Origin of the sequence: Streptomyces sp. NRRL B-3229 (genome assembly GCF_000719505.1) — a bacterium.
GTDB lineage: Bacteria > Actinomycetota > Actinomycetes > Streptomycetales > Streptomycetaceae > Streptomyces > Streptomyces griseorubiginosus.
The window spans coordinates 515987-693311 of the sequence record NZ_JOGP01000001.1 but is presented as its reverse complement, the minus strand read 5'-3'; the positions used below and the strand labels follow the sequence as shown (position 1 = coordinate 693311).

Below are 177325 nucleotides of genomic sequence, written 5' to 3'. Positions count from 1 at the left end.
CTCCCACCCCCCATCTCCGTCAGGTCCGCCCCCAGCCCCCTTCGCCCTCTTCGCTACGAACTCCGGCGCGCGACGGGGATCGGGACCGGTTTCCTCACCGCCGCGGCCGTACTCGTGACGTCCGCCCTCACCGCCGTACTCCTGGCACGGGTCGGTCACACCCCGCAGGCCCGCCTGCTGGCCGCATGGCCCAGGCAACTGCCGCTGCCCCCTGCGGCTCTCGGAGCGGGACTGCTCGGCGCGCTCGCCTTCGGCGACGAGTTCCGCCACCCCGCCCTGGCCGCGGACCGCGGCACCGTACCCCGTCGGCTGGGGCTGCTCGCCGCGAAACTCGTCGTCGCCGCGGTCACCGCGCTGTTGCTGGCTCTTCTCGCGGTGGGCTGCGACGCCGAAGTGCTGTACCTCGTCTACGGACGGGAGCTCACGGAAGTTCCCGGCGACTGGGTGGTGTTGAGCGCGAGTTGGATCGGACTCGTGATCGGGTGCGCCTGGGCAGGCGTCCTGGCCGCCGGCATCTTCCGGTCGACCACGGCCGGGCTCGCAGCGGTGGTCTCGGTGCCCGTCCTCGGCGTACCCCTCGTACAGAGGGCCCTGGAGGGGGCGTCCGTGCGGACCGCGGCAGGACTGGCCGCGCGGTTGCGTGAGGTCTTCCTGATCCAGTGGCCCTTTGGTGGAGGGCGCTATCTGGCCGGAGCGGTGCGAGTGATCGTTCAACCTGTGGGTGGCGCAATGACGTTGTCGCTGACCGCGCTGCTGTGTGCATATCTGCTCACGAGCCTGCGCGGCAGGGTCCGATGACGACCGTCCGTGCCGTTCCGGTCCCGACGTGCGCACAACTCCCCGGTGAAAGCGCATTTCTTTCCGATAAGGCGTCAATTGCGACGGGGTGAGCGATCACCCTTTCGTGTGCTTTTCACCAAAGACCTCAAGGGAGTTGGAGGCGACGCCGACAAAGGATCCGTGAGTACCCTTGCGCACACCATGATGACCGCCGCCCGCTCCGCCGACTCCGGTCTGGCCGGCCCGGGCGAACTCGACCGCTACCCCTACGCCGAGGCCCCGGCCGTCGGCCGCGTCGGAGCCCCCATGTGGGACGGCTCGGACCCGGAGCTGGGCCGCGTGGGCCGACGAGCTGCCGGCAGCCGTGGGCGCGGACTGCACGGCCAACTCGTCCAGCAGCTCGGACAGATGATCGTCTCCGGTGATCTGGGCGCCGACCGTCCGCTCGTCCCCGAGGAGATCGGACAGCGCTTCGAGGTCTCCCGCACTGTCGTCCGTGAGTCGCTCCGCGTCCTTGAGGCCAAGGGCCTGGTCAGTGCCCGCCCGAACGTCGGCACGCGCGTGCGTCCCGTCAGTGACTGGAACCTCCTGGACCCGGACATCATCGAGTGGCGGGCCTTCGGACCGCAGCGCGACGATCAGCGCCGCGAGCTGAGTGAGCTGCGCTGGACGATCGAGCCGCTCGCCGCGCGCCTGGCCGCCGGACACGGCCGTGACGACATCCAGCAGCGCCTCGGCGACATGGTCGAGATCATGGGGCACGCCATGAACCAGGGCGACGCGATCACCTTCTCCCGCGCCGACGCCGAGTTCCACTCCTTGCTCATCCAGGTTGCGGGCAACCGCATGCTGGAGCACCTCTCCGGGATCGTCTCGGCCGCCCTCCAGGTCTCCGGCGGCCCGGTCACCGGATGTGACCGGCCGAACGAGTCGTCGTTGGCGCACCACGGCCGGATCGTCGACGCACTCGCCACCGGCGACGGCATGGCGGCCGAGGCGGCCATGCGGCAACTTCTGATCGTCCACCCCGAGGTGGAGCGCGTGGTGCCCGCCCCGCGCGAGCACTGACCGCGCGCAGCGGGCGGCGCGGCCGGGGATGCCTTCCCCTTTCCGCAGCATCGTTCGGCCGTCGAACCGCCGCCGTCGGACCCCGCAGGGTCTACAGGGACCCTGCGGGGTCCGACGGCGCGCAGGGGTGAGAGCATTTCCTGGCATCGCCGACCGGAGCAACCGGCTGACCATGTCTGCCCACGTCTGACCGTTTTTGGTTACTTACGGGGTGTGACTCGGGCCACGCGGATTGGGCGTAACGCTCGTGGAAACAGCGCGATGACCTAAGAGGTGACAGCCGCGGAGGGAATACGGACGCCGTTCAAGGCGCTGTGCATCTTCCCCGGCCCCCGCCCGCGCCGTCGGCCCTTCCCAGGTCGGTGGTCGGCTCCTGTCCGCCATGGACGGGGCCGGAAGCCGTTTTCCAACGTTCCGAGAGGTTGTTCGTGTCGGCCAGCACATCCCGTACGCTCCCGCCGGAGATCGCCGAGTCCGTCTCTGTCATGGCTCTCATTGAGCGGGGAAAGGCTGAGGGGCAGATCGCCGGCGACGACGTGCGTCGGGCCTTCGAAGCTGACCAGATTCCGGCCACTCAGTGGAAGAACGTACTGCGCAGCCTCAACCAGATCCTCGAGGAAGAGGGTGTGACGCTGATGGTCAGTGCCGCGGAGCCCAAGCGCACCCGAAAGAGCGTCGCAGCGAAGAGTCCGGCCAAGCGCACCGCCACCAAGACGGTCGCGGCGAAGACGGTGACCACGAAGAAGGCCACCGCCACCGCCACCCCTGCGGCTCCCGCCGCCGAGCCCGCTGTCGAGGGCGAGGAGCCCACGAAGCCCGCCGTGAAGAAGGCGGTCGCCACCAAGAAGGCGGCCGTGAAGAAGACGGTCGCCACCAAGAAGACCGCGGCGGCCAAGAAGACGACCGCCAAGAAGGACGACGCCGAGGTCATCGAGGAAGAGGTCCTCGAGGAGATCAAGCCCGGCGAAGAGGAAGAGGAGGGGGCCGAGAACAAGGGCTTCGTCCTCTCCGACGACGACGAGGACGACGCTCCGGCCCAGCAGGTCGCCGTCGCCGGCGCCACCGCCGACCCCGTCAAGGACTACCTCAAGCAGATCGGCAAGGTCCCCCTGCTCAACGCCGAGCAGGAGGTCGAACTCGCCAAGCGCATCGAGGCCGGTCTGTTCGCCGAGGACAAGCTGGCCAACGCCGACAAGCTGGCTCCGAAGCTCAAGCGCGAGCTGGAGATCATCGCCGAGGACGGGCGCCGCGCCAAGAACCACCTCCTGGAGGCCAACCTCCGCCTGGTGGTCTCCCTGGCCAAGCGGTACACCGGCCGCGGCATGCTCTTCCTGGACCTCATCCAGGAGGGCAACCTCGGTCTGATCCGCGCGGTCGAGAAGTTCGACTACACCAAGGGCTACAAGTTCTCCACGTACGCCACCTGGTGGATCCGTCAGGCGATCACCCGCGCGATGGCCGACCAGGCCCGCACCATCCGTATCCCGGTGCACATGGTCGAGGTCATCAACAAGCTCGCACGCGTGCAGCGCCAGATGCTCCAGGACCTGGGCCGCGAGCCCACCCCGGAGGAGCTGGCCAAGGAACTCGACATGACCCCGGAGAAGGTCATCGAGGTCCAGAAGTACGGCCGCGAGCCCATCTCCCTGCACACCCCGCTGGGCGAGGACGGCGACAGCGAGTTCGGTGACCTCATCGAGGACTCCGAGGCCGTCGTCCCGGCCGACGCGGTCAGCTTCACGCTCCTTCAGGAGCAGCTGCACTCCGTGCTCGACACCCTGTCCGAGCGCGAGGCGGGCGTCGTCTCGATGCGCTTCGGTCTCACCGACGGTCAGCCGAAGACCCTCGACGAGATCGGCAAGGTGTACGGCGTCACGCGCGAGCGCATCCGCCAGATCGAGTCGAAGACCATGTCGAAGCTGCGCCACCCGTCGCGTTCGCAGGTGCTGCGCGACTACCTCGACTAGGTCCTGGTCGTACGACACCGAAGGCCCGGTCCCTGCCCAGGGGCCGGGCCTTCGTGCTGCGCGCACAGGCGCCCTGCATGACTCTGGGTTTCCGATCACCACACGGAGTGAGGAGCATGCATGCGTTGTTCCATTGCCCGGACGCTGACCCGGCCGCTGACCCGGCCGCTGGTTCTGGCGGCCTTTGCCGCGGCCATACCGCTGGTGTCGGCCGCCCCTGTGGCGGCCGACAGCATTGTCGTCGGGGGATTCCCGGTCGATGTGTCAACGGCACCCTGGACCGTGGCTCTGTCCAGCCGTGACCGGTTCGGGGGTACGCGTGCCGGGCAGTTCTGCGGCGGTGTCGCTGTCGACCCGACCACGGTGCTCACCGCGGCCCACTGCATGGGCGAGAACGTGCTGGGAGCGCCACCGGAGCGGGTGCGCGACCTCCGGGTCATCGCGGGCCGTACGGACCTGCTCTCGGACCAGGGAGCGGAGATCGCCGTACGCGAGGTCTGGGTGAATCCCGGATATGACCCGCAGACCAACGCGGGGGACTTCGCGGTCATCACTCTCGCACAGCCCGTGCCGCAGAACGCCGTGATCGGCATGGCGGCCACCGGTGATCCCGCATACGCGGCGGGGACGCCCGCCACGGTGTACGGCTGGGGCGACATCACGGGCGGGGGTGACTACGCCCGAAGCCTGCGGGCCGCGCAGGTGCATGTGATGTCGGACACGCGTTGCCGTGAGGCCTATCCGGGTACGGCCGAGGGCACCTACCTCGCCGACAGCATGCTGTGCGCCGGGGAGGAGCGTGGCGGCCGCGACTCCTGCCAAGGGGACAGCGGGGGTCCGCTGGTCGCGCAGGGCAAGCTGGTCGGACTCGTGTCCTGGGGGAACGGCTGCGGGCGTGCGGGCTGGCCCGGCGTCTACACGCGTGTGTCCGACATCATGCGGACTCTGGACCAGCAGGGGCCCGGAGGGTCCGCCTCGGCAGCGCGGAACGGTGGAGGAGCGCCTCAGGGGCGCTGAGCGGTCTCGTACGAGCCATGAGCAAGGGCGGCTGCCCCTGGGAGCAGGGGCAGCCGCCCTTATGCCGACCTGTGTCGGCGCCGGCTCGTCGTGGACGCGAGTGTCAGCGCTCTTCTTCGGAGGCGTTAGCGGGAACGGCCGTGAGCCGCTCCGTCTCGTCCTGTATCTCAGCGGCGATCTTCTTGAGTTCCGGCTCGAACTTGCGACCGTGGTGGGCGCAGAAGAGCAGTTCTCCGCCGCTGATCAGGACGACGCGTACGTACGCCTGGGCGCCGCAGCGGTCGCAGCGGTCTGCGGCCGTCAACGGGCTCGCGGGGGTCAGAACAGTAGTCACGTCGCCTCTTCTCTAGCTCGACGAGCTGTCGTACCAGGGTCAACATCCAACCAGCCCCAAAACGTTCCCGCTCGGGGCTTCTCCCAGAGAGAAATTTTCCGGACGGCTGGCTGCTGCCGGTTTGGCGGCGAATGTGCCGTATTGCGTGTCTGTGTGTCTTACGGTTTCGCGCTGGTCGGTCAAGGTCGGTCCCGCCGGCTGGGTTGCCGGTTGTTCATGAGGACGTGCCCGGAGCCTAAATGGTTCATGCCCCTGAGGGAACGTGATATGTACTTCACCCCTTCGAGGGATCGAACAGGTATGCGACTCTGGATTAGTCTGTCTTCCGCACGAGGGTGGCGTTACAACGGCTCTACCAGGCCTCGGTACCCTCATGGCGGCTACCGAAGCCGCGCCCTTACCCAGAAGGGCCCCATCTGAAATTCAGCGAGGAGCGAACCGCGTGACCGCCGAGACGTCCGTGCCGTCCACAGCTCTGCTGGCAGGAGCAGACCGGGACGGTTCCAACTACACCGCGCGGCACCTGCTCGTCCTCGAGGGGCTCGAGGCCGTACGCAAGCGCCCGGGTATGTACATCGGCTCGACCGACAGCCGTGGCCTCATGCACTGCCTGTGGGAGATCATCGACAACTCCGTCGATGAGGCCCTGGGCGGGTACTGCGACCACATCGAGGTGATCCTCCACGACGACGCCTCCGTGGAGGTCCGGGACAACGGCCGGGGCATCCCCGTCGACGTCGAGCCCAAGACCGGCCTGTCCGGTGTCGAGGTCGTCATGACCAAGCTGCACGCCGGCGGCAAGTTTGGAGGCGGCTCGTACGCGGCCTCCGGCGGTCTGCACGGTGTGGGCGCGTCCGTGGTCAACGCCCTGTCCGCGCGACTGGACGTCGAGGTCGACCGCAGCGGCCACACGCACGCGATCAGCTTCCGACGCGGCGTGCCGGGTGCCTTCGCGGCGACCGGGCCCGACGCAAAGTTCGACGCCACGAGCGGCCTGCGCAAGACCAAGAAGATCCCCAAGACCCGGACCGGCACGCGTGTGCGGTACTGGGCCGACCGTCAGATCTTCCTCAAGGACGCCAAGCTTTCCCTGGAGAACCTCCACCAGCGCGCCCGCCAGACGGCGTTCCTGGTGCCCGGCCTGACCATCGTCGTCCGTGACGAGTTCGGTCTCGGCGAGGGCGGCAGCAAGGGCGAGGAGTCCTTCCGCTTCGACGGCGGCATCAGCGAGTTCTGCGAGTACCTGGCCGCCGACAAGCCGGTCAACGACGTCCTCCGCTTCTCCGGCCAGGGCACCTTCAGGGAGACTGTCCCGGTCCTGGACGAACACGGCCAGATGACCCCGACCCAGGTCACCCGTGAGCTCGACGTCGATGTCGCGATGCGCTGGGGCACGGGATACGACACGACCCTGAAGTCGTTCGTGAACATCATCGCCACCCCCAAGGGCGGCACCCACGTGGCCGGCTTCGAGACGGCCGTCACCGGCACGATGAACGAAGTGCTGCGTGCCAAGAAGCTGCTGCGCGTGGCCGAGGACGACATCGTCAAGGACGACGCTCTCGAAGGCCTCACCGCGGTCGTCACCGTCCGCCTGGCCGAGCCCCAGTTCGAGGGCCAGACCAAGGAGGTCCTCGGCACCTCGGCGGCCCGCCGCATCGTGAACACCGTCATCTCCAGGGAGCTCAAGGCCTTCCTGACGTCCACGAAGCGGGACGCCGCGGCCCAGGCCCGAGTCGTCATGGAGAAGGCAGTCGCCGCCGCGCGCACGCGCATCGCGGCCCGCCAGCACAAGGACGCCCAGCGCCGGAAGACGGCCCTGGAGTCCTCCACGCTGCCGGCCAAGCTCGCCGACTGCCGCAGCGACGACGTCGACCGCAGCGAGCTGTTCATCGTCGAGGGGGACTCCGCGCTCGGTACCGCGAAGCTCGCCCGGAACTCCGAGTTCCAGGCGCTGCTGCCGATCCGCGGCAAGATCCTCAACGTTCAGAAGTCGTCCGTCACCGACATGCTCAAGAACGTCGAGTGCGGCGCGATCATCCAGGTCATAGGGGCGGGGTCGGGCCGGACGTTCGACATCGACGCCGCCCGCTACGGCAAGATCATCATGATGACCGACGCCGACGTCGACGGTTCGCACATCCGCTGCCTGCTGCTCACGCTGTTCCAGCGCTACATGCGGCCCATGGTCGAGGCGGGCCGGGTGTTCGCGGCGGTGCCGCCGCTGCACCGGATCGAGCTGGTCCAGCCGAAGAAGGGGCAGGACAAGTACGTCTACACGTACTCGGACCGCGAGCTGCGCGAGAAGCTGCTGGAGTTCCAGAGCAAGGGGGTTCGGTACAAGGACTCCATCCAGCGGTACAAGGGCCTCGGCGAGATGGACGCAGACCAGCTGGCCGAGACGACGATGGACCCCCGGCACAGGACCCTGCGCCGGATCAACCTCGCCGATCTCGAGGCCGCCGAGCAGGTCTTCGATCTGCTGATGGGCAATGACGTGGCGCCCCGGAAGGAGTTCATCTCCGGGTCGGCCGCCACACTCGACCGGTCGCGCATCGACGCGTAGTCGCTGGGCTCGGGCGGGGCTGCGACTGGCCTCGCCCGGGGTTCGGGCGGGTTTGGCGGTTGCGCGTATCGAGCCTCCGGGATTTGTGGCCGGGGCGGGCGGCTTACGTGGGTGTGGTCGGGGTGGGTGATCGGCGCGGCCTTTTCGCCCTTGGGGACGGGTGATGGCCGCGGGTGCAATGCGAGCCGGGCCCGGCGGCCGAAGCTGCCGGTGCCGGCCGGCGGTCGATGCCTGCCGGACGGGCGTCGGCGACGGTTGATGCAGGTTCGTTGATTGCGTTGCCTGGCAGGCCCGCGGGGCGGGTGCTCACTCGACGGTTTCGACGGCTGGCGGATCAGCGTCCGACTCGGCGGTCACTTCTCACGTTGTGCGCAGGTCCAGCCGCCATCGGCCGGGGCGTCTCCACCCGAGGGTGGAGGGCGCACCCGCTGCGGAATCCACCCGTGATCCACCCCGGCTCCGATCTCCCGACCTGCGGATTTCCGTAGCTTCGAAGGTGTCGGCGGCATCCGCAGCCGGCAGTCCCTTCCTCGCTCACGGAGGCTGTGATGTCCGGGCTCGTCGACGCGTTGCTGATCGTGGTCGCAGTGATCGTGGTGATCACCCGGCAGTTCCGCGCAAACCGGATCGACACCGGGCGGCGCTGGTGGCTGCTCCCCGTGATCCTGGCCGTTGTGGCGCTCCGGGAGGCGGGACTGGTGGACCACCGGCACCACACAGCATCGCTCACTCTGCTCGTCGCCGAGCTGCTCACAGGTCTCGCCATCGGAGCCGGCTGGGCCTGGACCAGCCGCATATGGACCGAGCCGAACGGGACGGTGTGGAGCAGGAGCACCAAAGCGAGCGGAGCCGTCTGGTGCGTCGGCATCGGACTGCGAGTCGGCCTCTTCGCGCTCGGTGCGGCGATAGGTGTCCACCAGGACTCCTCCGCGCTGCTGCTCGCTCTGGCCGCCACCCTCCTGGTGCGCTCCGCGATCCTGGTCCGGCGTGCGCAGTCCCTGCGCCCGACCGTTGTCCCCGCACCGTCGTACGGTGAGCCCATGTTCGAGTCCACGGGGAAGGTACGCGGGTGACGGAGAACAGCTGGACCCGCTGGCCCTCCCGGGAGGCGCTCACCCGTGAGGCGGCCACGCGCCCCCGGCGGGTGCTCGGCTGGGTCACACGGTCGCTGGTGCTCGCCATGCTGCTGTGGGGGGCCTTCAACGGCACCCATGTCCGTGGCTGGGGCGTGCTCGTGGCGGTGGCTGCGATCCTTTCGGCCACGGTCGTGGGTTGGGCACTCTTCCGCACCACCCTGGCGCACCGGCTCTGGCCCTCCCTGGCGCTCTACGGCGTCCTTCTGGCGATCGGGGTCGTCGCCCAGGCCTCCGACTTCGGAGTGATCGCCCTGGTCCTGTGGTGCGGTTGCGCCATCACCGCGCTGGAGCGGCTGCCCATCGCCGCCGCCCTGCCGGTGGCCGTGGTCGCCCTCGCCCTGTACGCCGCGGTCAACGACGACGCATGGCTGACCACCCTGGCCACCACCACGGGACTCGCCCTGGCCGGCTACGTCCTGCGGCTGGACGCCGAGGCACGCGGCAGTGCCCAGCGGCTGCTCACCCAGGAGAGGGCGGCCCGAGCGGCCGAGGCGGAGTCCGCGGCACTCGGGGAGCGGGCCCGTATCGCCCGGGAGATCCACGACGTGCTGGCACACAGCCTCTCGGCCCAGCTGGTGCATCTGGAGGCGGCCCGGCTGCTGATAGAGGGCGGAGCCGACCGGGACCAGATCCTCGAAAGGGTGGTCGCGGCCCGGGGCATGGCTCGCGACGGTCTCGCCGAGACCCGGCAGGCATTGTCGGCCCTGCGCGGGGACATGACGCCGCTGGAGGACTTCCTGAGTCAGCTCGTGGGCACGGACGACAGAGCCGAAGCCACCATTTCGGGTGAGCGCAGGCCCCTGCCGGCCGAGGCATCGCAAGCGGTGCGCAGGGTCGCCCAGGAGGCCCTGACCAACGTCCGCAAGCACGCGCCGGGGGCCAAGGTCCGGATGCGGCTCGAGTACGGCGAGGACCAGGTGACGCTCGTGGTCCGGGACTCGGGTGGTTCGCCGGGTGAACTCACCACCGCCGGGGGCGGGTACGGTCTGCTGGGGATGCGGGAGCGCGCCGAACTGCTGGGCGGTTCGCTGGACGCGGGGCCGGACGACGAGGGGTTCATGGTGACGTTGAAGGTGCCGGTATGACGGAGGGGGCGCAGACGAAGCCTGCGCGGGTGGTCGTCGCGGACGACCAGACCGTGGTCCGCGAAGGCATCGTGATGTTGCTCGGCCTGCTGCCCGGGATCGAGGTCGTGGGCGCCGCGGGGGACGGCGAGCAGGCGGTGCAGCTGGTCGCGGAACTCGCCCCGGACGTGGTGCTGATGGACCTGCGCATGCCCCGCTGCGACGGGGTGGAGGCGACCCGGCGGATCCTGGCCGAGCACCCCGGCACGCAGGTCGTGGTGCTGACGACGTACGCGGACGACGACTCGCTGTTCCCCGCGCTCAAGGCGGGAGCGCGGGGCTATCTCACCAAGGACGCGGGAGGCGACGAGATCGTACGGGCCGTGCACAGCGTGCTCTCCGGGGACGCCGGGCTCTCGCCGAGCATCCAGCGACGGCTTTTGGAGCGGCTGTCGCAACCCGAGCCGCCTCAGCCGACGGTCACCTCCGTGGAACCGCCCGACGGGCTCACCGCCCGGGAGGTCGAGGTGCTGGCGTTGATCGCCGAAGGGCTCACCAACCAGGAGATCGCCCGCGCACTGCACGTCTCCACCGCCACCGTGAAGACGCACATCAACAACCTGTTCGCCAAGACGGGACTCAAGGACCGTGCACAGGCGGTGCGTTACGCCTACGCGAAGGGACTTGTGCGGCCACCGACGGGAGGAGTCACCTGATGGGGTGAAGTGCGCGGGGAAGGAGAGTCGGGGGTCTTCCTGTTCTGTCCATCCTTGAGCATGCAGTCAAGCAACGCTCGTCCCCGCGGAAGCGGGGGTGACGCCGAGAGTTCGGCCGAGACCCACGACGGGCACGATCAGGCTCGCGTCGAGGCGTCCGGGGTGCGGTACGACGATCCCTGGTACGACGCGCTCGCCTCCGGCTGGGGCGAGACGAGCGGTGACGGCACTCCCGTGGCCCCGGTTGACGCGGCACGCGCGGAGCGCGCGGACAGGGCGGCGGCCGCGGCCGATGTCTACCTCGAAGTGCAGCGCAGTGCGGCCTTCCAGGAGGTGCGCAGCCGGTACCGGCGATTCGTGGTCCCGGCGGGGATCGGGTTCTTCGTCTGGTACGTGGCCTACGTCGTGACGGCGACGAGCGCGCCGGGGCTGATGGCTCGACCCGTGGCGGGCGCGGTGAACGTGGCGATGCTCGCAGGACTCGGACAGTTCCTGACCACGTTCCTGCTGACCTGGGCCTACGCCCGGCATGCGCGGCTGCGCCGGGACCGTGCCGCGCTCGAACTGCGCTGGGACACCCAGGAACTGACGCGTACGGCTCGGGGCGGTGCTGCATCGTGACGGGGAACTACCAGACTCTGGCCCTGCTCCTGTTCAGCGCGTTCGTCGCGGTCACACTGGGGATCACGACGTGGGTGAGCCGTCACCGGCACGGCTCGGCGGAGGAGTTCTACGCGGGGGGCCGGCTGTTCTCGCCGATGGAGAATGGTTTTGCCATCGCGGGCGACTACATGTCGGCGGCGTCCTTCCTCGGGATCTCCGGGCTCATCGCGCTGTTCGGGTACGACGGGATGCTCTACTCGGTCGGCTTCCTCGTGGCTTGGCTGGTGGTGCTCTTCCTGGTCGCCGAACTGGTGCGCAACTGCGGGCGGTTCACCCTCGCCGACGTGGTCGCCGCGCGGATGAACGAGCGGCCGGTGCGGATCGCGGCGGGAACCTCTTCGGTCACTGTGTCCGTGCTGTACCTGGTCGCGCAGATGGTCGGCGCGGGCAGTCTCGTCGCGCTGCTGCTCGGCGGCACCGGTGAGGCGGCACAGTCCTGGACCGTCATCGGGGTCGGCGCACTCATGGTGATCTACGTGTCCCTGGGAGGGATGCGAGCCACCACCTGGATCCAGATCGTCAAGGCGGTGCTGCTGCTCGGCGGGACCGTGGCGCTGACCGTGCTGGTGCTGGTGCGGTTCCACGGCGATTTCGATCAGTTGCTGCTCACGGCGGCCGAACGCAGTGGCCATGGCCGGTCGTTCCTCGCGCCGGGCCTGAAGTACGGCGGGGACTGGACCGCGCGCTTCGACTTCATCAGCCTGGGACTCGCGCTTGTGCTCGGCACAGCGGGGCTGCCGCACATCCTGTCCCGCTTCTACACCGTGCCCACCGCACGCGCGGCACGGCGTTCGGTGGTCTGGTCGATCGGGCTCATCGGGGGTTTCTACCTGATGACGATCGTCCTCGGCTTCGGTGCCGCGGCGATCGTCGGGCCCGCAGCAGTGAGGGGATCGAACGCTGCTGGGAACACCGCCGTCCCATTGCTGGCCCTCGACCTGGGCGGTGGTGCCGACTCCACGGGCGGAACGGTTCTGTTCGCGATCGTCGCCGCCGTCGCCTTCGCCACGATCCTTGCCGTGGTCGCCGGCATCACGCTCGCCTCCTCGGCCTCCGTCGCCCATGACCTGTACGCCTCGCTACGGCGTGGACGCGGGAAGCCGCGCAGCGAGGTGGCCGTGGCCAGGACCGCCGCCGTGGGGATCGGGGTGGTCGCGATCGCCCTCGGCCTGCTCGCGAGGGACCTCAACGTGGCTTTCCTGGTCGGCCTCGCCTTTGCCGTCGCCGCGTCCGCAAACCTGCCGGTCCTGTTGTATTCGCTGTTCTGGCGGGGGTTCACCACCCGGGGTGCCGTCTGGTCCGTCTACGGCGGGCTGGTCCCGGCCCTGGCCCTGGTGCTGCTGTCGCCCGTGGTGTCCGGGAGCCCCGAATCGCTGTTCCCTGGTCTCGACTTCCAGTACTTCCCGCTCCAGAACCCCGGCCTGGTCTCCATCCCACTGGGCTTCGTCGCGGGCTGGCTCGGCACGATCACCTCGGCGGAGGTCGCTGACGAGGCCAAACACGCGGAGACCGAGGTGCGGTCACTGACGGGGGCGGGGGCCGTGTAGCGACGGCGACGTCGAGCGGGCGGCGCCCTGCGTCGTCGCACGGCGCGCGTCTCCGCCGTACGACATCCGACGCTGGGTCCTCCAGGCGTACGGCATCAGGTGCTCGGGCACTCTCACCGCTCGTCCGCAGCGGCCAGGAGGGCCAGGGCGGGGCTAGGGTGCCACCCACGCGTACCGGTGCTCCGGGCGTCCTGTGTCGCCGTATCTGAGCGACAGCCGAAGGCGGCCGGCCTGTTCGAGGTGGCGGAGGTAGCGCTGGGCGGTGGAGCGGCTCAGGCCGGTCTCGGCGGCGACCTCGTGGGCGGACAGGGGATGGTCGGCGTGGTGGAGGACGCGGCAGATGAGGTCCGTCGTGGGTTCCGAGTGGCCGCTGGGCAGACCGGGGGAGGCCGGTGCTGATGTCATGCGCAGGGCGCTGAAGATCCGGTCCACCTGTTCCTGGCCGGCGATGCCGCGGCCCCCGACGCGGTCGACGGTGCGGCGCAGGGCGGCGTAGGAGTCCAGACGGGTGCGCAGGGCCGCGAAGGTGAACGGTTTGACCAGGTAGTGGAGGGCGCCCAGGCGCATCGCCGCCTGGATGGTCGTCACGTCACCGGCCGCGGTGATCATGATGACGTCGGTGCCGTGGCCCTGTTCCCGCATGCGGTGGACGAGTTCGAGGCCGGTCTGGTCGGGCAGGTAGTGGTCGAGCAGGACCAGGTCGATGGTCCCGCGCTGCACGTTGGACAGCGCCTGGGCGGCGCTGTGCGCGCGGGCGGCCACCCGGAAGCCGGGAACCTTCCCCACGTACTTGGCGTTGATCTCGGCGACACGGAAGTCGTCGTCCACGACCAGGACGTCAATCATCGGGCCTCTCTCCCTCAAGGCCTGGCGGGCGTAACGCCCGTGTTTCGGCTCCGCTGTTGTAGCGCGCGCAAAATGAGCACAACAGGCTGTTGCAAGCAAAAGAACGGCATGCGCCCAGAAGACTGATGCCGTGGTGTGGGCCACATCTACCGTCCACGGCCATGAGCGCAGACATCAGCCCCGCCATTGAGCTGCGGGGCGCGAGCAAGACATTCCGGACCCCGTCGGGGGGTCTGCACACGGCGGTCAGGGGACTCGATCTCACGGTGGGGCGTGGGGAGTTCGTGGCGGTCGTCGGCCCCACGGGCTGCGGCAAATCAACCACGTTGACGCTGGTCAGCGGGTTGGAGGAGCCCTCGGAGGGCGAGGTCCTGGTGGTCGGGGAGCCGGTCCGCGGAGTCGGGGACAAGGTCGGTTTCGTCTTCCAGCAGGACGCCACCTTCCCCTGGCGCACGGTGCTCTCGAACGTGATGGCGGGTCCGCGTTTCCGTGGTGTGCCCAAGGCCGAGGCGAAGCAGAAGGCGCGGGAGTGGCTGGCCCGGGTCGGGCTCGCGGCCTTCGAGGACCGCTACCCACACCAGCTCTCCGGTGGCCAGCGCAAGCGCGTCGCGCTCGCCGCCACCTTCGTCAACGACCCCGAGATCCTCCTCATGGACGAGCCGTTCTCGGCGCTCGACGTGCAGACCCGGGCCCTGATGTCCGACGAACTGCTCGAACTGTGGGAGGGCACTGGCGCCTCCGTCGTCTTCGTCACCCACGATCTGGAGGAGTCCATCGCGCTGGCCGACAAGGTCGTCGTGATGACGGCCGGCCCTGCCACCGTCAAGCAGGTGTTCGACATCGACCTGCCGCGGCCGCGCAAGGTCGAGTCGGTGCGTCTGGAGCCGCGGTTCATCGAGATCTACCGCGAGATCTGGGAGTCCCTCGGCGAAGAGGTCCGCATCACCCGGGAGAGGGGTGCCGCTCATGTCGCCTGAGGTCCTCAGCACACCGGTCGTGGACACGGCCAAGACCCCGCCGGACCGCGCGCACTCACGCGCGCGTGCCGCCCGCAAGCGCCGGATCGTCGTCACCGTGTCCCGGGTGCTGCTCCTGGTGGCCGTCCTCGGTCTGTGGGAGCTGCTTGCCCGGGCCGAGGTCATCGATCCCTTCAACTTCTCCATGCCCTCGAAGATCTGGGACCAGATCTGGACCTGGATCACACACGGGACCGCGCTCGGGTCACTGGGCGAACAGATCTGGTACACGCTGCACGAGGCGCTGCTGGGCTGGGTCTTCGGTGTGGTGGCCGGTGTGGTCTTCGGTATCGCGCTGGGGCGGATCACCTTGCTCGCCGACGTACTTGGTCCCTACATCAAGGTGCTCAACTCGATACCCAGGATTGTCCTTGCCCCCATCTTTGTGATCTGGTTCGGTCTCGGACCGGCCTCCAAGGTGGCCTCAGCCGTCGTCCTGGTCTTCTTCCCGGTCTTCTTCAACGCCTTCCAGGGCGCTCGCGAGGTCGACCGCAACCTGGTCGCCAACGCCCGAATCCTCGGCGCGAGCGACCGCAGGGTGACGCTTCAGGTCGTCATCCCGTCCGCCACCTCGTGGATCTTCACCAGCCTGCACGTCAGCTTCGGCTTCGCCCTCATCGGCGCCATCGTCGGCGAGTACATCGGCGCGACCAAGGGCATCGGCCTGCTCGTCGCACAGTCACAGGGCACCTTCAACGCGGCCGGTGTGTACGCCGCGATGGTCATCCTCGCCGTGGTCGCACTCCTCGCCGAAGGGCTGCTCACCTTCGCCGAGCGCCGCATCTTCCGCTGGAAGCCCTCAGGGTCCGACAGCTGACGACCGCTTCGACGCGCCCCCCTTCCGTGCCGACGGCCCCTCCTGCCCCCTGCCCCCTGCTCGCCTCTCGGCGACCGCTCCCGCACCTTCTCGCCCGTGAGCATCCGACGCGGCGCCCCTTCCTCTCACAAGGACGTGAACCCCATGCGCAAGTCCGCCCGATACGCCTCCCTGGCCGGAGCCGGCCTGCTCGCCCTCTCCTCCCTCACCGCCTGCGCCAACGACGCCTCGAGCACCGCCTCGACCGGCTCCGGCGGCAAGGGCGACGGCAAGGGAACCAAGGTCAAGATCATGGTCGGCGGGCTCGACAAGGTCATCTACCTGCCCGCGATGCTCACCCAGCGGCTCGGCTACTTCGACTCCGAGGGCCTCGACGTGGAGCTGCTGAGCGAGCCCGCCGGAGTCCAGGCCGAGACCGCGCTCGTCTCCGGCCAGGTCCAGGGTGCCGTCGGCTTCTACGACCACACGCTGGACCTTCAGGTGAAGGGCAAGGACGTGGAGTCGGTCGTACAGTTCTCGCACGCGCCCGGCGAGGTGGAGATCGTCTCCAACAAGGCGGCCGGTGACATCACCTCGCCCAAGGACTTCAAGGGCAAGAAGCTCGGCGTCACGGGCCTCGGCTCCTCGACCGACTTCCTCACCAAGTACCTCGCGGTCAAGAACGGCGTGAAGGTCAGCGACTTCACACCAGTGGCCGTCGGAGCGGGGCCGACCTTCATCTCGGCCCTGCAACAGGGCTCGATCGACGGCGGTATGACGACCGACCCGACCGTCGCGACGATTCTGGACAAGAAGGCCGGCAAGGTCCTTCTGGACATGCGCACGCCCCAGGGTTCCGACGAGGCGTTCGGCGGACCGTATCCCTCGTCAAGCCTGTACATGCAGACTGAATGGGTCAACGGTCACAAGGACACCGTGCAGAAGTTGGCCAATGCATTCGTCAAGACGCTCAAGTGGATGTCCACCCACAGCGCGACCCAGATCGCCGACAAGATGCCCGCCGACTACTCGCAGGGCAACAAGCTGCTCTACGCGGTGGCCATCAAGAACACGCTGCCCATGTTCACCAAGGACGGCGTGATGCCCAAGAACGGTCCCGAGACCGTCGAGAAGGTTCTCAAGGCGTTCAACCCGGCCATCCAGAAGGCCGACGTCGACCTCGACAGGACGTACACGACGGAGTTCGTCGGGAAGGCCGCGCAGAACGCCGGCTGAACGCGGCGCTGTGCACGAGATACCTGCTCACGCGCGGGTCGCCCACACGTAACGGTGTTCCGGGCGGCCCGCGTCGCCGTACTTGAGGGTCAGTCTGGCCCGTCCCGTGCGCTCCAGGAGCTTCAGATAACGCTGGGCGGTCTGACGGCTCACCCCGGTCCGCTCGGCGATCTCCTGAGCCGACAGGGGCCCTTCGGCGTTCATCAGGGACCTTCGGACGAGTTCCGCCGTGGTGGGGGAGTGTCCCTTGGGCAGGTCGGGCTCCGCCGACGAGGACAGGGCGCCGAAGATGCGGTCCACCTCGGCCTGTTCCGCCTCGCCGCCTCCGTCCAGGGTGCGGCGCAGCTCGGCGTACGCCTCCAGCCTGGCTCTGAGGCCGGCGAAGGCGAAGGGCTTGACCAGGTACTGGAGCGCGCCGTGCCGCATCGCCGCCTGCACGGTCGTCACGTCCCGCGCCGCCGTCACCATGATCACGTCGGTCTGGTGGCCGCGCCGCCGCATCTCCTGGACCACCGCCAGGCCCGTCTCGTCGGGCAGGTAGTGGTCCATGAGGACCAGGTCGACGTGCGGCAGCGCCTCCAGCTGCCGTAGCGCCTCCGCCGCGTTGTGCGCCTCACCGGCCACCCGGAAGCCGGGCACCTTCTCGACGTACGCGGCGTTGACGCGCGCCACGCGGGTGTCGTCGTCCACGACCAGGACCTCGATCATCACGACTCCTCCTCGGCGGCCCGCTGGGCGGCCGGTGCGGTGAGAGCGGGTTGCGGCTCGGCCAGTGCGTCGGGCAGGACGACGGTGAACTCGGCGCCCCCGCCGCCGGCGTCCCCGACGGTCGCGCTGCCGCCCTGGCGCTCGGCGAGCTTGCGCACCAGGGAGAGTCCGAGGCCACGCCCCCTGTGGGCCGGGGGTTCCTTGGTCGACCAGCCCTCGGTGAAGACCAACTCCCGCTGCTCCACCGGGATCCCGGGCCCGGTGTCCCGCACCCTGAGGACAGCCGTACGGCCCTCCGTGCGCAGTTCGACCTCCACGCGTGCGTGCGGTGCTCCGGCTGCGGCGTCCAGGGCGTTGTCCACCAGGTTGCCGACGATGGTGACCAACCCGCTCGGGTCGACCAGCCTCGCCGGCAGCCGGGTCCGGTCGGAGACCCAGAGGGCGACTCCGCGTTCGGCCGCGACGGTGGCCTTGCCCACCAGCAGGGCGGCGAGCAGCGGATCCTCGATCTTCTCGGTGACCTGTTCCGCGGTGGCCCGGTGGTCGCCGACGACCTCTCCGACGAACTCCACGGCGTCCTCGTACATCTCCAGCTCGAGCAGCCCCAGGAGTGTGTGCATCCGGTTCGCGTGCTCGTGGTCCTGCGCCCGCAGCGCGTCGATCAGGCCGTGGGTCGAGTCGAGTTCCCGGCCCAGCTGCTCCAGTTCGGTGCGATCGCGCAGAGTGGCGACCGCGCCGCCGTCGTCTGTGGGCATGCGGTTGGCGACCAGCACCCGCTGGCCCCGGACGGTGACCAGATCGGTGCCGGTGACGCGTCCGGCCAGGACGTCGGCCGTACGGCCGTCCCCGAGCGCCTCGTCGGGGGAGCGGCCGACGGCCTCGTCGCCGATGCCCAGCAGCCGCCGTGCCTCGTCGTTGAGCAGGCGGATGCGCCCGGCGCGGTCGAGGGCGACGACACCCTCCCTGATGCCGTGCAGCATGGCCTCGCGCTCGGCGAGGAGACCGGAGATGTCGGAGAAGGCCAGATCGCGGGTCTGGCGCTGGACGCGGCGCGAGATGAGCCAGGCCGCGAGCGCACCGACGGCGAGGGCCCCGCCGGCGTAGGCGAACAGCCCGGGGATCGCGTGGATCAGCCGGGCGCGCACGCTGTCGTAGGCGATGCCGACGGAGACCGCCCCGACGATCTTGCCCTGGCTGTCGTACAGCGGGACCTTGCCGCGGGCGGTGCGGCCCAGGGTGCCGCTGTCGATCTGCATGATCTCCTTGCCCGCCAGAGCCTGGCCGGGGTCGGTGGAGACGATCCTGCCGACCTCACCGCGGGTCGGATGCGACCAGCGCACGCCCCGCCAGTCCATCACGACGACGTACTCGGCCCCGGTCGCCCGGCGGATCCGCTCCGCCTCCTTCTGGACGGGGCCACTGGGGAGCGGGGGCGTGTCCTTGACCTGCTCGGCGATCTGCGCCTCGGCGGCGGTGGTCTGGGCGATGGCGAGCGCCCGGCGCATCGCCTGGTCGTCCAGCTGGTTGCTCAGCGGGGCCAGGAAGAGCCCGGTCGCGAGCACCGCGACTCCCGCGGCGATCGCCAGCTGCATCAGGAGCACCTGAGAGAACACGCGGCGGGGCAGGCCCAGGCGCAGGCGTCGGGCGGGGGGAGTGCGGCTCATACCCATGAAGGTACGTGGGGGCGCCGGATCCATCGCCGGAGGTGTGGCATGGATCTCTTGATCAATGTGTGGACGGGGTTCTTGGGCGGTCAGCTCGCCAGGACCGTCGAGGTGGTCAACTCCCGCACCGTCACCACGTCCATCCGCGCGGGCGAGCCGAGCACGGACGCTCCGCAGCTCTCCGGGCGAGGCGGCAGCGAGGCCGTCTGTGCCACGAGGACGCGCCAATGGCGGCCGTCGACGTGCGCGATGGTCACCTCCCAGTGCGGAGCCGTGCCGTCGGTCCGTACGACCGTCAGCGCCTCCGCCGTGTACTCGCCCACGGCCCTGCGCACGGCCAGCTCGGCCGCCTGGCCGGGCCGCTCCCAGGCGGAGCTCCCGCGGCACCCCTCGACCACGATCCGGCCCTCCTGGACGCTGTGGAGGACCTGCTTGACGGTGTGGGCCTCGGCACGGCCGTAGGCGTAGCCGTACGGCAGGACGAGCACCGTCGGCGAGAAACGGTGACCACCCAGATGGGTGACCTCCCAGACGCCCTCCACTCCCGAGGCAGCCAGTTCCGCGGCGAGCGGACGGCCGAGGAGGGCGCAGCAGCGGTCCCGCTTGCCGTTGGTGCAGACGAGTGCGAGCGGATCGCCGGTGTGGGCGCGCCCTTGGAGGGCGGCGTCGAAGGAGGTGTGGTCACCCCTGCCGAGCGCGGCGAGATCCAGGTCGAGCAGGTCCCGCGGGTCACGGGTCGTCGCGCTGCGGAGCCACACGTTGCCGGGCACGGTGTGGGCCGCGTACACCTGCCGGACCGTGGGGGCGCCACTGTCGGCGTGCCGCCCTGGGCGGCGGATCAGGGCGATGCGTACGCCCGTGTCCTTCGCCGCAGCTTCCAAAGCGCGGCCGAGCGCGGGGTCCAGGTGGCTCGAGGTGAGAGCCTTGGCGCCCCAGGGGCCGGGCTGCTCCAGGAGCAGCCAGGTCCGCGCGGTGGCCGCGGTTCCGGAAACGGGCTCGTCGAGGTCGTGCGAGACCGTTGTGCAGGTACTCACAGAGGTGAGCCTAACCTGACTTGGCGCGCGGCGACTTTCGATCCGGTCGGAGCCGGGGAGCGGACGGGTGCGGCCGTGCCTCCTGCGGAGTCACTGCTCGGGCAGCGGCTGCGGTGGCTTCGGGCCCACATAGATGCCGCTCGGGCGCATGCGCAGCGGGCGCTCGCCGTACTCCTCCAGGGCGTGGGCGATCCAGCCCGCCGTCCGGGCGACGGCGAAGACCGTCTCGCCCGCCGTGGAGGGCATGCCGGAGGAGGCGGTCAGCACGGCGAGGGCGAGGTCCACGTTGGCGTGCAGGGGGGCGTGCCGGGCCGTGGTGGCCACGATGTCGCGGGCAGCAAGGAGGGCGGGCTCCGCGCGCGGGATCTCCTCCAGAAGCGCGAACAGGGCACGCGCGCGTGGGTCCTCGCCGGGGTAGAGCCGGTGGCCGAGGCCGGGGATGCGCCGGCCGGCCCGCAGCTCCTCGGCGATCACGGGGGCCGCGTCGCCCTGGTCGAGCACGTCGAGCAGCAGTTTGTGGGCCAGCCCGCTGGCCGCGCCGTGCAGGGGGCCCTCCAGGACGCCGAGCCCGGCGGAAACGGCCGCGTACGCGTGCGCGCGGGCCGACGCGGCGACCCGTACCGCGAGGGTCGAGGCGGCGAGGTCGTGGTCGACGAGCAGGCCGAGCGCGGTGTCCAGAGCGCGAAGGGACGCCTCGTCGGGCTTGCGGCCGCTCAGGCGGGTCCAGAGCCGGTGGGCCAGGGGGCCGTCGTCGCGGCGCCGGTCGCGTGTGACGGGTGGCAGGGCGGCGACGAGCGTGGGGATGAGGGTGCGGGCGGTGCCGAGCACGGCCTCCTCGGACAGGTCGAAACGCAACGGGTCGGCGGCGGCCGCGGCGATCGCCGCGACGCGCAACCGGTCGGTGGGGCTGGTGTGCTCGGGCAGCGCGTCCACGGCACGGCGCGCCGCCTGCACGGAGGAGTCGGGTGCCGTGAAGGTGACGCCCGGGCGCAGCTGTCCTGTCCAGAGCCACTCCGTGATCTCTTCGTAGGAGTGGCGTGCCGCCAGTTCCGTCGCGTCGACGCCGCGGAAGTAGTAGCGGTCCCGGTCGATGAACGTGATGCGGGTCCGTACCGACAGTTCGCCGCCGCTGCCCGGATTCCCGCCGCTCTCCCGGCGGTTGCGTCGCGCGAGGGTCTCCACCTCCTTTGTGTCGAAGGTGCTGCCCCGGCCGCCGGGGACGCGTCGGCTGCTGAGCTGGCCGCGGCTGACGTAGGCGTACACGGTCTCGGGCTTCACGCCGAGCAGTTCGGCGGCTTCCTTGGTGCTGAGCCGGTGTTCGGCGGAGCCGGGGTGGGCGTCTTGATCGCGCATAAGAGGTCACCGTATCCGCAGCCGAGATGGTTGATGGCGTGTGTTGATCTCATATTGATTGAGTCAATATTGACAGCGCATGAGTCAACCATGGAGAGTCGAATCAAGTCCAGGGAGGAATCATGTCGGTCAACAGGTCTGAAACCACTCGCATCGATGTGCCGCGAGGGCTCGCCGGAGTCGTCGTCACAGACACCGAGGTCGGGGATGTGCGAGGGCGTGAGGGGTTCTATCACTACCGCCAGTACTCGGCCGTCGAGCTTGCGCAGACCCGCAGCTTCGAGGACGTGTGGCATCTCCTGGTCCGCGGTGAGCTGCCGGACGCGGCACAGGGTTCGGCCTTCCGTGCCGAGACGGCGGCGTTGCGGCGGTTGCCGGACGAGGTGCGGGCGGCGCTGCCCGCGATCGCGGCGGCGAGCGGGGCATCGGGGCCGCTCGCGGGGATGCGGAGCGCGCTGTCGCTGCTCGGGGCGGCGAAGGGGTTCCGTCCCGTCTACGACATCGACCCCGAGGGGCGGCGACGGGACACGGTCGTGGCGGCCGCGGCCGTACCCACGCTGCTCACGGCGCTGTACCGGCTGGGTGCGGGGCTGGAGCCCGTGGAGCCGCGTGAGGACCTCTCGTACGCCGGGAACTACCTCTACATGTTGACGGGTTCGGAGCCGGAGCAGGCGCGGGCCCGGGCAATCGAGCAGTACTTGATCTCAACTATTGATCACGGATTCAATGCATCAACCTTCACGGCTCGGGTGGTGGCATCGACGGGGGCGGATGTGGCGGCATGCCTCGTCGGGGCGGTGGGGGCGCTGTCCGGACCGCTGCACGGGGGTGCGCCGAGCAGGGCGCTGGACACGCTGGACGCGATCGGCACGCCGGACCGGATCGACCCATGGATCCGGGAACGTGTACTGGCCGGCGACCGGATCATGGGTTTCGGCCACGCGATCTACCGGACGGAGGACCCCCGGTCCCGGATGCTCCGGGAGGTCGCGCAGCGGTTCGGTGGCTCGCGCGTGGACTTCGCCGTCGAGGTGGAACGTCAGGTGGAGGCGATCCTGGCCGAGTTGAAGCCGGGGCGGGAGCTGCACACCAACGTCGAGTTCTACGCGGGCGTGGTCATGGAGCTGTGCGGGCTGCCGCGCGAGATGTTCACGCCCACCTTTGCCGCGGGGCGGGTGGTGGGGTGGAGCGCGAACATCCTGGAACAGGCGGCGGACTCGAAGATCATTCGGCCGGTGGCGCGGTATGTGGGGGTGGAGGCGCCGGTGGCGGTGCCAGCCGCGTGAGTCGCGAGCCAAGTCACGAAGAGGCCCGGCATCGGGTCGATGCCGGGTTCTCGGCTCTGGGTCACTGCCTGTGGAAGGCCGTCGGCGGATGGCTTTACGTCGTCCGCCGTAGGGCCAGTGCTATGCATCTGGAATGTCGCTCTTCGCCCTCAGCAAGGTCTCTCGGGTGATGACCACGATTCGTTCGTAGTCTGCTCGTGCGGCGTCGGGCGGGAGCTCCGGATCGAGTTCCTCGGTGGCCTCTCGCCCAATCACGGCGAAGTTGCCGTCACTGAGCTCGAAGATGTCGGGGCAGGTCTGGCCAGAAGCGCTGCCGCGCTCCCGCGGAGAAGCCCCCACACGTCGCACGATTTTCACGGAGAGATACCAACCTAACTCGGAGTCACGGAAGGGGCTCCGAGTGGTCTCCTCGGAGGCGGGTGCCTCCGAGGCGGGGTGATTCAGCGGAGGCGGGCAGATCCGAGCCATGGGTGCGCGCTTGGATACCCGTAGGACAGGCAGTCAAAACATAGCGGCTTGGGATGCCGTTGATGCTCACGGGCCTGTGTCAGTCGAGTGAATTGCCCTCCTGCGTCTGGTATCTGAGGGCGAATGCGGTCGCATTGGTGTCACCGCGCGAACGGTTGCGTAGGGAATTCGTGGGGCGCACGGCCGGCTCCCGTGATCTGTCGAAACGGGGGCCGTCGACTCCACGCCTCGCGCGGTGGAGTCGACGGCGACCGGGTGCCGGCAGTGATGTTCACGCGCCGTCCCGACTCCCATGGGCTGCCACGGAGCGCGAGGCGAGCGCTCATCCTCAGGAAGGTTCGTCGGGCGGTTCGCCCACCACCCACCACTCGTCACTGTCGGCGTCGGCCTGCTCGCGGATCAAGTCGTCCATCATGCGACCCAGTTCGGCCTCCTCCGACGTGTCGGGAAGGCTCTTGCGGTGATGCTGGGTCGCCGCCCAGTACTCCTGGAAGATCTCGTTCTGGCAGATGACGCGGAGATGCCCGAACAGCTCCGCGCGTGTCAGGGCTCCGATGCGATGGAAATACAGCGCGTTGGTGTACAGGGCGTTCGCGAAGAGGAACTGCCGCTGCTTCTCCAAGGGGATTTCGGCCTCGTAGGTGTCGAGGACTGCTGCCAGTGCTGGATCACTCATGGCCTTGCAGAGCAGATCGAAGTGGAGTCGGTGTTGTTCGGTGAGCATTGCTCTCCTGTGATGGCGCGTGCCTGGCGCTGTGACGGCACGAGTTATGGCTGCAAACCCTGATACCGCAGCCGAAACGATCCTCCGTGCGCCTGCACTCTGTGTGGCCATGTCAACCCCCGGATCAGGCGGCCGTCCGCCGGTCGTCGGGGTGCGGGTCGACTGATGGGGACCGGCGAGCGGTGGGCGGCGCTTGCCGTCTCCCAGGGTGCCGAGCGGCTCTGATCGGCGGGGGAGGCGGAGAGGAGGCGCACGGAGGGAAGCGAGGGTCGCACGAACCGGCGCCTTCCCCAACGTCTGCCCCGCAAGTGCTGCTAACAATCGTTCACTTCGGCGGGTTTGTTCCGGCTCGTATCCTGGTCCGGCATTCAGAGCTCGTCAGTGCGCCGGGACCGCGATCCGGTGCACGCAGCAGCGCGAAAGAGGTCGTACGTTGAGTCAGCCGAGCGGGAGCCCCCGGCAGATCCCGGTCGTCGTCCTCGCCGGATTCCTTGGTTCCGGCAAGACCACCCTCCTCAATCATCTCCTCCACCGCAGCGGCGGCAGCCGAATCGGCGCCGTCGTCAACGACTTCGGCGCCATCGAGATCGACGCCATGGCCGTCGCCGGTGCGCTCGGCGACTCCACCGTCTCTCTCGGGAACGGCTGCCTGTGCTGCGCCGTCGACGTCAGTGAGCTCGACGGCTACCTCGCCAAGCTCGCCCACCCCGACGCCGGCATCGACGTCATCGTCATCGAGGCCAGCGGGCTCGCCGAGCCGCAGGAACTCGTCCGCATGGTCCTCGCCAGCGAGGAGCCCGGCATCGTCTACGGCGGTCTCGTCGAGGTCGTCGACGCCGCCGAGTTTCAGGACACCCGCGCCAAGCACCCCGAGCTCGACCGTCACCTCGCCCTCGCCGACCTGGTGGTCGTCAACAAGCTGGACCGGGCGGACCGCCGGGACGCCGAGCGTGTCCTCGCCACTGTGCACACCCTTGTCGAGCACGCCGCCGTCGTCCCCGCCATGTACGGCCGTATCGACCCCGAGTTCCTGTTCGACTGCCGCCCCAGCGAGGAGCGCATCGGACAGCTCTCCTTCGACGACCTCGACGACCTCGACGACCTCGACGACCACGGGGACCAGGGCGACCACAGTCACGACAACCACCTGCACTCCGGCTACGACAGCCTGTCGTTCCGTTCCGACGTCCCCATGGACCCCCGTCGGCTCATGGCCTTCCTCGACAGCAGGCCGGACGGGCTGTACCGGATCAAGGGGTACGTCGACTTCGGGCCCTACGACACCCGCAACCGGTACGCCGTGCACGCCGTCGGCAGCTTTCTCCGGTTCTATCCCGAGCCCTGGGGAGCCGGGGACGAACGCCTCACGCAGCTCGTCCTCATCGGCTCGGGTATCGACACCCAGTCCCTCGGCAAGGAACTGGAAGCGTGCCGGGCGGACATGACAGACGCCCCGCACGCCGCCGACGAAGCCGGCATGTGGGGCGTCCTGCGCTTTGTCCAGGGGACGGAAGAGGATCCCGAGGAACCTGCCTAGACCGGTCGGACCAGCTCCAGCAGTCTGGACCGGCCCGATCGGCTCTGCCGGCGGCCCAGATCGGCCCGACCGACCTGGAGCAGACCGGCCGACCTGGACCCCCCCGCAGACCTACACCGGCCCCGCCACCACCGACACCGTCTTCGGCAGCGACACACCCGATCCGTCCCGGCGCGGGTCGATCTCCGGCAGGTCCGCCGGCGTGCCGTTCTTCTGCGCGGCGCGGGCCGGGACGGGGCCCGCCCAGGCCAGGGACAGGCAGTCCTCGCCCTTCAGGAACCGCTGGCAGCGCACACCGCCCGTGGCGCGGCCCTTGCGCGGGTACTGGTCGAAGGGGGTCACCTTGGCCGTCGTCTGGACCGAGTCGTCGAGCGTGCCGCGTGAGCCCGCCACCGTGAACACGACCGCGTCGGCGGCCGGGTCCACCGCGGTGAAGGAGATGACCTTCGCGCCCTCGGTGAGCTTGATGCCCGCCATACCGCCCGCCGGACGGCCCTGCGGGCGCACCTGCGAGGCCTGGTAGCGCAGGAGTTGCGCGTCGTCGGTGATGAAGACCAGGTCCTCCTCGCCCGTGCGCAGTTCGACCGCGCCGACGATCCGGTCGCCCTCCTTGAGCGTGATGACCTCCAACTCGCCCTTGTTGGACGGATAGTCGGGGACCACGCGTTTGACGACACCCTGTTCGGTGCCGAGCGCCAGACCGGGTGAGGACTCGTCCAGCGTGGTGAGGCAGATCAGCGTCTCGCCGTCCTCCAAGGAGAGGAACTCCGCGAGCGGGGCCCCGCCCGAGAGGTTCGACGCCGCCTCCGGCAGCTGCGGCAGGTCGATCACGTTCAGGCGGAGCAGACGGCCGGACGACGTCACCGCGCCGATCTCGCCCCGCGCGGTGGCCGGCACCGCCGAGACGATCACGTCGTGCTTGGCGCGCTTTCCGCCGGCTTCCGCCGGGAACGGCTCACCGTTCGCCGTACGGGCCAGCAGCCCCGTCGAGGACAGCAGCACCCGGCACGGGTCGTCCGCCACCTGGAGCGGTACGGCCGCCACCGGCGCCGTGGCCCCGGCCTCCAGCAGGACCGTGCGCCGTTCGGTGCCGTACTTCTTGGCGACCGCGGCCAGCTCGGCGGAGACCAGCTTGCGCAGCTCGGAGTCCGACTCCAGGATCCGGGTGAGTTCCGCGATCTCCGCGTTGAGCCTGTCCTTCTCGGACTCCAGCTCGATGCGGTCGAACCGGGTCAGCCGCCGCAGGGGCGTGTCCAGGATGTACTGCGTCTGGATGTCGCTCAGCGAGAAGCGCTCCATCAGGCGCTCCTTCGCCTGCGCGGAGTTGTCGCTGGAGCGGATGATCCGGATGACCTCGTCGATGTCGACCAGGGCGGTGAGCAGACCCTCGACCAGGTGCAGCCGGTCGCGGCGCTTGGTGCGCCGGAACTCGCTGCGGCGGCGCACCACTTCGAAGCGGTGGTCGAGGTAGACCTCCAGGAGCTCCTTGAGGCCGAGCGTGAGGGGCTGCCCGTCCACCAGCGCCACGTTGTTGACGCCGAAGGACTCCTCCATCGGCGTCAGCTTGTAGAGCTGTTCCAGGACCGCCTCCGGCACGAAGCCGTTCTTGATCTCGATGACCAGGCGCAGGCCGTGGGCGCGGTCGGTGAGGTCCTTGACGTCGGCGATGCCCTGGAGCTTCTTCGCGCCGACCAGGTCCTTGATCTTGGCGATCACCTTCTCCGGGCCGACCGAGAAGGGCAGCTCGGTGACGACGAGGCCCTTGCGGCGGGCCGTGACCGTCTCGACGGCGACCGTGGCGCGGATCTTGAAGGTGCCGCGGCCCGTCTCGTACGCGTCCCGGATGCCCGACAGGCCGACGATCCGGCCGCCGGTGGGCAGGTCGGGACCCGGGATGTGCTTCATCAGGGCGTCCAGATCCGCGTTGGGGTAGCGGATCAGGTGACGGGCGGCCGCGATGACCTCGGTGAGGTTGTGCGGCGCCATGTTGGTGGCCATGCCGACCGCGATGCCGGAGGCGCCGTTCACCAGCAGGTTCGGGAAGGCGGCGGGCAGCGCGCCCGGCTCCTGCTCCTGGCCGTCGTAGTTGGGCGCGAAGTCGACGGTGTCCTCGTCGATGGACTCCGTCATCAGGCTCGCGGCCTCGGCGGCGCGGCACTCGGTGTACCGCATGGCGGCCGGCGGGTCGTCGTTGCCCAGCGAGCCGAAGTTCCCGTGGCCGTCGACCAGCGGGACGCTCATCGAGAAGGGCTGCGCCATGCGCACGAGGGCGTCGTAGATCGACGTGTCTCCGTGCGGGTGCAGCTTGCCCATGACCTCGCCGACCACGCGCGCGCACTTCACATAGCCGCGGTCGGGGCGCAGGCCCATCTCGTTCATCTGGTAGACGATGCGCCGGTGCACCGGCTTGAGGCCGTCGCGGGCGTCGGGGAGCGCGCGGGAGTAGATGACCGAGTACGCGTACTCGAGGTACGAGCCCTTCATCTCGTCCACGACGTCGATGTCGAGGATCCGCTCCTCGTACGAGTCGTCGGGCGGCGGGGTCTTCGTGCTGCGGCGGGCCATCGCTGCCGGCTCCTCTTTTCTGGTCGCTCGCCTACGGGTCGCTCACATCGGCCCTTTGGCTCACTCTTGCTGAAGCGTGAACAGGATCTGACGCGGACCATTGTGGACCGCGGCACTGACAGTCCGGGCCAGGACCCGGCTGAGCCACCTGGCAGGCGACCACCGGGCCACCTGGCAGGCGACCACCGGGCCACCTCGCAGGCGACCACAACGTCGCCCGACCGGCGACCACCGGTCACCCGGCTCGGCGCTCGCGCAGTGCCCCGCTCACGGTTGCCCGCAGGCTACGCGATCCGCTGTGGGCGTACGCGCCCCGGGAACTTCACCCAGGGTCCGCACGCTTGCATACAGTGGCAGGACCGGCAGGAAAACAGCTCCACAAACCGCGGTTTTCAACGACCGCGACCGCGATCGAAGGGACGTACATGCCCATGGGTCACACGGCCACAGACCAGGCAGGCACCGGGGGCCTGACAGCGACCGAGCACCGCCTGGCCAACGGCCTTCGCGTGGTGCTCTCCGAGGACCACCTGACCCCGGTCGCGGCGGTGTGCCTCTGGTACGACGTCGGTTCGCGCCACGAGGTCAAGGGCCGTACCGGCCTGGCTCACCTCTTCGAGCACCTGATGTTCCAGGGGTCGAAGCAGGTGCACGGCAACGGGCACTTCGAGCTCGTCCAGGGCGCGGGCGGCTCGCTCAACGGCACCACCAGCTTCGAGCGCACCAACTACTTCGAGACCATGCCGACCCACCAGCTGGAGCTCGCCCTCTGGCTGGAGGCCGACCGCATGGGCTCCCTGCTGGCCGCCCTCGACGACGAGTCGATGGAGAACCAGCGCGACGTCGTCAAGAACGAGCGCAGGCAGCGCTACGACAACGTCCCCTACGGCACCGCGTTCGAGAAGCTCACCGCGCTCGCCTACCCCGAGGGCCACCCCTACCACCACACCCCGATCGGTTCGATGGCCGACCTGGACGCGGCCACCCTGGAGGACGCGCGCGCGTTCTTCCGTACGTACTACGCGCCCAACAACGCCGTCCTGTCGGTCGTCGGCGACATCGACCCGGAGCAGACGCTCGCCTGGATCGAGAAGTACTTCGGCTCCATCCCCTCGCACGACGGCAAGCCCGCGCCCCGCGACGGCTCGCTTCCCGAGATCATCGGCGAGCAGCTGCGCGAGGTCGTCGAGGAAGAGGTCCCCGCGCGCGCGTTGATGGCCGCCTACCGGCTGCCCCACGACGGCACCCGCGAGGCGGACGCGGCCGATCTCGCCCTGACCGTCCTCGGCGGCGGCGAGTCGTCCCGCCTCTACAACCGGCTCGTACGGCGCGACCGTACGGCCGTCGCGGCCGGCTTCGGCCTGCTGCGCCTCGCCGGAGCGCCCTCTTTGGGCTGGCTGGACGTGAAGACCTCCGGGGACGTCGAGGTGCCGGTCATCGAGGCCGCCATCGACGAGGAGCTCGCGCGGTTCGCCGCGGAGGGGCCCACCGCCGAGGAGATGGAGCGCGCCCAGGCCCAGTTGGAGCGCGAGTGGCTGGACCGGCTCGGCACCGTCGCGGGCCGCGCCGACGAACTGTGCCGCTACGCCGTCCTGTTCGGCGACCCGCAGCTCGCCCTGACGGCCGTGCAGCGCGTCCTGGACGTGAGCGCCGAGGAGGTCCAGGCCGTCGCCAAGGCCAAGCTGCGTCCCGACAACCGGGCGGTGCTGGTCTACGAGCCCACCGCCCCCGCCGAGATCGCCGAAAGTGCCGAGGACGCCTCCGAGGACCCGCAGGCCGCGGCGACCGTAGAAGCCACCGACGAGAACGAGGAGGCGGCCAAGTGACCGAGCTCGCCGCGATGGAATTCCACCCGCAGCCGCAGGCGGGCGAGCCCAAGGTCTGGGCCTTCCCCGCCCCCGAGCGCGGAACGCTGGACAACGGCCTCACGCTGCTGCGCTGCCACCGCCCCGGCCAGCAGGTCGTCGCCGTCGAGGTGCTCCTGGACGCGCCCCTGGACGCCGAGCCGGCCGGCCTGGACGGCGTCGCCACGATCATGGCGCGCGCCTTCTCCGAGGGCACCGACAAGCACTCCGCCGAGGACTTCGCCGCCGAGCTGGAACGCTGCGGCGCCACCCTCGACGCGCACGCCGACCACCCCGGCGTCCGTCTCAGCCTCGAGGTGCCCGCCTCACGCCTCGCCAAGGCGCTCGGTCTGCTGGCCGACGCCCTCAGGGCGCCCGCGTTCGCGGACAGCGAGGTCGAGCGGCTCGTCACCAACCGCCTGGACGAGATCCCGCACGAGCTGGCCAACCCGTCCCGCCGCGCCGCCAAGGAGCTCTCCCGGGAGCTGTTCCCGGCGGACTCGCGCATGTCCCGTCCGCGCCAGGGCACCGCGGAGACCGTCGAGAACATCGACTCCGCCGCCGTACGCGCCTTCTACGAGAAGCACGTACGCCCCGCCACCGCGACCGCCGTGGTCGTCGGCGACCTCACCGGCATCGACCTGGACGCGCTGCTCGCCGACACCCTCGGCTCCTGGACCGGCTCCGCGGCCCAGCCGCGCCCCGTGCCGCCGGTGACCGCCGACGACACCGGCCGGGTCGTCATCGTGGACCGCCCCGGAGCCGTCCAGACGCAGCTCCTGATCGGCCGAACCGGCTCCGACCGGCACGCACGCGTGTGGCCCGCGCAGGTGCTCGGCACGTACTGCCTCGGCGGCACCCTCACCTCCCGACTGGACCGGGTCCTGCGCGAGGAGAAGGGCTACACCTACGGCGTGCGCGCGTTCGGGCAGGTCCTCAGGTCCGCTCCGGACGGCTCGGGGGCCGCGATGCTCGCCATCAGCGGCTCCGTGGACACCCCGAACACCGGTCCCGCCCTGGACGACCTGTGGAAGGTGCTGCGCACGCTCGCCGAGGGCGGTCTCACCGACGCCGAGCGCGACGTCGCCGTGCAGAACCTCGTGGGGGTGGCGCCGCTCAAGTACGAGACGGCGGCGGCCGTCGCGAGCACGCTGGCCGACCAGGTCGAGCAGCACCTGCCGGACGACTACCAGGCGACGCTGTACCAGCAGCTCGCCGCGACCGGCACCGTGGAGGCCACCGCGGCCGTCGTGAACGCCTTCCCGGTGGACCGCCTGGTGACGGTCCTGGTCGGCGACGCGGCCGCCATCAAGGAGCCCGTGGAGGCCCTCGGCATCGGCGAGGTCAAGGTCGTGACGGCCGAGTAGCGGACGGCACGCACGTCGTGGCAGCCGAGCAGAGGTCGGCACGCACGTCGCGACAGCGGAGTGGCGGACGGCATGACAGGGGCCCTGGTGACGGAAGCGTCACCAGGGCCCCTTCGACACCGAGGTCGCTCGGACACCCAACTCACTTAGATGTCCGAATTGGGGGGGAGGTTGCCTGTCTGCCCTGTGGGATGCGCTACAAACACCGTGATCCGTTTGGGCCTTGAAAGCCGTCCCGCTTAGCGTCATCCGGGCTGTTCGTCAGGCACTGCGCCGCGCCCGCGGCACCGGACAGCCATCGCCGAGTCCCCGTACGGCGCGAGCCAGGGGAGCCGGGGACCCACACCAAGTCCCTGGGGTGAATCGGGCGTCCGTGGCATCGCGCGGGGCTCGTAGGAGACCTTCCTGCTCCGAACCCGTCAGCTAACCCGGTAGGCGAGAAGGAAGGAAAGGATCAGCCACCACATGGCGTTCACCTGCGCCACCGGGAAGCACCGTCGTCCCAGCCGCATGAAGCGCACCACCGCCCGCGCCGCGGGCGTCGCCGCCCTCGCCACCACCGGCGTCATCGGCGCCGTCGCCGCCCCGGCGCTCGCCGCCGACAACTCCGTCACCGCCGTGGAGCAGAGCGGTCTCATGCCCGTCGTCAGCACCGGCCAGTCGCTCGCCGCGCAGATCGACGCGCAGGCCGTGGCCCAGGAGCAGGCCGCCGCGCAGAAGAAGGCGGCGGCCGAGGCCAAGCGCAAGGCCGAGGCCAGGGCCAAGGAGATACGCGAGGCCAAGGAGCGCGCCGCCCGCGAGGCCGAGCGCAAGCGCCTCAACGCCTTCGTCGCCCCGATCTCCGGCTCCTACATCTCCACCGGCTACAAGAGCGGTGGCTCCCTCTGGTCGTCCGGCAGCCACACCGGTGTCGACTTCCACGCCGCCAGCGGCACCTCCGTGCACGCGGTCGGCCGCGGCACCGTCGTGGAGGCCGGCTGGGGCGGGTCGTACGGCAACAACATCGTGATCAGGATGGCCGACGGCACGTACACCCAGTACGGCCATCTGTCGTCCATCGGCGTCTCGGTCGGCCAGTCGGTCACCCCGGGGCAGCAGATCGGCCTGTCCGGCGCGACCGGCAACGTCACCGGACCGCACCTGCACTTCGAGGCGCGCACCACCCCCGACTACGGCTCGGACATCGACCCCGTCGCCTACCTGCGTTCGCACGGCGTCAACGTCTGACACCGCTTCCGCGCGAGACCTCCGCGCGATCTCCGCGAAACCCCGGCTCCCCGAGCCGGGGTTTCGTCGTTTCCGGAGCCCCCTTGTCCAAAAAATATCCCCGGATTCCGGTCCGCCGTCGGAAATTCCCGCTGATTGCAATAGAGTCACTGAACACACGTCAATCGGCGACGTTTCGCGGGGATTAAGACGGAGGTCGGACATGCGTATTCCGGCGCACTCGGTATGCACGGCGATCCGGGACGACATCGTCGCCGGTGTCCACGAGCGCGGCAGCCGGCTCACCGAGGAACTGCTCGCCCGCCGCTACGGCGTCTCCCGTGTCCCGGTCCGGGAGGCACTGCGCACCCTGGAGGCCGAGGGCTTCGTGGTGACGCGGCGGCACGCGGGCGCGTGCGTTGCCGAACCGACCGAGCAGGAGGGTGCGGATCTCCTGGAGATGCGCCTGCTCCTCGAACCGCTCGGCGCCGCCCGGGCCGCCCAGCGGCGCACCGAGGCCCACCTCAAGGTGCTGCGCGGCCTGGTCCGACTGGGTCAGGAGCGTGCCAGGCGGGGCAACAGCGAGGATCTGCGCTCCCTGGGGGGCTGGTTCCACGAGACGCTCGCCCAGGCCGCCGGCAGCCCGGCGATGACCTCGGTGCTGACCCAGCTGCGGCACAAGATCGCGTGGATGTACGTCGTGGACGCGCCGGCCGACCCGGTGGAGTCGTGGGCGGAGCACGGCGCGATCGTGGACGCGGTGGCGCGCGGGGACGGCGAACGCGCGCGGGCGATCACGGCGCTGCACACCGAGCGCTCGGGCGGCGCGCACCGGTTGCGGCTCACCTCGGGGGCGGATCGCCCGGACCGTGTGAGGACCTCGCAACATCCTGTAAACGTGACAGGCCTGCGGCATTAACACGGGCGCCGTATACAAAGAGGAGGGAATTCGTGGGGCGGCATTTCTGCTGCCCGTAAAAGGGAAATGCGAAGGGCCCGCCCGATAATCCGGACGAGCCCTTCGACTTGTTTTACCGCGCTGCGCCCCGGAGAACTCAGACGGTCTCGGGAAGCTCCTCGAGTCCCTCGGCGACCAGCTTCGCGAGCCGGTCGAGGGCCGCGTCCGCGCCCTCGGCGTCGGAGGCGAGGACGACCTCCTCGCCGCCCTGGGCGCCGAGGCCGAGGACGGCCAGCATGGAGGCCGCGTTGACGGGGTTGCCGTCGGCCTTGGCGATCGTCACCGGGATACCTGCGGCCGTGGCGGCCCGGACGAAGATGGAAGCGGGTCGGGCGTGGAGGCCCTCGGCCCAGCCGACGTTGACGCGGCGCTCAGCCATGTGATGCTGCCCTTCGGTGTTCAGGGTTGTCTAGACCAGTTTCCCACACGTGAAGCGTCTCCGGAGGGGACCCGATGTCCCTCCCGGGGTGAGCGGTCGGACCGCGGCCTCGGTCCGACGTCCGTCCCGGCGAGTCCTCGTGCGCTCGCTCGTTCTCCACAGACTGCCTCGCGCCGTTGTCGTACGCGAGCCGTACTCTGGGGCCCATGCAGAGCGCGTCGGACCGGCACGAGTACCCCGCCCACTGGGAGGCCGACGTAGTGCTGCGCGACGGCGGCACCGCGCGCATCAGGCCCATCACCGTCGACGACGCCGATCGCCTGGTCAGCTTCTACGAGCAGGTCTCGGACGAGTCGAAGTACTACCGCTTCTTCGCGCCCTACCCACGCCTGTCCGCCAAGGACGTCCACCGCTTCACGCACCACGACTTCGTGGACCGGGTGGGACTCGCCGTCACCATCGGCGGCGAGTTCATCGCCACCGTACGCTACGACCGCATCGGCGAGGACGGCATGCCCGCCTCCGCCCCCGCCGACGAGGCCGAGGTCGCCTTCCTCGTCCAGGACGCCCACCAGGGGCGCGGTGTCGCCTCCGCCCTCCTGGAACACATCGGGGCCGTCGCGCGCGAGCGCGGCATCCGGCGCTTCGCCGCCGAGGTGCTGCCCGCCAACGTCAAGATGATCAAGGTGTTCACCGACGCCGGGTACACCCAGAAGCGCAGCTTCGAGGACGGCGTCGTACGCCTGGAGTTCGACCTGGAGCCCACCGACCGGTCCCTCGCCGTGCAGTACGCGCGCGAGCAGCGCGCCGAGGCGCGGTCCGTGCAGCGGCTGCTCGCCCCCGGCTCCGTCGCCGTCATCGGCGTCGGCCGCGCCCCCGGCGGCGTGGGCCGCAGCGTCCTCGCCAACATCCGGGACTACGGCTTCGCGGGCCGCCTGTACGCCGTGAACAAGGCGTTCCCCGAGGAGCAGAAGGACCTCGACGGGATCCCCGCGCACCGCTCGGTGAGCGACATCGACGGCCCCGTCGACCTCGCGGTCGTCGCCGTACCGGCCGACCACGTCCCCGAGGTGGTCGCCGAGTGCGGGGCGCACGGCGTGCAGGGACTCGTCGTGCTGTCCGCCGGGTACGCCGAGAGCGGCCCCGAAGGACGCGAGCGCCAGCGCGAACTGGTCCGGCACGCACGCGCGTACGGCATGCGGATCATCGGCCCGAACGCCTTCGGCATCATCAACACCCACCCGGACGTCCGGCTCAACGCGTCCCTGGCCCCCGAGACCCCCCGCCCCGGCCGTATCGGCCTGTTCGCCCAGTCGGGCGCCATCGGCATCGCCCTGCTCTCCCGGCTGCACCGCCGCGGCGGCGGGGTCACCGGCGTCACCGGCGTCTCCACCTTCGTCTCCTCCGGCAACCGCGCGGACGTGTCCGGCAACGACGTCCTCCAGTACTGGTACGACGACCCGGACACCGACGTAGTCCTCATGTACCTGGAGTCCATCGGCAACCCCCGCAAGTTCACCCGCCTCGCCCGGCGTACGGCGGCGGCGAAGCCCCTGGTCGTCGTGCAGGGGGCCGGATCCGCCCCGCAGGGCCATGCCGTGCGCGCCACCCGCCTGCCGCACACCACGGTGTCCGCGCTGCTGCGGCAGGCCGGAGTGATCCGCGTGGACACCATCACCGAACTCGTCGACACCGGCCTGCTGCTGGCCCGCCAGCCGCTGCCCACCGGGCCCAAGGTGGCGATCCTCGGCAACTCCGAATCGCTCGGCCTGCTCACCTACGACGCGTGCGTGGCCGAGGGCCTCAAGCCGGCGACCCCGCTGGACCTGACCACCGCGGCCACTCCGGAGGACTTCCATGTCGCCCTCGCGCGCGCGTTGGCCGACGACTCCAGTGACGCGGTGATCGTGACGGCCATCCCGGCGGTCGGCGGGGGATCGGCGGGCGACGCCGCGCTCGCCGAGGCCCTCAGGTCCGCGGCGGAGCAGGTCCCCGGCAAGCCGGTCCTCGTGGTCCATGTCGAGCTCGGCGGCCTCGCGGAGGCCCTGTCCGCGGCGACCAGTACCGCACCCCAGGCCGCCGCGGTCCCGCCGGTGATCCGCGCCGACCACCCCTTCCGCGCCCTGGACCGGCTGCGCGCCACCCCGGCCCCCGCCGAGCCGCCCGTCCCCGAGACCGCCGAGCGCCTCATCCCCGCCTACCCGGCGGCCGAGCGCGCGGTGCGGGCCCTGTCCGACGTGGTGGAGTACGCCCAGTGGCGCCGGGACGCCGCCGAACCCGGCAAGGTGCCCGAGTACGACAACGTCGACGAGAAGGGCGCCGCCGCCCTCATCGACGGCCTGCTCACACGCGGGCAGGGCCTCAGCCTCGGCGGCGACGAGACCTGCGAGCTGCTCGCCGCATACGGCATAGAGGTCCACCGCGCGCTGCCCGCTCCCACCCCCGACGCCGCCGCGGAAGCCGCCCGCACCCTCGGCTACCCGGTCGCCCTCAAGGCCACCGCCCCGCACCTGCGCCACCGCGCCGACCTCGGCGGCGTACGCCTCGACCTCGCGGACGAGGAGCAGCTGCGACGGGCGTACACCGAGCTGACCGAGCTGTTCGGGACGCCCGACGAACTGCGGCCCGTGGTGCAGGGGATGGCCCCGCGCGGGGTGGACACCGTCATCCGGGCCGTCATCGACCCCGCCGCCGGTGCCGTGCTGTCCTTCGGGCTCGCCGGGGCCGCCTCGCAGCTGCTCGGCGACACCGCGCACCGGCTGATTCCGGTCACCGACCGGGAGGCGGCGAGCCTCGTCCGATCGATCCGGACGGCCCCGCTCCTCTTCGGCTGGCGGGGCTCCACGCCCGTCGACACACCCGCCCTGGAGGAACTGCTGCTGCGGGTGTCCCGGCTGGTCGACGACCATCCCGAGGTCGTGGCGGTCACCCTGGAGCCGGTCGTCGTCGCCCCGCGCGGCCTGAGCGTCCTCGGCGCCTCCGTACGGCTCGCGCCGCCGCCCGCGCGCGACGACCTCGGTCCCCGGACACTCCCCACGTACTGAGCTGCGGCGAGCGGTGCCTCGCAGTCAGTGCGCCCCCGTAGGATGGACGTCATGGCCAAGACCAGTACGACGACCCAGGGGCTGCGAGCGGCGATCGAACGCAGCGGCTACTACCCGGCCCTCGTGGCCGAGGCGGTGGAGGCCGCCGTCGGCGGCGAGCCGATCCGGTCGTACCTGGTCCACCAGGAGACGACGTTCGACCAGAACGAGGTGCGGCGGCACGTGACCGTGCTCGTCCTCACCGACAACCGCTTCATCGTCAGCCACACCGACGAGCAGGCCGCGGACAGCACCTCCCCGACGCCGTACGCCACCACCTCCACGGAGTCCGTGAAGGTCGGACGGATCTCGTCGGTCGTGGTCAGCCGGGTCGTCGCCAACCCCGAGCAGTACCAGCCGGGCACCCTGCCCCGCGAGGTCGTGCTGACCATCGGCTGGGGCGCCGTCTCCCGCATCGACCTGGAGCCCGCCGCCTGCGGCGACCCCAACTGCGAGGCGGACCACGGCTACACCGGCAGCTCCACGGCTGACGACCTCAGCCTGCGCGTCAGCGAGGCGGGGGACGGCCCGGACACCGTGCGCCAGGCGCTCGCCTTCGCGCAGGCCATCTCCGAGGCGACCGCGGACGTCACCCGCTGATGGCACAGCAGGCCGCCTGGGACCACCCCGAGCCCCTCGCCCTCGACACCGCGCCCGTCCCCGAGTACGGCACCGGCTCCCTCGCCGACCTGCTGCCCACCCTCGCCGCCGGCATGGCAGTGCCGGACATGACCGCCGCGATCACCGAGCTCACCCCCGCCGACCGGAACTGCGTGTTCCTGATCGACGGCCTGGGCTGGGAGCAGCTGAAGGCACACCCGGACGAGGCGCCCTTCATGACCTCGCTGCTGGGGAGCTCACGCGGCGGCACCGGCCGCCCCCTGACCACCGGTTACCCGGCGACCACCGCGACCTCCCTCGCCTCCGTGGGCACCGGAAAGCCGCCGGGCGCCCACGGCCTGCCCGGCTACACCGTGCGCAACCCGGCCACCGGCGAGCTGATGAACCAGCTGCGCTGGCAGCCGTGGACCAAGCCGGACGCCTGGCAGCCGTACCCCACCGTCTTCCAACTCGCCCACCAGGCGGGGGTGCACGCGGCCCAGGTCACCTCGCCCACCTTCCAGAACACCCCGCTCACCAAGGTCGCGCTCAGCGGCGGGACCTTCCACGGGCGCCTGTCCGGCGAGGACCGGGTGGACCTCGCGGCCGAGCAACTGGCCGCCGGCGACCGTTCCCTGGTGTACACGTACTACGCCGAGGTGGACGGCGCGGGCCACCGTTTCGGAGTCGACTCCGACACCTGGCGCGGTCAGTTGATGTACGTCGACCGCCTGGTCCAGCGGCTCGCCGAGCAACTGCCCGCGAACAGCGCGCTGTACGTCACCGCCGACCACGGCATGCTCGACATCCCCTTCGACGAGCAGCACCGCATCGACTTCGACGAGGACTGGGAACTGCGGGCCGGGGTCGCCCTGCTGGGCGGCGAGGGCCGGGCCCGCCATGTGTACGCGGTACCGGGCGCCGCCGGCGACGTGCTGACCTGCTGGCGCGAGGTCCTCGGCGAGCAGTTCTGGGTCGCCTCGCGGGACGAGGCCGTCGCGGCGGGCTGGTTCGGGCCGCCGGAGCGTTTCGACGAGCGGGTGTACGACCGGATCGGTGACGTGGTCGCCGCCGCCCGCGACGACGTCCTGCTCATCGCTTCCGAGCGGGAGCCGAAGGAGTCGGCGATGGTCGGCAACCACGGTTCCATGACCCCCGCCGAGCAACTGGTCCCCTTGCTCGAAGTACGCTCCTGAAGCCCATCCGGCCCTGTCCGCCGCAGAAACCGAAAGGTGCTCGACTCGCCATGCCCGAGCTGGTGTTCTTCTCCGGAACGATGGACTGCGGGAAGTCCACGCTGGCTCTCCAGATCGAGCACAACCGGTCGGCGCGCGGCCTGACGGGCATGATCTTCACCCGGGACGACCGGGCCGGCGAGGGCAAGCTCTCCTCACGGCTCGGCCTGGTCACCGACGCGGTGGAGGTCGAGGACGGCCAGGACCTGTACGCCTACCTCGTCGACCACCTCTCGCGCGGCGGCCGCGCGGACTACGTGATCGCGGACGAGGCGCAGTTCCTCGCGCCGGAGCAGATCGACCAACTCGCCCGCGTGGTCGACGACCTGGCCCTCGACGTGTACGCCTTCGGCATCACCACCGACTTCCGCTCCAAGCTGTTCCCCGGCTCCCAGCGCCTGGTCGAACTGGCCGACCGGGTCGAGGTCCTCCAGGTCGAGGCCCTGTGCTGGTGCGGCGCCCGGGCCACGCACAACGCCCGTACGGTGGGCGGGGAGATGGTCGTCGAGGGTGCCCAGGTGGTCGTCGGTGACGTCAACCAGTCCGACGACATCGGCTACGAGGTCCTGTGCCGCCGCCACCACCGCCGCCGCATGACCTCGGGTACGGCCCGGGCGGCCGCCCTGTCCCCGGACGTGCTGCCGGTCGAGCAGCCCGGGGCGCACGTCTGACCGAGGGCATCGACGCGGGGCGTGCCGTTGACCGAGGGCCCGCGCGGGTTCTCGTTTCTCTCGGCGCCGGTTCTCGCTGAGCCCTCAGCGAGGGTTCTCGATCAGCGAGAACCGCGCCCCCTCCGGATCCGCCACCGTGGCCACGCGCCCGTGCGGGCTGTCGTGGGGCGGGCGCAGCACATGACCGCCGAGGTCCACCAGGAGCCGGGTCGCCGCGTCGGCGTCGGCCACCTCGAAGTACGTCATCCAGTGCGGGCCCCGGTCGCGGGGGAGCTCGTGGCCGACACCATGGAGGCCGGCGACCGGGCGGCCGCCGGCGTGCAGGGTGACGTAGTCGAGCTCGGCGGAGACCACCGGCTCCTCCTCGAAGCCGAACACCGTCTCGTAGAACTTGGCGACGCCCTCCGTCTCCACGGTCAGCAGCTCGTGCCAGGCCGGAGTGCCCGGGACCCCCGCGACGGACGTGCCGAGGAGCGCGGCCGCCTGCCACACGCCGAAGACGGCACCGGAGGGGTCCGAGCCGATCACCAGCCGCCCCGCGTCCCCGGCGTCCAGCGGCCCCACCCCGACCGTGCCGCCGCACAGCCGTACCGTCTCGGCCGTCAGGTCGACGTCCTCCGAGGCGAGATACGGCGTCCAGGCGACCGGAAGGTGCCGGTCGGGCGGCAGCTGGCCGATCCCGGCGACCTCCTGGCCGCCGAGCTGGGCCCGGACATAGGGCCCGAGCTGCTGCGGCCCGGGCACGAACTCCCAGCCGAACAGGGAGCCGTAGAACTCCTGGGTGGCGGCCATCCCGTGCACCATCAGACTCACCCAGCAGGGGGTACCGGGCGTGTACCGAGCGGGCCTGGCGGCCGGCTCCCGTGCCTCGGTCATCGTCACTCTCTCCTCGGCCCCTCGCGGTGGCCGTGTCGTGTCCGCGGTCCGGACCTCCGTGCCGATGCTCGCACCACCCGCGGTGCCGCGCGCTCCGGGCGCGCCGCCGCACGGCACTCCGTGCCCGGGCGTGCCCGGCGTGCGGCACTCCCGTGCCCGGCGTGTCAGGCGGGCGGCCGCCCGTCCCATGGCGCGCGATGGCCGACGGATGGCGATCGGCTGTACAGCATGTGCCCGTTCCCGTACGCCTGGTGATCGGGCCTGCTCGGCGGAGCAGAGTAGCCGGACATGGACGACACGGCCACCCCGTGCGCGAGGATGGTGGCCATGAACGCCATCATCTCCGCATCCGAACTCGCGAGCGATCTGGCGGGCCCGAAGCCGCCCGTTGTGCTCGATGTCCGCTGGCAGTTGAGCGTGGCCAAGGCGGCCGGAGAGCCGCCGTTCGACGGCCGTGCCGCGTACGCGGCCGGCCACATCCCGGGCGCCGTCTACGTCGACCTGGACCGGGAGTTGGCAGGACCGGCCGGCGGCGGTGGGCGGCACCCGCTGCCCGACCTCGCCGTGTTCGGGGCCGCGATGCGCCGCGCGGGTGTCTCCGCGGACCGGCCGGTGGTCGTGTACGACGGCGGACAGGGCTGGGCGGCCGCCCGCGCGTGGTGGCTGCTGCGGTGGACGGGTCACCCGGACGTGCGAGTGCTCGACGGCGGGTTGACGTCCTGGGAGGGCCCGCTCCAGTCCTCCGTGCCGGGCCCCGCGCTCGCAGAGGGCGACTTCGAGCCGGTGCCGGCCGCGACGGGGCTCCTGGACGCCGACGAGGCCGCGGCGCTCGCCCGCGCGGGAGTGCTGCTGGACGCGCGCGCGGGGGAGCGGTACCGCGGGGACGTGGAGCCGATCGACCGGGTGGGCGGCCACATCCCGGGCGCCCGCTCGGCGCCCACCACGGACAACGTCGGCCCCGACGGCCGCTTCCTGCCCGCTGAGGAGCTGCACGCCCGCTTCAAGTCCCTCGGCGCCGGCGACGACACCGAGGTCGGCGTCTACTGCGGCTCCGGCGTCTCCGGCGCCCACGAGGTGCTGGCCCTGGCGGTCGCCGGTATCCCGGCCGCCCTGTACGTCGGTTCGTGGTCGGAGTGGTCCTCGGACCCGGAGCGCCCGGTCGCGGTGGGCCCGGACCCCCAGTAGCCCACGGGACGTCCCGAGCACGCGGGCAGCGAAAGGGCCCGCCTCTTCCCGAGGCGGGCCCTGACGGCCGTAGAACTGGCTGCCCTCAGCCATAGAACTGGCTGCTCCAGCCGTGGTACCGGCTACTCCTGCTTCTTGCGTCGGGTGCCGAACACGATCTCGTCCCAGCTCGGGACCGCCGCTCTGCGACCCGGGCGGACGCCGTCGGCCTCGGCCTGGCGGTCGGTCGCGCCGATGAGGCGGTCACGGTGGCTGGCCACCGAACGCGGCATGAGGACGTCCGCGTAGGCGGAGCCGGCCGAGGCCGCGGGAGCCGGGGGCTCCTCCGCCTCGGGCTCCGGGTCGGGCTCGTCGACGGTCGCCGTCTCGGACGGCCGCTCCGGGACGACCATGTCGCCCCGGAAGCTCGGCACCGCCTCCAACAGGCTGGTCAGCGAGTCCCGTTCGGCGACCGTCTCCTCGACGGGCTCGGCCGGGGGCAGGCTCGGCCGGTCGAGGGCGCGGTCCAGCGGACGGTCGCGCGGCAGCCGGGCGATCCGCGGCACGAACGGGAAGCTGGGCTCCGGCGCGCCGAGGTCCTCGGACTCACCGATCAGCGAGCGGGCCTCGTCGTCGACGGCCTGGACGAGCCGCCGGGGCGGGTCGTAGGTCCAGCTCGCCGAGTGCGGCTCACCCGCGACGCAGTAGACCAGCAGGACTTCCCAGGTGCCGTCGTCGCGGCGCCAGGAGTCCCACTGGACGGTGTCCTTCTCGGCGCCGCGCAGCAACAGCCGCTCCTGCACGGCCTCGCCGAGCTGCGGTCCGGCGTTCTCGCCGGGCCGGCGGACCGGGGTCTTGCGGGCCCGTTCGGCCATGAAGGCGCGCTCGGCGAGCACGGGGCCCTCGAAGCGCCGCACACGGTCTACGGGGATGCCTGCGAGCTGGGCTACCTCTTCCGCGGTGGCTCCGGCACGTATACGCGCCTGGATGTCGCGGGGACGGAGATGGCTTTCGACCTCGATCTCGATCTGACCGAGGCGTGGACGGTCGCCGCGCACCGCTGCGCGCAGCCGCTCGTCGATCGGAAGCGTGTACTCCGTTGAGTCGGCAGCCTTCAGCACCAGCCGTGTGCCGTCATTGGAGACGGCCACGACACGCAGTTCGGGCATGGGGACCTCCCGGGTGGTGCCTGCCGACGTCACGTGCGTCGCTGCTTCCGCTAGTCGAGTGTGGCCTGCCCGGGTGCAGCCTGCCACAACCTTGCCGAGTTGCCCGGCGTGTCGGGCACGGGCCCTGGATCGCCGTTATGGCACGGTTACCTATTCGCAACGCTAAGTGACCAACTCCGTCACCCTGTGCAACTAGCCCCCTCCCGGCCGCCCTTGAAGGCCACGGACGCCCTGGCGGGAGATCGAACCCAGGGCTCGCAACAGTACTCCATTTGGGCCACGTGCGTGGATTGGCACGCCACTCAACTTCGTTCAAGACGTGATGTCCGGCCCGCCGTTGAGCGGATCGGCGATCTTGAACGTGGCGCACTTCACGCGCTATGTGTTGCCCTTCACGCAATGTCCAGAAACGGAACGGCCGGTGCGGCCCCGGCGCCCGGCTATGTCCCCAACACCCGACGCAAGTAGTCGTTCTGGAAGCGGCGGTCCGGGTCGAGGCGGTCCCGGAGGGCGGTGAACTCGCCGAAGCGCGGATATACGCCCTCGAAGTACTCGGCGTCGCGCGTGTGCACCTTGCCCCAGTGCGGGCGCCCCTCGTGCGCCGTGAAGATCCGCTCCGCGGCCGTGAAGTACGCCTGGTACGGCGTGCCCTTGACCATGTGGACGGCGATGTACGCGCTGTCCCGTCCGGACGCGGTGGACAGCGTGATGTCGTCGGCCGGCGCGGTGCGCACCTCCACGGGGAAGCTGACCCGGAGCGCCGAGCGCTCGACCATCGCCTTCAGTTCCCGCAGCGTCTCGATCACGGCCTCGCGCGGGACGGCGTACTCCATCTCCACGAACCGCACCCGGCGCGGCGAGGTGAAGACCTTGTACGGGATGTCGGTGTAGGTCCGCGCGGACAGCGCCTTGCTGGAGATCCGGGCGATCGAGGGGATGGTGCCCGGCGCCGCGCGCCCCACCCACTGCGCCACCTGGAAGACCCCGTTGGAGAGGAACTCGTCCTCGATCCAGCCCTTCAGCTGCGGCACCGGCTGCTCGGGGCCCGCGCTGCGGTTGTTGCGCTTGGTGGTGGTCGACCCGGTGTGCGGGAACCAGTAGAACTCGAAGTGCTCGTTCTCGGCCCAGAGTTCGTCGAAGGCACTGGTGACCGCGTCGAAGCTCATCGGCTCCTCGCGGGCGGTGAGCAGGAAGATCGGCTCGACGGCGAAGGTGATCGCGGTGACGATGCCGAGGGCGCCCAGGCCGATCCTCGCGGCCGCGAAGACCTCGGGGTTCTCCTTCTCCGAACAGCTGAGCACCGACCCGTCGGCCGTGACCAGCTCAAGTCCCTTGATCTGGGCGGCTATCGAGCCCGAATCGCGGCCCGTACCGTGGGTCCCGGTGCTGGTGGCCCCGGAGACCGTCTGCTCCATGATGTCGCCCATGTTGGTGAGCGACAGCCCCTCGCGCGCGAGAGCCAGGTTGAGTCTCTTGAGGGGAGTGCCCGCCTCCACCGTGACGGTCATGGCGTCCCGGTCGATGGTGCGGATGCCGGTCAACAGCTGAGGGCGGATCAACACACCGTCGGTCGCCGCGATCGACGTGAAGGAGTGCCCGGTGCCGACCGCCTTCACCTTCAGACCGTCCTCCGCGGCCTTCCGCACGGCAGCCGCCAGCTCGTCGACCGAGGCGGGTGTGACCTCCCGCGCGGGACGCGCGACGACATTGCCGCCCCAGTTACGCCACGTGCCGTTCTTCGCGCTCGCTGCCGTGCTCAACGGTGCCTCCCCGACGTGGAGCCGGCCTGCTGAGCCGGCGGTACCCCAGGAAACCGACCGCGACCGCGACGGCCCCGGCGACCGCCGGAACCCCGTACCCGCTCCGCGCACCGGCCGCGTCGATCACCCAGCCGGCCGCCGAGGAGCCGAGCGCGACCCCCACCGCGAGCCCGGTGCTGATCCAGGTCATTCCCTCGGTCAGTTGCGCGCGTGGTACGTGCTGCTCGATCAGGGACATCGTCGTGATCATCGTGGGAGCGATGGACAGGCCCGCTACGAACAGCGCCACGGCCAGAAACGGCAAGTTTCCGACCAGTAGGAGGGGGATCATACTCACGGCCATGGCGCATATGCCCAGCAGCCAGCGACGTTCCGGCGCTCCCGGCAGGTGCAGCAGCCCGAAGACGAGCCCCGCGACGCACGAACCCGCCGCGTAGAGGGCCAGCACCACGCTCGCGGCGGCCTTGTGGCCCTGCTCGTCGGCGAAGGCCACGGTGACCACGTCCACCGCCCCGAAGATCGTGCCGGTCGCCACGAAGGTGGCCACCAGGACCTGGAGGCCGGGGGAGCGCAGCGCCGAACCGCCCCCCTGCCCCGTGCGCGGATGCGGCGCCGGCTCGGTGGCCCGCTGCGCGGTCAGCCAGAAGACGCCGATCGCCAGGAAGCAGGCCGCGAGCAGCGGCCCGGCCTCGGGGAACCAGGCCGTCGACAGACCGATGGAGATGATCGGCCCGAAGATGAAGCACACCTCGTCGACCACCGACTCGAAGGAGTACGCGGTGTGCAGCTGCGGGGTGTCGCGGTACAGGGCCGCCCAGCGCGCGCGGATCATCGCGCCGAGACTCGGCACCGCCCCGATGCCGACGGCGCAGACGAACAGCGTCCAGTCGGGCCAGCCGAAGTGGGCGGCGAGCAGCAGCCCGGCGGCCGCCGTGAGCGCCACGAGCGTCGCGGGACGCAGCACCCGCCGCTGCCCGTGCTGGTCCACCAGACGCGAGATCTGCGGTCCGAGCACCGCGGCGGCCAGCGCGATGGTGGCCGACAGGCTGCCCGCCAGGCCGTACCGGCCGGTGAGCTGGGAGACCATCGTGACCACGCCGATGCCCATCATCGACAGCGGCATCCGGCCGACGAGACCCGCGGCGGAGAAACCCTTGGAGCCGGGGGCGGCGAACAGAGCGCGGTAGGGGCTGGGCACGGCGGTCTCCGGTCGGAGAAGGGACAGCTGGAGGGCGGTCACGAAGTAAGGCGTCAACGCGGCTCATACAGCTTACGAGTGAGGTGACCCTAACGCACCCGTTAACGCACCCGTTCGAACGGCCCGGGAACCCGGCCGGTCACCCCGCCGTTTCCCGGCTGTCAGTACCGGATGACAGGATCGACCCATGCGAGACGCGCTCGACGCCACCCCCTACGACGCCCTGCTCCTGCTCTCGTTCGGAGGCCCCGAGGGCCCGGACGACGTGGTCCCGTTCCTCGAGAACGTGACGCGCGGGCGCGGCATCCCCAAGGAACGCCTGAAGGAAGTCGGACAGCACTACTTCCTGTTCGGCGGGGTCAGCCCCATCAACGACCAGAACCGCGCCCTGCTGGACGCCCTCCGCAAGGACTTCGCCGATCACGGGCTGGGCCTGCCGATCTACTGGGGCAACCGCAACTGGGCCCCCTACCTCACCGACACCCTGCGCGAGATGGCCGCCGACGGCCATCGCCGCATCCTGGTCCTCGCCACCAGCGCGTACGCCTCCTACTCGGGCTGCCGCCAGTACCGCGAGAACCTCGCCGACGCGCTGGCCGCCCTGGAGGCCGAGGGCCTGGAGCTGCCGAGGATCGACAAGCTCCGGCACTACTTCAACCACCCCGGCTTCGTGGAGCCCATGGTCGACGGGGTGATCCAGTCCCTCGCCGAGCTCCCCGAGGAGGTCCGCGACGGCGCGCACCTCGCCTTCTCGACCCACTCGATCCCGACCGCGTCCGCGGACACCTCGGGTCCGGCCGAGGGCCACGGCGAGGGCGGCGCCTACGTCACGCAGCACCTGGAGGTCGCCCGGCTGATCGCCGACGCCGTCCGCGAGCGCACCGGCGTCGACCACCCCTGGCAGCTCGTCTACCAGTCGCGCTCCGGCGCCCCGCACATCCCGTGGCTGGAGCCCGACATCTGCGACCACCTGGAGGAGCGCCACGACTCCGGCGCCCCGGCCGTGGTGATCGCGCCCATCGGCTTCGTCTCCGACCACATGGAGGTCCTCTACGACCTCGACACCGAGGCCAAGGCCAAGGCCGAGGAACTGGGCCTGCCGATGCGCCGCTCGGCGACCGTCGGCGCCGATCCCCGGTTCGCCGCCGCGATCCGTGACCTGGTCCTGGAGCGTGCCTCGGTGGAGCGCGGCCAGGAGGTCACCCCCTGCGCCCTGGGCGCCCTCGGAGCGAGCCACAACGTCTGCCCCGTCGGGTGCTGCCCCGCCCGTGCCCCCAGGCCCGCCGCCGCGGGCGTCGACAGCCCGTACGCGTGAGGAGCGCCGTGACCGACCCCCTGCACGCGGAACTGCTCGACCTGGCCCAGGAGGCGGCCCGGAGCGCCGGCACCCTGCTGCGGGACGGCCGCCCGGCCGACCTCGCGGTGGCCAGGACCAAGTCCAGCCCCATCGACGTGGTGACCGAGATGGACATCGCGGCCGAGAAGCTGATCACCGACCTGATCTCCGAGCGCCGCCCGGACGACGGCTTCCTCGGCGAGGAGGGCGCCTCCACCGAGGGCACCAGCGGGATCCGCTGGGTGATCGACCCGCTCGACGGCACGGTCAACTACCTCTACGGGCTGCCGACCTGGTCCGTCTCCATCGCGGCCGAGCAGGACGGCGAGACCGTCGTCGGGGTGGTCGCGGTGCCGATGCGCGGGGAGACCTACCACGCGGTCCTCGGCGAGGGCGCCTGGGCCACCGGCGCCTGGGAGGGCGAGCGCAGGCTGACCTGCCGGCCGGCGGCGCCGCTGGAGCAGGCCCTGGTGTCGACGGGCTTCAACTACGTCAGCGAGGTCCGCACCCACCAGGCCGAGGTGGCGGGCAAGCTGATCCCGCTCCTGCGCGACATCCGCCGCGGCGGATCGGCCGCGGTCGACCTGTGCGACCTGGCCGCGGGCCGCCTCGACGGCTACTACGAGCGTGGCCTGAACGCCTGGGACTACGGCGCGGGCGACCTCGTCGCCCGGGAAGCGGGCGCCCTGACCGGCGGACGCCCCGGAGAGCGCCCCAGCCGGGACCTCACGGTCGCGGGCACCCCGGGCGTCTTCGAGCCCCTCCAGCGGCTCCTGGAGGACTTCGGCGCCTGGCACGACTGAGGTGCGGACGACGGCCGTACGACTACGCGTGCACCGGGCGAACGCCAGGTGAACGCGGCTCCCCACGGACGCAGCGGACCCCCGGCGCTGGATTCGCCGGGGGTCCGCCGTCGTGCCGCGAAGCCGGTCAGACGCTAGGCGCCGACCTCCACACCGTGTTCGGCGGCGAGGCGGCGCAGGTCGTCGAGCTCGCCCTGCTCCACCTCGACGAGGAAGTCGTCGCCGTCGTTGCGAGCGCGCGTCAGGTCGGTCTCGGTCGCCCTTATGCGCTGCAGAAGTCCTGCGGTGAATGCGTCCATGCTGCGCCCCCTCGTCCTGGGTCGTGAGTCGGTGGCACGGGGGTGTGCCGGTTCGGAAGGGGCGATCACGTCTCCTGCGGGTGCCCAGCGCTGCCCTGCCGGGCGGCGACGGTGCCGGACACCCACGCCCGCTCTGGACAAACGGGAGCACGTCGTGCCGCATGGTGGTACGGCACATGCAGAGCGTGATCGCGGGGTGTAAAGCCGTCCTCCCCCCGCTCCTTCCGACGGAAACCTCAACCACGCGAGAAAATCCCGCATTCCCGCTCTCACACCCGTCTTTCAGCTGCCCCTCATCCGCCTTACCGCCGACTTATGGCCGAAAAGGGCAGGATGGAGACCAACACTCACCCGAACTCCTGCCCGTCGTGCGCCCTGAGCGCGCAACGCGGGTGGACACAGGAAGGACAAGCGACGTGCGCGTACTCGTCGTCGAGGACGAGCAGCTGCTCGCCGATGCGGTGGCCACCGGACTGCGCCGGGAGGCCATGGCCGTCGACGTCGTGTACGACGGTGCGGCCGCCCTGGAGCGCATCGGCGTCAACGACTACGACGTGGTCGTCCTCGACCGCGACCTCCCGCTCGTCCACGGCGACGACGTCTGCCGCAAGATCGTCGAACTCGGCATGCCCACGCGGGTGCTGATGCTCACGGCGTCCGGCGACGTCAGCGACCGCGTCGAGGGCCTGGAGATCGGCGCCGACGACTACCTGCCGAAGCCCTTCGCCTTCAGCGAGCTCACCGCACGCGTGCGTGCCCTCGGCCGGCGCACCAGCGTGCCGCTCCCGCCCGTCCTGGAGCGCGCCGGGATCAAGCTCGACCCCAACCGCCGCGAGGTCTTCCGTGACGGCAAGGAGGTCCAGCTCGCGCCGAAGGAGTTCGCCGTCCTGGAGGTCCTCATGCGCTCCGAGGGCGCCGTCGTCTCCGCGGAGCAGCTCCTGGAGAAGGCCTGGGACGAGAACACCGACCCCTTCACCAACGTCGTGCGGGTGACCGTCATGACCCTGCGCCGCAAGCTGGGCGAACCCCCGGTGATCGTCACGGTCCCCGGCTCGGGCTACCGGATCTGATACCAGTGGCTTCGACTCCCGCTCCTCCCCAGGCCCCTCCGAAGCCCACCTGGGACCCCAGGCGGCCGGCCCCGCAGCTGCCCTGGCTGCGCCCGACCATCCGCATAAGGCTCACGCTGCTGTACGGCGGCATGTTCCTGATCGCGGGCATCCTGCTGCTGTCGATCATCTACCTGGTGGCCGCGCAGGCGCTGAACGTGGGCAGCAAACTGCCCTTCGAGATCACCAACGGCAATGTCGCCAGCGACATCTGCCGCAACCTGCCCTCGAGCGGCACCTCCGAGGTCATGAACAAGGCCATCAACGCCTGTGTCAACGACCAGCGCCAGCACGCCCTCGACGACCTCCTCAGCCGTTCCCTGCTGGCCCTGCTCGGCCTCGCGATCATCGCCTTCGCCTTCGGCTACGCCATGGCGGGACGCGTCCTGTCGCCGCTCGGCCGGATCCTGCGCACCGCCCGCGCGGTGGCGGGCTCGGACCTGTCGCGCCGTATCGAGCTGGACGGCCCGGACGACGAGATCAAGGAACTGGCCGACACCTTCGACGACATGCTGGAGCGTCTGGAGCGCGCCTTCACGGCCCAGCAGCGCTTCGTCGGCAACGCCTCGCACGAGTTGCGGACACCGCTGGCGATCAACCGCACGCTCCTGGAGGTGCACCTGTCCGACCCGGGCGCGCCGGCGGAGCTCCAGCAGCTCGGCAAGACGCTGCTGGCCACCAACGAGCGCAGTGAGCAGCTCGTGGAGGGCCTGCTGCTGCTCGCCCGCAGCGACAACCAGATCGTCGAGCGCAAGCCCGTGGACCTCGCCGAGGTCGCCGAGCAGGCGGTCGACCAGGTGCGCGCCGAGGCCGAGGCGAAGGGCGTGGCGCTCCGCGGCGAGCAGAGCTCGGCGGTCGTCCAGGGCAACGGCGTCCTGCTGGAGCGCATCGCCCTGAACCTCGTGCAGAACGCGGTGCGCTACAACGTGCCCGAGGACGGCTGGGTCGAGGTCACCACCGAGGTCCAGCACGGCCAGGCGGTGCTCACGGTCTCCAACACGGGCCCGGTCGTGCCGGCGTACGAGGTCGACGACCTCTTCGAGCCCTTCAAGCGGCTGCGCGGCGCCGACCGCACCGGCAGCGACAAGGGCGTCGGGCTCGGACTGTCCATCGTGCGGTCCGTGGCGCGGGCGCACGGCGGGCACATCTCGGCTCAGCCGCGCGAAGGGGGTGGACTCGTGATGCGAGTGACCCTGCCGGTCTGAGATCATGGCCCCCGCACTGAGGTCGACACACAGGGATGTTCGCTTTGCGCGGAATTTTCTGGGCACCCGATGGGCAGTTCCGTGTGTGATCGATCACAAGGGAGAATTTCCGGCCATCTACTCTCAGTGATCATGCGCCTTACCGGAAAGCCGGGAAAATCCGGGTTTTCACAGGTCCTGATCACGGGAAGTACACGGTGAGACGCCTTTGAAGTGCGGGATTCGGACCGTGTACGGTCCCGATCGCCATCCAACCCGATCACTCAAGAGGAGTCCGGTTGGGTGTCGATTGAGTAACAGACCTTGATGTGAGGCAAAATCTCCGCCTCAGGTCGGGCACAAGTCCGGCCTCTCACGCGTTACGTGCGCTGGAGACACCGCAGACACCCAGAGGGGGAGAGCGACATGGCAACGGATTACGACACCCCACGCAAGACCGATGACGACGTCGATTCGGACAGCCTTGAAGAGCTCAAGGCACGGCGGAACGACAAGTCGACGTCCGCTGTCGACGTCGACGAGTTCGAGGCCGCGGAAGGCCTGGAGCTGCCCGGAGCAGACCTCTCCAACGAGGAGCTGGCCGTCCGGGTGCTGCCCAAGCAGCAGGACGAGTTCACCTGCATGAGCTGCTTCCTGGTGCATCACCGCAGCCAGCTGGCCCGCGAGAAGAACGGCCAGCCGATCTGCCGCGACTGCGACTGAGGGAGGGTCGGGCATGACTGGCTCGACCTCTCCTCGGAAGCGCCGTTTTCCCCTGGGGAAGGCGGACAAAGGGCCGTTGGACGGTCCTCAGCGCGCGCGTGACGACGAGCGGGGCTCTTTCGATCCGGGAGCCTCGCTCGAACCGGTGGTTGCCCGGGCCGACCTCCCGGCGCCCACCGGTCCGACCGGGACGCCCGCGCCCGTCGCCGGACCGGGGGTCCCCCCGCTCGAGCGAAGCCGAGAGTGGGGGAGGGTGGCGGCGATCCGGGACAAGACCCGGGAAGGGGTCCGCAAGGGCGGCAGCCGGGCCAGGGCGGGCCTGGCGTACCTCACCGACCGGATCATCGAGATAGCCCCGCGTGTGCCCGTACGGGACCTCGCGACCCTGCGCCGTCAGTTCCCCGGCCTCGGCCCCGAGCAACTCGCCGACAAGCTCGTCACGGGCGCGGCGAGCGCCACCGCGACGGTCGGTGCGGGCGTCGGTGCGGCGGCGATGCTTCCCGTGCCGCCGGCGATGCCGACCGAACTGGCCGCCGAGATCACCGGTGTCGCCGCGATCGAGCTGAAGCTGATCGCGGAACTGCACGAGGTCTACGGCGTACGACCGCCGGGCAACCTCAGGGAGCGCAGCACCGCGTATCTGAACTCCTGGTCGGGAGAGCGCGGGATCGACGTGAAGAAGCCGTCGACCGTGAGCGGCTCGCTCAACACCCAGATGAAGCATCAGCTGCGGCAGCAGATCATGAAGCGGATGATCCGCGACCTGCCGAACCTCATGCCGTTCCTGGTCGGCGCGGCCGTGGGAGCGGTCATGAACCGCCGGGACACCAGGAAGCTCGCCGAACGGATCCGCAAGGACCTGCGCAAGGTACAGGTCCCCTGGGACCAGCTTCCCGCGCTGCCGGCCCTGGAGGCCCCGGCGAACCCGCTGGAGCTGGAGGAGTAAGACCTCCGTGAGAAGTCTTCGGGCCCCGACCCGGAGTGAAGTACTGCACGAACGTTCTAGGCGGCGGCTTTGCGGGCCGCCTTCAGCGCCTCGGCCAGCCGCTCCGGCTCACGCGTCGACAGGTACAGGTAGGGCGTCGGGTCCTCCGGATCGGTGACCTCCACCTTCAGCGCCCTCGGGATGTAGGCCCGCAGCAGCAGGAAGGCGCGGGTGTCGGCCTTGTACGTCCGCCAGGCCCGGGCCTCCTCCGGGTCCAGGACCTCCGCCTCGCCCAGCGCGGACACCGGGATCTTCGCCTCGCCGGCGATCAGCGAGTCACCCACGACCCGGATGCGCAGCGAGCCGTAGGAACTCGCCATGACCGCGGCGACGGCGGTGCCGCCGACCAGGCCGCCGAGCAGCGGAAGCGGGCCGAACGGCAGCAGGATCAGCGCGAAGGCGACCCCGACCAGGAAGGAGATCAGCCACCAGGAGCGGGGGGCGGTGAGGCGTTCGTCGTACGGGACGGCGGAGGGCTGCATGAAACCAAGCTTGGCACGGTGTCCTGATACCTCCGACGCGCGGGTAAGGTCTGCGCCTGTGAGTGGTACTTCCCCGGCTCTCCAGCCTCCCGCCGACGCGGTGCGACCCGTGCGGCACCCGGACGCCCCCGCGCCCGGTGAGCTGCTCGGTGCGCACTACGGCCAGTGCTTCGGCTGTGGCGGCGAGCAGCCCCACGGGCTGCACCTGGCGGCACGGGCCGGCGAAGGCGTCTCGGTCACCGCCGAGTTCACCGTGCGCCCCGCCCACCAGGGCGCCCCCGGACTCGCGCACGGCGGGGTGCTCGCGAGCGCCCTCGACGAGACCCTGGGCTCGCTCAACTGGCTGCTGCGCACGATCGCCGTGACCGGACGTCTGGAGACGGACTTCGTGCGGCCGGTGCCGGTCGGCACGGTGCTGCACCTGGAGGCCGAGGTGACGGCGGTGGCCGGGCGGAAGATCTTCTCCACCGCGACCGGCCGGATCGGCGGCCCCGAGGGACCCGTCGCGGTCCGTGCCGACGCGATGTTCGTCGAGGTCAAGGTGGACCACTTCATCGACAACGGCCGTCCGGAGGAGATCCGGGCCGCCATGAACGACCCGGACCAGGTCCGGCGTGCCCGTGCCTTCGAGGTGAACCCGTGAGCCGTGCCCCCCTGAACGTGCTGATCCGGCGCGTCGATCCCGACGTACCGCTTCCGGCGTACGCGCACCCCGGTGACGCGGGGGCCGATCTGCGGACCACCGAGGCCCGTGAACTCAAGCCGGGGGAACGGGCCGTGCTGCCCACGGGGGTGTCTGTGGCGCTGCCGGAGGGGTACGCGGCCTTCGTGCACCCCCGATCCGGCCTCGCCGCCCGCTGCGGTGTCGCTCTCGTGAATGCCCCGGGGACGGTTGATGCCGGGTACCGTGGGGAGATCAAGGTGATCGTGGTGAATCTCGACCCGCACGAGTCGGTGCGGTTCGAGCGCTTCGACCGGATTGCCCAACTCGTCGTCCAGCAGGTCGAGAGGGTCCGCTTCCAGGAGGTCGCGGAGCTTCCCGAGTCGGCGCGGGCCGAGGGGGGCTTCGGGTCCACCGGCGGTCACGCCGCCGTGGGCGACGGGGGCGATACAAGCGGTGACGCCGCTGTGAGCGGCACAACGGGTGGGAATCGATACGCATCGGTCGTATCCGACCGGGAAGGACAGTGACGTGTTCGGACGTCGCAACAAGAAGGGTGCCGCCGAGGGCGCGGCCGGCGAGGCCGAGCAGGTCGTCGACAGTGTCGACACTGAGGCGGACGACGTAGAGCGCGAGCGCGTACGGCTGGAGCCGGAGCCGCGGCCCGACGGGCCCTGGGACAGCACCGAGGTGCGCGACCCCGCCGAGGGCCGGGTCGACCTGGGCGGTCTGTTCGTCCCGGGTGTCGACGGCATGGAGCTGCGGGTCGAGGTCGCGGGCGACGCGATCGTCGCGGCCACCGTCGTGCTGCGCGACAGCGCCATCCAGCTCCAGGCCTTCGCCGCTCCCAAGCGCGAGGGCATCTGGGGCGAGGTGCGCGAGGAGATCGGCTCGGGCATCACCCAGCAGGGCGGCATCATCGACGAGGTCGAGGGTCCGCTGGGCTGGGAGCTGCGCGCGCAGGTGCCGGTGCAGCTGCCGGACGGCACAGGCGGCTTCCAGGTCGTGCGGTTCGTGGGTGTGGACGGCCCGCGCTGGTTCCTGCGCGGTGTGATCTCGGGCCAGGGCGCGGTGCAGCCGCAGGCGGCCGGGCTTCTGGAGCAGATCTTCCGGGACACGGTCGTGGTCCGCGGCGAGGGCCCGATGGCGCCCCGCGACCCGATCGTCCTCAAGCTCCCGAACGACGCCCAGATGGTTCCCGAGGGCGTTCAGCAGCAGGACGAGGGCTCCCGCTTCTCCGGTGGCATGGGGCAGCTCCAGCGCGGACCGGAGATCACCGAGGTCCGTTAGTCGTACCCGACGTCGAGGGCCGTACCCCGTCCGGGGTGCGGCCCTTTCGCATGCGAGGACCCTTGACGTCGGATTGGTCTGTACCTACGGTCTCCGCTCAACGCCTCTGTTCATAAAGGCGCTTTCCGTTCACGTACGAGAACGAAAGGCCCCCCACGCATGCGCAGAACCGCTCTCCTCGTCACCGTCGCGGCCCTGGCCGCCGGAGCCCTCGCGGTGCCCGCGGACGCCGCTCCCACCACCTTCGTCCATCCCGGAGTCACCGTCTCCCGGGGCCAGTTGGACTTCGTCCGCGGCAAGATCGAGGCCGGCGCCCAGCCCTGGAAGGGGGCCCTCGACCAGATGCTGGCGAGCAAGTACGCCGATCTGAACCGCACGCCCAAGCCGCGCGCGGTCGTCGAGTGCGGGTCGTACTCGAACCCCAACTACGGCTGCACCGACGAGCGCGAGGACGCGATCGCCGCGTATACCGACGCGCTCGCCTGGTACCTCACCCGGGACGACCGGTACGCCAGGAAGGCCATCCAGCTCATGGACGCCTGGTCGGCGGTGATCACGGACCACACCAACAGCAACGCGCCCCTCCAGACCGGCTGGGCCGGCTCGACGTGGCCCAGGGCCGCCGAGATCATCAAGTACGCGTACACCGGGAGCTGGGCGAACGCCGGGCGCTTCGCGACCATGCTCCGCACCGTCTATCTGCCCGAGATCATCAACGGCTCGAACTCCAACGGGAACTGGGAGCTGTCGATGATGGAGGCGGCCGTCGGCATCTCCGTCTTCCTGGAGGACAAGGCGTCGTACGACAAGGCGATGGGGAAGTTCCGCACCCGCACGGCCGCCTACGTCTACCTGGAGTCCGACGGCGCGCTGCCGAAGACCGTGCCGAGCCAGAACCTCGACACCCGGGACAAGGTCGTCAACTACTGGCAGGGGCAGTCCACCTTCGTCACCGGGCTCACCCAGGAGACCTGCCGGGACCTCACGCACACCGGGTACGGCATCTCCGCGATCTCGCATGTCGCCGAGACCAGTCGCATCCAGGGGCAGGATCTGTACGGCACCGATGTGGGCGAGCGGCTCCGGCAGGCGCTGGGGTTCCAGTCGAAGTACGAGCTGGGGGCGGTCGTGCCGAGCTGGTTGTGCGGGGGATCGCTGAAGCCGGGGCTCGGGCCGGTCACCGAGGTCGGGTACAACGCGCTGCACAATCGGCTTGGCATGGGCATGACTAACACGCAGGCCCTGACCGAGCGGAACCGTCCGGCCGGCAGCAACAACCTCTTCGTGGCGTGGGAGACGCTCACCCACGGGGACAACCCGAGCTGAAACCGTTGTAGGGCCGGGCGCCGGGCGGTGATACTGGCGCCCGGTTCCACGGTTCGCCGATTCACGGGTTGACGGTTTCACGGGGGAGGACGCATGACTCAGGTGGTCACCGAGACCATGGTGCGGGTCGAGGACATCCACAGGTCGTTCGGTGAGGGGGCCGGCGCGGTGCACGCACTGCGCGGGGTGTCCTTCGAGGTGCCGCGCGGTGAGCTGGTGGCCCTCAAGGGGCGTTCCGGCTCCGGGAAGACCACGCTCCTCAACATCGTCGGCGGGCTCGACCGGCCCGACCGGGGGCGGGTGGAGATCGACGGGGTCGATCTCGCCGGGCTGGACGAGGACGGGCTGCTGGCGCTGCGCCGGGACCGCATCGGCTTCGTCTTCCAGTCCTTCGGGCTCATCCCGATCCTCACGGCGGCGGAGAACGTCGGCGTACCGATGCGGCTGCGGCGGATGGACGCACGCGCGCGTGAGGAGCGTGTCGAGCTGCTGCTGTCCCTGGTCGGCCTCTCGGACCACGCCAAGCAGCGGCCCGGGGAACTCTCGGGCGGTCAGCAGCAGCGGGTCGCCATCGCCCGCGCCCTCGCCAACAACCCGTCCCTCCTGGTCGCCGACGAGCCGACCGGCCAGCTGGACGCGGAGACCGGTCACGCGGTGATGGAGCTGCTGCGGGCGGTCGTACGCAGTGAGAACGTGACGGCGCTGGTGGCCACGCACGACGCGACGCTGCTGGATCTGGCGGACCGGGTGCTGGAGGTGGGGGACGGGGAGATCGTGGCGGGCTGAGGGCGGTTTCGGCTTCGGCCGGTGCCGTGCCCGGCCGGGGCCGAACCAGATGCGGTCCGGGACGACAGTGACGCCCCGTCGTGATGCGCAGGGTCGGCAGGACGGTCGTCGCAGCGCCGCCCGCGTCAGAGTTGCGTCAAAGAGGCCCGTCGAGGTCGGTGCATGGCCGCTTTGCCGGGATCGGCGGACGTAGGGTCGGCGCTGCGCAGGCAGTCTCGACCGGAAGACAATGAGCTCATGGCACGCGGCAGGCTTCGGATCTATCTCGGTGCAGCACCGGGCGTCGGCAAGACGTACGCGATGCTCTCCGAGGCGCACCGCAGGGTCGAGCGGGGGACCGACTGCGTCGTGGGCTTCGTGGAGCACCACGGGCGGCCCCGCACCGAGGTGATGCTGCACGGCCTCGAGGAGATCCCGCGCCGCGAGCTCGAGTACCGGGACGCCGTCTTCACCGAGATGGACGTCGACGCCGTGCTGCGGCGGGCCCCCGCCGTCGCCCTGGTGGACGAACTCGCCCACACCAACATCCCGGGCTCGCGCAACGCCAAGCGCTGGCAGGACGTGGAGGAGCTGCTGGCGGCCGGGATCGACGTGGTCTCGACCGTGAACATCCAGCACCTGGAGTCGCTCGGTGACGTCGTCGAGTCGATCACCGGGGTGCGGCAGCGCGAGACGGTGCCCGACGAGGTCGTTCGGCGGGCGGACCAGATCGAGCTGGTCGACATGTCGCCGGAGGCGCTGCGGCGGCGGATGGCGCACGGCAACATCTACCAGCCCGACAAGGTCGACGCCGCCCTCTCCAACTACTTCCGGCCCGGCAACCTCACCGCCCTGCGCGAACTCGCCCTGCTGTGGGTGGCCGACCGCGTCGACGAGTACCTCAAGCAGTACCGCAACGAGCACCGCGTCTCGCGGATCTGGGGTTCGCGGGAGCGGATCGTGGTCGGGCTGACCGGCGGCCCCGAGGGGCGGACCCTGATCCGGCGGGCCGCCCGCCTTGCCGAGAAGGGCGCCGGTGGCGAGGTCATCGCCGTCTACATAGCGCGCAGCGATGGGCTCACCTCCGCCTCGCCCAAGGAACTCGCCGTGCAGAGGACCCTCGTGGAAGACCTCGGCGGAACCTTTCACCATGTCGTCGGCGACGATATTCCGGCCGCGCTGCTCGACTTCGCGCGCGGGGTCAACGCCACCCAGATCGTCCTCGGCTCATCCCGCCGCAAGACCTGGCAGTACGTCTTCGGACCGGGCGTGGGCGCGACCGTCGCGAGGGAGTCGGGGCCCGACCTGGACGTGCACATCGTCACCCACGACGAGGTCGCCAAGGGGCGCGGACTGCCCGTCGCCCGGGGCGCCCGTCTCGGCCGGGCCCGCATCCTGTGGGGATGGCTCGTCGGCCTCGCGGCGCCGGTGCTGCTGACCGTCCTGCTCAGCGCCGTCGACCTCGGGCTCGCCAACGACATGCTGCTGTTCCTCGCGGTCGTGGTCGCGGCGGCCCTGCTCGGCGGCCTGTTCCCGGCGCTCGCCTCGGCCGCGGTCGGCTCGCTGCTCCTGAACTACTTCTACACACCGCCCCTGCACCGCTGGACCATCGCCGACCCGAAGAACATCGTCGCCATCGTGATCTTCGTGGGCGTCGGCATCTCGGTCGCCTCCGTCGTCGACCTGGCGGCCCGCAGGACCCACCAGGCCGCCCGGCTGCGCGCCGAGTCGGAGATCCTGTCGTTCCTCGCCGGGAACGTCCTGCGCGGCGAGACCGGCCTGGAGGAGCTCCTGGAGCGGGTCCGGGAGACCTTCGGGATGGAGTCGGCGGCCCTGCTGGAACGGGCGAGCGACACCGAGCCCTGGACCTGCGCGGGCCGCTCCGGGCTCGGACCGGCCGTGGACCGGCCGGAGGACGCCGACGTCGACGTACCGGTCGGGGACCACATGGCCCTCGCGCTCGCCGGCAGGGTGCTGCCCGCCGAGGACCGCCGGGTGCTGGCCGCGTTCGCCGCCCAGGCCGCCGTCGTCCTGGAACGCAGCCGCCTCCAGGAGGAGGCCGACCGGGCCCGCGCCCTGGCCGAGGGCAACCGCATCCGTACGGCGCTCCTGGCGGCCGTGTCGCACGATCTGCGGACCCCGCTCGCCGGCATCAAGGCGGCCGTCTCCTCGCTCCGGTCCGACGACGTGGCCTGGTCCGAGGAGGACCAGGCGGAGCTCCTGGAGGGCATCGAGGAGGGCGCCGACCGGCTCGACCACCTCGTGGGCAACCTGCTCGACATGTCCCGCCTCCAGACCGGCACGGTCACCCCGCTCATCCGGGAGATCGACGTGGACGAGGTGGTGCCGATGGCGCTCGGCGGGGTGCCCGACGGGAGCGTCGAGCTGGACGTCCCGGAGACCCTGCCGATGGTCGCCGTGGACCCGGGTCTCCTGGAGCGCTCGGTGGCCAACCTGGTCGAGAACGCCGTCAAGTACAGCCCGCCCGGGCGGCCCGTCAGGGTCTCCGCCAGCGCCATCGCCGACCGGGTCGAGGTGCGGGTCGTCGACCGCGGCCCCGGTGTCCCCGACGAGGCCAAGGAACGCATCTTCGAGCCCTTCCAGCGCTACGGCGACGCCCCGCGCGGTGCCGGGGTGGGACTCGGCCTCGCGGTGGCCCGGGGTTTCGCGGAGGCCATGCACGGCACCCTCGACGCCGAGGACACGCCCGGGGGAGGCCTCACCATGGTGCTGACGCTCCGGGCCGCGCACGCGCGCGTGGAGCTCCTTGCAGAACCCTTCGCGGAAGCGGAAGCGGAAGCCGGACGCCCGGAAGCGGAACCCGGAAGCACGGAAGCGGAACCCGAAAGGCAGGCCACATGACGAGGGTGTTGGTCATCGACGACGAGCCGCAGATCGTGCGCGCCCTCGTGATCAACCTCAAGGCGCGCAAGTACGAGGTCGACGCGGCGCACGACGGCGCCACCGCGCTGCGGCTCGCCGCCGCCCGCCACCCCGACGTGGTCGTCCTGGACCTCGGCCTGCCCGACATGGACGGCGTCGAGGTGATCAGAGGGCTGCGCGGCTGGACCCGGGTGCCGATCCTCGTGCTGTCCGCCCGGCACTCCTCCGACGAGAAGGTGGAGGCGCTGGACGCGGGCGCCGACGACTACGTGACCAAGCCGTTCGGCATGGACGAGCTGCTGGCCCGCCTCCGGGCCGCCGTGCGCCGCGCCGAGCCCACCGGCGGCGACGAGGACGAGGTCCTGGTGGAGACCGACGAGTTCACGGTCGACCTGGCCGCCAAGAAGGTCCAGCGGCACGGCAGGGACGTACGGCTCACGCCCACCGAGTGGCACCTGCTGGAGGTGCTGGTCCGCAACACCGGGCGGCTGGTCAGCCAGAAGCAGCTCCTCCAGGAGGTCTGGGGACCGTCGTACGGCACGGAGAGCAACTACCTGCGGGTCTACATGGCCCAGCTGCGCCGCAAGCTGGAGGCGGATCCCTCGCACCCCAAGCACTTCGTCACGGAGCCGGGAATGGGATACCGGTTCGAGAAGTGAGGGCCCGGGGACCTAGGGTCGGTTCGAACGCCAGTGCCGTGGGTACAACGCTGTCGGCGGGCCCCGGTACGCTTTTGGATATGAGTGCTGTTCCGCGTTCCGAGAAGCCGGTGGGCCGGTTCCGGCGCATGCTCGACCGGCTCTCCTCCTCGCAGGAGGACCTGGAGTCCGAGGAGCTGCGCGAAGACACCGAGACCGCCGGCTGCACCCGGATCGGCGACTGCCACGACCGCCAGATCGTGACCGTTACTGGTACCTTGCGCACGGTCACCCTGCGACCGCGCGCGGGCGTCCCCGCCCTGGAGGCCGAGCTGTTCGACGGCTCCGCCGCCCTGGACGTGGTGTGGCTCGGCAGGCGCTCCATCGTGGGCATAGAGCCGGGTCGCAAGCTGATCGCGTCGGGCCGGATCTCGATGAGCCGGGGCCGCCGGGTGCTGTTCAATCCGAAATACGAACTCCGACCCGTGGGACGGGAGTAGCCGGTGACGTCTCTCGACAAGCCGACCGAAGACACTGAGGCCGACGACGCGCGGGCGGTGACCGAGGCGGCCCTGTTCGAAGCGTTCGGCGGCGTCCGGGGCATGGTCGAGACGGTCCTGCCAGGGCTGCTCTTCGTCACGATCTTCACGATCAACAAGGACCTGCACCTGTCGGCGATCGCCGCGCTCGCGGTGTCCCTGCTGCTGGTCGTGGTGCGCCTGGTCATGCGCGACACCGTCAAGCACGCCTTCAGCGGGGTCTTCGGCGTCGCCTTCGGTGTCGTCTTCGCGATGATGACCGGCAACGCCAAGAACTTCTACCTGCCCGGCATGCTGTACACCCTGGGCCTGGGCCTGGCGTACGTCATCAGCACCCTCGCCGGTGTGCCGCTGATGGGGCTCATCCTCGGCCCGGTGTTCAAGGAGAACCTCTCCTGGCGGACCCGCAACCCTGGCCGCAAGAAGGCCTACGCCAAGGCCAGTTACGCCTGGGGCGGCATCCTGCTCGCCAAGTGCGCGATCCTCTTCCCGCTGTACTGGTGGGCCGACACCGCCCAGCTCGGCTGGGTCCTGGTCGCCCTGAAGATCCCGCCCTTCCTGCTGGCCGTATGGCTGACCTGGGTCTTCCTCGCGAAGGCGCCCGCTCCGATCGACGTGTTCGCGGAGATGGAGGCCGAGGAGAAGGCCGAGGAGGAGCGCCAGCGCGCGGAGCGCGAGGAGACCGCGGGCGGGCGGCACCGGCGGGAAGCCTAGACCGCTCCACGACGACACGACGGAGGGCGCCCTGCATCACGCAGGGCGCCCTCCGTCGTCGTAACCGCTAAGACGCTTCTTCCTTGCGGACCGACAGCAGGTCCTCCAGCTGCTCCTCGCGGGCCTGGGCCGCCACGAACAGGAGTTCGTCGCCCGCCTCCAGGGAGTCGTCCTGGGAGGGGGTGAGGACGCGGGTGCCTCGGATGATGGTCACCAGGGAGGTGTCCTCGGGCCACTCCACGTCGCCGACCGTGGTGCCGGCCAGCGCCGACTCCTCCGGGAGGGTCAGCTCGACGAGGTTCGCGTCGCCGTGGCTGAAGCGGAGCAGGCGGACCAGGTCGCCGACGCTCACCGCCTCCTCGACCAGCGCCGACATCAGGCGCGGGGTGGACACCGCGACGTCCACGCCCCAGGACTCGTTGAACAGCCACTCGTTCTTCGGGTTGTTCACCCGGGCGACGACCCGCGGGACGCCGTACTCCGTCTTCGCCAGCAGGGAGACGACCAGGTTGACCTTGTCGTCGCCGGTCGCGGCGATCACGACGTTGCAGCGCTGGAGCGCGGCCTCGTCCAGGGAGGTGATCTCGCAGGCGTCGGCGAGCAGCCACTCCGCCTGCGGGACGCGCTCGACCGAGATGGCGGTCGGCGCCTTGTCGACGAGAAGGACCTCGTGGCCGTTCTCCAGCAGCTCGCCCGCGATCGAGCGGCCGACCGCGCCGGCACCGGCAATGGCGACCCTCATCAGTGACCGCCCTCCTCTTCGGGGCCCTCGGCGAAGGACGCCTCGACCTTCTCGATGTCGTCCGTACGCATCATCACGTGGACCAGGTCACCCTCCTGGAGCACGGTCTGCGAGGTGGGCAGGATCGCCTCCCCGAGGCGGGTCAGGAACGCCACCCGGACGCCCGTCTCCTCCTGCAACCTGCTGATCTTGTGGCCGACCCAGGCGGACGAGGCGTGCACCTCGGCCAGTTGGACGCCACCCGTGGGATCGCGCCACAGCGGCTCCGCGCCGGACGGCAGCAGCCGGCGCAGCATCTGGTCCGCCGTCCAGCGGACCGTGGCCACCGTCGGGATGCCCAGACGCTGGTAGACCTCGGCACGCCGGGGGTCGTAGATACGGGCCGCGACGTTCTCGATGCCGAACATCTCGCGGGCGACCCGCGCGGCGATGATGTTGGAGTTGTCGCCGCTGGAGACCGCGGCGAAGGCGCCGGCCTCCTCGATGCCCGCCTCGCGCAGGGTGTCCTGGTCGAAGCCGACTCCGGTCACACGACGGCCGCCGAAACCGGAGCCCAGTCGTCGGAAGGCGGTGGGGTCCTGGTCGATCACGGCGACCGTGTGCCCCTGTTGCTCCAGGGTCTGGGCGAGAGCGGAACCCACTCTCCCGCAGCCCATGATGACGATGTGCACGACCGTCCTTCCGGTGTCAATAACTACTGCTCAGCCACATCAGGGTCTCAGACAGAGGCCCAAGCTACACACGCGCGGTAGGACGAGGGCACCCCTGTGCACGGTTGCCCCCAACTTCGTGCTGTCAGCGGCGGCTGATGCTGCGGACGCTCGCGAGGGTCAGGATTCCGAGGCCGACGAGGGCGGCGGCGGCACCGATGAGCTCGGCGGTCGTGTACATGAGGCCTCCGGGGGCGGGGTCGGACGGGGGTCTTGTCATATAGGCATGCGGATCCGTGCGGCCGTGGAATCCGTAGCCGGGGAGCGTCCGGTTTTCACCCGGAGAGCAGATGCGGGGTGCCGGGTGGTTGAGCGCACGTTCGAACGCTTACGCTTCTCTGTTGTGTCCAAACTGACCGACGTGCCCAAACGGATCCTGATCGGGCGCGCACTGCGCAGTGATCGGCTCGGGGAAACGCTCCTGCCGAAGCGCATCGCCCTTCCCGTGTTCGCCTCCGACCCGCTGTCCTCCGTGGCGTACGCGCCCGGCGAGGTGCTGCTGGTCCTGTCCATCGCGGGTGTGTCGGCGTACCACTACAGCCCGTGGATCGCCGTCGCGGTCGTCGTGCTGATGTTCACCGTGGTCGCCTCCTACCGGCAGAACGTGCACGCCTATCCGAGCGGCGGCGGCGACTACGAGGTGGCCACCACCAACCTCGGCCCCAAGGCCGGCCTGACCGTCGCCAGCGCCCTGCTCGTCGACTACGTCCTCACCGTCGCCGTCTCCATCGCCTCCGGCATCGAGAACCTCGGCTCCGCGGTGCCCTTCGTGGTCGAGCACAAGGTGCTGTGTGCGATCGCCGTGATCGTGCTGCTGACGCTGATGAACCTGCGCGGGGTCAAGGAGTCCGGCTCGCTCTTCGCGATCCCGACCTACGTCTTCGTCGCGGGCGTCTTCATCATGATCGCCTGGGGCGCGTTCCGCGGTCTGGTCCTCGGTGACGCCATGCGGGCACCCACGGCGGACTACCACATCAAGGCCGAGCACCAGGGCCTGGCCGGCTTCGCCCTCGTCTTCCTGATGCTGCGCGCCTTCTCCTCCGGCTGTGCCGCGCTCACCGGCGTCGAGGCGATCTCCAACGGCGTGCCGGCCTTCCGCAAGCCCAAGTCGAAGAACGCTGCGACCACACTCGCGGCGATGGGCCTGCTGGCCGTCACCATGTTCTGCGGGATCATCGCGCTGGCCATGAGCACCAATGTCCGCATGGCCGAGAACCCGGCCGTCGACCTGGTCCACAACGGCGTCCCCCTCGGCTCCGACTACGTCCAGAACCCGGTGATCTCCCAGGTCGCCGAGGCCGTCTTCGGCAAGGGCAGCTTCCTGTTCGTCGTGCTGGCCGCGGCCACCGCGCTGGTGCTGTTCCTGGCCGCCAACACGGCCTACAACGGCTTCCCGCTGCTCGGCTCGATCCTCGCGCAGGACCGCTACCTCCCGCGTCAGCTGCACACCCGTGGCGATCGCCTCGCCTTCTCCAACGGCATCGTGCTGCTGGCCGGCGCGGCCGCAATGCTGGTGTGGATCTACGGCGCCGACTCGACCCGCCTCATCCAGCTCTACATCGTCGGCGTGTTCGTGTCCTTCACGCTCAGCCAGACCGGCATGGTCCGGCACTGGAACCGCCACCTGGCCGTGGAGAAGGACCCCGCCAAGCGCACCCACATGATCCGCTCCCGCGCGATCAACGCCTTCGGCGCCTTCTTCACCGGGCTCGTCCTGGTCGTCGTCCTGGTCACCAAGTTCACCCACGGTGCCTGGGTGGCCCTGCTCGGCATGTGCATCTTCTACGCCACGATGACGGCGATCCGTAAGCACTACGACCGCGTCGCCGAGGAGATCGCCGCGCCCGAGGGCCCGAGCGACGACAGCCTGCGGCCCTCCCGCGTCCACTCCGTCGTGCTGATCTCCAAGATCCACCGCCCGGCGCTGCGTGCGCTCGCCTACGCCAAGCTGATGCGCTCGGACTCCCTGGAGGCCCTCTGCGTCAACGTGGACCCGGCGGAGACCAAGGCGCTGCGCGCCGAGTGGGAACGGCGCGCGATTGACGTACCCCTGAAGGTGCTGGACTCGCCGTACCGCGAGATCACCCGGCCGATCATCGACTACGTGAAGGGGCTCCGTAAGGAGTCGCCGCGGGACGCGGTGTCGGTGATCATCCCCGAGTACGTGGTCGGGCACTGGTACGAGCATCTGCTGCACAACCAGAGCGCGCTCAGGCTGAAGGGGCGGCTCCTGTTCACGCCGGGGGTCATGGTGACCTCGGTGCCGTACCAGTTGCAGTCCTCGGAGGCGGCCAAGATCCGGGCGAAGCGGCGCCAGGAGTGGAACGCGCCGGGCGCGGTGCGGCGCGGGCCCGCCGCCGTGGACCGGGCGAAGGAGCCGTCGGAGCCGAAGTAGACTGGACGGCTGTTGTCCCCACGCGAGTCGCCTGTCTTTGCGGACGCGTGTCCCTCACCTTTTTGGAGTCACCCCGCCATGCAGGCAGAACCGAAGAAATCGCTGGTGGGGACGGAGTTCGAGGTCGAGGTCGGCCCGGTCGCCCACGGCGGGCACTGCATCGCCCGTACGACCGACGGCCAGGTGCTGTTCGTGCGGCACACCCTGCCCGGTGAGCGGGTGGTCGCCCGGGTCACCGAGGGCGAGGAGGGCGCGCGGTTCCTGCGCGCCGACGCCGTGACGGTGCTGGAGGCGTCCAAGGACCGCATCGAGGCACCCTGTCCCTACGCCGGTCCCGGCCGCTGCGGCGGCTGCGACTGGCAGCACGCCAAGCCGGGGGCGCAGCGGCGCCTCAAGGGCGAGGTGGTCGCCGAGCAGCTGAAGCGGCTCGCGGGCCTCACCCCCGAGGAGGCCGGCTGGGACGGCACCGTGATGCCGGCCGAGGGCGACAAGCTGCCGGCGGGCGAGGTACCGGCGTGGCGCACCCGCGTGCAGTACGCGGTGGACGCCGACGGCAACGCGGGCCTGCGCCGCCACCGTTCGCACGAGGTCGAGCCGATCGAGCACTGCATGATCGCCGCGCCGGGCGTGAGCGAGCTGGGCATCGAGGAGCGGGACTGGTCGGGCATGGCGTCGGTGGAGGCCATCGCGGCGACGGGTTCGCAGGACCGCATGGTCATCCTGGAGCCCCGGCCGGGCGCCCGGCTGCCCCTCGTGGAGCTCGACAAGCCGGTCTCCGTCATGCGGGTCGAGGAGAAGGACGGCGGCATCCACCGCGTCCACGGCCGTGCGTTCGTGCGTGAGCGTGCCGACGGCCGTACCCACCGGGTGGGCAGCGGCGGCTTCTGGCAGGTCCACCCGCAGGCCGCCGACACCCTGGTGAAGGCCGTCATGCAGGGCCTGCTGCCGCGCAAGGGCGAGATGGCGCTCGACCTGTACTGCGGTGTCGGCCTGTTCGCGGGAGCGCTGGCCGACCGGCTCGGCGACCAGGGCGCGGTGCTCGGCATCGAGTCGGGCAAGCGCGCGGTCGAGGACGCCCGCCACAACCTCGCCGACTTCGACCGGGTCCGCATCGAGCAGGGCAAGGTCGAGAGCGTCCTGCCGCGGACGGGTATCACCGAGGTCGACCTGATCGTCCTGGACCCGCCGCGGGCGGGGGCGGGCCGCAAGACGGTCGAGCACCTGTCGTCGCTGGGCGCCCGCCGCATCGCGTACGTCGCGTGCGACCCGGCCGCGCTGGCGCGGGACCTGGCCTACTTCCGTGACGGCGGGTACCGGGTGCGGACGCTTCGGGTGTTCGATCTGTTTCCGATGACTCATCATGTGGAGTGCGTGGCGGTTCTGGAGCCGGTGGCGAAGGGTTCCTGAGCTGTCGTAGATCAGTGCCTAGGGCGCGTCCGTTACCAACGGGCGCGTCCTTTTCGTTTGCGGTGGCTGAGTCTCCGCCGGTGGGGGTGGGTCCATGCCGGGTGGGCTTGCCTGAGGAAACCGATCGGTTTACGCTACGGGAAACCGATCGGTTTCCTGTCTGTGGAGGTTTTAGTCATGACCGCTCTCAAGGGCGCCAACGTCTTCGTCACCGGCGGCAGCCGCGGTATCGGCAAGGCGCTGGTGGAGGAGCTGTACGCGCGCGGGGCCGGCAAGGTCTACGCCACGGCCCGCGACCCGCGTACCGTCACGCACCCGGACGCGGTCCCGGTGGCGCTGGAGGTCACCGACCCGGCCTCGGTGGCCGCGGCCGCCGCGCAGGCCGGTGACGTCACCGTGCTCATCAACAACGCCGGTGCTGTCGTCGGCGCGTCCTTCCTCGACTCCCCGGTCGACGACGTACGCCGGGAGTTCGAGACCAACTTCTACGGCCCGCTCCTGCTTACCCGGGCCTTCGTGCCGGTCATCGAGCGCAACGGCGGCGGTCACCTGCTCAACGTGCACTCCGTGCTCTCCTGGATCGCACTCGGCGGCTCCTACAGCGCCTCGAAGGCCGCGCTCTGGTCGCAGACCAACTCCCTGCGCCTGGAGCTCCAGCCGCGCGGCATCGCCGTCACCGGTCTGCACGTCGGTTACGTCGACACCGACCTCGCGTCCGGCGTCGACGCCCCCAAGTCGGACCCCCGTGACGTGGCAGCGCTCGCCCTCGACGGTGTCGAGGCCGGGGCGTACGAGGTTCTCGCCGACGACATCTCGCGTCAGGTCAAGGCGGGGCTGGCGGGCGACCTGGCGGGGCTGTACGAGCAGCTCGGCAAGTAAGGGCGGGGCGTATCCCGCCGGCCCGTCGGAACGGCTGATGGACCGGATGTTTCAGTGCACGCCCGCCGCGTCGAGCAGCGTGGTCACGGTGGGGGCGACGAGCCCCGGCAGGGTGTCCGCCTGGATGCCCGCGCGGGCGCTCGCGCCGTCGAAGACCAGGCTGAGCTGCCGGGCGAGCAGATCGGGATCGCTCGCGCCGCCCTGTTCGGCCTCGGCGCGGAAGAAGGTCGTCAGGTTCGCCTTGACCTGGTGGGCCACCTGGCTCGCCGGGTGGCCCTGGTTCTTGAGTTCGACCTGCACGGCCAGGAACGGGCAGCCGTGGAAGTCGGGCGTCGCTGCCTGCGTTTCCACCTGCGCGAAGACATGCAGGATGCGCTCGCGCGGTGAGCGGCCGTCGTCCGCCGCGGGCAGGTAGGTGGCCACGTAGGCGGAGGCTCGCTCCTTCAGGCTCACTGCCAGGAGTTCGTCCTTGCTCCCGAACAGCTGGTACATGGAGCGCTTCGACACACCGGCCGCCTTGCACAGCGCCTCGACGCCGATGCTGACGCCGTTCTGGTAGGTGAGCGTCGCCGCCGCCTCCAGCAGCCGCTCCCTGGGGCTCTGTTTCACTTCGGTGGTCATACGGCGAGGTTACCCGGAGGGGACGGAGCGCAGACCGATCGGTTTCCGGCGCGGCTCCCCAGCCCTCCTGGCGCGTCAGGGCATGTTCGCCGCGTCGAGCAGGGTCGTCACCGTGGGGATGACGAGCCCGCCGTGTGTGTCGGCCTTGATGCCCGCGCGGGCGCCGGCGCCGTCGAAGACCAGCATCAGTTGCCGGGCCAGCAGGTCCGGGTCGTTGGCTCCGCCCCGTTCGGCCTCGGTGCGGAAGAAGGCCTTCAGGGTCTCCTTGATCCGGTGGGCCGCCCGGCTCGCGGGGTGGTTCGGGTCCTTGAGCTCGATCTGCACGGCGAGGTAGCGGCAGCCCTGGAAGCCGGGGTCGCTCACCTGCGCCTCCGTCCGTTCGAAGACGTGCAGGATCCGTGCGCGGGGTGGGCGGGTGTCGTCCGCCTCGGGAAGGAGTGCCGTCACCTGGGCGGAGGTGCCTTCCTCCAGGCTCGCCGCCAGCAGTTCGCCCTTGCTCTCGAACAGCTTGTACATGGAGCGCTTGGATACTCCCGCCGCCCTGCACAGGGCGTCGACGCCGACGTTGACGCCCTCGCGGTAGGTCAGCGCGGCCGCCGCCTCCAGCAGGCGCTCTCGGGAGCCGGGCGTCGTCTCGGTGGTCATGAGGCGAGATTAGCTCGAATTCGAGCCGCTAGAAACCGATCGGTTTACGGCTTCCGTGGCGGCCGTCGCCAGGTTGTCCACCGACCTGACGTACTGGCCGGCCTGCTGCATGCGGCGGCCTGACCCCCACGCCTGGCCTGTCCGGCCGAGACAGGTCTGACCTGGTCCTTTGCTCGGCCTCGTATAGTTCGACGTGCTTCGATGAACCCAGGAGGCCGACCGTATGAGGATCTCGCAGCGGGCTCGGTCCGTCGCGCCGTTCTACGCCATGGAGTTCGGCAAGCATGCCGCGGTGCTGGAGGCCGCGGGGCGGCACGTCGTCAAACTCAGCCTGGGGGAGCCGGACTTCGGGGCGCCGCCGGCCGTGGTCGAGGCGATGCGGGACGTCGTGGGCCGCCGGCCCATGAGCTACACCGGGGCGCTCGGGCTGCCCGAACTGCGGCTGGCCATCGCGCGGTTCTACGGCGAGCGGCACGGCGTCGACGTCGATCCGGCCCGGGTCGTCGTGACCGCCGGGGCGTCGGCCGCGCTGGTGCTCGGTGCCGCCGCGCTCGTCGATCCCGGGGACGAGGTGCTCATCGCCGACCCCTCCTACCCCTGCAACCGGCAGATCGCCGAGAGCTTCGGGGCACGGGTCGGCCTCGTACCCACCAGCGCGGAGTCGCGGTACCAGCTGGACACGGCCACCGTCCGGTCGTTCTGGACCGACCGCACCCGCGGGATCATGGTCGCCAGCCCGTCCAACCCGACCGGCACCTCCGTACCTGCCGACGAGCTGGCCGCGATCTGCGCGTTCGCCCGGGAGCGGGACGCGTGGCGGATCGTCGACGAGATCTACCTCGACCTCGGTGACCACGACGAGCACGGGCGTCCGCCGCGCAGTGTGCTGTCGTACGACCAGGAAGCGGTCGTGATCAACAGCTTCTCGAAGTACTTCGGGATGACCGGCTGGCGGCTGGGCTGGTGCGTGGTGCCCGAGGCGCTGGTGCCGGCCCTGGAGCGGCTGGCCCAGAACTACATGATCTGCGCCTCCACCCCCGCCCAGCATGCCGCGCTCGCGTGCTTCACGCCCGAGTCGCTCGCCGTGTGCGAGGAGCGGCGGGCCGAGTTCGGGCGGCGCCGGACGCTGGTGCTGGACGGGCTCGCGCAGATCGGGCTGCCGGTGCCGGTGCCGCCCGACGGGGCGTTCTACGTCTACTTCGACGTCAGCGGCACCGGGCTCACCTCGTGGGAGTTCTGCGGACGGGCGCTGGAGGAGGCCCACGTCGCGCTCACCCCGGGGCGGGACTTCGGGGTGGGCACCGCGGACACGCACGTACGGCTGTCCTACGCGGCCTCGGCGGAGGAGTTGCGCGAGGGCATCGCGCGGCTCGGGAAGTTCGTCGCCACGCTCGCCTAGACAAGGCGCACGCTCGTCCAGGCATGGCACAGGGGCCGGTCCACGAGGACCGGCCCCTGCTTCACATGGACGCTCAGACCAGGTCGAAGCGGTCCAGGTTCGAGACCTTGACCCACGCGTCGACGAAGTCCTTCACGAACTTCTCCTTGGCGTCGTCGCTCGCGTAGACCTCGGCGAGGGCGCGCAGCTCGGAGTTGGAGCCGAAGACCAGGTCGGCACGGGTGCCGGTCCACTTCAGCTTGCCGGTCTCCGCGTCCCGGCCCTCGAACGCCGTCTGGTCCTCCGAGGTGGACTTCCACGTCGTGCCCAGGTCGAGCAGGTTGACGAAGAAGTCGTTGCTCAGGACGCCCGGGCGGTCGGTGAAGACGCCGTGGGCGGTGCCGCCCTGGTTCGCGCCGAGGACGCGCAGACCGCCGACGAGGACGGTCATCTCGGGGGCGCTCAGGGTGAGCAGGTTGGCGCGGTCGAGCAGCAGGTACTCGGCCGGCAGGCGGTTGCCCTTGCCGAGGTAGTTGCGGAAGCCGTCCGCGACCGGCTCGAGGGCGGCGAAGGACTCGACGTCGGTGTGCTCCTCGGTCGCGTCCACGCGGCCCGGGGTGAAGGGGACCTCCACCGCGACGCCGGCGTCCTTGGCGGCCTTCTCGACCGCCGCGGCACCCGCGAGGACGATCAGGTCGGCCAGGGAGACCTTCTTCGCACCGGAGTTGAACTCGGCCTGGACGCCCTCCAGGACCCGCAGGACCTGGGCGAGCTGCTCGGGGTCGTTGACCTCCCAGCCGCGCTGCGGCTCCAGACGGATGCGGGCGCCGTTGGCACCGCCGCGCTTGTCGCTGCCGCGGAAGGTGGACGCCGAGGCCCACGCGGTCGACACGAGCTGCGAGACCGTGAGGCCGGTCTCCAGGACCTTGGCCTTCAGGGCCGCGATGTCGGCGGCGTCGATGACCTCGCCCTCGGCCTGCGGCAGCGGGTCCTGCCACAGCAGGGTCTCCGACGGGACCTCCGGGCCGAGGTACAGGGACTTCGGGCCCAGGTCACGGTGGGTCAGCTTGTACCAGGCGCGGGCGAAGGCGTCCGCGAACTGGTCCGGGTTCTCGTGGAAGCGCTTGGAGATCTCGCCGTAGATCGGGTCGAAGCGCAGCGAGAGGTCCGTGGTGAGCATCGTGGGCCGACGCTTCTTCGAGGCGTCGTGGGCGTCCGGGATGATCTCCTCGGAGTCCTTGGCCACCCACTGCTTGGCGCCGGCGGGGGACTCGGTGAGCTCCCACTCGTAGCCGAAGAGGATGTCGAAGAAGTCGTTGCTCCACTGGGTCGGCTTGGTGGTCCAGGTGACCTCGAGACCGGAGGTGATGGCGTCGCCGCCCTTGCCGGTGCCGTAGGTGGACTTCCAGCCCAGGCCCTGGTCAGCCAGGTCGGCGGCCTCGGGGTCGTTGCCGACGTGGTCGGCGGGGCCGGCACCGTGGGTCTTGCCGAAGGTGTGACCACCGGCGATGAGAGCGACGGTCTCCTCGTCGTTCATCGCCATGCGGCGGAAGGTCTCACGGATGTCGCGGGCCGCGGCCAGCGGGTCCGGGTTGCCGTTGGGGCCCTCGGGGTTGACGTAGATGAGGCCCATCTGTACGGCGCCGAGCGGGTTCTCCAGCTCGCGGTCGCCGGTGTAGCGCTGGTCGTCCAGCCAGGTGGTCTCGGGACCCCAGTAAACGTCCTCGTCGGCCTCCCAGACGTCGGCGCGGCCGCCGCCGAAGCCGAAGGTCTCGAAGCCCATGGACTCCAGGGCGACGTTACCGGTGAGGATCATGAGGTCGGCCCAGGAGATGGACTGGCCGTACTTCTTCTTCACCGGCCACAGCAGACGGCGGGCCTTGTCCAGGTTGCCGTTGTCCGGCCAGCTGTTCAGCGGCGCGAAGCGCTGCTGGCCACGACCGCCACCGCCGCGGCCGTCGCTGATGCGGTAGGTGCCGGCGCTGTGCCAGGCCATGCGGATCATCAGCGGGCCGTAGTTGCCGAAGTCGGCGGGCCACCAGTCCTGCGAGGCGGTGAGCACCTCGGCGATGTCCCGCTTCACGGCGTCCAGGTCGAGGGCCTGGAAGGCCTGGGCGTAGTCGAAGTCCGCGCCGAGCGGGTTCGCGACGACCGGGTCCTTGGCGAGGATCTTCAGGTTCAGTCGCTCCGGCCACCACTGGCGGTTGCCGCCGCCCTGGGTGGGGTGCGCGGCGCGCCCGTGCGCGACCGGGCAGCCGCCGGTGCCCTCGGGCTTGGAGTCGGTGACGATTGCGTCGTGGTTCTCAGACATGGAGGTCCTTCCGAACGGGGTGGATCACAGAGCTGAAGCTGAAGTAACGGCTCGGGGGGAACAGGCGGGGCACAGGCCCCAGTAGATGACCTCGGCCTCGTCGATCGAGAAGCCGCGGTCGTCGGAGGCTGTCAGACAGGGCGCGTGACCGACGGCACAGTCGACGTCGACCACGGCCCCGCACGACCGGCAGACCAGGTGGTGGTGGTTGTCCCCGACCCGCCCCTCGAACCGGGCCGGGCTGCCCGGCGGCTCGATGCGGCGCACGAGACCCGCTGCGGTGAGCGAGTGCAGGGCCTCGTAGACGGCCTGGAGCGATATGTGGCCGAGACGGTCGCGCACTGCCGTGGCGATCGCGTCGACGGGGAGGTGGTCACCGGCCCGAACGGTCTCGAGCAGTGCGACGCGCGCAGCCGTCACCCGCAGGCCGGCACCGCGCAGCTCATCGGCGGTGTTCGGAGGCTGGGGGGCGGTCATGGGGACCAACCTACCCTCATAAACCTGAATGGTTCAAGAAATGGAACCGTTCCAGATCTGTGTCGCGTCGGATCACCGCCTCAGCGGCGCCCGTAGACGCTCACAAGGGTTCCCCGTCAGCTGTGCGGGCGGTGTAACTCCTGGTGAACGGCTCGGGAGACATCTGCGTAATGGCCGTTTCGTACGGTCGACGGAGATCTAGTCGTCGAGCTCAGGAGGCGTGCCCGTGGCGCGGACGGTCTGCTCGTACTGCGGCGTCGGCTGCGGCCTGGTGCTCGACATCGGGCGGGGCCCGGACGGCCGCCGTACGGTCCTGAAGGCCTCCGGCGACAAGGAGCACCCCGCCAACTTCGGCAAGCTCTGCACCAAGGGCGCCACGACCGCCGACATGCTCGCCGCGCCCGGCCGGCTGACCACGGCCCTGGTACGGCCCGAGCGCGGCGAGGAGCCGGTGGCCGAGGCCGTCGGCACGGCGATCACCGAGACGGCCCGGCGGCTGCGGGAGATCGTCGACGAGCACGGCCCCGACGCCGTCGCCCTCTACGTGTCCGGGCAGCTGAGCCTGGAGGCGCAGTACCTGGCCAACAAGCTGGCCAAGGGGTTCCTGCGCACCAACCAGATCGAGTCGAATTCGCGGCTGTGCATGGCCAGCGCCGGCACCGGCTACAAGCTCTCCCTCGGCGCGGACGGGCCGCCCGGCTCGTACCAGGATTTCGACAAAGCCGACCTCTTCCTCGTCATCGGCTCCAACACGGCCGACTGCCACCCCATCCTCTTCCTGCGCATGATGGAGCGGGTCAAGGCCTCGGGCGCCAAGGTGATCGTCGTCGACCCGCGGCGCACCGCCACCGCGGCCAAGGCCGACCTGTTCCTCCAGATCAGGCCGGGCACCGACCTCGCCCTCCTCAACGGCCTGCTGCACCTCCTGCACGCGAACGGCGACACCGACCCCGACTTCATCGCCGCCCACACCGAAGGCTGGGAGGCGATGCCGGAGTTCCTCGCCGACCACCCGCCCGCCGCGGTGGCCGAGACGACCGGCCTCGCCGAGGAGGACATCCGGGAGGCCGCTCGGCTCATCGGCGCGGCCGGTGAGTGGATGAGCCTGTGGACCATGGGCCTCAACCAGTCCACGCACGGCACCTGGAACACCAACGCCCTGGTCAACCTCCACCTGGCGACCGGCGCGATCTGCCGCCCCGGCAGCGGCCCGTTCTCCCTCACCGGTCAGCCCAACGCCATGGGCGGCCGCGAGATGGGCTACATGGGCCCCGGCCTGCCCGGCCAGCGGTCCGTCCTCGTCGACGAGGAGCGGGCCTTCGTCGAGGACCTCTGGGAGCTGCCCCCGGACACCCTGCGCGCCGACGGCGTCGGCAAGGGCACCGTCGAGATGTTCCGGAAGATGGCCGACGGCGAGATCAAGGCCTGCTGGATCATCTGCACCAACCCGGTCGCCTCCGTCGCGGGCCGCCGCACCGTCATCGAGGGCCTGGAGGCCGCCGAGTTCGTCGTCACCCAGGACGTCTTCGCCGATACCGAGACCAACGCGTACGCCGACGTCGTCCTGCCCGGCGCGATGTGGACCGAGGGCGACGGCGTCTTCGTCAACAGCGAGCGCAACCTCACCCTGACCCCGGCCGTCGTGGACCCGCCCGGCGAGGCCATGGCGGACTGGCGGATCATCGCCGCCGTCGCCCGCGAGATGGGCTACGAGAAGGGCTTCTCCTACGACAGCGCCGAGCAGGTCTTCGAGGAGATCAAGCGGGCCTGGAACCCGAAGACCGGCTGGGACCTGCGCGGGGTCTCCTACGACCGGCTGCGCGAGACGCCGGTGCAGTGGCCCTCGGCGAGCGCGGACGGGCCCGACCGGAACCCGATCCGGTACGTCGACGAGGACGGCACCCTCCGCTTCCCGACCCCGAGCGGGCGGGGCGTCTTCTTCGCCCGGCCGCACCTCCCGCCCGCCGAGCTGCCGGACGACGACTACCCCTTCGTCCTGAACACCGGGCGGCTCCAGCACCAGTGGCACACGCTGACCAAGACGTCCAGGGTGGCGAAGCTGAACAAGCTGAACCCCGGGCCCTTCGTGGAGCTGCATCCCGAGGACGCCTCGGCGCTGGGCGTGGCCGACGGCGACTCCGTCGAGGTGGCCTCCCGGCGCGGGCGGGCCGTGCTGCCCGCCGTCGTGACGGACCGGGTACGGCCCGGGTGCTGCTTCGCGCCCTTCCACTGGAACGACCTCTTCGGGGAGTACCTCAGCGTCAACGCGGTGACCAGCGACGCGGTCGATCCACTGTCGTTCCAGCCGGAGTTCAAGGTGTGCGCGGTGTCGCTGACGAAGGTGGCGGTGCCGGTCGCTCTGCGGTCTCCGGGGCCTGGGGGTGCTTCTGTCGAGGCGGCTGCGGCGGCTGCGGCGGCTGCGGCGGCTGGGGTGGCCGGGGCGGCTGGGGTGGCTGGGGCGGCTGGGGATGCTTCCGTCGAGGCCACGGCCGCGTCGGTCTTCGGTCTCGACCCCGCACCGCCGCCCGTTCTCAGCGCGCAGGAACGCCAGTACCTGGTCGGATTCCTCGCCGGGATCCCGGCGGGATCGCCCGGGGTGCCGGTGCTGCCTCCCGGCGCGCCCTTCAGCCCCGAGCACGCCTTGTGGGTCAACGGCACACTCGCCGGGATGTACTCCCGGGCGGCCGCCACACAGGCAACCACCACACAGACCTCGGCCACACCCTCCTCGGGCACGATCCTGCGCCGTGAGGTCGTCATCCTGTGGGCCTCGCAGACGGGGACCGCCGAGGAGTTCGCGGCCGCCACCGCCGAACGCCTCAGCACCGTCGGGCACAGCACCTCCCTGGTCGGCATGGACCAGGCCGACCTGGGTCAACTGCCGCCCTCCGCCGACCTGTTGCTGATCACCAGCACCTTCGGCGACGGCGACGCCCCCGACAACGGCAGCGGATTCTGGGAGACCCTGGCCGACCCCGGCACTCCCCGTCTGGAGGGCCGGCGGTACGCGGTCCTGGCCTTCGGCGACTCGTCGTACGACGACTTCTGCGGACACGGCCGCCGGCTCGACCAGCGCCTCGGTGAACTGGGTGCACTGCGGCTCGCCCCCCGTACGGACTGCGAACCGGACTTCGAGGACGCGGCCCACGGCTGGCTGGACGAGGTCCTGACGGCACTCGCGGGGGAGGAGGGGAGCGCTGCGCTGGAGGCCGGGTCCGGCGCCACCGGGCTCACGGGTGGCGGGGTCGGCCTGCCGGGTGGTGGTGTCGGTGTGCCGGGTGCCGAGGTCGGCCTGCCGAGTGGCGGGGTAGGTCTGCCGGGCGCCGGGGTCCGCCTGCCGGATGCCCCGGTCGGCCTCGTAGGCCGCGGTCTTCCCGCGGTGCCCTCCGCAGTGCCCGCCCCCGCCCCCGTCGCCCCGCGTCCGCGTAAACCCGCCCCCGTCCTCGCCCGCCTCACCGGCAACCGCCTCCTGAGCCTGCCCGGCGCCGGGAAGGAGGTCCGGCGGTTCACCTTCGACACCCGGGACAGCGAGACCCCGTTCCTGTACGACGCCGGTGACGCGCTCGGTATCCGGCCGCTCAACTCGGCGGACCTGGTCGAGGAGTGGCTCGCGGTGACCGGCCTCGACGCGACGGCCGCCGTGGACGTGAACGGCGTGGGCGAGGTCCCGCTCGGCGAGGCCTTCCTGCGACACCTGGACATCACCCGGATCACCCCCGCCCTGCTCCGCTTCGTCGCCGAACGCGCCCGTGATCCAAGGGAGTTGAAGAAGCTCCTGCGCCCCGACAACAAGGACGAGCTGGCCAAGTGGGGCTGGGGGCGGCAGGCCGTGGACGTGATCACCGAGTACGGCGTGCGGGCCGCCCCGCAGGACTGGGCGCGGACCCTCGGACGCCTCCAGCCGCGGCTGTACTCCATCTCGTCCAGCCCCCTCACCGACCCGCACCTCGTCTCGCTCACCGTCTCCGTCGTGCGTTACGAGAACCTGCGCGGCACGCCCCGCCAGGGCGTCTGCTCACCCTTCCTGGCCGACGCCGCCGCGGGCACCCCGGTGCCGGTGCACGTCCAGCGCTCCCCGCACTTCCGCCCGCCCGCCGATCCCGCCACACCGATGGTCATGGTCGGCCCCGGCACCGGCGTCGCCCCTTTCATCGGCTTCCTGGAACAGCGCCGCGCCCTCGGCGGACGGGGCCCCGCCTGGCTGTTCTTCGGCGAACAGCACCGAGCGACCGACTTCTACTACGAGGACGAGCTGGCCGCCTTCCTCGCCGACGGCACCCTCACCCGCCTGGACACCGCCTTCTCCCGCGACCAGCGCGCCAAGGTCTACGTCCAGGACCGGATGCGTGAGCACGGCCCGCTGCTGTGGTCCTGGCTCCAGGACGGCGCCCACTTCTACGTGTGCGGCGACGCCTCCCGCATGGCGAAGGACGTGGACCGTGCGCTGAGGGACATCGTGGCGCTGCACGGCGGTTTCGACGAGGCGGGCGCGGCGGCCTACGTGAAGCAACTCGCCACGGACAAGCGCTATGTGCGGGACATCTACTGACCAGACTGCCGGACGGGCGGTGAACCACCCATGGGAGTATCGGTCGCCATGAGGGCATCCCCTGCGGTCCGCAGCCTGCGCGCGGCGGTGTTCGCCGCGTTGTGCGTGCTGCTGGCCGCCGGGGGACACGCCCTGGCCACCGGCATGACACCGCCGGTGTGGGCACAGGCGGCCGGGTTCCTGCCGGTGTTCGCGGCCGGCTGGCTGCTCGGCGGCCGGGAACGCTCGCTCGGAGCCATCGGCGCGGCGACCCTCACCTCCCAGGCCGCACTGCACCTGGCCTTCGGCACAGCCGGCTCCCACCCCACGGCGGCCCAGCAGGGCATGGGGATGTCCCACATGGTCATGCCGCACACGGTCAGGGCCCACATGGCCGTGCACGGCATGCGGATGATCCACACCACCACCCCGCCGCCGCACGCCGTCACCCCGCACGCCACAGCCGCCCACCTCTCCGCCGCCCTCCTGCTGACCTGGTGGCTGCGGCGCGGCGAGGCCGCCCTGTGGTCGCTCCTGCGCCGTTCCGTCGCGCTGGTCCCCGGTCTCGCCGCCTGGTGGCAGGGCTACGGCGAGCCGGCCGCCCCGGACCCGGCGTCCCCGGCCCCCGCCCACGGCACCCGCACGCCCCGCCCCCTCCTGCTCCACCACACGGTCCACCGGCGCGGACCGCCCACGACGATCCCGTACGCGATCTGACACCTCTCTTCCTCTCTTCCTCTGGTACGGAGATCCCTCACCCATGTCCCGCGCACACACCGCCCTGCGCCGCGCCGGCCTCGGCACCGCCGTCGCCGCCGCCGCGCTCCTGACCGCCGCCGGAGTCGCCTCCGCGCACGTCACCGTCCACCCCGACAGCTACGCCAAGGGCGCCACCGACGGCGTCCTCAGCTTCCGCGTCCCAGACGAGAGCGACACCACGAGCACCACGAAGGTCCAGCTGTTCCTGCCCACCGACCACCCGCTGCTCGGCGTGCTGGTCTCCCCGCACGACGGCTGGACCGCCACGGTCACCGACACCAAGCTCAAGACGCCGGTCAAGACCGACGACGGCACGATCACCGACGCGGTCTCCGAGATCACCTGGACCGGCGGGAAGATCGCGCCGGGCCACTACGAGGACTTCGACGTCGCCTTCGGCCAGCTCCCCGACGACACCGCCGAGTTGTCCTTCAAGACTCTCCAGACGTACTCCGACGGCAAGGTCGTCCGCTGGATCGAGGAGGCCGCCAAGGGCGACGAGGAACCGGAGAACCCGGCCCCGGTCCTCAAGCTCACGTCGGCCACCAACTCCGGCACGGCGACGAAGAGTCCGGCCGCCACCCCAAGTACCACGAAGGCCTCGGCGAGCGACTCAACGGCCCGCGGTCTCGGTGCCGCCGGACTGGTCGTGGGAGTGCTCGGCCTCGCGGCCGGGGCCTTCGCCGTCGTCAGGAGCCGCGCCGCCAAGTGAGCAGTCACCTGTGGATTTCCGTACCCACAGGTGGTTCTCGGTGCCCGAATGGGAGGATGAGGCGCCATGACAGCAGGGTGGTGTTCCCGCACGCTACGGGCCGCGGTGTTCGCGGCCGTCTGCGTGCTGCTCGCCGCTCTGGGCCACGTCCTCATGTCCGGCGCCCATGTGCCGGGCCGGACGCTGGCCGCGGGCCTGGTCGTGACCGGGTGCGCGGGCTGGTGTCTGGCCGGCCGTGAACGCGGGCTGCCCCTGATCGTCGCCGTCGCCGTCGGTGCCCAGACGGCCCTCCACACGGCTTTCTCCCTCGCACAGCCCACTCCAGCGGCGCCGGACATGGGCGCGATGCACATGGAGTCCATGCACACGAGCGGCATGGACTCCATGGACACGGCTCAGCTGGGGGCCTCGTCGGGCGTCGGCGCCCTCGCGTACTGGCTGCCTTTCGGCATGTACGCCGCCCACCTGATCGCCGCACTGGCCACCGGCCTCTGGCTGGCGTACGGCGAACGGGCCGTCTTCCGCATCCTGCGGGCCGTGGCCGGGCGGCTGGTCGCCCCGCTGCGGCTGCTGCTCGCCCTGCCCACGACCCCGCACCGGCCACGCGTGCGGATGCGCCGGGCCCGGTCGGAACGGGCGCCGCGGCTCGTCCTTCTCGTCCACGCGATCACCCATCGCGGTCCGCCTGCGGGGACGGCTGTCGCCTGACGACAGCTGGTGCCCCGGGGCCGCCCCTGTGCGCCCCGGGCCTCGGTCGTCCGCCCCTGGGGCGTCGTACGACCGCTTCCTCACCGGAGAGCCGCGCACCCCTGTGCGCCCGAGCGCTCCGGATCACGGCTGACCCGAGAAGGACACCTGGTGATCACTTCCACCCTGCCTGCGCCTGCCCTCGCCCCCGACGACCTCCGTGCCCGGCGCGAGGCCGCCGACGCCTCCGCCACCGCCTGGGCGCTCGCCGCCCGCGCGGGCGACGCCGACGCCGTCGACCACTTCGTGCGCGCCCTGCACCGGGACGTGCTGCGCTATGTCTCCCACCTGTGCGGCGACCCCCAGGCCGTGGACGACCTGGCCCAGGACACGTTCCTGCGGGCGCTCGGCAGTCTGCACCGGTTCGAGGGGCGGTCCTCGGCGCGGGCGTGGGTGCTGTCCATCGCCCGCCGCGCGGTGGTCGACGGCTTCCGGCACGCGGCGGTGCGGCCCCGCCGGTACGACGGTGCCGACTGGCAGGCGGCGGTGGAGCGGGCGCAGCCTCACGGTGTGCCGGGCTTCGAGGACGGGATAGCGCTGGTCGAACTGCTGGGGGCATTGTCCGAGGAGCGGCGGGAGGCGTTCGTGCTCACGCAGATGCTGGGGTTGTCGTACGAGGAGGCCGCGGTGGTGAGCGGGTGTCCGGTGGGGACGGTGCGGTCTCGCGTGGCGCGGGCCAGGGGGGTGCTGATGGAGCTGGTGGTCTGAGGCCGGTGGGCGGCTGCGGGTTCGTTGTGGCTGGTCGCGCCCGCGCGGCGGTAGCCGCAAATTCGGCACAGCCCCGCGCCTCCAACCAACTCCGCTCACTGTTGCTTGCGCAGCAACCTGGCTGCCGTGCCCGCCGCCGCCAGGCCTGCCAAGCCCGCTCCGGCCAAAGTCAGTGCCCTCGCCCTCCGGCTCGGTGGTGTCGGCCTCGCTCCCGGGGCCACGCCGTACGCGCTGCCCGGGGCTCCCGGGATCGCGCTCGCCAGGACTTCCGCGAGGTGGACCGCCTCGTGGCCGCCGCTGTCGAACTCGTGGATCTGGGTGCGGCAGCTGAAGCCGTCGGCCAGGACCACTGTCTCCGGGGGCTCCTCCCGCAGGCGGGGGAGGAGTACCCGCTCCGCACAGGCCTCGCTGACCTCCAGGTGGCCCGGTTCGAAGCCGAAGTTGCCGGCGAGGCCGCAGCAGCCGGAGTCCAGCTGCTCGGCGTCGACGCCGGCGCGCCGCAGGAGCTCCCGGTCGGCCTGCCAGTCCAGGACCGCGTGCTGGTGGCAGTGGACCTGGGCGAGGGCCTTCGCGGAGCGGTCGGGGACGCGCGGGGGCTCGTAGCCGGGGGAGTGCTCGGTGAGCAGTTCGGCGAGCGTCACCGTCCGGTCGCGCAGCCGCCGTACGTCGTGGTCGCCGGGGAACATCTCGGGCGCGTCCGAGCGGAACACCGCCGTGCAGCTGGGCTCCAGGCCGACCACCAGGCCGCCCGCCCGCACGTGTTCGGCGAGCGTGCGCACGGTCCGGCTCAACACCTTCTCCGCGGTCGCCAGTTGGCCGGTCGAGATCCAGGTCAGGCCGCAGCACAGCGGCTCCTCGGGAAGGATCACCCGCCAGCCCGCGTGCTCCATGAGGGTCACGGCCGCCCGCCCGATGTGCGGGTGGAAGTGGTTGGTGAAGGTGTCCGGCCACAGCAGGACGCTGCCGCGCGCCCCGTCCCCGTAGGGCTCGTGCCGGGCGAACCACTGCTGGAGGGTCTCCCCGGCGAACAGTGGCACCTCGCGGTTCTCGACACCGGCGAGCGCCACAGCCGCCCTCGACAGCGGCGGGGTGTGGGTCAACGCGTTGACGAGCGGCCCGAGTCGGGCGCGTCCGACGAGCTGCGCCACCGCGGGCAGCCAGCCCATCGACAGGTGCGCGCGGGGCCTGCGCCACCAGCGGCCCTCGTAGTGGTGGGAGAGGAACTCCGCCTTGTAGGTGGCCATGTCGACGTCCGCCGGGCAGTCCTTCTTGCAGCCCTTGCAGGCGAGACACAGGTCGAGGGCGTCCCGGACGGCCTCGGAGCGCCAGCCGTCCCGGATCGGGCTGTCGCCGTGTCCGTCGAGCATCTCGAACAGCAGCCGGGCCCGTCCGCGCGTGGAGTGCTCCTCCTCGTGGGTGACCTGGTAGGAAGGGCACATCACCGCGCCGCCGTCGGTGGTGTGCTGACGGCACTTCCCCACCCCGACACAGCGGTTGGCGGCCTCGGCGAAGGACCCGCCGTCGTGCGGGAAGCGGAAGTGCAGCTCGCGGGGGTCGTAGGGGGCCCAGTCGCCGCCGAGCCGCAGGTTCTCGTCCAGCCGGTACGGCGCCACCACCTTGCCGGGGTTCATCCGGTCCAGCGGGTCGAAGACGCCCTTCAACTCGCCGAAGGCGGTGACGAGTCGGTTCCCGAACATGCGGGGCAGCAGCTCGCCGCGGCTCTGTCCGTCGCCGTGCTCCCCGGACAGGGAGCCGCCGAACTCGACGACCAGGTCGGCGGCCCGCTCCATGAAGCGCCGGTAGGTGGCCACCCCGTCGGCGGAGTACAGGTCGAAGGGGATCCGGGTGTGCACGCAGCCGTGGCCGAAGTGGCCGTAGAGACTGGGCCCGGTGTCGCTGAGGTAGCCGAACTCGTCGTACAGGGCTTGCAGTCGGCGCAGATAGTCGCCGAGCCGTGCGGGCGGGACCGCGGAGTCCTCCCAGCCCTCGAAAGTGTCGGGGCGGCCCGGGATGTGCGCGGTGGCGCCGAGTCCGGCCTCGCGGACCTGCCACAACTCCTGCTCGTGGGAAGGGTCGTCGAGGAACGCGATGTCGGGGTCGTGCTCGGAGTGGTGCAGGCCGTCGAGCATGCGGTGGGCGTTCTCGTCGGCCTCCTGGTGGGTTTCTCCGCCGAACTGCACCATCAAGTAGGCGTTGCCGTCGGGTAGTTCGGCGCGCGCCTTGGGGTTGAGGCGCTTGATCCGCTCGTCCTCGATCAGCCGGGCGTCGAGGCCCTCCAGCGCGATCGGCTCGTACGGCAGGATGGCCGGGACGGCGTCGGCGGCCGACTCGATGTCGGGGAACCCGAGGACCACCAGGGTGCGTTCCCTGACGACCGGCACCAGCTTCAGCTCCGCGCGCAGCACCGTGACGAGGGTGGACTCGCTGCCCACCAGCAACCCGGCGACGTCGAAGCCGTGTTCCGGCAGCAGGGAGTCGAGGTTGTAACCGGAGACCCGGCGCGGGATGTCCGGGAAGCGGGCGCGGATCTCCTCGCCGTAGGTGTCGCGCAGGGCCCGCAACCGCCGGTACACGGTGGCCCGTAGATCTCCCTGCCGTTCGATCTCCGCGTACTCCTCGTCGCTGGTACGACCGCACCAGAACCGGGTGCCGTCGTACAGCTGCACCTCCAGGCGGGCGATGTTGTCGACGACCTTGCCGTACGCCTGCGCGGTGGCTCCGCAGGAGTTGTTGCCGATCATGCCGCCGATGGTGCAGTTGGCGTGGGTGGCCGGCTCGGGGCCGAACCGCAGCCCGGTCGGGGCGAGTTGCCGGTTGAGTTCGTCGAGGACGATGCCCGGCTGGACGACACAGGTGCGGGCCTCCTCGTCCACGGACTCCACGCGGTCGCAGTACTTCGACCAGTCGATCACCACGGCCGTGTTGGTGCACTGTCCGGCCAGGCTGGTCCCGCCGCCCCGGGACAGCACCGGCGCGTCGTGCTCGCGGGCCACGGCCAGCGCCTCCGCCGCCGCCTCCGGGGTACGGGGCACGACCACGCCGATCGGGGTCTGGCGGAAGTTCGAGGCATCGGTCGAGTAGGCGGCCCGGCTCCCGGCGTCGAAGCGGACCTCGCCGTCGACCCGCTCGCGCAGCGCGCGCTCCAGGGCGGCGGGGTCCGGAGGGGGCGCGTCGGGCCGTCGTACGACGGGAACGGGCAGGTCGGAGGTCGCCATGAACCCCTCCTTCGGTCGGGCGCGGGCACCGGCCGGGTACCCGCAACCGCACCGCTGACTACTCCGGCGCCGCCTCCTCGGCGAGCTCCGGCATCAGGGCGCACAGCGCCTCGCGCTGGTCGGGGCCCATGAACCGGGCCAGGGCCGCCTTGACCGTCTCGGCGAGGGTGCCGGACGCCTGCTCGATGAGGTTCCGCGCCTTCTCGGTGAGCGCCACCTCGACGCCCCGCTTGTCGCCGCAGACCGATTTGCGGGTGACGAGTCCGGCGTGCTGGAGACAGGCGATCTGGTAGGTGAGGCGGGTCTTGGGGCGGCCCAGCAGCTCGGCGATCCGGGTCATGCGCAGGCCCTCCCGGGGGCCCGTGGCGAGCAGGCACAGGACCAGGAACTCGTCGTGCGAGACGTCCAGCCGTTCCTTGACCACGCCCCGCAGCTCCTGCTCCACGGCGCCGGTCGCGGCCAGCATCAGCATCCAGGCGTGCAGCTCGGCGGGCAGGAGTCCGTCACCTGCGGCGGAGGGACAGTCGGAGTGGTCGGCCATGGCTTCGATTCTACCCGTTGTCCAAATTTGAATAATCCGCTAGCGTGGCGTCATCCAAATTTGGACTACCTGAGTGAGGAACCATGTCCGTCGCCGTCGAAACCGGAACCTGGCAGCTCGACCGGACCGCCACCACCGTCGCCCTGAAGCACAAGACGATGTGGGGCCTGGTCACGGTCAAGGGCGCCTTCGCCACCGTGGACGGTCAGGGCGAGGTGCGGGCCGACGGGTCCGCCGTCGGCACCGTGACCCTCGACGCGGCCTCCCTCGACACCAAGAACGCCAAGCGCGACGAGCACCTGCGCGGTGCCGACTTCTTCGATGTCGCGAACCACCCCGAGATCACCTTCGCGGTGCGCAGCGCCGAACTGCGCGACGGCGACCAGGTGCACGTGGTGGGCCAGCTGACCGTCCGGGGCATCAGCCGCCCGCAGTCCTTCACCGGCCGGATCAGCGACGCAAGCGCCGACGCGGTCACGGTCGACGCCGAGTTCACCGTCGACCGCGACCAGTTCGGCCTCGGCTGGAACCAGCTGGGCATGATCCGCGGCCTGACCACGGTCGACGCCACGCTCCGCTTCAAGCGGTCGGCAGCGTGAGGTAGGCGCTCGACAGCGTCTGCGGCGACGAGGTGAACACGCGCAGCCGGACCTGCTGGTGCTTGTGCGGCAGCGCGTACGTCCCGTCCGGCGGCCGCAGTTCGTAGACGGCCGTGGCGTGGGCGGGCAGCGTGGCCGGCCCCCGCACCACCGTGAAGTACGGGTACATGCCCTGGCCACGGGTCAGGGTGAAGTGGGGCGTGAGCGCCTCGTCGTCCGTGTTGGTCACCCGGAGGGTCAGCCGGGAGAGCGCCCGGGTGTCGTGCCGGACCCCGGCGAGCTCCAGGCGCAGGGGCGGTGAGCCGGTGACCGCCAGGGCCGCGCTCGCCAGCGCCGGGGCCAGCAGCACGGCCGCGACGACCCGCGCGCGACGCCGGTCCGCCCCGCCCAGCCGCCGGGCGAACGGTTGCCAGGCCCCCGCGAACTCCGTCGCGGGCGCGGTCACCGCCGCCGCCAGCCACAGCGGGGTCATCATCAGGTAGTAGCCGTCCTGCGAACGCGTCGCCAGCCAGAACGCCAGCCACGGCAGCACGGTCGCCGCAGGGCCGAGCCGGCGCACGAACAGCACCGACAGCGTCAACATGCCGGCGAGCAGCAGCACACTGGCGTACCCGTACCAGTCCAGCCGGTCGCTGCCGTTCGTGAGATACAGCGAGACGCCCACCAGGCCCTGGCCGTGCAGCACCGCGCCCTGGATCAGCGGCAGCGCGATCCCCTTCAGCCACGCGACCGGCTGGGTCACCACGAAGTACGCGTCGATCAGCAGCCATACGGCGGCGGCGACCCCGGCGAGCCGCAGCACCACCAGGCCCGCCGCCCGCGCCCCGAGCTCCCCGCGCCGCACGGCGTAGATCCCGGCCAGCAGGAACGGCGCGAGGAACCACGGCAACTGCTGCGCCGCGCACGCCGCTCCCAGACAGGCCGCCTGCGTCACCCCGGCGGGGCCCAGCCGCCCGCCCCGCCCGATCCGGGGCCAGCGCACCACCACCGGGACCATCAGGGCCAGCGCCAGGATCGCGGGATAGCCGAGCCGGCCGTACATCTCGATCATCGAGAAGCCGAGGCACGCCATGGTCGCCGCCGAGCGCCAGGGCGTCGGCAGCAGCCACCACAGCACGACCGTGCCGACGAGCAGCGCGCCCGTGCTCATCGCGATGGCCGGCAGACTGCCGTGCCCGAGCCAGAGCAGGGGAGCGGTGAGCAGCGGGGCGAGCGGGGGATAGCCGTACGTGTAGTCGTAGCCGCCCGTGACCGTCGGGGTGAGGGCGATGCCCTTGCCGCCGAAGAGCCAGGGCCAGGGACGGCCGTAGATCCCGTGCCCGGCGGCCAGGTCGTGCGCGGCCTGGGTGGTGAGGACGGACTCGTCGGAGCCGCGGTGGAACAGCGCGAACGTGCACAGGGCGAGCGTCAGGCCGGTCACCAGGACGCACAGGTCCACGCGGGCCAGGGACCGCCGGCCGCGCACCACCAGGGCCAGCGCGCCGCACGCGAGGATCGAGGCATAGCAGAGCGAGATGACCGCGGCCAGGGCGATCCGGTGGGTGGCCGCCTGGGTCCACACCTCACGGGTGCCGATGAGGAGGCTGACGTCCGCGAGCAGGGTCAGGACGCGATGCCATTGCGTGGGGGGTTCAGGCTCGGCGGACACCGCGGGCCGGGTGGCCCGGTCGGGTGCCGACAGCTGAGTATCTGCCAGGAACACGGCATCGGACGCTAATCGGGGCCGGTGAGGGGGGTGGGGCAGGAGGCCAAGAGTCCGGTGTGAGGCGGGTAAGACCCTTTCGTCACGATGAGCGGGGGCGCGTGGGGCTGCCGAGGCGGTCGCGGACCGTGTCGTTGTTGGGCCGAACGGGTGACTTGGCGTAAGAATTGGCTGGTGCAGGCAATGAAGGCGAGTCGGAGCGGGGGCAGCCGGTGAACAGGTACGACGTCACCGATGAACAGTGGGAGGGGCTCGCCCAGGTCGTTCCGTTGCGAGGGCGGGACGCGTGGCCGTCCGCGATCGACCACCGGACGGTGCCGGAGGCCCCTACCGAGGCCCGGCGCCGGTTCGTCGTCCTGCGGATCAACGTCTTCGCGGACGCCCGTGAGGTCGCCGAGACGCTCATGGCGGGCATCCCCGTCCTCCTCGACCTCACCGGCGCGGAGACGGAGGTCGCCAAACGGGTCCTCGACTTCAGCACCGGGGTCGTGTTCGGCCTGGCCAGCGGGATGCACCGGGTGGACCGCAACGTGTTCCTGCTGACGCCGGCGGGGACCGAGGTGACGGGGTTGATGGAGCAGGCGGGGGTGCCGGGGGTCTGACGGCCGGGGCGCTTCCGGGCGGGTGGCCGCGGTGTGAAGCCGGCGGGGCCGTTCGCCCGATCGTAGGAAGGCCGTCGGGGAGGAACGGTTCCCCCGTGGGCGGAGTCCTACGGTCCGGATATGCGTGTGTCCCCCACCTCCTCCGTCGTCCCGGCCCAGTCGGCCTCCCCGCTCGCGGAGTCGTCGCACGGCGGTGAGTCGCCCTCCCCGCTCGCGGAGTCGTCGCGCAGCGGTGAGCACCGCCCCGACCGGCCGTGTCTCACCGAACTCCGGCTCTCCGCGTACGCCGTGCACCGCCGCGTCGTCCTGCCGATCGGGCCGCTGACCCTGTTCGCCGGCCCCAGCGGAAGCGGCAAGACCGCTGCGCTCCGGGCCTACGAGGCACTCGCGAGGCTCGGCGGCGGCGCGAGCCTCGTCGAGGTCTTCCCCGACCCCGGCGCCTGCGTCCCCGACCGGGCACGCCCCGACGCCCAGCACCGCCGCGGCTTCCGGATCGGCTGCACCGCGGACGGCCCCGAGGGACCGGTCCGCCTCGACGTCGCCGTCCAGGCCGAGCCCCAACTGCGCATCGTGGGGGAGCGGTTGAGCTCCGGCGGGCTCGTCCTCCTGGAGACCGCCCTGCGCGACCCCGCCCGCCGCGCCGTCCAGGCCGCCTGGCACACCGCCGGGACCGCCCCGGTCACCCGCGCCCCGCTCCCGGACGACCGCCTCGGCACCGCCCTGCTGCCGCTGCGGGTGGCCGGCAAGACGGACGGGCAGCGGCACGTCCTCGCGGCCGCCGAGCAGATGGTCGTCGCCCTGCGCTCCGTCTTCGGCTGCGACCCGCGCCCCGGACGCATGCGCCTGCCCGTGCCGACCGGCTCCGGACGGCTGCTCGGCGGCTGCGACAACCTCGCCGACGTCCTGTGGCGCACGCGCTCGGAATGCTCCCGGCGGCACGCCCAACTCGTCGCCGCGGTGCGGGCCGGATGCGCGGGACCCGTCGCCGACGTCCTCGCCGAGCCCCTGCTCACCGGGGCGGTGCGGGCGCTGCTCGACCGCGGGGACGGCGGCCGTACGGAGCTCGGGCGGCTGGGCGACGGCGAGTTGAGGTACCTGGCCCTCGCGCTCGTCCTGCTCACCGGACCCGGTGTGCTGGAGGTCGACCCGGCCGGCGAGGTGCCGGCGGCCATGCAGACGCTCACCGTGCTCGCCGACAACCTCGACCGCGGACTGGATCCACGGCAGCGGGCCGAACTGCTACGGCTGGCCCTGCGGATGTGCGAGCGCGGACACATCCGGCTGGTCGGCGCGGTGAGCGACGCCTCGTGGGCCGCCGGGACGGACGGCGTCACAGTGGTACACCTGGAGCCGTGACCGAACCTCTCGACGTGGCGAAGCTCCAGCGCAGACTGGCCGAGTTCGCGGCCGCCCGCGCCTGGCAGCCGTACCACACGCCCAAGAACCTCGTCGCCGCGCTCAGCGTGGAGGCCTCCGAACTGGTCGAGATCTTCCAGTGGTTGACGCCGGAGGAGTCCGCGCGGGTCATGGACGACCCCGGCACCGCGCACCGCGTCACGGACGAGATCGCCGACGTGCTCGCATATCTGCTCCAGCTGTGCGAGGTGCTCGGCGTCGACCCGTTGGCCGCGCTCTCCGCGAAGATCGACCGGAACGAACGGCGCTTTCCCGCGCCGTGAGGAGCGCGGCCCTGACGAACCCGCCCCCGAGGAGCGGTCCACTCCCCTTTCACTCTCCGTGATGAAAAGCTGTGCCGAAATCGATTCGTTGTCCACAGATTTCCGCCTACCTCTGGCTTTTCGTTCCGAGCGACCTCACTCTGGGTAGTGAACAAGGGAGTTCGGGCGGACGTGCCGGGGGTACGTCGCGACAGACGGGGGCAGCCGATGGACGCGGTGCGGCTCATCGTGACGAGCAGGCGTGCCCTGGCCGGTGGCGGTGAGCCGCCTCAGGTCATGGCCGAGGTGTGGCAGGCGCAGGCCCTGGCCCAGGCCATAGGGAGTCGCCTCGCGGTCGCCGGACCGCCCGAACTCCGAGGCGAGGCACTCGGGTTGACCGAGCTCGCGGGGCGCGGCTGCGGGGTCCTGGACCGCCCCGACATCGCCCTCGCGGAGCTGCGGGCCGCCCAGCTCACCGACCTCGGCGACGCCCGCCAGGCCCTCCAGTACCTCGGGGGCCTCCTCGGCGAGGTCGGCATCGCCCTGGTCGGCCTCGCGTGCGCGGCGGACGACGAGACGACGTACTGGCAGTGCATGGAGGCGATCGACGCGGCGGACGAGTCCCGGGACCGGGTCCTCCAGATGCTGCGAAGACTGGCGGACCGGGGGGAGGGACTGACTGAACGGGAGGCGGGGTGAGTTCTTCGGCCGCGGGCCGGTGGGGGTTGTTCGCGCAGTTGCCCGCGCCCCTGAGTGGGTGCAGTCGAACCCTGCCCAGCTGTACCCACCTGCTTTCAGGGGCGCGGGGAACTGCGCGACCAGCCCCCAACCACCCGCACCCGAAGACAGACCTCAGCCGGCCTCCTCCTCACCGACCCCCCGCCCAGAACCCCGACCAGCTTCGCCCTGGAGCTGGCCGGGTGGCACCTGCGGTCGCTGGACGGGGAAGACCCCGGCGCACCGCGCCCCGAGGCTCCCCGGCCGCAGCTCGCCCTGCCGCCGGGTCCGTCGGCCCCCGAGCCGTCCACGCCCCAGAGCTGGCGCACTCGGGACAGCGCTGACCGTGTGCTGGATCAACTGGTTTCGAGGACGAGTTCGCAGACCTGGAGGACGACGATGAAGGCTGACCGGCGCAGGGAGACAAAGCGGCGGCTGCGGGAGATCAAGCGCGACCCGGCGTCGGCCGAGCCGGGCGAGGCCCAGCACCTGACGGCCGAGTACCGGCCGCTCCGGTCGGCCGAACGCGACCCGGCGGCCGACCGGCCCGAACGCACTCTGTCCGACACCCTGCTGCCCGACGGCCTGACCGAGGCCGACCGGGCCGCCGTGGAGACGTGGCCGCCGGAACTGCGCGCCCGGCTGCACGATCGCGCCCTGACCCGGCAGATCCTGCCCTGGCGGGATTGAGCTGGGCTTCTGTGAATCGTGGGCGCTACGGCCTGTCCGCCTGTGTTTACCTGGCAGGCTGGCGGGCCGTGATCATGCCCGATTAGCGACAGTGAATTGACGTCGCCCCAGGTCAGACGTCCTGTGATTCCTCGGGTGGAAAACCCGCTTCGATCTTTAGGTCGGACAAATCCGCGTTCAGTGCCGCCATCAACTCCTCCATCTGCTGCAACAACCCCTTCGGCTGCCCAGCCCCCGCAGTCAGCGGCACGGTTCCTTCGGACATGACGGCCTCCTCGGCCCAAAAACCCACGCGGGTAACGGATGGCGCACCGGCGACGACAAGCCGGTTCCGCCCGAGCCAACGATCACCAAAGAGCCCGGTCACTGGCACAGTCAGCCCTCGCGCACCCCGTGGACGGATTTTCACCCGACCGGGGACGGCGGCACGGCGGAGGTCACAGGGACCGGTGAGGCCACAGCGCACCCCTGCGTGCAGGATGGAGACATGGATCTGCGCATCTTCACCGAGCCCCAGCAGGGCGCGAGCTACGACACCCTCCTGACCGTCGCGAAGGCCACCGAGGATCTGGGCTTCGACGCCTTCTTCCGTTCGGACCACTACCTCAAGATGGGCGACGGGGACGGCCTCCCCGGCCCCACCGACGCCTGGATCACCCTCGCCGGTCTCGCGCGCGAGACCAAGCGCATCCGCCTCGGCACCCTGATGACCGCCGCCACCTTCCGGCTGCCCGGCGTCCTCGCCATCCAGGTCGCCCAGGTCGACCAGATGTCCGGCGGCCGTGTCGAACTGGGCCTGGGCGCGGGCTGGTTCGAGGAGGAGCACCAGGCGTACGGCATCCCGTTCCCGAAGGAGAAGTTCGCGCGCCTGGAGGAGCAGCTGGAGATCGTCACCGGCCTGTGGGCCACCGGGCCCGGCGACACCTTCGACTTCCACGGCGAGCACTACGACCTCACGAAGTCGCCTGCGCTGCCCAAGCCCGCCCAGGACAGGATCCCCGTGCTGATCGGCGGCCACGGCGCCAAGCGGACCCCGCGGCTCGCCGCCCGCTACGCCGACGAGTTCAACCTGCCGTTCGGCTCGGTCGAGGACAGCGAGAAGCAGTTCGGCCGGGTCCGCGCCGCCGCCCAGGAGGCGGGCCGCGCGGCCGACGCGATCACCTTCTCCAACGCCCTCGTCGTCTGCGTCGGCAAGGACGACCAGGAGGTCGCCCGCCGTGCCGCGGCGATCGGCCGCGAGGTCGACGAGCTCAAGGAGAACGGCCTGGCCGGCACTCCAGCCGAGGTCGTCGACAAGATCGGCCGCTACGCCGCCGTCGGCTCCCGCCGCGTCTACCTCCAGGTCCTCGACCTCGACGACCTTGACCACCTGGAGCTGATCTCCGCCCAGGTCCAGTCGCAGCTGACGTAACAGGTCCAGACAGGTCCAGTCGCCGCTGCCGTAAATCGAAGGCGCTGGTCACAGCCCCTGTGCGAAGCTGAGGACGTCGTCCTGCCGAGCCCCCAGGATCACCTTTCCTGGGGGCTCTCGCGCGCACGGCACCCTGTACCGTCCACCGGCCGGAAAGGCCCTCACCATGTTCCTGACCCTCACCACCACCGGCACTCCCGAGCGCCCCGCCACCGACCTCGGCTACCTGCTGCACAAGCATCCCGAGAAGGCGCAGGCGTTCTCCACCTCCTACGGCAGGGCGCACGTCCTCTACCCCGAGGCGGACGATCAGCGCTGCACGGCCGCGCTGCTCCTGGAGGTCGACACGGTGGCGCTGGTCAGGCGCGGCAAGGGCAAGGGACGCGGCGGCGCCCCCGACGCGGCCCTCGCGCAGTACGTCAACGACCGCCCGTACGCGGCCTCCTCGCTGCTCGCGGTGGCCCTGAGCGCGGTGTTCTCCAGCGCGATGCGCGGGGTGTGCGTCGCCCGGCCCGAACTGCCCGCGCAGGCACGGCCGTTGCGCATCGAGGTCCCCGCACTCCCGGCGCGCGGCGGCCCGGCGCTCGTCCAGCGGCTGTTCGAGCCGCTCGGCTGGACCGTGACCGTCGAACCGGTCGCGCTGGACGCCGAGTTCCCGGAGTGGGGCGACTCGCGCTACGTCCGGCTCGAACTGGAGTCCGCGGAGCTCACCGTCGCCGAGGCGCTGCGCCACCTGTACGTCCTGCTCCCGGTCCTCGACGACGCCAAGCACTACTGGGTGGCCCCCGACGAGGTCGACAAGCTGCTCCGCGCCGGTGAGGGCTGGCTGCCCGCACACCCCGAGCAGAAGCTGATCACCAGCCGCTACCTCTCCCGCCGCTGGTCGCTGACGCGTGAGGCGATGGAGCGCCTGGAGCTGGTGCGGCTCGCCGAGGCCGACGACAGCGAGGTCGAGGACATCGACAACGCCGTCGAGGCGGACACCGAGACCGAGGAGAAGCCCACCCCGCTCGCCGTGCAGCGCCGCGAGGCCATCCTGGACGCGCTGCGCGCCGCGGGGGCGGCCAGGGTGCTCGATCTCGGCTGCGGACAGGGCCAGTTGGTGCAGGCGCTGCTCAAGGACCCGAGGTTCACCGAGATCGTCGGCGTCGACGTGTCCGTGCGGGCTCTGACCATCGCCTCCCGGCGGCTCAAGCTGGACCGCATGGGCGAGCGGATGGCCTCCCGCGTCCAGCTCCTCCAGGGCTCGCTCGCCTACACCGACAAGCGGCTCCAGGGGTACGACGCCGCCGTGCTCAGCGAGGTGGTCGAGCACCTCGACCTGCCGAGGCTGCCCGCCCTGGAGTACGCGGTCTTCGGCGCGGCCCGCCCCCGGACCGTCCTGGTGACGACCCCGAACGTCGAGTACAACGTCCGCTGGGAGTCGCTCCCGGCCGGCCATGTCCGCCACGGCGACCACCGCTTCGAGTGGACCCGCGAGGAGTTCCGGGCCTGGGCGACCTCGGTGGCCGAACGCCACGGCTACGAGGTGGAGTTCCGGCCCGTGGGCCCTGACGACCCCGAGGTCGGACCGCCCACGCAGATGGCCGTCTTCGAACTGAGCACAGCTACGCCGAGCACCGCTGTCAGGAACGAGAACAGCAACGAGAACAGCAACGAGAACAGCAACGAGAAGGAGGCGAAGGCGGCATGACCGAGACCCAGCGCACGGGGCGCACTCTCCCCGTCACCGACCTCTCCCTCGTGGTCCTCGTGGGCGCCTCCGGCTCCGGCAAGTCCACCTTCGCCCGGCGGCACTTCAAGCCGACCGAGGTGATCTCCTCCGACTTCTGCCGGGGCCTGGTCTCCGACGACGAGAACGACCAGGGCGCCACCAAGGACGCCTTCGACGTCCTCCACTACATCGCCGGCAAGCGCCTGGCGGCCGGCCGCCGTACGGTCGTCGACGCGACCAGCGTGCAGTCGGACTCCCGACGCCAGCTGATCGACCTGGCCAAGCAGTACGACGTGCTGCCCATCGCCATCGTCCTGGACGTCCCCGAGGAGGTGTGCGCCGAGCGGAACGCGGGCCGCACCGACCGGGCCGACATGCCGGTCCGGGTCATCAAGCGGCACATCCGCGAACTGCGGCGCTCCATCCGTCACTTGGAGCGCGAGGGCTTCCGCAAGGTGCACGTCCTGCGCGGGGTGGCGGACATCGAGAACGCCACCGTCGTCACCGAGAAGCGCTTCAACGACCTGACCCACCTCACCGGCCCCTTCGACATCGTCGGCGACATCCACGGCTGCGCCGCCGAACTGGAGACCCTGCTGGGCAAGTTGGGCTACACCGACGGCGTCCACCCCGAGGGCCGTACCGCGGTCTTCGTCGGTGACCTCGTCGACCGCGGCCCGGACAGCCCCGGGGTGCTGCGCCGCGTGATGTCGATGGTCAAGTCGGGCAACGCGCTGTGTGTGCCGGGCAACCACGAGAACAAGTACGGGCGTTACCTCAAGGGCCGCAAGGTCCAGCACACCCACGGCCTCGCGGAGACCATCGAGCAGATGGAGACCGTCTCCGACGAGTTCCGGGCCGAGGTACGGGAGTTCATCGACGGGCTCGTCAGCCACTACGTCCTGGACGGCGGCCGTCTGGTGGTCTGCCACGCCGGTCTGCCGGAGAAGTACCACGGCCGCACCTCCGGACGGGTGCGCTCGCACGCACTGTACGGCGAGACCACCGGCGAGACCGACGAGTTCGGGCTGCCGGTGCGCTATCCGTGGGCGGAGGACTACCGCGGCCGGGCGGCCGTGGTCTACGGCCACACCCCCGTCCCGGAGGCGACCTGGCTCAACAACACGATCTGCCTGGACACCGGTGCCGTCTTCGGCGGCAAGCTCACCGCGCTGCGCTGGCCGGAGCGCGAGCTGGTCGACGTACCGGCGCAGCAGGTCTGGTACGAGCCGGTCAAGCCCCTCAAGTCGGAGGCGCCCGGCGGTCAGGACGGCCGGCCGCTCGACCTCGCCGACGTGCACGGCCGCAGGGCCGTCGAGACCCGGCACCAGGGCCGGGTCGCCGTCCGGGAGGAGAACGCGGCGGCCGCCCTGGAGGTCATGAGCCGTTTCGCGGTGGACCCGCGGCTGCTGCCGTACCTCCCGCCGACCATGGCCCCGACGGCCACCAGCCGTGAAGAGGGCTACCTCGAGCACCCGGCGGAGGCGTTCGCGCAGTACGCCGAGGACGGGGTCGAGCGGGTCGTGTGCGAGGAGAAGCACATGGGCTCGCGGGCGGTGGCCCTGGTCTGCCGGGACGCGGACGCGGCCCGCAGGCGCTTCGGCGTGGACGGCCCGACCGGCTCCCTCTACACCCGGACCGGACGGCCGTTCTTCGACGACGGGTCGGTGACGGAGGAGGTCCTGGACCGGCTGCGGGCGGCGATCGGCGAGGCCGGCCTGTGGTCCGAACTCGACACGGACTGGCTGCTGTTGGACGCCGAGCTGATGCCGTGGTCGCTGAAGGCCGCGGGGCTGCTGCGCTCGCAGTACGCGGCCGTCGGTGCCGCGTCCGGTGCGGTGTTCCCGGGGGTGCTGGCCGCGCTGAAGGGGGCGGCGGACCGGGGCGTGGAGGTGTCGGACCTGCTCGCCCGTCAGCGTGAACGAGCGGACGCGGCAGGGGCGTTCACCGATGCGTACCGCCGCTACTGCTGGACCACCGACGGCCTGGACGGCGTCCGCCTGGCACCGTTCCAGATCCTCGCGGTCCAGGGCCGCAGTCTGGCCGGGCTGCCGCACGACGAGCAACTGGCCCTGTTGGACCGGCTGGTGGAGCACGACCCGACCGGGCTGCTCCAGACCACCCGCCGCCTCTACGTCGACACCGGTGACCCGGAGTCGGTGCGGGCGGGCGTCGACTGGTGGCTGGAGATGACCGGCCGGGGCGGCGAGGGCATGGTCGTCAAGCCGCTCGGCGCGGTGGTCCGCAGCACCGAGGGCCGCCTGGTCCAGCCCGGCATCAAGTGCCGGGGCCGGGAGTACCTGAGGATCATCTACGGCCCCGAGTACACCCGCCCGGAGAACCTGGAGCGGCTGCGCAAGAGGTTCCTGAACCACAAGCGCTCCCTCGCGATCCGCGAGTACGCCCTCGGCCTGGAGGCGCTGGACCGACTGGCGGAGGGCGAGCCGCTGTGGCGGGTGCACGAGGCGGTGTTCGGGGTGCTGGCCCTGGAGTCGGAACCGGTCGACCCGCGGCTGTGAGCCGGAGCCCCGTGGGGTGAGCGACGGTCTCTCACCGAGCCTGGGTCCGGTGGGGCGGGCGGCCGGGCGGTCGCTCACCGATCCGCGGGGCGGTGGGGTGGGCGGCCGGTCGGTCAGTCACCGATCCGCGGGGCTGTGGGGTGAACGACCGATCGAGCACTCACCGAGCCGCGGGCCGGTGGGGTGGGTGCCCGTAGGCCACTCACCCCACCAACCGCAGCCGCTCGGCGCAGACCCCTACCTCCACCGTCTGCCCCCAGGTCAGCTCCAGCGCGTCCCCCTCCATCCCGTCCCCGAAGGCGATCAGCCGTTCGGACTCGACGGTGAGGCGGAGACGGGCGCGGGCCGCGAGTTCGCCGGCGGTCAGCGAGGTGCCGGTGGCCGGGGACGGCCAGGCCTCGCGCACGAACCACACCAGGCGGTTCTCCGTCGGCTCCGGCAGTCGCAGGCGGGCGCCCCGCTCCTGCCACACCGACCGGAGCCAGCCCGTGGCCCCCGTCCCCGTCCCCACCAGCACCCCGGAGGAAGCCTGGGCCTCGACGACACCCCCGTCGCCCTCCAGGCCCAGGCGGTATCGGGCGGTCTGATGACCGCCGGCGCCCAGGTAGATCTCGTTCAGCGCGACGAGCCGCTGGGTGTCGTCGGCGACGGCCTCGACCATCGTCAGCTCGTCGACGCTCCGGCCGGCCACCGCGAGCAGTCCGGCCGTGTCCCGCGGGCGGTGCCGTACCAGGACCCCGGGGTTACGGCCGGGATCGGTGTCGATGCCCAGCACCGGTTGCCCGGAGAGGTACTTGGCCACATTGGCCACCAGTCCGTCCTGCCCGACCACGACGACGACGTCCTCGGGGGCGAACAGGAAGCGGTCCAGGTCGGCGCGCTCGACCCGTGCCTGACGCCACGTCAGCGGGATCGCGGACGTCACGTCGGCGAGCGCCTGCCGGACCCGCTCGTGACGCTCGGCGACCTCGCGGATGTCCCGGCCCCGGGAGGACAGGAAGAAGGCCGCCTGTCCGTGTGTGCCGTGGTGGGCCACCAACTCCTCGTACTCCGTGGTGCGATGGACCAGCACGGCCCGCGGGGCGAGACTCACTCCGGCTCCCGCGCGCCCAGCCTCGCGAGCAGCCCCGTCAGCACGTCCGGCGAGATCGTCACGCTGTCGATGTGCGGCAGGTTCTCCGCGAGCCGGGTCCCGGTGAGGGCGTGCAGGGTGGCGACGTCGACGTCCCCGTGCACCTGCAACCAGGCGGCCTGTGCCTGTGCCTTGGCGTCACCGACCGTGCGCACCCCTTCGGCCTCCGCGCGGGCGAGCCGTACCGAACGGGCCGCCTCCGCCTCCGCCCGTACCGCGTCCGCGGCCGCGTGCTCCTCCGCCTCCCGGCGTGCGTTGGTGCCGCGCTGCTCAACCAACTGTTCTTCCCTGCGCGCCAGTTCGATCTGGCTGGCGAGTTCGTTCTCGGCGATGGCGCGCTCCCGCTCGACGGCCACGGCACGCCGTTCGTAGGTCGCCCGGTCCGCCTCCTGCTGGATCTGCTCACGGGCCGGGGTGCGCAGCGCCCGCTCCACCTCCGGCTCGGGGCGCACCGCCATCACGCGGACGGCGACCACCTCGATGCCGGTGGCCGGCAGCCGGGGTTCGGCGTCCAGACCCGCCCGGATCCGCTCGCGCACCGCGGACACGCCGTCCACGAGCGCGGCGGACAGGGATGTCCTCGTCAGGACGTCCAGCGCGTGCTGCTGGGCCGTCTCCGTGAGCAGGGTGCCCAGCTGCTCCAGGGGCGCGCCCCGCCACACCCCGGTGTCGGGGTCGATCGAGAAGTCCAGGCGGGCGGCGGCGAGGGCCGGGTCGCCGATCCGGTAGGTCACCGTCGCCTGCACGGCCACGTCCTGGAAGTCGGATGTACGGGCGTGGAAGGTCATGGCCAACTCGCGGTCGTCGACCGGCACTTCGGAGAGCGCGGCGGTCAGTGCGCGGAACCAGAAGCTGAGTCCGGGGCCGTCGTGCAGCAGCTTGCCGCCGCGGTGGTGCCGGATGTGCGCCGTGGGTGCGCCACGCAGGTGGCGCCAGCCGAAGCGCCGGGTGATGTCGGCCATCAGGTCTCTCCCTCTTTTCGTCTGTACGACGATAAGCGAGGCGGTCGTTTATCGTCAAGGGGACGACAAGAGGAAATCCGTGCGAATGGAGGGGTCAACAGGCTCCCCGTTGGTCAGGATGGAGGCATGGGATTCCATGTCGACTCCGAGGCCGGGCGGCTCAGCCGCGTCATCCTGCACCGGCCGGATCTCGAGCTCAAAAGGCTCACCCCCAGCAACAAGGACCAGCTGCTCTTCGACGACGTGCTGTGGGTGCGCCGGGCGCGCGCCGAGCACGACGGGTTCGCCGATGTGCTGCGCGACCGCGGGGTCGCCGTGCACCTCTTCGGTGACCTGCTCACCGAGGCCCTGGAGGCCCCGGCAGCCCGCGCCCTCGTCCTCGACCGTGTCTTCGACGAGAAGGAGTACGGCCCGCTCGCCACCGACCACCTCCGTGCCGCCTTCGAGACCCTGCCCGCCACGGAGCTGGCGGAGGCGCTGGTCGGCGGCATGACCAAGCGGGAGTTCCTGGAGACCCACGCGGAGCCGACCTCCGTGCGCTTTCACGTCATGGACCTCGACGACTTCCTCCTCGCCCCGCTGCCCAACCACCTGTTCACCCGCGACACCTCGGCCTGGATCTACGACGGCGTCTCCGTCAACGCCATGAAGTGGCCCGCCCGGCAGCGCGAGACGGTCCACTTCGAGGCGATCTACCGCCACCACCCGCTCTTCCGCGACGAGACCTTCCACCTCTGGTCCGAGGGGCAGGCCGACTACCCGTCCACCATCGAGGGCGGGGACGTCCTGGTCATCGGCAACGGCGCCGTCCTCATCGGGATGAGCGAGCGGACCACGCCCCAGGCCGTCGAGATGCTCGCGCACAAGCTCTTCGCGGAGGGCTCCGCGCAGACCATCGTGGCCCTCGACATGCCGAAGCGGCGGGCCTTCATGCACCTCGACACCGTGATGACGATGGTCGACGGCGACACCTTCACCCAGTACGCGGGCCTCGGCATGCTGCGCTCGTACACCATCGAACCGGGCGCCGGCGACAAGGAGCTCAAGGTCACCGACCACCCGCCGGAGCACATGCACCGCGCGATCGCCGCCGCGCTCGGCCTGGACGCGATCCGGGTCCTGACCGCCACCCAGGACGTGCACGCCGCCGAGCGCGAGCAGTGGGACGACGGCTGCAACGTCCTTGCCGTGGAGCCGGGCGTCGTCATCGCCTACGAGCGCAACGCCACCACCAACACCCACCTGCGCAAACAGGGCATCGAGGTGATCGAGATCCCGGGCAGCGAGCTGGGCCGGGGCAGGGGCGGGCCGCGCTGCATGAGCTGCCCCGTGGAGAGGGCGGCCGTGTAAGGGGGCCCCACTGCACGGAAGGGCTCACTGTATAGAAATGCTGAATATCGTATAGACTTCCAGAGTCCTGTTCTCGTCCCTCGGAGCGTCCCCATGGCGACCGTCCCCACCGCCCTCGCCGGGCGCCACTTCCTCAAGGAGCTCGACTTCACGGCCGAGGAGTTCCTCGGTCTGGTCGCGCTGGCCGCCGAGCTGAAGGCCGCCAAGAAGGCCGGGACCGAGACGCGCCGACTGAGCGGGAAGAACATCGCGCTCATCTTCGAGAAGACCTCCACGCGCACGCGGTGCGCGTTCGAGGTCGCCGCCGCGGACCAGGGTGCGTCCACGACGTACCTGGACCCGTCCGGCTCGCAGATCGGGCACAAGGAGTCCGTGCGGGACACCGCGCGCGTGCTCGGTCGTATGTACGACGGCATCGAGTACCGCGGGGACAGCCAGCGGAAGGTCGAGGAGCTCGCCGCGTACGCCGGGGTGCCGGTGTACAACGGGCTCACCGACGACTGGCACCCCACGCAGATGCTGGCCGACGTGCTGACCATGACCGAGCACACCGCCAAGCCGGTGCGGGAGATCGCTTTCGCCTACCTCGGTGACGCGCGGTTCAACATGGGCAACTCCTACCTGGTCACCGGCGCGCTGCTCGGCATGGACGTGCGGATCGTCGCTCCCAAGACCTACTGGCCCGCGCAGGACGTCGTCGACCGGGCCCGCGCGCTCGCCGTGGACAGCGGGGCGCGGATCACCCTCACCGAGTCGCTGGAGGAGGGCGTCCTCGGGGCGGACTTCGTGGCCACCGACGTCTGGGTGTCCATGGGGGAGCCCAAGGAGGTCTGGAACGAGCGGATCTCCGCGCTCGCGCCCTACGCGGTGACCATGGAGGTGCTGCGGGCCACGGGGAACGCGGACGTGAAGTTCCTGCACTGCCTCCCGGCCTTCCACGACCTCGGCACGAAGGTGGGCCAGGAGATCTTCGAGACCCACGGCCTGGAGTCCCTGGAGGTCACGGACGAGGTCTTCGAGTCGGCGCACTCGGTGGTCTTCGACGAGGCGGAGAACCGTCTGCACACGATCAAGGCGGTCCTGGTGGCGACCCTGGCCTAGGCCGGCCGGTGGGGCCGGTGGCCGGTGGCCGGTCGCGCGGTCACCCCTGGGCGGGCTCGGTCACAGCGGGTTCCACTGATGGGGCACCACCGCCAGCCGGAACCACACCGCCTTGCCGGTCTCGGTCGGGCGGTGGCCGCAGGACGAGCTGAGCGCCCTGATCAGCAGCAGGCCGCGGCCGTGTTCCTGCCAGGGGTCCGGGTCCCTGACGTCCGGCTGGGTCAGATGGCCCGGCGGGGCCGGGTCCGGGTCGTGCACCTCCACCTGGCAGCCCGTGGGCAGCAGCTCGACCACGAGCTCTATGGGCGTGTCCCCGGCCGTGTGCTCCACGGCGTTCGCCACCAGCTCGGCCGTCAGCAGCTCCGCGGTGTCGCAGTCCGCCCCGTGCTCCAGCTCGGTCAGCGCGGTGCGGACCAGGGCGCGCGCCACGGGCACGGCAGCGGCGGAATGCGGCAGCGCGATGCGCCAGGAGGCGGAGGCGGAGGGGCGATCTTGCAAGGCGGGTCCGTTCATGAGCAGGCTGTCCTGCTTTCAACCGTATGAATGGTACGGCGCCGCGAGCAGGGTCGTCCGGCGGGCACCGTACGGGACCTTCGGCCCCGTCGGCAGGCGGCTTACCCGTAGCAACGGCTTGCCTCGCGCGACCGATCCCACTGTTACCGCTCTATGCACGAGCGGTGACATCTCTATATTGCCCTCGTGACGACAGTCACGAATAAGTGATAACTTCGACACGTGTCCGCGCCACCGTCCGAGGAGGCCGCACGTCATGAGTCCCTTCACCGGTTCCGCCGCCCGCACCCCCGACTGGCGGCACCTGCGCGTCGAGCTGGCGGACGGGGTCGCCACGGTCACCCTCGCCCGCCCCGAGAAACTCAACGCGCTCACCTTCGGCGCCTACGCCGACCTGCGCGATCTCCTCGCCGAACTGGCCCGCGAGCGGTCCGTCCGGGCGCTGGTCCTGGCAGGTGAGGGCCGCGGCTTCTGCTCCGGCGGCGATGTCGACGAGATCATCGGCGCCACCCTCGCCATGGACACCGCCCAGCTCCTCGACTTCAACCGGATGACCGGCCAGGTGGTGCGGGCCGTGCGGGAGTGCCCGTTCCCGGTGATCGCGGCGGTGCACGGCGTGGCGGCGGGCGCGGGGGCCGTCCTGGCGCTGGCCGCCGACTTCCGGGTGGCCGACCCGACCGCCCGGTTCGCGTTCCTGTTCACCAGGGTCGGCCTGTCCGGCGGCGACATGGGCGCGGCCTATCTGCTGCCCAGAGTGGTCGGGCTGGGACACGCGACCCGGCTCCTGATGCTGGGTGAGCCCGTCCGGGCACCGGAGGCCGAGCGCATCGGCCTGATCAGCGAACTGACGGAGGAGGGCCGGGCCGAAGAGGCCGCGCAGACGCTGGCCCGCCGCCTGGCCGAGGGCCCGGCACTGGCGTACGCCCAGACGAAGGCCCTGCTCACAGCCGAGCTGGACATGCCGCTGGCGGCTTCGGTGGAACTGGACGCATCAACCCAGGCCCTCCTGATGAACGGCGAGGACTACGCGGAGTTCCACTCGGCTTTCAAGGAGAAGCGCCCTCCCAAGTGGAAGGGGCGGTAAGTGTCCCCACGTTCGGGGGCGCGGGGAACTGCGCGACCAGCCCCCACGCACCCGCAGCCGCCGAACAAGCGAGGCCACCCCCTACGAGTAGCGATCATCGGCGGCGGCCCCGGCGGCCTGTACGCGGCCGCGTTGCTGAAACGCCTGGATCCCGCCCGAGAAGTGACCGTCTGGGAACGCAACGCCCCCGACGACACCTTCGGCTTCGGCGTGGTCCTCTCCGACGAGACCCTCGGCGGCATAGAACACGCGGACCCTCGCGTCTACGAGGCCCTCCAGCACCACTTCACCCGCTGGGATGACATAGACATCGTCCACAGAGGGACCCGCCATACCTCCGGCGGCCACGGCTTCGCCGCGCTGGGCCGCAGACGCCTCCTGGAGATCCTCCACGACCGCTGCCGGACCCTCGGCGTCGACCTCCGCTTCCGTACCCCCGCCCCGCCCGGCCTCGCGGACACGCACGACCTCGTCATCGCCGCCGACGGAGTCAACAGCACCACACGTGGGGCCCACGCCCATGTGTTCCGCCCCCATGTGACCCCGCACCACTGCCGCTACATCTGGCTCGCCGCAGACTTCCCTTTCGACGCCTTCCGTTTCGAGATCGCCGAGACCGAGTACGGCGTGATGCAGCTGCACGGCTACCCGTACGCGCCCGACGCCTCCACCGTGATCATCGAGATGCGCGAGGAGGTCTGGAGGGCCGCCGGCTTCGACGAGGCCACGCCCCAGGAGTCCACGGAGACCTGCGCCAAGATCTTCGAGGAAGCCCTCCGCGGCCGTTCCCTGCGCTCCAACAAGTCCACCTGGACCACCTTCCGCACGGTGGTCAACGAGCACTGGTCCCACGGCAATGTCGTCCTCCTCGGCGACGCGGCCCACACCGCCCACTTCTCCATCGGCTCCGGCACCAAGCTCGCCGTCGAGGACGCCCTCGCCCTCGCCGCCTGTCTGGAGGAACAGCCCTCGGTGGAAAGGGCGTTGGCGGCCTACGAGGCCGAGCGCAAACCCGTCGTCGCCTCCACGCAGCGGGCCGCCCTCGCCAGCCTGGAGTGGTTCGAGAACCTCGCCCTGTACCTCGACCAGCCGCCCCGCCAGTTCGCCTTCAACCTGCTCACCCGCAGCCGCCGTGTCACCCACGACAACCTGCGGCTGCGCGACGCCCGCTTCACCGCCGCCGTGGAGCGCGAGTTCGGCTGCGAGCCCGGTACACCCCCGATGTTCACCCCGTTCCGGCTGCGCGGACTGATCCTGCACAACCGGGTCGTCGTGTCCCCGATGGACATGTACTCCGCCACGGACGGCCTGCCCGGCGACTTCCACCTGGTCCACCTCGGCGCCCGGGCGCTGGGCGGCGCCGGACTGGTGATGACCGAGATGGTGTGCGTCTCGCCCGAAGGCCGGATCACCCCCGGCTGTACCGGCCTCTACGACGGCGCTCAGACCGAGGCCTGGAAACGGATCACCGACTTCGTGCACGCGCGGTCGCCCGGCACCGCGATCGGCGTGCAACTCGGCCACAGCGGTCGCAAGGGATCGACCAAGCTGATGTGGGAGGGCATCGACGAACCGCTGCCGGAGGGCAACTGGCCCGTCGTGGGCCCGTCCCCTATCCCGTACAGGGCCGGCAACCAGACCCCGCGCGAACTCACCCGCACCCAACTCGCCGAGATCCGCGAGCAGTTCACGGCGGCTGCCCGCCGTGCCGACCGCTCCGGCTTCGACCTGCTCGAACTGCACTGCGCGCACGGCTACTTGCTCTCCAGCTTCCTGTCCCCGCTGACCAACCGCCGCACCGACGGGTACGGCGGCTCGCTCGCCGGACGCCTCCGCTTCCCGCTGGAGGTCTTCGACGCCGTCAGGGAGGTGTGGCCGCGGGAACGGCCCATGACCGTCCGGATCTCCGCCACCGACTGGGCCGAGGGCGGCAACACGGCCGAGGACGCCGTGGAGATCGCCCGCGCCTTCGCCGCGCACGGCGTCGACGCGATCGACGTGTCCACCGGGCAGGTCGTGGCCGAGGAGCGACCGGAGTACGGGCGCTCCTACCAGACGCCCTACGCCGACCGGATCCGCCACGAGATCGGCGTCCCCGTGATCGCGGTCGGCGCGATCTCCTCGTGGGACGACGTCAACTCGCTGATCCTGGCCGGGCGTACGGACCTGTGCGCGCTGGCCCGCCCGCACCTCTACGACCCGCACTGGACGCTGCACGCGGCCGCCGAACAGGGCTACGACGGCCCGGGTGCCGTCTGGCCCGACCCGTACCGCGCGGGCAGCCGGCGCCCGCAGACCGGGCGCACGGACGCTCCCAAGCCCCGGCTCACCCTGGGCACTTGAGAGACATCCTTGGGACCCGTGGTGCGGCCGGCAGGGATCACAGCCCCGCGAACGCGGCCCCCGCGTCCCGCAGCCGTTCGTGCAGCCCGCGGAAGACCGCCGCCGCCCGCTCGCCCGGCCAGTCCGCCGGGAGCAGCGGGGCGGGCAGGCCGGGGTCGGCGTAGGGGAGGTGGCGCCAGGAGTCGAGGGCGAGGAGGTAGTCGCGATAGGCCTCCTCGGGCGGGGTGTCGGCCCGCTCCTCCCAGGCGTGCAGCACCCGCTCGTGGCGGTCCAGGAACGCCTCGTGCTCCTTGGCGATCTCGGCCAGGTCCCACCAGCGGGCGACGGCCTCCGCGGTCGCCGCGAAACCGAGGTGCTCGCCGCGGAAGAAGTCGACGTACGGTTCCAGGCGCAGCCGCTGGAGGGTGTGCCGGGCCTCCTCGTACAGCCGCGCCGGGGCGATCCACACCCCGGGGGCCGCCGTGCCGAAGCCGATTCCGGCCAGGCGTGAGCGCAGCACGTGCCGCTTCTGCCGCTCCGACTCCGGCACCGAGAACACGGCGAGGACCCAGCCCTCGTCCTCGGGGGGCCGTACGGCGTAGATGCGCCGGTCGCCGTCGTCGAGCAGCTGCCGGGCGTCCGGGGAGAGCTCGTAGCCGGCCGCGCGCTGTGCGGTACGGGCCGGAAGCAGCAGCCCCCGGCGCTTGAGCCGCGACACCGAGGACCGTACGGAAGGGGCGTCCACGCCGACCGCGGCGAGCAGCCGGATCAGTTCGGCGACGGGCACGGGGCCCGGGACGAAGCGGCCGTAGGCGCCATAGAGCGTGACGATGAGAGACCGTGGTGCATGCTGGTCGGACACGTTGATCATCTTAGGTCGTGTGGATCACTGCTGGTCACCATCGGTGCGCAGCCGGAACCGCTGGAGTTTCCCGGTCGCCGTGCGCGGCAGCGCGTCCATGAAGACGATCTCGCGCGGGCATTTGTAGGGCGCCAGTTCGGCCTTGACGAACGTGCGCAGCGCCTCGGCGTCCCGCTCCGCGCCCTCTTTGAGGACGACGTACGCCACGACCACCTGACCGCGCGCCTCGTCGGGCTGCCCCACCACGGCCGCCTCCACCAGGTCCGGATGCCGCAGGAGCGCGTCCTCGACCTCCGGTCCCGCGATGTTGTACCCAGCCGAGATGATCATGTCGTCCGCGCGCGCCACATAGCGGAAGTACCCATTGTTCTCCCGGATGTATGTGTCCCCGGTGATGTTCCAGCCGTCCCGCACGTACTCGCGCTGCCGTGGATCGGCGAGGTAGCGGCAGCCCACGGGACCGCGCACGGCGAGCAGGCCGGGCTCCCCGTCGGGCCGCTCCCGGCCCGTCTCGTCGACCACGCGCGCGTGCCAGCCGGGCACGGGCACCCCGGTCGTCCCGGGCCGGATGTGCTCGTCGGCCGCGGAGATGAAGATGTGCAGCAGCTCGGTGGCGCCGATGCCGTTGACGATCTCCAGCCCGGTCCGCTCCCGCCAGGCCCGCCAGGTGGCCGCGGGCAGGTTCTCGCCCGCGGAGACACAGCGACGCAGGGACGAGACGTCGTACGCGTCCAGCTCGTCCAGCATCGCGCGGTAGGCGGTCGGGGCGGTGAAGAGCACGGAGACCCGGTGCTCTGCGACGGCCGGCAACAGCTGCTTGGGGCCCGCCTGTTCCATGAGTAGGGAGCTGGCGCCCGCGCGCATCGGGAAGATCACCAGGCCGCCGAGCCCGAAGGTGAAACCGAGCGGGGGACTGCCGGCGAAGACATCGCCCACATGGGGGCGCAGCACATGCTTGGAGAAGGTGTCGGCTATCGCGAGCACATCCCGGTGGAAGTGCATACAGCCCTTGGGCCGTCCGGTGGTCCCCGAGGTGAAGGCGATCAGCGCCACGTCGTCGGCCGCCGTCTCCACGGGGCTGTACGGCGTGCCGGGCGCCTCGCGGTTCAGGAGGTCGTCGGGGGTGTCGCCGCCGTACGTCGTGATCCTGAGGCCCGGTACCTCGGCCTTGGCGAGGTCGTCGACGGCGCGTATGTCGCACAGGGCGTGCTCGATGCGGGCGATCTCGCACATGGTGGCCAGCTCGTGCGGCCGCTGCTGGGCCAGCACGGTCACGGCGACCGCGCCCGCCTTCAGGACCGCCAGCCAGCAGGCCGCGAGCCAGGGCGTGGTCGGGCCACGCAGCAGGACGCGGTTGCCGGGGACGATCCCGAGGTCCCCGGTGAGGAGGTGTGCGAGCCGGTCCACGCGGGCGCGCAGTGTGCCGTACGTCCATGTGGGCCCGGAGGGGGTGTGGAAGACCGGGTGGTCGTCGGGCTGGCCTGTCAGCAGTTCGGCGGCGCAGTTCAGCCGAACGGGGTAGCGCAGCTCCGGCAGGTCGAAGCGGAGTTCCGGCCACTGGTCGGGGGGCGGGAGGTGGTCGCGCGCGAAGGTGTCGACGTGGGCCGAGACGTTCATGGCGGGTCGCCCCCTGCCTTGTGGGCTGCGTGGCCGAGTGGGCCGCGGCGGGCTCTGCTTTGTGGGCGTCGATGCCGGCTCGCACAAGGAGCGTATCGTGTTGGTGACGACAGTCAACGGCGCGCGATATTGTCGTAGGGCCCTGTCGAGAGAGGGGACCGGCAATGCCCGCATTCTCGCTCGAACCGTCCCAGACCGCCCGCTGCGCGGAGCTGCGCGCCCTCGCCGAGGAGCGGCTGCGCCCGCTCGCGGAGAAGGGCGAGCCCGGCCGGGTGAACCGGCCGCTGGTCGCGGAACTGGGCCGACTCGGCCTGCTGGAGCGGCTGTTCACCTCCGGTGCGCTGGATCTGTGTCTGATGCGGGAGTCCCTGGCCCAGGCCTGCACGGAGGCCGAGACCGCCCTCGCCCTCCAGGGCCTGGGCGCCCACCCCGTCCACGCCCACGGCACCCCGGCCCAGCGGGAACGCTGGCTGCCGGCGGTGAGCGAGGGCAGCGCAGTGGCCGCGTTCGCACTGAGCGAGCCGGGGGCGGGGTCGGACGCAGCGGCGTTGGGGTTGCGGGCGGAGGGGGAGCCGGGCGGGTCGGTCGGGACGCCGGGAGTGCGGGCGAAGGGGGAGCCGGGCGGGTCGGTCGGGACGCCGGGAGCGCGGGCGGAGGGGGAGCCGGGCGGGCGGGGGGCGGCGGAGGGGTCGGGTGCGGCGCTGTGGGAGCAGGCGTCGGCTGACTCGGAGGCGCCTGGGTCGCGGGCGGAGCGGGAATCGGCCTGGCAGGGTGCGCCGGGGTCGCGGGCGGGACGGACCCCGGCCTCGTCGGCCGATCCGGCGGCTCAGCCGGTCGCCGTTTCCGACGGCGCCTCCCGTTGGCGGCTCACCGGTGAGAAGTGCTGGATCTCCAACGCCCCCGAGGCCGACTTCTACACCGTCTTCGCCCGGACCACGCCCGGTGCCGGTGCCCGGGGCGTGACCGCATTCCTCGTGCCCGCCGACCGGCCGGGGCTCACCGGCACCGCCCTCGACATGCTCTCCCCGCACCCCATCGGCGCCCTCGCCTTCGACGCGGTACCGGTGAGCGCCGCCGACGTCCTGGGCGAGGTCGACCGGGGGTTCCGGGTCGCGATGGACACGCTCAACCTCTTCCGGCCCAGCGTCGGCGCCTTCGCCGTCGGCATGGCACAGGCGGCGCTGGACGCGACCCTCGCGCACACCGCCCGACGGGACGCTTTCGGCGGCAAGTTGAGGGACCTTCAGAGCGTCGCGCACACCGTCGCCGAGATGGCCCTGCGCACGGACGCGGCCCGCCTGATGGTGTACGCGGCGGCGACGGCGTACGACGAAGACGCCCCGGACGTGCCCAAGCGGGCGGCGATGGCGAAGCTGCTCGCGACCGAGACCGCGCAGTACGTCGTGGACACCGCGGTCCAACTGCACGGCGCCCGCGCCCTCCAGCGCGGTCATCTGCTGGAGCACCTGTACCGGGAGGTACGCGCCCCGCGCATCTACGAAGGGGCGAGCGAGGTCCAACGGGGCATCATCGCCAAGGAGTTGTACGCGTTGTACGCGAACCAGGAGGCCGTGTGAGCGCCGAGCGCATCAACCCGCCCGAGCTGTCCCCGCCCACCGGCTTCTCGCACGCGGTCGTGGCCACCGGGTCACGGGTGGTCTTCCTGGCGGGGCAGACGGCCCTGGACGCCGACGGCAAGGTGGTGGGGGAGACCCTGCCCGAGCAGTTCGAGCGCGCGCTCGCGAATCTGCTGACCGCGCTGAGGGCGGCGGGCGGAACCCCGGCGGACCTCGCCCGGGTCACCGTCTACGCCACCGACATCGCCGACTACCGGGCCCATGTCCGTGAACTGGGCAGCATATGGCGGGAGTTGGCAGGCCGGGATTACCCGGCCATGGCGGTCGTGGAGGTCGTACGGCTCTGGGACGACCAGGCGGCGGTGGAGCTCGACGGGTTCGCGGTACTGCCCTAGCCTCGCGGGGCCGACCGGAGATCCGCGCGGCTCGGGAACCGGATCAGGCGGCGACGGTCAGGAGGTCGACCTGTACCCGGTGCGGAGCGACGACCCGGCCGTCGGGCAGCAGCTCGCCGGTGTCGTCGAAGACGATCGCCCCGTTGCACAGCAGGTTCCAGCCCTGCTCGGGGTGGGCGGCGACGACGTGCGGGACGGTGCTGTCGGACGCAGAGCACGAGGACCGGTGAGAGCACATGGCGCACCTCCACATTGGTGGGACCGCCTCTATGGGGTCCGTATCCGTATGTGTAGACCATGCTCCCGCCGCGAACTCATCGGAACGGCCCGACGTGAAGCGTGACAACACGCGGACAACTCTCGGACCGTTCCACGACGCTCGATGCGGACTCGCCACCGAAGGAGTGACGATCACGCTGGTGGGCGCGTGTTGCCGGTAGCAGTGGAGGACCGTTCCATTCGACCGGGAGGTATCCCCATGTCCGTCCGTCCCGCTCTCGCCGCCGCGGGTGCCGCGCTGTTCCTGCTCGTGGCCCCCGCGCTGCCCGCGCACGCCGACCCGTACGAGACCGTCACCGTCGACCCCGTGGGCCGTATCGCCGCGGACGGCACCGTCACGCTCTCCGGCACCTACCGCTGCGCCGGCGGCACGGGCCCCGTGTTCGTCAGCTCCTCTGTGGGGCAGCGCTCCCCGTCGGTCCGGCAGGGCATCGGCGGCACCCGCGCGGTGTGCGACGGCGTCGAGCACGTCTGGGAGAACACGGGCAAGCCCACGCCGGGCTCCCTCGAACCGGGCGAGGCCCACGTGGAGGCCACCGTCATGGAGCTGAGCCCCCAGGGCGGCCTGCCTATGCCGCGCTTCCACGCGACCGGGCAGCAGGACATCACCCTGACGAAGAGCTGAGCGGCGGCCGGGCTCGACGGTGAGGGCCGGCCGGCCCGGCCCGGCCCCGGCAGTCAGAGCCGTCCAGCCGCGCTCACCGCACGAGTCTGATCTCCGGAGGCCACAGCACACCGTCGGCCAACAGCAGTGCGGGGCCCAGGTGTTGAGGACACACGACCAGTGGGGGCCGGGCATGGCAGGAGATCTCGAATCGGGCCCGGGCCCCGCACTCCTCCCCGTCGCGCGGCCCGGCGTGCCGACTGGCGCACCGCAGGACGGGCGTGGCGTCCGCGGCGGTCACGAGGCACCTGCCGGTATGTCCGAGGCGCGTCCGAGGGCAGCCTTGGTCATGGTCTCCTCCTCCGAGCGAGCCGACGGCCGGGCTCGGGCTGGTCCGTAAGGTCCCGCCCACCCGGCCGGGTCCGTACCGGTCCCGGCCACCCGGCCCGCCTCCACGCTAGGAACTCACGGCCGGGACCGCCTCGCCCGGACGGCCGTTCGGGTGATTATCGTCGTCCCATGGCGGACCCCACGGCGGATGACGAACCCACACGCGCGGCCAGACTGCTGGACGCCCAGGCGAAGGCCGAGCGGCTCTTCGCGGAGATCGGGGCGCGCGGGCTGATCGCGCCGGGTGCGGGGGAGCGGGAGGTCAGCGACCGCGTCCGGGACCTGGCGAACGAACTGTTCGGCACCACCCGGCACTGGCACAAGCGGGTCGTGCGATCGGGACCGAACACCCTCAAGCCGTACCGGGAGAACCCGCCGGACCGGGTGATCGGCGCGGACGACATCGTCTTCGCCGACTTCGGCCCGGTCTTCGAGGAGTACGAGGCCGACTTCGGCCGCACCTTCGTGCTCGGCGACGACCCGGACAAGCACCGCCTCCGCGCCGACCTGCCGCGGATCTTCGCCGCGGGCCGGAGCTTCTTCGAGGCCGACCCGGACATCACCGGCGCCCGCCTGTACGCCGAGGTGGCGCGGCTGGCCGCCGAGTCCTTCTGGGAGCTGGGCGGTTGGCACGCCGGTCACCTGGTCGGTGAGTTCCCGCACGAGTGGATCGACGGCGCCGACGTGGAGTCGTACATCGCCCCCGCCAACGACACCCCGTTGCGCCGCACGGACAAGGCGGGACGCCGTTGCCACTGGATCCTGGAGATCCATCTCATCGACGCCGAGCGGGAGTTCGGCGGCTTCCACGAGGAACTGCTCACGCTCTGAGCTCGCTTCGGCCCCGGTCAGGAGCGGTCGATGTGCACGTTCGTGGACTTCACGCGGGCGGTCGCCTCCACACCGACCTCCAGGCCGAGTTCCTCCACGGCCTCCCGCGTCAGCAGGGAGACCAACCGGTGCGGGCCGGCCTGGATCTCGACCTGCGCCGCGACGTCGCCGAGCTTCACGGCGGTGACGATGCCGGGGAAGGCGTTGCGGACGGAGGTGTGGGAGATCTCCTCGTCGCCGCCGTCGCCCTTGGCGAGCTCCACGGAGAAGGCGGCCAGGTCCTTTCCGTCGATGAGGCGACGCCCGCCCTCGTCCCGATGTGTGGGAACCCGCCCGGCGTCCGCCCACCGCCGCGCGGTGTCAGGACTCACGCCGAGCAGCCGTGCGGCCTGGCCGATCGTGTAGGACTGCATAGGCGCCAAGATAGGCGATCCACAGCGACGAGCCGTGCGTGAGCCGGATCCCCGAGGCACCGGATCGCCGGAGCGCCGGGGCAGGTTTTGCCGGAACGGCAACACCGCTGGCCCGGCCGGGACACGAGGGGCGACGGTGAGCCCATGACTCGCGACAACGCAGGAACGACCACCCCAAGGACCCCCTCGCCCGCCGACGGATACGCCGGAGACCCCGCCGTACGGGCGGAGTGGGACGACCGCTACGCCGACCGGGCGCAGCTGTGGAGCGGCCGTCCCAACGGCGCCCTGGTGGCCGAGGTCGCCGGGCTCACGCCCGGGCGGGTGCTCGACGTCGGCTGCGGCGAGGGCGCCGATGCCGTCTGGCTCGCGCGTGGCGGCTGGGACGTGACCGCGCTGGAGGTCTCGGGCGTGGCGCTGGAGCGAGCCGCGGGGCACGCGCGCGACGCCGGCGTCACCGTGCGCTGGGTGCACGCCGAACTCGCGGAGGCGGGACTCCCGCCCGGCTCCTTCGACCTGGTCTCCGCGCAGTACCCGGCCCTGCCGCGCACCCCCGACACCGCGAACGAGCGGGCGCTGCTCGGGGCGGTCGCACCCGGTGGCGTGCTGCTGCTCGTCCACCACGCGGGGATGGACACCGGGCACCCCCACGACAGCGAGTTCGACCCGGCAGCGTACGTCTGGCCCGCGATGGTCGCGGCCCTGCTCGACGACGACTGGGAGCTGGAGGTGGACGAGCAGCGCCCCCGCGTGGCCCCCGACGGCGGAGCCGGCGCACACCACACCGACGACGTGGTGCTGCGAGCCCGCCGACTGCGCTGACAGCGCCCTGGCATTCGAGAGAAATGTCCGAAACTGGACCCTGGTCGCCTCCAACCGTTGCGCCTTCCCCCTTGTCTGACATGGCACGGATTCGCCGTGCACGCAGACAAGAGGGGATGCTCACAGATGAAAGCTTGGGCAACCGTGCTGGCAGCACTGACGCTGGTTCTGACGGGGGCGGGCACCACGTCGGCTGCCGCTGCCGCGCCACAGACCGAGGCCTGTCCGACAGGTTGGGGCAGCATCACGAAGGCGGCGCCCGGGTCGTTGGGGACGACCGGTTCCCTGGCGGATGTCAGGACCGGCGAACACGCCTGCTTCGACCGGATGGTGCTCGACATTCCGGGCATGACGACGGCCGACCCGGCGGGGTACTGGGTCCAGTACGTCCCCAGCTTCAGCCACCCCCCGTCCCAGACCGGCATCCCGGTCGCGGGAGGGGCGATCATCGAGATCGAGTTCACCGCGCCGGTCGACGACTCGCGGTACCACGTCAGGCTCGCCGATCCGCTGCCGGGACTCGACTTCCGCGGCTACCGGACCTTCCGGGACGCGAAGTTCGGAGGCCGCTACGACGGAGGGACCCACATCGGGCTCGGCGTCCGCGCCAAGCTGCCGTTCCGGGTGACGGTACTGCCCGACCGGCTGGTGGTGGACGTGGCACACACCTGGTAGCCGGGCGCGGCCGGAAGTCCCAGTGAACTCCCACGGGCAGGAGCCACTCTTTCGGCTCTGCACCGGGCACACGGGTGCGCTGTGGGCCAACGACCGTGGTTCGACAGCCGGGGCGCCGGGGGATCGGCGGTCGGCTTGCTGAGCTGCACCCCGTTTTGTGGAGTCGGCGGACTGTCCCGAGTGTGATGCTCCCCGCGGGCGGACAGATCGAACTCCACTCCCCGGCGACCGAGTTCGATCTGCCCCCCTTCGTCGTCGAGGTCGCGAACGAGGCCCCCCAGTGCCCCGAGCTCGAACGCCGCGGCGACACCCTCTTCGTCGTCCTGCGCGCGGCACGGTACCTGGCCGCGCCCGAGGAGTTCGACTTCGGCGAACTTCAGGTCGTCCTGGGCCCCGGCTTCGTCCTGACGGTCCGTCACGCCGACGCCCACGGCCTCTCCGCCGTACACCGCCCGGCACATGGCTCGTACCTGTCCGTGTCATGGCGTGTTCTGTGCGTCACTTGATCGGCACTGTTTCAGCACCCGCCCCGCCGTACGATCGACCGCCCGTCAAACGATCGTCGAAAGGCAAGAGCCCCCGGCATGGCCTACACAGCTCAAGATCAACAAACCGCGTCCCTGGCAGATCTGTCGTTCGAGGCTTTCGGTGTGATGACGGCTCGGCGCGGGGCCGAGCAGGTGCCTCTCGGTCCCCCACGGCACCGGGCCGTGCTGGGACTGCTGCTGATCCGGCTGGGCCAGGTGGTGCCCGCCGATCAGCTCGTCGACGAACTGTGGGGCGACAGCCTCCCCAGACGCCCGCAGGCCACCCTACAGACGTACCTGTCCCACCTGCGGCGGGTGCTGACGGGCCGGCACGGCCCGATCGCCCCGCTGCGCTACCAGGCCCCCGGGTACGTCTTGACGGTGGAGCCGGGCACGTTCGACCTGTCCCGGTTCGAGAGCCTTGTCTCGCGGGGGCAGCGCCATGTGGCCGACAGCCGACTCCAGGACGCCCGCGATGTGTTCGACCAGGCGCTGCGATTATGGAGGGCCGAGCCCTTCCTGGACCTCGCGGCCTACGCCCCGCTCGCGGAGGAGGCCGCGCGCCTGAGCCTCCTGCGGACCACCGCCGTCGCGGCCCACGCCGACACGCTGCTCGCGCTCGGCGAGGCCGGTGACGCCGTCGCGCTGCTGCGTCGCGAGGTGTCCCTCCAGCCCACCGACGAACGCCTGGTCGGCAGCCTCATGACGGGCCTGTACCGCCTGGGCCGGCAGGCCGAGGCGCTCCAGCTGTACGACCGGACGCGCGCCTACCTCTCCGAGGAACTCGGGGTCGCCCCGGCCCGCGAGCTCCAGCGCGTCCACCTCGCTCTGCTGCGCCACGAACTCGACGACCAGACGCCCGCCCCGGCCGCCGTCGAGACACGGGTGCGGCCCGGCGCCGGGGCCGAGCGGGAGGCGGGCGGGCCCGTGCCGCAGGACGGCGAAGCGGCCGTCCCCGAGTTCGGACAGCGGCCCCCGGCACCGGCGGCCTGGTCGGCCTTCCCCTGCCGCGACGACGCCCTCGACGCTCTGCGGTCGTCCATCACCGGCGCCCTGCGCGGCAGCGGGCACACCACCGCCGTCGTCGGTGAGGCGGGCGTCGGCAAGACCGAACTGGTGGCGCGGGCCACGGATCAGGCGCTGCCGCCGCACCCGCACGCGGAGGTGATCCGCGTCAACTGCCGCGGCAGCGAGGGGATGCCCGTCGGCTGGGTGTGGCAGCAGGTGCTGCGCCGGCTCGAAATCCTGTACGGGGTGTCCTTCGACGACCTGCGCAAGCAGCGCGCCGAACGGCATTCGATGACAACGCTGTCGGGAGACCCCTCGGACCAGATGGACTTCCTCGCCCAGGACGTGCTGTGCGAGGCGATCCTCCAGTGCGCCGACGACAGCCCGCTCCTGCTCGTCCTCGAAGACGTGCACCGGGCGGACCGGCTCACGCTCGACGTGCTGGGACTGTTCAGCAGCCGCACACAGGGGCGGCCCGTCAGCGTGGTGATCACGGTCCGTGAACCCGGTCTCGGCGCCGGGCCCGACACCGACGGCCCGCTCGTCGACCTCCTGGCCGACTCCCGCACCAAGGTCGTGCACCTGGACAACCTCACCGAGGACTACGTCCGGGCCGCGGTCACGGCCCAGGCGGGGCCCGGCGTCGACGCGTCCGTCGTACGGGCGCTGTACGAGCGCAGTGCCGGCAACCCGTACCTCCTCGACCAGTTGCTCGCCGACGCCGGCGGGGCGCGGCGCCTGCGCGACCCCCGTGCCGCCGACATCGTCCGCGCCGGGATCCCGACGGGCGTCCGTAGCATGCTGCGTCGGCGGTTCGCCGAGCTGCCCCCGCGCGTCCTGCACCTCCTCCAGTGCTGCGCCGTGCTCGGCGGCGAGGCGGGGCTGGCCTCGCTGACCGCCATGCTGGACGACGGCGGGGCCGGCCACGACGTCCTGGAAGAGGTCCTGGGTACCGGGCTCATGCGCCGCGACCCCGACGACCCGCACCGGCTCGTCTTCCGCTACGGCCTCATCCGCGATGTCCTCCTGGCGGAGCTGCGCTGCCAGGAGCGGGCGGCCCTGCACGCGCGCGCCGTCGGCGTGCTCGGCGCCCGCCACGGCGGCTCCCCCGAGGTGAGCGAGCAACTGGCCGAGCACGCCTGGCAGGCCGTGCTGGCCCTGCCGGCCGAGGACGTGCTTCCGCACCTCAGGCGCGCCGGCGAACAGGCCATCGGCGACGGCGACTACCGGCGCGCGCAGACCTGGTTCGAGCACGCGCACACCTTGCTCTGCGCCTCGCCCCGGGACGGTGACGCGGCATCCGAGCAGACGCTGGACCTGCGCGCCACGCTCCTCTACACGGCGACCATCACCCGCGGTTACGGTGATCGGCAGGTGGAGGCCGAGGCCGGGCGCATCCGGAAGCTGTCCGCCGCCACGGCGGGCCGGACCACCGAGGAGGGCGCCATGCTGCTGCGGCAGTTCGTGGCCGCACTGGTCACCGGCCGGCACATCGAGGGCGCCCGGCACCTGGAGCAGCTGCGCGTCCTCGCCGAGCGGTCCGGCGGCCCGGAGATCCGGTTCTACGAGCGGATCGCCCGCGGACTGCTCCAGTTGCCGAGCGAGACCGCCGACGCGCTCACCTCCCTGACCGAGGCGGAGCGAATGGCAGAGAAGCTGACCCCCGGACAGCGGGAGGGCATCCGCCGCTCCCAGCACGACCCGCGGTTCCTGGCCACGAACCATCGCGTCCTCACCCTGTGGCTGCTCGGCGCCACCGACGAGGCGCGGGCGCTGTGCGAGGAGCTGCTCGTGGCCACCGGCCGGGACGGCTCGCCGGTCGACCAGGCGAGCGCGTACTACTTCCACTCCCTGATAGCGGCCCTGGGCGAGGACCCCCACGGGGCGGCGGCCTCCAGCGGCCGGGGCCTGGACATCGCCCGCGCCCACGGGCTGAGCCACTGGACCGCGATGCTGCGGGTGTGCCAGAGCTGGGCGCTCCAGCAGAGCGGCGAGGCCGCCGCGCTCGACAGCCTGGAGTCGGCGATCGCCGAGCTGCGCGAGCGGCGGCTGCTCATCCGGTTGCCGCTCCACCTGGGCCTGCTGGCCCACGCCCAGCACAGCAGCGGGGCGGTCGAGGACGCCAGGCGGACGCTGCGGTCGTCGGCCGCGGAGGTCAGGTCCCGGGGGGAGTTCGCCTATGCGAGCCGCACTCTGCCGTTCACCCGGCTGTGTCCCCTGACGTCCGTTTCGTAGCGGCCGGGTCGCCGGCTCCTTCGCCTCTCAGCCGGGCGCGGGCCTGTCCGGCCTCGGGGTGGCGCAGTCCCTCGAGGATCCGCACCGCCTCCTGCCACAGGGGCAGGGCGGCGGCGCGGTTTCCCCGGGCCTCGTGGGTGTCTCCCATGTGCAGGAGGGTGTCGGCCTCCAGGTAGCGGTCGTTCATGTGCCGGTAGAGCTTCAGGGCGCGCTCGTAACAGCGGAGGGCTTTCTCGTGGTGGCCCAGGTGGTGGTGGGCGTAGCCGAGGCTGTCCCAGGCCGCGGCCTCGCCGGCGGTGTCGCCGCTCCCCTGGTGCAGCGCCACCGCCTGGGCGCACACGGCCACGGCCTGCTGGTAGGCGCCGTTCAGGATGTGGGTCCAACCCGTCTCGTTGAGGACGAGCGCCTGTCCGGTGAGGTTGCCGACCGCCCGGTACAGGTCGAGGGCCTGCGCGTAGTGGCGCAGGGCCGCGTCGTGGTCGTCGCGGGCGTTGGCCAGGAAGGCCAGCGACCGGTGTGTGCGGGCCTGGCCGCCCTGATCGCCGAGTCCGGTGAACAGGGCCATCGCTTCATGGAGTTCGGTGTGGGCCCGGTCGTCCTGGGCGAGGCGCCCGTACGCGAATCCCAGCGCCCGGCGGGCCTTGGCCTCGCGGCGCCGGTCCTGGAGCGCGAGGGCGGCGTCCACGGCGATGGACTGGATGTCGATCTGGTCCTGCCAGCGGCCCCTGCGGTCCAGGTACAGCTCCAGGGTCTGGGCCAGCAGCCAGGCGCGGTCCGGGTGGCCCGTGCTCCCGGCCCGCTCCACGGTGGCCAGCAGCACGGGCAGTTCCCGCTCCATCCAGGCGGCGGCCGAGGCCGGGTCGGTGAGGGGCTCCAGTTCGACGCCCGGTTCGGGGGGTGTGTCGGGGGCCGCGTCGATGCGGTCGGGGGTCAGCACGGTCGTGGCGGCGTGGGCGCCGTGGACGTAGTGGTCGAGCAGCCGCCGTACCGCTGCTGCGCGCGTGTCGGCGTCGTCGTGGCCCTGGAGCTGCTCGGACGCGTAGATCTTGAGCATGTCGTGGAAGGCGAAACGGTTCGGCAGCGGCCGGATCATCAGGTGGGCGTCGGCGAGCTTGGCCAGCAGCGTCGTGGTCCGGCGCGGCCGCAGCGCGGCCAGGCTCGCCGCGGCCGAGGCGGACAGGTCCGGTCCGGGGTGCAGGGACAGCAGCCGCAGGAGCCTGGCCGCCTCGGGGCCGAGGCCGTCGAGGGACCAGGAGAAGACGGTGCGCAGGTCGGTGTAGGGGTCGTCGTCGGCGAAGGCGTCGAGGCTGTCGTGGTCGGCCCGGAGTTCGGCGGCGATGGAGGCGAGGGAGAAGCCGGGCAGGGTGGCCGCGCGCGCCGCGATGACCGCGAGGGCGAGGGGCAGTCGGTGGCAGAACTCCACGATCGCGTCGACGGCCTCGGGTTCGGCGGTGGTCCGGTCCTGGCCCAGGTGGCGCGCGAGGACCTCACGGGACTCCACCTGGCTGAGCGGGCCGAGGATCAGGGGGGCGGCTCCGTGGGTGGCGACGAGGCCGCGCAGCTGGGTGCGGCTGGTGATGACGACGAGGCAGGTGCGGCTGCCCGGCAGCAGGGGGCGTACGTGCTGCGAGTCGCGCGCGTTGTCGAGGACGATCAGGACCCGGCGGTCCGCGAGGATGCTCCGGTAGAGGGCCATCTGGGAGTCGAGGTCGGCGGGCAGGCGGCGGGCGGAGACGCCGAGGGCGATGAGGAACGAGCGCAGGGCCTCGGCGGCGGTGACGCAGGGTCCGCTCGCGTCGAAGCCGCGGAGGTTGACGTAGAGCTGGCCGTCGGGGAACCGGGGCGCGAGGCGGTGGGCGAGGTGCACGGCGAGGGCCGTCTTGCCCACGCCGGCCATTCCCTCGATGGTGTTGATCACCGCAGAGGTGGTCGCGGAGGCTTCGTCGAGCTTGTCGAGGGCACTGGTGATCCGGGCCAGTTCGTCCCGGCGGCCGACAAAGGTGCGTAAGTCCAGCGGGAGTTGGGTGGGACGGACCGTGGCCGGCGCGTTCGGCGGCGCGGGGTTCTCCGCCGGCAGGGCTTCCCGGCGCTCGTCCTTCGGTGTCGCGGCCTGTTCCGAGCTGCGCAGCAGGCTCGCGTGGGCGAGGCGGAGCTCGCGGCCCGGATCGATGCCGAGCTCGTTCTTCAGCCGCAGGCTCATCTCCTGGAACAGGCCGAACGCCTCCGCCTGACGCCCCGTCCGGGCGAGCGCCTGGATCAGCCGGGCGTGCACCGCCTCGTCCATCGGGTACTGCGCGATCGCCCGGTGCAGCAGGGGCAGGACCGGGGCGGGTGTGCCCAGCGCCAGCATCAGGTCGGCGCCCTCGCGCAGGGCCGCCAGGTGTTCGCTGTCGACGGCGGAGAACAGGGGGTGCACCCGGATGTCCGGGGAGACTCCCTGCGCTGCTTCTCCGCCCCAGAGGGAGAGGGCCTGGATGTAGAGCTCGGCGGCGGCGCTCACCTCGCCGTCGTCGGCGGCGTCGCGGGCGCGGGCGAGAAGTTCACGGAAGCGCAGCAGGTCGAGGGTGGTGGCGTCGGCGTCGATCCCGTACCCCCCGGCGCGGCGCACCAGCAGGGCGCCCGGGGCGCGGGGCGGGAGGTCGGGCTCCAGCAGTTTCCGCAAGGAGCCGATGTGGCGGTGGACGACGTTCACGGCGCTGTTCGGAGGGTCGCCGTGCCACAGGACATCGACGATCTGGCTCAGGCCGACGGTCTGTCCGGCGTGCAGCAGGAGCAACGCCAGCAAGGCGCGCTGTTTCGGTGGTCCGAGGGGTAACTCGGCGCCTCTCCGCCACACTTTGACCGACCCCAGGACCGCGAACCGCACGTGATGATCCCGGTCTTCACTCATCTTCACTGGTCCCGGTAGGAGGATCTTGAACGCTCCAACCCTAGTTCGCGATCTTCCTCGCCGTACGGCCCGTCAACGAGGGTGGCTGGTCCGGGACGGGTGGTCGTAGCGCCGTTCGTTGTAACTGAGCATGTCGAGGAGGCCCCGGGCGGTGAGCCGCTGCCGGTTCCTGGCCAGATCGCGTGCCCGGGGAATCGGCACTCCTGCGGGGTCGGCCCAGGTGAGCCGGCCACGGTCGTCGATGCGGGCCCGGCAGCGGTTCGCGTTGTCCTGGTGCAGGCAGAACGGGATGTCGAGGTGCCCGAGGGTGAACGCGCGGACGAGCGCCTTTCCGACATCGCTGCCGAGGGTCAGCGTGTGCGTGATGATCGCCTGGGCCTCCTCGTAGATACCGGAGTCCGGAATTCCGGCGGGTTCGGCCACCGCCTCCCGCTCGGCTGCCCTCGCGGCGCGTTCCAGGGCATCGACGTTCTCCGTGATCGACGGGATCCTGCTGGCCTCCACCGCGGTCTTGACGATCAGCCGCTCGGTCCCGGATCTGGCGGCGAGCCTCGCACTCGCTTCGAGCAGCCCGTACGCCCCCTGTCGGCTGCGGGGATAAACCCCCATGTACGTGTACAGGACGGCGTGCCAGTCGGTGTCTCCGAGCCATTCCTTCGCCAGGGCGCGCAGGGCGTGGATCGCCTCGATGTCCTGTTGCTGATTCGTCTGCTGGGCGTAGCTGACGGAAATGTCCCGCAGTCCGTGTTCGCGGAAGAACAAGCCTTCCAGAATGCTCAGGGAGATCAGCAGGCTCGGCGGGCACAACTGTCCGAGCATGCAGCCGCCGAAACTCTCCAGATGCACCGGTTCGCTGATTCCCGCGAGCATCTCGCAGCATTCCGCCCAGGCGTCGACGGCTTGCGCCAGGGGGACGCGGCTGTACGGCAGACAGTAGGAGACGGGGCCGCCTTCGGTGGCGTCGGCGCCGGCCGCCACCAGTTGCTCGAACAACTCGCGGGGCAACGCCGAGCCGTGCCTCACCTGCACCGGGAAGTCGTCGCCCGCGACCCCGGCGAGCACCTCGCGGGTCACCGCCGCGCCGTGGGCCACCAGCGGGAACCCGTTGAGGTCCGCGCCCTTCTCCAGGGCGAGAAGGGCCGAGGCGTGATCGTTCACCCGTGTGTAGCTGTCGACGGTGATGGTGCCCACCGTGGCCGCGTCGACGTTCCTGACCGCATCGAGTCCCGCGCGCATCTGCTCGACCGTGCCGAACCCCATGCGCGGCTGGACGACCAGTTTCCCTTCGCTCGACGCCCGCCGGACGAACCGGGTGAAGCGTCCGGGTCCGGTAGGAGGTGCCATCAGGTACTCCGGATTTCCGTAGCGGCGACGCGTTCCGGCGCGGGCGTGCCCAGTCCGAGGCAGTCGAGGAACCGGTCGAGATCGGCGTCCGCCTCGAACACCGCGTCGAAGCCGTTCGCGACCAGTTCCGCCCGGGACCCCGCGTGCCGGGAACCGTGGACGCCGAGCTTCCCGCCGATGACGACTTTCATGAGGGCAAGCCCCGAATGCCCGCGAATCTTTCTGATCAGCCGTAGGCCCTCGATATGGCCGTGCCCGTTGACCGTGCTGATGACCAAGGCGTCCGGGCGGATTCTGAGGCATTCGGACATGACCAGTTCGTCCGGAGTGCACGCGCCGAGGTTGACCACCTGTCCGCCGTTCTCCTCAAGCAATAACTGGAGAAAAACGAGGTTCCACATGTGGGAATCCGACGAAACACTGGTCACGACGAATGTCCTTCCGTCTCCACGGGAAACAGAATTCACGGGCGGTTCGTCTCGGCCGCTGCCAGGAACGCGTCATTGTCCTCCGCGGTTCCTGTCGTCACGCGCACGCCGTCACCCGGATAGGGGCGTACGTCGACTCCGGCCGACGCGCACGCGGCGGCGAACTCCTGGGCACGAGCGCCGAGCGGCAGCCAGAGGAAGTTCGCCTCCGAGGGCGGCACGTCGAATCCCAGGGCGAGCAGCGCGGCGCGGACGCGGTCCCGTTCGGCGGCCGTGTCCTGGACGCGGCCGAGGAGCTCCTTCTCAGCCGCCAGCGACGCGAGGGCGGCGGCCTGGGCGACGTCGCTGACGCTCAACGGCATGACCATGCGCTGGACGCGGGAGATCAGGCCGGGCTCCGCGAGCAGGTAGCCGACGCGCAGGCCGGCGAGGCCGTACGCCTTGGAGAAGGTGCGGGCGACGATCAGGTTCGGCCACGAGGTGAGCAGGCGGGCACCGAGGCCGGGGTCCCGCGCGTATTCGCAGTACGCCTCGTCGAGCACGACCAGGCACGTGCGCGGGACGGCGTCGAGGAACCGCAGGAGGTCGGCCTCGCCCGACGCGGTGCCGGTGGGGTTGTTGGGGTTGCAGAGCAGCACCAGGCGGGTGTGCTCGTCGACCGCCGCGGCCAGGGCGTCGAGGTCGTGCCCGTCCTCGGCCAGCGGGACGCGTACCGTGCGGAATCCGGCGAGGTCCGCGAGCACCTCGTAGCCGTCGAAGGACGGCCACGAGTAGGCGACGGCTGCTCCCGGTTCGGCGGTCACCGTGAGCAGTGCCTGGAGGAGCGTGATCGATCCGGCGCCCACCGCGACGCGGTCCGGGGAGAGGTCGTAGTGCCGGGCGAGTGCGGCGCGCAGTGCTCCGCAGGCCGGGTCGGGGTACCGGTTGGCCTCGGCGGCGGCGCGGGTGATCGCGTCCAGCACGGACTCGGGGGGCTGGAACGGGGTTTCGTTGCGGGCGAGTTGGTGGGCGGGGGAGGGGCGGTCGGGGTGGCAGCCGTCCCCGTCGCCGAGCAGCCGGGCGAGCCCGGCGTCCTGGGGAGCTCTCCCTCCGGTGCGCCTCTCCAGGAACTCGGCGATGTCCGCCAGCGTCCTGAGGCCGAACAGGTCCTCGTCGGCGATGGTGACGCCGAGACGCTGGCTGAGCGCCAGGGAGAGTTCGAAGGTGGCGAGGGAGTCCAGGCCCGCGTCCTCGCGGCTCGCGTCCGGGGACACCTGGTCGGCCTCCACCTCCAGATCCTCGATCATGATCGTCTTCAAGAGTTCGTACACGGGTCCTCCGGTCCTGTCGCCGGGCCGCTATGCGTCGGCCGGCTTCCTTCGGGGCGTCTTCCAGCGCTCGGGCACCGCGTTGGTCCGGTGCTCCCAGACGACGTTGTCGTCCCACCACTCCTCGATCCGCCGCAGCTCCGCCCCGGTGTCCGGCTCGGTGAGCCGGAAGACCATCTCGGCGACGGGCCGGCCGAGTCCGGGGCGGCTGTCGTAGCGGCGTCCGACGTCGCCGCAGGGCCGGTAGCTCACCGTCCCCGGCAGCGGGCATGTGTCGGGCAGCGCGCGCAGGACTCCGTCGGCCGACGGGAACCAGACGAAGCCGAGCCGTTCGCCGGTCGGGTGGATCTCGACCTGCTCACCTCGTCCGGCCTGGCCGAGCAGGCTCGCGCCGTAGAAGTTCATGCCCAGCACGGCTTCGTGGACGTCGGTGACGAGGGCCGCGCCCGCCCGGGAGGCGATCTCGCAGACGACCAGGCGGTCGTCGGCGGTGTGGAACAGTTCGAGGTGGAAGGCGCACAGGTCGGGTACGGCGGGCAGCGCGGTCACGACCTGCCGCGCGGTGCTGCGCAGCCGCTCGGACAGGGGGTGCTCGTCGGGCATCATCCCCGTCATGGTCGGGGCGTCGTAGGCGACCGAGAACCAGTCGGAGTACAGGTTGCGGGAGGGCACCGCCAGCACCACCTCGCCGTCCTTCATGAGGCCGTTGACGTGGTAGAAGTCGCCCTCGACCCAGGCTTCGGCCAGCCGGGGGGTTCCGGTGGCACGCTCCGGGAGGGCGCGCAGGTCCTCTTCGTCCATCAGGACCACGGTGCCGTTCGACGCGCCTGAGTCGAGTTCCTTGACGACGACCGGGAAGCCGACCTTCCACGTGAACTCGGCGAGTTCGTCGTTGGTCCGGAACCTGCGCATGGGGGCGACGTCGATGCCCGCCGCCGCCAGGGTCGACTTCATGACGTGCTTGTCCCGGTACGCCGTGGCCGAGGCGATGCTCTGGCCGGGCAGGCCGAGTTCGGCCCGCATGCGTGCCGCGCGCAGCACCTCGCGCTCGCCGAGCGAGAGGATCCGGCGTACGCCGAACCGCCGGGCGAGGTCCAGGAGTTCGTCGTCCGGCAGCTCCCAGAGGTTGGGCACCACCTCCAGGTGGAGGAAGCGCTGTGCGTACGCGGCGATGTCGGCGGAGGGGATGTCCGCTCTCGTGGTCACCACGACCAGCTCCCGCTCGGCGTCCGGGAACCACTCGTGCAGGCGCGAGACGATCTCCTTGGTGTTCAGCAGGAGGAACGGCCCCTGTTCGGCCTTCATGTGCGTCCTTCGATCAGTCGTCGTTTCACGGTCTTCCAGGCCGGTCGGAGAAGCCGGCCGCGCACGCGTCAGGCGTCCGTACCGAAGTAGCGGTCCCCGAAGTCCCCGATGCCGGGCAGCATCCACGCGTCCTCGGTCAGCCGCTCCTCGATGGCGGAGGTGACGATCCGCACCCGCGGGTACTGCTCGCAGACGGCGGTGATGCCCTCGGGGACGGTGATGAAGTTGACGAAGACGATGTTCTCCTCGGGCACGCCGAGCTCCGTCAGTACCCGCAGCGCCGCCAGCGCGGTCCCGCCGGTCGCCATGACCGGGTCGAGCAGCAGGACGTGCCGCCGGGCGATGTCGGCGGGCAGGGCGGTGTAGTAGAGGCGGGCCTCTTTGGTCGTCTCGTCCCGCTGGATGAGGATCTTCCCGATCCTGATCCCCGGGCAGACGTCCCGCAGTTCGCCCTCCATGCTCTCCCCGGCGCGCACCACGGTGACCCCGCACAGCCCGGAGGCGAAGCGCAGCCCCTGGTAGGCGGCGCCGGTCGGGGTGCGGACCTCGTGCGGTTCGAAGGGCAGCAGGTCCATGCCCGCCTCGATCAGCAGGCGGATGATCCGGCGCGCGTAGCGGACGAAGTCCTCGCGGCGGGCGTCCCGGTCGCGGATCGCGGTGTGCAGGGCGCGCAGTTGGTCGGTCTGGGGCAGCAGACGGAGGTTGGTGCCGAGGTACTGGTCGATCGAGGGGGCGGTCGGCGCGGTCATGGGGCAGCTCTCCTCAGGCCCTCGGAACGAATTTCACGGGAAGCGAGTCGAACCCCCACAGCAGGTTCGAGCGCAGGCGGCGGACCTGGCCGGCGAGTTCGGCGACCTCGACCCGCGCCAGGAGTTCCTCGAACATCACCGTGAGTTCGAGCTTGGCGAGCGAGGAGCCGATGCAGTAGTGGTTGCCCTGGATGAAGCCCAGATGGCGGTTGGGTTCGCGTTCGATGTCGAAGCGGTCGGGGTCGTCGAAGACCTTCTCGTCGCGGTTGGCCGAGGGCAGCCACGCGACGACGTGGTCCCCGGCGCTGATCAGCTCGCCGCCGAACTCGACGTCCTCGGTCGCGGTGCGCAGGGCGTGCATGACGGGCGAGGTGTAGCGCACGATCTCCTGGATCGCGGAGGGCATGAGGGCGGGCTCGTCGCGCAGGCGGTGCCACTGCTCCGGGTTGTCGATGAGGGCGAGGAGCCCGCCGACAGTGGCGTGCCGGGTCGTCTCGTTGCCGCCGGAGACCAGGGCGTCGCAGTTGTAGAGGATCTCCTGGTCGGTCAGCGGGGCGCCGTCGATCTCGCCGCACACCAGGGCGCTCATGAGGTCGTCCTTGGGCGCCCGCCTGCGCTCCTCGGCGAGATCCTGGAAGTGGAGCAGGATCTCGGTGTGGGCCTGGGTCTTGCGCGCCTCGTCGGCCTCGTCGAGGGCGGTGGAGCTCCAGGCGAAGCGGGTGCGCTCGACCATGAAGTCCCAGTCGGCGGGCGCGACGCCGAGCATGTCGCAGATGACGGAGACCGGCAGTTTCTGGGCGACGCGCGTGAACTCGCACTCCCCTGCGGCCAGCGCCTCGTCGATGGCCCGGGCTGCCGTCTTGCGCATGTTGGATTCCAGCCGGCTCACCATGCGGGGGGTGAACGCCGAGCTGACGACCTTGCGGATCTTGTCGTGCCGGGGCGGGTCGGTGATGTTGAGCATCTTGCCGGCCGCGGCGGCGAGGACCTGCGGGTCGGAGTCGAGGCGCATCCCGTTCCGGGAGCTGAACACGCGGGGGTCGGTCAGCATGTCCGTGCACAGGCCGTGGGTCATCACCGCCCAGAAGTGCTCCCCGTTGGCCCGCTGGTTGCGGTAGACGGGGTGTTCGGCGCGCAGCCGCGACCAGACCGGTCCGGGGTCGGAGTCCCGGTAGAGGAGCGGGTCGGACAGGTCAACGTTCATCAGCTCTCCCGGTGTCGATCGTGGTGGCGGGACGGAGGACCTCGCGCAGGGCGTGCAGGACGTCGTCCTGGTGTTCCCCCAGGTAGAAGTGGCCGCCGGGGAAGGTGCGGAGCGTGAAGCGGCCCCGGGTCGCGCCGGCCCAGGCGCCCGCGTCGCCGACGCCGACCGCCTTGTCCTGGCGGCCCACGAACGCGGTGACGTCGGTCCGCAGGGACGGGCCGCCGGCGCGCGGGACGTAGGACTGGACGATGCGGTAGTCGTCGCGGACCGCCGGCAGGAAGGCGGAGCGCATGTCCGGGTCGTCCAGCAGGCCCGCGTTGCCGGAGCCCAGCTCCTTGAGGAGGGCCACGAGCCGGTCGTCGTCCAGGAGATGGGCGCCTTCCTGTCCGGCGAAGGGGCGCACCCGGTGGGGGGCGCCGCACCCCGAGACCACGAGGTGGCGTACGGCGCCGCACCGGCCGCCGGCCGTGAGACGGCGCAGGACCTCGTAGCCGACGACGGCGCCCATGCTGTGCCCGAAGAAGACGGCGGGCCGGTCGAGGAGACCGCGCAGCTGCTCGGTGGCCTGGTCGGCGAGGGTGTGCAGGTCGGGCGGGAACTCCTCCCGGATCCGGTTCTCGCGGCCCGGGTACTGGACGGCCCACACCTCGGCCCCGGCGAGGTCCTGGCCGCCCCAGTCCCGGAAGTAGCTGGCCGCGCCCCCGGCGTGCGGGAAGCACACAAGCCGGGCCGGGGCCGAAGGCTTCGGCGGCCCGAAGGTGCGCAGCCAGGGGCTGTCGGGCCGCGCGGCGGCGATCTGTCGCGGTGCCACCGCCGGTCAGCTCCGCCCGGCTCGGTCCGCCGCGCCGTCGCCGGTCGCCCGGGTGACGGCTTCGGCGAGCCCGGCGACGGTCGGGGACTCGAACAGCATGCGGGCCGTCATGGCGACGTCGAACCGGGCGCGGATGCGGGCGATGAGGCTCGCGGCGAGCAGGGAGTGTCCGCCCACCTGGAAGAAGTCGGCGTCGACGCTGATGCCGCTGCGGCCGAGGATGTCTTCCCAGATGTCCGCCAGGACCGCTTCCACGGGTGTGCGCGGCGCGATGTGGACGGCCCCGCCGTCGTCGTCGGGTTCGAGGGCGAGCAGGGCGGTCCGGTCGATCTTCCCGTTGGGGGTCATGGGGAAGGCGTCCAGGACGTGGACGGCCGTCGGGATCATGTACCAGGGCAGCCGGCTCCGCAGGTGGGCGATCAGTTCGGCGGCCGGCGGTGCGGTCCGCTCGTCGGCGGTCACGAAGCACACGAGAGTGCTGTCGGGGTCGTCGCCGGTCACCTGGGCGACGCACGAGCGGACGTCCCGGTGCTCGGCGAGCACGGTCTCGATCTCGCCCAGTTCGATGCGGTAGCCGCGCAGTTTCACCTGGTGGTCCCGGCGGCCGAGGAACTCCAGGCAGCCGTCGGCGTCCGCGCGCACCAGGTCCCCGGTGCGGTAGAGCCGGCTGCCGGGCACGCCGGAGAAGGGGTCGGGCAGGAACCGCTCGGCGGTGGTCTGCGGCGCGTTGAGGTAGCCGACGGCCACGCCCGCCCCGCCGATGAACAGCTCGCCCGGTGTTCCCGCCGGCACCGGCCGCAGGGCGTCGTCGAGGACGTACGTGCGGACGTTGCCGATGGGGCGGCCGATCGGGACGGAGCCGTACTCGCCCCTCTCCCAGTCGGCGCCCGGCTCGTGGACCGTCGTGGTGATGGTGCCCTCGGTGGGGCCGTAGACGTTGAACCAGCGGATGTCCTCGCCGACCCGTTTCTTCCAGGTCAGCAGCGCCTGGCGGGCCGCCTTCTCGCCGGCCACGATCATCGTGCGCAGCGCGGACTCCGTGGCCAGCCGCAGCAGACAGTCCTCCTCCGCGACCCAGCTGTGCCAGAAGGCCGTGGGCACGCTCAGGAAGGTCGTGCCGGTGTCGATGACCTGCTGGGTCAGGGCCCGGAACGTCTGGCGCAGGGGATCGCTGCCGAGGACGAGGGCCGCGCCGTGCAGGAGCGGCGGGAAGATTTCCTCGGCGGCGGCGTCGAAGCTCAGCGGCCTGCATTGCAGGACGCGGTCGCCGGGGGCGAACGCGAAGTGCCGGTTCACGGCGGAGCTGTGGTTCGCCAGGGAGCGGTGCGTCACCAGGACGCCCTTGGGGCGGCCCGTGGAGCCGGAGGTGTGGATGACGTAGGCGGCGTCCGCAGGAACCGGGACGGGGCTGTCCGGCGCGGGCGCGGTGGGCAGGGCGTCGATGTCCTGCCGGTGCTGGTCGAGGCAGACGATCTCGCCGTCGTAGTCCGGGAAGAGCGGGCGGAGCGGCTCCTGGGTCAGGAGCAGTCGTGCACCCGTGTCGGACAGGACGTACCGCAGCCGCTCGACCGGGTACTCGGGGTCGAGGGGCACATAGGCGGCGCCGGTCTTCAGGACGCCTAGCAGGGCCGTGATCATCTGCGGCGACCGCTCGACGCACAGGCCCACGTACCCGCCGGGCCCGACGCCGCGCTGCCGCAGGTGTGCGGCCAACTTGCTCGAATCGTCGTCGAGTTGACGGTACGTCAACTCCTGGTCCCGCCAGATCAGGGCCGGCGCCCCGGGGGTGCGCGCGGCCTGGGCGGCGAACAGGTCGTGCAGGCAGGCGCCCGCGTCCTTCCCGGCGTCCGGGAGTCTCGCGGGCCGGATGTCCGGCCAGTGGGCGCCGATGTACTCCAGGCACTCCCGGCGGCTCGCCGCCCGGTGCGCGACGCGCCAGCCCGGCGGTACGTCGAGGCCGCCGGCCCACAGAGCGTGCCGGTTCTCGCTGTTCACCAGGACCAGAGAGACACCGTTGTCGTCATGAATCGGGTTGACCACGGCTCGCAGTCCCCTTCGGATGCTAAAGGTGCGGCGTACGGACTGGCGTTGTAGCGGGGGAAGCCCCCGGGGTGGTGCCCGCACAGCATGTCGCCGCGTCCCTGCAAGGACCTCGCCGCCTCGCTTGCCCCGCCCGCGGCGGCGACCGGTCAGCGCGACGGCGAGCCGTCGGCAAGGCCCCGGTTCCAGGCTGGGCCGCGTAGGGACCACCGCGGCCGGCCTCCGCGGGCGGTCCCAGGGCGGATCACGCCGCACCTTGACGGAAAGGCGACCGTACATGCAAGCAACTGGACGGCTGTCCGTATCGGTCCTCGGCGCCGGACTCATCGGTATGGACCTGGCGACCAAGATCATGCGCTCGGACTGTCTCGACCTGCGGCTCGTCGCGGGGCGGCACGACGCCCCTGAGCTGCGGCGGGCGGCCCGGCGCGGGCTGCCGGTGGCGACCGGGGGCATCCAGTCCCTCGTCGACGCCGAGGAGGACTTCGACGTGGTGTTCGACGCCACCAACGCGTCGTTCCACGCCGAGCACGCGGAGAAGCTCGCGGCGTCCGGGGCGATGATCGTGGACCTGACGCCCAGCAGAGTCGGGCAGATGATCGTCCCGGCCGTCAACCGGGAGGACATCGGCTCCCACCGCGACATCAGCATGGTGACCTGCGGCGGGCAGGCGTGCGTACCGATCCTGCACGCGATCGCGAGAGCGCACGAGATCGACTGCGTCGAGGTCGTGACCACGGCCGCCACCCTGAGCGTGGGCCGCGCCTCGCGCCTGAACCTCGACGAGTACGTGCAGACCACGCAGGACGCGATCCGCTGGTTCACCGGCGTCGAGGACGTGAAGGCGCTCGTCAACATCAGCCCCGCCCGGCCCGCGGCCACCTTCAGGGTCGCCATGTACCTGCGGGGCCGGGACCTCACCACCGACTCGGTGCGCGCGCTGGTGACGAGAGCCGCCGACGAGATCCGTACGTACGTCAAGGGATTCGGCGTCAGCGTGTGCACCGTCAACGACTCCACGGCCTTCGTCTCCGTGGAGGTCACCGCGTCCGGCGACCGGCTGCCGCACTACGCCGGGAACCTCGACATCATCAATTCCGCCGCGATCCAGGCCGCCGAGTCTCACGCGGCGGACCGGCTCGCACTGGCAGGCAGGGAGACGGCATGAGCCAGGAAGCGGGCAGGCCGGTCCAGATCCACGACCCGACGCTGCGCGACGGCCAGCACGCCGTGCGGCACAGCCTCGGCGCGGAGCAGTTCCGCGCCTATCTGAAGGCCGCGGACGCCGCGGCCGTCCCGGTCGTCGAGGTCGGCCACGGCAACGGGCTGGCCGCCTCGTCCCTCCAGGTCGGCCGGGCCCGGCTGAGCGACGACGAGATGATGTCGATCGCCCGGGAGACCCTGACGACCAGCAAGCTCGGGGTCCTCATGTTCCCGGGCTGGGCCACCACCCAGGACATCAAGAACGCCCTCGCGTACGAGGTCGACCTGGTGCGCATCGCGACGCACTGCACCGAGGCCAGCGTCGCCGAGCGGCACCTCGGCTTCCTGCGCGACGAGGGCGTGGAGGCGCACGGCATCCTCCTGATGACGCACATGGCGAGCCCCGACCAGCTCGCCGAGGAGTGCGCGCGCCTGGTCGGGTACGGCGCCACCGGCGTGGGCATCCTCGACTCCTCGGGCCACTTCCTGCCCTCGGACGTCACGGCCCGCATCGGGGCCATCTGCGCCGCCGTCGACGTGCCCGTGATGTTCCACGGGCACAACAACCTCGGCATGGCCGTGGCGAACTCGGTCGCGGCGGCTCAGGCGGGGGCCGGCATCCTCGACGCGTGTGCCCGGGGCTTCGGCGCCGGCGCCGGCAACACCCAGCTGGAAGTCCTGGTGCCGGTGCTGGAACGGCTGGGGTTCCGGACGGGCATCGACCTGTACCGGCTCCTGGACGCCGCGGACATCGCCGGGCGGGAGCTGATGCCGGCGCCGCCCACCATCGACTCCGTCTCCATCGTCAGCGGGCTGGCCGGCGTGTTCTCCGGGTTCAAGAAACCTGTGCTCGACATCGCGGCGCGGGAAGGGGTCGATCCGCGCGACGTCTTCTTCGAACTCGGCAGGCGTCAGGTGGTCGCGGGCCAGGAGGACCTGATCGTGGAGGTGGCGCTGGCCCTGCGCGCCGCCCGGGACGGGGGAAGCCCGGCGGGCCGTGGGACCGGCTCATGCTGACCGTGAACGAGAACTCCCGGTACTTCGTGCCGGCCCCCGCTGTGGGAAGCATCCTCGGGGAGGCCGAACTGGCCGCGCTGGGCGAGGTCGTCCGCTCCGGCGAGAGCCTCTCGCAAGGGCGGTGGCGGGACGCGTTCGAGCAGGCGATGCGCGAGCACGTCGGCAGCAGGTACGCGATGACCGTCACCAGCGGAACCGTCGCCGTCGCGCTCGCCGTTCACCTGCTGGACCTCGCCCCCGGTGACGAGGTGATCGTGACCCCGCAGACCTTCAAGGCCACCGCCGACCCCTTGCTGGCCCACGACGTGACGGTCCGCTTCTGCGACGTGGAGCCGGACACCCTGAACGTGGACGTCGACTCGTTCGAGTCACTGATCACCCCGCGGACCCGGGCCCTGATCCTGGTCCACTACGGCGGCCGGCCGGCCCGTATGGACGAGATCATGCGGGTGGCCCGCCGGCACGGCGTCCGGGTGATCGAGGACTGCGCGCACGCGCTGGGCGCCCTCTACCGTGGCCGGCGGCCCGGCGTGCTCGGCGACATCGGGTGCTTCAGCTTCCACTCCAGCAAGAACATCACGACCCTCGGCGAGGGCGGCATGCTCACCTTCGACGACCCCGAGTGGGCCGAGCGCGTCGACCGCATCCGCTCCAACGCCGCCGACGGGGTCCTCGTGCCGTCACCGCTGCCGGCCGGGCCGTACGACCGCTCGCAGCCCTGGATGATGTGGGCGGGGGACTCGTACGAGAAGGAGTGCCTGCGTATCCGGCACCCCGGGAGCAACGCCACGCTCAGCGAGGCCGGGGCGGCCGTCGGGCTCGTCCAGCTGGAGCGTCTCGGGGAGCTGACCGGGCGGCGGCGGTGGATCGCCGGGCGCCTCGCCCAGACGCTGGCGGAGTTCCCGCACGTGCGGCCGGCCGAGGTGCCCGAGGACATCCACCACCCCTACCACCTGTTCACCTTCTTCGTCCGGCCGGGACAGGGCGTGAGCCGCGACGAGGTCATCCACGCCCTGGAGGACGCCGGGGTCCAGGTGCAGGTGCGCTACTTCCCCCTGCACCTGCGCCCCGAGTGGCGGGGCCGGGGCCACCGGCTCGGCGAGTGTCCGGTCACCGAGCGGCTCTGGTTCCACGAGCAGGTCAACCTGCCCTGCTACCCGTCGATGACCGACGGCCAGGTCGAGCACCTGGTGCTCGCCCTGAAGTCCGCGCTCACCGGACGGCGGGACACCGGCAAGGGCGGCACGTCGAGTTACGAGGAGGCCCGGGTATGACGGAGTCCTATGACGTGGTGGTCGTGGGAGGCGGGCCCGTGGGCCTGGCCACGGCCTGGCAGGTCGCCGAGCGCGGCCACCGGGTGCTGGTCCTGGAGCGGCACACGTTCTTCAACGAGAGCGGGGGCACCAGCGGCGCCGAGCGGCACTGGCGGCTCCAGTACACCCAGGAGGACCTGTTCCGCCTGACGCTGGAGACCCTTCCGCTGTGGCGCGCGCTGGAGAGCCGCTGCGAGCGCCGCCTCATCCACGAGATCGGCAGCCTCTGGTTCGGGGACACCGACGTCGTCACCAACGAGGGCCAGATCTCGGGGACCGCCGCGATGATGGACAAGCTCTCGGTGCGCTACGAGTGGCTCAAGGCCACCGACATCGAGCGGCGGTTCGGGTTCCGCGGCCTGCCCCGGGACTACGAGGGGTTCCTCCAGCCCGACGGCGGGACGATCGACGTCAGGGGGACGCTGGCGGCCCTCTTCACCCTCGCCCAGGCGGCCGGCAGCGCCCTGCGCGCCGGTGAGACGGTGACGGAACTCGTGCCGGACGCGGACGGCGTGAGCGTCACCACCGACCGGGGCACCTACCGCGCCGGCAAGGTCGTACTGGCCTGCGGACCGTACACCAACGACCTGCTGGAGCCGCTGGGCGCGCGCCTCGCGTACTCGGTGTACGAGATGGCCATCGCGGCCTACCGGCAGGCCCTGCCGGTGGACGAGTCGCCGTTCTGGTTCGCCTTCCAGCAGCCGACGCGGGAGGACACCAACCTGTTCTACGGGTTCGGCCACAACCCGTGGGCGCCCGGGGAGTTCGTGCGCTGCGGGCCGATCTTCGAGGTGGACCCGCTCGACCACCCGTCGTCGGCCACCGGCGTCGCCGACCGGCGCCAGATGGACCGGCTCTCGGGCTGGCTGAGGGATCACCTGCCCACGGTCGCCCCCGACCCGGTGCGGACCTCGACCTGCCTGGCCGTACTGCCCACGGACCCCGAACGGCAGTTCTTCCTCGGCACCGCGCGGGACCTGATGACGCACGGGGAGAAGCTCGTCGTCTACGGGGCGGGCTGGGCGTTCAAGTTCGTCCCGCTGTTCGGCCGGATCTGCGCCGACCTCGCCGTGGACGACTCCACCACGTACGACATCTCACGGCTCGCCCCGCAGTCGGCTCTCTGACGTGGCCGCGAGAAAGGAAGGTGACAGGGCGTGAGTTCATTCCGTCCCGAGGATCCCGGCCTCCCGAGGATTCCGCCGGATCGCGCGCGGGAGTACCGCGACCGCGGGTGGTGGCGTCCCGAGCGGGTCGACCAGCTGGTGCTGCGGCACGTGGACGAGGATCCCGAGAAGGAGGCCGTCCGGGGCCCCGGCGGCCGGCTGACCCGGCGCGAGCTGGCGGACGCGGTCGCCGGCGCCGCCGCCCGGCTGGCCGGACTCGGGATCGCGCGCGGGGACCGCGTCCTGGTCCAGCTCCCCAACGACCTGGAACTGGTCGTCCTGCCGCTGGCGCTGATGCGGCTGGGCGCTCACCCGGTGATGGCGGTGCCCACGCTGCGCCGCCGAGAGCTGCTGGCGGCCGTGGCCGCCACCCGGCCCACAGCCGTGGCCGTACCGCGCCGCTGGCAGCGCTTCGACCATGTCGCGCTGGCGAGGGAACTGCGGGAGAGCTGCCCGAGTATCCGGCACATCCTGGTCGCCGACCGCACCTCGGACGCCGTTCCCGAAGGCACCGAGGACCTGGTCGAGCTGTGCCGTCCGGACCCCGGGGCCGGGCCCCTGCCCGATCTGGGGCCGCCGCTGGCCGACGAGCCCGCCGTCTTCCTGCTGTCCAGCGGGACCACCGGCCCGCCGAAGGCGATCGCGCGCGCCCACGAGGGCTACGGCTACATGATCCGGACGGCCGCCCGGTGGGCCGGGCTGTCGCCGGACACGGTGTACCTCGCCGTCATGTCGGGGGCGCACGGATTCGTCCTCAACTGCCCCGGCATGTTCGGCGTCCTGGCCTTCGGCGGCCGGGTGGTCCTGGGCTCGCCGGGAGATCCCGGGGCGGCGCTCGACCTCATCGACCGGGAGGGGGTGACGCACACGACGCTGGTGCCCGCGCTGGTCACCCAGTGGCTCAGCGAGGTCCGGCAGCGGGGCCGCGGGCCGACGTCGCTGCGCGTGATGCAGGCCGGCGGTGCCCGTCTGGAGCCCGCCCCGGCGGCCGAGGCGCACCAGCTGCTCGGTTGCACGGTGCAGCAGTGCTACGGCATGAGCGAAGGGCTGCTGACCTATACCGCGCTGGACGACCCCGGTGATGTCATCGCCCACACCCAGGGGCGGCCGGCCTCACCCGGCGACGAGATCCGCATCGTGGCCGAGGACGGCACCGAGGTGGCGCCCGGTGAGGTGGGAGAGCTGCTGACCAGGGGCCCGTACACGGTCGCCGGGTACTACGCGGCGCCGGAGGCCGACGCGCGCGCGTTCACCGACGACGGCTTCTACCGCACCGGCGACCTGGCACGCCTCCACCCGTCGGGCGGGCTGGTGGTGGAGGGCCGGATCGGCGACGTCATCAACCGCGGCGGGGAGAAGATCTCCGCCCGGGAGATCGAATCACTGCTCGCCGAGCACCCCTTGCTGCGGGCGGTCGCGGCGGTCGCGATGCCGCACCCGGTGTGGGGGCAGACGGTCTGCGTCTTCGCCGTCCCCTCCGACCCGGAGAAGCAGCCGAAGCTGCTGGGCCTGCGCCGCTTCCTCACCGAGCACGGAATCGCCACATACAAACTGCCCGAGGAATTGAGGGTGGTGGACGCGCTCCCGATGATCGGCGTCGGGAAGATCAACCGGGTCGCCCTGCGCGCGGCGGCAGCGGACCGGCACGCCCGAGAGGAACGGGAACCCATCCCATGACCGAGACACTCGACCACGACATTCCGTCGTTCCCCATGGCCCGCGAGTGCCCCATGCGCCCGCCCGCCGAGTACCGGGAGCTGCGCGGGCGGGAGCCGGTCAGCCGGGTCCGCATGCCCGACGGGCAGGTGGCCTGGCTGGTCACCAAGCACGAGCTGGCCCGCAAGCTGCTCGCCGACCCGCGGGTCAGCGCCGACCGCCTGCACCCTGCGTTCCCGGGCCGGCTGACCGCCGAGCAGCGCGCGGCGGCCGAGCGCGTGCGCCGGCTCAGCACCCGGCGGTCCATGATCCACCTGGACGGGGCCGAGCACGGGGCCCACCGCAAGATCCTGACCGGGGAGTTCTCGCTGCGCCGGATCGCCGCGCTGCGCCCGCGTGTCCAGGAGATCGTCGACCGGAGCATCGACGAGATGCTGGCCGCGCCGCAGCCGGCCGACCTCGTCGAGCACGTGTCGCAGGCGGTGCCGTCGCTGGTGATCTGCGAGCTGCTGGGCGTGCCCCACGAGCAGCGCCGCGACTTCCACGAGTGGGCGGGCATGCTGGTCAGCCGGTCCGTCTCGATACGGGAGCGCGCCGCGGCCTCCGACGCGCTCAACGACTTCCTGGAGGACCTCGTCACCGAGAAGGAGCGGGGCGAGCCCACCGACGACCTGATCGGCCGGCTCATCGCGCGCAACCGGCAGACGCCGGTGATGACGCACGACGAGATCGTGGGCACCGCCGTCATGCTGCTGATCGCCGGGCACCAGACCACCGCGAACATGATCTCGCTGGGCGTGGTGGCGCTGCTGGAGAACCCGGAGCACAAGGCGCGGATCGCGGCCGATCTGTCGCTGCTGCCTCCGGCGATCGAGGAGATGCTGCGCTACTTCAGCGTCGTGGAGAACGCACCCGCCCGGGTCGCCACCGAGGACATCGAGGTCGGCGGCGTGACCATCCGCAAGAACGAGGGCATCGTCGTGTCGGGCCTGGCCGCCGACTGGGACGACGAGGTCTTCGAGCACCCGGACCGGCTCGACTTCGAGCGCGGCGCGCGCCACCACGTCGCCTTCGGCTACGGGGTCCACCAGTGCCTCGGGCAGAACCTGGCCCGGGTGGAGCTGGAGGTCGTGTTCGAGACGCTGCTGCGCCGGGTGCCCGGCCTGTCGCTGGCCGTGCCGGCCGAGGAGCTGCCGTACAAGGACGACGCCGGGATCTACGGCATCTACCGGGTGCCGGTGAACTGCTGAGGAGAGGGGCTCGCCCGTGCACATCACCGCGGACAGGGAGCGGTGCGTCGGCGCCGCCCAGTGCGTCCTGGCGGCGCCCGCCGTCTTCGACCAGGACGAGGAGGGGCTGGTCGCGCCGCTGACGGTGGATCCGGCGGGGGCGGACGGGCCGGCCGTCCGTCAGGCGGTCCATCTGTGCCCGTCGTCGGCCCTCCGGATCGACGAGGAGTGACCGGGAGGAGCGAGGGGCTCCACCGACGGAAGCCGCCGTCCGAGACAGCTCGGGCGGCGGCTTCCGTCGGTGTCCGGCTGTCGGTGTCCGGCCGGAGTTCGTCGGCTACTCGAAGAAGCTCATGGTGACCGACTGCCGCACCAGGCCCCGCCCCGCGGTGACCGGCGCCATCTGGTGCCAGGACAAGGGCGACGCCGAGTAGAACCAGGCGGTGCCTCCCGTCGGGGGCATCGTCGAGGCGGGGCCGGCCGACCTGTCCGGGCCGGACCAGTACTCCTGTTCTCCGCCGCCGTCGGCCGGCCAGTGCTCGTTGGTGTGCAGTTCGAAGGCGAGTCTCTTGTGCTGTTTGCCGGTGTTGAGGTCCTCGAAGTCGCCGTCGACGTGGCGGTACATCTCGGCCCGGCGGTGCAGCCCGATGGTGTCCACCCCGGTCTCGCGGCGAAGCCAGTCGGCGAACTCCTCGGACAGCAGGTCGGTGACCAGTTCGCGCCAGGGCGCCGCCAGGGGGATGCCATCGGGGGTGAGGCCGGTCTTGTTGTCGGAGAACGGCAGGACGGACGAGCGGTAGCGGCGCCGTACGTCACCGGTCGAGGTGTCGATGCGCTGGAACAGGCCCTCGTCCGGCGCGGTGGCGCCGAGGTCGGCCAGGTCCCGGGCGGAGATCAGACCGGCGCCGCGGAAGTGCCGGAAGGGGTGGTCCCACGTTTCGAGCCGGACGTCCAGGTTGATCAAGACTCGCACCTCTCGGCGGCCGGGCGTGTGCACCGGTTCGGGTATCAGGGCTGCCCCGCCAGTGTCACCACCGCGCTTGCCGTGCGATGGCGTGCCGGTTTGCGAAGACCTTGCCGATCCCCGGCAGCGAACCGACAAGGGGTCGGCAGGGGCCCGCGGACAGGCTGTGGCCAGGTCGGGCCCGGGCCGTCCCGGGACCCCCGCATCGACCCCAAGGAGACACCGTGGTGCTGACGCTCGACTCGGCGCTGGAGGAACGTACCCAGCCGTTCCAGCTCTTCCGTGGCCGTGACCTGCTCGACGACGGGCAGCTGAAGGAGCTGCTCGCGACCATGCCGACCGCCGACGTCGCGAAGATCGCGGTCGAGGACCCGAAGCACGAGAAGCAGTACCGGATGAACCTCGTGGACCTGATCGTCCTGGAGAAGGAAGCCCCGGTCTTCCCCCGCCTGCCCGAGATCTGGCGCGACCTCGTGGAGGACCTGCGGGGCGCCGAATTCACCGCCTGGCTGGAGAAGTCGACCGGGATCGAACTGGCCGGCCTGCAACGCAGCATCGGCCTCTACACCCACCGCAACGGCGACTACCTGTCGGTCCACAAGGACAAGCCGACCAAGGCGATCACCGTGATCCTCTACCTGAACCGCGACTGGCCCGTCGAGGCGGGCGGGCAGTTCCAGATCTTCGCGTCGCCCAAGGAGGGCCCGACGGAGGAGATCAGCCCGGTCGGCGGCCAGCTGCTGGCCTTCCCGCCCACCGACAAGTCGTGGCACGCGGTCTCGAAGATCGAGCACCCGGAGGGGACCGAGCGGATCACGGTCCAGATCGAGTACTGGCTGGACACCGAACTCGCGGGCTCCGCGTACCGGCCGCAGAACTGACCGTCCGGCGCCCGGCACCGAAAGGACCCCCATGGGAAAGATTGTGGACGAACCCCGGAAGATCCTCGTGATCTGGCCGCCGCAGGTGCTCAGTTACTTCAACGCGGGGCACCACCTCGCGCTCTACCAGGTCGCGGGCCACCTGCGCGCCGTCTACCCGGGCGCCGAGGTCACCGCGATCGACGCCAGTGTCGAGCGACTGACGTGGAAGGACCTCGGCAGCAGGCTCTTCCAGGAGCGGTACGACGTGATCGCCGTGATGAACGAGTTCGACGGCATCGACGGGTTCCGCCGGCTCGTCTCCTACGCCAGGGCACTGAACCCGGACGCCCCGATCATCACGTTCGGCCGGCTGTCCGGGGTCAACCCCCGCTTCTTCGAGCGCTTCGACATCGACGCGATCGTGGAGAACGGCGACTTCGAGGCCGGTGTCGTCGCCGCGATCGAGACCTTCCGGGGCCGGGCGGCCGACGCGGCGGGGGTGTACCTGCGGCGCGACGGCTCCTGGGCCGCCCCGAAGCGCCGCGGTGACCTGCTCCCGGCGGAGGACTGGTACCTGCCGACGCCCGACGAGATCCCGTACGCGCACTACGACGCCCTCTACTTCGACGACGCGAACAAGTTCTGCGGCATCCCGCGCCGCCGCGAACTGGTCGTCCCGGCGGCGCGCGGGTGCCCGGTCGGCTGCTCCTACTGCGAGGTGCCGATGATCTACACACGGAAGGAACGGCGGCTCACAGTCGAACGGACGCTTCAATACATAGAGGAGTCGTTCGCCGCGGCGCCGTTCGAGTACGTGGCGTTCTACGCGCCGACGTTCACGCTGGACAAGAAGTGGATGGAGGAGCTCTGCCGGGAGCTGACCGGCCGGGGTTCCCCGTACCCGTGGAAGTGCGCGACGACGGTCCACCACCTCAGCGAGGAAATGATCCGCTCGATGGGGGCGGCCGGCTGTGTCCGGATCAGCGTCGGTCTGGAGACGCTCGACCCGCAGGAGGGCGCGTTGCTGCCCCGGGCGAAGCAGAAGTCCGCGATGGACCTCGACCGGCTCTCGGCCTGGTGCAAGGAGTCGGGCATCGAGCTGAACTGCTTCGTCATCGTGGGGCTGCCCGGCACGACGATCGAGGGTGCCGAGCGGACCATCGAGGCCGTCCAGGAGCGCGGGGGCCGGGCACGGCCGACGGTGTACGCCCCCTGGGAGCTGGCAGGCCCCGACCTGCTGGACCATGAGATGGCCGCCTTCAACCGGCAGTTGTTCGTGCCGGGCACCCACGCGCTGACCGACGAGGAGCTGGCCCGCGGCTACGACATCGTCTTCGGCAGTCAGCCGGACGTCACGCAGGTGTTCGAGAACATCCCCGCCCGCGCCGCCGGCCCGGCCCTGCGCCCGGCATGAGGGACGAGACGCTCGTGACGGCGCGGGAAGGGGCGGGCTCCCCCTTCCTGCGGGAGAGCGCCGGCCGGTTCCGCAACCGACGCGCCCGGGTCCCCGACGAGATCAACCTCAAGAACTGCGGGCTGCTCGACAGCCGGGCGGCGGCGGTGCACCGGGCCACGCTGGCTCAGTTCGACCCGGACGACGTGCTGACCTACCCCATCCTGGGGCCGGTCTACGGGATGCTGGCCGACCGGTTCGGGGTCGACGTCGACTCGCTCGTCCTCACCGCGGGCAGCGATCCCGGGCTGAACCTGCTGACCCGGGCGTTCCCGGAGGTGTCGCGGATCGTCCTGCACCAGCCGAACTTCGACGGCTGGGCGAAGTTCGCGGCGATCTCGGGCTGTGTCCTCGACCCGGTCGCCCCGGACCCGGGGACGGGGCTGTTCGACCTCCGTGACCTGGCGCGCCGGCTGCGGGCGGGAGCGCCGGCGTTCGTCGTCGTCACCACCCCGCACAGCTTCACCGGGCAGGTGCACGGGGCACAGGAGCTGGCCGAGCTGGCGGACGCCGTGGCGGAGCACGGCAGTCTCCTGGTCGTGGACACCGCCTACCTGGCGTTCACCGAGGGCGGCGAGGAGCTGGTGCGCGGGCTCGCCGGTCTGCGGCACGTCGTCCGCGTCAACACGTTCTCCAAGTGCTACGGCCTGTCGGGCGCCCGGATCGCGGTGACGGTCGCGCACCCGGCGACCGCCCGCCACCTGTTCGACCTGGACCCGGAGGGCTCGGTCTCCGCTCTGGCGGTCGCCCTGCTGCGGCGGTCGCTGGAGGAGCAGGCCGTCTTCACCGGGATCTGGGCCGATGTCCGGCGGCTGCGGGAGCGGTTCGCGGCCGAGGTCGAGCGCGCGGTGCCCGGCTGGCACGCCCGGCCGAGCGGCGGGAACTTCGTCACCTGGGACGTCCCCGACCCGGCGGACGCAGAGGCCGCGAGCCGGCACCTCCTGGAGCGGGGGATCGTCGTACGGGACCTGTCCGGCGCGCCGGGGCTGCCGGCCGCCGTCCGGATCGCCGTCGCGAACGAGGCCGTCGTCCGTCAGGTCGTCGCCGCCCTGCGCGACCGGTACCGCGAAGGGGTGGCATGAACACTCGGAGCATCATGGTCCCGGGCCTGCCCAACGTGCGCGATCTGGGCGGGCTGCGCGGTCCCGCCGGGGGGTACCTGCGGCGGGGACTCCTCGTCCGGGGGCCCGCGCCGTCACCGGACACGGCGCCGGCGCTCGGCGGCCTGGGCATCCGTACCGTCGTCGACCTGCGTCTGGAGGAGGAACGCCGGCAATACCGGGGGCCCGAGTCCACGGGCGCGACCGTACTGTCCCGGCCCGTGGCCGGCGACATGAGCCGTATCCGGGGCAATGTACGGCCCCGGCCCAGCGACTATCTCGCGAACTACCGCGACATGCTGACCCGGGCGGCGCCGGTCGCGGCGGAGATCGTGGACCTGCTCGCCGACGGGGCGGAGGTCCCCGTCTACATCTGCTGCGCGATGGGCAAGGACCGCACCGGCGTCGTCAGCGCCCTGGTCCTGCGGGCGCTCGGGGTGCGGACGGCGGACGTCGCCCGGGACTACGCCCTGACCGCCCGCGCCTACCGTGCCCTGCGCAGCGCCGACGCCCGCCCGAACTGGACCCGCGAGGACACCCTCGCGCAGCTGCGGCTGCGGACCTCCACGCCTGCGGCGACGATGCGCTCGCTGATCGCCGGGATCGAGGCCGAACACGGCAGCGTCGCCCGGCTGCTCACGCTCCACGGCCTCCGGGAGGAGACCCGGCTGCGCACGGTCGCCGGCGCGTTCACCCACCCCGCCCACCTGTGAGGAAGAAGACGTGTCCCTCGTCGACATCGAGACCATCAGCCGGGCCGAGCTGGAACAGGACCCGTTCGGCCACGCCGTGATCCCCCGCTCGTTCGTCACGGACGCCGTCGCCGAGAACCTGCGCGGCGAGTTCAGCGACACCGGCTTCGAGGAGTCCGAGCGCACGGACCTGAACCGGTCCGACAAGCAGTACCGGATGTTCAACCGCAACCTCGTCACCGCCGGCGCGGTCGACGAGGACCAGGTGCGCACGCTCCCCGCGAACTGGCAGCAACTCGTCGCGGACGTCGTCTCCCAGCCCTACCGCGAGGCGCTGTCCGCGCTCACCGGCGTGGACCTGGAGCGGTGCCTGGTCGAGGCCCGCATGACCCGCTACGCCCGGGGCTGCTGGATCGAGCCGCACACCGACCGCCCGGACAAGGCGGTGACTCACCTCTTCTACTTCAACGACGGGTGGGACCCGGAGTGGAGCGGTGACCTGCGGCTGCTGCGCAGCGCCGACATGGACGACTGCGCGAAGCGGGTGGCGCCGACCACCGGGACGTCCGTCGTGCTCGTCCGCTCGGACCGGTCCTGGCACGGCGTCCCGCCGGTCGCCGACACCTGTCCCGTGGACCGGCGGGCACTGCTCGTGCATTTCGTCCGCCCGTGACCCCGTTCGTGATCGGCCGGGGGCGGGAGACGCCCGGGAAACGCACCTACCTGGTGGCGCTCACCGTCGACTGCGTGGGCAACGGCCTGTGGACGCCGGTCGCGCTGATCTTCTTCACCCGGGGGCAGCACCTCCCCCTGGCGCACGTCGGTGCCGCGCTGACGGTCGGCGGGCTCCTCGGCCTGCTGGCGGGACCGGTGAACGGTCTGCTGGTGGACCGGAGGGGTCCGGCGAACGGGGCGGCCCTGAGCTACGCCGTGCGCACCGGGGTGTTCGCGCTGTTCCCCTTCGTCTCCGCCACGTGGCAGGTCGGCGCGCTCGCCGTCGTCGCGGCTGCTGCCGACCGGCTGTTCTGGACGGCCAGCACACCGCTGCTGGCCCGGCTGGTCCCGGCCGAGTCGCTCATCGGCGTGCTGAGCACGGCGAGCGTGCTGAAAGTCAGCGGGTGGGCGGCGGGCGGCGCGATCGGCGCGACCGCCGGGGGCCTGCTGATCGACAGCGGTACGGGACTGCACCTGGTCGCCTACGCCAACGGCCTCACCTACGCGGCGGCCATGGTCCTGGTGCTCACGGTGCGTCGGCACGTCCGGCCCTCCCCTGCTGCCGAGCCTCCGGCCGACGGGCGGGCGTGGCGGTGGCGCGACCTGCGTGACGACCCCGGCTTCCTGCGGCTGTGCCTGCTGACGCTGTTGCTGGCGTTCGTCTCCGACTGTCTGACGGCGATGCTCCCGGTGGTCGCCATCGTGGTGCTCGGGCAGCCGTCGTGGGTGCCCGGGGTGGTGATCGCCGTCGCCTGCGTGTCGATGGCCGTGGCCCGGCGCCCCGCGGTCGCCTACGCGCGGCGTGTCCCCGCCCCGCGGGCGCTGCGCCTGGCGGCCTGTTTCTTCACCCTGGCGGTCCTCGTCATGGCGACGTCCGGCTGGGCGGGGCCGGCCACGACCGCGGTCGTCCTGTGCGCGGCGCTGATCTGCACGCTCGGCGACGCGCTGTTCGCTCCGGTCGTCACCACGACGGCGAACGCCGCCGCGCCGCCCGGTCTGGAGGGCCGCTACAACGCGACCTTCCAGACGTCCTTCGGGATTGCGGGCGCCGTCGCCCCGGCGGCCGGGACGGCGCTGCTGGCCCACGGGAACACCGTCCTGTGGCTCGGCCTGGCCGTCGTCTGCGCGGGGGCGGCCCTGTCGGTCGAGTTCCTCACGCGGCCCACCCGGCCGGTGGCGGCGCCCGCACCCGCGCCGCTGCGGCGGATCGTCGTCGGCGGGATCTCCGGCGCGGGCAAGACCACACTGGCCGCCGCCCTCGCGGGGGCGCTGGACATCCGGCACATCGAGATGGACGCGCTCTACCACGGGCCCGGGTGGACCCACCGGGCGGAGTTCGCGGACGACGTGGAGGTCGCCACGCGGACACCGGCGTGGATCTGCGACGCCCAGTACCACTGGGTCGTCGGCGACCTGCTCGGCGAGCGCGCCGACACGTTCGTCTGGCTCGACCTGCCCCGCCGGACCGTCATGAGCCGCGTGCTGCGGCGCTCGCTGGTCCGGGCCGCCACCGGCCGCGAGCTGTGGCACGGCAACCGGGAGACCTGGCGGTCGATGCTGCGCAACCCGCGCCACCCGCTGCGCTGGGCCTGGTCCCAGCACGCCACCCGGCGGGCCGAGACGGCCGCCTTCCTCGGCTTGCACCCCGGCCTCACCGTCGTCCATCTGACCAGTGCGAGGGAAGCGCGGCAGTGGCTGCGTTCGATTCCGCACCAGACCCTTTCGCCCGACCCCTCACCACTCAGCGCAGGAGGTACCCCCATGCAGGACCGTCGGCGAGAACCCGCTCCCCCGGGCGAGCCGCTGCTGGAGATCCACGGCGGGAACCGGCTCTCCGGGGCTGTCCGCACCTCCGGGTTCAAGCACTCCCTGGTCACCACCGTGGCCGCCGCGGCCACCGCGAGCGCGCCGGTGCGCATCGGGAACTGCCCGGACATCGTCGAGACCACGGTGCTGGGCGAGATCTTCCGCGCCGCGGGCGCGCACGCGCACTACGACGGGGCGGCCGAGACGTTCACCGTCGACGCGTCCACCTGGGACCGCGCGGAGCTGCCGGCCGATCTCGTCGGCCGCATCCACGGTTCGCTCTATCTGCTCCCCGCCCTCGTCTCGCGCAACGGCGTGGCCCGGCTGCCCGCGAGCGGCGGCTGCACGATCGGCGAAGGCCCTCGCGGGAGGCCCGTCGAGCACCTGCTGGACGTGATGGGACGGTTCGGCGTCACCACCCGGCTCACGGAGGACGGCTCCGTGGACCTCACGGCGCAGCGGCTCACCCCGTGCACCATCGACATGCTCGACTACACGCGCAACAAGGCGCTCATGAGTGGGCCCTGCTACAGCGGTGCGGTCAAGACCGCGCTGCTGATGGGCGCGGTCACGCACGGGACGACCACGCTGCACCACCCGTATCTCAAGCCCGACGTGACCGACATGGTCACCGTGCTCCGCGACCTGGGCGCCGACATCGAGTTCGCCGGACCCGAGACGTGGGTGATCCATGGCCGCGGCCCCGAGTCGCTGGACCGGCCCGCCGACGTCACGCTGATCCCCGACCTGATCGAGGTGATCACCTGGATCTGCGCCGGCGCCCTGCTGGCGGACGAGCCGCTGCGGATCACCGGCCCGGGCATCGACCGGGCGGTCCATGCGCTCGCGCCCGAGTTCGACCTGCTGGACCGGATGGGGGTGCGCGTCGACGTCGGGGCCGACGAGGTGACCGCGCACCCGCTGACGAAGCCGTTGCGGCCGGTGGAGTTCACCGCCATGTCGCGCGGCGTGTTCAGCGACAGCCAGCCCTTCTTCGCCCTGCTCGCGGCGTACGCCGAAGGCTCCACCTGCATCAGGGAGGCCGTCTGGGAGCACCGTTTCGGCTTCGCCCCGGAGCTGGAGGCGCTCGGCATGCGGACGGCGGTCGACGACACGGTCCTGCGTGTCGACGGCCCCTGCCCGCCGTACCGGCCCGGCGCCGACCTCTACTCCACCGACCTGCGCGCCGCCGCGGTCCTGCTGCTCGCCGCGCTCGCGGTACCGGGCCGGACCACGCTGCGCAACCACCACCACCTGGCCCGCGGTTACCGCGACCTGGTCGAGGACCTGGTGAAGCTGGGCGCCGACATCCGGCACACGACGGCGCCCGACGTCCGGCAGAAGCTCACGGCGGGGGCCGGTGCGGACCCGGCCTGACGTCCTGAGCCGCGACCGCGACGGGGCCCTGCCGGGGTAAGGAGACCCTGGGACCGGCCGGGTTCGGCGTGCCTCGTCCGCGGCGGCGGGGCAGGGGGGTGCTGGAGCGGTGCACGGCGATTCTGTCGGCGTGCTCGGTGTTGAGCCGGTGGATCGGGTATGCCGCCGCTGCAATGAGGACGATGAAGGTGGCGGCCGTCAGGAAGGCGTTCATGGCGGCCGCCTCACATACCGACGATCAGGCGACCGGACGGACCGGACTGAGGCGGAACGGCCGCGGACACCGAGGCGCCGCCCTCGTATTCCCACGCCTCGTCCGGGTCCAGTGGCTCGTCGGGCGCGGCGGCGCCGTGCCGGGCCTCTTCCGCGGCGATGAGCGCGCTCGCGGTCAGGGGCGGGCCGTCGTGGTGGGACGCGGTAGCCATCAGCCGGGCCGCCGACTCCGCTCCGGTTTCGGGCGGGATGATCAGCAGGTCCCATCGGCCGGTGCGGTAGGAGAGCAGCAGCAGCTTGTGCGGGTCGATTTCCGGGGTGAACCAGCCGACCTTGACGATGTGGCCGTCCACGGGAACCTGGCGCGGGATGACCGGCCAGTACGTCGGGTTGACGGCGATGCGTGTGATGCGGCCCCACAAGGGTTCCAACACGTCGGTCAGCGCGGGCAGTTCGCTCAGCAGATCCCGGGAGCGGGGCCACCAGGCACCGTCCAGGAGGCCACGGGCGGCGCTGTCCGTCTTCAGGGCGAGACGCGCGGCCGGGATTACGACGGGCGCGGGGGGCGGCAGGGTGGGGTGCAAGGTCGCCGACATGATGCGGACCCGTCTCCGGGCCGCCTCTGCGGCGGCCCGGGTTTCATCTTTCGCCGAGAACGACCCGGCGTGGAAGCCGGTGTGCGAAATGCCCTCGGTACTGTCGACACTACTCCGCGCTCGGCCGCGACGCGGAGGAGTGGCCGCCTAGATGTGGAGCAGTCTCTGGGTGATCTCCCGGTACTGCCTCAGTGCGTGCCGAAGTTCTTCGGACTGTGTGTCGGGGTTCTGGCCCTGCCAGCCGGAGCGCAGGAGACGCCGTCGTTCCGCTAGGGCGTTCACGAGCTGTGCGGAGGCTTCGTCGTAGGCGCTCTCGGCCTCTTCCAGCGCCTCGACAGGAGTGTCGGCGAAAACGTTGAGGGCGTGCCGGAGGCGCTGGACGATCTTGTCCTGTTCCTCCGACGGGAGCAGCGGCTCCGGGCCCTGGCTGCGGAGTCCGGTCGGGCCCGGAGTCTGGCCGACGGACTGCCGGGCGCGTGTTTGGTCGTACATCATCGGGGGCCACTTCCGTTCCGCCTGAAGGCGTCCTTGGTCTCCTCCGCCGCCTGTTTCAGGCTTCCGGAGACGCGGTCGTTCCTGCCTCGGCGTTGCAGTCGCCTGTTGCCGGTAACCCGGCCGAGCTCTTGCGTGATCCTGCCCTTCATCGTCTGCGCCTGGTTCCTGATGCTCCGTGCAACGGTCATGGCCAGCCTCGCTGTTGTCCGGTGGTGGGTTGCCGCGGGGACCGGGCGAGGCGGAACGCTTCGCCGTGTGTTCCGGAGGTGCGTGGCCCGACACCGTGCGGGTTTTCAGCGTCCGGCGACGGTCCGTTACGCGGTCGCCATGCGATCTGGGCCGTCTCGTCACGGCAGGGGCGGCGCATATGGCCGCATCGACGCGGTCAGCCGGTCGGGCTGTCCGGTGTCGGCGTCGGCCGATGTGGAGGGGGTATCGACCAGTTCCGCCGTCAGGAGAGCGGTCGCGGTCGACTGCGGGGCCGTGCTCGCGCTCGCCGCGGTCATCAGCCGGGCGGCCGATGGGGCGCTGACCTCCGGGGGTATCACCAGCAGGTCCCAGCGGCCCGACGTTCCGGACAGCAGCAGGATCTTGTGCGGGTCCAGCTCGGTGGTGAACCAACCGACCTTCACCACATGGCCGTTGACGAATATCCGTTGCGGGATGACCGGCCAGTAGCGGGGGTTGACGGCGATACGGGTGACTCGCCCCCACAGCGGGTCCAGGACGTCGGCCAGCGCGGGCAGTTCGTCGCTCAGGTCACGGGAGCGGGGCCACCAGGCGCCGTCCAGCTCCACCTTCTCCGGGGAGGGGCCCAGGGGCTTGAGGGCGAGGCGTGCGGACGGGGCCCTGAAGGGCACGGCGCGCGGCGAGGAATGGTCGGTGATCGCGGACATCGTGGGAACCCGTCTCCGAACCCCTGCGCGTGAGCAGTTGTCCGGTGCCGTTGCTCACCAGGAACGACACCGGTATCGGGGCCGGTGCGCGAAGTGCTCCCGATGGGTTCACGCTACTCCCCGAAGCCGCCGAACGGGCCGCTCCGGGAGATCCCCTCACTTCCGCCGGCGGCCGTCCTGGCCCGAGGAGCGGCTGGTCTCCAGCCAGGACCGCGCCGGTTCCGCCGCGCTGGTGGTGTCCACAGTGAGTTCCAGGCGGGTCCCTCCCTCGGTGTCCGCGGGATAGCTGCGCTGTTCTGTGGTGGCGAAGCAGTGACGGAGAACCTCCGCGACCCGGCGGGCGACCTCGGGGGAGGCGGTGACGATACGTACGTCGGCGTGTCCGTCGGGGGGAGTCTCCTGGGGCTGCATGACGACCGTTCCCTCTTTGGCGTGGATCCGTGGACTGGATCTTTCACCCTACTCCGGTCCGTGTGACCAGCGAGCTTTCCGACTGCTGCGGGCCGCGGAGTACTGTGGAACGAGGAAGTCACTCCGTGTCCCTCACAGACAGGCGGGTGTCATGTCCGACTCCGGTTCCCCGCGTGTGACCAGGCTCCTGCCGGACGCCGTCCACCAGGCGGTGAAGCCGGGGACGGCTGTCGTACGGCTACAGACCACGCATGACCGGCGGGGCGTTCTCGACGGGGCGTGGTGGCCGTGCTCCCGTGATGTCGCAGCCGAGCTTCCCGCCCTGATCTCCGCGCTGGCCGAGTACCTCGGGCCGCTCACGCGCGTCGGCCTGGATGCCGCAGCCTGGGACGCGCTGCCGACGCGCCTGCTCGTCGACGACCGCATCGTCCGCATCGACTCCTTCCCGGTCGGCGACGACACCGTCCTCGTCACCAGGGGCGATCAGGACTACTTCTCCCTCCTCGTCATCCCGCCGCACGCGACCCCCGAGGCGGCACGCGCTGCCATGGCAGAAGCCGTCCGGGCCGACAACATCACGCAAGCCGAACAGATTCTTATCAACACCGGTACCGACCGGGTAGCGCCGAAGACGTGACTCCGGTCAGCCGAGGCGGCCGTCGTGCCAGTCCGGTGCCGGCTCCAGGATGACAGTGCCGTCGAAGGCGCCCGTGAGGCCGACAGGCGGGGTTCCGCGAACCGGCACCTGCAAACAGTCTTAGGGCAATCCAGCTGCCTGCCATCGCGGCCCGGTCTGCCGCGAGCCGCCGACGCACGCACGAGGCGACCACCGGCAACGGGCGCATCCAGGTGAGAGACACGGTCACCTCGGCAGCGCGCGCTCGCGCGACCATTGTCAGTCGCACGAGCACGACGGCCCGTGGCTCTGTTCCGAACCACGAACTCGATGTCCGGGTTCCACGTTCCGAACCACGAACTCGATGTCCGGGTTCCACGGTTTCGGCGTCCCATGCCCGCCGCCCTCGGCGGCGAGGAGACGCACGCCTGCGGAAACTGCACGACGGGTCAGCAACAGGACGTTCGAATCGTGGGGTCCGGGGCAGGCGTCCCCTGGCGGACCGGAGCCGCCTCCCGCGGGGGGGCTGATTGCGGCCCCGACCCCAGCCCCAGTCCTCATGGCCCGGTTGCGCTGGGCTGAATCCCGCTCGCCCCAACGGCCGTGACCTGTCCCGGCTATCTGGCTGGTGCACCCGCCCGTCGGCAAACTGGTCCGTACAGCGTCGGCCTCTCTGCCCGCGCTGGGCAGCGCAGTCCGCACCGGACCGCTCGCCGCACGCGCTTGACCCCCGCCGGGACCCACGAAATCACCATCGAGGTTTCGTCACCGCTTTTCTCGAGCCTGACCGTCCGCCCCGTCCGCCATGAGCCGTTCCGCGGCCTCCTCGGTCGTGTTCGGTGGCACGACCATCAGGTCCCAGCGTCCCTGGCCGGGTGCGAGAAGGACGATGGTGTGCGCGGCGGACGCCGTGAGGGTCCTGTGCAGCTGTACGACCTGGTTGGAGACGAGCATCCGGCCGGGCACCGCGGACCAGGTCGTCCCATTGACCGTGATGCTGGTGATATGGCCCCACTCGCGCGGCAACCCGGCGAGCAGCTGGGGGAGTTCGGCGAGCAGGTCGTACGAACGAGGCCACCACGCTCCATCTATGGGGCGGGGCATGGCGCCGCGCGGCGCCAGACGCAGGCGAAGGAGAGGATGGGAGGGAAGCGGGGGCTGTAGTGCGGTGGTCATGAGATCTCCTGCCAACTGCCTTACATGGATGAATGGTTGATGTCAGGCGCGGCGGGTGGCGACGCGGTCCGGACTCGGCCGACGAGGCACAGCGCCGGGAAGGGGGACGTCCTGTTGTAGCCCTGGGGCAGCGGGACGGTGTCCGACCGTGTGACGGTCATGGACCTTGCCGGACGGAGCGGCATACGGGGCTCCTCGGCCTGGATGCGGATGGCGCGGCCGGGCTCACGGGCTCCCTGTGAGCCCGGGTGGCGTGCTGCGGAAGGAAGGTGGGCCCGGTGGACCCGAACACGAGGCGTCGGTCCGGGGTCGGCCGGTCTCAGTTCCGGCACACGGAATGCCCTGGTCCTCACTACCGTACTCCCGCCCGTGTCACGACCGCGTCGGAACGCAAGCTGCATCGCGTTGACACGGACTGGCACCGGTTGACCGGCCTGCACGTCTTGGGGCCATGCCGCAACGCCAATCCGACACGACGCACAGGAAGCAGGATGCGGCACGATGATGAACGACCAGACATTTGCGGCACAGCCGGCGGACCAGCCCCGCGGCGTCACAGGAGGTCGAGCCCCGGATCTGGCATCGCTGTTGCCGTCGGACGAGCGGAACAAGATCACCCGGAGCTCCGCGAGGCGCCGCCGCGCGGCGGCTCGGGACATCGGTCGCAGGAGGGCGGGGGCACCGGACGTACCGACGCTACGGCCGTGACGCCGTCCCGGTCTCCACGTGGGCGTGCGGGTACTTTGCGGTGCGGTGCTGGAAGGCGAGTACCTTGGGGTTCTGGATGACGCCACGGCGGATCTCGATGGCGTGCCGGATCGTGTCGTCGGTGTCCCAGCCGTCGGGGCCCTGCAACACGACGTCGAGATAGGGCAGAAGGGCCTCGCTGTTCTCCCAGGTCGCGGAGTTCCACAGGTAGGAGGGGCTGTGGTCCACCGCGTAGTAGCCGACGTGGTCGCCGACGGTGAACATCGGGTCGGTGAAGGTGGTGGGCCGGGCCCAGGCGAAGCCCATGCCCTCGTCGCAGGAGACGTCGATGACCAGGGTGCCGGGGGCCAGCTTGGGCAGGTCCTCGTCTATCAGGAACATCAGCGGCGCGTTGGTGTCCTGTAGCACGCAGTTGACGATGATGTTGTGCCCGGCGAGGAACTCGGCCAGCGGCAGCGGGCCGTCCTCGGTGAGGGCGACACTGCGTCGCGGGTCGAGGGTGTCGTCGGCCTTGTCGTGGTCGAAGTGGACGATCCGCGCGGAGTGGATGGGGGAGCTGACGGCGGTGACGCCACGCGCGGTGAGCACGTCGACGTCGTGCACGCCCAGGGCGCTGAGCGCGGTCACCGCGCCGCGGGCGGTCGCGCCGAAGCCGATGACAACCGCGCGCTGCCGCTGCCCGTAGTCGCCGGTCACCCCGGCCAGCTGCATGGCGTGCAGGACCGAGGAGTACCCGGCCAGCTCGTTGTTCTTGTGGAAGACGTGCAGGTTGAAGGCGCCGCTGCGGGTCCAGTGGTTCATCGCTTCGAAGGCGATCAAAGTCAGCTGCCGGTCGATGGCGGTCTGGGTGAGTCTCTCGTCCTGGACGCAGTGCGGCCAGCCCCACAGGATTTGACCCTCGCGCAGTTCGGCCAGGTCTTCGTGGAGTGGTTTGGCCAGCAGGATGACATCGCAGTCGGCGATGAGTTCCTCGCGTGTACGGAAGCCCGCGACGAGCGGGGCGAGCCGGCTGTCCGGGACGCCGAAATGCTCTCCGTAGTTTTCCTGGAGATAGATGCGCTTGCGGAGACCGGCGTCGATGCGGTCGAAATGGGCGGGGTGAACGGGCAGACGATGCTCGTTCTCCTTGCGGGTCTGCGACACGATTCCGAGCGTGAGCTGCTGCAAAATGCCCCTTTGGTTAATCCCTGTGTAGCACACCGGGGCAAGTCGGCAGCCGGCCGCGACGGGCGGAGGTCAGGGGGCGCACGGGCGGGAGCCGAGTCCGGGCGACATACGCGTATCTCTGTTCGCTTCCGAGTGGGATGGACATCGTTGTCGACGGCTTCGCGTATCCGGTCACCAGCAGGCAGGAGCTTCCCGAGTCCACGGATCCGGGACGATCCTCGCGTCTCGTCGTGGAGGTCGCCCACGGGCTGACCGGCAGCCCCGGCTGCTGGCGCGACCGGAAGAGCCGGACCCCTGAACAGTCTCCGGTGCTGGTTCTCGGCGAGATCGAGGCGCGAGCGGTGGAGGACGCTCGGCGCAGGGAGAGCGAGGAACACGCGAGGGAAGAGCGTGAGGTGCGCTGGCGGGAGGCCATGGAGGAAGCGACGCCGCGGGCCCAAAGTCCCAGAGACGTCCCAGAGATGCTGCCGCACCCCTCCCTGACTCGCTCAGTATCAGGTCAGACGGGGTGCGGCGGCATTCACACATCAAATGTCCCGGAAGATCTCGATCTGCGCTCCCACCGAGTTCAACCGCTCCGCCAGATCCTCGTAACCCCGGTTGATGACATAGACGTTGCGCAGCACCGACGTGCCGTCCGCCGCCATCATCGCCAGGAGGACGACCACGGCGGGGCGCAGGGCCGGGGGACACATCATCTCGGCGGCGCGCCAGCGGGTCGGGCCCTCGACCAGGACGCGGTGCGGGTCGAGGAGTTGGAGTCGGCCGCCCAGGCGGTTCAGGTCGGTCAGGTAGATCGCGCGGTTGTCGTAGACCCAGTCGTGGATCAGCGTCTGGCCCTGCGCGACCGCCGCGATCGCCGCGAAGAACGGGACGTTGTCGATGTTCAGGCCGGGGAACGGCATCGGGTGGATCTTGTCGATCGGCGCCTCCAGCTTGGAGGGCCGGACCGTGAGGTCGACGAGGCGGGTACGGCCGTTGTCCGCGAAGTACTCCGGCGTACGGTCGTGGTCGAGGCCCATCTCCTCCAGGACCGCCAGCTCGATCTCCAGGAACTCGATCGGCACCCGGCGCACCGTCAGCTCCGACTCCGTCACCACGGCCGCGGCCAGCAGGCTCATCGCCTCGACCGGGTCCTCGGAGGGGGAGTAGTCGACGTCCACGTCGATGCGCGGCACGCCGTGCACGGTGAGCGTCGTGGTGCCGATGCCCTCGACCCTGACGCCGAGCGCCTCCAGGAAGAAGCACAGGTCCTGGACCATGTAGTTGGAGGAGGCGTTGCGGATGACGGTGACGCCGTCGTGGCGGGCGGCCGCGAGCAGCGCGTTCTCCGTCACGGTGTCGCCGCGCTCGGTCAGTACGATCGGACGGTCCGGGCGGACCGCCCGGTCCACCCGCGCGTGGTACTGCCCCTCCGTCGCCGCGACCTCCAGACCGAACCGGCGCAGCGCGATCATGTGCGGCTCGATGGTCCGGGTGCCGAGGTCGCAGCCGCCGGCGTACGGCAGCTTGAAGCGGTCCATGCGGTGCAGCAGCGGGCCGAGGAACATGATGATCGAGCGGGTGCGCACGGCCGCGTCGGAGTCGATCGCCGCCATGTTCAGTTCGGTCGGCGGGACCAGCTCCAGGTCGACACCGTCGTTGATCCACCGTGTGCGGACGCCGATGGAGCCCAGCACCTCCAGCAGGCGGTAGACCTCCTCGATGCGGGCGACCCTGCGCAGCACCGTGCGCCCCTTGTTGAGGAGCGAGGCGCAGAGCAGGGCCACACAGGCGTTCTTGCTCGTCTTGACGTCGATGGCACCGGACAGCCGGCGCCCGCCGACCACCCGCAGATGCATCGGGCCCGCGTAGCCCAGAGAGACGATCTCGCTGTCCAGTGCTTCACCGATACGGGCGATCATCTCAAGGCTGATGTTCTGGTTGCCGCGCTCGATGCGATTGACGGCGCTCTGGCTGGTGCCGAGTGCCTCCGCGAGCTGCGACTGTGTCCAGCCCCGGTGCTGCCGGGCGTCACGGATGAGCTTGCCGATGCGTACGAGGTAGTCGTCTGCCATGGGGTTGAGGCTATCTCAGATATGAGATCGCGCATTCCGAGGCGTCCGTTCGGGTGAGTGACCCGAGCGGATCCGAGGAGCCGTCAGTGGCGCTTGGCGGTACGGGTCCGGCGCCATCCGAAAGGTCCGGGCAGATCCATGGATGTCGTACGGCGTCCCGTGCTGCTGTGGGTGTGCTTCGGGCCGTGGCTGCCGCCGCCGGTCGTGATGGACCACGAGCGCCGGTTGATGTTGAGCCGCACTCCGGGAAGGATCCGGAAACTCTTGCGGAACGTGAGCGGCATGGGGGCCTCCTGTCGAAGGTCTCGCGTGCTGTCGTTGCCGTTCGAATACCCCGGCCCGGCGAAGAGATGGCTGCCGGGTTTCGCACCACCCCGTCCCCGGGGGCGAGTTGGGCGCCGTCACCCCTCGCGGCGCGGTGGGCGCCAGATCATGACCCGGGTCGCCGGGAGATGTTCCGCGAAGCGGCCCTCCGGCGAGATCCGCCGCAGCGGGGCGCGCGGGTCCAGCTCGGGCTCCGCCGGCTGGTCGCCGAGCAGATGGGGTGCCGAGTCGGAGCGGGAGAACATCCACGCCACCAGGTCGTCCGCGCCGCGCTCCACGACCTGCCCGGCCGGCCCGACGCGCTGTTCCCAAGGCGTAAGGCAGCCGGCCGCGCTCGTAGTGGACCGCGCTTCCCTGAGAGGGTCGGATTCCCTTCCCGTCCGTCGGGCTTGCCGGTCTCCCATCCGTCGGGCGTGCCGGGCGGGACATCACAGCGGGGCCGGGCATGACCATCCCGGCCTCATGTACTAGAGTTATCTCGACATCGAGATATCTGCCGAGGCGTACCGCAGCAGCACGCGCCCGTCGACCCGACGGTAAGGCATGCCTAACTTAGCCTTACCTTAGCGGATCGGCCAAGGTGGCGTGGCGGCAGGATGCGGTGGTAAGCGCACAGAAATGAAGGAGACTGTCGTGTCGGCGAACAGCTTCGACGCCCGCGCCACGCTGAGCGTGGGTGACGAGTCGTACGAGATCTTCCGGCTGGACAAGGTGGAGGGCTCGGCCCGCCTGCCGTACAGCCTCAAGGTTCTCCTGGAGAACCTGCTCCGTACCGAGGACGGCGCGAACATCACCGCCGACCACATCCGCGCCCTCGGCAGCTGGGACTCCCAGGCCCAGCCGTCGCAGGAGATCCAGTTCACGCCGGCCCGCGTGATCATGCAGGACTTCACCGGCGTGCCCTGTGTCGTCGACCTCGCCACCATGCGTGAGGCCGTCAAGGAGCTCGGCGGCGACCCCGCGAAGGTCAACCCGCTCTCCCCGGCCGAGCTGGTCATCGACCACTCCGTCATCGCCGACAAGTTCGGCACCAACGAGGCGTTCGCGCAGAACGTCGAGCTGGAGTACGGCCGCAACCGCGAGCGCTACCAGTTCCTGCGCTGGGGCCAGACCGCGTTCGACGACTTCAAGGTCGTCCCGCCCGGCACCGGCATCGTCCACCAGGTGAACATCGAGCACCTGGCGCGCACGGTCATGGTCCGCAACGGCCAGGCCTACCCCGACACCCTGGTCGGCACCGACTCCCACACCACCATGGTCAACGGCCTCGGTGTGCTGGGCTGGGGCGTCGGCGGCATCGAGGCCGAGGCCGCGATGCTCGGCCAGCCGGTCTCCATGCTCATCCCGCGCGTCGTCGGCTTCAAGCTCACCGGTGAGCTCAAGCCCGGCACCACCGCCACCGACCTCGTGCTGACCATCACCGAGATGCTCCGCAAGCACGGCGTCGTCGGCAAGTTCGTCGAGTTCTACGGTGAGGGCGTCGCCGCCACCTCCCTCGCGAACCGCGCCACCATCGGCAACATGTCGCCGGAGTTCGGCTCGACCGCCGCGATCTTCCCGATCGACGACGAGACCATCAAGTACCTCAAGCTCACCGGCCGCTCCGAGCAGCAGCTCGCGCTCGTCGAGGCGTACGCCAAGGAGCAGGGCCTCTGGCTGGACCCGAAGGCCGAGCCGGACTTCTCCGAGAAGCTGGAGCTGGACCTGTCGACGGTCGTCCCGTCGATCGCCGGCCCGAAGCGCCCGCAGGACCGTATCGTCCTCGCGAACGCCGCCGAGCAGTTCAAGCAGGACGTCCGCAACTACGTCGACGACGTCGACGAGTCGGGCAAGGAGTCCTTCCCGGCCTCCGACGCCCCGGCGGTCGCCCCGAACGGCGCCCCGTCCAACCCGGTCACCGTGACCGCCCCCGACGGCTCGACGTACGAGATCGACCACGGTGCCGTGACGGTCGCAGCGATCACCTCCTGCACCAACACCTCGAACCCGTACGTCATGGTCGCCGCCGCCCTGGTGGCCAAGAAGGCGGTCGAGAAGGGCCTGACCCGCAAGCCGTGGGTCAAGACCACCCTCGCCCCGGGCTCCAAGGTCGTCACCGACTACTTCGACAAGGCGGGGCTCACCCCCTACCTCGACAAGGTCGGCTTCAACCTCGTCGGCTACGGCTGCACCACCTGCATCGGCAACTCCGGCCCGCTGCCGGAGGAGGTCTCCAAGGCCGTCAACGACCACGACCTCGCGGTGACTTCGGTCCTCTCCGGCAACCGGAACTTCGAGGGCCGTATCAACCCCGACGTCAAGATGAACTACCTGGCCTCCCCGCCGCTGGTCGTCGCGTACGCCCTCGCGGGCTCCATGAAGGTGGACATCACCAAGGACGCGCTGGGGGTGGACCAGGAGGGCAAGCCGGTCTACCTGGCCGACATCTGGCCCTCCGAGGCCGAGGTCAACGACGTCGTGGCGAACGCCATCGGCGAGGACATGTTCAACAAGTCCTACTCCGACGTGTTCGCCGGTGACGCCCAGTGGCAGGCGCTGCCGATCCCGACCGGCAACACCTTCGAGTGGGACGCCGAGTCGACCTACGTCCGCAAGCCCCCGTACTTCGAGGGCATGACGATGGAGACCACGCCGGTCAGCGACATCACCGGCGCCCGGGTCCTCGCCAAGCTGGGCGACTCGGTCACCACCGACCACATCTCCCCGGCCGGTGCCATCAAGGCCGACACCCCGGCCGGCAAGTACCTCACCGAGCACGGTGTGGAGCGTCGTGACTTCAACTCCTACGGCTCCCGCCGAGGCAACCACGAGGTCATGATCCGCGGCACGTTCGCCAACATCCGCCTGCGCAACCAGATCGCGCCGGGCACCGAGGGCGGCTACACCCGGGACTTCACCCAGGACGGCGGTCCGGTGTCGTTCATCTACGACGCCTCCCGCAACTACATCGAGCAGGGCATCCCGCTGGCCATCCTGGCCGGCAAGGAGTACGGCTCCGGCTCGTCCCGCGACTGGGCCGCCAAGGGCACCGCGCTGCTCGGCGTCAAGGCCGTCATCGCCGAGTCGTACGAGCGCATCCACCGCTCGAACCTCATCGGCATGGGCGTCCTGCCGCTCCAGTTCCCGGAGGGCCAGTCGGCCGCGACGCTCGGCCTCACCGGCGAGGAGACCTTCTCCTTCACCGGTGTCGAGGAGCTGAACAACGGCACCACGCCGCGCACGGTCAAGGTCACCACCGACACGGGCGTCGAGTTCGACGCGGTCGTCCGCATCGACACCCCCGGTGAGGCCGACTACTACCGCAACGGCGGCATCATGCAGTACGTGCTGCGCTCGCTGATCCGCAAGTAGTCCCTCGCGGACACCAGTCCGTCGCGAAAGGGCCGCACTCCCGGTGCCGGGGGTGCGGCCCTTTCGCCGTTCCCGCAGGTCATCACCCACTCTCAGGTGGAACACAGGGTTCCCTCAGCGGACCGGGACACGATCGGTACATGACTGGCACCAGGACCCGGCCGCGACGGCGCCCGCGCGCGACGCGCACCCGGCTGCTCCTCCTCGTCTGCGCCACCCTGGTCGTCGTCTGCGGGGCGACGGCCCTGACCACCGCGCTGTTCCAACGCGCCTACGTCATGGGCGAGTTCGACGGCCGGGTCGTGAACGCCGCCGAACGCAGCCTCGGCGGCGCAGCGCGCCACCCGAGGTCGAGCACCTACCTGGGCTTCCTCGAGGACGACGGAAACCCGTCCGGGATGCTGGCCGCCCGGCTGTCCGGTGACGGGAAGGTACTTTCCGCGGCCGTCGTGATGCAGGACGCCCCGCCGAGGGACCTAGGCGCAGCCCAGCAGGCCGCCCTGACAGGCCTGCGCGCCGACGGCTCGCAGCACACCCGGACCGTCCCGGGGCTCGGCGCCTACCGGGTCACCGTCCTGCGGAGCGGCGGCGTACAGCTCCTGACCGGGCTGCCGACGGCCGACGTGGAGACCATGCTCAGCCAACTGGTGCTGGTCGAGGCCGCCGTCGCGGCCACCGGGCTCGCCGTCGCCTGCTGCGTCTGCGCGGTGGTCGTACGACGGCAACTGCGCCCCCTCGGCCGGGTCGCCGCGACCGCGGCCGAGGTCGCCCGGACCCCGCTCGGACCCGACGACACCTTCACCGGGGTGCCCGTGCACGACACCGACCCGGACAGCGAGGCCGGGCAGATGGGCGCCGCGCTCAACCACCTCCTCGAACGGGTCTGGTACAGCGAGGAGTTGGTACGGAGCGGTGAAGAGCGCATGCGGCGCTTCCTGGCCGACGCCAGCCACGAACTCCGTACGCCCCTCGCCTCGATCGCCGGGTACGCCGAGCTCGTGAACCGCGGCACCGGCGTCGTCGACCCGGTGCTGGCCTGGCGCCGCGTCTCGGCCGAGTCCGCGCGCATGACGGCTCTGGTGGAGGACCTGCTCCTGCTGGCCCGCCTCGACGAGGGCAACCCGCTCCGGGCCGTCCGGGTGGATCTGGCGGCACTGGTAGCGGAGACGGTGTGGGAAGCGAGGTCGGCGGACAGCGGCCACGACTGGCAGCTCGAACTCCCCTTGAAAACCACGGCGTTGGTTACCGGAGACGCGCCCCTCCTGCGTCGGGCGGTGGTGGCCCTGCTGTCCAACGCGAGGGCGCACACGCCGGTGGGAACGAGGGTCGTGACCTCGGTGGAACCGTCGGACGACCACTGTGCGATCAGCGTCCGCGACGACGGCCCCGGCATCCCCCCGACCCTCCTCCCCACGGTCTTCGACCGCTTCACCCGCGCGGACACCTCCCGCTACCGGGCGGACGCGAGCGCGGGCGGCTCGGGTCTGGGCCTGTCGTTGGCGCTGGCGATCACGGAAGCACACGGAGGCCACATCACCGTCCAGAGCGCCCCGGGCCGAACGGAGTTCACGATCCGACTCCCGAGGGCGACGGAGTCCGGGGCGGAGAAGGGCGGCGATACGGATGTCCCTGCCGCCACCCTCCCGCCCCGCCTGCGGGGTCAGTTGGTGAAGTAGCAGTGCTGCCAGGCGCCGCCGGTCGTGCCGAGGGCAGACCGAATCCCGTCCTACCCTTGCCCCGTGACCACGCCCACCCCGCTGCACCGTGCGCTGCACGACCCCGGCCCCCGCCCCCTCCCCGACGACGCAGCCCGTCTCCTCCAGTCGCTCGACGCGCCACCCCGTCTCGCCGCCCACCTGCGCCTGGTGCACGACGTGGCGCACGAGCTCCTCGACTGGCTGGCACGCCGACACCCCTTGCTCCAAGTCGACCGGCAGGCAGTGCTGTTCGGTGCCGCGACCCACGACATCGGCAAGACCGCGCACGTCGGTGAACTCCTCGGCCCCGGCTCCGCACACGAGGAGGCCGGCCGGCGGCTCCTCCTGGCGCACGGTGTCGCTCCCGGCCTCGCCCGCTTCGCCGCCACCCACGCGAGCTGGACCCTGCCGGACATCGGCCTCGAAGACCTGCTGGTCAGCCTCGCCGACAAGATCTGGAAGAACAAGCGGGTCCCGGAGCTGGAGGACCTGGTCGTCAGGAGGCTGGCCGAGGCGAGCGGGCGGACGGTGTGGGAGGAGTTCCTGGACCTCGACGACGCGCTGACGGCCGTAGGGGAAGCCGCGGAGGAACGCCTGGCCTTCCAGACGGCCCACCCTGTGTGACGGTCACCGGCTCCCGCCATCAGAAGAGCGTGTCCAGGTCGACTTCGACGGGGGAAGGCAGTCCCGTGACCAGCTTGTCGTGGTGCCCCCACCCGACCGGCGGCACCACGACACACCACTGACACCAGCGCCAGCCGTTTACAACTGCGCCCCTTCCCGCTACCTTCCGCAGAAGGCAGGGTGGGAGCGCTCCCATTCGGACGGACCGGAACCCGCCCGCATGTGCGCTCCCACCCCGCCGCAACCCCACACCCGCACGGCCCGTACCTCAAGGAACGGACTGGACTGTCATGATCCTGACAAAGTTAGCGAGGGTGACCCGTCCCAGAGCCCTCTTCCTGGTCCTCGTCTCCCTGCTCGCCACCATCCCCGCCCTGAGCCTGGTGCTCACCACGGGCGGCAGGGCCGAGGCCCACGGCACCCCCATGAAACCCGCCAGCCGCACCTTCCTGTGCTGGCAGGACGCGCTGACCGACACCGGTGAGATCAAACCGGTCAACCCCGCCTGCAAGAACGCCCAACAGGTCAGCGGCACCACGCCGTTCTACAACTGGTTCTCCGTGCTGCGCTCCGACGGTGCCGGCCGCACCCGCGGCTTCGTGCCGGACGGTCAGCTGTGCAGCGGCGGCAACACCAACTTCACCGGCTTCAACGCCCCCCGCGACGACTGGCCGCTCACCCACCTCACCGCCGGCAAGACGGTCGACTTCTCCTACAACGCCTGGGCCGCGCACCCGGGTTGGTTCTACGTCTACGTCACCAAGGACGGCTTCGACCCCAAGAAGACCCTCACCTGGAACGACATCGAGGACCGGCCCTTCCTCAGCGTCGACCACCCGCCGCTGCACGGCAGTCCGGGCACGGTAGAGGCCAACTACTCCTGGACCGGCCAGCTCCCGGCGAACAAGTCGGGCCGCCACATCATCTACATGGTCTGGCAGCGCTCGGACAGTGCGGAGACCTTCTACTCCTGCTCCGACGTGGTCTTCGACGGCGGCAACGGCGAGGTCACCGGCATCCACGAGCCGGGCAACCCGACCGAGCCGGTGCCCGGCACCTGCACCGCCACCCGTAAGACGACGGGCAGCTGGAGCGGCGGCTACCAGTCCGAGGTCACCGTGACCAACTCCGGTGACGTGCCGATGCTGGGCTGGATGGTCGACTGGAACCTGCCGTCCGGCCAGAAGGTCGACAGCCTCTGGAACGGCAACCCGACCTACAGCGGCCAGAGCGTGATGGTCCACAACGCCAACTGGAACGGCTCGTTGAGTCCGGGGCAGAGCGCGACGTTCGGCTATGTCGTGACGGGCTCCGGCGGGGACGCGGCCACGACCCTTCCGTGCAGGGTCGGCTGAGTCCCCGTCAGCAACTGCGGGAGAGCTCAGGGCGGACCCGGTGGACTGTGTGCCACCGGGTCCGCGAGCCGGTCGGCGCGAGGGGGGGTGGGTGGCCGACGCGGAGGGTGCATGGCTTGTGAACACCCGAGCGTGAGACAACGTTGTCGGAGTGGTCTATACATCACTCTATCGCCCGGAAGGACAACGATGTCAAATCAGTTGGGGCCTGCCCCTGTCTTCACCGGCTGAATCCCGACACCCCTCCCAGCCAGTCGAGTTGGCGGCGCACCTGCACCGCCTCGCCGCCCTCGTGGCCGTTGTACGGATAGGCGTGGATCTCCTTGCCCGGCTCCGCGCCGGTCAGTTCGCCGTAGTGGTTGAAGGCGGCGTACGCCCCGCTCGGCGGGCACACCGTGTCCCGCAGACCCACCCCGAAGTGGGCCGGGGCGAAGGCGCGGCGGGCGAAGGAGACGCCCTCCATGTACGAGAGCGTGCGGTACGCGGTCTCCTCCGTACCCCGGTGCACGGACAGATAGGCGCTGATCTCGCCGTAGGGACTCGTGTCGGTCAGGTCCAGGGCGCGCCGGATGCCGCACAGGAACGGCGCGGTGACCAGGACCGCCGCGAGGTCCGGCACCAGCCCGGCGACGGCCAGCGCCAGGCCGCCGCCCTGGCTGTTGCCGACGGCCGCGACCCGGTCGCCGTCCACGCCCGGAAGCGCCCGCACCGCCGCCACCGCGCGCACCGCGTCCGTGATCAGGCGCCGGTAGTGGTAGTCGCGTGGATCGAGCAGACCGCGTGCCGCCGGACCCGGGCCGCCCGGGGCGAGGGCGTGCGGGTCGGGGGTCGCGCCGCCGTTGCCGTACTGGTCGCCCTGGCCGCGGTTGTCCATCAGCAGATGCGCGTACCCGGCGTTCACCCAGGTCAGCCGCTCGTGGGGGAGGCCGCGCCCGCGGCCGTACCCGGCGTACTCGACGACCGCGGGCAGGGCCGGGGCCGCTCCCGTCGGCCTGCTGTACCAAGCGCGAATCGGGTCGCCGGCGAAGCCGCGGAAGGTCACGTCCCAGGTGTCGGTGAGACGCAGTCCGTTCTCGGCCGGGCGCACCGCCACCAGCACGTCCGGGTCGGCCGCCTCTTTCAGGGTGTCACGCCAGAACTCGTCGAAATCCGGGGGTTCCTGGACATCGGGGCGGTAGCGCTCCAGCTCGTTCGTCGGAAGGTCGAACGCAGGCACAGGACACCTCGCATGAGTCGGTCAAAACAGTGAAACTTGCGGAGGGGTACGGGATGCGGCCCTCCCGTTCCTACCCCACTCCTGCCCCAGGTATCTCCTGCCTGACCCATTGACAGCGCTTTCTGAATGGCCCTAAGTTGCCGCGAAGTTACCGGTAAGAGCTCGAAAGTTTCGGTTCCGTCCCCCGCCTGAGAGGACCGAGCGTGAGCACCTCCGTCAAGTCGGCACCTCCTCCCACCGGCGTCGAGGACCGGACCGCCGTGACCCCTCGACCGGCGCCGCGCGGAGGTTGGCGCCGGGCCCTGCGCCGGGACTGGCAGCTGTACTCGCTGGCCGTGCTGCCGCTGCTGTTCTTCCTGGTCTTCCGCTATCTGCCGATGATCGGCAACGTGATCGCCTTCCGGCGCTTCGAGCCCGGCGGCTCGATGTTCGGCGAGGACTGGGTGGGCCTGCGCTATGTGCGCATGTTCCTCAGCGACCCCACCTTCTGGCAGGTGTTCCGCAACACCCTGTGGCTCGGCGGCCTCACCCTCGTCTTCTGCTTCCCGATCCCGATCGTCCTCGCCCTGCTGCTGAACGAGGTCCACCGACGCTCGCTGAAACGGTTCGTGCAGTCGGTGTCGTACCTCCCGCACTTCCTGTCGATCGTGATCGTCGCGGGCCTGACCCTCCAGATGCTCGCCACCGACGGCCCGGTCAACCACGCCCTCGCCTGGCTCGGCCACGACGAGATCCGCTTCATCCAGGAACCCGGATGGTTCCGCACGATCTACGTCGGCTCCGAGATCTGGCAGACCGCCGGCTGGGGCACGATCCTCTACCTGGCCGCGCTCACCACCATCGACGAGGATCTGTACGAGGCCGCCCGCATCGACGGGGCCAACCGCTGGCAGCAGATCTGGCACGTCACCCTGCCCGGTATCCGGCCGACCATGATCACGCTGCTGATCCTCAACGTCGGCACCTTCATGGCGGTCGGCTTCGAGAAGGTCCTGCTGCTGTACAACCCGCTGACCTACCCGACCGCCGACGTGATCTCGACGTACGTGTACCGCACAGGTGTCGAGTCCAACAGCTTCAGCTACGCGGCCGCCATCGGGCTGTTCGAGGCGGTCATCGGCCTGGTCCTGATCACGTCCGCCAACACGCTCTCGCGCCGCACAGTGGGGACCAGCCTGTGGTGAAGCCGAGCCGTTCCTACCGGGTCTTCCAGGGCGTCAACGGGGTGATCCTCACCCTCGTCGTGATCGTCACCCTGTACCCCTTCGTCAACATCGTCGCGCGGTCCTTCAGCGGGGAACGCCAGATCCGGGCCGGTGAAGTCACCCTGTGGCCGAGGGGGTTCAACCTCACCACCTACAAAGTCGTCTTCCAGGACTCGATGTTCTGGCGGAACTACGGCAACACCGTCTTCTACACGGTCGTGTCGACCGCGGTGGCCATGGTGCTGACGACCTGTTACGCCTACGTGCTCTCCAAGAAGAACCTCAAGGGGCGCGGGGTGCTCGTCGGCATCGCCGTGTTCACGATGTTCTTCACCGGCGGCCTGATCCCCCACTACATCCTCGTCACCGAGCTCGGGCTGAAGAACAGCGTCTGGGCCATCGCGCTGCCCAACGCGATCAGCGTCTTCAACCTGCTGGTGATGAAGGCCTTCTTCGAGAGCCTGCCGACCGAGCTGGAGGAGGCCGCGCAGATCGACGGCCTGAGCACCTACGGCATCCTGCTCAGGATCGTGCTGCCGCTGTCCAAGGCGGTCGTCGCGACCATGGTGCTCTTCTACACGGTGTCCTTCTGGAACTCGTGGTTCGGGGCGTTCCTCTACATGGACCGCGCCGACCTGATGCCGGTCACCGTCTATCTGCGCAACCTCATCGCGGGCGCCACCGGAGGCGGCAACGCGGGCGCGGGCACCGCCGAGCTCAGCCAGGTCGGCGCGAGCATCCAGGCGGTCACCATCGTGCTCACGGCGCTGCCGATCATCTGCGTGTACCCCTTCGTCCAGCGCTACTTCGTCTCGGGCGTGATGCTCGGCGCGGTCAAGGGCTGATCCCAGCAACTCACCTACGGAACAAGGGAGTTCCCATGCCGAACGCAGGAGAGCTGTCACGGCGTCAGATCCTGGCCGCCGCCGGGTTCGTCGGCCTCGCCACCCTCACCGGCTGCGGCGGCGGGGACGACGGAGGTGACTCCAAGGACCTGTCGAAGAAGCAGGACGGCGCGATGAAGGAGTACCGCGCCGGACAGCAGTTCAAGGCGACCAAGGCGCTGTCCTTCTCGATGCTGCACAACGACAACCCGGTCTACCCCCTCAAGAACAGCTGGCTGTTCTGGAAGGAGGTCACCAAGCGCACCGGGGTCACCATCAAGCCGCTCGACGTGCCGCTCGCCGACTACGAGAAGAAGCGCAGCGTCCTCATCGGCGCGGGCGACGCCCCGTTCATCATCCCCAAGACGTACCACCCCGGCGAGGTCGCCTTCGTGTCCTCGGGCGCCATCCTGCCGGTCAGCAAGTACGTCCACCTGATGCCGAACTTCCGGGACAAGGTCAGGAAGTGGAAGCTGGAGCCCGAGCTCGATTCCATCCGCCAGTCCGACGGCGAGTACTACCTGCTGCCCGGCCTGCACGAGCGGCCCAAGTCCAACTACTCGATGGCCTTCCGCACGGATGTCCTCGACCGGCACGGCCTCGCCCTGCCCACGACCTGGGACGAGGTGTACGACGTCCTCACGGCGCTGAAGGCGGAGTACCCGGACAAGTACCCGTGGTCCGACCGCTGGAGCACCAACACCCCCTTCCCCTGCGGGGCGTTGTTCGGCTATCTCGGCCAGGCGTACGGCGTCAAGGCGGGCTGGAACTACGACAACATCAGCTTCGACACCAAGGCGCAGAAGTTCGTCTTCACGGCGGCGCAGGACGCCTACCGGCAGATGGTCGAGTACCTCAGGAGGATCGTCGCCGAGAAGCTCCTCGACCCGGAGAGCTTCACCCAGCAGGACGACCAGGCCATCCAGAAGCTGCTGGCCGAGAAGTCGTACGTGATCAGCGCCAACTCGCAGGAGCTGGTGCAGAACTACCGCTACAACCTGAGCAAGCAGGTCAAGGGCTCGACGATCGAGATGATCCCCGTGCCGCTCGGCCCCGCGGGCCCGATCCTGCTGAGCGGCGTCCGCCTGGAGAACGGCGTCATGATCTCCAGCAAGGCCCTCAAGAGCTCCGACTTCGTCGCGATGATGCAGTTCGTGGACTGGCTCTGGTACTCCGACGAGGGCCAGAAGTTCTCCAAGTGGGGTGTGAGGGGGACCACTTACACCGAGTCCGGCGGCAAGTACACCCTGAAGCCCGGCATCTCGCTCATGGGCTCCGACCCGGACGCCCCGAAGGATCTCCAGAAGGACTTCGGTTTCTTCAACGGCGTGTTCACCTACGGCGGAAGCTGGGAGCTGGTCTCCTCCAACTTCAGTCCCGACGAGAAGAAGTTCCAGGACGTCATGTCCCAGCGGAAGCAGCTTCCCGTCGACCCGGCCCACCCGCTCCAGTCCTTCGAGCAGGAACAGGCGACGCTCTGGGACACCCCGCTCAAGGACACCGCCATCCAGAACACCCTCCAGTTCGTGCTCGGCAAACGCCCGATGTCCGACTGGGACGCCCACCTCGCCGAGCTGAAGGCGAAGAACATGCAGCAACTCGTCGACCTGCACAACAAGGCGCACGAACGGTTCAGGAAGGAGAACGGGTGAGCCGGATGAGGAACGAGCCCCCGCCGTGGGCCGGCGAGGTGGCCGGCGGCGCAGGGGCCCACAGCCGGTGCATTCGAGCCGCGCACCGCCTGCCGACCAGGGAGACCCCATGAGCACGTCCGTCGCCTTCGGCCAAGGCTCACTCTCCCGGGCCGCCGCCCTCGTCCACACCCTCCTCACCGTCGAGGCCCTGCTGCTGGTCGGTGCCTCGCCGGGCCTCACCGGGTTGCTTCTCATCGGGCCCGACCCCGCGAACCTGCCCCTCGCCGCCGTCTGCCTGCTGCCCCTCGGCCCGGCGACCGCCGCCGCCCTGTACGCCCTTCACCACCGCGACCGCGATCTGACCGACCTCCACCCGGCGCGGGCCTACCGGCGAGGCTGGCGGCTCAACGCCGTCCCCGCCCTGAAGCTGTGGACCCCGCTGCTGGCCTGGCTCACGGTCATCGCGTTCACGCTCACCCACTTCCCGGCCACCGGCCTGCCCGGCTGGTGGGCGGTACTGCTCGCGGCCGTCGGCGCCGGCTCCCTCCTGTGGGGCGCCCACGCTCTCGTCCTGACCGCCCTGTTCACCTTCCGGGCCCGTGACACCGCCCGCCTCGCCGCCTACTTCCTGTTCCGCCACCCCCGGGCCACCCTCGGCGCCGCCTCACTGCTCGTCCTGACCACCGCCGGGACCGCCGCGCTCACCGAGGCCCTGCCCGCCCTGCTCGCCGCTCCGCTGCTGCTGTCCCTGCTGCACAGCAGCCGCCCGGTGATCGCCGAGACCCAGCAGGACTTCACCGCATGACCCCGCCGAGCCCCAAGATCCCCTACGGCAGCGACTAATGGATCCGCCGTCCCCGTTCGTCCGGCACCCCGGACTTCCGGAAGAAGTAGCTGTTGACCTGATCGCGCCACTCGCGGGCGCTCCGGAGCTGCTCCTCGAACCGCTCCGCCACCCGCGCATGGCGTGCCGGGTCCACGAGCCCCACCAGCGAAGCCCACACGTCCCGGGCCGCCTCCACCTCCGCCACGCCCTCGAAGTGCGTGTCGTAGATGTGCTGGATCACCGTCTTACCGCTCTTCAGCATGTGGTCGTACGACACGTGGTGGAAGAACAGCAGCAGTTCGTCCGGGCAGGTCTCGGGAGACTCGTACAGCTCGGCCCACGGCTTGGCGTACTGCCCGGCGTACCCGGTCCCGCTCGCCACGCTCCGGTCCACGCCGACGCCGTCACGGTCGGCGAAGTGGTAGGTGCCCCACGGGCTGTACTCGTAGCCGTCGACACTCGGACCGTAGTGGTGCCCCGGCTGCACCATGAAGCCCACCCCGAGCGGAGCGGTGTACTTCTCGTACGTCCGCCACGAACCGTCCAGGATCGAGCGCAGGGCCACCGCAGGACCCGACCCGGGTCCCGCCCCGAAGCTGAGCCGGATCCATTCGTCGAGGATCCGGTGCGGATCGGCGCCCGGCTCCCAGGCCAGCCGGCCGAACGTGTACAGATTCGCCTGGGCCAGCGGATGCCCCGTCCAGAACGGGTCGTCCCCGACGTTGGACACGGCGACGAGCCCACCGCGCGCCAGCGCGCCCACCGGGGACCCCTCGGCGATCTCGCACCGCAGGACCTCGCTCCACATCGGCCCCAGCCAGCACACGTGCCGCTGCTGCCCGGTGTACTCCTGCGTGGCCTGGAGCTCCACCGCAAGGCGGGTCCCCGGCATCGCCCCGATCAGCGGTGAGACCGGCTCCCGCACCTGGAAGTCCATCGGGCCGTGCTTGACCTGGAGGACGGCGTTGTCGGCGAACTCCCCGTCCAGCGGCACGAAATGGTCGTACGCGGCCCGCGCCCGGTCCGTCGAGCGGTCCCGCCAGTCCTGGCGGTGGTCGTAGACGAAGGCCCGCCAGTGAACGGTTCCGCCGTGCGGAGCGAGGGCGGCGGCGAGCATGTTCGCCCCGTCCGCATGACTGCGCCCGTACGCGAACGGCCCCGGCTGCCCCTCCGAGTCCGCCTTCACGACGAACCCGCCGAAGTCGGGGATCGCCGCGTACACCCGGGCGGCCGTCCCGGCCCACCACCTCCGCACTTCGGCGTCGAGCGGGTCGGCCGTCTCCAGCCCGCCCAGCACGACCGGCGCGGCGAAGGTCACCGACAGATGCGTGCGGATGCCGTACGGCCGCAACGCGCCCGCGATGTCCGCCACTTCACCGATCCGGTCGGTCAGCAGCCGGGCCTCCGCCGCGTGCACGTTGACGTTGTTCACGGCCACCGCGTTGATCCCGCAGGCCGCCAGCAGCCTGCCGTACGCCCGGACCCGGTCCAGGTCCCCGCGGGCCCGTCCGTCCGCCCAGAACAGCGACCCGCCCGCGTACCCGCGCTCCACCTGGCCCATGACCGGGTGCACGGCCACGTTGTCCCAGTGGTCGAGCATCCGCAGAGCCAACTCGGGCCGCTGGTGCTCCAGTTCGGTCTCGCCGGAGAACGCCGCCTCCCCGAGCCGTACGACATGGAAGAAGCCGTACAGCAGCCCCCGCGCGCCGGTCGCCGTGACAGTCGTACAGCCGTCACGACGACCGTAGGCGAAGGTCTCGCCGTCGTCGTCGCCCTCGCCGCCGTCGTCGGTCAGCTCCAGCACGAGGTCGGGGGCGTCCTGGACGACCGCGCCCCCGAACCGGGCGCAGGCCTCCGTCACCTCCCCCCGGACCGTGTCCACCAGCGGGCCCGTGCCGCGGATCAGGGTCCGCCGGGTGCCGATCGGCCGGAACGCACCGTCCGGCAGCCAGGCCGGATCGACACCCTGCATGGGACCCCCAACGCCGTTGTTCAGGCCAGCAGTTCGACCTCCGACAGGACCGCCTCGCCGTCGAGCACCAGACGGTACTTCCCGTACGTACCCGGAGACCTCACGGTGAACGCCCGTGTCTGCCGGTCCCAGGCGAAGGACTCCCCGGACCGCCGGTCGAGGGTCTTCCAGGTGCTGCCGTCGGCCGAGCCCTGGAGCGTCCAGCCGGCCGGTGCCTTCGTCCGGTCCGAGGACGAGGTCACCGTGTACTGGACCCCCTCGATGTCGCCGGACACCGGCAGGTCGACCGAGGTCACGGCCGCGTCCGTCGCCGAGGTGTTGTCGAACAGGGCCCCGTCACCGGACAGCACGTCCGCACGCGGCGTCGGCACATCGTCGTCCTGGGTGATCGACACCGGCGCAGCGTTCTTGCCCGTACCCCACTTCGAGGGACGGGGGCCCATGGCGAAGTCCAGGACGGCCCCCTTGGACAGCACCGAGTGGGGGAGCGAAGTCGACGTCCACGGCTTGCCGTTGACCTTCAGGCCCTGCACGTACACGTTCCGCGCGCTGTTCTCCGGTGCTCTGACCACCAGGTCCCGGCCGTTCTCCAGATGGACCGTCGCCTTGGTGAACAGCGGTGAGCCGACGGCGTATTCTCCGCTGCCCATCACCAGCGGATAGAAGCCCAGCGCCGAGAACAGGTACCAGGCCGACTGCTCTCCGTTGTCCTCGTCACCGTGGTAGCCCTGCCCGATCTCGCTGCCGACGTACAGCCGCGACAGCACCTCACGCACGTTCCTCTGCGTCTTCCAGGGCTGACCGGCCGCGTCGTACATGTAGGTGACGTGGTGGGCGACCTGGTTGGAGTGCCCGTACATGCCCATCCGGACGTCCCGCGCCTCCGTCATCTCGTGGATGACACCGCCGTAGGAGCCGACGAACTCGGGCGAGGCCGTCTCCGGTGTCGAGAAGTACGTGTCCAGCTTCTCGGCCAACCCCGCACGTCCGCCGTACAGGTTGGCGAGCCCCCGGCTGTCCTGCGGGGCGGTGAAGGCGTACCCCCAGCCGTTGGTCTCGGTGTAGTCGTAGCCCCACACGCGCGGGTCGTAACTCGCCGATGGCACCCGCCAATCGCCCTTCTCGTCACGGCCCTGGAAGAACCCGGCCTTCGGGTCGAAGAGACACACGTAGTCCTGCGCCCGGTTGAGGAAGTACTCCGATTCCTCCCGGTAGCGCTTGTCTCCCGTCTTCGCGTAGAGCGCCCGGCCCATCCGCGCGATGCCGTAGTCGTTGAGGTAGCCCTCCAGCGCCCAGGACAGGCCCTCGTGGGTGTCGGTGCTGGTGTAGCCGAGGAAGGGCGAGGTCTGCATGCCCTTGCGGCCCACGCCGGAGGACGGGGGCGCGACCGTGGCGTTCTTCAGGGCGGCCTCGTACGCCGACTTCGCGTCGAAGTCCACGCCCTTGACGTACGCATCTGCGAAGGCCACGTCCGAGGAGGTGCCGGTCATCAGGTCCGCGTATCCGGGTGAGGACCAGCGCGAGGTCCAGCCGCCGTCCTTGTACTGCTGCACGAACCCGTCGACCATCTCGCCCGCCTGAGCGGGCGTCAGCAGCGAGTACGCCGGCCAGGTCGTCCGATAGGTGTCCCAGAAGCCGTTGTTGACGTACACCTTGCCGTCCACGATCTTCGCCCCGGTGTGCGTCGGGGTGTCCTGGGACGGCATCGGCGAGAACGGCGAGGCGTACTGGTACTTCGAACCCACCTTCTCGAAACCGGAGTTGGGGTAGAGGTAGAGCCGGTACAGGCTGGAGTACAGCGTGGTCAGCTGGTCCTCGGTGGCGCCCTCGACCTCGACCCTGCCGAGGATCCGGTCCCAGGCGCGCCGGGCGGCCGCCTTCACGTCGTCGAAGGAGGTGCCGTCCGGGATCTCCTGGCGCAGGTTGTCCTTGGCCTGGTCGAGACTGATGAGGGAGGTGGCGATGCGCAGGGTGACGGTCCGGTCGTCGAAGCGCAGGTATCCCTTGACTCCGCTCGACGCCCCGTCCACCACCGGCTTGTCGAACACGCCGTAGACGAACAGCCGCGTCGCTCCTGTGGACAGGCCGGACTTCACGTCCGAGTAGCCCGTGAAGGTCCCGCTGTCCTTGTCGAGCGTGAGTCCCGCCTGGTCCGTGACGTTGTCGAAGAGGACGCTCGCGTCGTCGCCCGGGTAGCTGAAGCGCAGCACCGCCGCGTGGTCCGTCGGCGCCATCTCCGCCGTCAGCCCGTTCTCGAACCGCACCCCGTAGTAGTACGGCCGCGCGGTCTCGTTCTCGTGCCGGAAGGCCAGCTCGCGCGCCTCCCGGCCGGTGGCGGGTGTTCCGGCGGCGGTCGACGGCATCACCTGGAAGGTCTGCCGGTCACCCATCCAGGGGCTCGGCTCGTGGCTCGCGCTGAACGCCTGGATCGTCGGCAGGTTGTCCTCGTTGTTCGCGCGTGCGTAGTCGTAGAGCCAGCTGAGCGAACCCGCGTCGGTCACCGGTGTCCAGAAGTTGAAGCCGTGCGGCACGGCCGTGGCCGGGAAGTCGTTGCCGCGCGAGAAGCCACCGCTGGAGTGGGTGCCGCGGGTGGTGAGCGCGTAGTCGGACAGATGCGCCTTCGGCAGCTCCGGCGCGGCCCGCTCCAGCGTCACGTCGTCCAGCCAGCCCCGGAACTTCGCCGGTCCGGCGGGGGAGTCGTAGGCGACGAGGATCCGGTCGACGGTCTTCCCGGCCGCGACCGACCCGATACGCGCGGCCACCTGGTTCCACTGGTTGACGTACAGCGCTTTCGACGCGCCCTGCCCCTGCGGCGAGAGCGGGAATCCGTGCTGGTCACGCGCCCCGAGGTGGCTGAGGAAGGTGCCGTCGGTGAAGGCGAGGTCCACGGAGACGTTCGTCGAGTCGTAGTCCCGGTCGCCGTCCACCATCGACGGGTAGATCCGGTACGACAGCCGGGTGAGCCGGTCGACCCTCACGTCCACGTCGAAGATCTTGTTGTACGAGTACGCCCGTCCCTGGGCCGTGTGCCGTCCGGCGTAACGCAGGGCCTTCTTTCCGGTGAATCCCGCGGCCGCCTTCGCGGTGGGCGATCCGGTCGGGCCGCGGTCGACGAGCGAGAGCATGTCCGGGGGCACCGGCCCCTCGTTCGCGCCCGTGGAGAGCTGGAGGTCGGCGAGCTGGAGGATCCCGGAGGCGCCGTTGTTCCTCGTGATCTCCAGCCGGAAGTGCCGGTACTCGGCGACGGCGTCCGCCGGGATGTCGTACGACTTCGTCTGGAACCGCTCGGCGAAGGTCTCACCCGACCGGGTGTCCAGGGTCTTCCAGTCCTTGCCGTCCGTGGAGCCCTTGAGGCTCCAGTCCCTCGGGTCGCGCTCGGCGAAGTCGTTGGCCGAGGTCAGCGCGTAGGTGACCGCCTTCACCGGCTGGTCCAGGTCGAACTCCGCCCAGCCCGTGGACGCGAAGGCCAGCCACTTGGTGCCCGGTTCGCCGTCCGCGAGGTTCTCCTTCACCTCGCCGCCGGAGGCGTTCTCGGCGCTCGCCCGGATGTCCGTGACACGGTCGGTGACATTGCCGGGGACGCCGGTACGGTAGCCGCCGTCGACGCCGGAGGACCTGCCGGCGTCGACCGTGCTGGTCCAGTCGGGGGCCGGGTCACCGGCCTCGAAGGAGGAGCGGAACTCCTGGTCGGCCGGGGCGGCGGCCTCGGGCAGGGCGACCGCCGCGCCCTGGGAGCCTACGGTCACGCAGAAGGCGGCCGTGAGGACGACCGCCGTACTCCGTCTGAGCCGGGTTCTGTTCCGGGGCATGGTCGAGTACCCTCCCTGCACAAGGATGGACAACGTTGTCAGGCGATCCGTGCAAGGATCAGTAGGGGCCCAAGTGCGCAGTGGTGTCAAGGGTGTTGGCTGCGGCATTCGGGGTCTATGTCGCGGATTTTTCCGGCAAGTCTCGCACAGGGCACTCATATTTCCGCGAGGTCTCAACTCGAGAACACCCATGGCCAACCTTGCATTCGATCTTGCTCCGTCGGCGGGAAGTGGACTATACCTGTCGGCGATTCACCCCACTCGCACGAACCTCTTGCACGAACCTGCTTGACCTGACCGCGGTGCCGGGGAGGATCCGGTTCACCGCCTGAGTCCTGGAGAAGGCGAGGACTTGAGCATGGGATCCACTTCCGCCGAGAACAGCACGAACGGCAACGCGGGTGTCGGCCGCCGCGATGTGATCAAGCGGTCGGCCGCACTGGGACTGGCCGCCGTTCCCGCGACCGGTTTTCTCTCCGCCTGCGCCAGCGGCGGCGGCGACGATTCGAGTGACGACAGCACCAAGGGCACCGCCTCGAAGGAGAATCCCTTCGGCGCGGCGAAGGGCAGCAAGCTCGACGTCGTGATCTTCAAGGGCGGCTACGGCGACGACTACGCCAAGGCGTGGGAGGCCGACTTCCAGAAGAAGCTCGGCGTCACCTCCACCCACACCGGCACCCAGGAGATCACCGGAAAGCTCCAGCCGCGCTTCAACGCGGGCAACCCGCCGGACATCGTCGACGACTCCGGCGCCCAGCAGATCAAGGTCGACGTCCTCTACAAGAACGGGCAGCTGCTCGACCTCGCCGAGGTCCTGGACGCGCCCGCGGTCGACGATCCCGGCAAGAAGGTCCGCGACCTGATCATCCCGGGCACCCTCGACGCGGGTCTCCAGGAGGGCAAGATCGTCGCCCTCAACTACATCTACACCGTCTGGGGCCTGTGGTACTCCGGCAAGCTCTTCAAGGAGAAGGGCTGGGAGGAGCCCAAGACCTGGGACGACTTCCTCGCCGTCTGCCAGGACGCCAAGAAGCAGGGCATCGGCGGCCTCGCCCACCAGGGCAAGTACCCGTACTACATCAACGTCGCCATCATGGACCTGATCGCCAAGAAGGGCGGTCTGGACGCCATGAAGGCGATCGACAACCTCGACCCGAAGGCCTTCGTCGGCTCGGACGCGGCCCAGGCCGGCGTCGAGGCGATCTACGAGGTCGTCGAGAAGGGCCTGTTGATGCCCGGCACCAACGGCCTGACCCACACCGAGTCCCAGACCCGCTGGAACCAGTACAAGGCCGCCTTCATCACCTGCGGTTCCTGGCTGGAGAACGAGCAGCTCAAGCAGACGCCGGCGGACTTCGACATGAAGTTCATGCCGATGCCGCTGCTGCCCGGCAGCGCACTGCCCTTCCAGGCGATCCGGGCCGGCTCCGGAGAACCCTTCATCATCCCGTCGAAGGCCAAGAACCTGCCGGCGGCCAAGGAGTTCATGCGCCGCATGCTCTCCAAGGAGTGGTCGACCCTCTTCGCCAAGGAGGCCAACTCGCTCACCATCCTCAAGGACGGTGTCGACCCGAGCGTCAAGCTGCGCCCGGGCACCCAGTCCACCGTCGAGGCCTCGAAGGCGGCCGGTGACGACACCTTCCGCTACCTGTACACCGAGTGGTACAGCGAGATGGGAGCGGCGATCGAGGCCGCGTCCAACGAGCTGATGGCCAAGCGCATCCAGCCGAAGGAGTGGCTCAAGCGGGCCCAGGCCGCGGTCGACAAGCAGGCCAAGGACCCGGCGTCCAAGAAGAACCACCGGGACTGACCGCAACGCCGTTTCCCGGGCCGGAGCGCTCCGGCCCGGGAAAGGACACCAGGGGCAGGAATCGCCAATGCGCAAAGGGCAGTACAGGTTCGTCGCGGGATTTCTCTTCGCTCCCGTGTCGCTCTACCTGATCTTCGTGATCTGGCCCTACATCCAGACGTTCGGCTATTCGCTGACCGACTGGAAAGGGCAGTCGCAGACGTTCAAGTTCATCGGCTTGGACAACTACAAGGCGCTGTTCCACGACGACGTCTTCATGCAGGCCGTCTGGCACAACATCCTGTTCCTGATCTTCATTCCGGTGATCACCATTCTGCTCGCCCTGTTCTTCGCGTTCATGCTGAACGCGGGCGGGCGCAGCAAGGCCGGCGGAGTGGGGGGAGTGGCGGGATCTCAGTTCTACAAAGTCGTCTACTTCTTTCCCCAGGTGCTGTCCCTCGCGATCGTCGCCGTGCTGTTCAACGCGGTGTACCGCAGTGACGGCGGCGGCCTGCTCAACGGCATCCTGATCAAACTCGGCCTGGGTGACGCCGAGAACCCGGTGGAATGGCTCAACGAGCCCCACCTGGTGCTGTGGATGCTGCTCATCGCCGTGGTCTGGCACGGGGTCGGCTTCTACCTGGTGCTGTTCTCGGCGGCCATGCAGTCCATCCCGAGGGACATCTACGAGGCCGCGCTGATCGACGGCGCGGGCCGCAACCAGTCCTTCTTCCGCATCACCCTGCCCCTGCTGTGGGACACCGTGCAGACCGCCTGGGTCTATCTGGGCATCGTGGCGATGGACATGTTCGTGCTGGTGTCGTCGATGACCCAGAACATGGGCGCCTACGGCGGCGGCCCCGACCACCACAGCGACGTGATGTCGACGGTGATGATGCGCAACTTCCAGTACTTCGGCAAGAGCGGATACGCCTGTGCGATGGGCGTCGTCATGCTGCTGCTCACCCTGGTCCTGTCCGTGGTCATGCTGCGTGCCACCCGCCGCGACCGCGTCGAGTTCTGAGCGGGAGAGATTGCGACGATGAGCGCACCCATCAAGGAGACCGCGGCCGTCCCGGTCCAGCGGACCACGGGCAAGGCCCCGGCCCGCCCCGGCAGCGAGCGCAGCGAGGGCGTCGTCCTGAACGCCTTCTCGCACGGCTTCCTCGCGCTGTGGGCCCTGCTGATCGTGCTGCCACTGCTGTGGCTGGTGCTCAGCTCCTTCAAGACCGACGCCCAGATCGGCGGCTCCGCCTTCGGCTGGCCGCAGCACTGGTCCCTGGACGTCTTCGGACGGGCCTGGGAGAAGGGCATCGGCGACTACTTCCTGAACACCGTCATCGTGCTCGTCTTCTCGGTGCCGCTGACGATGCTCCTCGGTTCCATGGCCGCCTACGTCCTGGCCCGCTACGAGTTCTGGGGCAACAGGTTCCTGTACTTCTTCTTCGTCGCGGGCGCGATGTTCCCGGTCTTCCTGGCCCTGGTCCCGCTGTTCTTCATGGTGAAGCGGCTGGACATGCTGAACACCTACCAGGGGCTGATCCTGGTGTACGTCGCCTACTCGATGCCGTTCACGGTGTTCTTCATGCACGCGTTCTTCCGGACGCTGCCCACGGCCGTGTTCGAGGCCGCGGTGCTCGACGGCGCCTCGCACACCCGGACGTTCTTCCAGGTGATGCTGCCGATGGCGAAGCCCGGGCTGATCAGCGTCGGCATCTTCAACACGCTCGGTCAGTGGAACCAGTTCATCCTGCCCACCGTGCTGATGCAGCCGCAGAGCGGGGACGATCCGGAGCGTTATGTGCTCACCCAGGGCCTCATCCAGCTCCAGCAGCAGATGGGATACGCCTCGGACCTGCCCGTGCTCTTCGCCGGGGTGACCATCGCGATGATCCCCATGCTGGTGGTGTACCTGTCCTTCCAGCGCCAGGTGCAGGCGGGCCTCACTTCGGCGACCTTGAAGTAGCGCTCCGCGAGCGCCCGCAAGCACACCGTCCCCGATTTCGGTGACGGTGTGCTCAGGTGTGCGCTGGGCCCCTGAAACTGTTCAACCTCTTGACGGGAGGCGACCCGAACGGCTCAGCTTAGAGTTCACTAGTTGGACATAGACGGGGCCTCATCGCTGCGGTCCCGCGCGCAGGAGGTCGTCGTGGAGACTCCGGGGTCGCAGTCGTCGCTGCACCGAGCCAACCTGGAGCGGGTCGTGCGGGCCGTCCGGCTGGCCGGGTCGCTCACGCAAGCGGAGATCGCCCGGACCACGGGGCTGTCCGCCGCGACCGTCTCCAACATCGTCCGCGAGCTCAAGGACGGCGGAACCGTCGAGGTCACGCCCACGTCGGCGGGTGGCCGACGGGCGCGCGCCGTCTCCCTGAGCGGGGACGCCGGCATCGTCATAGGGGTGGACTTCGGGCACACCCATTTGCGCGTCGCGATCGGGAACCTCGCCCACCAGGTACTTGCCGAGGAGTCCGAACCGCTGGACGTGGACGCCTCTTCCACGCAGGGCTTCGACCGGGCGGAACAGCTGGTCACCCGGCTGATCGAGGCGACCGGTGTGGACCGTACGAAGATCGCCGGGGTGGGCCTCGGCGTGCCCGGCCCGATCGACCTGGAATCCGGCTCCCTGGGCTCCTCCGCCATCCTGCCGGGCTGGATCGGCACCAAGCCGGCCGAGGAGCTCGGGGGGCGCCTCGGCGTGCCCGTTCACGTGGACAACGACGCGAACCTGGGCGCCCTAGGTGAGCTGGTGTGGGGCAGTGGCCGGGGGGTCAGGGACCTGGCGTACATCAAGGTCGCGAGCGGTGTGGGCGCCGGTCTGGTGATCAGCGGCAAGATCTACCGTGGCCCGGGTGGCACAGCGGGAGAAATCGGGCATATTACTCTTGATGAATCCGGCCCCGTCTGCCGTTGCGGCAATCGCGGCTGCCTGGAGACCTTCGCGGCGGCGCGCTATGTGCTCCCGCTCCTCCAGTCCAGTCACGGCACCGACCTGACCATGGAGGGCGTGGTGAGGCTGGCGCGGGACGGAGACCCTGGTTGCCGTCGGGTGATCGCCGACGTCGGCCGACACATCGGCAGTGGAGTCGCCAATCTCTGCAACTTGCTGAACCCGAGCCGAGTGGTCCTGGGCGGTGATCTCGCCGAGGCCGGTGAGCTGGTGCTCGGGCCGATCCGGGAGTCTGTCGGCCGCTATGCGATCCCTAGTGCGGCCCGCCAACTGTCTGTGCTTCCAGGGGCACTTGGCGGCCG

At 70.9% G+C, this 177325-nt stretch carries 149 protein-coding genes, 2 pseudogenes and 1 riboswitch (1 of these 152 only partly in view); of the genes and pseudogenes, 95 read left to right on the top strand and 56 right to left on the bottom strand.

Annotated features, from left to right (window positions below):
• From IF54_RS0103020 to IF54_RS0103005, 4 genes and pseudogenes are all read left to right on the top strand, one after another.
• A pseudogene (locus IF54_RS0103020) lies at window positions 1-798 on the top strand (ABC transporter ATP-binding protein); the annotation flags it as partial.
• A gap of 162 nt (window positions 799-960) precedes the next feature.
• The gene (locus tag IF54_RS0103015; RefSeq protein ID WP_078851854.1) at window positions 961-1848 is read left to right on the top strand and encodes a FadR/GntR family transcriptional regulator; all 888 of its coding nucleotides are present in this window, start codon (window positions 961-963) and stop codon (window positions 1846-1848) included.
• Between the two features lie 428 nt (window positions 1849-2276).
• Window positions 2277-3815 carry an RNA polymerase sigma factor gene (locus IF54_RS0103010; RefSeq protein ID WP_030314154.1) on the top strand — a complete coding sequence of 513 codons (1539 nt, stop codon included), beginning with the start codon at window positions 2277-2279 and terminating at the stop codon, window positions 3813-3815.
• A 120-nt stretch (window positions 3816-3935) separates the two neighbouring features.
• Window positions 3936-4832 (top strand): S1 family peptidase, encoded by an 897-nt coding sequence (locus IF54_RS0103005; protein WP_037819090.1) that lies wholly within the window; start codon window positions 3936-3938, stop codon window positions 4830-4832.
• A gap of 103 nt (window positions 4833-4935) precedes the next feature.
• On the opposite strand, the gene IF54_RS0103000 is transcribed toward IF54_RS0103005, so the two are convergent.
• Complete coding sequence (locus IF54_RS0103000; protein WP_030314151.1) at window positions 4936-5166, bottom strand: DUF7455 domain-containing protein; 231 nt, start codon at window positions 5164-5166, stop codon at window positions 4936-4938.
• Between the two features lie 442 nt (window positions 5167-5608).
• On the opposite strand from IF54_RS0103000, the gene IF54_RS0102995 reads away from it, so the two are divergent.
• The 6 genes from IF54_RS0102995 (at window position 5609) to IF54_RS0102970 (ending at window position 12858) form a co-directional block, all read left to right on the top strand.
• Window positions 5609-7732: a DNA gyrase/topoisomerase IV subunit B gene (locus IF54_RS0102995; RefSeq protein WP_030314149.1), complete on the top strand. Its 2124-nt coding sequence runs from the start codon at window positions 5609-5611 to the stop codon at window positions 7730-7732.
• Window positions 7733-8280: 548 nt separating this feature from the next.
• Window positions 8281-8805, top strand: coding sequence for a DUF1453 family protein (locus IF54_RS0102990; RefSeq protein ID WP_030314146.1), 525 nt, complete (start codon window positions 8281-8283; stop codon window positions 8803-8805).
• Window positions 8802-9953, top strand: a complete 1152-nt coding sequence (locus IF54_RS0102985) for a sensor histidine kinase (RefSeq protein ID WP_030314144.1) — start codon at window positions 8802-8804, stop codon at window positions 9951-9953. The genes IF54_RS0102990 and IF54_RS0102985 overlap by 4 nt, the downstream gene beginning before the upstream one ends.
• Entirely contained in the window at window positions 9950-10648 is a 699-nt protein-coding gene (locus IF54_RS0102980; RefSeq protein ID WP_030314141.1) for a response regulator transcription factor, read from the top strand. The genes IF54_RS0102985 and IF54_RS0102980 overlap by 4 nt, the downstream gene beginning before the upstream one ends.
• 60 nt (window positions 10649-10708) lie before the next feature.
• Window positions 10709-11269, top strand: a complete 561-nt coding sequence (locus IF54_RS0102975; protein WP_030314138.1) for a DUF485 domain-containing protein — start codon at window positions 10709-10711, stop codon at window positions 11267-11269.
• Window positions 11266-12858, top strand: a complete 1593-nt coding sequence (locus tag IF54_RS0102970; protein WP_030314135.1) for a cation acetate symporter — start codon at window positions 11266-11268, stop codon at window positions 12856-12858. Before IF54_RS0102975 ends, IF54_RS0102970 begins: the two co-directional genes overlap by 4 nt.
• Window positions 12859-13011: 153 nt before the next feature.
• Here IF54_RS0102970 and IF54_RS0102965 read toward each other — a convergent pair whose 3' ends face one another.
• Window positions 13012-13704, bottom strand: a complete 693-nt coding sequence (locus tag IF54_RS0102965) for a response regulator (RefSeq protein ID WP_030314132.1) — start codon at window positions 13702-13704, stop codon at window positions 13012-13014.
• Between the two features lie 161 nt (window positions 13705-13865).
• On the opposite strand from IF54_RS0102965, the gene IF54_RS0102960 reads away from it, so the two are divergent.
• The 3 genes from IF54_RS0102960 (at window position 13866) to IF54_RS0102950 (ending at window position 16752) form a co-directional block, all read left to right on the top strand.
• Complete coding sequence (locus IF54_RS0102960) at window positions 13866-14681, top strand: ABC transporter ATP-binding protein (RefSeq protein ID WP_020139173.1); 816 nt, start codon at window positions 13866-13868, stop codon at window positions 14679-14681.
• Window positions 14671-15537, top strand: coding sequence for an ABC transporter permease (locus IF54_RS0102955; RefSeq protein WP_030314130.1), 867 nt, complete (start codon window positions 14671-14673; stop codon window positions 15535-15537). The genes IF54_RS0102960 and IF54_RS0102955 overlap by 11 nt, the downstream gene beginning before the upstream one ends.
• Before the next feature lie 144 nt (window positions 15538-15681).
• The gene (locus IF54_RS0102950; protein WP_030314127.1) at window positions 15682-16752 is read left to right on the top strand and encodes an ABC transporter substrate-binding protein; all 1071 of its coding nucleotides are present in this window, start codon (window positions 15682-15684) and stop codon (window positions 16750-16752) included.
• A gap of 27 nt (window positions 16753-16779) precedes the next feature.
• Here the strand turns inward: IF54_RS0102950 and IF54_RS0102945 are convergent, their stop codons facing one another.
• The 4 genes from IF54_RS0102945 to IF54_RS0102930 all read right to left on the bottom strand — a co-directional run bounded on the left by IF54_RS0102945 (window position 16780) and on the right by IF54_RS0102930 (window position 21511).
• A complete protein-coding gene (locus IF54_RS0102945; RefSeq protein WP_030314125.1) occupies window positions 16780-17460 on the bottom strand; it encodes a response regulator in 681 nt (226 codons plus the stop codon).
• On the bottom strand, window positions 17460-19124 hold the full coding sequence (locus tag IF54_RS0102940; protein ID WP_030314124.1) for a sensor histidine kinase: 1665 nt from the start codon (window positions 19122-19124) through the stop codon (window positions 17460-17462). Before IF54_RS0102940 ends, IF54_RS0102945 begins: the two co-directional genes overlap by 1 nt.
• 89 nt (window positions 19125-19213) lie before the next feature.
• Window positions 19214-20158: a sucrase ferredoxin gene (locus tag IF54_RS0102935; RefSeq protein WP_030314123.1), complete on the bottom strand. Its 945-nt coding sequence runs from the start codon at window positions 20156-20158 to the stop codon at window positions 19214-19216.
• Between the two features lie 90 nt (window positions 20159-20248).
• Complete coding sequence (locus tag IF54_RS0102930) at window positions 20249-21511, bottom strand: citrate synthase (RefSeq protein ID WP_030314121.1); 1263 nt, start codon at window positions 21509-21511, stop codon at window positions 20249-20251.
• Window positions 21512-21633: 122 nt separating this feature from the next.
• Between IF54_RS0102930 and IF54_RS0102925 the strand changes: the two genes are divergently transcribed.
• Entirely contained in the window at window positions 21634-22797 is a 1164-nt protein-coding gene (locus tag IF54_RS0102925; protein ID WP_030314119.1) for a citrate synthase/methylcitrate synthase, read from the top strand.
• Window positions 22798-22917: 120 nt separating this feature from the next.
• On the opposite strand, the gene IF54_RS0102920 is transcribed toward IF54_RS0102925, so the two are convergent.
• A complete protein-coding gene (locus tag IF54_RS0102920) occupies window positions 22918-23154 on the bottom strand; it encodes a hypothetical protein (RefSeq protein WP_030314117.1) in 237 nt (78 codons plus the stop codon).
• 439 nt (window positions 23155-23593) lie between these two features.
• Window positions 23594-24100, bottom strand: coding sequence for a DUF6082 family protein (locus IF54_RS0102915; RefSeq protein WP_030314116.1), 507 nt, complete (start codon window positions 24098-24100; stop codon window positions 23594-23596).
• 322 nt (window positions 24101-24422) lie between these two features.
• On the opposite strand from IF54_RS0102915, the gene IF54_RS0102910 reads away from it, so the two are divergent.
• On the top strand, window positions 24423-25526 hold the full coding sequence (locus IF54_RS0102910; protein ID WP_030314114.1) for a CobW family GTP-binding protein: 1104 nt from the start codon (window positions 24423-24425) through the stop codon (window positions 25524-25526).
• A gap of 111 nt (window positions 25527-25637) precedes the next feature.
• Here the strand turns inward: IF54_RS0102910 and IF54_RS0102905 are convergent, their stop codons facing one another.
• Window positions 25638-28091, bottom strand: a complete 2454-nt coding sequence (locus IF54_RS0102905; protein ID WP_030314110.1) for a DNA gyrase/topoisomerase IV subunit A — start codon at window positions 28089-28091, stop codon at window positions 25638-25640.
• 431 nt (window positions 28092-28522) lie between these two features.
• Between IF54_RS0102905 and IF54_RS0102900 the strand changes: the two genes are divergently transcribed.
• The 4 genes from IF54_RS0102900 to IF54_RS0102885 all read left to right on the top strand — a co-directional run bounded on the left by IF54_RS0102900 (window position 28523) and on the right by IF54_RS0102885 (window position 33427).
• Window positions 28523-29917, top strand: a complete 1395-nt coding sequence (locus tag IF54_RS0102900; protein WP_078851852.1) for a M16 family metallopeptidase — start codon at window positions 28523-28525, stop codon at window positions 29915-29917.
• Complete coding sequence (locus tag IF54_RS0102895; RefSeq protein ID WP_030314103.1) at window positions 29914-31302, top strand: M16 family metallopeptidase; 1389 nt, start codon at window positions 29914-29916, stop codon at window positions 31300-31302. Before IF54_RS0102900 ends, IF54_RS0102895 begins: the two co-directional genes overlap by 4 nt.
• 289 nt (window positions 31303-31591) lie before the next feature.
• Window positions 31592-31754, top strand: a riboswitch (cyclic di-AMP (ydaO/yuaA leader).
• A gap of 13 nt (window positions 31755-31767) precedes the next feature.
• Window positions 31768-32529 (top strand): M23 family metallopeptidase, encoded by a 762-nt coding sequence (locus tag IF54_RS0102890; protein ID WP_030314101.1) that lies wholly within the window; start codon window positions 31768-31770, stop codon window positions 32527-32529.
• 202 nt (window positions 32530-32731) lie between these two features.
• Complete coding sequence (locus tag IF54_RS0102885; protein ID WP_030314100.1) at window positions 32732-33427, top strand: GntR family transcriptional regulator; 696 nt, start codon at window positions 32732-32734, stop codon at window positions 33425-33427.
• 136 nt (window positions 33428-33563) lie between these two features.
• Here the strand turns inward: IF54_RS0102885 and IF54_RS0102880 are convergent, their stop codons facing one another.
• Window positions 33564-33845, bottom strand: coding sequence for an HPr family phosphocarrier protein (locus IF54_RS0102880; protein ID WP_020139189.1), 282 nt, complete (start codon window positions 33843-33845; stop codon window positions 33564-33566).
• Between the two features lie 206 nt (window positions 33846-34051).
• On the opposite strand from IF54_RS0102880, the gene IF54_RS0102875 reads away from it, so the two are divergent.
• From IF54_RS0102875 to IF54_RS0102860, 4 genes are read left to right on the top strand one after another with little or no spacing between them, the layout of a single operon-like run.
• A complete protein-coding gene (locus tag IF54_RS0102875; RefSeq protein ID WP_030314099.1) occupies window positions 34052-36889 on the top strand; it encodes a bifunctional GNAT family N-acetyltransferase/acetate--CoA ligase family protein in 2838 nt (945 codons plus the stop codon).
• 42 nt (window positions 36890-36931) lie between these two features.
• Entirely contained in the window at window positions 36932-37528 is a 597-nt protein-coding gene (locus IF54_RS0102870; protein WP_030314093.1) for a DUF5998 family protein, read from the top strand.
• Window positions 37528-38724: an alkaline phosphatase family protein gene (locus tag IF54_RS0102865; RefSeq protein WP_030314091.1), complete on the top strand. Its 1197-nt coding sequence runs from the start codon at window positions 37528-37530 to the stop codon at window positions 38722-38724. The genes IF54_RS0102870 and IF54_RS0102865 overlap by 1 nt, the downstream gene beginning before the upstream one ends.
• A gap of 50 nt (window positions 38725-38774) precedes the next feature.
• Window positions 38775-39434, top strand: coding sequence for a thymidine kinase (locus tag IF54_RS0102860; protein WP_030314089.1), 660 nt, complete (start codon window positions 38775-38777; stop codon window positions 39432-39434).
• Between the two features lie 84 nt (window positions 39435-39518).
• Here IF54_RS0102860 and IF54_RS0102855 read toward each other — a convergent pair whose 3' ends face one another.
• Window positions 39519-40310: a VOC family protein gene (locus tag IF54_RS0102855; RefSeq protein WP_030314087.1), complete on the bottom strand. Its 792-nt coding sequence runs from the start codon at window positions 40308-40310 to the stop codon at window positions 39519-39521.
• Between the two features lie 327 nt (window positions 40311-40637).
• Between IF54_RS0102855 and IF54_RS0102850 the strand changes: the two genes are divergently transcribed.
• Complete coding sequence (locus tag IF54_RS0102850; RefSeq protein ID WP_030314085.1) at window positions 40638-41495, top strand: sulfurtransferase; 858 nt, start codon at window positions 40638-40640, stop codon at window positions 41493-41495.
• 122 nt (window positions 41496-41617) lie between these two features.
• Here the strand turns inward: IF54_RS0102850 and sepH are convergent, their stop codons facing one another.
• The 3 genes from sepH to IF54_RS0102835 form a co-directional block, all read right to left on the bottom strand.
• Window positions 41618-42643, bottom strand: coding sequence for a septation protein SepH (gene sepH, locus IF54_RS0102845; RefSeq protein WP_030314083.1), 1026 nt, complete (start codon window positions 42641-42643; stop codon window positions 41618-41620).
• Between the two features lie 440 nt (window positions 42644-43083).
• Window positions 43084-44403 (bottom strand): D-arabinono-1,4-lactone oxidase, encoded by a 1320-nt coding sequence (locus IF54_RS0102840; RefSeq protein ID WP_030314081.1) that lies wholly within the window; start codon window positions 44401-44403, stop codon window positions 43084-43086.
• The gene (locus tag IF54_RS0102835; RefSeq protein WP_030314079.1) at window positions 44363-45601 is read right to left on the bottom strand and encodes an MFS transporter; all 1239 of its coding nucleotides are present in this window, start codon (window positions 45599-45601) and stop codon (window positions 44363-44365) included. The genes IF54_RS0102840 and IF54_RS0102835 overlap by 41 nt, the downstream gene beginning before the upstream one ends.
• Window positions 45602-45788: 187 nt before the next feature.
• Between IF54_RS0102835 and IF54_RS0102830 the strand changes: the two genes are divergently transcribed.
• On the top strand, window positions 45789-46916 hold the full coding sequence (locus IF54_RS0102830) for a ferrochelatase (protein ID WP_030314076.1): 1128 nt from the start codon (window positions 45789-45791) through the stop codon (window positions 46914-46916).
• 8 nt (window positions 46917-46924) lie between these two features.
• Window positions 46925-47740 (top strand): inositol monophosphatase family protein, encoded by an 816-nt coding sequence (locus IF54_RS0102825; RefSeq protein WP_030314074.1) that lies wholly within the window; start codon window positions 46925-46927, stop codon window positions 47738-47740.
• A gap of 134 nt (window positions 47741-47874) precedes the next feature.
• Here IF54_RS0102825 and IF54_RS42920 read toward each other — a convergent pair whose 3' ends face one another.
• Window positions 47875-48039 (bottom strand): hypothetical protein, encoded by a 165-nt coding sequence (locus IF54_RS42920; RefSeq protein WP_020139201.1) that lies wholly within the window; start codon window positions 48037-48039, stop codon window positions 47875-47877.
• A gap of 416 nt (window positions 48040-48455) precedes the next feature.
• On the opposite strand from IF54_RS42920, the gene IF54_RS0102815 reads away from it, so the two are divergent.
• The 4 genes from IF54_RS0102815 (at window position 48456) to IF54_RS0102800 (ending at window position 52001) form a co-directional block, all read left to right on the top strand.
• A complete protein-coding gene (locus tag IF54_RS0102815; RefSeq protein ID WP_007385219.1) occupies window positions 48456-49109 on the top strand; it encodes a response regulator transcription factor in 654 nt (217 codons plus the stop codon).
• 5 nt (window positions 49110-49114) lie between these two features.
• Window positions 49115-50353, top strand: coding sequence for a sensor histidine kinase (locus IF54_RS0102810; RefSeq protein WP_030314071.1), 1239 nt, complete (start codon window positions 49115-49117; stop codon window positions 50351-50353).
• A 405-nt stretch (window positions 50354-50758) separates the two neighbouring features.
• Window positions 50759-51055 (top strand): DUF4193 domain-containing protein, encoded by a 297-nt coding sequence (locus tag IF54_RS0102805; protein WP_005481602.1) that lies wholly within the window; start codon window positions 50759-50761, stop codon window positions 51053-51055.
• Window positions 51056-51068: 13 nt separating this feature from the next.
• On the top strand, window positions 51069-52001 hold the full coding sequence (locus IF54_RS0102800) for a hypothetical protein (protein ID WP_078851851.1): 933 nt from the start codon (window positions 51069-51071) through the stop codon (window positions 51999-52001).
• Window positions 52002-52057: 56 nt separating this feature from the next.
• Here the strand turns inward: IF54_RS0102800 and IF54_RS0102795 are convergent, their stop codons facing one another.
• Entirely contained in the window at window positions 52058-52522 is a 465-nt protein-coding gene (locus IF54_RS0102795; RefSeq protein WP_030314065.1) for a DUF3093 domain-containing protein, read from the bottom strand.
• 58 nt (window positions 52523-52580) lie between these two features.
• Between IF54_RS0102795 and IF54_RS0102790 the strand changes: the two genes are divergently transcribed.
• From IF54_RS0102790 to IF54_RS0102750, 9 genes are all read left to right on the top strand, one after another.
• Window positions 52581-53165, top strand: coding sequence for a PaaI family thioesterase (locus IF54_RS0102790; protein WP_030314063.1), 585 nt, complete (start codon window positions 52581-52583; stop codon window positions 53163-53165).
• Window positions 53162-53713, top strand: a complete 552-nt coding sequence (gene dut / locus IF54_RS0102785; RefSeq protein ID WP_030314061.1) for a dUTP diphosphatase — start codon at window positions 53162-53164, stop codon at window positions 53711-53713. Before IF54_RS0102790 ends, dut begins: the two co-directional genes overlap by 4 nt.
• Before the next feature lies 1 nt (window position 53714).
• Complete coding sequence (locus IF54_RS0102780; protein ID WP_020139207.1) at window positions 53715-54473, top strand: DUF3710 domain-containing protein; 759 nt, start codon at window positions 53715-53717, stop codon at window positions 54471-54473.
• 159 nt (window positions 54474-54632) lie between these two features.
• Window positions 54633-55799, top strand: a complete 1167-nt coding sequence (locus tag IF54_RS0102775; RefSeq protein ID WP_030314059.1) for an alginate lyase family protein — start codon at window positions 54633-54635, stop codon at window positions 55797-55799.
• Window positions 55800-55892: 93 nt separating this feature from the next.
• Window positions 55893-56585, top strand: a complete 693-nt coding sequence (locus IF54_RS0102770) for an ABC transporter ATP-binding protein (protein WP_030314057.1) — start codon at window positions 55893-55895, stop codon at window positions 56583-56585.
• 237 nt (window positions 56586-56822) lie between these two features.
• On the top strand, window positions 56823-59426 hold the full coding sequence (locus tag IF54_RS0102765) for a sensor histidine kinase (protein WP_030314055.1): 2604 nt from the start codon (window positions 56823-56825) through the stop codon (window positions 59424-59426).
• Entirely contained in the window at window positions 59423-60106 is a 684-nt protein-coding gene (locus IF54_RS0102760; RefSeq protein ID WP_030314053.1) for a response regulator, read from the top strand. The genes IF54_RS0102765 and IF54_RS0102760 overlap by 4 nt, the downstream gene beginning before the upstream one ends.
• An 80-nt stretch (window positions 60107-60186) precedes the next feature.
• The gene (locus tag IF54_RS0102755; protein ID WP_037710883.1) at window positions 60187-60585 is read left to right on the top strand and encodes an OB-fold nucleic acid binding domain-containing protein; all 399 of its coding nucleotides are present in this window, start codon (window positions 60187-60189) and stop codon (window positions 60583-60585) included.
• A 3-nt stretch (window positions 60586-60588) separates the two neighbouring features.
• Window positions 60589-61338 (top strand): DUF3159 domain-containing protein, encoded by a 750-nt coding sequence (locus IF54_RS0102750; RefSeq protein WP_030314050.1) that lies wholly within the window; start codon window positions 60589-60591, stop codon window positions 61336-61338.
• Between the two features lie 67 nt (window positions 61339-61405).
• Here IF54_RS0102750 and IF54_RS0102745 read toward each other — a convergent pair whose 3' ends face one another.
• Window positions 61406-62080 carry a potassium channel family protein gene (locus tag IF54_RS0102745; protein WP_020139214.1) on the bottom strand — a complete coding sequence of 225 codons (675 nt, stop codon included), beginning with the start codon at window positions 62078-62080 and terminating at the stop codon, window positions 61406-61408.
• The gene (locus IF54_RS0102740) at window positions 62080-62751 is read right to left on the bottom strand and encodes a potassium channel family protein (RefSeq protein WP_020139215.1); all 672 of its coding nucleotides are present in this window, start codon (window positions 62749-62751) and stop codon (window positions 62080-62082) included. The genes IF54_RS0102745 and IF54_RS0102740 overlap by 1 nt, the downstream gene beginning before the upstream one ends.
• A 382-nt stretch (window positions 62752-63133) precedes the next feature.
• Here IF54_RS0102740 and IF54_RS0102730 point away from each other — a divergent pair, with 382 nt between their 5' ends.
• The 3 genes from IF54_RS0102730 (at window position 63134) to IF54_RS0102720 (ending at window position 67471) form a co-directional block, all read left to right on the top strand.
• Complete coding sequence (locus IF54_RS0102730) at window positions 63134-65185, top strand: APC family permease (protein ID WP_030314044.1); 2052 nt, start codon at window positions 63134-63136, stop codon at window positions 65183-65185.
• A gap of 78 nt (window positions 65186-65263) precedes the next feature.
• Window positions 65264-66592 carry a class I SAM-dependent RNA methyltransferase gene (locus tag IF54_RS0102725; RefSeq protein WP_030314041.1) on the top strand — a complete coding sequence of 443 codons (1329 nt, stop codon included), beginning with the start codon at window positions 65264-65266 and terminating at the stop codon, window positions 66590-66592.
• A gap of 177 nt (window positions 66593-66769) precedes the next feature.
• Window positions 66770-67471, top strand: coding sequence for an SDR family oxidoreductase (locus IF54_RS0102720; RefSeq protein ID WP_030314039.1), 702 nt, complete (start codon window positions 66770-66772; stop codon window positions 67469-67471).
• 51 nt (window positions 67472-67522) lie between these two features.
• Here IF54_RS0102720 and IF54_RS0102715 read toward each other — a convergent pair whose 3' ends face one another.
• Together IF54_RS0102715 and IF54_RS0102710 are read right to left on the bottom strand one after the other, a co-directional pair.
• Window positions 67523-68092 (bottom strand): TetR/AcrR family transcriptional regulator, encoded by a 570-nt coding sequence (locus IF54_RS0102715; protein ID WP_030314036.1) that lies wholly within the window; start codon window positions 68090-68092, stop codon window positions 67523-67525.
• A gap of 75 nt (window positions 68093-68167) precedes the next feature.
• Window positions 68168-68737: a TetR/AcrR family transcriptional regulator gene (locus IF54_RS0102710; RefSeq protein ID WP_030314034.1), complete on the bottom strand. Its 570-nt coding sequence runs from the start codon at window positions 68735-68737 to the stop codon at window positions 68168-68170.
• A gap of 223 nt (window positions 68738-68960) precedes the next feature.
• Between IF54_RS0102710 and IF54_RS0102705 the strand changes: the two genes are divergently transcribed.
• A complete protein-coding gene (locus IF54_RS0102705; protein ID WP_030314032.1) occupies window positions 68961-70136 on the top strand; it encodes a pyridoxal phosphate-dependent aminotransferase in 1176 nt (391 codons plus the stop codon).
• Between the two features lie 73 nt (window positions 70137-70209).
• Here IF54_RS0102705 and katG read toward each other — a convergent pair whose 3' ends face one another.
• Together katG and IF54_RS0102695 are read right to left on the bottom strand one after the other, a co-directional pair.
• Window positions 70210-72426, bottom strand: coding sequence for a catalase/peroxidase HPI (gene katG / locus IF54_RS0102700; protein ID WP_030314029.1), 2217 nt, complete (start codon window positions 72424-72426; stop codon window positions 70210-70212).
• A 24-nt stretch (window positions 72427-72450) separates the two neighbouring features.
• Entirely contained in the window at window positions 72451-72903 is a 453-nt protein-coding gene (locus tag IF54_RS0102695; protein WP_030314027.1) for a Fur family transcriptional regulator, read from the bottom strand.
• 226 nt (window positions 72904-73129) lie between these two features.
• Here IF54_RS0102695 and IF54_RS0102690 point away from each other — a divergent pair, with 226 nt between their 5' ends.
• The 5 genes from IF54_RS0102690 to IF54_RS0102670 all read left to right on the top strand — a co-directional run bounded on the left by IF54_RS0102690 (window position 73130) and on the right by IF54_RS0102670 (window position 80357).
• Window positions 73130-77452: a molybdopterin-dependent oxidoreductase gene (locus IF54_RS0102690; RefSeq protein WP_051735297.1), complete on the top strand. Its 4323-nt coding sequence runs from the start codon at window positions 73130-73132 to the stop codon at window positions 77450-77452.
• A gap of 48 nt (window positions 77453-77500) precedes the next feature.
• Window positions 77501-78148: a hypothetical protein gene (locus tag IF54_RS0102685; protein WP_030314024.1), complete on the top strand. Its 648-nt coding sequence runs from the start codon at window positions 77501-77503 to the stop codon at window positions 78146-78148.
• A 43-nt stretch (window positions 78149-78191) separates the two neighbouring features.
• The gene (locus tag IF54_RS0102680) at window positions 78192-78902 is read left to right on the top strand and encodes a YcnI family protein (RefSeq protein ID WP_030314023.1); all 711 of its coding nucleotides are present in this window, start codon (window positions 78192-78194) and stop codon (window positions 78900-78902) included.
• 66 nt (window positions 78903-78968) lie between these two features.
• Entirely contained in the window at window positions 78969-79610 is a 642-nt protein-coding gene (locus tag IF54_RS0102675; protein ID WP_030314022.1) for a hypothetical protein, read from the top strand.
• Between the two features lie 150 nt (window positions 79611-79760).
• Complete coding sequence (locus IF54_RS0102670; RefSeq protein ID WP_030314020.1) at window positions 79761-80357, top strand: sigma-70 family RNA polymerase sigma factor; 597 nt, start codon at window positions 79761-79763, stop codon at window positions 80355-80357.
• 95 nt (window positions 80358-80452) lie between these two features.
• On the opposite strand, the gene IF54_RS0102665 is transcribed toward IF54_RS0102670, so the two are convergent.
• Window positions 80453-83572 (bottom strand): FAD-binding and (Fe-S)-binding domain-containing protein, encoded by a 3120-nt coding sequence (locus IF54_RS0102665; protein WP_037819079.1) that lies wholly within the window; start codon window positions 83570-83572, stop codon window positions 80453-80455.
• 58 nt (window positions 83573-83630) lie between these two features.
• Entirely contained in the window at window positions 83631-84113 is a 483-nt protein-coding gene (locus IF54_RS0102660) for a MarR family winged helix-turn-helix transcriptional regulator (RefSeq protein ID WP_030314016.1), read from the bottom strand.
• Between the two features lie 83 nt (window positions 84114-84196).
• Here IF54_RS0102660 and IF54_RS0102655 point away from each other — a divergent pair, with 83 nt between their 5' ends.
• Window positions 84197-84712: a YceI family protein gene (locus tag IF54_RS0102655; RefSeq protein ID WP_030314014.1), complete on the top strand. Its 516-nt coding sequence runs from the start codon at window positions 84197-84199 to the stop codon at window positions 84710-84712.
• On the opposite strand, the gene IF54_RS0102650 is transcribed toward IF54_RS0102655, so the two are convergent.
• Window positions 84693-86360, bottom strand: coding sequence for a hypothetical protein (locus IF54_RS0102650; protein ID WP_030314008.1), 1668 nt, complete (start codon window positions 86358-86360; stop codon window positions 84693-84695). The two genes, IF54_RS0102655 and IF54_RS0102650, sit on opposite strands and share 20 nt — an antisense overlap.
• Before the next feature lie 266 nt (window positions 86361-86626).
• On the opposite strand from IF54_RS0102650, the gene IF54_RS0102645 reads away from it, so the two are divergent.
• From IF54_RS0102645 to IF54_RS0102625, 5 genes are all read left to right on the top strand, one after another.
• Entirely contained in the window at window positions 86627-87016 is a 390-nt protein-coding gene (locus IF54_RS0102645; protein WP_030314005.1) for a cell division protein SepF, read from the top strand.
• A 120-nt stretch (window positions 87017-87136) separates the two neighbouring features.
• Window positions 87137-88372 (top strand): ATP-binding protein, encoded by a 1236-nt coding sequence (locus tag IF54_RS0102640; RefSeq protein WP_030314004.1) that lies wholly within the window; start codon window positions 87137-87139, stop codon window positions 88370-88372.
• Entirely contained in the window at window positions 88369-88695 is a 327-nt protein-coding gene (locus IF54_RS0102635; RefSeq protein WP_030314003.1) for a nucleotide pyrophosphohydrolase, read from the top strand. Before IF54_RS0102640 ends, IF54_RS0102635 begins: the two co-directional genes overlap by 4 nt.
• A gap of 207 nt (window positions 88696-88902) precedes the next feature.
• Complete coding sequence (locus IF54_RS0102630; RefSeq protein ID WP_030314002.1) at window positions 88903-89373, top strand: DUF6099 family protein; 471 nt, start codon at window positions 88903-88905, stop codon at window positions 89371-89373.
• 417 nt (window positions 89374-89790) lie between these two features.
• Window positions 89791-90081 (top strand): hypothetical protein, encoded by a 291-nt coding sequence (locus tag IF54_RS0102625; RefSeq protein ID WP_030314001.1) that lies wholly within the window; start codon window positions 89791-89793, stop codon window positions 90079-90081.
• A 112-nt stretch (window positions 90082-90193) separates the two neighbouring features.
• On the opposite strand, the gene IF54_RS42915 is transcribed toward IF54_RS0102625, so the two are convergent.
• Complete coding sequence (locus IF54_RS42915; protein WP_199821166.1) at window positions 90194-90346, bottom strand: hypothetical protein; 153 nt, start codon at window positions 90344-90346, stop codon at window positions 90194-90196.
• 222 nt (window positions 90347-90568) lie between these two features.
• On the opposite strand from IF54_RS42915, the gene IF54_RS0102615 reads away from it, so the two are divergent.
• From IF54_RS0102615 to IF54_RS0102605, 3 genes are all read left to right on the top strand, one after another.
• The gene (locus tag IF54_RS0102615) at window positions 90569-91492 is read left to right on the top strand and encodes an LLM class F420-dependent oxidoreductase (RefSeq protein WP_030314000.1); all 924 of its coding nucleotides are present in this window, start codon (window positions 90569-90571) and stop codon (window positions 91490-91492) included.
• A gap of 166 nt (window positions 91493-91658) precedes the next feature.
• A complete protein-coding gene (locus IF54_RS0102610; RefSeq protein ID WP_030313998.1) occupies window positions 91659-93185 on the top strand; it encodes a 3' terminal RNA ribose 2'-O-methyltransferase Hen1 in 1527 nt (508 codons plus the stop codon).
• On the top strand, window positions 93182-95725 hold the full coding sequence (locus IF54_RS0102605; protein WP_030313996.1) for a polynucleotide kinase-phosphatase: 2544 nt from the start codon (window positions 93182-93184) through the stop codon (window positions 95723-95725). Before IF54_RS0102610 ends, IF54_RS0102605 begins: the two co-directional genes overlap by 4 nt.
• Window positions 95726-95927: 202 nt before the next feature.
• Here IF54_RS0102605 and IF54_RS0102600 read toward each other — a convergent pair whose 3' ends face one another.
• Both IF54_RS0102600 and IF54_RS0102595 read right to left on the bottom strand, forming a co-directional pair.
• The gene (locus IF54_RS0102600) at window positions 95928-96818 is read right to left on the bottom strand and encodes an NAD(+)/NADH kinase (RefSeq protein ID WP_030313994.1); all 891 of its coding nucleotides are present in this window, start codon (window positions 96816-96818) and stop codon (window positions 95928-95930) included.
• A complete protein-coding gene (locus IF54_RS0102595) occupies window positions 96815-97819 on the bottom strand; it encodes an SPFH domain-containing protein (RefSeq protein WP_020133902.1) in 1005 nt (334 codons plus the stop codon). Before IF54_RS0102595 ends, IF54_RS0102600 begins: the two co-directional genes overlap by 4 nt.
• Window positions 97820-97945: 126 nt before the next feature.
• Here IF54_RS0102595 and IF54_RS0102590 point away from each other — a divergent pair, with 126 nt between their 5' ends.
• Window positions 97946-99169: an arginine deiminase gene (locus IF54_RS0102590; RefSeq protein ID WP_030313992.1), complete on the top strand. Its 1224-nt coding sequence runs from the start codon at window positions 97946-97948 to the stop codon at window positions 99167-99169.
• Window positions 99170-99262: 93 nt separating this feature from the next.
• Entirely contained in the window at window positions 99263-100270 is a 1008-nt protein-coding gene (gene argF, locus IF54_RS0102585) for an ornithine carbamoyltransferase (protein WP_030313990.1), read from the top strand.
• 60 nt (window positions 100271-100330) lie between these two features.
• On the opposite strand, the gene IF54_RS0102580 is transcribed toward argF, so the two are convergent.
• Window positions 100331-100783, bottom strand: a complete 453-nt coding sequence (locus tag IF54_RS0102580; RefSeq protein ID WP_030313988.1) for an ATP-binding protein — start codon at window positions 100781-100783, stop codon at window positions 100331-100333.
• 256 nt (window positions 100784-101039) lie between these two features.
• Between IF54_RS0102580 and IF54_RS0102575 the strand changes: the two genes are divergently transcribed.
• Window positions 101040-101867 carry an enoyl-CoA hydratase family protein gene (locus tag IF54_RS0102575; protein WP_030313986.1) on the top strand — a complete coding sequence of 276 codons (828 nt, stop codon included), beginning with the start codon at window positions 101040-101042 and terminating at the stop codon, window positions 101865-101867.
• The gene (locus tag IF54_RS0102570; RefSeq protein WP_078851848.1) at window positions 101868-104210 is read left to right on the top strand and encodes a bifunctional salicylyl-CoA 5-hydroxylase/oxidoreductase; all 2343 of its coding nucleotides are present in this window, start codon (window positions 101868-101870) and stop codon (window positions 104208-104210) included.
• 37 nt (window positions 104211-104247) lie between these two features.
• On the opposite strand, the gene IF54_RS0102565 is transcribed toward IF54_RS0102570, so the two are convergent.
• A complete protein-coding gene (locus tag IF54_RS0102565) occupies window positions 104248-105060 on the bottom strand; it encodes a PaaX family transcriptional regulator C-terminal domain-containing protein (RefSeq protein WP_030313982.1) in 813 nt (270 codons plus the stop codon).
• Window positions 105061-105075: 15 nt separating this feature from the next.
• Complete coding sequence (locus tag IF54_RS0102560; RefSeq protein WP_030313980.1) at window positions 105076-106668, bottom strand: AMP-binding protein; 1593 nt, start codon at window positions 106666-106668, stop codon at window positions 105076-105078.
• Window positions 106669-106832: 164 nt separating this feature from the next.
• Between IF54_RS0102560 and IF54_RS43190 the strand changes: the two genes are divergently transcribed.
• Both IF54_RS43190 and IF54_RS0102550 read left to right on the top strand, forming a co-directional pair.
• The gene (locus tag IF54_RS43190) at window positions 106833-108245 is read left to right on the top strand and encodes an acyl-CoA dehydrogenase family protein (RefSeq protein ID WP_030313977.1); all 1413 of its coding nucleotides are present in this window, start codon (window positions 106833-106835) and stop codon (window positions 108243-108245) included.
• Window positions 108242-108640: a RidA family protein gene (locus IF54_RS0102550; RefSeq protein WP_030313975.1), complete on the top strand. Its 399-nt coding sequence runs from the start codon at window positions 108242-108244 to the stop codon at window positions 108638-108640. Before IF54_RS43190 ends, IF54_RS0102550 begins: the two co-directional genes overlap by 4 nt.
• A gap of 43 nt (window positions 108641-108683) precedes the next feature.
• Here IF54_RS0102550 and IF54_RS0102545 read toward each other — a convergent pair whose 3' ends face one another.
• Window positions 108684-108878: a DUF5999 family protein gene (locus IF54_RS0102545; protein WP_030313973.1), complete on the bottom strand. Its 195-nt coding sequence runs from the start codon at window positions 108876-108878 to the stop codon at window positions 108684-108686.
• A gap of 240 nt (window positions 108879-109118) precedes the next feature.
• On the opposite strand from IF54_RS0102545, the gene IF54_RS0102540 reads away from it, so the two are divergent.
• Both IF54_RS0102540 and IF54_RS0102535 read left to right on the top strand, forming a co-directional pair.
• Window positions 109119-109544 carry a DUF6299 family protein gene (locus IF54_RS0102540; RefSeq protein WP_030313971.1) on the top strand — a complete coding sequence of 142 codons (426 nt, stop codon included), beginning with the start codon at window positions 109119-109121 and terminating at the stop codon, window positions 109542-109544.
• A 498-nt stretch (window positions 109545-110042) separates the two neighbouring features.
• On the top strand, window positions 110043-110744 hold the full coding sequence (locus tag IF54_RS0102535) for a M24 family metallopeptidase (protein ID WP_030313970.1): 702 nt from the start codon (window positions 110043-110045) through the stop codon (window positions 110742-110744).
• Between the two features lie 17 nt (window positions 110745-110761).
• On the opposite strand, the gene IF54_RS0102530 is transcribed toward IF54_RS0102535, so the two are convergent.
• Window positions 110762-111157, bottom strand: coding sequence for a TOBE domain-containing protein (locus IF54_RS0102530; RefSeq protein WP_030313968.1), 396 nt, complete (start codon window positions 111155-111157; stop codon window positions 110762-110764).
• A gap of 144 nt (window positions 111158-111301) precedes the next feature.
• Between IF54_RS0102530 and IF54_RS0102525 the strand changes: the two genes are divergently transcribed.
• The 4 genes and pseudogenes from IF54_RS0102525 to IF54_RS0102510 all read left to right on the top strand — a co-directional run bounded on the left by IF54_RS0102525 (window position 111302) and on the right by IF54_RS0102510 (window position 116424).
• Window positions 111302-111979, top strand: coding sequence for a class I SAM-dependent methyltransferase (locus tag IF54_RS0102525; protein ID WP_030313966.1), 678 nt, complete (start codon window positions 111302-111304; stop codon window positions 111977-111979).
• Between the two features lie 126 nt (window positions 111980-112105).
• A complete protein-coding gene (locus IF54_RS0102520) occupies window positions 112106-112654 on the top strand; it encodes an AMIN-like domain-containing (lipo)protein (protein WP_051735296.1) in 549 nt (182 codons plus the stop codon).
• 209 nt (window positions 112655-112863) lie between these two features.
• Window positions 112864-113106: pseudogene (locus IF54_RS0102515) on the top strand (transporter); the annotation flags it as partial.
• 201 nt (window positions 113107-113307) lie between these two features.
• Entirely contained in the window at window positions 113308-116424 is a 3117-nt protein-coding gene (locus tag IF54_RS0102510; protein WP_234438901.1) for an AfsR/SARP family transcriptional regulator, read from the top strand.
• Here the strand turns inward: IF54_RS0102510 and IF54_RS0102505 are convergent.
• The 9 genes from IF54_RS0102505 to IF54_RS39355 form a co-directional block, all read right to left on the bottom strand.
• The gene (locus IF54_RS0102505) at window positions 116390-119314 is read right to left on the bottom strand and encodes an AfsR/SARP family transcriptional regulator (protein ID WP_051735310.1); all 2925 of its coding nucleotides are present in this window, start codon (window positions 119312-119314) and stop codon (window positions 116390-116392) included. The two genes, IF54_RS0102510 and IF54_RS0102505, sit on opposite strands and share 35 nt — an antisense overlap.
• 72 nt (window positions 119315-119386) lie before the next feature.
• On the bottom strand, window positions 119387-120658 hold the full coding sequence (locus IF54_RS0102500; protein WP_030313954.1) for a methylaspartate mutase: 1272 nt from the start codon (window positions 120656-120658) through the stop codon (window positions 119387-119389).
• Complete coding sequence (locus IF54_RS39365) at window positions 120658-121086, bottom strand: cobalamin B12-binding domain-containing protein (RefSeq protein WP_063754919.1); 429 nt, start codon at window positions 121084-121086, stop codon at window positions 120658-120660. The genes IF54_RS0102500 and IF54_RS39365 overlap by 1 nt, the downstream gene beginning before the upstream one ends.
• Before the next feature lie 35 nt (window positions 121087-121121).
• Window positions 121122-122396 (bottom strand): histidinol-phosphate transaminase, encoded by a 1275-nt coding sequence (locus IF54_RS0102490; RefSeq protein ID WP_030313950.1) that lies wholly within the window; start codon window positions 122394-122396, stop codon window positions 121122-121124.
• Between the two features lie 27 nt (window positions 122397-122423).
• Window positions 122424-123698 carry an ATP-grasp domain-containing protein gene (locus IF54_RS40420; protein WP_051735294.1) on the bottom strand — a complete coding sequence of 425 codons (1275 nt, stop codon included), beginning with the start codon at window positions 123696-123698 and terminating at the stop codon, window positions 122424-122426.
• Window positions 123699-123766: 68 nt separating this feature from the next.
• Window positions 123767-124447, bottom strand: coding sequence for a uracil phosphoribosyltransferase (gene upp, locus IF54_RS0102480; protein WP_051735293.1), 681 nt, complete (start codon window positions 124445-124447; stop codon window positions 123767-123769).
• Window positions 124448-124460: 13 nt separating this feature from the next.
• Window positions 124461-125651, bottom strand: a complete 1191-nt coding sequence (locus IF54_RS0102475) for a cytochrome P450 (protein WP_030313940.1) — start codon at window positions 125649-125651, stop codon at window positions 124461-124463.
• The gene (locus tag IF54_RS0102470; protein WP_199821164.1) at window positions 125641-126462 is read right to left on the bottom strand and encodes a thioesterase II family protein; all 822 of its coding nucleotides are present in this window, start codon (window positions 126460-126462) and stop codon (window positions 125641-125643) included. The genes IF54_RS0102475 and IF54_RS0102470 overlap by 11 nt, the downstream gene beginning before the upstream one ends.
• A 6-nt stretch (window positions 126463-126468) precedes the next feature.
• Window positions 126469-128502, bottom strand: a complete 2034-nt coding sequence (locus IF54_RS39355; protein WP_030313937.1) for an amino acid adenylation domain-containing protein — start codon at window positions 128500-128502, stop codon at window positions 126469-126471.
• A 277-nt stretch (window positions 128503-128779) separates the two neighbouring features.
• Here IF54_RS39355 and IF54_RS0102460 point away from each other — a divergent pair, with 277 nt between their 5' ends.
• Genes IF54_RS0102460 through IF54_RS0102430 form a run of 7 tightly spaced genes read left to right on the top strand, consistent with a single transcriptional unit; the run spans window position 128780 to window position 136318 of the window.
• Complete coding sequence (locus IF54_RS0102460; protein WP_030313935.1) at window positions 128780-129670, top strand: acetylating acetaldehyde dehydrogenase; 891 nt, start codon at window positions 128780-128782, stop codon at window positions 129668-129670.
• Entirely contained in the window at window positions 129667-130722 is a 1056-nt protein-coding gene (gene dmpG, locus IF54_RS0102455) for a 4-hydroxy-2-oxovalerate aldolase (RefSeq protein ID WP_030313933.1), read from the top strand. Before IF54_RS0102460 ends, dmpG begins: the two co-directional genes overlap by 4 nt.
• The gene (locus IF54_RS0102450; protein ID WP_030313931.1) at window positions 130716-131996 is read left to right on the top strand and encodes a DegT/DnrJ/EryC1/StrS family aminotransferase; all 1281 of its coding nucleotides are present in this window, start codon (window positions 130716-130718) and stop codon (window positions 131994-131996) included. Before dmpG ends, IF54_RS0102450 begins: the two co-directional genes overlap by 7 nt.
• Window positions 131993-133162, top strand: coding sequence for an FAD-dependent oxidoreductase (locus IF54_RS0102445; protein ID WP_030313929.1), 1170 nt, complete (start codon window positions 131993-131995; stop codon window positions 133160-133162). The genes IF54_RS0102450 and IF54_RS0102445 overlap by 4 nt, the downstream gene beginning before the upstream one ends.
• A gap of 30 nt (window positions 133163-133192) precedes the next feature.
• The gene (locus tag IF54_RS0102440; RefSeq protein ID WP_030313926.1) at window positions 133193-134878 is read left to right on the top strand and encodes an AMP-binding protein; all 1686 of its coding nucleotides are present in this window, start codon (window positions 133193-133195) and stop codon (window positions 134876-134878) included.
• The gene (locus tag IF54_RS0102435) at window positions 134875-136107 is read left to right on the top strand and encodes a cytochrome P450 (RefSeq protein ID WP_030313924.1); all 1233 of its coding nucleotides are present in this window, start codon (window positions 134875-134877) and stop codon (window positions 136105-136107) included. The genes IF54_RS0102440 and IF54_RS0102435 overlap by 4 nt, the downstream gene beginning before the upstream one ends.
• Before the next feature lie 16 nt (window positions 136108-136123).
• Window positions 136124-136318: a ferredoxin gene (locus IF54_RS0102430; RefSeq protein WP_030313923.1), complete on the top strand. Its 195-nt coding sequence runs from the start codon at window positions 136124-136126 to the stop codon at window positions 136316-136318.
• 105 nt (window positions 136319-136423) lie between these two features.
• Here IF54_RS0102430 and IF54_RS0102425 read toward each other — a convergent pair whose 3' ends face one another.
• Complete coding sequence (locus tag IF54_RS0102425; RefSeq protein ID WP_030313922.1) at window positions 136424-137050, bottom strand: 2OG-Fe(II) oxygenase; 627 nt, start codon at window positions 137048-137050, stop codon at window positions 136424-136426.
• A gap of 224 nt (window positions 137051-137274) precedes the next feature.
• On the opposite strand from IF54_RS0102425, the gene IF54_RS0102420 reads away from it, so the two are divergent.
• From IF54_RS0102420 to IF54_RS40730, 6 genes are read left to right on the top strand one after another with little or no spacing between them, the layout of a single operon-like run.
• On the top strand, window positions 137275-137931 hold the full coding sequence (locus IF54_RS0102420) for a prolyl hydroxylase family protein (RefSeq protein WP_030313919.1): 657 nt from the start codon (window positions 137275-137277) through the stop codon (window positions 137929-137931).
• Between the two features lie 31 nt (window positions 137932-137962).
• Window positions 137963-139327, top strand: coding sequence for a B12-binding domain-containing radical SAM protein (locus IF54_RS0102415; RefSeq protein WP_030313916.1), 1365 nt, complete (start codon window positions 137963-137965; stop codon window positions 139325-139327).
• Between the two features lie 14 nt (window positions 139328-139341).
• The gene (locus IF54_RS0102410; protein WP_030313914.1) at window positions 139342-140448 is read left to right on the top strand and encodes an aminotransferase class I/II-fold pyridoxal phosphate-dependent enzyme; all 1107 of its coding nucleotides are present in this window, start codon (window positions 139342-139344) and stop codon (window positions 140446-140448) included.
• Window positions 140445-141179, top strand: a complete 735-nt coding sequence (locus tag IF54_RS0102405) for a tyrosine-protein phosphatase (protein WP_078851845.1) — start codon at window positions 140445-140447, stop codon at window positions 141177-141179. The genes IF54_RS0102410 and IF54_RS0102405 overlap by 4 nt, the downstream gene beginning before the upstream one ends.
• A 10-nt stretch (window positions 141180-141189) precedes the next feature.
• Window positions 141190-141831 (top strand): prolyl hydroxylase family protein, encoded by a 642-nt coding sequence (locus IF54_RS40415; protein WP_051735292.1) that lies wholly within the window; start codon window positions 141190-141192, stop codon window positions 141829-141831.
• Entirely contained in the window at window positions 141828-145055 is a 3228-nt protein-coding gene (locus IF54_RS40730) for an MFS transporter (RefSeq protein ID WP_063754918.1), read from the top strand. The genes IF54_RS40415 and IF54_RS40730 overlap by 4 nt, the downstream gene beginning before the upstream one ends.
• Window positions 145056-145279: 224 nt before the next feature.
• Here the strand turns inward: IF54_RS40730 and IF54_RS0102385 are convergent, their stop codons facing one another.
• The 5 genes from IF54_RS0102385 to IF54_RS0102370 all read right to left on the bottom strand — a co-directional run bounded on the left by IF54_RS0102385 (window position 145280) and on the right by IF54_RS0102370 (window position 147666).
• Window positions 145280-145864, bottom strand: coding sequence for a DUF5994 family protein (locus tag IF54_RS0102385; protein WP_234438900.1), 585 nt, complete (start codon window positions 145862-145864; stop codon window positions 145280-145282).
• A gap of 147 nt (window positions 145865-146011) precedes the next feature.
• Complete coding sequence (locus IF54_RS0102380) at window positions 146012-146359, bottom strand: hypothetical protein (protein ID WP_030313904.1); 348 nt, start codon at window positions 146357-146359, stop codon at window positions 146012-146014.
• Complete coding sequence (locus IF54_RS40865; protein WP_078851844.1) at window positions 146356-146547, bottom strand: CsbD family protein; 192 nt, start codon at window positions 146545-146547, stop codon at window positions 146356-146358. The genes IF54_RS0102380 and IF54_RS40865 overlap by 4 nt, the downstream gene beginning before the upstream one ends.
• A gap of 159 nt (window positions 146548-146706) precedes the next feature.
• Window positions 146707-147255, bottom strand: a complete 549-nt coding sequence (locus IF54_RS0102375; RefSeq protein ID WP_199821163.1) for a DUF5994 family protein — start codon at window positions 147253-147255, stop codon at window positions 146707-146709.
• Window positions 147256-147411: 156 nt separating this feature from the next.
• Window positions 147412-147666: a hypothetical protein gene (locus tag IF54_RS0102370; protein ID WP_030313900.1), complete on the bottom strand. Its 255-nt coding sequence runs from the start codon at window positions 147664-147666 to the stop codon at window positions 147412-147414.
• A 151-nt stretch (window positions 147667-147817) separates the two neighbouring features.
• On the opposite strand from IF54_RS0102370, the gene IF54_RS0102365 reads away from it, so the two are divergent.
• On the top strand, window positions 147818-148303 hold the full coding sequence (locus tag IF54_RS0102365; protein WP_030313897.1) for a DUF5994 family protein: 486 nt from the start codon (window positions 147818-147820) through the stop codon (window positions 148301-148303).
• 744 nt (window positions 148304-149047) lie between these two features.
• Here the strand turns inward: IF54_RS0102365 and IF54_RS0102360 are convergent.
• From IF54_RS0102360 to IF54_RS39345, 5 genes are all read right to left on the bottom strand, one after another.
• Window positions 149048-149458, bottom strand: coding sequence for a DUF5994 family protein (locus IF54_RS0102360; protein ID WP_037819072.1), 411 nt, complete (start codon window positions 149456-149458; stop codon window positions 149048-149050).
• A gap of 696 nt (window positions 149459-150154) precedes the next feature.
• Window positions 150155-151333, bottom strand: coding sequence for a N(5)-(carboxyethyl)ornithine synthase (locus IF54_RS0102355; RefSeq protein ID WP_037819070.1), 1179 nt, complete (start codon window positions 151331-151333; stop codon window positions 150155-150157).
• Window positions 151334-151860: 527 nt separating this feature from the next.
• Entirely contained in the window at window positions 151861-153390 is a 1530-nt protein-coding gene (locus IF54_RS0102350; RefSeq protein ID WP_030313890.1) for a helix-turn-helix domain-containing protein, read from the bottom strand.
• Window positions 153391-153473: 83 nt separating this feature from the next.
• A complete protein-coding gene (locus IF54_RS0102345; RefSeq protein WP_020133807.1) occupies window positions 153474-153674 on the bottom strand; it encodes a DUF4236 domain-containing protein in 201 nt (66 codons plus the stop codon).
• 117 nt (window positions 153675-153791) lie between these two features.
• Window positions 153792-153992, bottom strand: coding sequence for a hypothetical protein (locus IF54_RS39345; RefSeq protein WP_030313888.1), 201 nt, complete (start codon window positions 153990-153992; stop codon window positions 153792-153794).
• A gap of 355 nt (window positions 153993-154347) precedes the next feature.
• On the opposite strand from IF54_RS39345, the gene acnA reads away from it, so the two are divergent.
• From acnA to IF54_RS0102315, 4 genes are all read left to right on the top strand, one after another.
• A complete protein-coding gene (acnA, locus tag IF54_RS0102335; RefSeq protein WP_030313886.1) occupies window positions 154348-157065 on the top strand; it encodes an aconitate hydratase AcnA in 2718 nt (905 codons plus the stop codon).
• Between the two features lie 140 nt (window positions 157066-157205).
• Window positions 157206-158741 carry a sensor histidine kinase gene (locus IF54_RS0102330; RefSeq protein ID WP_030313884.1) on the top strand — a complete coding sequence of 512 codons (1536 nt, stop codon included), beginning with the start codon at window positions 157206-157208 and terminating at the stop codon, window positions 158739-158741.
• 63 nt (window positions 158742-158804) lie between these two features.
• On the top strand, window positions 158805-159386 hold the full coding sequence (locus IF54_RS0102325; protein WP_037819068.1) for an HD domain-containing protein: 582 nt from the start codon (window positions 158805-158807) through the stop codon (window positions 159384-159386).
• A 290-nt stretch (window positions 159387-159676) separates the two neighbouring features.
• On the top strand, window positions 159677-160741 hold the full coding sequence (locus IF54_RS0102315; protein WP_030313880.1) for a lytic polysaccharide monooxygenase auxiliary activity family 9 protein: 1065 nt from the start codon (window positions 159677-159679) through the stop codon (window positions 160739-160741).
• A gap of 220 nt (window positions 160742-160961) precedes the next feature.
• On the opposite strand, the gene IF54_RS0102310 is transcribed toward IF54_RS0102315, so the two are convergent.
• Window positions 160962-161957, bottom strand: a complete 996-nt coding sequence (locus IF54_RS0102310; protein ID WP_030313877.1) for an acetylxylan esterase — start codon at window positions 161955-161957, stop codon at window positions 160962-160964.
• A 203-nt stretch (window positions 161958-162160) separates the two neighbouring features.
• Here IF54_RS0102310 and IF54_RS0102305 point away from each other — a divergent pair, with 203 nt between their 5' ends.
• From IF54_RS0102305 to IF54_RS0102290, 4 genes are all read left to right on the top strand, one after another.
• Complete coding sequence (locus tag IF54_RS0102305) at window positions 162161-163141, top strand: ABC transporter permease subunit (protein ID WP_030313875.1); 981 nt, start codon at window positions 162161-162163, stop codon at window positions 163139-163141.
• A complete protein-coding gene (locus IF54_RS0102300; RefSeq protein WP_030313873.1) occupies window positions 163135-164007 on the top strand; it encodes a carbohydrate ABC transporter permease in 873 nt (290 codons plus the stop codon). The genes IF54_RS0102305 and IF54_RS0102300 overlap by 7 nt, the downstream gene beginning before the upstream one ends.
• 35 nt (window positions 164008-164042) lie before the next feature.
• The gene (locus IF54_RS0102295; RefSeq protein ID WP_030313871.1) at window positions 164043-165698 is read left to right on the top strand and encodes an extracellular solute-binding protein; all 1656 of its coding nucleotides are present in this window, start codon (window positions 164043-164045) and stop codon (window positions 165696-165698) included.
• Between the two features lie 109 nt (window positions 165699-165807).
• The gene (locus tag IF54_RS0102290; RefSeq protein WP_030313869.1) at window positions 165808-166485 is read left to right on the top strand and encodes a hypothetical protein; all 678 of its coding nucleotides are present in this window, start codon (window positions 165808-165810) and stop codon (window positions 166483-166485) included.
• A gap of 34 nt (window positions 166486-166519) precedes the next feature.
• On the opposite strand, the gene IF54_RS0102285 is transcribed toward IF54_RS0102290, so the two are convergent.
• Together IF54_RS0102285 and IF54_RS0102280 are read right to left on the bottom strand one after the other, a co-directional pair.
• Complete coding sequence (locus IF54_RS0102285) at window positions 166520-168478, bottom strand: alpha-glucuronidase (RefSeq protein ID WP_030313868.1); 1959 nt, start codon at window positions 168476-168478, stop codon at window positions 166520-166522.
• A 20-nt stretch (window positions 168479-168498) separates the two neighbouring features.
• On the bottom strand, window positions 168499-172287 hold the full coding sequence (locus tag IF54_RS0102280; protein WP_051735291.1) for a GH92 family glycosyl hydrolase: 3789 nt from the start codon (window positions 172285-172287) through the stop codon (window positions 168499-168501).
• Between the two features lie 358 nt (window positions 172288-172645).
• On the opposite strand from IF54_RS0102280, the gene ngcE reads away from it, so the two are divergent.
• The 4 genes from ngcE to IF54_RS0102260 form a co-directional block, all read left to right on the top strand.
• Window positions 172646-174097, top strand: a complete 1452-nt coding sequence (ngcE, locus tag IF54_RS0102275) for an N-acetylglucosamine/diacetylchitobiose ABC transporter substrate-binding protein (protein ID WP_030313864.1) — start codon at window positions 172646-172648, stop codon at window positions 174095-174097.
• A 67-nt stretch (window positions 174098-174164) separates the two neighbouring features.
• Window positions 174165-175100, top strand: a complete 936-nt coding sequence (locus tag IF54_RS0102270) for a carbohydrate ABC transporter permease (protein ID WP_030313862.1) — start codon at window positions 174165-174167, stop codon at window positions 175098-175100.
• A gap of 18 nt (window positions 175101-175118) precedes the next feature.
• Window positions 175119-176042, top strand: coding sequence for a carbohydrate ABC transporter permease (locus IF54_RS0102265; protein ID WP_030313859.1), 924 nt, complete (start codon window positions 175119-175121; stop codon window positions 176040-176042).
• A gap of 183 nt (window positions 176043-176225) precedes the next feature.
• Window positions 176226-177325 carry the 5' portion of an ROK family transcriptional regulator gene (locus IF54_RS0102260; protein WP_030313856.1) on the top strand. It continues 100 nt past the right edge of the window, so the window shows 1100 of its 1200 coding nt (coding positions 1-1100); the start codon lies at window positions 176226-176228; the stop codon falls past the right edge of the window.

Coding starts and splice junctions, on each gene's coding strand:
- IF54_RS0103005 (WP_037819090.1), top strand. CDS start 3,936: ATGCGTTGTTCCATTGCCCGGACGCTGACCCGGCCGCTGACCCGGCCG.
- IF54_RS0102990 (WP_030314146.1), top strand. CDS start 8,281: ATGTCCGGGCTCGTCGACGCGTTGCTGATCGTGGTCGCAGTGATCGTG.
- IF54_RS0102980 (WP_030314141.1), top strand. CDS start 9,950: ATGACGGAGGGGGCGCAGACGAAGCCTGCGCGGGTGGTCGTCGCGGAC.
- IF54_RS0102975 (WP_030314138.1), top strand. CDS start 10,709: ATGCAGTCAAGCAACGCTCGTCCCCGCGGAAGCGGGGGTGACGCCGAG.
- IF54_RS0102965 (WP_030314132.1), bottom strand. CDS start 13,704: ATGATTGACGTCCTGGTCGTGGACGACGACTTCCGTGTCGCCGAGATC.
- IF54_RS0102960 (WP_020139173.1), top strand. CDS start 13,866: ATGAGCGCAGACATCAGCCCCGCCATTGAGCTGCGGGGCGCGAGCAAG.
- IF54_RS0102955 (WP_030314130.1), top strand. CDS start 14,671: ATGTCGCCTGAGGTCCTCAGCACACCGGTCGTGGACACGGCCAAGACC.
- IF54_RS0102950 (WP_030314127.1), top strand. CDS start 15,682: ATGCGCAAGTCCGCCCGATACGCCTCCCTGGCCGGAGCCGGCCTGCTC.
- IF54_RS0102945 (WP_030314125.1), bottom strand. CDS start 17,460: ATGATCGAGGTCCTGGTCGTGGACGACGACACCCGCGTGGCGCGCGTC.
- IF54_RS0102940 (WP_030314124.1), bottom strand. CDS start 19,124: ATGAGCCGCACTCCCCCCGCCCGACGCCTGCGCCTGGGCCTGCCCCGC.
- IF54_RS0102930 (WP_030314121.1), bottom strand. CDS start 21,511: ATGCGCGATCAAGACGCCCACCCCGGCTCCGCCGAACACCGGCTCAGC.
- IF54_RS0102925 (WP_030314119.1), top strand. CDS start 21,634: ATGTCGGTCAACAGGTCTGAAACCACTCGCATCGATGTGCCGCGAGGG.
- IF54_RS0102915 (WP_030314116.1), bottom strand. CDS start 24,100: ATGGCCACACAGAGTGCAGGCGCACGGAGGATCGTTTCGGCTGCGGTA.
- IF54_RS0102905 (WP_030314110.1), bottom strand. CDS start 28,091: ATGGCCCGCCGCAGCACGAAGACCCCGCCGCCCGACGACTCGTACGAG.
- IF54_RS0102900 (WP_078851852.1), top strand. CDS start 28,523: ATGGGTCACACGGCCACAGACCAGGCAGGCACCGGGGGCCTGACAGCG.
- IF54_RS0102890 (WP_030314101.1), top strand. CDS start 31,768: ATGGCGTTCACCTGCGCCACCGGGAAGCACCGTCGTCCCAGCCGCATG.
- IF54_RS0102885 (WP_030314100.1), top strand. CDS start 32,732: ATGCGTATTCCGGCGCACTCGGTATGCACGGCGATCCGGGACGACATC.
- IF54_RS0102880 (WP_020139189.1), bottom strand. CDS start 33,845: ATGGCTGAGCGCCGCGTCAACGTCGGCTGGGCCGAGGGCCTCCACGCC.
- IF54_RS0102875 (WP_030314099.1), top strand. CDS start 34,052: ATGCAGAGCGCGTCGGACCGGCACGAGTACCCCGCCCACTGGGAGGCC.
- IF54_RS0102870 (WP_030314093.1), top strand. CDS start 36,932: ATGGACGTCATGGCCAAGACCAGTACGACGACCCAGGGGCTGCGAGCG.
- IF54_RS0102865 (WP_030314091.1), top strand. CDS start 37,528: ATGGCACAGCAGGCCGCCTGGGACCACCCCGAGCCCCTCGCCCTCGAC.
- IF54_RS0102860 (WP_030314089.1), top strand. CDS start 38,775: ATGCCCGAGCTGGTGTTCTTCTCCGGAACGATGGACTGCGGGAAGTCC.
- IF54_RS0102855 (WP_030314087.1), bottom strand. CDS start 40,310: ATGACCGAGGCACGGGAGCCGGCCGCCAGGCCCGCTCGGTACACGCCC.
- IF54_RS0102850 (WP_030314085.1), top strand. CDS start 40,638: ATGAACGCCATCATCTCCGCATCCGAACTCGCGAGCGATCTGGCGGGC.
- sepH (WP_030314083.1), bottom strand. CDS start 42,643: ATGCCCGAACTGCGTGTCGTGGCCGTCTCCAATGACGGCACACGGCTG.
- IF54_RS0102830 (WP_030314076.1), top strand. CDS start 45,789: ATGCGAGACGCGCTCGACGCCACCCCCTACGACGCCCTGCTCCTGCTC.
- IF54_RS42920 (WP_020139201.1), bottom strand. CDS start 48,039: ATGGACGCATTCACCGCAGGACTTCTGCAGCGCATAAGGGCGACCGAG.
- IF54_RS0102805 (WP_005481602.1), top strand. CDS start 50,759: ATGGCAACGGATTACGACACCCCACGCAAGACCGATGACGACGTCGAT.
- IF54_RS0102800 (WP_078851851.1), top strand. CDS start 51,069: ATGACTGGCTCGACCTCTCCTCGGAAGCGCCGTTTTCCCCTGGGGAAG.
- IF54_RS0102795 (WP_030314065.1), bottom strand. CDS start 52,522: ATGCAGCCCTCCGCCGTCCCGTACGACGAACGCCTCACCGCCCCCCGC.
- IF54_RS0102775 (WP_030314059.1), top strand. CDS start 54,633: ATGCGCAGAACCGCTCTCCTCGTCACCGTCGCGGCCCTGGCCGCCGGA.
- IF54_RS0102770 (WP_030314057.1), top strand. CDS start 55,893: ATGACTCAGGTGGTCACCGAGACCATGGTGCGGGTCGAGGACATCCAC.
- IF54_RS0102765 (WP_030314055.1), top strand. CDS start 56,823: ATGGCACGCGGCAGGCTTCGGATCTATCTCGGTGCAGCACCGGGCGTC.
- IF54_RS0102760 (WP_030314053.1), top strand. CDS start 59,423: ATGACGAGGGTGTTGGTCATCGACGACGAGCCGCAGATCGTGCGCGCC.
- IF54_RS0102755 (WP_037710883.1), top strand. CDS start 60,187: ATGAGTGCTGTTCCGCGTTCCGAGAAGCCGGTGGGCCGGTTCCGGCGC.
- IF54_RS0102745 (WP_020139214.1), bottom strand. CDS start 62,080: ATGAGGGTCGCCATTGCCGGTGCCGGCGCGGTCGGCCGCTCGATCGCG.
- IF54_RS0102725 (WP_030314041.1), top strand. CDS start 65,264: ATGCAGGCAGAACCGAAGAAATCGCTGGTGGGGACGGAGTTCGAGGTC.
- IF54_RS0102720 (WP_030314039.1), top strand. CDS start 66,770: ATGACCGCTCTCAAGGGCGCCAACGTCTTCGTCACCGGCGGCAGCCGC.
- IF54_RS0102715 (WP_030314036.1), bottom strand. CDS start 68,092: ATGACCACCGAAGTGAAACAGAGCCCCAGGGAGCGGCTGCTGGAGGCG.
- IF54_RS0102710 (WP_030314034.1), bottom strand. CDS start 68,737: ATGACCACCGAGACGACGCCCGGCTCCCGAGAGCGCCTGCTGGAGGCG.
- IF54_RS0102705 (WP_030314032.1), top strand. CDS start 68,961: ATGAGGATCTCGCAGCGGGCTCGGTCCGTCGCGCCGTTCTACGCCATG.
- katG (WP_030314029.1), bottom strand. CDS start 72,426: ATGTCTGAGAACCACGACGCAATCGTCACCGACTCCAAGCCCGAGGGC.
- IF54_RS0102695 (WP_030314027.1), bottom strand. CDS start 72,903: ATGACCGCCCCCCAGCCTCCGAACACCGCCGATGAGCTGCGCGGTGCC.
- IF54_RS0102685 (WP_030314024.1), top strand. CDS start 77,501: ATGAGGGCATCCCCTGCGGTCCGCAGCCTGCGCGCGGCGGTGTTCGCC.
- IF54_RS0102680 (WP_030314023.1), top strand. CDS start 78,192: ATGTCCCGCGCACACACCGCCCTGCGCCGCGCCGGCCTCGGCACCGCC.
- IF54_RS0102675 (WP_030314022.1), top strand. CDS start 78,969: ATGACAGCAGGGTGGTGTTCCCGCACGCTACGGGCCGCGGTGTTCGCG.
- IF54_RS0102665 (WP_037819079.1), bottom strand. CDS start 83,572: ATGGCGACCTCCGACCTGCCCGTTCCCGTCGTACGACGGCCCGACGCG.
- IF54_RS0102660 (WP_030314016.1), bottom strand. CDS start 84,113: ATGGCCGACCACTCCGACTGTCCCTCCGCCGCAGGTGACGGACTCCTG.
- IF54_RS0102655 (WP_030314014.1), top strand. CDS start 84,197: ATGTCCGTCGCCGTCGAAACCGGAACCTGGCAGCTCGACCGGACCGCC.
- IF54_RS0102640 (WP_030314004.1), top strand. CDS start 87,137: ATGCGTGTGTCCCCCACCTCCTCCGTCGTCCCGGCCCAGTCGGCCTCC.
- IF54_RS0102630 (WP_030314002.1), top strand. CDS start 88,903: ATGGACGCGGTGCGGCTCATCGTGACGAGCAGGCGTGCCCTGGCCGGT.
- IF54_RS0102625 (WP_030314001.1), top strand. CDS start 89,791: ATGAAGGCTGACCGGCGCAGGGAGACAAAGCGGCGGCTGCGGGAGATC.
- IF54_RS42915 (WP_199821166.1), bottom strand. CDS start 90,346: ATGTCCGAAGGAACCGTGCCGCTGACTGCGGGGGCTGGGCAGCCGAAG.
- IF54_RS0102615 (WP_030314000.1), top strand. CDS start 90,569: ATGGATCTGCGCATCTTCACCGAGCCCCAGCAGGGCGCGAGCTACGAC.
- IF54_RS0102610 (WP_030313998.1), top strand. CDS start 91,659: ATGTTCCTGACCCTCACCACCACCGGCACTCCCGAGCGCCCCGCCACC.
- IF54_RS0102605 (WP_030313996.1), top strand. CDS start 93,182: ATGACCGAGACCCAGCGCACGGGGCGCACTCTCCCCGTCACCGACCTC.
- IF54_RS0102595 (WP_020133902.1), bottom strand. CDS start 97,819: ATGGCCGACATCACCCGGCGCTTCGGCTGGCGCCACCTGCGTGGCGCA.
- IF54_RS0102590 (WP_030313992.1), top strand. CDS start 97,946: ATGGGATTCCATGTCGACTCCGAGGCCGGGCGGCTCAGCCGCGTCATC.
- argF (WP_030313990.1), top strand. CDS start 99,263: ATGGCGACCGTCCCCACCGCCCTCGCCGGGCGCCACTTCCTCAAGGAG.
- IF54_RS0102580 (WP_030313988.1), bottom strand. CDS start 100,783: ATGAACGGACCCGCCTTGCAAGATCGCCCCTCCGCCTCCGCCTCCTGG.
- IF54_RS0102575 (WP_030313986.1), top strand. CDS start 101,040: ATGAGTCCCTTCACCGGTTCCGCCGCCCGCACCCCCGACTGGCGGCAC.
- IF54_RS0102565 (WP_030313982.1), bottom strand. CDS start 105,060: ATGATCAACGTGTCCGACCAGCATGCACCACGGTCTCTCATCGTCACG.
- IF54_RS0102560 (WP_030313980.1), bottom strand. CDS start 106,668: ATGAACGTCTCGGCCCACGTCGACACCTTCGCGCGCGACCACCTCCCG.
- IF54_RS43190 (WP_030313977.1), top strand. CDS start 106,833: ATGCCCGCATTCTCGCTCGAACCGTCCCAGACCGCCCGCTGCGCGGAG.
- IF54_RS0102545 (WP_030313973.1), bottom strand. CDS start 108,878: ATGTGCTCTCACCGGTCCTCGTGCTCTGCGTCCGACAGCACCGTCCCG.
- IF54_RS0102540 (WP_030313971.1), top strand. CDS start 109,119: ATGTCCGTCCGTCCCGCTCTCGCCGCCGCGGGTGCCGCGCTGTTCCTG.
- IF54_RS0102535 (WP_030313970.1), top strand. CDS start 110,043: ATGGCGGACCCCACGGCGGATGACGAACCCACACGCGCGGCCAGACTG.
- IF54_RS0102530 (WP_030313968.1), bottom strand. CDS start 111,157: ATGCAGTCCTACACGATCGGCCAGGCCGCACGGCTGCTCGGCGTGAGT.
- IF54_RS0102525 (WP_030313966.1), top strand. CDS start 111,302: ATGACTCGCGACAACGCAGGAACGACCACCCCAAGGACCCCCTCGCCC.
- IF54_RS0102520 (WP_051735296.1), top strand. CDS start 112,106: ATGAAAGCTTGGGCAACCGTGCTGGCAGCACTGACGCTGGTTCTGACG.
- IF54_RS0102510 (WP_234438901.1), top strand. CDS start 113,308: ATGACGGCTCGGCGCGGGGCCGAGCAGGTGCCTCTCGGTCCCCCACGG.
- IF54_RS0102505 (WP_051735310.1), bottom strand. CDS start 119,314: ATGAGTGAAGACCGGGATCATCACGTGCGGTTCGCGGTCCTGGGGTCG.
- IF54_RS0102500 (WP_030313954.1), bottom strand. CDS start 120,658: ATGGCACCTCCTACCGGACCCGGACGCTTCACCCGGTTCGTCCGGCGG.
- IF54_RS40420 (WP_051735294.1), bottom strand. CDS start 123,698: ATGAAGGCCGAACAGGGGCCGTTCCTCCTGCTGAACACCAAGGAGATC.
- upp (WP_051735293.1), bottom strand. CDS start 124,447: ATGACCGCGCCGACCGCCCCCTCGATCGACCAGTACCTCGGCACCAAC.
- IF54_RS0102475 (WP_030313940.1), bottom strand. CDS start 125,651: ATGAACGTTGACCTGTCCGACCCGCTCCTCTACCGGGACTCCGACCCC.
- IF54_RS0102460 (WP_030313935.1), top strand. CDS start 128,780: ATGCAAGCAACTGGACGGCTGTCCGTATCGGTCCTCGGCGCCGGACTC.
- dmpG (WP_030313933.1), top strand. CDS start 129,667: ATGAGCCAGGAAGCGGGCAGGCCGGTCCAGATCCACGACCCGACGCTG.
- IF54_RS0102450 (WP_030313931.1), top strand. CDS start 130,716: ATGCTGACCGTGAACGAGAACTCCCGGTACTTCGTGCCGGCCCCCGCT.
- IF54_RS0102445 (WP_030313929.1), top strand. CDS start 131,993: ATGACGGAGTCCTATGACGTGGTGGTCGTGGGAGGCGGGCCCGTGGGC.
- IF54_RS0102435 (WP_030313924.1), top strand. CDS start 134,875: ATGACCGAGACACTCGACCACGACATTCCGTCGTTCCCCATGGCCCGC.
- IF54_RS0102415 (WP_030313916.1), top strand. CDS start 137,963: ATGGGAAAGATTGTGGACGAACCCCGGAAGATCCTCGTGATCTGGCCG.
- IF54_RS0102405 (WP_078851845.1), top strand. CDS start 140,445: ATGAACACTCGGAGCATCATGGTCCCGGGCCTGCCCAACGTGCGCGAT.
- IF54_RS0102385 (WP_234438900.1), bottom strand. CDS start 145,864: ATGTCGGCGACCTTGCACCCCACCCTGCCGCCCCCCGCGCCCGTCGTA.
- IF54_RS0102380 (WP_030313904.1), bottom strand. CDS start 146,359: ATGATGTACGACCAAACACGCGCCCGGCAGTCCGTCGGCCAGACTCCG.
- IF54_RS40865 (WP_078851844.1), bottom strand. CDS start 146,547: ATGACCGTTGCACGGAGCATCAGGAACCAGGCGCAGACGATGAAGGGC.
- IF54_RS0102375 (WP_199821163.1), bottom strand. CDS start 147,255: ATGTCCGCGATCACCGACCATTCCTCGCCGCGCGCCGTGCCCTTCAGG.
- IF54_RS0102370 (WP_030313900.1), bottom strand. CDS start 147,666: ATGCAGCCCCAGGAGACTCCCCCCGACGGACACGCCGACGTACGTATC.
- IF54_RS0102365 (WP_030313897.1), top strand. CDS start 147,818: ATGTCCGACTCCGGTTCCCCGCGTGTGACCAGGCTCCTGCCGGACGCC.
- IF54_RS0102360 (WP_037819072.1), bottom strand. CDS start 149,458: ATGACCACCGCACTACAGCCCCCGCTTCCCTCCCATCCTCTCCTTCGC.
- IF54_RS0102350 (WP_030313890.1), bottom strand. CDS start 153,390: ATGGCAGACGACTACCTCGTACGCATCGGCAAGCTCATCCGTGACGCC.
- IF54_RS0102345 (WP_020133807.1), bottom strand. CDS start 153,674: ATGCCGCTCACGTTCCGCAAGAGTTTCCGGATCCTTCCCGGAGTGCGG.
- IF54_RS0102330 (WP_030313884.1), top strand. CDS start 157,206: ATGACTGGCACCAGGACCCGGCCGCGACGGCGCCCGCGCGCGACGCGC.
- IF54_RS0102315 (WP_030313880.1), top strand. CDS start 159,677: ATGATCCTGACAAAGTTAGCGAGGGTGACCCGTCCCAGAGCCCTCTTC.
- IF54_RS0102295 (WP_030313871.1), top strand. CDS start 164,043: ATGCCGAACGCAGGAGAGCTGTCACGGCGTCAGATCCTGGCCGCCGCC.
- IF54_RS0102290 (WP_030313869.1), top strand. CDS start 165,808: ATGAGCACGTCCGTCGCCTTCGGCCAAGGCTCACTCTCCCGGGCCGCC.
- IF54_RS0102285 (WP_030313868.1), bottom strand. CDS start 168,478: ATGCAGGGTGTCGATCCGGCCTGGCTGCCGGACGGTGCGTTCCGGCCG.
- IF54_RS0102280 (WP_051735291.1), bottom strand. CDS start 172,287: ATGCCCCGGAACAGAACCCGGCTCAGACGGAGTACGGCGGTCGTCCTC.
- ngcE (WP_030313864.1), top strand. CDS start 172,646: ATGGGATCCACTTCCGCCGAGAACAGCACGAACGGCAACGCGGGTGTC.
- IF54_RS0102270 (WP_030313862.1), top strand. CDS start 174,165: ATGCGCAAAGGGCAGTACAGGTTCGTCGCGGGATTTCTCTTCGCTCCC.
- IF54_RS0102265 (WP_030313859.1), top strand. CDS start 175,119: ATGAGCGCACCCATCAAGGAGACCGCGGCCGTCCCGGTCCAGCGGACC.